208 protein-coding genes, 6 tRNA genes and 2 pseudogenes (2 of these 216 only partly in view) are annotated in these 226252 nt (G+C 61.9%); 127 read left to right on the top strand and 89 right to left on the bottom strand.

Features of this window, described 5'->3' with window-relative positions; all coding sequences use genetic code 11:
* Positions 1-345 carry the 3' portion of an HAD-IA family hydrolase gene (locus FXN65_RS18650; protein ID WP_151135159.1) on the top strand. The gene continues 348 nt to the left of window position 1, outside the view, so the window shows 345 of its 693 coding nt (coding positions 349-693); its start codon lies off the left edge, out of view; the stop codon is at positions 343-345.
* Positions 338-1318: a signal peptide peptidase SppA gene (sppA, locus tag FXN65_RS18645; RefSeq protein ID WP_151135157.1), complete on the top strand. Its 981-nt coding sequence runs from the start codon at positions 338-340 to the stop codon at positions 1316-1318. The genes FXN65_RS18650 and sppA overlap by 8 nt, the downstream gene beginning before the upstream one ends.
* A gap of 61 nt (positions 1319-1379) precedes the next feature.
* On the opposite strand, the gene FXN65_RS18640 is transcribed toward sppA, so the two are convergent.
* Positions 1380-1958, bottom strand: coding sequence for a Maf family protein (locus tag FXN65_RS18640; RefSeq protein ID WP_151135155.1), 579 nt, complete (start codon positions 1956-1958; stop codon positions 1380-1382).
* Between the two features lie 110 nt (positions 1959-2068).
* On the opposite strand from FXN65_RS18640, the gene FXN65_RS18635 reads away from it, so the two are divergent.
* From FXN65_RS18635 to FXN65_RS18575, 13 genes are all read left to right on the top strand, one after another.
* Positions 2069-2596 (top strand): YceD family protein, encoded by a 528-nt coding sequence (locus tag FXN65_RS18635; RefSeq protein WP_151135153.1) that lies wholly within the window; start codon positions 2069-2071, stop codon positions 2594-2596.
* Between the two features lie 13 nt (positions 2597-2609).
* Positions 2610-2792, top strand: coding sequence for a 50S ribosomal protein L32 (gene rpmF, locus FXN65_RS18630; RefSeq protein WP_069084611.1), 183 nt, complete (start codon positions 2610-2612; stop codon positions 2790-2792).
* A gap of 3 nt (positions 2793-2795) precedes the next feature.
* A complete protein-coding gene (plsX, locus tag FXN65_RS18625) occupies positions 2796-3806 on the top strand; it encodes a phosphate acyltransferase PlsX (protein ID WP_151135151.1) in 1011 nt (336 codons plus the stop codon).
* A 103-nt stretch (positions 3807-3909) separates the two neighbouring features.
* The gene (fabD, locus tag FXN65_RS18620; RefSeq protein WP_151135149.1) at positions 3910-4848 is read left to right on the top strand and encodes an ACP S-malonyltransferase; all 939 of its coding nucleotides are present in this window, start codon (positions 3910-3912) and stop codon (positions 4846-4848) included.
* A 15-nt stretch (positions 4849-4863) separates the two neighbouring features.
* Positions 4864-5607: a 3-oxoacyl-ACP reductase FabG gene (fabG, locus tag FXN65_RS18615; RefSeq protein WP_151135147.1), complete on the top strand. Its 744-nt coding sequence runs from the start codon at positions 4864-4866 to the stop codon at positions 5605-5607.
* Positions 5608-5798: 191 nt separating this feature from the next.
* Positions 5799-6035: an acyl carrier protein gene (gene acpP / locus FXN65_RS18610; protein ID WP_016493661.1), complete on the top strand. Its 237-nt coding sequence runs from the start codon at positions 5799-5801 to the stop codon at positions 6033-6035.
* 168 nt (positions 6036-6203) lie between these two features.
* Complete coding sequence (fabF, locus tag FXN65_RS18605) at positions 6204-7448, top strand: beta-ketoacyl-ACP synthase II (protein WP_151135145.1); 1245 nt, start codon at positions 6204-6206, stop codon at positions 7446-7448.
* Positions 7448-8263 (top strand): aminodeoxychorismate lyase, encoded by an 816-nt coding sequence (gene pabC / locus FXN65_RS18600; protein ID WP_151135143.1) that lies wholly within the window; start codon positions 7448-7450, stop codon positions 8261-8263. The genes fabF and pabC overlap by 1 nt, the downstream gene beginning before the upstream one ends.
* A 3-nt stretch (positions 8264-8266) precedes the next feature.
* Positions 8267-9304, top strand: a complete 1038-nt coding sequence (gene mltG / locus FXN65_RS18595; protein ID WP_151135141.1) for an endolytic transglycosylase MltG — start codon at positions 8267-8269, stop codon at positions 9302-9304.
* Between the two features lie 13 nt (positions 9305-9317).
* The gene (gene tmk / locus FXN65_RS18590; RefSeq protein WP_151135139.1) at positions 9318-9950 is read left to right on the top strand and encodes a dTMP kinase; all 633 of its coding nucleotides are present in this window, start codon (positions 9318-9320) and stop codon (positions 9948-9950) included.
* Positions 9943-10929 carry a DNA polymerase III subunit delta' gene (locus FXN65_RS18585; protein ID WP_151135138.1) on the top strand — a complete coding sequence of 329 codons (987 nt, stop codon included), beginning with the start codon at positions 9943-9945 and terminating at the stop codon, positions 10927-10929. The genes tmk and FXN65_RS18585 overlap by 8 nt, the downstream gene beginning before the upstream one ends.
* 35 nt (positions 10930-10964) lie before the next feature.
* Positions 10965-11321: a PilZ domain-containing protein gene (locus tag FXN65_RS18580; RefSeq protein WP_028627861.1), complete on the top strand. Its 357-nt coding sequence runs from the start codon at positions 10965-10967 to the stop codon at positions 11319-11321.
* A 68-nt stretch (positions 11322-11389) separates the two neighbouring features.
* Positions 11390-12172, top strand: coding sequence for a TatD family hydrolase (locus tag FXN65_RS18575; protein ID WP_151135136.1), 783 nt, complete (start codon positions 11390-11392; stop codon positions 12170-12172).
* 248 nt (positions 12173-12420) lie between these two features.
* Here the strand turns inward: FXN65_RS18575 and FXN65_RS18570 are convergent, their stop codons facing one another.
* A complete protein-coding gene (locus FXN65_RS18570) occupies positions 12421-13554 on the bottom strand; it encodes an aminotransferase class V-fold PLP-dependent enzyme (protein ID WP_151135134.1) in 1134 nt (377 codons plus the stop codon).
* Between the two features lie 74 nt (positions 13555-13628).
* Here FXN65_RS18570 and FXN65_RS18565 point away from each other — a divergent pair, with 74 nt between their 5' ends.
* From FXN65_RS18565 to FXN65_RS18550, 4 genes are all read left to right on the top strand, one after another.
* Positions 13629-14267 (top strand): TetR/AcrR family transcriptional regulator, encoded by a 639-nt coding sequence (locus tag FXN65_RS18565; RefSeq protein ID WP_151135132.1) that lies wholly within the window; start codon positions 13629-13631, stop codon positions 14265-14267.
* A gap of 89 nt (positions 14268-14356) precedes the next feature.
* Positions 14357-15325 (top strand): GTP 3',8-cyclase MoaA, encoded by a 969-nt coding sequence (locus FXN65_RS18560; RefSeq protein ID WP_151135131.1) that lies wholly within the window; start codon positions 14357-14359, stop codon positions 15323-15325.
* A gap of 66 nt (positions 15326-15391) precedes the next feature.
* Positions 15392-15994, top strand: a complete 603-nt coding sequence (locus FXN65_RS18555) for a DUF4823 domain-containing protein (RefSeq protein WP_151135129.1) — start codon at positions 15392-15394, stop codon at positions 15992-15994.
* A gap of 10 nt (positions 15995-16004) precedes the next feature.
* Positions 16005-16574, top strand: a complete 570-nt coding sequence (locus tag FXN65_RS18550) for a DUF1285 domain-containing protein (protein ID WP_151135127.1) — start codon at positions 16005-16007, stop codon at positions 16572-16574.
* A 52-nt stretch (positions 16575-16626) separates the two neighbouring features.
* On the opposite strand, the gene FXN65_RS18545 is transcribed toward FXN65_RS18550, so the two are convergent.
* Positions 16627-18291 carry an electron transfer flavoprotein-ubiquinone oxidoreductase gene (locus tag FXN65_RS18545; RefSeq protein WP_151135125.1) on the bottom strand — a complete coding sequence of 555 codons (1665 nt, stop codon included), beginning with the start codon at positions 18289-18291 and terminating at the stop codon, positions 16627-16629.
* A 319-nt stretch (positions 18292-18610) separates the two neighbouring features.
* Between FXN65_RS18545 and FXN65_RS18540 the strand changes: the two genes are divergently transcribed.
* Positions 18611-19360: an electron transfer flavoprotein subunit beta/FixA family protein gene (locus FXN65_RS18540; RefSeq protein ID WP_151135123.1), complete on the top strand. Its 750-nt coding sequence runs from the start codon at positions 18611-18613 to the stop codon at positions 19358-19360.
* 1 nt (position 19361) lies between these two features.
* Positions 19362-20291 (top strand): electron transfer flavoprotein subunit alpha/FixB family protein, encoded by a 930-nt coding sequence (locus tag FXN65_RS18535; RefSeq protein WP_151135121.1) that lies wholly within the window; start codon positions 19362-19364, stop codon positions 20289-20291.
* Between the two features lie 148 nt (positions 20292-20439).
* Here the strand turns inward: FXN65_RS18535 and FXN65_RS18530 are convergent, their stop codons facing one another.
* On the bottom strand, positions 20440-21369 hold the full coding sequence (locus tag FXN65_RS18530; protein ID WP_151135119.1) for an alpha/beta fold hydrolase: 930 nt from the start codon (positions 21367-21369) through the stop codon (positions 20440-20442).
* Positions 21370-21484: 115 nt separating this feature from the next.
* Here FXN65_RS18530 and FXN65_RS18525 point away from each other — a divergent pair, with 115 nt between their 5' ends.
* The 8 genes from FXN65_RS18525 (at position 21485) to FXN65_RS27975 (ending at position 28760) form a co-directional block, all read left to right on the top strand.
* Positions 21485-22300: a substrate-binding periplasmic protein gene (locus FXN65_RS18525; protein WP_151135117.1), complete on the top strand. Its 816-nt coding sequence runs from the start codon at positions 21485-21487 to the stop codon at positions 22298-22300.
* A 14-nt stretch (positions 22301-22314) separates the two neighbouring features.
* Positions 22315-22671 (top strand): DUF4398 domain-containing protein, encoded by a 357-nt coding sequence (locus FXN65_RS18520; RefSeq protein ID WP_151135115.1) that lies wholly within the window; start codon positions 22315-22317, stop codon positions 22669-22671.
* Positions 22668-23480, top strand: a complete 813-nt coding sequence (locus FXN65_RS18515) for an OmpA family protein (RefSeq protein WP_151135113.1) — start codon at positions 22668-22670, stop codon at positions 23478-23480. The genes FXN65_RS18520 and FXN65_RS18515 overlap by 4 nt, the downstream gene beginning before the upstream one ends.
* A gap of 154 nt (positions 23481-23634) precedes the next feature.
* Complete coding sequence (locus FXN65_RS18510) at positions 23635-25068, top strand: aminotransferase-like domain-containing protein (RefSeq protein WP_151135111.1); 1434 nt, start codon at positions 23635-23637, stop codon at positions 25066-25068.
* A 127-nt stretch (positions 25069-25195) separates the two neighbouring features.
* Entirely contained in the window at positions 25196-26920 is a 1725-nt protein-coding gene (locus FXN65_RS18505) for a vWA domain-containing protein (RefSeq protein WP_151135109.1), read from the top strand.
* 1 nt (position 26921) lies between these two features.
* Entirely contained in the window at positions 26922-27512 is a 591-nt protein-coding gene (locus FXN65_RS18500) for an RNA polymerase sigma factor (RefSeq protein WP_151135108.1), read from the top strand.
* On the top strand, positions 27509-28177 hold the full coding sequence (locus tag FXN65_RS18495; RefSeq protein WP_151135106.1) for a hypothetical protein: 669 nt from the start codon (positions 27509-27511) through the stop codon (positions 28175-28177). Before FXN65_RS18500 ends, FXN65_RS18495 begins: the two co-directional genes overlap by 4 nt.
* A gap of 76 nt (positions 28178-28253) precedes the next feature.
* Positions 28254-28760, top strand: coding sequence for a hypothetical protein (locus FXN65_RS27975; protein ID WP_178119357.1), 507 nt, complete (start codon positions 28254-28256; stop codon positions 28758-28760).
* 33 nt (positions 28761-28793) lie between these two features.
* On the opposite strand, the gene FXN65_RS18480 is transcribed toward FXN65_RS27975, so the two are convergent.
* The 8 genes from FXN65_RS18480 to FXN65_RS18445 form a co-directional block, all read right to left on the bottom strand.
* Complete coding sequence (locus FXN65_RS18480) at positions 28794-30617, bottom strand: long-chain-acyl-CoA synthetase (RefSeq protein ID WP_151135102.1); 1824 nt, start codon at positions 30615-30617, stop codon at positions 28794-28796.
* 218 nt (positions 30618-30835) lie between these two features.
* Entirely contained in the window at positions 30836-31660 is an 825-nt protein-coding gene (locus tag FXN65_RS18475; protein ID WP_151135100.1) for an SDR family oxidoreductase, read from the bottom strand.
* 128 nt (positions 31661-31788) lie between these two features.
* The gene (gene atuF, locus FXN65_RS18470; RefSeq protein ID WP_151135098.1) at positions 31789-33774 is read right to left on the bottom strand and encodes a geranyl-CoA carboxylase subunit apha; all 1986 of its coding nucleotides are present in this window, start codon (positions 33772-33774) and stop codon (positions 31789-31791) included.
* A gap of 127 nt (positions 33775-33901) precedes the next feature.
* Complete coding sequence (locus FXN65_RS18465) at positions 33902-34696, bottom strand: enoyl-CoA hydratase/isomerase family protein (RefSeq protein ID WP_151135095.1); 795 nt, start codon at positions 34694-34696, stop codon at positions 33902-33904.
* A gap of 4 nt (positions 34697-34700) precedes the next feature.
* Positions 34701-35861 (bottom strand): citronellyl-CoA dehydrogenase, encoded by a 1161-nt coding sequence (gene atuD, locus FXN65_RS18460; RefSeq protein WP_077526113.1) that lies wholly within the window; start codon positions 35859-35861, stop codon positions 34701-34703.
* Between the two features lie 72 nt (positions 35862-35933).
* Entirely contained in the window at positions 35934-37550 is a 1617-nt protein-coding gene (gene atuC / locus FXN65_RS18455) for a geranyl-CoA carboxylase subunit beta (protein ID WP_151135093.1), read from the bottom strand.
* Positions 37550-38425 carry an SDR family oxidoreductase gene (locus FXN65_RS18450; RefSeq protein ID WP_151135091.1) on the bottom strand — a complete coding sequence of 292 codons (876 nt, stop codon included), beginning with the start codon at positions 38423-38425 and terminating at the stop codon, positions 37550-37552. The genes atuC and FXN65_RS18450 overlap by 1 nt, the downstream gene beginning before the upstream one ends.
* Positions 38426-38436: 11 nt before the next feature.
* On the bottom strand, positions 38437-40224 hold the full coding sequence (locus FXN65_RS18445; RefSeq protein WP_151135089.1) for an acyclic terpene utilization AtuA family protein: 1788 nt from the start codon (positions 40222-40224) through the stop codon (positions 38437-38439).
* A gap of 193 nt (positions 40225-40417) precedes the next feature.
* On the opposite strand from FXN65_RS18445, the gene FXN65_RS18440 reads away from it, so the two are divergent.
* Positions 40418-41047, top strand: coding sequence for a TetR/AcrR family transcriptional regulator (locus tag FXN65_RS18440; RefSeq protein ID WP_212632317.1), 630 nt, complete (start codon positions 40418-40420; stop codon positions 41045-41047).
* A gap of 106 nt (positions 41048-41153) precedes the next feature.
* Entirely contained in the window at positions 41154-41975 is an 822-nt protein-coding gene (locus FXN65_RS18435) for a substrate-binding periplasmic protein (protein WP_151135087.1), read from the top strand.
* Here the strand turns inward: FXN65_RS18435 and FXN65_RS18430 are convergent.
* From FXN65_RS18430 to FXN65_RS18420, 3 genes are all read right to left on the bottom strand, one after another.
* On the bottom strand, positions 41926-42687 hold the full coding sequence (locus tag FXN65_RS18430) for a CPBP family intramembrane glutamic endopeptidase (RefSeq protein ID WP_151135085.1): 762 nt from the start codon (positions 42685-42687) through the stop codon (positions 41926-41928). The genes FXN65_RS18435 and FXN65_RS18430 overlap by 50 nt on opposite strands.
* Before the next feature lie 52 nt (positions 42688-42739).
* On the bottom strand, positions 42740-42907 hold the full coding sequence (locus FXN65_RS18425) for a DUF2897 family protein (RefSeq protein ID WP_151135083.1): 168 nt from the start codon (positions 42905-42907) through the stop codon (positions 42740-42742).
* A gap of 87 nt (positions 42908-42994) precedes the next feature.
* On the bottom strand, positions 42995-43468 hold the full coding sequence (locus tag FXN65_RS18420) for a multidrug/biocide efflux PACE transporter (protein ID WP_151135081.1): 474 nt from the start codon (positions 43466-43468) through the stop codon (positions 42995-42997).
* Positions 43469-43553: 85 nt separating this feature from the next.
* On the opposite strand from FXN65_RS18420, the gene FXN65_RS18415 reads away from it, so the two are divergent.
* The 3 genes from FXN65_RS18415 to pyrF all read left to right on the top strand — a co-directional run bounded on the left by FXN65_RS18415 (position 43554) and on the right by pyrF (position 46139).
* Positions 43554-44441 (top strand): LysR family transcriptional regulator, encoded by an 888-nt coding sequence (locus FXN65_RS18415; RefSeq protein WP_151135079.1) that lies wholly within the window; start codon positions 43554-43556, stop codon positions 44439-44441.
* Positions 44442-44486: 45 nt separating this feature from the next.
* On the top strand, positions 44487-45230 hold the full coding sequence (locus FXN65_RS18410; protein ID WP_151135077.1) for a ZIP family metal transporter: 744 nt from the start codon (positions 44487-44489) through the stop codon (positions 45228-45230).
* 210 nt (positions 45231-45440) lie between these two features.
* Positions 45441-46139 carry an orotidine-5'-phosphate decarboxylase gene (gene pyrF, locus FXN65_RS18405; RefSeq protein WP_151135075.1) on the top strand — a complete coding sequence of 233 codons (699 nt, stop codon included), beginning with the start codon at positions 45441-45443 and terminating at the stop codon, positions 46137-46139.
* A 43-nt stretch (positions 46140-46182) separates the two neighbouring features.
* On the opposite strand, the gene FXN65_RS18400 is transcribed toward pyrF, so the two are convergent.
* On the bottom strand, positions 46183-47187 hold the full coding sequence (locus FXN65_RS18400) for an NADP-dependent oxidoreductase (RefSeq protein ID WP_151135073.1): 1005 nt from the start codon (positions 47185-47187) through the stop codon (positions 46183-46185).
* A 225-nt stretch (positions 47188-47412) separates the two neighbouring features.
* Between FXN65_RS18400 and FXN65_RS18395 the strand changes: the two genes are divergently transcribed.
* Positions 47413-48174, top strand: a complete 762-nt coding sequence (locus FXN65_RS18395) for an SDR family oxidoreductase (protein WP_151135071.1) — start codon at positions 47413-47415, stop codon at positions 48172-48174.
* 38 nt (positions 48175-48212) lie between these two features.
* Here FXN65_RS18395 and FXN65_RS18390 read toward each other — a convergent pair whose 3' ends face one another.
* Positions 48213-49427, bottom strand: a complete 1215-nt coding sequence (locus FXN65_RS18390; protein ID WP_151135069.1) for a benzoate/H(+) symporter BenE family transporter — start codon at positions 49425-49427, stop codon at positions 48213-48215.
* A complete protein-coding gene (locus FXN65_RS18385) occupies positions 49427-50044 on the bottom strand; it encodes a LysE family translocator (protein ID WP_151135067.1) in 618 nt (205 codons plus the stop codon). The genes FXN65_RS18390 and FXN65_RS18385 overlap by 1 nt, the downstream gene beginning before the upstream one ends.
* A gap of 147 nt (positions 50045-50191) precedes the next feature.
* Here FXN65_RS18385 and FXN65_RS18380 point away from each other — a divergent pair, with 147 nt between their 5' ends.
* Positions 50192-50821: a hypothetical protein gene (locus tag FXN65_RS18380; protein WP_151135065.1), complete on the top strand. Its 630-nt coding sequence runs from the start codon at positions 50192-50194 to the stop codon at positions 50819-50821.
* Here the strand turns inward: FXN65_RS18380 and FXN65_RS18375 are convergent.
* The gene (locus FXN65_RS18375; protein WP_151135063.1) at positions 50818-51273 is read right to left on the bottom strand and encodes a MarR family winged helix-turn-helix transcriptional regulator; all 456 of its coding nucleotides are present in this window, start codon (positions 51271-51273) and stop codon (positions 50818-50820) included. The two genes, FXN65_RS18380 and FXN65_RS18375, sit on opposite strands and share 4 nt — an antisense overlap.
* An 82-nt stretch (positions 51274-51355) precedes the next feature.
* On the opposite strand from FXN65_RS18375, the gene FXN65_RS18370 reads away from it, so the two are divergent.
* The 4 genes from FXN65_RS18370 to FXN65_RS18355 all read left to right on the top strand — a co-directional run bounded on the left by FXN65_RS18370 (position 51356) and on the right by FXN65_RS18355 (position 54323).
* Positions 51356-52522: an aminotransferase-like domain-containing protein gene (locus tag FXN65_RS18370; protein ID WP_151135061.1), complete on the top strand. Its 1167-nt coding sequence runs from the start codon at positions 51356-51358 to the stop codon at positions 52520-52522.
* Positions 52523-52542: 20 nt separating this feature from the next.
* A complete protein-coding gene (locus FXN65_RS18365) occupies positions 52543-53145 on the top strand; it encodes a glutathione S-transferase family protein (protein ID WP_151135059.1) in 603 nt (200 codons plus the stop codon).
* A 266-nt stretch (positions 53146-53411) separates the two neighbouring features.
* Entirely contained in the window at positions 53412-53873 is a 462-nt protein-coding gene (locus FXN65_RS18360) for a bacteriohemerythrin (protein ID WP_151135057.1), read from the top strand.
* 102 nt (positions 53874-53975) lie between these two features.
* Positions 53976-54323, top strand: a complete 348-nt coding sequence (locus FXN65_RS18355; RefSeq protein ID WP_151135055.1) for a GFA family protein — start codon at positions 53976-53978, stop codon at positions 54321-54323.
* Here the strand turns inward: FXN65_RS18355 and FXN65_RS18350 are convergent.
* The 3 genes from FXN65_RS18350 to FXN65_RS18340 form a co-directional block, all read right to left on the bottom strand.
* A complete protein-coding gene (locus tag FXN65_RS18350; RefSeq protein WP_151135053.1) occupies positions 54320-54550 on the bottom strand; it encodes a hypothetical protein in 231 nt (76 codons plus the stop codon). The two genes, FXN65_RS18355 and FXN65_RS18350, sit on opposite strands and share 4 nt — an antisense overlap.
* Positions 54551-54732: 182 nt before the next feature.
* Positions 54733-55281 carry a GTP cyclohydrolase I FolE gene (folE, locus tag FXN65_RS18345; RefSeq protein ID WP_151135051.1) on the bottom strand — a complete coding sequence of 183 codons (549 nt, stop codon included), beginning with the start codon at positions 55279-55281 and terminating at the stop codon, positions 54733-54735.
* An 83-nt stretch (positions 55282-55364) separates the two neighbouring features.
* The gene (locus FXN65_RS18340) at positions 55365-55703 is read right to left on the bottom strand and encodes a winged helix-turn-helix transcriptional regulator (protein ID WP_151135049.1); all 339 of its coding nucleotides are present in this window, start codon (positions 55701-55703) and stop codon (positions 55365-55367) included.
* 89 nt (positions 55704-55792) lie between these two features.
* Between FXN65_RS18340 and FXN65_RS18335 the strand changes: the two genes are divergently transcribed.
* Positions 55793-56383 carry a carboxymuconolactone decarboxylase family protein gene (locus tag FXN65_RS18335; RefSeq protein ID WP_151135047.1) on the top strand — a complete coding sequence of 197 codons (591 nt, stop codon included), beginning with the start codon at positions 55793-55795 and terminating at the stop codon, positions 56381-56383.
* Positions 56384-56415: 32 nt separating this feature from the next.
* Here FXN65_RS18335 and FXN65_RS18330 read toward each other — a convergent pair whose 3' ends face one another.
* The 3 genes from FXN65_RS18330 to FXN65_RS18320 all read right to left on the bottom strand — a co-directional run bounded on the left by FXN65_RS18330 (position 56416) and on the right by FXN65_RS18320 (position 58054).
* Positions 56416-56988 (bottom strand): Smr/MutS family protein, encoded by a 573-nt coding sequence (locus tag FXN65_RS18330; RefSeq protein WP_151135045.1) that lies wholly within the window; start codon positions 56986-56988, stop codon positions 56416-56418.
* A 50-nt stretch (positions 56989-57038) separates the two neighbouring features.
* A complete protein-coding gene (locus FXN65_RS18325; RefSeq protein WP_151135043.1) occupies positions 57039-57359 on the bottom strand; it encodes a hypothetical protein in 321 nt (106 codons plus the stop codon).
* A 98-nt stretch (positions 57360-57457) separates the two neighbouring features.
* Complete coding sequence (locus FXN65_RS18320) at positions 57458-58054, bottom strand: cysteine hydrolase family protein (protein ID WP_151135041.1); 597 nt, start codon at positions 58052-58054, stop codon at positions 57458-57460.
* 224 nt (positions 58055-58278) lie between these two features.
* Here FXN65_RS18320 and prmB point away from each other — a divergent pair, with 224 nt between their 5' ends.
* A complete protein-coding gene (gene prmB / locus FXN65_RS18315; RefSeq protein ID WP_151135039.1) occupies positions 58279-59193 on the top strand; it encodes a 50S ribosomal protein L3 N(5)-glutamine methyltransferase in 915 nt (304 codons plus the stop codon).
* 9 nt (positions 59194-59202) lie between these two features.
* On the opposite strand, the gene FXN65_RS18310 is transcribed toward prmB, so the two are convergent.
* Both FXN65_RS18310 and FXN65_RS18305 read right to left on the bottom strand, forming a co-directional pair.
* Positions 59203-59982: a hypothetical protein gene (locus FXN65_RS18310; RefSeq protein WP_151135037.1), complete on the bottom strand. Its 780-nt coding sequence runs from the start codon at positions 59980-59982 to the stop codon at positions 59203-59205.
* 105 nt (positions 59983-60087) lie between these two features.
* Positions 60088-61068 carry an alpha/beta hydrolase gene (locus tag FXN65_RS18305; protein ID WP_151135035.1) on the bottom strand — a complete coding sequence of 327 codons (981 nt, stop codon included), beginning with the start codon at positions 61066-61068 and terminating at the stop codon, positions 60088-60090.
* Between the two features lie 134 nt (positions 61069-61202).
* On the opposite strand from FXN65_RS18305, the gene aroC reads away from it, so the two are divergent.
* The 6 genes from aroC to FXN65_RS18275 all read left to right on the top strand — a co-directional run bounded on the left by aroC (position 61203) and on the right by FXN65_RS18275 (position 66220).
* On the top strand, positions 61203-62294 hold the full coding sequence (aroC, locus tag FXN65_RS18300; RefSeq protein WP_151135033.1) for a chorismate synthase: 1092 nt from the start codon (positions 61203-61205) through the stop codon (positions 62292-62294).
* Complete coding sequence (locus FXN65_RS18295) at positions 62291-63451, top strand: MFS transporter (RefSeq protein ID WP_151135031.1); 1161 nt, start codon at positions 62291-62293, stop codon at positions 63449-63451. Before aroC ends, FXN65_RS18295 begins: the two co-directional genes overlap by 4 nt.
* Positions 63448-64062: a methylthioribulose 1-phosphate dehydratase gene (locus tag FXN65_RS18290; RefSeq protein ID WP_151135029.1), complete on the top strand. Its 615-nt coding sequence runs from the start codon at positions 63448-63450 to the stop codon at positions 64060-64062. Before FXN65_RS18295 ends, FXN65_RS18290 begins: the two co-directional genes overlap by 4 nt.
* A gap of 87 nt (positions 64063-64149) precedes the next feature.
* Positions 64150-64695: a 1,2-dihydroxy-3-keto-5-methylthiopentene dioxygenase gene (locus FXN65_RS18285; protein WP_151135027.1), complete on the top strand. Its 546-nt coding sequence runs from the start codon at positions 64150-64152 to the stop codon at positions 64693-64695.
* 100 nt (positions 64696-64795) lie between these two features.
* On the top strand, positions 64796-65479 hold the full coding sequence (gene mtnC, locus FXN65_RS18280; protein WP_151135025.1) for an acireductone synthase: 684 nt from the start codon (positions 64796-64798) through the stop codon (positions 65477-65479).
* Between the two features lie 183 nt (positions 65480-65662).
* The gene (locus FXN65_RS18275; RefSeq protein ID WP_151135023.1) at positions 65663-66220 is read left to right on the top strand and encodes a histidine phosphatase family protein; all 558 of its coding nucleotides are present in this window, start codon (positions 65663-65665) and stop codon (positions 66218-66220) included.
* Position 66221: 1 nt separating this feature from the next.
* Here the strand turns inward: FXN65_RS18275 and FXN65_RS18270 are convergent, their stop codons facing one another.
* Together FXN65_RS18270 and FXN65_RS18265 are read right to left on the bottom strand one after the other, a co-directional pair.
* Positions 66222-66722, bottom strand: a complete 501-nt coding sequence (locus FXN65_RS18270; RefSeq protein ID WP_151135021.1) for a methylated-DNA--[protein]-cysteine S-methyltransferase — start codon at positions 66720-66722, stop codon at positions 66222-66224.
* Position 66723: 1 nt separating this feature from the next.
* Positions 66724-67584: a DNA-3-methyladenine glycosylase family protein gene (locus FXN65_RS18265; protein ID WP_151138868.1), complete on the bottom strand. Its 861-nt coding sequence runs from the start codon at positions 67582-67584 to the stop codon at positions 66724-66726.
* 197 nt (positions 67585-67781) lie between these two features.
* On the opposite strand from FXN65_RS18265, the gene speE reads away from it, so the two are divergent.
* On the top strand, positions 67782-68642 hold the full coding sequence (speE, locus tag FXN65_RS18260; RefSeq protein WP_151135019.1) for a polyamine aminopropyltransferase: 861 nt from the start codon (positions 67782-67784) through the stop codon (positions 68640-68642).
* A gap of 135 nt (positions 68643-68777) precedes the next feature.
* Here speE and FXN65_RS18255 read toward each other — a convergent pair whose 3' ends face one another.
* The 3 genes from FXN65_RS18255 to rloA are packed head-to-tail and all read right to left on the bottom strand — an operon-like array spanning position 68778 to position 71836.
* Positions 68778-69764 (bottom strand): alpha-L-glutamate ligase-like protein, encoded by a 987-nt coding sequence (locus tag FXN65_RS18255; protein ID WP_151135017.1) that lies wholly within the window; start codon positions 69762-69764, stop codon positions 68778-68780.
* Positions 69765-69767: 3 nt separating this feature from the next.
* Positions 69768-71294, bottom strand: coding sequence for an osmotic stress tolerance membrane protein RloB (rloB, locus tag FXN65_RS18250; protein ID WP_151135015.1), 1527 nt, complete (start codon positions 71292-71294; stop codon positions 69768-69770).
* A gap of 5 nt (positions 71295-71299) precedes the next feature.
* Positions 71300-71836 carry a retropepsin-like aspartic peptidase RloA gene (gene rloA / locus FXN65_RS18245; protein WP_151135013.1) on the bottom strand — a complete coding sequence of 179 codons (537 nt, stop codon included), beginning with the start codon at positions 71834-71836 and terminating at the stop codon, positions 71300-71302.
* Positions 71837-72140: 304 nt separating this feature from the next.
* Here rloA and FXN65_RS18240 point away from each other — a divergent pair, with 304 nt between their 5' ends.
* The 5 genes from FXN65_RS18240 (at position 72141) to prpF (ending at position 78937) form a co-directional block, all read left to right on the top strand.
* The gene (locus FXN65_RS18240; protein ID WP_151135011.1) at positions 72141-72863 is read left to right on the top strand and encodes a GntR family transcriptional regulator; all 723 of its coding nucleotides are present in this window, start codon (positions 72141-72143) and stop codon (positions 72861-72863) included.
* Complete coding sequence (gene prpB / locus FXN65_RS18235) at positions 72860-73744, top strand: methylisocitrate lyase (protein WP_151135009.1); 885 nt, start codon at positions 72860-72862, stop codon at positions 73742-73744. Before FXN65_RS18240 ends, prpB begins: the two co-directional genes overlap by 4 nt.
* An 83-nt stretch (positions 73745-73827) precedes the next feature.
* Positions 73828-74985, top strand: coding sequence for a bifunctional 2-methylcitrate synthase/citrate synthase (gene prpC / locus FXN65_RS18230; RefSeq protein WP_151135007.1), 1158 nt, complete (start codon positions 73828-73830; stop codon positions 74983-74985).
* Between the two features lie 11 nt (positions 74986-74996).
* Positions 74997-77618: a Fe/S-dependent 2-methylisocitrate dehydratase AcnD gene (gene acnD, locus FXN65_RS18225; protein ID WP_151138866.1), complete on the top strand. Its 2622-nt coding sequence runs from the start codon at positions 74997-74999 to the stop codon at positions 77616-77618.
* A 131-nt stretch (positions 77619-77749) separates the two neighbouring features.
* Positions 77750-78937, top strand: coding sequence for a 2-methylaconitate cis-trans isomerase PrpF (gene prpF / locus FXN65_RS18220; protein WP_151135005.1), 1188 nt, complete (start codon positions 77750-77752; stop codon positions 78935-78937).
* 259 nt (positions 78938-79196) lie between these two features.
* Here the strand turns inward: prpF and ppsR are convergent, their stop codons facing one another.
* Positions 79197-80015, bottom strand: a complete 819-nt coding sequence (ppsR, locus tag FXN65_RS18215; protein ID WP_151135003.1) for a posphoenolpyruvate synthetase regulatory kinase/phosphorylase PpsR — start codon at positions 80013-80015, stop codon at positions 79197-79199.
* A 164-nt stretch (positions 80016-80179) separates the two neighbouring features.
* Here ppsR and ppsA point away from each other — a divergent pair, with 164 nt between their 5' ends.
* The 9 genes from ppsA (at position 80180) to FXN65_RS18165 (ending at position 88515) form a co-directional block, all read left to right on the top strand.
* Positions 80180-82549: a phosphoenolpyruvate synthase gene (gene ppsA / locus FXN65_RS18205; RefSeq protein ID WP_151134998.1), complete on the top strand. Its 2370-nt coding sequence runs from the start codon at positions 80180-80182 to the stop codon at positions 82547-82549.
* 66 nt (positions 82550-82615) lie between these two features.
* The gene (locus FXN65_RS18200) at positions 82616-83602 is read left to right on the top strand and encodes an alpha/beta fold hydrolase (protein WP_151134996.1); all 987 of its coding nucleotides are present in this window, start codon (positions 82616-82618) and stop codon (positions 83600-83602) included.
* A gap of 254 nt (positions 83603-83856) precedes the next feature.
* Positions 83857-83985, top strand: a complete 129-nt coding sequence (locus FXN65_RS28445; protein WP_264158919.1) for a Rieske (2Fe-2S) protein — start codon at positions 83857-83859, stop codon at positions 83983-83985.
* A 20-nt stretch (positions 83986-84005) separates the two neighbouring features.
* Entirely contained in the window at positions 84006-84494 is a 489-nt protein-coding gene (gene rraA, locus FXN65_RS18190) for a ribonuclease E activity regulator RraA (protein WP_151134994.1), read from the top strand.
* Positions 84495-84541: 47 nt separating this feature from the next.
* Complete coding sequence (locus FXN65_RS18185; RefSeq protein WP_151134992.1) at positions 84542-85537, top strand: zinc transporter ZntB; 996 nt, start codon at positions 84542-84544, stop codon at positions 85535-85537.
* Positions 85538-85585: 48 nt separating this feature from the next.
* The gene (locus FXN65_RS18180) at positions 85586-85840 is read left to right on the top strand and encodes a CrfX protein (RefSeq protein ID WP_178119356.1); all 255 of its coding nucleotides are present in this window, start codon (positions 85586-85588) and stop codon (positions 85838-85840) included.
* Between the two features lie 2 nt (positions 85841-85842).
* Positions 85843-86667, top strand: a complete 825-nt coding sequence (locus FXN65_RS18175; protein WP_151134988.1) for a mechanosensitive ion channel family protein — start codon at positions 85843-85845, stop codon at positions 86665-86667.
* Between the two features lie 96 nt (positions 86668-86763).
* A complete protein-coding gene (gene sigX, locus FXN65_RS18170; protein ID WP_083245941.1) occupies positions 86764-87354 on the top strand; it encodes an RNA polymerase sigma factor SigX in 591 nt (196 codons plus the stop codon).
* Between the two features lie 108 nt (positions 87355-87462).
* Positions 87463-88515: an OmpA family protein gene (locus tag FXN65_RS18165; protein ID WP_151134986.1), complete on the top strand. Its 1053-nt coding sequence runs from the start codon at positions 87463-87465 to the stop codon at positions 88513-88515.
* Positions 88516-88772: 257 nt separating this feature from the next.
* Here the strand turns inward: FXN65_RS18165 and cobA are convergent, their stop codons facing one another.
* The 13 genes and pseudogenes from cobA to acnB form a co-directional block, all read right to left on the bottom strand.
* Positions 88773-89510: a uroporphyrinogen-III C-methyltransferase gene (gene cobA, locus FXN65_RS18160; protein ID WP_151134984.1), complete on the bottom strand. Its 738-nt coding sequence runs from the start codon at positions 89508-89510 to the stop codon at positions 88773-88775.
* Between the two features lie 82 nt (positions 89511-89592).
* Positions 89593-90648 (bottom strand): annotated as a pseudogene (locus FXN65_RS18155) (NAD(P)/FAD-dependent oxidoreductase); the annotation flags it as partial.
* A gap of 254 nt (positions 90649-90902) precedes the next feature.
* A complete protein-coding gene (locus FXN65_RS18150) occupies positions 90903-92573 on the bottom strand; it encodes a bifunctional protein-serine/threonine kinase/phosphatase (protein ID WP_151134980.1) in 1671 nt (556 codons plus the stop codon).
* A 91-nt stretch (positions 92574-92664) separates the two neighbouring features.
* Complete coding sequence (locus tag FXN65_RS18145; protein ID WP_151134978.1) at positions 92665-93876, bottom strand: MFS transporter; 1212 nt, start codon at positions 93874-93876, stop codon at positions 92665-92667.
* A gap of 417 nt (positions 93877-94293) precedes the next feature.
* Positions 94294-94737, bottom strand: coding sequence for a thioesterase family protein (locus FXN65_RS18140; protein WP_151134976.1), 444 nt, complete (start codon positions 94735-94737; stop codon positions 94294-94296).
* Between the two features lie 80 nt (positions 94738-94817).
* The gene (locus FXN65_RS18135; RefSeq protein WP_151134974.1) at positions 94818-95504 is read right to left on the bottom strand and encodes a polysaccharide lyase family 7 protein; all 687 of its coding nucleotides are present in this window, start codon (positions 95502-95504) and stop codon (positions 94818-94820) included.
* Between the two features lie 239 nt (positions 95505-95743).
* On the bottom strand, positions 95744-96403 hold the full coding sequence (locus FXN65_RS18130) for a hypothetical protein (protein ID WP_151134972.1): 660 nt from the start codon (positions 96401-96403) through the stop codon (positions 95744-95746).
* Between the two features lie 468 nt (positions 96404-96871).
* A complete protein-coding gene (alaC, locus tag FXN65_RS18125; RefSeq protein WP_151134970.1) occupies positions 96872-98116 on the bottom strand; it encodes an alanine transaminase in 1245 nt (414 codons plus the stop codon).
* A 162-nt stretch (positions 98117-98278) separates the two neighbouring features.
* Complete coding sequence (locus tag FXN65_RS18120) at positions 98279-99631, bottom strand: pyridoxal phosphate-dependent decarboxylase family protein (protein WP_151134968.1); 1353 nt, start codon at positions 99629-99631, stop codon at positions 98279-98281.
* Between the two features lie 152 nt (positions 99632-99783).
* Complete coding sequence (locus FXN65_RS18115; protein ID WP_151134966.1) at positions 99784-100362, bottom strand: ANTAR domain-containing response regulator; 579 nt, start codon at positions 100360-100362, stop codon at positions 99784-99786.
* Between the two features lie 21 nt (positions 100363-100383).
* Positions 100384-101598 (bottom strand): CmpA/NrtA family ABC transporter substrate-binding protein, encoded by a 1215-nt coding sequence (locus tag FXN65_RS18110; RefSeq protein WP_151134964.1) that lies wholly within the window; start codon positions 101596-101598, stop codon positions 100384-100386.
* Positions 101599-101778: 180 nt separating this feature from the next.
* Positions 101779-101988, bottom strand: a complete 210-nt coding sequence (locus tag FXN65_RS18105) for a YgdI/YgdR family lipoprotein (protein ID WP_151134962.1) — start codon at positions 101986-101988, stop codon at positions 101779-101781.
* Between the two features lie 165 nt (positions 101989-102153).
* On the bottom strand, positions 102154-104763 hold the full coding sequence (gene acnB / locus FXN65_RS18100) for a bifunctional aconitate hydratase 2/2-methylisocitrate dehydratase (protein ID WP_151138864.1): 2610 nt from the start codon (positions 104761-104763) through the stop codon (positions 102154-102156).
* 401 nt (positions 104764-105164) lie between these two features.
* Between acnB and FXN65_RS18095 the strand changes: the two genes are divergently transcribed.
* Complete coding sequence (locus FXN65_RS18095; protein WP_151134960.1) at positions 105165-105641, top strand: DUF1289 domain-containing protein; 477 nt, start codon at positions 105165-105167, stop codon at positions 105639-105641.
* Positions 105642-105689: 48 nt separating this feature from the next.
* Here the strand turns inward: FXN65_RS18095 and FXN65_RS18090 are convergent, their stop codons facing one another.
* Complete coding sequence (locus FXN65_RS18090; protein WP_151134958.1) at positions 105690-106553, bottom strand: universal stress protein; 864 nt, start codon at positions 106551-106553, stop codon at positions 105690-105692.
* Between the two features lie 174 nt (positions 106554-106727).
* On the opposite strand from FXN65_RS18090, the gene miaE reads away from it, so the two are divergent.
* Positions 106728-107339, top strand: coding sequence for a tRNA-(ms[2]io[6]A)-hydroxylase (miaE, locus tag FXN65_RS18085; protein WP_151134956.1), 612 nt, complete (start codon positions 106728-106730; stop codon positions 107337-107339).
* A 36-nt stretch (positions 107340-107375) separates the two neighbouring features.
* Here the strand turns inward: miaE and FXN65_RS18080 are convergent, their stop codons facing one another.
* The 3 genes from FXN65_RS18080 to FXN65_RS18070 all read right to left on the bottom strand — a co-directional run bounded on the left by FXN65_RS18080 (position 107376) and on the right by FXN65_RS18070 (position 110033).
* Positions 107376-108716, bottom strand: coding sequence for an SPFH domain-containing protein (locus tag FXN65_RS18080; RefSeq protein ID WP_151134954.1), 1341 nt, complete (start codon positions 108714-108716; stop codon positions 107376-107378).
* A gap of 103 nt (positions 108717-108819) precedes the next feature.
* Positions 108820-109542, bottom strand: coding sequence for a UDP-2,3-diacylglucosamine diphosphatase (gene lpxH, locus FXN65_RS18075; protein WP_151134952.1), 723 nt, complete (start codon positions 109540-109542; stop codon positions 108820-108822).
* A complete protein-coding gene (locus FXN65_RS18070) occupies positions 109539-110033 on the bottom strand; it encodes a peptidylprolyl isomerase (RefSeq protein ID WP_151134950.1) in 495 nt (164 codons plus the stop codon). Before FXN65_RS18070 ends, lpxH begins: the two co-directional genes overlap by 4 nt.
* Positions 110034-110155: 122 nt before the next feature.
* On the opposite strand from FXN65_RS18070, the gene FXN65_RS18065 reads away from it, so the two are divergent.
* Together FXN65_RS18065 and cysS are read left to right on the top strand one after the other, a co-directional pair.
* A complete protein-coding gene (locus FXN65_RS18065; protein ID WP_151134948.1) occupies positions 110156-111823 on the top strand; it encodes a glutamine--tRNA ligase/YqeY domain fusion protein in 1668 nt (555 codons plus the stop codon).
* The gene (gene cysS, locus FXN65_RS18060) at positions 111823-113208 is read left to right on the top strand and encodes a cysteine--tRNA ligase (RefSeq protein WP_151134946.1); all 1386 of its coding nucleotides are present in this window, start codon (positions 111823-111825) and stop codon (positions 113206-113208) included. The genes FXN65_RS18065 and cysS overlap by 1 nt, the downstream gene beginning before the upstream one ends.
* Positions 113209-113274: 66 nt before the next feature.
* On the opposite strand, the gene folD is transcribed toward cysS, so the two are convergent.
* Complete coding sequence (gene folD, locus FXN65_RS18055) at positions 113275-114129, bottom strand: bifunctional methylenetetrahydrofolate dehydrogenase/methenyltetrahydrofolate cyclohydrolase FolD (RefSeq protein ID WP_151134944.1); 855 nt, start codon at positions 114127-114129, stop codon at positions 113275-113277.
* Between the two features lie 263 nt (positions 114130-114392).
* Here folD and FXN65_RS18050 point away from each other — a divergent pair.
* From FXN65_RS18050 to FXN65_RS18005, 10 genes are all read left to right on the top strand, one after another.
* A tRNA-Arg gene (locus FXN65_RS18050) sits at positions 114393-114469 on the top strand.
* Positions 114470-114503: 34 nt separating this feature from the next.
* Positions 114504-114579 (top strand) — tRNA-His (locus FXN65_RS18045).
* A 57-nt stretch (positions 114580-114636) separates the two neighbouring features.
* A tRNA-Leu gene (locus FXN65_RS18040) sits at positions 114637-114721 on the top strand.
* A 114-nt stretch (positions 114722-114835) separates the two neighbouring features.
* A tRNA-His gene (locus tag FXN65_RS18035) sits at positions 114836-114911 on the top strand.
* A 249-nt stretch (positions 114912-115160) separates the two neighbouring features.
* Complete coding sequence (gene tig / locus FXN65_RS18030) at positions 115161-116471, top strand: trigger factor (RefSeq protein ID WP_151134942.1); 1311 nt, start codon at positions 115161-115163, stop codon at positions 116469-116471.
* A 96-nt stretch (positions 116472-116567) separates the two neighbouring features.
* The gene (clpP, locus tag FXN65_RS18025; RefSeq protein ID WP_151134940.1) at positions 116568-117209 is read left to right on the top strand and encodes an ATP-dependent Clp endopeptidase proteolytic subunit ClpP; all 642 of its coding nucleotides are present in this window, start codon (positions 116568-116570) and stop codon (positions 117207-117209) included.
* Between the two features lie 109 nt (positions 117210-117318).
* On the top strand, positions 117319-118599 hold the full coding sequence (clpX, locus tag FXN65_RS18020; protein ID WP_028627763.1) for an ATP-dependent Clp protease ATP-binding subunit ClpX: 1281 nt from the start codon (positions 117319-117321) through the stop codon (positions 118597-118599).
* Positions 118600-118732: 133 nt separating this feature from the next.
* Positions 118733-121129, top strand: a complete 2397-nt coding sequence (gene lon / locus FXN65_RS18015) for an endopeptidase La (protein WP_151134938.1) — start codon at positions 118733-118735, stop codon at positions 121127-121129.
* 136 nt (positions 121130-121265) lie between these two features.
* Positions 121266-121538, top strand: a complete 273-nt coding sequence (hupB, locus tag FXN65_RS18010) for a nucleoid-associated protein HU-beta (protein WP_003087931.1) — start codon at positions 121266-121268, stop codon at positions 121536-121538.
* A gap of 212 nt (positions 121539-121750) precedes the next feature.
* Positions 121751-123625, top strand: a complete 1875-nt coding sequence (locus FXN65_RS18005) for a SurA N-terminal domain-containing protein (protein ID WP_151134936.1) — start codon at positions 121751-121753, stop codon at positions 123623-123625.
* A 155-nt stretch (positions 123626-123780) separates the two neighbouring features.
* Here the strand turns inward: FXN65_RS18005 and fabI are convergent, their stop codons facing one another.
* The 6 genes from fabI to FXN65_RS17975 are packed head-to-tail and all read right to left on the bottom strand — an operon-like array spanning position 123781 to position 131983.
* A complete protein-coding gene (gene fabI / locus FXN65_RS18000; protein WP_151134934.1) occupies positions 123781-124575 on the bottom strand; it encodes an enoyl-ACP reductase FabI in 795 nt (264 codons plus the stop codon).
* Between the two features lie 20 nt (positions 124576-124595).
* A complete protein-coding gene (locus tag FXN65_RS17995) occupies positions 124596-126203 on the bottom strand; it encodes an ABC transporter ATP-binding protein (RefSeq protein WP_151134932.1) in 1608 nt (535 codons plus the stop codon).
* Position 126204: 1 nt separating this feature from the next.
* Positions 126205-127224 (bottom strand): ABC transporter permease, encoded by a 1020-nt coding sequence (locus FXN65_RS17990; RefSeq protein ID WP_151134930.1) that lies wholly within the window; start codon positions 127222-127224, stop codon positions 126205-126207.
* Positions 127225-127226: 2 nt separating this feature from the next.
* Positions 127227-128312, bottom strand: coding sequence for a microcin C ABC transporter permease YejB (locus tag FXN65_RS17985; protein WP_151134928.1), 1086 nt, complete (start codon positions 128310-128312; stop codon positions 127227-127229).
* Complete coding sequence (locus tag FXN65_RS17980; RefSeq protein WP_151134926.1) at positions 128313-130160, bottom strand: extracellular solute-binding protein; 1848 nt, start codon at positions 130158-130160, stop codon at positions 128313-128315.
* Positions 130157-131983 carry an extracellular solute-binding protein gene (locus FXN65_RS17975; protein WP_151134924.1) on the bottom strand — a complete coding sequence of 609 codons (1827 nt, stop codon included), beginning with the start codon at positions 131981-131983 and terminating at the stop codon, positions 130157-130159. Before FXN65_RS17975 ends, FXN65_RS17980 begins: the two co-directional genes overlap by 4 nt.
* 236 nt (positions 131984-132219) lie before the next feature.
* Here FXN65_RS17975 and FXN65_RS17970 point away from each other — a divergent pair, with 236 nt between their 5' ends.
* Complete coding sequence (locus FXN65_RS17970; RefSeq protein WP_151134922.1) at positions 132220-133665, top strand: HDOD domain-containing protein; 1446 nt, start codon at positions 132220-132222, stop codon at positions 133663-133665.
* Positions 133666-133711: 46 nt separating this feature from the next.
* On the opposite strand, the gene FXN65_RS17965 is transcribed toward FXN65_RS17970, so the two are convergent.
* Positions 133712-135307 (bottom strand): lytic transglycosylase domain-containing protein, encoded by a 1596-nt coding sequence (locus tag FXN65_RS17965; protein WP_151134920.1) that lies wholly within the window; start codon positions 135305-135307, stop codon positions 133712-133714.
* Between the two features lie 98 nt (positions 135308-135405).
* A complete protein-coding gene (gene gloB / locus FXN65_RS17960; protein WP_151134918.1) occupies positions 135406-136185 on the bottom strand; it encodes a hydroxyacylglutathione hydrolase in 780 nt (259 codons plus the stop codon).
* A gap of 61 nt (positions 136186-136246) precedes the next feature.
* Between gloB and FXN65_RS17955 the strand changes: the two genes are divergently transcribed.
* The 5 genes from FXN65_RS17955 to FXN65_RS17935 all read left to right on the top strand — a co-directional run bounded on the left by FXN65_RS17955 (position 136247) and on the right by FXN65_RS17935 (position 141979).
* Positions 136247-137011, top strand: coding sequence for a methyltransferase domain-containing protein (locus tag FXN65_RS17955; RefSeq protein ID WP_151134916.1), 765 nt, complete (start codon positions 136247-136249; stop codon positions 137009-137011).
* Positions 137012-137455, top strand: a complete 444-nt coding sequence (gene rnhA, locus FXN65_RS17950; RefSeq protein ID WP_151134914.1) for a ribonuclease HI — start codon at positions 137012-137014, stop codon at positions 137453-137455.
* A gap of 40 nt (positions 137456-137495) precedes the next feature.
* Entirely contained in the window at positions 137496-138233 is a 738-nt protein-coding gene (dnaQ, locus tag FXN65_RS17945) for a DNA polymerase III subunit epsilon (protein ID WP_151134912.1), read from the top strand.
* 105 nt (positions 138234-138338) lie between these two features.
* On the top strand, positions 138339-140594 hold the full coding sequence (locus FXN65_RS17940; protein ID WP_151134910.1) for an Orn/Lys/Arg family decarboxylase: 2256 nt from the start codon (positions 138339-138341) through the stop codon (positions 140592-140594).
* A gap of 56 nt (positions 140595-140650) precedes the next feature.
* Positions 140651-141979, top strand: coding sequence for an amino acid permease (locus FXN65_RS17935; RefSeq protein ID WP_394351249.1), 1329 nt, complete (start codon positions 140651-140653; stop codon positions 141977-141979).
* Here the strand turns inward: FXN65_RS17935 and nhaB are convergent.
* The gene (gene nhaB, locus FXN65_RS17930; RefSeq protein ID WP_151134905.1) at positions 141963-143465 is read right to left on the bottom strand and encodes a sodium/proton antiporter NhaB; all 1503 of its coding nucleotides are present in this window, start codon (positions 143463-143465) and stop codon (positions 141963-141965) included. The two genes, FXN65_RS17935 and nhaB, sit on opposite strands and share 17 nt — an antisense overlap.
* Positions 143466-143683: 218 nt before the next feature.
* On the opposite strand from nhaB, the gene FXN65_RS17925 reads away from it, so the two are divergent.
* The 3 genes from FXN65_RS17925 to nudC are packed head-to-tail and all read left to right on the top strand — an operon-like array spanning position 143684 to position 147046.
* Positions 143684-144496 (top strand): crotonase/enoyl-CoA hydratase family protein, encoded by an 813-nt coding sequence (locus tag FXN65_RS17925; protein ID WP_151134903.1) that lies wholly within the window; start codon positions 143684-143686, stop codon positions 144494-144496.
* A gap of 38 nt (positions 144497-144534) precedes the next feature.
* The gene (locus FXN65_RS17920) at positions 144535-146211 is read left to right on the top strand and encodes a ferrous iron transporter B (RefSeq protein ID WP_151134901.1); all 1677 of its coding nucleotides are present in this window, start codon (positions 144535-144537) and stop codon (positions 146209-146211) included.
* Position 146212: 1 nt separating this feature from the next.
* Complete coding sequence (nudC, locus tag FXN65_RS17915) at positions 146213-147046, top strand: NAD(+) diphosphatase (protein WP_151134899.1); 834 nt, start codon at positions 146213-146215, stop codon at positions 147044-147046.
* Here nudC and FXN65_RS17910 read toward each other — a convergent pair.
* Positions 147020-147799 (bottom strand): TSUP family transporter, encoded by a 780-nt coding sequence (locus FXN65_RS17910; protein ID WP_151134897.1) that lies wholly within the window; start codon positions 147797-147799, stop codon positions 147020-147022. The two genes, nudC and FXN65_RS17910, sit on opposite strands and share 27 nt — an antisense overlap.
* A 100-nt stretch (positions 147800-147899) precedes the next feature.
* Between FXN65_RS17910 and FXN65_RS17905 the strand changes: the two genes are divergently transcribed.
* Positions 147900-148550 (top strand): hypothetical protein, encoded by a 651-nt coding sequence (locus tag FXN65_RS17905; protein WP_151134895.1) that lies wholly within the window; start codon positions 147900-147902, stop codon positions 148548-148550.
* A gap of 128 nt (positions 148551-148678) precedes the next feature.
* On the opposite strand, the gene FXN65_RS17900 is transcribed toward FXN65_RS17905, so the two are convergent.
* The 4 genes from FXN65_RS17900 to FXN65_RS17885 all read right to left on the bottom strand — a co-directional run bounded on the left by FXN65_RS17900 (position 148679) and on the right by FXN65_RS17885 (position 151831).
* Positions 148679-149446 (bottom strand): SDR family oxidoreductase, encoded by a 768-nt coding sequence (locus FXN65_RS17900; protein ID WP_151134893.1) that lies wholly within the window; start codon positions 149444-149446, stop codon positions 148679-148681.
* A gap of 25 nt (positions 149447-149471) precedes the next feature.
* Positions 149472-150542 (bottom strand): phosphotransferase family protein, encoded by a 1071-nt coding sequence (locus FXN65_RS17895; RefSeq protein ID WP_151134891.1) that lies wholly within the window; start codon positions 150540-150542, stop codon positions 149472-149474.
* A 206-nt stretch (positions 150543-150748) separates the two neighbouring features.
* Positions 150749-151063, bottom strand: coding sequence for an SCP2 sterol-binding domain-containing protein (locus tag FXN65_RS17890; RefSeq protein WP_151134889.1), 315 nt, complete (start codon positions 151061-151063; stop codon positions 150749-150751).
* A 57-nt stretch (positions 151064-151120) separates the two neighbouring features.
* Positions 151121-151831: a histidine phosphatase family protein gene (locus FXN65_RS17885; protein WP_151134887.1), complete on the bottom strand. Its 711-nt coding sequence runs from the start codon at positions 151829-151831 to the stop codon at positions 151121-151123.
* 209 nt (positions 151832-152040) lie between these two features.
* On the opposite strand from FXN65_RS17885, the gene sohB reads away from it, so the two are divergent.
* Positions 152041-153066 (top strand): protease SohB, encoded by a 1026-nt coding sequence (gene sohB, locus FXN65_RS17880; protein WP_151134885.1) that lies wholly within the window; start codon positions 152041-152043, stop codon positions 153064-153066.
* 19 nt (positions 153067-153085) lie between these two features.
* On the opposite strand, the gene FXN65_RS17875 is transcribed toward sohB, so the two are convergent.
* Positions 153086-153940, bottom strand: a complete 855-nt coding sequence (locus FXN65_RS17875) for an alpha/beta hydrolase family protein (protein ID WP_151134883.1) — start codon at positions 153938-153940, stop codon at positions 153086-153088.
* A gap of 110 nt (positions 153941-154050) precedes the next feature.
* Between FXN65_RS17875 and FXN65_RS17870 the strand changes: the two genes are divergently transcribed.
* Positions 154051-154629: a TetR/AcrR family transcriptional regulator gene (locus tag FXN65_RS17870; protein ID WP_151134881.1), complete on the top strand. Its 579-nt coding sequence runs from the start codon at positions 154051-154053 to the stop codon at positions 154627-154629.
* A 111-nt stretch (positions 154630-154740) separates the two neighbouring features.
* On the opposite strand, the gene FXN65_RS17865 is transcribed toward FXN65_RS17870, so the two are convergent.
* Positions 154741-155241, bottom strand: a complete 501-nt coding sequence (locus FXN65_RS17865) for a DUF934 domain-containing protein (protein ID WP_151134879.1) — start codon at positions 155239-155241, stop codon at positions 154741-154743.
* Positions 155225-156883: a nitrite/sulfite reductase gene (locus FXN65_RS17860; RefSeq protein WP_151134877.1), complete on the bottom strand. Its 1659-nt coding sequence runs from the start codon at positions 156881-156883 to the stop codon at positions 155225-155227. The genes FXN65_RS17865 and FXN65_RS17860 overlap by 17 nt, the downstream gene beginning before the upstream one ends.
* A 453-nt stretch (positions 156884-157336) precedes the next feature.
* Here FXN65_RS17860 and FXN65_RS17855 point away from each other — a divergent pair, with 453 nt between their 5' ends.
* Positions 157337-158422 (top strand): ABC transporter substrate-binding protein, encoded by a 1086-nt coding sequence (locus FXN65_RS17855; RefSeq protein WP_151134875.1) that lies wholly within the window; start codon positions 157337-157339, stop codon positions 158420-158422.
* 3 nt (positions 158423-158425) lie between these two features.
* On the opposite strand, the gene FXN65_RS17850 is transcribed toward FXN65_RS17855, so the two are convergent.
* The 3 genes from FXN65_RS17850 to FXN65_RS17840 all read right to left on the bottom strand — a co-directional run bounded on the left by FXN65_RS17850 (position 158426) and on the right by FXN65_RS17840 (position 160414).
* Positions 158426-158644: a DUF2970 domain-containing protein gene (locus FXN65_RS17850; protein ID WP_151134873.1), complete on the bottom strand. Its 219-nt coding sequence runs from the start codon at positions 158642-158644 to the stop codon at positions 158426-158428.
* A 54-nt stretch (positions 158645-158698) separates the two neighbouring features.
* On the bottom strand, positions 158699-159739 hold the full coding sequence (locus FXN65_RS17845; protein ID WP_151134871.1) for an RNA methyltransferase: 1041 nt from the start codon (positions 159737-159739) through the stop codon (positions 158699-158701).
* Positions 159740-159805: 66 nt separating this feature from the next.
* Positions 159806-160414, bottom strand: coding sequence for a hypothetical protein (locus tag FXN65_RS17840; RefSeq protein ID WP_151134869.1), 609 nt, complete (start codon positions 160412-160414; stop codon positions 159806-159808).
* A gap of 172 nt (positions 160415-160586) precedes the next feature.
* Between FXN65_RS17840 and FXN65_RS17835 the strand changes: the two genes are divergently transcribed.
* Positions 160587-160877, top strand: a complete 291-nt coding sequence (locus FXN65_RS17835; protein WP_151134867.1) for a DUF1883 domain-containing protein — start codon at positions 160587-160589, stop codon at positions 160875-160877.
* 26 nt (positions 160878-160903) lie between these two features.
* Here FXN65_RS17835 and FXN65_RS17830 read toward each other — a convergent pair whose 3' ends face one another.
* Together FXN65_RS17830 and metH are read right to left on the bottom strand one after the other, a co-directional pair.
* Positions 160904-162289, bottom strand: a complete 1386-nt coding sequence (locus FXN65_RS17830; protein ID WP_151134865.1) for an FAD/NAD(P)-binding protein — start codon at positions 162287-162289, stop codon at positions 160904-160906.
* A gap of 71 nt (positions 162290-162360) precedes the next feature.
* A complete protein-coding gene (metH, locus tag FXN65_RS17825; RefSeq protein WP_151134863.1) occupies positions 162361-166053 on the bottom strand; it encodes a methionine synthase in 3693 nt (1230 codons plus the stop codon).
* 211 nt (positions 166054-166264) lie between these two features.
* Here metH and FXN65_RS17820 point away from each other — a divergent pair, with 211 nt between their 5' ends.
* Complete coding sequence (locus FXN65_RS17820; protein ID WP_244620771.1) at positions 166265-168511, top strand: fatty acid cis/trans isomerase; 2247 nt, start codon at positions 166265-166267, stop codon at positions 168509-168511.
* 85 nt (positions 168512-168596) lie between these two features.
* Positions 168597-169181, top strand: a complete 585-nt coding sequence (gene nfuA, locus FXN65_RS17815; RefSeq protein WP_151134859.1) for a Fe-S biogenesis protein NfuA — start codon at positions 168597-168599, stop codon at positions 169179-169181.
* A 154-nt stretch (positions 169182-169335) separates the two neighbouring features.
* Here nfuA and FXN65_RS17810 read toward each other — a convergent pair whose 3' ends face one another.
* The 4 genes from FXN65_RS17810 to FXN65_RS17795 all read right to left on the bottom strand — a co-directional run bounded on the left by FXN65_RS17810 (position 169336) and on the right by FXN65_RS17795 (position 172275).
* Positions 169336-170502 (bottom strand): MFS transporter, encoded by a 1167-nt coding sequence (locus FXN65_RS17810; protein ID WP_151134857.1) that lies wholly within the window; start codon positions 170500-170502, stop codon positions 169336-169338.
* A 22-nt stretch (positions 170503-170524) separates the two neighbouring features.
* The gene (locus FXN65_RS17805) at positions 170525-170767 is read right to left on the bottom strand and encodes a DUF1272 domain-containing protein (RefSeq protein WP_151134855.1); all 243 of its coding nucleotides are present in this window, start codon (positions 170765-170767) and stop codon (positions 170525-170527) included.
* 10 nt (positions 170768-170777) lie between these two features.
* Positions 170778-171785, bottom strand: a complete 1008-nt coding sequence (locus FXN65_RS17800) for a GlxA family transcriptional regulator (protein WP_151134853.1) — start codon at positions 171783-171785, stop codon at positions 170778-170780.
* A 220-nt stretch (positions 171786-172005) separates the two neighbouring features.
* Positions 172006-172275: a hypothetical protein gene (locus tag FXN65_RS17795; protein ID WP_151134851.1), complete on the bottom strand. Its 270-nt coding sequence runs from the start codon at positions 172273-172275 to the stop codon at positions 172006-172008.
* Positions 172276-172590: 315 nt separating this feature from the next.
* On the opposite strand from FXN65_RS17795, the gene FXN65_RS17790 reads away from it, so the two are divergent.
* A complete protein-coding gene (locus FXN65_RS17790) occupies positions 172591-173259 on the top strand; it encodes a PA2778 family cysteine peptidase (protein WP_151134849.1) in 669 nt (222 codons plus the stop codon).
* A gap of 59 nt (positions 173260-173318) precedes the next feature.
* On the opposite strand, the gene FXN65_RS17785 is transcribed toward FXN65_RS17790, so the two are convergent.
* A complete protein-coding gene (locus tag FXN65_RS17785; protein WP_151134847.1) occupies positions 173319-174602 on the bottom strand; it encodes an NAD(P)/FAD-dependent oxidoreductase in 1284 nt (427 codons plus the stop codon).
* A 184-nt stretch (positions 174603-174786) separates the two neighbouring features.
* Here FXN65_RS17785 and FXN65_RS17780 point away from each other — a divergent pair.
* The 10 genes from FXN65_RS17780 (at position 174787) to FXN65_RS17735 (ending at position 182539) form a co-directional block, all read left to right on the top strand.
* Positions 174787-174863 (top strand) — tRNA-Val (locus FXN65_RS17780).
* Positions 174864-175090: 227 nt separating this feature from the next.
* Positions 175091-177013 (top strand): threonine--tRNA ligase, encoded by a 1923-nt coding sequence (gene thrS / locus FXN65_RS17775; RefSeq protein ID WP_151134845.1) that lies wholly within the window; start codon positions 175091-175093, stop codon positions 177011-177013.
* Positions 177013-177564 carry a translation initiation factor IF-3 gene (gene infC, locus FXN65_RS17770; RefSeq protein ID WP_178119442.1) on the top strand — a complete coding sequence of 184 codons (552 nt, stop codon included), beginning with the start codon at positions 177013-177015 and terminating at the stop codon, positions 177562-177564. Before thrS ends, infC begins: the two co-directional genes overlap by 1 nt.
* 61 nt (positions 177565-177625) lie before the next feature.
* Positions 177626-177820, top strand: coding sequence for a 50S ribosomal protein L35 (rpmI, locus tag FXN65_RS17765; protein ID WP_016493509.1), 195 nt, complete (start codon positions 177626-177628; stop codon positions 177818-177820).
* Between the two features lie 28 nt (positions 177821-177848).
* Positions 177849-178205 carry a 50S ribosomal protein L20 gene (gene rplT, locus FXN65_RS17760; protein ID WP_044874620.1) on the top strand — a complete coding sequence of 119 codons (357 nt, stop codon included), beginning with the start codon at positions 177849-177851 and terminating at the stop codon, positions 178203-178205.
* A gap of 94 nt (positions 178206-178299) precedes the next feature.
* Entirely contained in the window at positions 178300-179316 is a 1017-nt protein-coding gene (pheS, locus tag FXN65_RS17755) for a phenylalanine--tRNA ligase subunit alpha (RefSeq protein WP_077526030.1), read from the top strand.
* A 37-nt stretch (positions 179317-179353) separates the two neighbouring features.
* On the top strand, positions 179354-181732 hold the full coding sequence (pheT, locus tag FXN65_RS17750; RefSeq protein WP_151134841.1) for a phenylalanine--tRNA ligase subunit beta: 2379 nt from the start codon (positions 179354-179356) through the stop codon (positions 181730-181732).
* A gap of 3 nt (positions 181733-181735) precedes the next feature.
* Complete coding sequence (gene ihfA / locus FXN65_RS17745; RefSeq protein WP_003282572.1) at positions 181736-182038, top strand: integration host factor subunit alpha; 303 nt, start codon at positions 181736-181738, stop codon at positions 182036-182038.
* Complete coding sequence (locus FXN65_RS17740; RefSeq protein ID WP_016493505.1) at positions 182019-182375, top strand: MerR family transcriptional regulator; 357 nt, start codon at positions 182019-182021, stop codon at positions 182373-182375. The genes ihfA and FXN65_RS17740 overlap by 20 nt, the downstream gene beginning before the upstream one ends.
* An 87-nt stretch (positions 182376-182462) precedes the next feature.
* Positions 182463-182539: transfer RNA gene (locus FXN65_RS17735), tRNA-Pro, on the top strand.
* A 470-nt stretch (positions 182540-183009) separates the two neighbouring features.
* On the opposite strand, the gene FXN65_RS17730 is transcribed toward FXN65_RS17735, so the two are convergent.
* Entirely contained in the window at positions 183010-183990 is a 981-nt protein-coding gene (locus FXN65_RS17730) for a hypothetical protein (RefSeq protein WP_151134839.1), read from the bottom strand.
* Positions 183991-184674: 684 nt separating this feature from the next.
* On the opposite strand from FXN65_RS17730, the gene FXN65_RS17725 reads away from it, so the two are divergent.
* The 5 genes from FXN65_RS17725 to FXN65_RS28560 all read left to right on the top strand — a co-directional run bounded on the left by FXN65_RS17725 (position 184675) and on the right by FXN65_RS28560 (position 191865).
* Positions 184675-186999, top strand: a complete 2325-nt coding sequence (locus tag FXN65_RS17725) for an ATP-dependent nuclease (RefSeq protein WP_151134837.1) — start codon at positions 184675-184677, stop codon at positions 186997-186999.
* Positions 186996-188885, top strand: coding sequence for a UvrD-helicase domain-containing protein (locus FXN65_RS17720; protein WP_151134835.1), 1890 nt, complete (start codon positions 186996-186998; stop codon positions 188883-188885). Before FXN65_RS17725 ends, FXN65_RS17720 begins: the two co-directional genes overlap by 4 nt.
* 268 nt (positions 188886-189153) lie before the next feature.
* Positions 189154-190071, top strand: a complete 918-nt coding sequence (locus tag FXN65_RS17715; RefSeq protein WP_151134833.1) for a DUF5677 domain-containing protein — start codon at positions 189154-189156, stop codon at positions 190069-190071.
* Between the two features lie 90 nt (positions 190072-190161).
* Entirely contained in the window at positions 190162-190815 is a 654-nt protein-coding gene (locus FXN65_RS17710) for a hypothetical protein (RefSeq protein WP_151134831.1), read from the top strand.
* 387 nt (positions 190816-191202) lie between these two features.
* A complete protein-coding gene (locus tag FXN65_RS28560; RefSeq protein WP_151134828.1) occupies positions 191203-191865 on the top strand; it encodes a uracil-DNA glycosylase in 663 nt (220 codons plus the stop codon).
* Positions 191866-192208: 343 nt separating this feature from the next.
* Here FXN65_RS28560 and FXN65_RS17700 read toward each other — a convergent pair whose 3' ends face one another.
* Positions 192209-192841 carry a hypothetical protein gene (locus FXN65_RS17700; RefSeq protein WP_151134826.1) on the bottom strand — a complete coding sequence of 211 codons (633 nt, stop codon included), beginning with the start codon at positions 192839-192841 and terminating at the stop codon, positions 192209-192211.
* A 362-nt stretch (positions 192842-193203) separates the two neighbouring features.
* On the opposite strand from FXN65_RS17700, the gene FXN65_RS17695 reads away from it, so the two are divergent.
* From FXN65_RS17695 to FXN65_RS17685, 3 genes are all read left to right on the top strand, one after another.
* Positions 193204-194211 (top strand): hypothetical protein, encoded by a 1008-nt coding sequence (locus tag FXN65_RS17695; protein WP_151134824.1) that lies wholly within the window; start codon positions 193204-193206, stop codon positions 194209-194211.
* Positions 194212-194385: 174 nt separating this feature from the next.
* Complete coding sequence (locus FXN65_RS17690) at positions 194386-195063, top strand: inovirus Gp2 family protein (protein WP_151134822.1); 678 nt, start codon at positions 194386-194388, stop codon at positions 195061-195063.
* 34 nt (positions 195064-195097) lie between these two features.
* Entirely contained in the window at positions 195098-195292 is a 195-nt protein-coding gene (locus tag FXN65_RS17685) for an AlpA family transcriptional regulator (protein ID WP_151134820.1), read from the top strand.
* Positions 195293-195499: 207 nt separating this feature from the next.
* Here FXN65_RS17685 and radC read toward each other — a convergent pair whose 3' ends face one another.
* From radC to FXN65_RS17670, 3 genes are all read right to left on the bottom strand, one after another.
* The gene (gene radC / locus FXN65_RS17680) at positions 195500-195994 is read right to left on the bottom strand and encodes a RadC family protein (protein WP_124984803.1); all 495 of its coding nucleotides are present in this window, start codon (positions 195992-195994) and stop codon (positions 195500-195502) included.
* A gap of 124 nt (positions 195995-196118) precedes the next feature.
* Positions 196119-196592, bottom strand: coding sequence for a hypothetical protein (locus FXN65_RS17675; protein WP_151134818.1), 474 nt, complete (start codon positions 196590-196592; stop codon positions 196119-196121).
* Positions 196593-196594: 2 nt separating this feature from the next.
* Positions 196595-197608 (bottom strand): GumC domain-containing protein, encoded by a 1014-nt coding sequence (locus tag FXN65_RS17670; RefSeq protein ID WP_151134816.1) that lies wholly within the window; start codon positions 197606-197608, stop codon positions 196595-196597.
* A gap of 175 nt (positions 197609-197783) precedes the next feature.
* On the opposite strand from FXN65_RS17670, the gene FXN65_RS17665 reads away from it, so the two are divergent.
* Complete coding sequence (locus FXN65_RS17665; RefSeq protein ID WP_151134814.1) at positions 197784-198131, top strand: helix-turn-helix domain-containing protein; 348 nt, start codon at positions 197784-197786, stop codon at positions 198129-198131.
* 346 nt (positions 198132-198477) lie between these two features.
* Here FXN65_RS17665 and FXN65_RS17660 read toward each other — a convergent pair whose 3' ends face one another.
* The 5 genes and pseudogenes from FXN65_RS17660 to FXN65_RS28300 all read right to left on the bottom strand — a co-directional run.
* Complete coding sequence (locus FXN65_RS17660) at positions 198478-199371, bottom strand: recombination directionality factor (protein ID WP_151134812.1); 894 nt, start codon at positions 199369-199371, stop codon at positions 198478-198480.
* 93 nt (positions 199372-199464) lie between these two features.
* Complete coding sequence (locus tag FXN65_RS17655) at positions 199465-200469, bottom strand: YqaJ viral recombinase family nuclease (protein ID WP_151134810.1); 1005 nt, start codon at positions 200467-200469, stop codon at positions 199465-199467.
* Between the two features lie 74 nt (positions 200470-200543).
* Positions 200544-201512: a DUF932 domain-containing protein gene (locus FXN65_RS17650; protein ID WP_151134808.1), complete on the bottom strand. Its 969-nt coding sequence runs from the start codon at positions 201510-201512 to the stop codon at positions 200544-200546.
* Between the two features lie 122 nt (positions 201513-201634).
* Positions 201635-201967, bottom strand: a complete 333-nt coding sequence (locus FXN65_RS17645) for a hypothetical protein (RefSeq protein WP_151134806.1) — start codon at positions 201965-201967, stop codon at positions 201635-201637.
* Positions 201968-202157: 190 nt separating this feature from the next.
* A pseudogene (locus FXN65_RS28300) lies at positions 202158-202475 on the bottom strand (WYL domain-containing protein); the annotation flags it as partial.
* Positions 202476-202740: 265 nt separating this feature from the next.
* Here FXN65_RS28300 and FXN65_RS17635 point away from each other — a divergent pair.
* The 6 genes from FXN65_RS17635 to FXN65_RS17610 all read left to right on the top strand — a co-directional run bounded on the left by FXN65_RS17635 (position 202741) and on the right by FXN65_RS17610 (position 212282).
* On the top strand, positions 202741-202998 hold the full coding sequence (locus tag FXN65_RS17635) for a hypothetical protein (RefSeq protein WP_151134804.1): 258 nt from the start codon (positions 202741-202743) through the stop codon (positions 202996-202998).
* Between the two features lie 270 nt (positions 202999-203268).
* Positions 203269-204948, top strand: coding sequence for a hypothetical protein (locus FXN65_RS17630; RefSeq protein WP_151134802.1), 1680 nt, complete (start codon positions 203269-203271; stop codon positions 204946-204948).
* Positions 204945-206432 (top strand): hypothetical protein, encoded by a 1488-nt coding sequence (locus FXN65_RS17625; protein WP_151134800.1) that lies wholly within the window; start codon positions 204945-204947, stop codon positions 206430-206432. The genes FXN65_RS17630 and FXN65_RS17625 overlap by 4 nt, the downstream gene beginning before the upstream one ends.
* A gap of 289 nt (positions 206433-206721) precedes the next feature.
* Entirely contained in the window at positions 206722-208104 is a 1383-nt protein-coding gene (locus FXN65_RS17620) for a DUF262 domain-containing protein (protein ID WP_151134798.1), read from the top strand.
* The gene (locus FXN65_RS17615; protein ID WP_151134796.1) at positions 208097-210070 is read left to right on the top strand and encodes a DUF262 domain-containing protein; all 1974 of its coding nucleotides are present in this window, start codon (positions 208097-208099) and stop codon (positions 210068-210070) included. Before FXN65_RS17620 ends, FXN65_RS17615 begins: the two co-directional genes overlap by 8 nt.
* 73 nt (positions 210071-210143) lie before the next feature.
* Positions 210144-212282 (top strand): NERD domain-containing protein, encoded by a 2139-nt coding sequence (locus FXN65_RS17610; RefSeq protein ID WP_151134794.1) that lies wholly within the window; start codon positions 210144-210146, stop codon positions 212280-212282.
* A gap of 560 nt (positions 212283-212842) precedes the next feature.
* Here the strand turns inward: FXN65_RS17610 and FXN65_RS17605 are convergent.
* Positions 212843-213718, bottom strand: a complete 876-nt coding sequence (locus FXN65_RS17605) for a helix-turn-helix transcriptional regulator (RefSeq protein WP_151134792.1) — start codon at positions 213716-213718, stop codon at positions 212843-212845.
* Positions 213719-213868: 150 nt separating this feature from the next.
* Here FXN65_RS17605 and FXN65_RS17600 point away from each other — a divergent pair, with 150 nt between their 5' ends.
* From FXN65_RS17600 to FXN65_RS17565, 8 genes are all read left to right on the top strand, one after another.
* The gene (locus tag FXN65_RS17600; RefSeq protein ID WP_151134790.1) at positions 213869-214075 is read left to right on the top strand and encodes a hypothetical protein; all 207 of its coding nucleotides are present in this window, start codon (positions 213869-213871) and stop codon (positions 214073-214075) included.
* A 44-nt stretch (positions 214076-214119) separates the two neighbouring features.
* Positions 214120-214782, top strand: coding sequence for a peptidase M15 (locus FXN65_RS17595; protein ID WP_151134788.1), 663 nt, complete (start codon positions 214120-214122; stop codon positions 214780-214782).
* 72 nt (positions 214783-214854) lie between these two features.
* On the top strand, positions 214855-218580 hold the full coding sequence (locus FXN65_RS17590; protein ID WP_151134786.1) for an ATP-binding protein: 3726 nt from the start codon (positions 214855-214857) through the stop codon (positions 218578-218580).
* Positions 218577-219239, top strand: a complete 663-nt coding sequence (locus FXN65_RS17585) for a hypothetical protein (protein ID WP_151134784.1) — start codon at positions 218577-218579, stop codon at positions 219237-219239. Before FXN65_RS17590 ends, FXN65_RS17585 begins: the two co-directional genes overlap by 4 nt.
* Positions 219236-220480: a hypothetical protein gene (locus FXN65_RS17580; protein WP_151134782.1), complete on the top strand. Its 1245-nt coding sequence runs from the start codon at positions 219236-219238 to the stop codon at positions 220478-220480. Before FXN65_RS17585 ends, FXN65_RS17580 begins: the two co-directional genes overlap by 4 nt.
* Positions 220481-220483: 3 nt before the next feature.
* A complete protein-coding gene (locus FXN65_RS17575) occupies positions 220484-221314 on the top strand; it encodes a DUF7281 domain-containing protein (protein WP_151134780.1) in 831 nt (276 codons plus the stop codon).
* A gap of 516 nt (positions 221315-221830) precedes the next feature.
* Positions 221831-224695 carry an SNF2-related protein gene (locus FXN65_RS17570; RefSeq protein WP_151134778.1) on the top strand — a complete coding sequence of 955 codons (2865 nt, stop codon included), beginning with the start codon at positions 221831-221833 and terminating at the stop codon, positions 224693-224695.
* Positions 224695-226252 carry the 5' portion of a site-specific DNA-methyltransferase gene (locus tag FXN65_RS17565; RefSeq protein ID WP_178119354.1) on the top strand. 254 nt of this gene lie beyond the right edge of the window, so 1558 of the gene's 1812 nt are visible here — the first part of the coding sequence; it begins with the start codon at positions 224695-224697; its stop codon lies off the right edge, out of view. Before FXN65_RS17570 ends, FXN65_RS17565 begins: the two co-directional genes overlap by 1 nt.

Here is a 226252-nt window from a genome sequence, read left to right as displayed (position 1 = left end):
GGCCTCGATCAGGTGCTGGCGGGTCGCGGATGGCTGGACTATTTCGACGTTACTCGTTGCGCTGACGAAACCGCGAGCAAGCCTGATCCGCGCATGTTGCAGGAAATCCTGGCGCATTGCGGGGTCGTGGCGGAGCGGGCTTTGATGGTGGGGGATTCGCCTTTCGATCTGCGTATGGCGCATCGGGCTGGTATGGATTCCGTGGCGGTGGGCTATGGTGCCCAGCCGCTTGCGGAGTTGCTCAAGGAGTCGCCAAAGCTGGCGATCGAGCGTTTCGAGGAACTGCGACACTGGCTGGGCGCTGATCTGAGCCGGCAATCCCGAGAGGTGGAGACCTATGTCTGACGAATGGAAAGAACCGGCTGCGGACAAGACTGAAGAGAAGAGCTGGAAGCTGCTGGAGAAAGCGGTTCTGGCGGGTGTTCAGGAGCAGCGTCGTGCCCGTCGCTGGGGTATTTTCTTCAAGCTTCTGACCTTTATTTATCTGTTTGTCGCCCTGGTGATGCTGTCGCCGGCCTTCGATCTGCAGAAAAGCGCGGCGCGCGGCCAGGAGCACACCGCTCTGGTGGAAATTCGCGGCATGATCGCCGACGAAGAAGCGGCCAGTGCTGACAATATCGTGACCAGTCTGCGCGCGGCCTTCGAGGATCCGAAGACCAGGGGCGTGGTGCTGCGCATCAATAGTCCGGGGGGTAGTCCGGTGCAGTCCGGCTACGTCTATGACGAGATTCGCCGGCTGCGCGAAGCGCACAAGGACATCAAGGTTTATGCCGTGATCGCCGACCTGGGGGCATCTGGTGCCTACTACATCGCCAGTGCGGCAGACGAGATATATGCCGATAAGGCCAGCCTTGTCGGTTCCATTGGCGTCACCGCGGCGAGCTTCGGTTTCGTCGATGCGATGGGCAAGTTGGGTGTCGAGCGCCGTGTCTATACCTCGGGCGAGCACAAGGCCTTCCTGGATCCGTTCCAGCCGCAGAAGCAGGAGGAAACCGAATTCTGGCAAAACGTCCTGAACACCACGCACCAGCAGTTCATCGAGAGTGTTAAGAAGGGGCGCGGCGATCGGCTCAAGGTCGATGGTCATCCCGAACTGTTCAGTGGTCTGGTCTGGTCCGGTGAGCAGGCGCTGCAGTTGGGGTTGGTGGATAAGCTCGGCAATACCAGCTTCGTTGCCCGTGAGGTCATCGGTGCGAAGGAAATCGTCGACTACACCGTCCAGGAGTCTCCCTTCGATCGCTTCTCGAAGAAGTTCGGTGCCAGCGTGGCTGAGCGTCTCGCGTTGTGGATGGGGTTCCAGGGGCCGAGCCTGCGTTGAGGCTGGCGGTTGTCCCAATGAAGAAAGCCCGGCCAGTGCCGGGCTTTCCTTTATATAGGGATCAGGGGATCTGCACACCCTCGGCGAGCAGCATGTCGACCAGGCGAATCAGGGGGAGGCCGACCAGGCTGGTGGCGTCTGTGCCTTCGGTGGTGCGGAACAGGCTCACGCCAAGGCCTTCTGCCTTGAAGCTGCCGGCGCAGTCGTAGGGTTGTTCCGCTTTCAGATAGCGGCTGATGCGTGCTTCGTCCAGGTCGCGGAAGTGCACGGTGAATGGCACGCAATCGACCTGGTGCTGTCCGGTTTCGCTGTTCAGCAGTGCGAGTCCGGTCAGGAAGCTGACGCTGGTGCCGCTTGCGGCCAGCAATTGGTTGCGGGCGCGATCGAAGCTGTGCGGCTTGCCGAGGATCTGTTCGCCCAGCACGGCGACCTGGTCGGAGCCGATGATCAGATGATTGGGGTGCTGGTCGGCTAGGGCGCGAGCCTTCTCCAGGGCGAGGCGGCGCACCAGCTGTTCGGCGGATTCCTCGGGGTGGCGGCTTTCGTCGATGGCCGGAGCGCTCCAGGTGAAGGGGAGGCGCAGGCGTTCGAGCAGTTCGCGGCGATAGGGGGAGCTGGATGCGAGCACCAGGGGCAGCATTGGCGATCTCCGGGCTTGTGGGGTGGGGGATTCTATAGATGCGCTCCGGCTGCGGACAATGCGGAAATTCCTTTGACAGGGGAGGGGGGCGTCCCTAGAATGTCGCGCCTATGTTGAATGGGCCGATTCCACCTCATGTAGATCCGCGCAAGTTGGCGGACCGCGAAGTCACTCTAGAGGGTGAGATCGCGCTCGCCAGCCTGGAGCGACTCTGCGACCCCCTTGCGGACAATGCAGGCAGCATTCATGTGCGCCTGTCGTTTGGCCGTGATGAGCGTCGTGCTGTGGTCATCCACAGTCGGATCGACGTTGAGGTCAAGATGGTTTGCCAGCGTTGTCTAGAGCTGGTCGCCCTGAACATCCACAGCGAATGTGATTACGCCGTGGTGAGGGAAGGGGCTGACAGTCAGTCGCTGCCGAAGGGCTATGACGTGCTGGAAGTGGGAGAGGATCCGCTGGATCTGATGACTCTGGTCGAGGATGAGCTGTTGCTCGCCCTCCCCATAGTTCCGGCCCATGACCCTGAAGATTGCCAGCAGCCGGCGGGTCTCGATGAGCCCGAGCCGAGCGAGGACGAGGTTTCGCGGTCCAACCCGTTCAGCGTACTGGCGCAGTTAAAGCGTGACCCAAACGTTTAGGAGTTAATTGATTATGGCTGTTCAGCAGAACAAAAAATCCCGCTCGGCACGCGACATGCGTCGTTCCCACGACGCCCTCGAAGCCAACGCACTGTCCGTAGAGAAGAGCACCGGTGAAGTTCACCTGCGCCACCACGTTTCTCCGGACGGTTTCTACCGCGGTCGCAAAGTGGTCGACAAGGGCGCTGCCGAGTAATCCTTGGCTGCCTCGATCATCGCGATTGATGCAATGGGCGGGGACTACGGTCCCCGCTGCATTGTTCCAGCCAGCGTCGCCTGTCTGGCTGAATTCCCCTCGCTTCACCTGGTCCTCGTCGGCCAAGCTCCTCTTCTCGAAGAACTAGTCGCCCGCATTCCAGCGGTTGATCGCCAGCGCCTGCAAATCGAGCATGCCAGCGAAGTGATCGCCATGGATGAGCGCCCGGCGCAAGCCTTGCGTGGCAAGCCGGATGCTTCGATGCGCGTCGCGCTCGAATTGGTGCGAAACGGTCGTGCCCAGGCCTGCGTCAGTGCTGGCAATACTGGCGCCTTGATGGCGCTTTCCCGCTATGTCCTGAAGACCTTGCCCGGCATCGATCGTCCGGCAATGGTCAGTGCTATTCCCACGGCTCGTGGCCATTGCCACCTGCTGGATCTGGGGGCTAACGTCGATTGCAGTGCCGAGCATCTCTATCAGTTCGCCGTGATGGGAGCGGTCGCTGCCGAAGCCTTGGGCACTGCTCGTCCGAGGGTTGCGCTTCTGAATGTCGGTACTGAAGACATCAAGGGCAACCAGCAGGTCAAGTTGGCGGCGAACTTGCTGCAGCAAGCCGAGGGTCTCAACTACATCGGCTACATCGAGGGCGACGGTCTTTACCGTGGTGATGCAGATGTGGTGGTGTGTGACGGTTTCGTCGGCAACATCCTGCTGAAGTCCAGCGAGGGGTTGGCTTCGATGATTTCCTCGCGCATGGAGGCCTTGTTCAACGAGAGCCTCGGCGCTCGCATAGTGGGTGTGCTGGCGCTGCCGTTGTTGCGCCGCCTGCGTACCGAATTGACGCCCGCGCGCCACAATGGAGCCAGCTTCCTCGGGTTGCAGGGTATCGTCATCAAGAGCCACGGCTCGGCTGGTTCGGATGGTTTCCAGAGTGCCATTCGTCGCGCGCTGATCGAGGTTCGCGAGAATCTGCCGCAGCGTCTTCACGGTCGTCTGGAGCATCTGTTGCTGTAGGATGTGACCGCTACCGGCAGCCTGTCATCCAACTGTCAGTTTCCTGCGCTTGGCTATGCCGGGCGTCAATCTCCCTATACCGCCAGATAAGGGACCTCACTCAATGTCCGCATCCCTCGCTTTCGTTTTTCCCGGTCAGGGTTCCCAGTCTCTGGGCATGCTGGCCGAGCAGGGGGGCCAGCAAAAGCTGGTCCTGGATACCTTCGCCGAAGCCTCCGAGGCGCTCGGTTATGACCTCTGGGCACTGACCCAGCAAGGTCCGGAAGAGCAGCTCAATCAGACCGACAAGACCCAGCCCGCCATCCTCGCCGCCTCTATCGCCCTGTGGCGCCTGTGGCTGGCTGAAGGCGGTGCGCGTCCGGCCTACGTCGCGGGTCATAGCCTGGGCGAATACTCCGCCCTGGTGGCTGCCGGCAGCCTGGGCTTCGCCGATGCGGTGAAGCTGGTGGAGCGTCGTGGTCAACTGATGCAGCAGGCCGTACCGGCAGGGCAGGGTGGCATGGCTGCCATTCTCGGCCTGGAAGATGCCGATGTGCTGGCCGCCTGCGCCGAGGCCGCTCAGGGTGAAGTCGTTAGTGCCGTGAACTTCAACGCACCTGGCCAGGTGGTGATCGCTGGTGCCGCTGCCGCGGTCGAGCGTGCCATCGAGGCTTGCAAGGCTCGTGGCGCCAAGCGCGCCATGCCGCTGCCGGTGAGTGTTCCGTCCCACTGCGCGCTGATGAAGCCCGCCGCCGAGCGCTTCGCCGAATCGGTCGAAGCCCTGGCCTGGCAGGCTCCGCAGATTCCGCTGGTGCAGAACGTCAGCGCTGCAGTGGTCGCCGATCTTGCCGAGCTCAAGCGCGACCTGCTGGCCCAGCTGTACAGCCCGGTTCGCTGGGTAGAGTCGATGGTTAGCCTGTCCGAGCGTGGCGTTACCGACCTGGTCGAGTGCGGCCCGGGCAAAGTGCTGTCCGGCCTGAACAAGCGCTGCGTGAAGGGTGTCAACACCCACAACCTGGATACCCCTGATGCTTTCGCAGCCGCCCGTGCTGCGCTGGCCTGAACAAGGAGAAGACCTATGAGTCTGCAAGGTAAGGTGGCATTGGTCACCGGTGCGAGCCGCGGCATTGGCCAGGCTATCGCCCTCGAGCTGGGCCGTCAGGGCGCCGTGGTAATCGGCACTGCGACCTCCTCTTCCGGTGCCGAGCGCATCGCCGAGTTCCTCAAGGAAAACGGCATCGAAGGTGCCGGTCTGGTACTCGACGTCAGCAGTGACGAATCGGTCGCCAGCACCCTGGAACACATTCAGCAGCACCTTGGTCAGCCGCTGATCGTGGTGAACAACGCCGGCATCACTCGCGACAACCTGATGCTGCGCATGAAAGACGACGAATGGTTCGACGTCATCAACACCAACCTCAACAGCCTGTACCGCCTGTCCAAGGCCGTCCTGCGCGGCATGACCAAGGCTCGCTGGGGTCGCATCATCAACATCGGTTCGGTGGTGGGTGCCATGGGTAACGCCGGCCAGACCAACTACGCAGCAGCCAAGGCTGGCCTGGAAGGTTTCAGCCGTGCCCTGGCCCGCGAAGTCGGCTCCCGCGCCATCACCGTCAACTCGGTGGCTCCGGGCTTCATCGACACCGACATGACCCGCGAACTGCCAGAAGCTCAGCGCGATGCGCTGCTCACCCAGATTCCCCTGGGGCGTCTGGGCCAGGCCGAAGAGATCGCCAAGGTGGTTGGATTCCTCGCTTCCGACGGCGCTGCCTACGTCACCGGCGCCACCATTCCGGTGAACGGCGGCATGTACATGAGCTGAATGTGACGAATTCCTTCAGGAAGCTGTCATATGCCCTGTCTAGAATTCGCTATAAGAGTGCAGTCGGGTTATAGACATTTCGTTGCGGCGATCCTGAAAGGGTTCAGGCGTTCAGCTTGAAATGCGGAAAACCCTTTCTATACACTGCAGCCCCAGCTGCACGGATTTTTCCATAGGAGTGAAAACAAGGTATGAGCACCATCGAAGAACGCGTCAAGAAAATCGTCGCCGAGCAACTGGGCGTCAAAGAAGACGAAGTCACCAACAGCGCTTCCTTCGTTGAAGACCTGGGCGCCGACTCCCTTGACACCGTTGAGCTGGTGATGGCTCTGGAAGAGGAATTCGAGACCGAAATCCCGGACGAGCAAGCCGAGAAGATCACCACCGTTCAGGAAGCCATCGACTACATCAACGCTCACGCGCAGTAATGTAGTCGTCGGTTACCCGACGCGGAAAAGCCGCACGACCCGATTGGGCGTGCGGCTTTTCTTTAGCCGATTGTTGAAAAACCACGGATTGCGCGTTACCTGCCGGGCTTTTCAACAGTCTGTTAATCCGAATCAACCGCCGTGTAGAGATTGAAGAAGGAGATCGCTGTGTCGCGTAGACGCGTCGTGGTCACTGGCCTTGGCATGCTGTCGCCGCTGGGTACCGATGTATCGAGCAGCTGGCAGGGAATTCTGGCTGGCCGTAGTGGCATTGGCCTGATCGAGCATATGGACCTGTCCGCCTATTCCACCCGTTTCGGTGGTTCGGTGAAGGGGTTCAATGTCGAGGAGTATCTGTCGGCCAAGGAAGCGCGCAAGCTCGACCTGTTCATCCAGTACGGCCTCGCAGCGAGCTTCCAGGCCGTTCGCGACTCCGGTCTCGAGGTCACCGACGCCAATCGCGAGCGCATCGGCGTGGCCATGGGCTCCGGCATCGGCGGCCTGACCAACATCGAGAACAACTGCAAATCCCTGCACGAGCAGGGACCGCGCCGGATCTCACCGTTCTTCGTTCCGGGTTCGATCATCAACATGGTGTCCGGCTTCCTGTCGATCCACCTGGGTATCCAGGGGCCGAACTACGCCATCGCCACCGCGTGCACCACCGGCACCCACTGCATCGGCATGGCGGCTCGCAACATCGCCTATGGCGAAGCGGACGTCATGGTCGCCGGTGGTTCCGAGATGGCCGCCTGCGGCCTCGGCCTCGGTGGTTTCGGCGCAGCTCGTGCGCTGTCGACCCGCAATGACGATCCGACTCGCGCCAGCCGTCCATGGGACAAGGGGCGTGATGGTTTCGTGCTGTCCGACGGCGCCGGTGCCCTGGTGCTGGAAGAGCTCGAACACGCCAAGGCTCGTGGCGCAACCATCTATGCCGAGCTCATCGGTTTCGGCATGAGTGGCGACGCCTACCACATGACTTCCCCGCCGGAAGATGGCGCCGGTGCCGCCCGTTGCATGAGCAATGCCCTGCGCGATGCCGGCCTGAACGCCGACCAGGTGCAATACGTCAACGCCCACGGAACCTCCACTCCGGCCGGTGACGTGGCTGAAGCCATGGCGCTCAAGTCGGTGTTCGGCGATCACGCCTACAAGCTCGCAGTCAGTTCCACCAAGTCCATGACCGGCCACCTGCTGGGTGCGGCGGGCGCGGTGGAGGCGATCTTCAGCGTGCTGGCCCTGCGCGACCAGGTAGCGCCGCCCACCATCAACCTGGAGGAGCCGGACGAAGGCTGCGATCTCGACTTCGTACCTCACGAAGCGCGTTCCATGCCGATGGATATCGTGCTGTCCAACTCCTTCGGCTTCGGTGGCACCAACGGTTCCCTGGTATTCCGTCGGTTCGTAGGCTGATGCCAAACTGGGTCGACGGTCACCCGGCCGAGTCGCTTTCCATCAAGGATCGCGGCCTGGCCTACGGCGATGGGCTTTTCGAGACCATCGCCGTGCGTGCCGGACGGCCCCCGCTTCTCGAGTACCACATGGCGCGTCTGGCCGAAGGTTGCCAGCGCCTCGGGATTCCACTGGATCTCCAACTGATGCGCACGGAGCTGCTGGCCTTTTCAGCCGGGCTGGGTGAGGGCGTCGCCAAGTTGATGATCACCCGCGGCGAAGGTTTGCGCGGCTATGCGCCACCACCTGTCGCCTTGCCTCGACGCATCCTGCAGAGCAGTCCGTTCCCGGTTTATCCGCAAGTCAATGGAGTCGAGGGCGTCCAGCTCTTTCCCTGTGTGACTCGTCTTGCCGAGCAGCCCTTGCTTGCCGGTCTCAAGCACCTGAATCGACTGGAGCAGGTGCTGGCCCGGAACGAGTGGCAGGGCAGCGAGTTTGCCGAGGGCCTGATGCGTGACCAGTCCGGTCGCGTAATCGAAGGTGTTTTCAGCAACCTGTTCATCGTGCATGAGGGCGCGCTGATCACCGCCGACCTCTCGCGCTGCGGCGTCGCCGGTGTGATGCGAGCGGCCCTGCTCGACAGCGCCAGGGCCCAAGGCCTGAAGGTCGAAGTGCGCGACATCCCCTTCGAGGATTTCCTCCAGGCCGACGAGGTGTTCCTCTGCAACAGCCTGTTCGGTGTCTGGCCGGTGCGTTCTGTAACAGGCCATCACTGGCCGGTCGGGCCGCTGACCCGTAAACTTCAGGCCATCGCCCGCGATCTACTGGACATCTGATTCGTGATACGCAAATTCCTGCTGATGCTGGAGGCAGGCCTGCTTCTGGCCGGTCTGCTCGTCGCCTTTGCCGGCTGGCAGCAGAGCGTCACCCTTGAGCAACCCCTGAACATCTCCGCCGAAAGGATGCTGGACGTGCCGGCCGGTGCCACGCCAGGTGGCCTGCTCAACCGCCTGGAAGAGGAGGGGGTGCTGAACAATGCCTTCTGGCTGCGCCAGTACTGGCGCTTCAATCTGACCAACGAATCCCTGCACAGTGGCGAATACCGCCTGACTCCGGGGATGAGCGCCGGCGACCTGCTGGGGCTCTGGCAGCGTGGTGAAGTGGTGCAGTACAGCCTTACCCTGGTGGAGGGCTGGAACTTCCGCCAGGTGCGCGCGGCACTGGCCAGGCAGACCAAGCTGGAACAGACCCTGGCCAATGTCAGTGACGCCGAGCTGATGGCCCGTCTCGGCCGCCCGGGTGAGTACCCGGAAGGCCGCTTCTTCCCCGATACCTATCGTTTCGTGCGTGGCATGCGCGATATCGACCTGCTGAAGCAGGCACGGGACCGCCTCGACCAGGTTCTCGCCGAGGAATGGGGCAAGCGCGCGGACCGGCTGCCCTATAGCGACTCCTATCAGGCGTTGATCATGGCCTCCCTGGTGGAGAAGGAAACCGGCGTGCCGGCCGAGCGCGGACAGATCGCCGGCGTTTTCGTACGCCGCCTCAATACCGGGATGCTGCTACAGACGGACCCGACTGTCATCTATGGCCTGGGTGAGCGCTACAACGGCAACCTGACCCGCGACCACCTGCGCGAGCCTACGCCTTACAACACCTACGTCATCAGTGGCCTGCCGCCCACCCCGATTGCCCTTGCCGGCCGCGAGGCCATTCACGCCGCATTGCATCCGGCTGCGGGCAAGAGCCTCTATTTCGTCGCCCGCGGCGACGGCAGCCATGTATTCTCCGAGACCCTGGGCGAGCACAATCAGGCCGTGCGTGACTTCCAGCTGAAGCGCCGCAACGGCTACCGCTCCAGCCCAACCCCGCAATGAAAAAGGACACCCAGTGAGCGGTCTGTTCATCACATTGGAAGGCCCGGAAGGTGCCGGCAAAAGCACCAATCGCGAATACCTCGCCGAGCGTCTGCGCAGTCATGGCATCGAGGTCGTGCTGACCCGTGAGCCGGGCGGTACGCCGCTCGCCGAGCGCATCCGCGAACTGCTGCTGACGCCCAGCGACGAAGCCATGGGCGTCGATACCGAATTGCTGCTGGTATTCGCCGCCCGTGCCCAGCATCTGGAAGGTGTGATCAAGCCTGCACTGGCTCGTGGCGCCGTGGTGCTCTGCGATCGATTCACCGATGCCACCTACGCCTATCAGGGGGGCGGCCGTGGCTTGCCTGAGGAGCGCATTGCGCTGCTGGAGAATTTCGTCCAGGGCGATCTTCGTCCCGATCTGACCCTGGTATTCGATCTGCCCGTGGAGGTCGGCCTGACCCGCGCGGCCGCTCGAGGCCGACTCGACCGCTTTGAGCAGGAGAAGCGCAGCTTCTTCGAAGCCGTGCGCCAGACCTACCTGCAGCGCGCGCAGGCCGTTGCCGACCGCTACAAGGTGATCGACGCCTCGCTGCCGCTGGCTGAGGTGCAGGCCAATCTCGACAAATTGCTGCCAGAGTTGCTGGAGCGTTGCCATGGCTGATGCCTATCCCTGGCAGGAGACGCTCTGGCAGCAGCTGGCGGGCCGCCCGCGGCACGCCCACGCCTATCTGCTCCACGGTCCGTCCGGCATCGGCAAGCGCGCCCTGGCCGAGCGCCTGATGGCGCGTCTGCTCTGCCAGAGCCCGGCTGGGCTCGATGCCTGCGGCCAGTGCAAGGCGTGTCTGCTGCTGGCGGCCAGTACCCATCCGGATGCCTTCGTGCTGGAGCCGGAAGAGGTCGACAAGGCCATTCGCGTCGACCAGGTGCGCGAACTGGTTGAGTTCGTGGTCCAGACCGCGCAGCTCGGCGGCCGCAAGGTGGTGTTGCTGGAACCGGCCGAGGCGATGAACATCAACGCTTCCAACGCCTTGCTCAAGAGTCTGGAAGAACCCTCGGGTGATACCGTACTGCTGCTGATCAGCCACCAGCCCAGCCGCCTCCTTCCGACCATCAAGAGCCGTTGCGTGCAACAGGCTTGTCCGCTGCCCAGTGCCGCCCAGAGCCTGGCCTGGCTGGGAGGCGCGTTGCCGGACGCATCCCCCGACGAACTGGGTGAGCTTCTGGTACTCGCCGGCGGCTCGCCGTTGTCGGCCCTGCGCCTGGAAGGGCAGGGTGTGCGTGCCCAGCGCGGCGAAGTGGTAGAGGGCGTGAAGAAGCTGCTCAAGCAGCAGGTAGGTGCCAGCCAGTTGGCTGAGGGTTGGAATGCCGTGCCTCTGCCCTTGCTGTTCGACTGGTTCTGTGACTGGACACAACTGATGCTGCGTTTCCAGCTCACCCGTGATGAGGCGGGGCTGGGGTTGAACGATATGCGCAAGGTAGTGCAGTACCTCGCGGAGAAGGCACCGCAGCGCAAGGTCCTGGCCATGCAGGACTGGCTGCTGCAGCAGCGGCAGAAAGTCCTGAACAAGGCCAACCTCAATCGTGTGTTGCTTCTCGAAGCGCTGCTGGTGCAGTGGGCAAGCCTGCCCGGGCCGGGCTAGAATCCTTGGCTGAACCAGCTTTCCAGGAAAACCGCATGAGCCTGCCGCCGAATCTGGGCCCGCGTAATGGAATCCTGTCCTTGACCATCAAGGACAAGTCCGTGCTGTATGCCGCCTACATGCCGTTCATCAAGAACGGTGGCCTGTTCATTCCGACCAACAAGACCTACAAGCTGGGCGACGAAGTATTCATGCTGCTCAACCTGATGGATGAGCAGGAGAAAATCCCGGTCGCCGGCAAGGTGGTCTGGATCACCCCCAAGGGCGCCCAGGGCAACCGCGCAGCGGGCATCGGCGTCCAGTTCAACGATGGTGACAGCGGCGCACGCAACAAGATCGAGACCTACCTCGCCGGCGCCCTCAAGTCCGACCGTCCCACTCATACCATGTAACCGGCCGTCGGGCTCCGGCTGCAAGCGGCAGGCTTGAAGCTTGGCGCCTGCGCCTGGAGCCTTGAAGCATGTTGATCGACTCCCATTGCCACCTGGACCGCCTCGACCTGGCCGCCCATGATGGCTCCCTTGATGCTGCCCTCGACGCCGCCCGTGCTCGTGGTGTCAGTCAGTTCCTCTGCATTGGCGTGAGCGCCGACAACGCGACGGCGGTGAAGTCCCTCGCCGAGCGTTACGACGACGTGCACTGCTCCGTCGGCGTTCACCCGCTCGACCTGCAGCCGGGTGAATCCGTTGCGCTGGACTGGCTGCTTGGAGAACTGGAACACCCGCGTGTGGTGGCGATCGGTGAGACGGGCCTGGACTATCACTACGAGCCTGAAGCCGCCGAGCTCCAGCAGCAGGCATTCCGCCTGCACCTGGAGGCGGCGAAAATGACTGGCAAGCCGGTCATCGTGCATACCCGTGAAGCCCGTGCCGACACCCTTGGCCTGTTGCGCGATGCGGCGCTTCCCCAGGCCGGTGTGCTGCACTGCTTCACCGAGGATTGGGAGATGGCCCGCGCCGCGCTCGACCTCGGTTTCTATATTTCGCTCTCCGGCATCGTCACCTTCCGCAATGCCGATGCACTGCGAGAAGTGGCCCGCCAGGTGCCGGCCGACCGCCTGCTTGTGGAAACCGATTCGCCTTATCTCGCCCCTGTGCCTTACCGCGGCAAGCCCAACCTGCCGCAGTACGTGCGTGAGGTGGCGGAGTTCCTCGCCGATTTGCGAGGCGTGTCGTACGAGGCATTCGCCGAGCAGACCGGCGAGAATTATCTGCGCCTGTTCCCCCTCGCCCGACGCGGCTGAAGCGCTCTCCCTCGGTGGCCGACAAAAGTCGCGCACAAAAAAAACCCGGGTTCTGGGGGATGAATCCGGGTCAAGACCATTAGGAGTAAAACAAAGGAACGCGATCCACGGTTCCTCGACTGGCTGGGCACTTGGGGGGAGATGCCGCGCGCCAGTAAGAAGAAGTATTAGTCATTATCCCCCCGCGTCCAGATAGCCCAGTGGCGTTTCTTAAACCTATTTGGAATACAGCGGCGTCGGCTGAGTCCTCATGTGTCTGCCAGCTGGCGCAGCAGCGCAAGCGTTTCGTCCAGCACACGGAATTCGGTGTAGAAGTGCGGCGAGAAGCGGATTCCGCCACCGCGCTGGGCGCAGACCACCTGCTCGGCGCGCAGGCGTTCGAACAACACCTGGTTGTCCCATCCGTCCAGGCGGAAGCTGAGAATGCCGGCGCGGCGCAGCGGATTGAGTGGGCTCAGCAATTGCACGCCAGGTATCCGGACGAGGCCGTCCTGCAACCATTGCACGCGCTCGGCCAGGTCTTTCGCCACGTGTTCCATGCCCACTTCCTCCAACAAGGACAGGCTCGCCTCCAGCGCCATGGCGCCCAGCATGTTAGGGCTGCCGCATTCGAAGCGGCGTGCGGTGCGCGAGGGTTCCCAGTCGGGGCGTTCGTAGTCGCCGGGGTGTTCCAGCATGTGCCAGCCGTACTCGTGGAGTTTCAATTGCTGGCGCAGGTCGGCGCGGCAATAGAAGACCCCGAGGCCTTCGGGGCCCAGCATCCACTTATGTCCATCGGCCATTGCGAAGTCGCAATCGATGGCCTGGACGTCGAAGGGCAGGGCGCCCAGCTGCTGGATGGCATCAACACAGAACAGAGCCCCGCGCTTGCGGCACTCCTGGCCGAGGCGCTGCAGATCCAGACGCAGGCCGCTGGCATATTGCACTGCGCTGATGGACAGCAGGCGCGTGCGCGGGCCAATAGCGGCGATCAGGGCACCTTCCGGATCTGATCCATTGAGCGGCACCTGGAGGGTATTCACTCCGAAGCGTTTCAGCGCCTCCCAAACGACCCGATTGGACGGGAATTCCTGATCGCTGATGACGACCTGATCGCCTGCATTCCAATCCAGACCAAAGGCAACGAAAGAAAGGGCTTCCGATGTATTCTTGACCAGCGCAAGATCAGCCGTGGCCGGAGTATTCAGTAGTCTGGCAAGGCGTTCGCGCAGGCGACGCTCCACTATTATCCAGTCCGGATAGTCCCTTGCGCCGAGGCGGCAGTTCTCTTCGGCGAAGCTCTGGACTGCACGGGTCGCGCGTTTCGGCCAGGGCGCGACGGCGGCATGGTTGAGATAGCGGAGCCCATCGGCCTGGGCAAACTCATCTTGCAATAAGCTCATAGTCGGATGATCCGTGCATTTTTACGCCAGATAGGCATAATACGCGGCTTGATTTTTGACCCCACAGTCCCTTTATGCAGAAAGAACCCCGTAAAGTCCGTGAGTTCCGCCGCCGCGAGCAGGAAATTCTCGACACCGCCCTGAAACTCTTCCTCGAAGAGGGCGAAGACAGCGTTACCGTCGAGATGATCGCCGACGCAGTGGGTATCGGCAAAGGCACCATCTACAAGCATTTCAAGTCCAAGGCGGAGATCTATCTGCGCCTGATGCTCGACTATGAGCGTGACCTGAACGCGCTGTTCCACTCCGCTGATGTGGACCGTGACAAGGAGGCGCTGTCGCGTGCCTACTTCGAGTTCCGCATGCGTGACCCGCAGCGTTATCGCCTGTTCGACCGCCTGGAAGAGAAGGTGGTGAAGAACAGCCAGGTTCCGGAGATGGTCGAGCAGCTGCACAAGATCCGCGCGTCCAACTTCGAGCGACTCACCCAGCTGATCAAGGGGCGTATCGCCGAAGGCAAGCTGGAAGACGTGCCGCCGTACTTCCATTACTGCGCTGCCTGGGCCCTGGTGCATGGCGCTGTCGCACTCTACCACTCGCCGTTCTGGAGCAACGTTCTGGAGGATCAGGAAGGTTTCTTCCAGTTCCTCATGGACATCGGCGTGCGCATGGGCAACAAGCGCAAACGCGAGGCCGAGTCGCCCGCCGGCTGACGTATTCAGTGCGTCTATAACGCGGTCTCGGATATGTGCTGTCGGGGCCGCGGGGATATACTCCGGTGTACCACAAGCCGGAGCGTCCCATGATCGTCGACCGCCAAGGCAGGCGCTTCCGAAACCTGCGAATCAGCCTGACTGCCGCCTGCAACTACGCTTGCACTTACTGCGTGCCAGACGGCAAACGACTGGTGGCGGCACAGGATGAGCTCTCTGCAGAGGCCATGGTTCGTGGCGTGGCCTACCTCATCGAAGCCGCCGGTATAGAACGCCTGCGGATCACTGGCGGCGAACCGCTGGTGAGCCCCAAACTCGATCCTTTCCTTCGCGAAGTCAGCAAGCTCGGCCTCGATGACATCAGCATTACCAGCAATGGTCAGCTGCTGTCCCGCAAATTGCCGCTGCTGCTGGACTGCGGCATCCGCCGCCTGAATATTTCCCTCGATACCCTCAACGCCGACGAGTTCCGCAACATTGCCCGTGGCGGTGACCTCGCCACGGTGCTCAAGGGGCTCGATGAGGCGAGGGCGGCGGGCCTCAAGATCAAGATCAACATGGTGCCGCTGCGCGGCAAGAACCTCGATCAGGTCCTGCCGTTGCTGGACTACTGCCTGGAACGTGGCTTCGAGCTGCGCTTCATCGAGCTGATGCGCATGGGCCATCTGGCTCGTGATCCCAACACCTTCCACCAGCAGTTCGTGGGGCTGGAAGAGTTGCTGGCGCTGATCCGTGCCAGCCATGAGTTCGTCCAGGCCGACGCGCCGCTGGATGCCACGGCCATTCGCTACCGCGTTCCGGGCGAGGGTTACTTCGGGGTGATTGCCAACGAGAGCGTGCCGTTCTGCCGGACCTGTTCGCGCCTTCGCCTGTCTTCCACGGGGTGGCTGCATGGCTGCCTTTCCTCGAGCAATCGCCACTACGTCGGCGACCTGCTGGAAAAGCCCCGGCACGAAGCGCTGCCAGCGTTGCAGCGACTGCTGGTCAAGGCCCTGGCGGACAAGCAGGACATCGCATTTTCGGGCGGTGTCACCGTAATGAAGATCATTGGCGGTTGATGGCGCGGAAGCTGCATTGATTCTCTATCCGCCGGTTTTTCGTCGCCGGCGCCTGGAGGACACACGATGCGTAGTTTGATTCTGTTGTTGGCGCTTCTCGGCCTGACTGGCTGCATGAAGGTCAGCGACATGGCCGAAGGTACTCGCGAACAGCTGAGCGATGCTGGATTCCTGGACCACAGCGAAACCCGCCGCGCCAGTCCGTGGCGCCTGCAGCCCGACTCCTTCATTTACATCGCGCAGGGCTATTTCGTGCCCCCGGGTTCCGCCTATCCACGACCTAACGTGGTCGCTGAAGAGGCGTTCGACGGTTTCGTCGAGTACTTCCCCATGGTGCGTCGCGCCAAGGGCCCTGCCGGTTTGGAAGAGGCCATGGGGCAGGCTCGTTCAGTGGGGGCGCATTATCTGCTGTACGCGCGATTCGCCAGTGCCGACGACCGCATTGGAACCGTCGAGGAGTGGGAAGATCAGGAAGCGCTGGATCGCCTTGGTCGCGACCGTGGCGTAATCCAGCTGATGCTGATCGAAACCAATACCCGTTATCTGGTGGACTCCGCGCGAATCCGCAATCGTGGCGGTTTTCTGACGTTCTACGACTCCAAGCCTGAAGACCTGATCGGGCCGCCGCTGGAAGAGTATGCTCGCAGCCTGATCGGATTGAGTCGTTGAGGAGATTGAAATGAGCGATCCCGGCAAGGCCGGCGACCTGCTGGCGCAGATACCCAAGGGCGACAAGCCCGGCGGTGCGCCCGTTCATCTGTGGAATCCGCCGTTCTGCGGCGACATCGATATGCGCATCGCTCGGGACGGCACCTGGTTTTACCTGGGCACGCCGATCGGCCGCAAGCCCATGGTCAAGCTGTTTTCCAGCGTGATCCGCAAGGATGGCGAGGACTATTTCCTGGTCACGCCCGTCGAGAAGGTGGGCATCCAGGTGGAAGATGCACCCTTCGTGGCCGTTCAACTGCAGGTCGAGGGGGCAGGGCAGGAGCAGCAGCTGCGCTTCATTACCAATGTGGAGGATGAGGTAGTGGCGGGTGCGGTGCATCCGCTACGGGTCGAGCTGGATCCGGAGACCCAGGAGCCCTCGCCCTATGTGCTGGTGCGTACCAATCTGGAAGCCCTGATCCATCGCAATGTCTTCTATCAGCTGGTGGAGCTGGCAGAGCCGCGTGAGATCGATGGCATCGCCTGGCTTGGCGTATGGAGCGGCGGGGAGTTCTTCCCTATCGGGCTGCTGCCGGAATAGCCGCAAGGCGGACATGAAAAAGGCTCCCGAGGGAGCCTTTTTCGTAGCTGCATTACATGTTGGGGTAGTTCGGGCCGCCAGTGCCTTCCGGGGCTACCCAGGTGATGTTCTGGGCCGGGTCCTTGATGTCGCAGGTCTTGCAGTGGACGCAGTTCTGGGCGTTGATCTGGAAGCGCTTGGCGCCATCTTCCTGAGTCACCACCTCGTACACGCCAGCCGGGCAGTAGCGCTGCGCCGGTTCATCGTACAGCGGCAGGTTCTTCGCGATCGGGATGCTCGCGTCGGCCAGCTTGAGGTGGCAGGGTTGTTCCTCTTCATGGTTGGTGTTGGAGAGGAAGACCGAGCTGAGCTTGTCGAAGCTGATCTTGCCGTCCGGCTTCGGATAGTCGATGCGCTGGGACTGGGCTGCCGGCTTCAGGCAGGCGTAGTCCGGCTTGTTGTCGTGCAGGGTGAACGGGAGCTTGCCACCGAACCAGTTCTGGTCGACGTAGTTGAACGCACCGCCTACCAGTGCACCGTACTTGTGAATGGCCGCGCCGAAGTTACGGCTGCGGAACAGTTCGTCGTACAGCCAGCTGGACTTGAATGCGTCGACATAGTTGGTCAGCTCGTCACCACCTTCCTTGCCCGCGGCCAGGGCGGCGGCCACGGATTCGGCGGCCAGCATGCCGGACTTCATGGCGGTGTGGCTGCCCTTGATCTTGGCGAAGTTCAGGGTGCCCAGGTCGCAGCCGATCAGCGCGCCGCCCGGGAAGACCATTTTCGGCAGGGAGTTCAGGCCACCTTTGCAGATGGCGCGAGCGCCGTAGGCGACGCGCTTGCCGCCTTCCAGGTACTGCTTGATCACCGGGTGGTGCTTGTAGCGCTGGAATTCGTCGAAGGGCGACAGGTAGGCATTGGCATAGGACAGGTCGATGATCAGGCCTACGACCACCTGGTTGTTTTCCAGGTGATAGAGGAAGGAGCCACCGGTGTTCTCGGTGCCCATGATGTCCATCGGCCAGCCGGCGGTGTGGACTACCAGGCCGGGCTGATGCTTGGCTGGGTCGATGTCCCAGATTTCCTTGATACCGATGCCGTAGTGCTGGGCGTCGGCTTCGGAGTCCAGGTTGTACTTCTTGATCAGCTGCTTGCCGATGTGGCCGCGGCAGCCTTCGGCGAACAGGGTGTATTTGGCGCGCAGTTCCATGCCGGGGGTGTAGTAACCCTCTTTCGGGTTGCCTTCACGGTCCACGCCGAGGTCGCCGGTGATGATGCCGCGTACTACGCCATTCTCGTCGATCAGCGCTTCCTGGGCGGCGAAGCCCGGGTAGATCTCAACGCCCAGGCCTTCGGCCTGCTGGGCCAGCCAGCGGCAGAGATTGCCCAGGGAGATGATATAGTTGCCCTCGTTGTGCATGGTCTTGGGCACGAACAGATCGGGAACCTTGATCGCGGAGTCGGCATCCTTGAGCATATAGATGTCGTCGCGGGTTACCGGGGTGTTCAGCGGGGCGCCCAGTTCTTTCCAGTCAGGGAAGAGTTCGTTAAGGGCTCGCGGTTCGAATACGGCGCCAGAGAGAATGTGGGCGCCCACTTCGGAACCCTTCTCGACCACGCATACGCTGATCTCCTGACCAGCTTCCGCGGCCTTCTGCTTCAGTCGGCACGCGGCGGACAGGCCAGCAGGGCCAGCGCCGACGATGACGACGTCGAATTCCATGTATTCGCGTTCCACAGTCAATCTCCTCAAGGCTCTTCGATATTTTGTGTTGGAGGGCTAGGCTCGATCCCTGACCTGAGCTGGCGCATTATATCCAGAGGCTGTGGCCGGTCCAATACAAACGTTTGTTTGAATTTTGTGAAGCCCTGATAGGATAAGGCTCTGCGGCTTATGGCGGGGCATTTTGCTGTATTGACCGGAATAGGCGATCCGGTCAAGATACGGGCGGTTTTGCGCTCGCTGTCTGGGCTGAGAGTCGGTTCCGGCCGACCTGCATCACTGGCCAGGCTCGTCTTGGCGACATTCTTATTAACCGGAGAGTAACGAGGAATCCATGAAGGTTCTTGTAGCTGTCAAACGAGTGGTCGACTACAACGTCAAGGTCCGCGTCAAGGCGGACAACTCCGGCGTCGACCTTGCCAACGTGAAGATGTCGATGAACCCCTTCTGCGAAATTGCCGTAGAAGAAGCCGTCCGTCTGAAAGAAAAAGGCGTAGCGAGTGAAATCGTCGTCGTCACCATCGGCCCGAACACCGCTCAAGAGCAGCTGCGCACTGCCCTGGCCCTGGGCGCCGACCGCGCCATCCTGGTCGAGTCCAACGACGAGCTGAACTCCCTGGCCGTGGCCAAACTGCTGAAGGCTGTGGTCGACAAGGAGCAGCCGCAACTGGTCATCCTCGGCAAGCAAGCCATCGATAGCGACAACAACCAGACCGGCCAGATGCTGGGCGCCCTGACCGGCTATGCCCAGGGTACCTTCGCCTCCAAGGTCGAGCTGGCGGGCGACAAGGTCAACGTCACCCGTGAAATCGACGGCGGTCTGCAGACCGTTGCGCTGAACCTGCCGGCGATCGTCACCACCGATCTGCGCCTGAACGAGCCGCGCTACGCGTCGCTGCCGAACATCATGAAGGCCAAGAAGAAGCCGTTGGACGTGGTCACCCCGGACGCCCTGGGTGTATCCACCGCTTCCACCGTCAAGACCCTGAAAGTCGAAGCGCCGGCTGCCCGCCAGGCCGGTATCAAGGTCAAGTCCGTGGCCGAGCTGGTCGAGAAACTGAAGAACGAAGCGAAGGTGATCTGAGATGGCCGTCCTTGTAATCGCTGAACACTCCAATGCCGCGCTGGCGGCCGCCACCCTCAACACCGTGACCGCCGCTCAGAAGATCGGTGGTGACATCCACGTTCTGGTTGCCGGTCAGGGCGCTGGCGCTGCCGCCGAAGCCGCTGCCAAGATCGCTGGCGTGTCCAAGGTGCTGCTCGCCGACAACGCCGCCTACGCTCACCAACTGCCGGAAAACGTCGCTCCGCTGATCGCCGAACTGGGCAAGGGCTACAGCCACGTGCTGGCCCCGGCCACCACCAACGGCAAGAACTTCCTGCCGCGCGTTGCTGCGCTGCTGGACGTCGACCAGATCTCCGAGATCATCGCCGTGGAAAGCGCCGACACCTTCAAGCGTCCGATCTACGCCGGCAACGCCATCGCCACCGTGCAGTCCTCGGCTGCCGTTAAGGTGATCACCGTGCGCACCACCGGTTTCGACGCCGCTGCCGCTGAAGGCGGTTCCGCTGCCGTGGAAACCGTGGGCACCGTATCCGACGCCGGCAAGTCCGCCTTCGTGGGCGAAGAGCTGGCCAAGTCCGACCGTCCGGAACTGACCGCAGCCAAGATCGTCGTCTCCGGCGGCCGTGGCATGCAGAACGGCGACAACTTCAAGCACCTGTACGCCCTGGCCGACAAGCTGGGCGCGGCTGTCGGCGCGTCCCGTGCCGCGGTCGACGCCGGCTTCGTGCCGAACGACATGCAGGTCGGCCAGACCGGCAAAATCGTCGCCCCGCAGCTGTACATCGCCGTGGGCATCTCCGGTGCCATCCAGCACCTGGCCGGTATGAAGGACTCCAAGGTGATCGTCGCAATCAACAAGGACGAAGAGGCGCCGATCTTCCAGGTGGCTGACTACGGCCTGGTGGCTGACCTGTTCGAAGCCGTACCGGAACTGGAAAAGCTGCTGTAATAGCGCTTTCCGGCTTGCCGTACAGAAAACCCGCTCCTCGGAGCGGGTTTTTTATTGCCCGAGTTCTTGGATGAATCCGAGCAGGTCAGGTGCACCGTGCGTACCGATAACTCGCAGCGGCGCCGGGGGGAAGCCGGAATCGTTACATTCAGCCGCGGCTGGCGTCGAGGAAGGCCTGGTAGTGGCGAGCGGTTTCCTCGGGACGCTCGATCATGGGCGCGTGGCCGCAGTTCCGCATGATCACCACACTGGGTTTCTTCAGCAGCGGCTTCATCACCTCGATGCTGGACACATCCAGCACCCGGTCGCGATCTCCCCAGAGCAGCAGGGTAGGGGCTTCGATTCGCGGCAGTTCGGGCTCCAGCGGAACGTAGCGCTCGCGAAGCTGGCGGAAGACTTCGTCGTAGTGGGCCTCGTTGGCCATGGACTGCTCGGCCAGGTAGGACTTCACCGACTCAGGCAGGGGCGGCGGCTCGACGAAGACGAAATCCAGCATGCGCTGGAAGTCACCGGCGTTGCGCACCACCAGCGGATTGGCCTGGCCGGTTTCGATCAGGCGGAACAGCTCGCTCTTGTTCGGCGCCTTGATACCGCCGTTGTCGAACAGCGCCAGGCTGCGCACCTGCTGCGGGTAGCGGGCCGCGAAGAGACCGGCGATATGGCCGCCCATGGAGTTGCCTACAAGGTGCACCTTGCCCAGCTCGAGGGTCTTGATGAAGGACTCCAGACGCTCGGCCTGGGTGCCGACGTCGTAGCTGCCGGCGGGCCGGTCGCTGTCGCCGAAGCCGGGCAGGTCCAGGGCGATGACGTGATAGCGCTGGGTGAAGTGGCGGGCGAATCGCAGCCAGTTGTCCTTGTTGGCGCCGAATCCATGAATCATCACGATGGTTTCGCCCTTGGCCGGGCCGCCCTCGTAGTAATGGATGCTAAGATCGCCCAGCGCGACCTGTCGCTCCGACAAGCCGGCGAGTTGGCGTTCCACCAGGCGCACGCTGGCCGTCAGCGCAGCGGGCGAGAAGTAGAGGGTTGCCGCCGCAGCCGCCAGCAGCATGACGACTGCAATGATGAATTTCTTCATGGCCTGTCCTTATCACGAATAGTTCTAGAAGCCGCCAGTACGCTAGCATGAAGCTCGTTCCAGGCGATGCCGCCCACGCTGCGGCCAATCGAATGTCCAGTCCGGGAAACCTCAGATGCCAAGATTCCGCCGCTCGCTCCTTCTCCTCGTGCTGTGCCTGCTTCCTGGACTCGGGCAGGCGGCCGGGAAGTGCGAGCGCCTGGTGGCCACCGGCAATCCCGAGTACCCGCCCTACCTCTGGCGCGACCCGGAGAACCCCAAGCAACTGATAGGCGCCAATGCCGACCTGCTCAAGCAGATCGCCAGGGAACTCGGGCTGAAGGTGGAAATCCTCTACACCGGTCCCTGGTCCCGCGCCCAGGATGAAGTCCGCACCGGCCGGGTCGATCTGATCGCCGGGGCCTTCCTCACGCTACCGCGCCTGGAAACCATGGACTACGTCCATCCGGCCTTCCTCGAAACCCAGAGCGTCGTCTGGGTGAAGCGCGACAGGGCATTCCCCTACAGCGGCTGGGACGACCTGCGCAGCCACACTGGCGGCACCCTGGTGAAGAACAGCTTCGGCCAGGCCTTTGACCAGTTTGCCAGGGAAAATCTCAAGCTCGAGGAAGTCCCCAGCCTGACCCAGGCCTACCAGAAGCTTCTGCTGGAGCGCACCGACTACGTGCTCTACGAGCGCTATCCGGGCCTGGTGCTGGCCGACACCCTGGGCATGGCCGACGATCTGGTCGCCCTGGAACCGCCGATTTCCAGCGAAGGTCTGTATCTGACCCTGTCCCACAACTCGGCCTGCAACGATCCCTGGCTGCGCGGACAGTTGGCGAAAAAGATGACAGAATTGGTCGCCGCCGGAGTGCCGGAAACCCTGCTTCAGCGCAACCTGGAACGCTGGAAGGCACTGCAGATGCAACCGGTCGCCACGCCCGAATGATTAGGAATCCTCTAGTGAGCAAGACACCCCTGTTTGCAGCCGGCCTGGCTCTGCTGGCCCTGGCCGGCTGCGCCAACGACCCGGCGCCCATCGAACAGATGCGCCTGACCCACAAGGCGGTGGAGCAGGCCACGGCCGTTGGCGCCACCGATCAGATCGAGGAAATGAAGCTTGCCCAGGACAAGCTCGCCCTGGCCGAGAAGAACATGGGCGAGCAGGACTACAAGCGTGCCCGCATCCTCGCCGAGGAAGCCGAATTGGACGCGCGGCTCGCCGAGGCCAAGGTGCTGACCAAGAAAAGCCAGGACCAGTTGGCCGAGCTGACGTCGCGGATCAATCGCCTGCGCAAGCAGTTGGGAGATGTGCAGTGAAGCGCAATCATGCATTGACCGCCGGCCTGCTGATCGGCCTCGGCCTGCTTGGCGGTTGCGCCAACCAGCAGCAGACCGAACAGAGCCTGGAGCAGGCCCGGCAGATGTTCCAGAAGGTCAAGGAGGACCAGAACGTCCTCAGCGCCGCGCCCAAGGACGTCATCCGGGCCGGCGAGTCCCTGGCCCGCGCCGAGCGACTGTCCAGCTACTGGGGCAACGATGTCGACGTCGTCCATTACGCCTACCTGAGCCAGCGCTACAGCGAAATCGCCAGCCAGAACAGCGAGCAGAGCCAGAACCAGGCCCGCGCCGCCAAGCTGCAACTGGAGCGCGAGCGCCTGCAACTGGCACTGCGTGAAGCCAAGATGCTCAGCGTTCAGCAGCAGGGCAAGTGGCTGGAAGAACAAATGATCGCCCTGGCCGCCACCGAAACCGATCGCGGTCTGGTGATGACCCTGGGTGATGTGCTGTTCGATACCGGTCACGCCGATCTCAAGGCTTCGGCCAACCGCACCGTGCTCAAGCTGGTGCAGTTCCTCCAGCTCAACCCGCGACGCGTCGTGCGCATCGAGGGCTACACCGACAGCAGCGGCACCAAGCCGGACAACCTCAGGCTTTCCACCGACCGCGCGCAAGCGGTGGCCGATGCTCTGGTCGACCTCGGCATCGATGCCAAGCGCATCCAGGTCCAGGGCTACGGCGAAGCCTTCCCGGTAGCGGAAAACGCTTCCAACCGGGGCAGGGCGCAGAACCGCCGCGTGGAGATTGTCTTCTCCAACGAAAAGGGCGAGCTCGGCCCGGCACGCTGACGCCTGAAACGAAGGGCCCCGGTCGCCGTTCGGCGCCGGGGCTTTTTAGTGCCTGGACAAATCCACTGTAACGCCCACAATTTCCCGATCTGTACCGGTGCAGTTACAAGGTGTTCGGATAGTGTTTCGGTCCAGTGATACAGGTGCCGCCTACATGACCAATCTGTTGCTCTACCAGCGCATCGCCCAGCAACTGGCCGATGACATCCGCCGTGGCGTCTACCAGCCCGGCGAACGCGTACCCTCGGTGCGCAAGCTCAGTTCCCAGCTCAATGTCAGCCACGCCACCGTGCTGCAGGCCTATGCCAGCCTGGAAGACCAGGGCCTGATCCGCGCCCGTCCGCAGTCCGGCTTCTACGTTCACCAGACGCCGGCCCTGACCGCATCCACCCCGGATATCGCCCGCGTCGAGCGCCCTGGCCTGGTCACCCGCGCCAGCATCATCCAGCAGGTACTGGCCGAATCCCGTCGTGAAGGTGTGTTCCCCCTGGGCGCGGCAGTGCCCCACGTCGACTACCTGCCGGTGCGTACCCTGCATCAGCAACTGGCCAAGGTCACCCGTTTCCACAGCCCGCGTGCCTTCAGCTACATGTTCAGCCCTGGCTTCGAACCGCTGCGGCGCCAGGTGGCGATCCGCATGCGCGATGCCGGTGTAGTGGTGGATCCGAGCGAAGTGGTGATCACCCATGGCTGCGTGGACGCCCTGCAGATGAGCCTGCGCGTGCTGACCCGTCCCGGCGACCTGATCGCCACGGAGTCGCCGACCTATTACGGCCTGCTGCAACTGGCTGACCTGCTCGGCCTGAAGGTGATCGAGATTCCCAGCGACCCCACCACCGGTATCAGCCTGGAGGCCCTGCAACTGGCCGCCAACCAGTGGCCGATCAAGGCGCTGGTTCTGACCGCGCGGCTGAGCAATCCCCTGGGGGGCACCATCCCCGAGGAGCGCCAGAAGCAACTGCTGCGTCTGGCTTCTGACTTCGACATCCAGATCATCGAAGACGATATCTACGGCGAGCTGATGTTCGACCAGGGGCCGTCGAAGGCGATCAAGGCCTACGACCTCGATGACCGGGTGATCTACTGTTCCAGCTTCTCCAAGACCCTATCGCCTGGGGTGCGTATCGGCTGGATGATCGCCGGCAAGTACCAGGCGGAGATCCAGCGCCTGCAGACTTTCAGCACCCACTCGGCATGCAGCGTCACCCAGATGGGGGTCGCCGCCTACCTGGAGAACGGTGGCTACGACCGGCACCTGCGCTACATCCGCCAGGAGTACCGGAAGAACCTCACCGCGTTCCAATTGGGCGTGCAGCAGTACTTCCCCGAAGGCACCCAGATCACCCGACCCAACGGCGGCTTCATCCTCTGGATCAGCCTGCCGGCCAAGGTGAACACCAAGGACCTGCACGTGCGCGCCCTGCAGCAGGGCATCAGCATCGCGCCGGGGCTGATCTTCAGTAACACCGAGCAGTTCAACCACTGCGTGCGGCTGAACTGCGGCATCCCGTGGAATCGTGAGGCCGAGCGGGCCATCATGACCCTCGGCATGCTGGCCAAGCAGCTCTGCCAGGAGGCTGGCCTGTAGGGGCGAATTCGTTCGCCAAGGGCTGGTTGCAAAGCAGCCCTTCAGGAATCCACTCCGCCTTGACCCGTTCTGGGCGGCGCCTCCGTCTACTGGTGCGAATGGCTCATTCGTTCCCAGGAGGCGTCCCATGTCCAGCCACAGTTTCCTTCAGCACCAACCCCTGGCCGCCGGCTTCACCGCCGGCCTGCTGCTGGCCCTGGCCGCCTGCAGTGCGCAGGATGCGTCTGCACCCGCCAGCGGCAAGGCCGAGGCGCCGCCGCCCGCATCGATCCAGGTGGAGCCGGAGCTGCGCGAGGAGAGCAAGGCCAGTGCGCCGGCAGCCATGGCCAAGCGCGCCGATTACGCCGCCGAGGTGCGGCAGATGCCCATGATCGCGCCTGCCCCCATGGCGGATGCGTTGCAACCAGGCTATCGCGACGTGCCCCGCGAGCAGTACCAGCATCTTCCCGACAACCCGGTCCACGCGGTTGCCAGCGATCCGATATCCACCTTCAGCATCGATGTCGACACTGGCAGCTACGCCAATGTGCGGCGTTTCCTGAACGGCGGCCAGCTGCCGCCAGCGGATGCCGTGCGGCTGGAGGAGATGGTCAACTACTTCCCTTACCACTATCCGCAGCCGGAAGGCGACGTGCCCTTCGGTATCGGTATCGAGCAGGCGCAGACCCCCTGGAATCCGCAAACCCGCCTGTTGCGCGTGGCGATCAAGGCCTCCGACAGCAGCGCCGAGCATCTGGCCCCGGCCAACCTGGTGTTCCTGGTGGACGTCTCAGGTTCCATGGACCGTCGCGAGGGCCTGCCCATGGTGCAGGGCACCCTCAAGTTGCTGCTGGATCAATTGCGTCCGCAGGACCGTGTTTCCCTGATCACCTATGCCGGGGAGGCGAGGGTGGTGCTGGGCTCCACGCCCGGCAACGAGAAGGCGAAAATCCGCTCCGCCATCGAACAGCTGAGCGCTGGTGGCTCCACGGCGGGCGAGTCTGGCATCCAGCTGGCCTATGCCGAAGCCCAGAAGGGCCTGATCCCGAATGGCATCAACCGAATCCTCCTGGCCACCGACGGTGACTTCAATGTCGGTATCAGCGATTTCGACAGCCTCAAGCAACTGGCCGCGCAGAAGCGCAAGGGCGGAGTCTCCCTGACCACCCTGGGGTTCGGCGTGGACAACTACAACGAGCGGTTGATGGAGCAATTGGCCGACGCCGGCGATGGCAATTACGCCTACATCGACAACCTGCGCGAGGCGCGCAAGGTGCTTGTGGATCAGCTCGGTTCCACGCTGTCGGTGGTGGCGCGGGATGTGAAGCTGCAACTGGAGTTCAACCCCGCCGAAGTGAGTGAGTACCGCCTGCTGGGCTATGAGAATCGTGCCCTCAAGCGGGAAGACTTCAGCAATGACAAGGTGGATGCCGGCGAGATCGGGGCCGGGCATACCATTACCGCGCTCTATGAGATCGTGCCCGCTGGTGCCAAGGGCTGGCTGGAGCCGCTGCGCTACCAGAGCGTCGCGAGGGCCGAGGGCAAGGCTGGCGAGCTGGCCTGGCTGCGGGTGCGCTACAAGGCCCCGGGCTCGGAGCAGAGCCGCTTGCTGGAACGCCCCATCGCAGCCGGCAAGGCGATCCCGCTGGACCAGGCCGGCGAGGACCTGCGTTTCGCCGCCGCGGTTGCAGCCTTCGCCCAGCAACTCAAGGGTGGCCAGTACACCGGAGACTTCGGTCTGGAAGACAGCGCCGCGCTGGCCCGTGGGGCCCGTGGCGACGATCGCTTCGGCCTGCGCGGCGAGTTCGTGCAACTGGTGGAACTCGCGCAAAGCTTGCAAACTCCTGCCCCATCCCACGCGCGGAAGGAATGACGTGAACGCGATTCTCACGGATGACGACGCCGCCTTGCTGCGGCGTTACCGAAATGGCGATGCCGAGGCCTTTGGCGTGCTCTACGCGCGCCATCGCCTCGGCCTCTACCGTTTTCTCTGCGGCCTGTGTGGCGACGGCACGCTGGCCGAGGAAATCTTCCAGGAAACCTGGCTGAACCTGATCCGCAGCGAGTCGTCGCCACTTGGGCAGGCCAGTTTCAAGACCTGGCTCTACCAGATCGCCCGCAATCGCCTGATCGACCATTGGCGCAAGCACGGCCGCCTCCAGGGTCGTGAAGAAGCCTTCGATGAGGCGCTGCACGGCGAGGCGCTGGCGGGTGAGAGCCAGGACCCCGAGCGGGAGTTATCCCTCAGCCAGGATCAGCAGCGCCTGCGCGCGGCCCTGGACGAACTGCCGGGCGAGCAGCGCGAAGTGTTCCTCCTGCGCGCCCATGGCGACCTGGAACTGACCGAGATCGCCGAACTTACCCGCACCCCCGCGGAGACGGTGAAAAGCCGCCTGCGTTATGCGTTGCAGAAGTTGCGTCGGCTGCTGGCCGACCCGGCCGCGGCCGAGGAGGTATCCGCATGAACCGAGAACCGCACAAGCCGGACGCCATGGAACGTGAACTGCTCGAGCACTATCGCCGCCACAGCCACGATGAACCGTCGGCGTCGCTGGACCAGCGTATCCTCGCCGCGGCTGCTGCCCAGGCCGCCCGGAACCGGCCTGAACGTCGCCCGTCGCTCGGCGAGCGCCTGCACGCCTGGCTGCTTGGCGCCGGTGGCCGGCAGCGTTGGGCGGTTGCTGTGGCCGGCTTCGCTACCCTGGGTATTGGCCTGAGCCTGACACTGCGCACCCAGGAAGAGGCCAGGCAGCGCTTCGACGCGCCAGCTGCCAGCCCCGCGCCGTATTCCGCGCCGGCCCCGGCGGCTGCGCCCATGTCCAGAGCCGCGCCGGCCACGCTCGCCAGCCCCCCGGCCCAGGTCGAGAAGAAGGCCTCGGCCATGGCCGACAGCGTCAGTGATGAGGCACGTCAGGCCGAGTCCATGCGCCTGGAAGAGGCCGTGCCCAAGGAGGAGATGGCCAAGGCCAAGGCGGCGTCTGCCGGGATCGATACCGACCTGCGGCGCGTGCTGGAGCTGGAGAAGGCGGGCAAGCGCGACGAAGCGCACAAGCTGCTGGACGAACTGCAGGCGCGCTATCCACAGCGAGATATCGCGGCGGAACTGCGTGAGCTGGAAGGTGAGCGCTGAGGGCGATCACGGCGGACTTGCCACGATGCTGGCCAAGGTGGAGCATTGCGCCATCTTCGCCTTGGCAAGTGCTTTCATGCGTTCAATTCATCTGCTTTGTGCCGCTCTGGCACTGACCCTGCTGGCGGCCTGCGACAAGGAAGCGCCGTCCCAGCCCAAAGCGCCTCCGGCGCCGCCGCCGCTGACCTCCAGCCCGGCGCCGGAGCCGGCCGCGCCCGTGGAACCGCCGCCCGCGCCCGAGTCCAGGCCGACTCCACCGCCGCCCGCGCCGACACCGAAACCTGCGCCAACGCCTCCCGCCCCGGCCAAGCCGGTCGAACCGGCGGCAGAGCCGACTGTTGCGGCCCGGCTGCCTGCAGCCAAGCTCGACCTCACTCTGCCGAAGGATCTGGTGGAGCAGTTGCAGCCGACCGAGGCGGCGGCCGACCTGGCTGACCAGCCGCTATTGCCGCAGATGTTCGTGGAGAAACCCGCCCCGGAAAGCCCCTTCCAGCTCAACGGCAAGCTGATCCACAACGAGCGGGAAGACGACTACTGGCGTTCGGTCGAGGGCGCCGAGTTGCAGTTCGAATTCAAGCGCTAGGACGTGCTCACACCACAAGGCGGGGTTCAAGACTCAGAAGCGATAGTCTCCGCGCTGGATCGCCTGGTACAGCGTCCCGTCCAGCGGACGGAAATGGGGTTCGCCGGGCAGGCGGGCGAAGAGGGGCTCGTTCACCGCAGCCGGGTCGTAGGCCTGCTTCTTCAGGTCGGTCTTCTTGTACTTGAAGGTGCCCGTGGTCTCCACTTCCGCCAGCAGGCGCACGAACAGCGGTGAGGCGTAGGCTGGCAGTTCGCGATCCAGGTGAACGGCCAGGGCCTGGCCATCCAGTTGCGTGCCACTGCCCAGGCGCAGGGCCGCCATGCCGCAACGACCGTTGGTGCCGGGAATCTCGACACCGTAGACCACCGCATCCTCCACGCCGGGAAAGGCGCCGAGGGCGTTCTCGACTTCCGTGGTGGAGACGTTCTCGCCTTTCCAGCGGAAGGTGTCGCCGAGGCGATCGACGAACTGTGCGTGCTTGCAACCGATTCCGCGCATCAGGTCACCGGTGTTGAACCAGGCATCCCCCTTCTTGAATACGTCCCGCAGGATCACCGCCTCACTTTTGGCCGGGTCGGTGTAGCCGTCGAAGGGCCACTTGTCGCTGATTTCACTGATCAGCAGGCCCGTTTCGCCCTTGCCGACTTCTTCCATCAGGCCACGGTGATCCCGCAGCGGGCGGTCGTTTTCCAGGTCATAGCGGACGATGGCGAAAGTGGCCGGTGAGAAGCCCACCGTATTGTCGAAGTTGAACACGTTGGTGAAGCCGATGTTGCCTTCGCTGGAGGCGTAGAACTCCATCACCCGTTCGATGCCGAAGCGCGCCTTGAACTCGGCCCAGATCGACGGGCGCAGACCGTTGCCGATCATGCAGGTCAGGCTGTTGCCCTGTTCCTCGGGGCAGGGTGGTTGGTTCAGAAGATAGCGGCAGAGCTCACCGATGTAGCCGAAGCAAGTGGCCTGGTAACGGGCCACGTCTTTCCAGAAGTTGCTGGCGGAGAACTTGCGGCGCAGGGCGATGGCGGCGCCGCCGGCCAGCACCGAGGCCCAGCTCACGGTGACCGCATTGTTGTGGTAGCAGGGCAGGGTCAGATAGAAGACGTCGTTCTCGCCGAGGCCCAGGCCGGAGTGGCCGAAGCCGCCGAAGGCCTTGATCCACTTGCCATGACTGAGGATGGACGCCTTGGGCAGGCCGGTGGTGCCCGAGGTGTAGATGTAGAAGCAGGCGTCCTTGAGGCGCACCCGGCCAGTTTCCACCGGGTTGTCGCCGGACTGATCCTGGGCCAGGCGCATCAGGTTCTGCCAGCCGGGCGGGGCGTCGCCGGGGGCGGTCAGGCAGTCACCATCGGCCACCCAGTAGCAGCGGCGGGCGTCCTCCAGTTCAGCGCGGACTTCGTCGAAAGCGCCGCGCAGTTCCTCACCCACCACAAAGTGCCTGGCCTTGACCAGGTTGAGGCTGTGACTCAGCACCTTGCCGCGCTGGGTGGTGTTCACCAGGGCGGCGATGGCGCCCAGCTTGGCCAGGGCGCCAAGAACCGCCAGCACTTCGATACGGTTCTCCAGCATGACCGCCACGACGCTGCCGTGCGCCACGCCTTCTGCTTTCAGTGCGTGGGCCAGGCGATTGCTCCAGGCGTTGAAGTCGGCATAGCTGATCCGGCGTTGTTCATCAATCACGGCCGGGCGCGTCGGGTACAACCGCGCGGCGCGCTCCAGTGCCCAGCCCAGGGACAATGCCTTTTCGCGGTTGCGGATGCCGGTGTAGTAGAGGCCCAGCAGCATGCGCGGCACGCGTGGCAGGTTGGCCGGCAGGCGGGCGATGAAGCTCAGCGGGGAGATCAGATCGACTTGGCTCATGGTTCTCGCGTGTTGTCGTTGTTGTACGCAGTTGTATTCCTGACTCTAGAGCGGTCGATCGGGCCCTGCCATGACCCTGGCGCGGCGGGATGAAGGCAGATGGGCAAATCAGCGAAGGTGGAGAGTTCTTGCAGGAGCGAATTCATTCGCGATGCAGACCGCAGGTCTGCCCTTTCGCAAATGAATTCGCTCCCACAGGCGGAGGGTAGTGTGAGGTGTCAGTCCAGGAACAGATCCGGCACCAGCGAGCCGCCCTGCGGGTCGTAGCGGTACTGCTCGAATTCGGTCTGGCCCTGTTCGCGCAGGATTTCTTCGTCGATCAGCAGGCGGCCGGTGATGCTGCGGCCCTGGCTCATGAGGATGGCGTAGGCGGCGTCGGCCATGATGGCCGGGGTGCGGGCGCGCTTGAAGGCGTCGCGGCTGCCCAGCTCGAACTCGATGGCGGCGGTGGCGATCATGGTCTTCGGCCACAGCGAGTTGACGCTGATGCCGTAGCGCTTGAACTCCTCGCTCATACCCAGGGTGAGCATGCTCATGCCGTACTTGGTGACGGTGTAGGGACCGTGCTGGGCAAACCATTTGGGCGCGAGGTTGAGGGGCGGCGAGAGGTTGATGATGTGGGCGCTGGCGCTTTGCTTCAAATACGGTAATGCGGCCTGGCTGCAGACCATCACTGCGCGGGTGTTGATCTGGTACATCAGGTCGAAGCGCTTGGGTTCCAGGCGTTCAACGCCCGCCAGTTTGATTGCGCCGGCATTGTTGACCAGGGTATCGATGCCGCCGAAGTGTCCGGCGGCCTTGGCCATCGCGTCGCGCACGGCGTTTTCGTCACGCACGTCCAGTTGCAGGGGCAGTGCCTTGCCGCCGGCGGCTTCCACTTCCGCGGCCACGCTGAAGATGGTGCCGGCGAGTTTCGGGTGGGGCTCGGCGCTCTTGGCGGCGATGACGATATTGGCGCCATCGGAGGCGGCGCGAAGGGCAATCTCGCGGCCGATGCCACGGCTGGCGCCGGTGATGAACAGGGTTTTGCCGGAAAGGGACATCAGGACCTCCTGGTTCTTGTTGTTGTCCGGGGCCGCGTTGCGGCCCTTGGCGAATGGATTCGCCCCTACAGAGCGATTCGTGCCGCAGTCTGTGGCGAGCCAAGCTCGCTCCTGTGGCAAGCATCCGGTTACAGGGCTTCCTCCACCTCGACCAGCAGCTGACGGCTCTTCACCTGGTCGCCGCGGCTGACCTGGACGCGGCGGATCACGCCGTCCACGCCGGCCTTCAGCGGGTGCTCCATCTTCATGGCTTCCAGCACCACCAGCAGTTGGCCCTTGCCGACCCGATCACCCTCGCTCACCAACACCTCGACTATCGCGCCATCCATGGGCGCCTTAACTGTGCCGGACGCGGCGCCGGCCTGTCCGCCGGCGGGCTCGTGGGTGACGTCCTGCAATTCCAGGTTGCCGTTCTGGCCGAACAGCCAGAGCTGCGTGGCCCGTTGGTGGTAGGCGACGCGGCGGCGGACGCCGTCCAGTTCCAGCACCGCCCAGCGGCCGTCGGCAGACAGCAGCCGGATGGCGATCTCGGCGTCATTCACCCTGGTCAGCAGGCGCGGCTGCTGGCCGGCGTCCTGCACCGCCAGTTCCACGCTGTGCTTCTGCTCGCCCTGGCGCAAGGTCAGGCGCCAGGGGGCGCTGCCGGCGCTGCGCCAGCCAGCGAGACCGCCCTGGTGGGCGCTGGCGGCGGCAGAGGCCTGGTAAAGCAGGGTGGCGGCCATCGCCAGCTCGGCGGGGGATGCCGGCTGCGGTGCCAGGCTCGGGTCGGCGCCGAAGGTTTCGCCGATGAAGGCGGTGGTGGCTTCCCCGGCGGCGAACTGCGGGTGACGCAGCAGGTTGGCAAGAAAGCGCTGGTTGCCTCTCACACCGAGCAGCACGCAATCCTCAACCGCGCGAGCCAGCTTGCGCCGGGCTTCCTCGCGGGTAGCGCCCCAGGCGATCACCTTCGCCAGCATGGGGTCGTAGAAGGGCGTCACGGCCTGGCCTTCCACCAGGCCGTGATCGATGCGGATGCCTTCCAGCTCGGCCGGCTCCCAGCGCAACACGTCGCCGGTCTGGGGGAGGAAGCCGGCGGCCGGGTCTTCGGCATAGAGGCGCACTTCCATGGCATGGCCGTCGAGGCGGATCTCGTCCTGTTTCAATGGCAGCGTCTGGCCCTCGGCCACGCGAATCTGCCAGGCGACCAGGTCCTGGCCGGTGATCAGCTCGGTCACCGGGTGCTCGACCTGCAGGCGAGTGTTCATTTCCAGGAAGTAAAAGGCGCCGCTGGCATCCAGCAGGAATTCCACCGTGCCGGCGCCCACATAGTTCACCGTGCGCGCGGCCTTCACTGCGGCGTCGCCCATGGCCTGGCGCAATTCCGGCGTCATGACCGGGCAGGGGGCTTCTTCGATCACTTTCTGGTGGCGGCGCTGTACCGAGCAGTCCCGCTCGCCCAGGTAGACGAGGTTGCCCTGCCGGTCGCCGAACACCTGGATTTCCACGTGGCGCGGCTGGATCACGGCTTTTTCCAGGATCAGCTCGGCGCTGCCGAAGGCATTCAGGGCTTCCGAGCGGGCGGTGCGCAGTTGCGTCGTCAGCTCGTCCGCGCCGTTCACCAGGCGCATGCCGCGTCCGCCGCCGCCGGCACTGGCCTTGATCATCAGCGGGTAGCCGATGCGTCCGGCTTCGCGGGCCAGCGTGGCGTCGTCCTGCTCGGCGCCTTCGTAGCCGGGAATGCACGGCACGCCGGCTTCGAGCATGGCCAGCTTGGACAGGCGCTTGCTGCCCATCAGGTGGATGGCATCCACCGTGGGGCCGATGAAGACGATGCCGGCCGCCTCGCAGGCACGGGCGAATTCGGCGTTCTCGGAGAGGAAGCCATAGCCGGGGTGAACGGCGTCGGCACCGGTCTTGCGGGCCGCTTCGAGGATGGCCGCGACCGACAGGTAGGATTGCCCCACCGGCGCGGGGCCGATGCACACCGCCTCGTCCGCCAGTTGCACATGGCGAGCGTCGGTGTCGGCTTCGCTGTAGACGGCGACGGTGCGGTAGCCGAGCGCCTGGGCGGTGCGCATTACCCGGCAGGCGATCTCGCCACGGTTGGCAATCAGGATCTTGTTGAAGCTGGGCATGTTCTCTGGCTCCTCGGATGCTAGTCCCCTCTCCCCTTTGGGGGAGGGGCCAGGGTGAGGGAAACACCTGCGCGCGGCGGGATTCTCCTCACCTCAACCCTTTCCCGGAAGGAGAGGGAGTAAAGGCTCACTGCGCCCAGGTGGGCTTGCGCTTCTGCACGAAGGCCAGGGTGCCCTCGGTACCTTCGGGGCCGGTGACGGCCGCGGCGAACTGTTCGGCGGCGTTGTCCAGCAGGGCGGCCAGTGGCTCGTCTTCGGTGGCCAGCAGCAGGGCCTTGGTCCGGGCGTTGGCGCCGGGGGCACAGCGCCGGACCTGCTCCAGGCTTTCGGCCAGGCGCTGCTCCACACCGGCCGTATCGGCCTCGGCGAAATGCACAAGGCCCAGGCGCAGGGCATCGAAGCCATCGAAGCGCGCGGCGGTGAGCGCCAGGCGGCGTGCCTGGGTAAGGCCGATACGCTTGACCACGAAAGGCGCGATCTGCGCCGGCAGCACGCCGAGGCTGGTTTCCGGCAGGCCGAACTGCGCGCCGACGTGGGCAATGGCGATATCGGAGACACAGGCCAGGCCGAAGCCGCCGCCCAGCACTGCGCCTTCCAGCACCACGACCAGTGCCTGTGGCTGCGCCTGGGCTTCTTCCAGCAGGCTGCCGAAGGCACGGTTCAGGCTGCGGTAGGCGTCGCCGCCAGTGGCCCGGGCGCTGGCCATGTCCTTGATGTCGCCACCGGCGCAGAAGTGCCCCCCGGCACCGCGCAGCACCAGGGCGCGTACGTCGGGGACGGTGCGCACGGCAGCCAGGACCGTACGCAGTTCCTCGACCATCGCCAGGCTCATCGCATTGCGGCTGTCCGGCCGGTTCAGGGTGACGTGAAGCACGCCTCCGGCCTGCTCCAGCAGAAGGGTTTCGCAGTTCGGCAGGGTCATCGCGTCAGCCCTTCTTCTTGCCCGGCAGGATGCCCATCAGCTTGCAGATGATGCCCAGCATGATTTCGTCGGCGCCGCCGCCGATGGACACCAGGCGGGTATCGCGATAGGCGCGCGAAACGTGGTTGTCCCACATGAAGCCCATGCCGCCCCAGTACTGCAGGCAGGCGTCGGTGACTTCACGGCCGAGGCGGCCGGCCTTGAGCTTGGCCATGGAGGCGAGGCGGGTGACGTCCTTGCCCGTGACGTACAGCTCCACCGCCTGGTAGACCAGCGCGCGCAAGGCTTCGATCTCGGTCATCAGCTCGGCCAGGCGGAAGTGGATCACCTGGTTGTCGATCAGCGGATTGCCGAAGGTCTTGCGCTCCTTGCAGTAGTCGATGGTGACGTCCACGCAGTGCTCCAGGCCCTTGATCATGTTGGCGGCACCGAACATGCGTTCTTCCTGGAACTGCAGCATCTGCATCATGAAGCCCGCGCCCTCGTGCCCGATGCGGTAGCGCTGCGGCACGCGGACGTTGTCGAAGAACACCTGGGCGGTTTCCGAGCTGCGCATGCCGAGCTTGTCGAGGTGGGCGCTGAGGGTGATGCCGGGGGTGTTCATGGGCACCATGATCAGAGATTTGTTGACGTGTGGCTTGTCGTCCGAGGTGTTGGCCAGCAGGCAGATGAAGTCGGCGCTGGGGGAGTTGGTGATCCACATCTTGCTGCCGTTGATCACGTAGTCGCTGCCGTCCTTGCGGGCGGTGGTCTTCATCCCGGCCACGTCCGAGCCGGCGCCCACTTCGGAAACGCCGATGCAGCCGACCATTTCGCCGGCGATGGCCGGGCGCAGGAACTCCTCACGCAGCTCGTCGGAACCGAAGCGCGCCAGGGCCGGGGTGCACATGTCGGTCTGCACACCGATGGACATGGGAATGCCCCCGCAGTGGATGGTGCCGAACTCTTCGGCCGCGACGATCGAGTAGCTGTAGTCCAGGCCCATGCCGCCGAACTTCTCCGGTTTGGAGATGCCCAGCAGACCCAGCTCGCCGGCCTTCTTGAAAATGTCGTGGATCGGGAAGCGGCCTTCCTTTTCCCACTGGTCGACATGGGGGTTGATCTCTCTGTCGACGAAATTGCGCACCGTGCGGCGAAGTTCTTCGTGTTCCTGGGTGAAGATCATCTTTCTTGTTCTCCTTGTAGGGTGCGCCCTGCGCACCGTGATCTGGTGTGGTGCGCGAGGCGCACCCTAGGGTCAGAACCGGGCCACGCCGAAGCTGTTGCCCTTGAGCGGGCGCACGTCCGCCTCCGCGCAGATATCCAGCAGATAGCCCAGCAGCGGGCGGCTGTCACGGGGGTCGATCAGGCCGTCATCCCAGAGGTTGGCGGTACCGTAAAGGGCGGTGGACTGGCTCTCGAGTTTCTGCGCGGTCATCTGTTCGAGCATGTCGAGCATCTTCGGATCGGGCTCCTTGCCCTCCTTGGCGTGCTTTTCCTCGGTGACGATGCGCAGCACCTTGCCGGCCTGGGCGCCACCCATGACCGCAGTGCGGCTGTTGGGCCAGGCGAAGATGAAACGCGGGTCCAGGCCACGTCCGCACATGGCGTAGTTGCCGGCGCCGTAGGAACCGCCCACCACCAGGGTGAGCTTGGGCACGCGGGCGTTGGCCACGGCCTGGATCATCTTCGAGCCATGCTTGATCACGCCCAGTTGCTCGGATTCGGTGCCGACCATGAAGCCGGTGGTGTTGTGCAGGAACAGCAGCGGCACATTGGCCTGTTCGCAGAGCTGGATGAATTGCGCCGCCTTGGCCGCGCCCTGGGGCGTGATGGGGCCGTTGTTGCCGATCAGGCCGCAGGGGCGCCCTTCTATGCGCAGGTGACCGCAGACGGTCTGGCTGTCGAACTCGTTCTTGAAGTCGAGGAACTCCGAACCGTCGGCGATGCGGGCGATGATTTCGCGTACGTCGTAGGGCTTCTTCGGATCGGCCGGCACCACTCCGAGCAACTCTTCGGAGCTGTACAGAGGCTCGCGCCATCCGCCCTTGCGTTGGGGCGGCAGCTGGGCGTTCCAGGGCAGCATCGCGAGGATCTCGCGGGCCAGGCGCAGGCCGTCGGCATCGTTCTCCGCCAGATACTCGGCGGTGCCGGCCACCTGGGCATGCATTTCGGCGCCGCCCAGTTCTTCATCGGTGGCCACTTCACCGGTAGCGGCCTTCAGCAGGGGTGGGCCCGCGAGGAACATCCTGGCCTTGCCGCGCACCACGATCACGTAGTCCGACAGCCCGGGCTGGTAGGCGCCGCCGGCGGTGCTCGAACCATGCACCACAGTGACCTGGGGGATGCCCATGGCGGAAATCCGTGCCTGGTTGGCGAAGCCGCGCGCGCCCTCGACGAAGATTTCCGCCGCGTAGTTGAGGTTGGCGCCACCGCTTTCGGTGAGGGCCACCAGCGGTAGCTTGTTCTCCATGGCGATCTGCTGCAGGCGCAGGGTCTTCTTCAGCCCGGTGGGGGAAATGGTGCCGCCCTTGATCGCACTGTTGCTGGCGCTGATCAGGCAACGAATGCCTGAGATGTAGCCGATGCCGGCGATGATGCCGCCGCCTGCCTGGGTGCCGTCCTTGTCGTCGTGCAGCTTGTAGCCGGCCAGGGAGCAGAGTTCGAGGAAGGGGCTGCCCGGGTCCAGCAGCAGGTTCAGACGCTCGCGGGGCAGCAGCTGGCCGCGCTTTTCGAACTTCGGCCGGGCTTCGGCGGCCTTGTCCAGCACCTTCTGCTCCACCTCGCGGAAACTCGCGATGGCGCTGAGCATGGCTTCGCGGTTCTTCGCGAAGTCGTCGCCCTGGGCATCGAGTTGGGATTGGATCACGGTCATCACTCTTGATCCTTCAGCACGTCGGGCAGGAAGGCCCGGTGAAACCCGTTGTAGGCCTTGCTCTGGCCGGGCTTGGCCTTGGCCAGGGGGAAGGCGCGGCTGCCCTGGCTGGCGGCGCCGTCGATGCGGATGGTGTTGCCGCTGATGAAGGCGGCGCCGGGGGAGAGCAGGAAGACGATGGCGGCGGCCACTTCGGATTCGCTGCCGATGCGCTTGAGCGGCACGTGCTCGCGCAGGGTGGGGATGATGGCCTTGAAGGCGCCTTCGTAGGTGTCCATGCCGCTGGAGGCGATCCAGCCCGGCGCCACGGCGTTGACCCGCACCCCGGCGTAACCCCACTCGATGGCGGCGGTCTTGGTGAAGTTCTCCATGCCGGCGCGTGCGGCGCCGGAGTGGCCCATGCCGGGCATGCCGCCCCACATGTCGGCGAGCATGTTGACGATGCTGCCGCCCGTCTTGCTCATCGACTGGTTGAACACCTCGCGGGCCACCAGGAAGCCGCCCACCAGGTTGGTGCGGACCACGGTTTCGAAGCCTTTCTGGCTGATCGAGGCCAGCGGCGCGGGGTACTGGCCGCCGGCGTTGTTGACCAGGTGGTGGATCGGCCCGCGTTCGGCCAGCACCGTGGCGACCATGGCTTTCACCGCCTCTTCGTCGCGGATGTCGCAGGCCTGCCAGCTGGCGCTGCCGCCGTCCTCGCTGATTTCGCCGGCGGTCTTCTCCAGTTTTTCCGCCTTGCGGCCAACCAGCACCACATGGGCGCCCAGGGCCGCCAGCTCATGGGCGGTGCAACGGCCGATGCCGCTGCCGCCGCCGGTGACCATGATGGTCTGGCCGCTGAACAGGTCGGGCTTGAATACCGAATCGTATGCCATGGGTTGCGTCCTCAGAGGCTGTCGGCCAGGGCCTGGGGCACCGGCACCGGGAATTCCAGGAGCTGCTGGGCGAAGGCCTTGCCTTGCGGGTCGATGCGCAGGCTGGCGACGCCACCGCCGCCCAGGGCGTTCTCCAGCAGGAAGTTCAGGCTGTGGCTGCCCGGCAGGTACCAGCGCGCCACGCGGCCGATCTGCGGGTCGAGTACGTGGTCCATCCAGTCGACCACGGCTTCCGGGGTCAGGGCTTCGGCGATCCAGGGCAGGTACTCGGGTTTGCGCGCCATGACGCCGATGTTGCTGTGGTTGCCTTTGTCGCCGGAGCGCGCCACCGCCAGTTTCACCAGGGGGACGCTGGCGCTGGCCTGGCCCTCGGCGGCTGGCGGCGCCAGGTCGTCGGCCAGGGCGGCGACATCGAAGCCGTGCAGTTGCGGCAGGTCGCAGGGGTTGCGCTGGCCATCCATTTCCACTTCGAGGTGGCAGGCGGATTTGTCCACCAGGAAGGAAAACAGCCGGATCACCGGGTAGACCGTGGGGCGGCCGCCGACGATGCCGGTCAGGCCTGGCGCCATGCCGGTGGCTGCCTGTGCGATTTCGCGGGAGAACAGCACCAGGGCGTCCTTGCGGCTGTGGCTGACGGCGATCTTGATGACCACCTCGCGGCTGTCCTGGCGCTGGCCGTGGGGGCCGTAGGTCGCCTCGCTACCCAGCAGTTCGATGTTCACCTCGCGATAGCGGCCCCAGCCGTGTTCGGCGAAGAGTTCTTCAGTCCTGGCGATGATGGCGCGGCTGACCCGCTCGGCCTTTTTCACGGCGTCGATGCCGGCCAGCAGGCAGCTTGCGGTGCAACGGAAACCATCGGGGTAGGTGGCGCTGACCTTGTATTGCGGCGTCGGCGGCAGGCCACGGGCGCCGAGCACGCGCACCCGGTTGGTCCCGGCCTGTTCCAGGCTGACCCGGGTGAAGTCGCAGACCACGTCGGGGAGCAGGTAGGCGCGCGGGTCGCCGATCTCGTAGAGCATCTGCTCACCGACGGAGAAAGGCGTAACCAGGCCGCCGGAACCATCCGGCTTGGTCACGCAGAAACTGCTGTCGGCCTCCACCTCAATGATGGGGAAGCCGATGTGTTCGTAATCGGGCACCGATTCCCAGTCGGTGAAATTGCCTCCGGTGCACTGGGCGCCACATTCGATCAGGTGGCCGGCAAGGGCGGCCTGCGCCAGCTTGTCGTAGTCGTTCCAGGACCAACCGAACTCGTGGACCAGGGCGGCGCTGACCACTGCGCTGTCCACTACCCGGCCGGTGATGACGATGTCCGCGCCCTGTTCCAGCGCGGCCACTATGCCTGGCGCGCCCAGGTAGGCATTGATCGAGACGCACATGGGCGGCAGCGGGGCGTCGCTGTACATTTCGCGGATGCCGGCCTTGGCCAGGTCGCCCACGCGGGGTTGCAGGTTGTCGCCGTGCAGCACGGCGATTTTCAGCGACACGCCGGCCTTCTCGCAGGCTGCGGCCAGGGCGCTGGCGCAGGCAGCCGGATTGACCCCGCCGGCATTGCTGATTACGCGGATCTTCTTTCGGGCAATGGTCGGCAGCAGGGGCGCCAGGACTTCGACGAAATCGGTGGCGAAGCCGGCATTCGGGTCCTTCAGGCGGGCGCCGGCCATGATCGACAGGGTGATCTCGGCCAGGTAATCGAAGACCAGGTAATCCAGCGTGGCGCCATGCACCAGCTGGGCGGCGGCGGTGGAGGTGTCGCCCCAGAAGGCGGAGGCGCAGCCGATGCGTACGGTTCTTGTCATTGGAGTATTCCGCAGCACTGTTGGGTGATGGATGGAACACTACCAAGCAAGCGCTTGGTTGAAAAGTGGCGGTTCAGTTCTTTTTCACCCGAGCGCTTGCTTGGGCGGATCACCCAGCATAAATTTCGTTAATCAAGACAGAGACTTGCGGACCATTCTTAAGTTGGAGTGGCTGACTGCAGCGGGGATTCCAATGAGCCTTGACGACGAAAAAGCCCAAGCGGTGATGCAGGAACTGGTTGCCGGCGGCCAGGTCACCGACCCTGAAAGTGCCCGCGGCAAGCTGCTGCAGACCGCCGCCCACCTGTTCCGCAGCAAGGGCTACGAGCGCACCACGGTGCGCGATCTCGCCAGCGCAGTCGGTATCCAGTCCGGCAGCATCTTCCATCACTTCAAGAGCAAGGATGAGATCCTCCGCTCGGTGATGGAGGAAACCGTCCTCTACAACACCGCGCTGATGCGTGCCTCCCTGGCGGACGCCGGTGACCTGCGTGAGCGGGTGCTGGCCCTGATCCGCTGCGAGCTGCAATCCATTATGGGCGGGACCGGGGAAGCCATGGCGGTGCTGGTCTACGAATGGCGCTCGCTGTCCGAGGAAGGCCAGCACCATATCCTCCAGCTACGCGAAGCCTATGAGCAGCTCTGGCTGGATGTGCTGGGTGAGGCGCGGGCCGAGGGCTACTTCACCGCCGATCCGTTCATCCTGCGGCGTTTCCTCACTGGCGCGCTGAGCTGGACCACGACCTGGTTCCGCCCGGAAGGGCCGATGAGCCTCGACCAATTGGCCGAGCAGGCGCTGTCACTGGTCATCAAGGACGCCTGAGGCAAGTGTGAACTTCGTCACGGCCCGCCGGGGACGTCTGAGAAATTGAAGCATTCATAACGTAGGCTGCGGCGCAGGGCCGTATCTGCAGGGAGCAGCGGTAGCAATGGAAGTAGGCAGGGGGTATTCCCTGAAGGCGTTTTGGTTCTCCTTGATTCTGCTGGGTTCCGCGCCTGTGGCGGCGTCGCAGACCGTCCAGGTCGCCGGTGCGCATTTCCCGCCTTATGTGGTCAAGCCGGAATCGGCCGAGGCCAGTGGCTTGCTCCTGGACATGCTCGCAGCGCTCAATGCGTTGCAGGCGGACTACCGCTTCGTCGTGCGCCCCACCGCCATTCCCCGGCGCTTCCGGGATTTCCAGGAAGGGCGGATAGATCTGGCCGTGTTCGAGAATCCGGACTGGGGTTGGCAAGGCATCCCCGGTGCGCGCATCGACATGGGGCTGGCAGATGCGGAAATCTTCGTCGCCAAGGCCCAGCCCGGGCGTAGCCAGCATTATTTCGGCAAGCTGGCCGGCAAGCGTTTGGCGCTCTACAACGGCTATCACTACGGCTTCGCCGGCTTCAATCCCGACCCCGAATTCCTCCAGCGCGAGTTCGATGCGAAGCTCACTTATTCCCACGACAGCAACCTGCAGATGTTGCTGCGCGAGCGCGCGGATATCGCCCTGGTGACCCGTTCCTATTTCAACGCCTACCTGGAGCGGAATCCGGAGCAGGCGGGCAGTTTCCTCGCCAGTGACCGCATCGATCAGCATTATCGGCACTACGCCTTGCTGAGGCCGGGAGCGCCCATCAGCGCCGAACAGTTTTCCGCACTGCTGGAGCGGCTGCGCGCCGGAGGCCAGTTGCAGCAGATATTCGGGCGTTATGGCGTGGCGGTCAGGCCAGCCGCAGCGGGTAGCTCAGCAGCACCAGATGGCAGGAATTGACAGCCAGGTGCAGGGCCACCGCCACTGACAATCGGCCGCTGAAGTGGAAGGCCAGCCCGTAGCCCAGGCCGGCCAGCCCCGCGACCAACGCGAACAACGGGCTGAACGGCAGGTGGACCGCCCCGAAGATCACCGCCGTGAGCAACACGCCATTGCGTGCGCCGAGCCGGGATACCAGCACCGGCTGCAGTAACCCACGGAACACCAGTTCTTCCGCCAGCACGGTGACCAGCAGGTTCACCGCCAGCCATGCCCAGATCATCTCCGGCCATTTCGGCTGCCAGCCCACCAGGCCGATGCCCAGGGCCAGCAGCGGCACCAGCAGCAAGGTGGCGATGGTGGCGAGCCAGGCATAGAGCGGTGCGCGCTTCAGCGTTCGCTGTGTCGGGCGGCCCAGCCACCAGGCGAGCAGGGTCATGCCTACCAGCAGCTTGTCCCAGGAGATGCGCAGCGCGTAGGGCGGCGCGTCGGGGCTCAGGCGTTGCGGTTCGCCAAGGGGCAATGGGCTGAAGCCCGGCACCAGGTGGGCGGCGAGGGCGACGGAGGAGAGCAGGGTGACCGGCAGCCAGAGCCGCGCCGGCAACTGCCGATCGGCGAAAACCCAGCCGACATAGCTGACGCCCGCCAGCAGGGCGATCACCTGTACGCCACCCAGTCCCTGGCCAAGGGCGAGGACGATCAGCGGGAACAGCAGTTGCAGATGGAGCGGCATGACGCTTCTCGGCGACGCTGCCGCGCCCTGCAGTTCGGGGGAGGGCACGGGGTCAGCGGTCCTTGGCTTCCTTGGCATCCATTTCGGCATTGCGCTCGCGGATGCGTTTGAGCTGCTCCTCGGTCAGCGGCAGTTTCTTCGCCGTATCGCGCAACAGCATCAGGCTACCGACTATGGAGCCGATGGCCAGGACCAGTATCAGCCAGGCATACCAGGGCATGATGTTCTCCTGCGAAAAGGGGTCACTACTCTATTCGATTGTGCGCGCCTTTCCACGTTCCCGGGAGCCTGGGAATTCCCGTGCGGCTCAACGGGCGCCGCAATCGGCAGTGCCCTCGGCCCGGCTTTCCACCAGGCGGGCACGCAGGGTGTCGTAGGTCCAGTTGAACGCCAGGGTATAGGGTAGGAAGAACAGCAGCAGCCCGATATCCAGCAGGAAGGCTTCCACCAGCCCGATCGACAGCCACCAGGCCGCCAGCGGAACCAGCACCACGATCAGGCCCAGTTCGAACAGCACGGCGTGGGTGATGCGCACCGACAGGGTGCGCTGGAAGCCGAAGCGCTGCTGGGCGCGGTCGAACAGGCTGTTGAATGCCATGTTCCAGAGCATCGCCACGGTGGAGAACATCAGGGTGAGCGCTCCCATGTGCGCCAGCGACTTGCCCAGTACCAGCGACAGCACGGGCGCGGTCAACAGCACGGCCAGGCCTTCGAAGGCCAGGGCATGGAAAACCCGCTCCTTGATGGACTTGTTCAGGGCGGCGGTGGTGGTCCGGGTCATGGTGCTCTCCTGGCTCCGAGTGAAGAACTGTATTCTCATCGGTCGATGGGATAGAGTTAAGTTAGATTTCATCGGGAAAACCGATATGAGCTACTCCCCTGAATCCCTTGAGGCCTTCGCCCAGGCAGTCGCCCTTGGCTCCTTCAGTGCCGCCGCGCGCAAGCTGGGCAAGAGCCAGTCCACCGTCAGCGAAGCCATCGCCCGGCTGGAGATCGACCTTGGGCTGGAACTCTTCGACCGCAGCGGCCGCCAGCCGCAGCTGACCGACGCTGGCCGCGCCCTGCTGGGGCGGGTCGATGAGATCCTCGCCGCATCCGACCGCCTGCAGCACGCTGCGGCACAACTGGCCGGTGGGCTGGAGCCACGGGTCAGCCTGGCGCTGTCGGACGCCTACCAGTCGGCGCAGTACGAAGAGCGCCTGACGGAGCTGGATCAGCGCTACCCCGACCTCGAATTCGAATGCCTGATCGCCGAGCATCACGACGTGATCGAACTGGTGGTTCAAGGGCGCGCCACCCTGGGCCTGCTGGCGGCACAGGGCAGCTATCCGCCGGAGGTGGGGGCGGCGACCGTGGCCGAGCGGGCGGACTTCGGCCTGTTCGTGGCCCGGGAGCACCCGCTCGCGCAACTGGCCAATGTACGGGAGAGCGACCTCGCCGGCTGGCGGCTGCTGCGCCTGAATACCGTGGGCGATGCCATGGCCCCGGCTGACGGGCTGCCGTTCAGCGGCGGCCGTTGCTGGTCGGCGCCGAGCTACCTGTTGCTGCTGGAAATGGCCAGCAACGGTTTCGGTTGGGCCGAGCTGCCGCGCTGGCTGGTCAGCGGCTACGCCAACGGACGGCTGAAGGAACTGCAGGTGCCGGGCTGGCCGCGCAGCCAGGCGGTGGATGTAGTCTGGTCCCGCCAGCGTCCGCTGGGGCCGGCGGCGAGCTGGTTGCTGGAGCGCCTGCTGGACCGTCCGGCGGCGCGTTGAGCCCGTTCTGGTAGCCTTGGCCCCGGCTATTCAAAGAGGAAGGACATGCAGATTCCCGTCACCATTCAAGCCGGCCTCTGGGGTTGGCTGGCCGCCAGCGGCCTGCTGATCGGCGCCGCCATCGGCTTCCTGGCGAAGCTGCCGCAGAAGGTGGTGGCTTCGATCATGGCCTACGGCAGCGGCGTGCTGGTCGCCGCCCTCTGCTTCGGCCAGATTCCCGAAGCCGAACGCATCGGCGGCCTTTGGCCAACCATGGCGGGGCTGCTGGCCGGCGGCGCCGTGTTCGTCCTCGCCAGCCAGTACATCGATCGCCTGGAACGCCACCATCGCGGCAGGAGCAGCAACGGCGGCAGCGGCATGGTCGCCGTGCTGATCGCCGTCGGCGCCTTTCTCGACGGCATTCCCGAATCCCTCGGCCTGGGGCTGGGTCTGCTCGCCGGTGGCGAGGTCAGCCTGCTCATGCTGGTGGCGATCTTCCTGGCCAACCTGCCCGAAGGCCTGGCCAGTGCCGCCGGGCTGCGCGAGGAAAGGCGCAGCGGCCGGGTAGTGTTCGCGCTTTGGGGCGGGATCGCGTTGTTGTCCGGACTGGCGGCCATGGCCGGTCCTGGGCTGTTCGCCGATCTTCCGCCCCGCTGGCTGGCCTTCGCGTTGGGCTTCTCGGCGGGGGCGGTGCTCTGCATGCTGGTGGATACCCTGATCCCTGAGGCGTTCGAGAGTACTCACGCCTGGACCGGGCTGATCACCCTGGCGGGGTTCATGACCGCCTTTGCCCTCGACCACATCGTGTGAGAGCCTGCCTGCGCGCTGCTGCGCGTCTGAAATACTGCGTTGAAAACGGCTTCGAAATGCTCATTTACCGCTCGTAGACTCCGCTCTCTCAGCCGTTTTCGCCTTGACTTGCCATAGCTCGCGAGCGCGTAAACAGGCTCCACATGGCAGCGGCGCGCGCCGGCTTCCGCTACAATGCGCGCCGTTTCCGATTCGTATGAGATTTCCCCCATGTCCGCCTGTCAGACGCCGATCATTGTCGCCCTCGACTTTCCCACCCGCGAAGCTGCCCTGCGCCTGGCTGACCAGTTGGATCCCAGGTTGTGCCGGGTCAAGGTGGGCAAGGAGCTGTTCACCAGCTGCGCCGCCGAAATCGTCTCGACCCTGCGTGACCGGGGCTTCGAGGTTTTCCTCGACCTGAAATTCCATGACATCCCCAACACCACGGCGATGGCGGTGAAGGCCGCTGCCGAGATGGGGGTGTGGATGGTCAACGTGCACTGTTCCGGCGGTCTGCGCATGATGGCGGCCTGCCGCGAAACCCTGGACAAGTTCAACGGTCCCAAGCCGCTGCTGATCGGCGTGACCGTGCTGACCAGCATGGAGCGCGAAGACCTGGCCGGTATCGGCCTGGATGTCGAGCCCAAGGAGCAGGTGCTGCGTCTGGCGGGCCTGGCCGACAAGGCCGGCATGGATGGCCTGGTGTGTTCGGCCCAGGAAGCCACTGACCTCAAGTCCGCCTATCCGCGCCTGCAACTGGTGACGCCGGGTATTCGCCCGGCCGGTAGCGCCCAGGACGACCAGCGCCGCATCCTCACCCCGCGCCAGGCCCTGGACGCCGGTTCCGACTACCTGGTGATCGGCCGTCCGATCAGCCAGGCCGCTGACCCGGCCAAGGCCCTGGCCGCAGTCGTGGCTGAGCTGGCCTGACGCCAATGGCGCGCTGCCTCGGGCTGCGCGCCTTTCGCGCCGATCAGCGTATCTTCAGTACCAGCTTCCCGAAGTTTTCCCCGCTGAACAGCCTGCCCAGGGTTTCCGGGAAGGTCTCCAGCCCGCTCACCACGTCTTCCTTGCTCTTCAGCTCGCCGCTCGCCAGCCAGCCGGCAATGTCCTTCACCGCCTCGCCGAAGCGCGGCGCGTAATCGAACACCACCATGCCTTCCATGCGTGCGCGGTTGACCAGCAGCGCCAGGTAGTTGGCCGGGCCCTTTACCGCTTCCTTGTTGTTGTATTGGCTGATGGCGCCGCAGATGACGATCCGCGCCTTGCGGTTGATGCGGGTGAGCACGGCATCGAGGATGTCGCCGCCGACGTTGTCGAAGTAGACGTCCACGCCCTTGGGGCATTCGCGCTTGAGAGCGGCGTGGAGGTTCTCGGCCTTGTAGTCGATGGCACCATCGAAGCCCAGTTCCTCCACCAGGTAGCGGCACTTGTCGGCGCCGCCGGCGATGCCCACTACGCGGCAACCCTTGATCCGCGCGATCTGCCCGGCAACGCTGCCCACCGCGCCGGCGGCCCCCGAGATGACCACGGTTTCCCCGGCCTTTGGCTGGCCCACGTCGAGCAGGGCGAAGTAGGCGGTCATGCCGGTCATGCCCAGGGCGGAAAGGTAGAGGGGCAGGGGAGCCTGGTTCGGGTCCACTTTCTGGAAGTCGCGCGGCTCGCCCAGGAAGTAGTCCTGCACACCCACCACTCCACAGACGTGATCGCCCACCTTGTAGTCGGGATGCCCCGAGGCCACCACTTTGCCGATGCCCAGCGCGCGCATCACTTCCCCGATGGCGACCGGGGGGATGTAGGAGCGAGCCTCGTTCATCCAGCCACGCATGGCCGGGTCCAGGGACAGGTAGAGGTTCTCCACCAGCACCTGGCCGGAGGCGGGCTCGCCGACCGGGGTTTCCACGTAGGAGAAGGTCTCCCGCGTAGCCGGGCCGACCGGGCGTTGGGCAAGGAGGAACTGGCGATTGAGCGTGGACATGGCAGGAACTCCGGAAGGGAAAGTTCTGGTGATAGTCGGCCAGCCGGTGAGGGGCAAGTTCGGTGATCGGGCGGAATGTCCCGTCATGGATGGCAATGATTTGATGCCGCATGCTTCATCAGCATTCTGGATGGCGTGCTCACCAGAGCCCTGATGATGCTGACGTTGCACGCAGGCGACTGATTAGACTCGGTCCCTGTTTCCACTTTCGTCGAGGATGCACAGATGAGCATGAAGTTCTCCGGCCAGGTCGCCCTGGTAACCGGCGCCGCCAACGGCATCGGCCGCGCAACCGCCCAGGCGTTCGCTGCCGAGGGCCTCAAGGTGGTGGTCTCCGATGTGGACGTTGCCGGGGGCGAAGGCACCGTGGAGCTGATCCGCGCCGCCGGTGGCGATGCCGTGTTCATTCGCTGCGACGTGACCCGTGACGCCGAGGTCAAGGCGCTGATGGAAGGCACCCTGGCCGCTTACGGCCGCCTTGACTACGCCTTCAACAATGCCGGCATCGAGATTGAAAAGGGCAAGCTGGCCGATGGCGACGAGGCGGAGTTCGACGCCATCATGGGCGTGAACGTGAAGGGCGTGTGGCTGTGCATGAAGCACCAGATTCCGCTGATGCTGGCCCAGGGCGCTGGCGCCATCGTCAACACCGCTTCGGTGGCCGGCCTGGGTGCCGCGCCGAAGATGAGCATCTATGCCGCGTCCAAGCACGCGGTGATCGGACTGACCAAGTCGGCCGCCGTCGAGTATGCGAAGAAAAAGGTCCGGGTGAATGCCGTATGCCCGGCGGTGATCGACACCGACATGTTCCGCCGCGCCTACGAGGCCGACCCGAAGAAGGCCGAGTTCGTCGCCACCATGCACCCGGTGGGGCGCATCGGCAAGGTGGAGGAAATCGCCGCGGCGGTGCTCTATCTCTGCTGCGACGCGGCTGGCTTCACTACCGGTCATGCGCTGGCGGTGGACGGCGGAGCCACTGCAATCTGATTCCCACCAATGGAGAAAGGCGCCTTCCGGCGCCTTTTTCATTTGTCCTTGCCAGTGTCGACGTTGAGGATCAGCAGGGTCAGCACCCCGGCGATCAGGCCCCAGAAGGCCGAGCCGATGGACAGCAGGGTCATGCCAGAAGCGGTGACCATGAAGGTGATCAGCGCCGCTTCACGCTCCTTGGGCTCCTGCATGGCGGCGGTCAGGCCGTTGCTGATTGAGCCGAACAACGCCAGGGCGGCGATGGACAGCACCAGTTCCTTGGGCAGGGCGGCGAAGAGTGCTGCCAGGGTCGCGCCGAAGGTGCCGGCAATGCCGTAGAAGATCCCGCACCAGACGGCGGCGGTGTAGCGCTTGTTGCGGTCCTCGTGGGCGTGGGGCCCGGTGCAGATGGCCGCACTGATGGCCGCCAGGTTGATACCGTGGGAACCGAAGGGCGCCAGCAACAGCGAGGCGATGCCGGTCACGGAAATCAGCGGCGAGGCGGGTACCTGATAGCCGTCGGCGCGCAGCACCGCGATACCGGGAATGTTCTGCGAGGCCATGGCCACCACGAACAGGGGGATGCCGATGCTGATCACTGCGGTGGCGGAGAATTCAGGGGTGGTCCACACGGGGTCGGCCAGGGCGAACTCGAAGCCGCTGAAGTCCAGCAGGCCCAGCGCCGCCGCCATCACACAGCCCACCACGAGCGCCACCAGCACGGCGTAGCGGGGCTGCAGGCGTTTGAACAGCAGGTAGCTGAAGAACATCGCCAGGACCAGGGCGGTGCGATGCTGGGCGGCGATGAAGATCTCGCTGCCGATCTTGAACAGGATGCCTGCCAGCAGGGCCGCCGCCAGGGATGCAGGGAGGCGGCGCATCAGGCGCTCGAAGCCGCCTGTCAGGCCAACCAGCGCGAGCAGGGCGGCGCAGACGACGAAAGCGCCAATGGCTTCGCCGTAGCTTACGCCCGGCAGGCTGGTGATCAGCAGGGCCGCGCCCGGTGTGGACCAGGCGACGACGATGGGCGTGCGGTAGCGCAAGGAGAGGCCGACGGTGGTCAGTGCCATGCCGATGGACAACGCCCAGATCCAGGACGAGATCTGCGCGCTGCTGAGCCCCGCGGCCTGGCCAGCCTGGAACATCAGCACCAGGGAACTGGTGTAGCCCGTGAGCATGGCGATGAAACCCGCTACCACGGCGGAAGGCGAAGAGTCGGCCAGGGGCCGCAGCCGTGCGGGGTTGGCCGGGGATTCGGACACTTGGGTCATCAGATCTTCCCGTTGACGTCGACCAGGATGGGGTAGAGCGAAGCCACCAGCAGCAGGGCCATGCCGATGTTGAACAGGCGCAGTATGCGCGGTTCGGACAGCCAGCGGCGCATCAGGCTGCCGGCCACCGTCCAGAGGCCGACACTGGGGCAGTTGACCAGGGCGAACAGGGCGGCGATCAGCACCACGTTGACCACGAAGTTTTCCTGCGGCGTGTAGGTGGTGATGGCGCCGATGGCCATGACCCAGGCCTTGGGATTGACCCACTGGAAGGCCGCGGCCTGGAGGAAGGTGAAGGGCTTCGGCCGTTTCTCCGAGTTGCTGGCGTCCGGCGCGCCGGAGCCGGCGATCTTCCAGGCGAGGAAGAGCAGGTAGGCGGCGCCGATGTAACGCAGCGCGATGTAGAGCTCGGGAACCTGCTGGAACACCTGGGACAGGCCCAGGCCCACGGCCATCACCAGTACCATGAAGCCGAGGCTGATGCCGAGCATGTGCGGCACGCTGCGGCGCACACCGAAGTTCACGCCCGAGGCGAGCAGCATCATGTTGTTGGGGCCGGGGGTCACCGAGGTGACGAAGGCGAAGAGGATGAAGGCGAAGATCAGTTCCAGGCTCATGGCGGTCACCTTGTCGTTGTGTCGGCAGCCTAAAGCCAGGTGGCGGGTAACGTCCCGATACAGCGACACGCGCGTTGAGCGATACAGTCGATTGGCACCTGGGGGATCTGCGGCTACTGTGTTGGTTTTCCGCCTGGAGAGACGCACATGGACGAGAATCCCTACGCCGCGCCGCGGGTGGATCTGGTCGAAGATGCCGGTCCACGGCAGATGGAAGGCTGGACCCCGGGAAACCTCAGGCTACTGGGCTGGCTGAGCCTGGTCAGCGCGGTGGGCACCCTGCTCATCACCGGTTTCGCCGTGGCCGCCGGCGTCACCGAGGACCCACGGCTGGTGAGTGTTTCCGACTGGATCGGCGTGGCCCTGACCTTCCTCGGCTGCTACCTGCTGATCCGCTTCAAGCTGTTCGCCGAGGCACGTTTCTCCGCCGATGGGCTGGCGCCGCCGATCTGGGCGGTGATCGTCGTCAGCCTGGCGATCGAAATACTGGACCTGCTGATGGGGGATGCCAGCACCGAACCCGGTTGGCCGATGCTGCTCTATTTCGGGGTGATTGCCTTGCTGGGGGCGCTGACCGCCTGGTTCGGCGTGCGTCTGCTGAAGGTGCAGAACGTCTATCCGGCGTTTCGTGTGATGGCCTGGCTGGACCTGGTAGGCGGGATCATGATGGCCACCATCGTGCTGATGATGCTGGGCCTGCTGCCGCTGATCGCCAGCAGCGTGGCGATGATGCTGGTGTTCTTCCGTGGCGCGCGGGAGCTGGAGCGTTCCGCCTAACCTTCCGAGGCGTCTCCCTGGCGGGCGGTGCACAGGGCCTGGTTGACCTCCAGCCAGCCGCGCACTGCTTCTTCCCCGGCTTCGCCAAAGGCGCGCTGGAGCAAGCGCGCCTGTTCCCGGCGCAGGGCCTGTTCCAGCTTCGCCCCTTCGCTGGTGAAACCGAGCATGCGCTTACGCTTGTCATCGCTCGCGGCCACGCTTTCCACCAGTTTCAACTCGACCAGTTGCCGCAGCGGCGTGTTCAGCGCTTGCTTGGTCACGCCCAGGTAGCCCAAAAGCTCCTTGACGCTCAGCCCCGGGTACTTGGCGATGAAGAACAGGATGCGGTGATGCACCCGCGACAGGCCCCGGCGGGCGAGGATTTCGTCCGGCTTGCTGGTGAAGGCCTGGTAGCCGAAGAAGAAGGCTTCCATGGCGGCTTGCTGAATGCTGGGATTTTTCAGGTCAAGCATATTGACGTATCTGTCGCGGTCGTCGTAGTTTCGGTCAAGCAGTTTGACTTAATTTCCTCGCTTCCGCACCCGGTGACAATCCATGGCCTTCTCCGAACGCATCGCCCGCCTGAAAAGCTCCCTGATCCGCGAAATCCTTGCTGCCGCCCAGCGTCCGGAAGTGATGTCCTTCGCCGGAGGCCTGCCGGCCGAGCCGATGCTGCCGAAAGTGGATTGGGACGAAATGCCGGCCAGCATGGGCCAGTACGGCATGAGCGAAGGCGAGCCGGCACTGCGTGAAGCCATAGCCGCCCAGGCGCGTGCCCTCGGCGTGCCCTGCGAAGCGAGCCAGGTGCTGATCGTCAGCGGCTCCCAGCAGACCCTGGACCTGGCTTCCAAGTTGTTCATCGATCCGGGCACCGAAGTACTGCTGGAGGCCCCGACCTACCTGGCGGCCCTACAGGCCTTCCAGCTGTTCGGCGCCGATTGCATCGCCGTGTCCCAGGAAGCCGACGGCCCTGAGATCGCCGCCTTGCGCCAGCGCCTGGAGCAGCACAAGCCGTCGTTTGCCTACCTGATCCCGACTTTCCAGAATCCGTCCGGCACCCGCTACAGCGAAGCCAAGCGCGATGCGGTCGCCGCGTTGCTGGACGAGTTCGGCGTCACCCTTATCGAAGACGAGCCCTATCGCGAGCTGGTGTTCGATGAGGGCGCCGCGACTCCTATCGTCAGCCGCCTGAAGAAGGCGAGCTGGATCTACACCGGCACCGTCTCCAAGACTCTGCTGCCGGGCTTGCGCGTGGGCTTCCTGATCGCCACGCCGGACCTGTTCCCGCACCTGCTGCGCCTGAAGCAGTCCGCCGACCTGCACACCAACCGCATCGGCCAGTGGCAGGCACTGCAATGGTTCGGTACCGAGCAGTACCGCCAGCATCTGGCCGAGCTGCGCGACTTCTACCGCGTGCGCCGCGACTCCATGCAGGCGGCACTGGAAGAGCACTTCGGCGAGCTGGCCACCTGGGAAATCCCCCAGGGCGGCCTGTTCTTCTGGCTGACCCTGAAACAGCCGCTGGACACTCGCACCCTGCTGAAGCCGGCGCTGGAGCAGAATGTCGCCTTCATGCCGGGCGAGCCGTTCTTCATCGATCCGGACCAGCATCCGGGCCACCTGCGCCTGAATTTCAGCCACGTGGCACCCGAGCGCCTGGGCGAAGGCCTGAAGCGGCTCGCGGGCGTCATCCGTCAAGCCCAGGCAGCGGAAGCGGCCTGACTACCGGGGAGGGAGTAGCGATGTACAAGGTTTATGGCGACTACAAATCCGGCAATTGCTACAAGGTCAAGCTGATCCTCAACCTGCTCGGCCAGCCGTACCAGTGGATTCCCGTGGACATCCTCAAGGGTGAGACCCAGAGCGCCGAATTCCTGGAAAAGAACCCCAACGGCAAGATCCCGGTGCTGGAACTGGAGGATGGCACGACCCTGTGGGAGTCCAACGCCATCCTGAATTTCCTCGCCGAAGGCACCGACCTCCTGCCTGCCGAGCCGCGTCTGCGTACCCAGGTGTTGCAGTGGCAGTTCTTTGAGCAGTACAGCCACGAGCCCTATGTTGCGGTGGCGCGTTTCATCCAGCTGTACCAGGGCATGCCGGACGATCGCCTGGAGGAGTACAAGGTCTGCCAGGCGCGCGGGAACAAGGCACTGAAGGTGATGGAGAAGCAGCTGCAACGCACGCCGTACCTGGTGGGTGACCAGTACTCCATCGCTGATATCGCCCTCTACGCCTACACCCATGTGGCCCATGAAGGCGGCTTCGACTTGTCCGGCTACCCGGCGATCCTCGCCTGGCTGGACCGAGTGGCCAGCCACCCGCGCCATGTGGGCATGCACGACTGAGGTTTTCTGGTTCATGAAGAAGCCGGCGCAAGCCGGCTTTTTCGTCTGTGGCGGTCAGTGAGCGCCTGGCGGCTATGAGCTGTCTCGGGCTGTCCGCTGCCTCATGTCCCGGCCCCCGCGTAGCGAGTTGTAACGCTGTTCACGTCTCGGCTGCAGGTTGTTCTCATCTTATTGATTGGAATCAAGATTTTTCTCGCTGCCAGCCACTAGCCTACCGGCCGTTCCGAATTTTCAGACAACGCTGGGCGGCGCGGTGAGGAGAGCAAGTGGCGTATCTCGAGTGGGAAAGTGATCTGGACACCGGCATCGAGGTCATCGATGGCCAGCACAAGCGCATCGTCGAGATGATCAACGACTTGCATGCCGCCCAATTGCAGATGGACAAGGCCGCCGTGGCGCGGGTGATCGAGGAAGTGGTCGACTACACGCTGTCGCACTTCGCCTTCGAGGAAACCCTGCTGGAAGATGCCGGCTACCAGTTCAGCCGCGCGCACAAGAAGGTCCACGAACTGTTCATCCGACGGGTCAACGTGTTCCGCACACGTCATCAGGCCGGCGATGACGTGGCCGACGAACTCAAGGATCTGCTCGGCCGCTGGCTGTTCAATCACATCCGCAACGACGATGCCAACTATGTCGAAGCGGTCAAGGCCAACATGCAGCAGTTGACCCGGGACGACAGCAGCGGCGGCTGGCTATCGCGCTCGATGAGGCGCTTCTTCGGTTGAGTGGTTGTCACTGCCTGGTTTCGGCATTCATGGCGGACCTACCGACCCTGTACTAAGTTGGACGCTCCAGCCTGCCAACAGGCGTTTCCGGGAGTGTCGACCATGAAATATCGAGGCAGTTGCCACTGCGGGAAGATCGCCTTCGAAGTGGAAGGCACCCTGGAGCAGGTCATGGAGTGCAACTGCTCGCTGTGCAGCCGGCGTGGCTACCTGCTCTGGTTTGTCCCGCGCGAGCAGCTCAAGCTCGCCACGCCCGAGTCCGATCTTTCCACCTACCGCTTCAATCGCATGCATATCGCCCACCACTTCTGCGCCAATTGCGGCTGCGCGCCCTTCGGCGAGGCCACCGATCCGAAGGGGAAGGCCCTGGCCGCAGTGAACGTGCGCTGCCTGGAGGACGTGCCCCTGGAGGGGCTCAAGGCGGTGAAGGCAGATGGGCGGAGTTTCTAGTCTGCGAAGCTCAGGCCGCTGACCAGGCCGCTGTCGAACAGCCTGCCGAGCGCCTTGCCGGCTTCGTGCCATTCCCAGGGGTAGGCCGCCAACACCCATTCGCCGGCATCGGGCTGTTCCAGATGGCCACCGAAGCGCGCGACCATGAGGTGCAGGTGCTGTTGCAGCTTTATCGCACTCCGGCGCTTTGCGCGGATCAGGATTGTTCGGGGCGTCGTGGTCGACATGGTCCATCTCCTTCCGAGAGGCGTGAGCCGGGGAATGCCTGAAGGTGCCAGATTGCGCGCGCCATCGTGACAATCCGATAGCCAATCGCCCGGAATACGCCTGAGCCAATCCCGGATCGGCCTCCGCGCCGTGCGGAAACGAAAAAGCCGGCGCAAGCCGGCTTTTCGGGGGACAGCGAAACTCAGTTGTTGATCAGGCTGAGGAATTCGCTGCGGGTCGCGGCGTTTTCGCGGAATTCGCCGAGCATCACCGAAGTGACCATGGAGGAATTCTGCTTCTCCACACCGCGCATCATCATGCACATGTGCTGGGCTTCGATGACCACGGCAACGCCCAGGGCGCCGGTGACCTGCTGAACGGCTTCGGCGATCTGGCGGCTGAGGTTCTCCTGGATCTGCAGGCGGCGGGCGTACATGTCGACGATGCGCGCCACCTTGGACAGGCCCAGTACCTTGCCGTTGGGGATGTAGGCCACGTGAGCCTTGCCGATGAACGGCAGCAGATGGTGCTCGCAGAGCGAGTACAGCTCGATGTTCTTCACCAGCACCATTTCGCTGTTGTCGGAGCTGAACAGGGCGCCGTTGGTGACTTCTTCCAGCGTCTGCTGGTAGCCGCGGCAGAGGTACTGCATCGCCTTGGCGGCACGCTTCGGAGTATCGAGCAGGCCTTCACGGGAGACATCCTCGCCGAGCTGGCCGAGGATCGCGGTGTAATGCTGTTCCAGGGACATGGAAATTCCTGTGGGGGTTTACGCAAAGGCGCAGGGTAGGGCGCGAAGGGGCGGCTGGCAAGGGCACCATGCGCCAGCGTGAGTCATTTTTCAGGCGCGGGCAGGCGGCTGGCCCAGTGCTCGGCCCATTCCGCCAGCGGCAGACAGCGCCGCGCCAGTTCTTCGCCGTCCGCCGTCAGGCAGTAGCCCGACTCGCCAATTTCCACCAGCAGCGCCCGACGCAACTCCCCCAGGCGAGTATTGAGAACCGAGGGTGACAGGCCTTCGCAGCGCGCCTGCAAGTCGCGAAAGGTCGCCGGACCCTGATGCAGTTCCCACAGGATGCGCAGGCTCCAGCGTCGACCGAGGAGGTCGAGCAGAGCCATGATCGGCCGCCCGCTGGTGGAGCCGCGAACCGGTTGGCCGGGAAGGGGAGTGGTCATGGTCGTTCCTTTTGCTTCTGATTTAGTAGCGAAGGTTGATTGCGAGTGCTACGTTTTCGGTAGCGTATCAGCCCAGCAGGAGCACCGCCATGAACGAACCCCGCATCCAGCCCGTCGAGGCTCCTTACGATCCGGACATCCAGGCCGCCTTCGACCGGGTGATGTCAGGCGCTCCGCCCCTGCTGCTGTTCCGCTGCGTTGCGCGCAATCCGCGAGTACTGCAGCGGATGATGGCCGGCGGGCTGCTGGATCGAGGCAGCATCAGCCTGCGTGAACGGGAGCTGCTGATCCTGCGCAGCACGGCGCGTTGCGGCGCCGAGTACGAATGGGGCGTTCACGTGGCGGCGTTCAATGCCAAGGCAGGGTTCAGCCAGGCGCAACTGGCCGACACCTGCCGGTTGCCGGTGGATGCCGGGCTGTGGGAGGAGTCGGAGCTGGCGTTGCTGGCCATGGCCGATGCCCTGCATGAGCAGGCAGATATCGACGACGACCTGTGGCAGCGCCTGCGCGGGTACTTCAGCGAGGAGCAACTGGTGGAGTGCGTGATGCTGGCGGGCTTCTATCACGCAGTGTCTTTCCTGGTGAAAGGCTTGCGGGTGGCGCTGGAAGACCGTGCGCCGAGGTTTCCGTCAGCCCCAGAAAGCGCAGGATCTCGCGAGCTAGGGCGAGGCTGTTCCTGACGCAGCATCGCCGACGCCCATCAGAACCTCGGTTACTCGTCGCGACCTTCGAGCATGGTCCGGCGCAGCATCACATAGACGGCACCGGTGCCGCCGTGCTTCGGCATGCAGGAGGTAAAACCGAGTACCTGCGGATGCTGGCGCAGCCAGGTGTTGACGTGGCTCTTGATAAGCGGGCGCTTGCCGTCCAGCCGTGCCGCCTTGCCGTGGGTGACGCGCACGCAGCGCACTTCAAAGCGGGTGGCTTCGGCGATGAAGTCCCAAAGGGTTTCGCGGGCCTTCTCCACCGTCATGCCGTGCAGGTCGAGGCTGCCCTCGAAGCCGATCTGGCCCTGCTTGAGCTTGCGCATCTGGCCTTCCTGCACACCGTCGCGAGCCCAGTACAGTTCGTCCTCTGCGCCCACGTCGATGACGAACTGGTCGGACAGGCCATCCACCTTGATGCTCGTTTGCGTCACCGTGGCGTTCTGCCGACGGTTGGCGAGCTGGCGGTTGTCGATCCTGGGCTTGCCGGTGTCCGCGCGGTCGTCATGGATACGCTTCACACCGCGCATCTGCTCGGTGAACAGGGAAAAATCATCGTCGTTGTGGGCGTCGTCTTGCATACAGGCCTCCGCGAAGGGCGGCTAGTGTACCCAAATGCCCGGCGCCAGGCTCAGTCACGTTTCTTCATCAGATGCGGCGACATGCTGAGACCGTTGCGGCGCCTGGAGCGTCGGCGGCAGAGGCGCCAGCCAAGTACGCCGATCCAGAGGAAGAGCAGGCCGAAGAGCAGCAGCACGATGGCCGCGCCGGTGCTGTCATTGAGGGGGCCGAGGGCAGGTGGGCGACCCAGGAGGGTGGCGGTGCCGGCCATTGCCAGCAGCACGCCGAAGCCGGCGAACAGGGCGGCCAGTGCCGCCGCGAAACGCCAGCGCCAGCTGCCTGGACCTCGGGGTCGCAGGCGGCGGGCATCGAAACCATCGGATAACTTCATCCGCACGTCCTCTTGCTTGATCGGGGTATGACCGGCGCCTTCTGGCGGTGGTTCCGGCCAACCCCGTCGCTGATGTCGCGGGATGTGAGGGCGCTTTCCTAGATGAGCGCCTTGGCCTGCGGCACCACGCTGGCGAAGTTGTCGGCCAGGGCGATCACCTCGACTCGGTGCATTTCTTCCGCGCTGATGACGCCGCCATCGACGGTCGGCAGGTCGCGGGTCGCACAGGCGGCGCTCACCAGCGTGCAGCGATAACCATAGTCCTTGGCAGCGCGGACCGTGGTGCTGATGCTGGAGTGAGTCATGAAGCCGCAGACGATCAGGTCCAGGTGGCCAATCGCTTGCAGGCGGTCATGCAGGTCGGTGCCGGCGAAGGCGTTGGGCAGGCGCTTCTCGACCACTATCTCGCCCGGCAGGGGCGCGGCTTCGGGCAGGTGCTCACCGCGTTCGCCGCGGGGGTCGAAGATGCCGCCGGGGACACCGAGGTGTTTCACGTGGACGATCGCGCTGCCCATGGCGCGGGCGGCAGCGAGGAGGCTGGCGATTTCGCCAAGGGCGGCATCCAGCCCGGGCAGAGCGAGAACGCCGCTGCGGTACTCTTCCTGGGCGTCGACGATCACAAGGGTGGCATTGTTCAGATTGGCCGGCGGATAGCCGCGGCCACTGAGCTGGAACATGGATTTGGGAGCGGACATGCGAGTCTCCAGGTACGACATGGCCACCATTGTCCGCCCTGCGACGGAATAAGTGAACCATGGACCAAGGTCCAGTTGTCTCGCCCGGTGCGGGCGTTCGGTCGCTTTGCGGCTTGCAGGGGGGGCGGGGACAGGCTCGGGGGAGGCCGTTCGTCGGCCGCTGCAGGCTGCCCCCAAGCGGCAGGGATGGTAGAATCTGCGGCCCGCTTTCTGAGGTAGCTGCCGTGTCCGAATCCCGCCTGCGCACCCTGCGTGACCACATCCGCTGGGCTGTCAGCCGTTTCCATGCCGAAAACCTGTTCTTCGGTCACGGCACCGATAACGCCTGGGATGAGGCCCGCCAGCTGGTGCTGGGCGCGCTGCACCTGCCCTACGAGATTGCCGACAGCTACCTGGACTGCTGCCTGGAAGAGGACGAGTGCACGCACCTGCGCGAGTTGCTGCGCCGACGCATCGAAGAGCGAGTACCGGTGGCCTACCTGCTGGGTGAGGCCTGGTTCTGCGGCATGCCCTTCGTCGTCGACGAGCGGGTGCTGGTGCCGCGTTCGCCCATCGCCGAACTGATCCAGCAGCAGTTCTCCCCCTGGCTGCCCCGGGACCCGGCGCGGGTGCTCGACCTCTGCACCGGCTCGGGCTGCATCGGCATCGCCTGCGCCCATGTTTTCCCCAACGCCGAGGTGGTGCTTGGTGACCTGTCCTTCGACGCCCTGGAAGTGGCCAACCTGAACATCGAGCGCCACGGCCTGGAAGACCGCGTCTACACGGTGCAGGGCGACGGCTTCGACGGCCTGCCGGGACAGCGCTTCGATCTCATCGTGTCCAACCCTCCCTACGTGGATGCGGAAGACTTCGCCGACATGCCGGTGGAGTACCACCACGAACCCGAACTGGGCCTGGCTTGCGGCAACGACGGCCTCGACCTGGTGCGGCGGATGCTGGCCGAAGCGGCGGACCATCTCACTGAGAAGGGCCTGCTGATCGTGGAAGTGGGGAACAGCCAGGTTCACGTGGAAGCGCTCTATCCGGAAGTGGACTTCCTCTGGCTGGACTTCGAGCACGGTGGGCACGGCGTGTTCATGCTCAGCGCCAACCAGTGCCGTGAGCACCAGGCGCTGTTCCGCTCGCGCCTGAATCCCTGACCCGTCGGGTCAGCGGGTAGTAATCCAGATCAACAGGCCGGCCTGGAATACCGCGAAGGCCACCAGGCAGGCGATGGTGAAACGCAGGCCGCCGTCTTCGCGCTTGTAGATGGCGATGCGCTCTTCCAGTTTGCGAATCTCCACGTCCTGCCGCTGCAGGTTCTGGTCGGCTTGTTCGAGCATGGCGGCGGCTTCCTGCAACCCCAGGATCTGCACCTTCTCGCGGTGCCAGTCACCGTGCAGTTCGCTGACCCGGCCGGCGCCGTAGCTGGCCTTCAGCTGAACGTTGTCCAGGTAGGTGACTTCGAAACCTTGCGCCTTGAGCACGTGGTCGCGGCGCAGGCGGACTTCGTTGTCCAGGGCGTCCCTGGCGGGGAGGGCGCCACCTTCTACCCGATAGTGCGCCCAGCGTTGCCTGGCCCAGGCGACACCCTGGGCCAGCAGGAAGCGACCCAGGCCGCGGTTCTGGGGTTCCAGGTGCAGGCCGTTGTCCGGACCGAAGCGGACTTCCTTGCTGCGATGGTCGGCCCAGACCTCCAGCAGGTTCTGTTCCTTGCGCACTTTCTGCCCGGGCAGGCCGATGCTCAGGCGCAGCATGCTCAGCTCGTTGTTGTGGCGCTCCACGCGGCCCAGTTCGACAAAACGCAGCGGCCGAGCCCCGGTATGGCGGTCAATAGGCAAGGGCGCGAGGCGCAGGAGGTCGAAGTGTTCGGCAACCAGCTCGGCCCAGGGATGGGGCTGGGGCGCGGCCTCTTCGGCACTCTGCTGTTCGGCTGGGCTTTCGGTCATTGGGAAGTACCTTGTAGGAGCCTGTGACGACGTATCTGGTACGCCAGTCCGGATTCTGTACGCTGTTTCCCGTATTGGGCCAGATTTCCTACAGAACCTTTCGTCTTATCGGCCGATTCCCGCATTTCTGGAGTCGGGCAGCCCCTTGATGAACGCCAGGATGTGTTTGCCCAGTTCCTGAGCCAGGGGCAGTTGCGGATTGCGATAGGACGCCAGTTGCTGCTCCACGTCCATGGGCACGATGCGCAACATGTGGTTCATGCCTTCGACGATTACCAGCTCGGCGTCGGGGCGGACGGCCTTGAGCTGCTCGGCATCGCTCACGCTGACCTGGATATCGCTGCTGCCCTGCAGGATCAGCGCCGGAATCCGCAACCGGCCAAACGCCTGTGCCGGGTCCTGGCGGAACAGGGAGATCAGGTAGGGCTGCACGCTGGGGCGGAACAGCGCCTCCAGTGCCTGGGGTACGTTGGCCACCTGCTGGCCCGCACGCAGGCTGGTAAGCACTGCTTCGCTCTGGGTCAGCAAGCGCGGTGGCAGTCGGCTCTGCAACTGGTCACGCAACAACTGGTCGATGGGGCGGGCGCTGCCGGAAATGCTGATCAGCGCATCGGCGCCGGCCGCATCCGCCGCCAGGCTGGCGATCAGTGCGCCTTCGCTGTGGCCGATGAGGATGAGCTGCGAGAAGCGCGGGTCCCGCTTCAGGGATTGGCCCCAGGCTGCAGCATCCCGGGTGTAAAGCTCGATGCTCAGCTGGCGTTCGTCGGTTCCTGCATCGCGACTGGCGGCGATGCCGCGCTTGTCGTAGCGCAGGCTGGCAATGCCATTGCGCGCCAGCAATTGGGCGAGCTTCTTCAGGCTGTCGTTGCGGCCGCCGATGGGGTTGTTGCCGTCGCGGTCGGTGGGGCCGGAGCCGGCGATGATCAGTGCCACTGGGACGGGCTGGTCGGTCTTCGGCCGCAGCAGGGTGCCGCGCAGGATGCCGTTGCCGGTGTCCAGTTCGACGGGGCGTTGCAGCACGCTCTGGGGGGCGGCCTGGGCCAGGCCGGCGAGCAGGGGGAGAAATAGCAGGAATAGTCGCAGCATCGGGTCGGAGTCGGTGTCTGGAGTGGCGGGTTGGACGGACGTGCTGGCACAAGGTCCGAGGGGTGAACTGGCCAGGCACCGCGGGTATACTGCTCGACCTTCGAATCGAGGCCCATTTCTGCGGAGCACTGTGCATGTCCGGCAACACCTACGGCAAGCTGTTCACCGTCACCACCGCTGGCGAAAGCCATGGTCCGGCGCTGGTCGCCATAGTCGACGGCTGCCCGCCGGGGTTGGAGCTGTCCCTTGAGGACCTGCAGCGTGACCTCGACCGCCGCAAACCGGGCACCAGCCGCCACACCACCCAGCGCCAGGAAGCCGACGAGGTGGAAATCCTCTCCGGCGTCTTCGAAGGCAAGACCACTGGTTGCGCCATCGGCCTGCTGATCCGCAACACCGACCAGAAGTCCAAGGACTACTCGGCGATCAAGGATCTGTTCCGCCCGGCCCACGCCGACTACACCTACCACCACAAGTACGGCATTCGCGACTACCGTGGCGGCGGCCGTTCCTCGGCGCGGGAAACCGCCATGCGCGTGGCCGCCGGCGCCATCGCCAAGAAGTTCCTGGCCACCCAGGGCATCACCGTGCGCGGCTACATGAGCCAGCTCGGCCCCATCGAGATCCCCTTCAAGACCTGGGATTCGGTGGAGCAGAACGCTTTCTTCAGTCCCGACCCGGACAAGGTGCCGGAGCTGGAGGCCTACATGGACCAGCTGCGTCGCGACCAGGATTCGGTGGGCGCCAGGATCACCGTGGTCGCCGAAGGCGTGCCGCCGGGCCTGGGCGAGCCGATCTTCGACCGCCTGGATGCCGAACTTGCCCATGCGCTGATGAGCATCAACGCGGTGAAGGGCGTGGAAATCGGCGCGGGCTTCGACAGCGTCTCCCAGCGCGGTACCCAGCACCGCGACGAGCTTACGCCGGAAGGCTTCCTCAGCAACAACGCCGGCGGCATCCTCGGTGGCATCTCCTCGGGCCAGCCGATCGTCGCCAACCTGGCGCTCAAGCCCACTTCCAGCATCACCACCCCCGGCCGTTCCATCGACATTCACGGCAACCCGGTGGAGGTGATCACCAAGGGCCGCCATGACCCCTGCGTGGGCATTCGCGCCACCCCGATCGCCGAAGCCATGATGGCCATCGTGCTGATGGACCACCTGCTGCGCCACCGCGCGCAGAATGCCGATGTGCGGGTGGAAACGCCGGTGCTCGGCCAGCTGTGACGGGCGGCGCGAACGCGCTGCCCTATTGGCGGCTGTCCAGTTTCTATCTCTTCTACTTTTCCCTGCTGGGCGCTACGGCGCCCTTCCTGGGCCTGTACTTCGCGCACCTGGGCTTCGCCAGTGCGCGCATCGGCGAGCTGCTGGCCATCCCCATGCTGATGCGTTGCGTGGCGCCCAATCTCTGGGGCTGGCTGGGAGACCGCAGTGGCCGGCGCCTGGATATCGTCCGCTTCGGCGCCTTCTGCACCCTGCTGACCTTCTCGCTGATCTTCGTCAGCCACAGCTATGCCTGGCTGGCGCTGATCATGGCGCTGCATGCCTTCTTCTGGCATGCGGTGCTGCCGCAGTTCGAGGTGATTACCCTGGCGCACTTGCGGGAGCAGGCGGCGCGCTACAGCCAGGTACGGCTGTGGGGCTCCATCGGCTTCATCCTCACGGTGATCGGCCTGGGCAAGCTGTTCGAGCTGTTCAGCCTGGACCTCTATCCCTGGGCGCTGGTGTTCATCATGAGCGGCATCGTCCTCAGCAGCTTCTGGGTGCCCAACGCGACGCCCCAGGCCCGGCCGGGCGCGGCCGGGCAGGGCGGTTTCCTTGCCCAGTTGCGCCAGCCGGGTGTGCGGGCCTTCTATATGGGTGTCGGGTTGATGCAACTGTCCCACGGGCCCTACTACAGCTTCCAGACCATCTACCTGGAGTCGCTCGGTTATTCGCGCAGCCTGATCGGCCAGCTCTGGGCCCTTGGCGTGGTGGCTGAAGTGCTGTTATTCATCGTGATGGCGCGCATCCTCGCGCGTTATTCGGTGCGAGTGGTGCTGCTGGCCAGCTTCCTGATCGCTGCGCTGCGCTGGCTGCTGCTGGGCAATTTCGCCGACCAGTTGCCGGTCCTGCTGTTCGCCCAGGTGCTGCACGCCGCCACATTCGGCAGCTTTCACGCAGCCGCCATCCATTTCGTGCAGCGTCGGTTCGGGGCGCGCCAGCAAGGTCAGGGGCAGGCGCTCTACGCGGCCCTGGCCGGCACCGGCGGCGCCCTCGGCGCGCTTTACTCGGGCTACGCCTGGAGCAGCCTAGGGCCGCTCTGGACCTACGTCATCGCCAGTCTCGCGGCACTTGCCGCAGCCGTTATCATTGCCACCCGATTGCAGGAGGAGCGGGCATGAATCGCCAACAACTCGCCCAGGAAATCATCGACGCAGGCCGCTTCCTGTACGGCCGCGGCTGGTCGCCGGCCACCAGCAGCAACTATTCGACGCGGATCTCTGCCAATGAGGCGCTGCTGACCGTATCCGGCAAGCACAAGGGCCAGCTCGGCCCGGATGACGTGCTGGCCACCGACATGGACGGCAACAGCCTGGAGCCGGGCAAGAAGCCTTCGGCGGAAACCCTGCTGCACACCCAGCTCTACCGCTGGAAGCCGGAGATCGGCGCGGTGCTGCACACGCACTCGGTGAACGCCACCGTGCTGTCGCGGCTGACCCTGGCCGATTCCCTGGTGTTCGCCGACTACGAACTGCAGAAGGCCTTCAGCGGCATCACCACCCACGAGTCCCAGGTGTTGGTGCCGATCTTCGACAACGACCAGGACATCGCCCGCCTGGCCAGCCAGGTGCAACCCTGGCTTGACGAGCATCCGGACTGCGTCGGATACCTGATCCGTGGTCACGGCCTCTATACTTGGGGGCCGCGCATGAGCGATGTCCTGCGTCAGGTCGAGGCCTTCGAATTCCTCTTCGAGTGCGAGCTGAAGACCCTCTCGATCACCCGACGCTGATGCTTCCTTCCCACGAAGGTGCCTGACTGACAACGGCGCCTCCGACCCGCCTGCAAAACCGGGAGGAGGCCCGCAAGGAGTACCCAGATGAGCAGCCTGACCGTCTACCATGAATCCAGCCCCGACCTGCCGAACAAGGTCCTGACCCACCTGGACGACATCGCCTCCACCCTGGCGTCCGTTGGTGTGCGCTTCGAGCGCTGGGAGGCTTCGGCCCCCATCGCCCCGGGTGCCAGCCAGGATGAGGTGATCACCGCCTACCGCCCGCAGATCGACCGGCTGATGCGTGAGCAGGGCTACGTGACCGTCGACGTGGTCAGCCTGAACAGCGACCACCCGCAGAAGGCCGAACTGCGCGCCAAGTTCCTCGACGAGCACCGCCATGGCGAGGACGAAGTGCGCTTCTTCGTTGCCGGCCGTGGCCTGTTCACCCTGCATATCGACGACTACGTCTACGCGGTTCTCTGCGAGAAGAACGACCTGATCTCCGTGCCGGCCGGCACCCGCCACTGGTTCGACATGGGCGAGCATCCGCATTTCGTGGCCATCCGCCTGTTCAACAACCCGGAAGGCTGGGTCGCCCAGTTCACCGGCGACGAGATCGCCAAGCGCTTCCCGCAGCTGGAAGACTGATCCCAGCCTCCGTAGGAACCCGCTTGCTCGCGAAGTGTTGTGGTTTCGCCGGCAAGCGGGCCCCTGCGATGGCAACATTCGATTCACCTGGAGTTTCCCAATGCCCATCAAGGCCATCCTCACCGACATCGAAGGCACCACCAGCGCGGTGAGCTTCGTCTTCGACGTGCTCTTCCCCTTCGCTGCACGCCACCTGCCTGAGTTCGTCCTGGCCCGCGCCGATGAACCTGCGGTGGCGCTGCAGATCGACGCGGTGCGCGCGGAAAGCGGCGAAGCCGGAGCCAGTCTCGAGCGGGTGGTGGAGATTCTCCTGGGCTGGATCGCCGAAGACCGCAAGGCTACGCCGCTGAAAGCACTGCAGGGGATGGTCTGGGAGCAGGGCTACCGCGCCGGCCAGCTCAAGGGCCATGTCTACCCGGATGCAGTGGAGGCGCTGCGCCGCTGGAAACAGGAGGGCTACGACCTCTATGTCTATTCCTCCGGCTCGATCCAGGCGCAGAAGCTGATTTTCGGCTGCTCCGAAGCAGGCGATCTGACCCCGCTGTTTTCCGGCTACTTCGATACCACCAGTGGTCCCAAGCGCGAGGCGGCATCGTACCGGCAGATCGCCGCCGCCATCGGCCTGCCGGCCGAGCAGATCCTCTTCCTGTCCGATGTGGTCCAGGAGCTGGACGCTGCACTCGATGCGGGCATGCAGACCATTGGCCTGGCTCGTGAGGGCGGCGTGCTGGAAGGTCACGAGACCGTGGCCAGCTTCGCGGTTATCGATCTGGCGCGTGTCTGAAACCGTCTGAAATCGTCTGACGGGACGCGAGGTAGGCCGCCGTCGGTCGATCTATCCTTGGGGTGACTGCATCCATCCGGGAGCGTCCCCCATGGGTTCCTGCCTCTGCGTCGTCGCGGCTTGTCCTGATCCAGGCCTGTTCGGGATCGCCCGTGGCCGGGTTCCGCCATTGGCGACCCGGCCATGACCCGCATCGTCATCCTGACGCTCATTGCGCTGCTGGCATTGCCAGTGGTCGCCGACCAGAAGTCGGCCTGGCAGGCCCTGCGCGAAGGCAAGGCCTTCCTCCTGCTGCGCCATACCACAGCCCCGGGCACTGGTGATCCGGAAGGGTTCCGCCTGGGCGATTGCAGCACCCAGCGCAATCTCAGCGACAGGGGCCGCCAGGAAGCGCGGCGCTGGGGCAAGCTGCTGGTGCGGCGCAAGGTGGAGCAGCCGCGCCTCTATACCAGCAACTGGTGCCGTGCCCAGGACACTGCCCAGGAGATGGGATTGGGGGCCGTGGAGACCTTGTCGGCGCTGGACTCCTTTTTCAGCGATCCGGAAAGCCAGGCGGCGCAGACGGTGGAGCTGCGCAAGGCCATCGACAAGGTGCCCAAGGACCGGCCCGTGGTGATGGTCAGCCACCAGGTGAACATCAAGGCGCTGACCGGGGTGGCGCCGAAGAACGGAGAAGGGCTGATCATCGCGCTGCCGCTGGCCGAGCCGCCGAAGGTGCTGGCGCGCATCCGTCAGCCCTGACTCAGATCAGCAACAACTGGTCCTGCTCCGGCTGCAGCTTCACGCCTTCCAGCTTCAGCAGCAGCGCCTTGCGCGCCAGACCGCCCGCATAGCCGGTCAGGCTACCGTCGCGGCCGATCACCCGATGGCAGGGAATGATGATGGAAATGGGGTTGGCACCATTGGCCGTGCCCACCGCCCGCACCGACTTCGGATTGCCGATGCGTTTGGCCAGTTCGCTGTAGCTGGTGGTGTGCCCGTAGGGAATCTCCAGCAGGGCTTGCCAGACCCTTTGCTGGAAGGGCGTGCCGTGGGGCGCGAGAGACAGGTCGAAGCGCTTCAGGCGGCCTTCGAAGTAGCGGTCCAGTTGCCGGCAGACTTCGTCGAACTGGCGGCTGGCCGGCTGCCAGTCGGCATTCGGGTATCCGCGTCGCTCGGTGTCCATGTAGAGCATTTGAAGGCCAGCATCGTCGCCCGCGAGCAGCAGGGAGCCTGTGGGGCTGTCGTGAAAGCGGAAGTACATGTCAGTTGTCCTCGGCGTAGCTCTGCCAGAGATAGACGGCGGCATAGGCGCGCCATGGCCGCCACTGTTCGGCGCGGCTGGTCAGTTCCCGGGCGCTGATGCCGTCCGGCCCCCAGAGCGGCGACTTGAGCAGGCCGAGGTCTGCGGCGGGGAAGGCGTCCGGCTGGCCGAAGGCGCGCAGGGCGATGTATTCGGCGGTCCAGCGGCCGATGCCGGGCAGGGCGCAGAGACGTTCGATCAGGGCTTCGACGCCTGCCGCCAGGCTCAGTTCCAGGCTTCCGTCCGCGACCGCCTGGGCGAAGCGGCGCAAGGTGTCGACACGTTTGCCTGGCATGCCGATGCCGGGCAGCGGATCGTCGGCGATGGCCTGGGGCGTGGGGAAGAGCCGTTGCGGACCGTCGCCTTCGGCGTCTTCCAGCGGGTCGCCCAGCCGCTCCACCAGGCGTCCGGCAATGGTCACCGCGGCCTTTACCGTCACCTGCTGGCCGATGATGGTGCGCACGCCTTGCTCGAACGGGTCGAAGGCCGCCGGCAGGCGCAGGCCTGGATAGCGTGCCAGCAGCCCCTGCAGCAGTGGGTCGCGTCCGAGGTGTCGCGCGATGGTGGCGGGGTCGCTGTCCAGGTCGAACATTTGCCGGATGCGCGGCGCCAGGCGAGGGGCGAGGTCGCTGGCCGCCGGGCTCAGTTCGAGCTCCAGGGCGCCGTGCGATGGCCGCAGGCGAAACCAGCCGGTGCGCTCGCCGAGGCGGAAGCTGCGGCAGTAGCTGTCGCCGGTCAGGTGCTCGACACCGGGCAGGCGCCGCAGTGCGAAATGTTGCTGGAACTGCTTCCAGCTCCAGGGCTCGAAGTAATCAAGGCGCATGGGCTCGCGGGAATCAGTCGAGGGAGCGTTTGTGGTCATGGTGCGACGATATCCTCCTGGCGCCGTGTCGTCTCTGCAAAACTGACTTTCAAATTCGCCCGCTGCGGTTCGACCTGTCATCGAAGCCATCGTAGAATGCGCGCCTTTTCATGGGGCGGTGCACCGTCCGCGAATACAGCCAGCAGGGGAGACAACCCATGAGCGATTACCAGGAAACTCTCTACGACGGATACGGCCAGCGCTTCCGCATGGACAAGCTGCTGCACGAAGTGCGCACCGAGCACCAGCACCTGGTGATCTTCGAGAACGCGCGCATGGGCCGTGTGATGGCGCTGGATGGCGTGATCCAGACCACCGAGGCGGACGAGTTCATCTATCACGAGATGCTGACCCACGTGCCGATCCTCGCCCATGGCGCGGTGAAGAGCGTGCTGATCATCGGCGGCGGCGACGGCGGCATGCTGCGTGAAGTGCGCAAACACCGCGATATCGAGCGCATCACCATGGTCGAGATCGACGGCACCGTCGTCGAGATGTGCAAGGAATTCCTGCCGAACCACTCCAGGGGCGCTTACGAAGACCCGCGCCTGAACCTGGTGATCGACGACGGCATGCGCTTTGTCGCCACCACCGAGGAGAAGTTCGACGTGATCATCTCCGACTCCACCGATCCCATCGGTCCGGGCGAGGTGCTGTTCTCCGAGAACTTCTACCAGGCCTGCCGCCGCTGCCTGAACGATGGCGGTGTGCTGGTGACCCAGAACGGCACGCCCTTCATGCAGCTTGGCGAAGTGCAGACCACTGCCAGCCGCATGGACAGCCTGTTCGCCGACTGGCACTTCTACCAGGCGGCTGTACCGACCTACATCGGCGGCTCCATGACCTTCGCCTGGGGCGCCACCGATCCGGATATGCGCAAGCTGCCGCTGGATACCCTGCGTCAGCGCTACGCCGGCAGCGGCATCGTGACCCGCTACTACAACCCGGAAATCCACGTAGGCGCCTTCGCGCTGCCGCAGTACGTGCTGCACGCCATCAACAAGCCCAGCAACGACTGAGGTCGACGGGGGATGAAAAAGGGGCCGGAAGGCCCCTTTCTTTTGGGGCGGAAGTCCGTGCGGCCCGGGGGGCGACTGGTCGACGGGCAATGAAAAGCCCGGCACTTGGCCGGGCTTTTTCGTTGGCGCGGTGGATCAGATCTCTGCCGGCCGCACATGGCCGAACAGCTCCTGGGATACCCGCACGCGTTCTTCCGGGGTTTCCTGGATGCCCTTGGCCTTCAGCTCTTCGAGGCGAGCCTCGACGGCGTGGGCGCGGTGGGTCAGGCCGCAGTCGTTGGCGATCTGGATGTTCAGGCCGGGGCGGGCGTTGAGCTCGAGGATCAGCGGGCCCTTGTCCTGGTCCAGCACCATGTCGACACCGATGTAGCCCAGGCCGCACAGCTCGTAGCAACCGGCGGCCAGCTTCATGAAGCCGTCCCAGTTCGGCAGTTGCACGCCGTCTACCGCGTTGGTGGTGTCCGGGTGCTTGGCGATCTTGTTGTTCAGCCAGGTACCGCGCAGGGTGACACCGGTGGCCAGGTCCACGCCGACGCCGATGGCGCCCTGGTGGAGGTTGGCCTTGCCGTTGGACTGGCGGGTCGGCAGGCGCAGCATCGCCATCACCGGGTAGCCCATCAGCACGATGATGCGGATGTCCGGCACGCCTTCGTAGCTGATGCTCTTGAAGATCTGGTCCGGCGTCACGCGGTACTCGATCAGCGCGCGGTCGCGGTGTCCGCCGAGGGAGTAGAGCCCGGTGAGGATCGAGGAAATCTGGTGCTCGATTTCCTCGTGGCTGATGATTTTGCCGGACACCGTCTTGTAGCGGCCTTCGAAGCGGTCGGCGATCACCAGGATGCCGTCGCCGCCGGCGCCTTGCGCCGGCTTGATCACGAAGTCGTTACGCTCGCCGATGATGTCGTTGAGCTTTTCGATTTCCTTCTCGGTGGAGATGATCCCGTACATCTCGGGTACGTGGATTCCCGCCTCGATGGCGCGCTGCTTGGTGATGATCTTGTCGTCGACGATCGGGTACAGGTGCCGTTTGTTGTACTTCAGCACGTAGTCCGCGTTTCGCCGATTGATGCCCATGATGCCTTTGGCTTCGAGGGCTTTCCACGTCTTGAGCAGGCCGAACATGGCTCAGTCCTTCAGGAAGGCTTTGAAGCGGAAGAGCTCGGTCAGGCGGTAGCCGCGGTAGCGACCCATCGCCAGCATGAAGCCCACCATGATCAGCAGTACCGCCGGGAAGGTGAAGATGAAGTAGGTCAGCTCCGGCACGGTCATCAGCAGGTGCGCCAGGGTGGCCGCGACCAGGGTGCCGATGGCCACCTTGAAGGCATGGCCGCCGCCGCGCTCTTCCCAGGTGATGGAGAGGCGTTCGATGGTCATGGTCAGGATCACCATCGGGAACAGGGCCACGGACAGGCCGCGCTCTAGGCCGAGCTTGTGGCTCAGCAGGCTGATGACTGCGATCAGCACCACCACGAAGGTCAGCACCACCGATAGTCGCGGCAACATCTGCAACTTCAGGTGCTCGAGGTACGAGCGCAGCGACAGGCCGAGTGCGGTGATGATGGTGAACAGCACGATGCCGAAGCCCAGCTGGGTTTCGCGGAAGGCGAGGGCGATCAGCACCGGGGTGAAGGTACCCAGGGTCTGCAGGCCGCCTAGGTTGCGCAGGATCAGGATCACCAGCACGCCGATCGGGATCATGATCATGATCTGGTAGGTCTGCTGGGTCTGCAGCGGCAGGCCGTAGAGCGAGTACTCGAGGAAGTCGGCGTCGGTGTTTTCGTCGGTCAGCTTGGCCAGTCGAATGGCGTTCATCTCGCTGTTGTTCATGCTGAAGGTCACCTGGACCTTCTTGCCGCCGTCGACGCTGATCAGGTTGTCGTCACCGGTCCACCAGATCAGGCGGTCGCTGGGCAGGCCCTGCTCGCCGGTATCCGGGTTGAAGTACAGCCAGTTCTCGCCATTGAAGCTGCGCAGCCAGAGCTCGGGAGTCTGGGCCTGCTCGCTCATCAGGCGAATGGTGTGCACGCGCTCCATCGGTACGTGGGCGATGGACAGCAGCAGCTCGATGGCCTTGGCCTTGTTCGGGGTGCTGGTGTCGCCGGCCAGCAGCAGCTTGACGTTGTCATCGTTCAGGTTGTTCACCCGCTTGATGGTCTCGCTGATGAAGGTCTCGACGTCGGCCGAGTGCTGGCGGATGGGGGCCAGCAGGGCTTCGGCGGCGATCTTCTCGGGGCCCTCCACCGCGATGCTGTCGCGGAAGATCGGCCCCTTGTCCTTGGGCTTCTCGCCGCTATAGCGCTTGGTCAGCACCAGGCGGTAGTAGAGGGTCTGGTTGCCACTGGCGCGCCGCGCGGACCAGGTCACCTTGCGGTTGCCATCCACGCGATTGATGCTCACCCCGTAGTTGTTGGAGATGAAGCTCTCGTTGAGGCTGACGTAGTCCCGGTTCAGCGGCGGAACGAACATCTGGACCTTGACCGGGTCGCGCGGATTCGCCTGGAACTCGACTTTGGCGTCGATGTTCCAGAGGTCGTCGGTCGCATCCTCGGTGATCGGGATGCCCTGGATGAAGATCTGGTAGGCCGTTATCAGAACGCCCAGGCTCACCAACAGGGTGATCAGGACTTTCAGATGCAGGGTAAGAGAGCGCATGTGGGTTACTCGTCAGAGTTTGCGTCGGTGGCACAGCCGGGTTTGCCGGCAGCGTATTTAAGGCTCGGGTCGACCAGTGCATCGAAGCGCTTGAGCGCCTCGGAACCGATCAGAAGCGGATATTGGAAAGCACTGCGGTCGGTGAGGTTCACTTCGATCTGTCGCAGGGCCTTGCCCATGCACACCTCCAGTTCGATGACCGGGCGTGCGGTGTAGGTCTTGCCTTCATCGGGGTTGTAGTCCCCGGCGCGGCGTTTGATCTTGCTGATCCGCGCCAGCGGGCGCTCGATCGGGTGTTCGTGAGCGTCGTCGATGGCGAGATAGAAACGGACCCAGGCTTCGCCATCCTTCTTGAAGCGCTTGATGTCGCGGGCACTGAGGGAAGCGGTCTTGGCGCCGGTGTCGAGCTTGGCTGCGACTTCCAGATCGAGGTCCTTCAGCTTGGCGTATTCGTTGAGACCGTAGACGGTCTTCTCGGTGGCGAAGCCAAGGCCGGGGAGGGCGAGCAGGCAGGCAATCGGGGCGAAGGGCTTGAGTGTCATAAGTCCTTTGAGCGTAACGCGGTCATCGGTCCAGGAGCCCGGCCCACGGCCATCTTGGCTGCGGCGCCTGGTCTGGGAGTCTAGCAGGCAAGTCATTGGCGCCCAGACTGGCGCTGGCGGCGCGCATTCTAACACGCGGATTTTCCGGCGCGACAGACGCTTATGACGCAGGTAAGCGGAGCGTGACGCGGTAGGTGAAATTTTTGGAATTAGACGGATTGTCGACAATTGATCGAATGGTGTTTGACATGCCTGCTTATATGGCAGTAGTTTTGCGCCACCAAACAAGAATGTGTCGACAATCATGCTGGACACCCCTGAAAGCCCCGTCACCGAACAGCTGGACTCGGAAACCCTGGCCGAAAGCGTCTTCCGTCGCATCCAGACGGCCATCGTGCGTGGTGACATTGCCCCCGGCAGCAAGATTTCCGAGCCCGAGCTGGCGCGCACCTACGGCATCAGCCGTGGCCCATTGCGCGAGGCCATCCATCGCCTGGAAGGGCAACGCCTGCTGGTGCGCGTGCCCCACGTCGGCGCGCGGGTCGTATCCCTCAACCATGCCGAGCTGATCGAGCTCTACGAAATTCGTGAATCCCTCGAAGGCATGGCCTGTCGACTGGCCGCCGAGCGCATGAGCCAGGCCGAGATCGACGAGTTGCGCCTGGTGCTGGATACCCACGAGCGCGACGAGGCCTTCCAGGCCGGCCGTGGCTACTACCAGCAGGAAGGCGACTTCGATTTCCACTACCGGATCATCCAGGGCAGTGGCAACCAGACCCTGACCAAGATGCTCTGCGGCGAGCTGTACCAGCTGGTGCGTATGTACCGCCTGCAGTTCTCCACCGTTCCGAACCGGCCGCGCCAGGCCTTCAACGAACACCACCGGATTCTCGATGCCATCGCCGACCGAGACGGCGAGCTGGCCGAGTTGCTGATGCGCCGTCACATCGGTGCCTCCAAGCGCAATATCGAGCGCCACTACCAGGAAGCGCTCGCCAACCCGTCCAAAACACGAGGTGAGTCATGACTCAGAAAACTGCCGGCCAGCGCTTCCGCGACGCCATTGCCGAGGAACGTCCGCTGCAGGTCATCGGCGCGATCAACGCCAACCACGCGCTGCTGGCCAAGCGTGCCGGCTTCAAGGCCATCTACCTGTCCGGTGGCGGTGTCGCCGCCGGCTCGCTGGGCCTGCCGGACCTGGGCATCAACACCCTGGACGACGTGCTCACCGACGTACGCCGCATCACTGATGTGTGCGATCTGCCGCTGCTGGTGGACATCGACACCGGCTTCGGCCCCAGCGCCTTCAACATCGAGCGCACCGTCAAGAGCCTGATCAAGGCCGGGGCCGCTGCAGCTCACATCGAAGACCAGGTCGGCGCCAAGCGCTGCGGCCATCGTCCGGGCAAGGAGATCGTCTCCACCGAGGAGATGGTCGACCGCGTCAAGGCGGCTGCCGATGCCAAGACCGATCCGGCCTTCTTCCTGATCGCCCGTACCGACGCCATCCAGGCTGAAGGTGTGGATGCCGCCATCGAGCGCTGCCTGCGCTACGTCGAAGCCGGCGCCGACGCCATCTTCGCCGAAGCCGCCTACGACCTGCCGACCTACAAGCGCTTCGTCGATGCGCTGGGCGTGCCGGTGCTGGCCAACATCACCGAGTTCGGCGCAACCCCGCTGTTCTCGCGCGACGAACTGGCTTCGGTCGGTGTAGCCATCCAGCTCTATCCGCTGTCGGCCTTCCGCGCCGCCAACAAGGCTGCCGAGGCTGTCTACACCGCGATCCGCCGCGATGGCCACCAGAAGGAAGTCATCGACCTGATGCAAACCCGTGCGGAACTGTATGACCGCATTGGCTACCACGCCTTCGAGCAGAAGCTCGACGCGCTGTTCGCCGCCAAGAAATGACCGGACGCAGGCCGCTCTCCAGAGGGGCGGCCGGCGTAAGAACAAGACCGAAGCAACCGGATTGAAATGAGGAGAATCACGCGATGAGCGCTACCGAAAACACCACCGCCTTCAAACCGAAGAAGTCCGTGGCCCTGAGTGGCACCGCCGCCGGCAACACCGCTCTGTGCACCGTTGGCCGCACCGGTAACGACCTGCACTACCGCGGCTATGACATTCTCGACTTCGCCACCTCCTGCGAATTCGAGGAAATCGCCCACCTGCTGGTGCACGGCAAGCTGCCGAACGTCGCCGAACTGGCGGGCTACAAGGCCAAGCTGAAGGCGCTGCGTGGCCTGCCGGCCGGCGTCAAGGCCGCCCTGGAGCAGCTGCCGCCGTCCGCCCACCCGATGGACGTGATGCGCACCGCCGTTTCCGTGCTGGGCTGCCTGTCCCCGGAGAAGGATGACCACAACCATCCGGGCGCCCGCGACATCGCCGACAAGCTGATGGCTTCCCTCGGCTCCGCGCTGCTCTACTGGTACCACTTCAGCCACAACGGCAAGCGCATCGACGTCGAGACCGACGACGACTCCATCGGTGGTCATTTCCTGCATCTGCTGCACGGCGAGAAGCCGCGTGAGTCGTGGGTCCGCGCCATGCACACCTCGCTGATCCTGTACGCCGAGCACGAATTCAACGCGTCGACTTTCACCGCCCGCGTGATCGCCGGCACCGGTTCCGACATGTACTCCTGCATCACCGGCGCCATCGGCGCGCTGCGTGGGCCGAAGCACGGCGGCGCCAACGAAGTGGCCTTCGAGATCCAGAAGCGCTACGACAATCCGGACGAGGCGGAAGCCGACATCCGCGCCCGCGTCGAGAAGAAGGAAGTGGTGATCGGTTTCGGCCACCCGGTCTACACCGTGTCCGACCCGCGCAACAAGGTGATCAAGGAAGTGGCTCGCGAGCTCTCCGAAGAGCAGAAGAACACCAAGATGTTCGACATCGCCGAGCGCCTTGAGTCGACCATGTGGGAAATCAAGAAGATGTTCCCCAACCTCGATTGGTTCAGCGCCGTGAGCTACCACATGATGGGTGTTCCCACCGCCATGTTCACCCCGCTGTTCGTGATCGCCCGTACCTCCGGCTGGTCCTCCCACGTCATCGAGCAGCGCATCGACGGCAAGATCATTCGCCCGAGCGCCAACTACGTTGGCCCGGAAGACCTGAAGTTCGTGCCTCTGAAGGATCGTCCCTAATCATGAACAGCATGAATAGCCAATACCGCAAGAGCCTGCCGGGCACGGCGCTCGACTACTTCGATGCCCGCGAGGCGGTGGATGCCATCGCCCCCGGCGCCTACGCCAGGCTGCCGTACACCTCCCGCGTGCTGGCCGAACAACTGGTGCGTCGCTGCGATCCGGCCATGCTGACCGATTCGCTCAAGCAGCTGATCGAACGCAAGCGTGACCTGGACTTCCCCTGGTACCCGGCCCGCGTGGTCTGCCACGACATCCTCGGCCAGACCGCCCTGGTGGACCTGGCCGGCCTGCGCGACGCCATCGCCGAGCAGGGCGGTGACCCGTCCAAGGTCAACCCGGTGGTGCCGACCCAACTGATCGTCGACCACTCGCTGGCCGTCGAGTTCGGTGGTTTCGACCCGGACGCGTTCGAAAAGAACCGTGCCGTTGAAGAGCGCCGCAACGAGGACCGCTTCCACTTCATCGAGTGGACCAAGACTGCGTTCAAGAACGTCGACGTGATCCCGGCCGGCAACGGCATCATGCACCAGATCAACCTGGAGAAAATGAGCCCGGTGATCCAGGCGCGTGGTGGCGTGGCCTTCCCCGACACCTGCGTCGGTACCGACAGCCACACCCCGCACGTGGATGCCCTGGGCGTGATCGCCATCGGTGTAGGCGGCCTGGAAGCGGAAACCGTGATGCTCGGCCGCGCCTCGATGATGCGCCTGCCCGACATCGTCGGCGTCAAGCTGACCGGCAAGCGCCAGCCCGGCATCACCGCGACCGATATCGTCCTGGCCCTGACCGAGTTCCTGCGCAAGGAGAAGGTGGTGGGTGCCTACGTCGAGTTCTTCGGCGAAGGGGCCGACAGCCTGTCCATCGGCGACCGCGCCACCATCTCCAACATGTGCCCGGAGTACGGCGCCACTGCGGCGATGTTCTACATCGACAGGCAGACGATCGAATACCTCACGCTCACCGGTCGCGAGCCGGAGCAGGTGGCGCTGGTCGAGAACTACGCCAAGACCACCGGTCTGTGGGGCGATGCACTGGTCACCGCCGAGTACGAGCGAGTGCTGCAGTTCGACCTGTCCACCGTGGCGCGCAACATGGCGGGCCCGTCCAACCCGCATCGTCGCCTGCCGACTTCCGCGCTGGCCGAGCGCGGCATTGCCGACGAAGCCAAGCTCGAAGCCGGCAAGGCTGAAGAGGCCGACGGCCTGATGCCGGATGGCGCGGTGATCATCGCCGCCATCACCAGCTGCACCAACACCTCCAACCCGCGCAACGTCGTGGCTGCCGGTCTGGTGGCGAAGAAGGCCAACGAGCTGGGCCTGGTGCGCAAGCCCTGGGTGAAGACCTCTTTCGCGCCGGGCTCGAAGGTCGCCAAGCTGTACCTGGAAGAAGCCGGCCTGCTGCCGGAACTGGAAAAGCTCGGCTTCGGCATCGTCGCCTACGCGTGCACCACCTGTAACGGCATGTCCGGCGCGCTCGATCCTGTGATCCAGCAGGAAATCATCGACCGTGACCTCTACGCCACCGCCGTGCTGTCGGGTAACCGCAACTTCGACGGCCGTATCCACCCGTACGCCAAGCAGGCCTTCCTCGCCTCGCCGCCGCTGGTGGTGGCCTACGCCATCGCCGGTACCGTGCGCTTCGACATCGAGCAGGACGTGCTGGGCCATGACCAGGCGGGCAATCCCATCACCCTGAAGGACCTGTGGCCGAGCGACGAGGAGATCGACGCCATTGTCGCCGCCTCGGTGAAGCCCGAGCAGTTCAAGCAGATCTACATCCCGATGTTCGATCTGGGTGCGGTGAAGGAAGCCGAGAGTCCGCTGTACGACTGGCGCCCGATGAGCACCTACATCCGTCGCCCGCCGTACTGGGAAGGCGCCCTGGCCGGCGAGCGTACCCTCAAGGGCATGCGTCCGCTGGCAGTACTGCCGGACAACATCACCACCGACCACCTGTCGCCGTCCAACGCCATCCTGGCGGATTCGGCGGCTGGCGAGTACCTGGCGAAAATGGGTCTGCCGGAGGAGGACTTCAACTCCTACGCGACCCACCGCGGCGATCACCTGACCGCCCAGCGCGCCACCTTCGCCAACCCGCAGTTGGTGAACGAAATGGCCGTGGTCGACGGCGAGGTGAAGAAGGGGTCCCTGGCCCGCGTCGAGCCGGAAGGCAAGGTGATGCGCATGTGGGAAGCCATCGAGACCTACATGGATCGCAAGCAGCCGTTGATCATCATCGCCGGTGCCGACTACGGTCAGGGTTCGTCCCGTGACTGGGCGGCCAAGGGCGTGCGCCTGGCGGGTGTCGAATCCATCGTCGCCGAGGGCTTCGAGCGTATCCACCGCACCAACCTGATCGGCATGGGCGTGCTGCCGCTGGAGTTCAAGCCGGGTACCACCCGCAAGACCCTCGGCATCGACGGCACCGAGACCTTCGACGTGATCGGCGAGCGCAAGCCGCGCGCCGACCTGACCCTGGTGATCCGCCGTACCAACGGCGAAGCCCTCAAGGTTCCGGTGACCTGTCGCCTGGATACCGCCGAAGAGGTGTCCATCTACGAGGCTGGCGGTGTGCTGCAGCGCTTCGCCCAGGACTTCCTCGAAGCCTCCTCGGAAAAAGCGGTCGGCTAAGGCACGCGACAGCGCCTTCTCCCTCTGGGAGAAGGTTGGGGTGAGGGATGGCGCCTGCCTTCCCTCATCCGCCCTTCGGGCACCTTCTCCCTGGGGGAGAAGGGCATTCAAAGCCTTTCAGGACAATATTCATGGCCCACGTACCCCAAGTCAGAATCCCCGCCACCTACATCCGTGGTGGTACCAGCAAGGGCGTGTTCTTCCGCCTGCAAGACCTGCCCGAGCGCTGCCAGGTGCCTGGCGAAGCGCGCGACAAGCTGTTCATGCGCGTGATCGGCAGTCCGGACCCGTACTCCGCGCATATCGACGGCATGGGCGGCGCCACCTCCAGCACCAGCAAGTGCGTGATCCTGTCGAAGAGCAGCCAGCCCGGCCACGACGTGGATTACCTCTACGGCCAGATTTCCATCGACAAGGCCTTCGTCGACTGGAGCGGCAACTGCGGCAACCTGTCCACCGCAGCCGGTTCCTTCGCGCTGCATGCCGGGTTGGTCGATCCGGAACGCATTCCGGAGAACGGCACCTGCGTGGTGCGCATCTGGCAGGCCAATATCCAGAAAACCATCATCGCCCATGTGCCGGTCACCAATGGCCAGGTACAGGAAACCGGCGACTTCGAGCTCGACGGCGTGACCTTCCCGGCCGCGGAAATCGTGCTGGAGTTCCTCGATCCGTCCGACGATGGGGAGGAGGGAGGCTCGATGTTCCCCACCGGCAACCTCGTGGACGACCTGGAAGTGCCCGGTGTCGGCACCTTCAAGGCGACCATGATCAGCGCCGGCATCCCGACCGTGTTCGTCAACGCCGAGGACATCGGTTACACCGGCACCGAGCTGCGCGAAGCCATCAATGGCGATCCGGAGCAGCTGGCACGTTTCGAGAAGATCCGCGTCGCCGGCGCCCTGCGCATGGGCCTGATCAAGACCCCCGGGGAAGCCGCGACCCGCCAGCACACGCCGAAGATCGCCTTCGTCGCCCCGGCAAGGAACTACCGCACCTCCAGTGGCAAGGAAGTGCAGGCCGGCGAAATCGACCTGCTGGTGCGCGCGCTGTCCATGGGCAAGCTGCACCACGCGATGATGGGCACTGCTGCTGTGGCTATCGGCACCGCCGCTGCCATTCCGGGCACCCTGGTGAACCTTGCCGCCGGTGGTGGCGAGCGTAGCGCCGTGCGTTTCGGTCATCCCTCCGGCACCTTGCGCGTGGGCGCAGAGGCGAAGCAGGTGGACGGCGAGTGGACGGTCACCAAGGCCATCATGAGCCGCAGCTCCCGTGTGCTGATGGAAGGCTGGGTGCGGGTGCCGGGCGATTCCTTCTAGGTCATGTACGAAAACTGCCTGCGCTCGGTGATGCTTCGTTAAAAATCGGTTCGGAAAGCCGCTTGCGGCTAGCGCGCTTCAGCGCGGCCCGAAGGGTGAGCGGAGCGAGTAATGCTCATTAACAGTCGTTAACTCCGCTTCCTCACCCAATTTTGCCTCGCCTGACCTTCGCTCGACGACTTCTCGTACAAGACCGGGGTCGCTGGTTCCCAGGCATGAAAAAGCCCGCCGAGGCGGGCTTTTTCTTTGGGTGTCGGGCTTACTTGAGCCGGCGCTCGACGCCTTTTTCCACCAGGATCTTGGCGGAGATTTCCTCCACCGAGAAATGCGTGGAGTTGATGAAGTTGATGTTCTCGCGACGGAACAGGGTCTCTACCTCGCGCACTTCGAACTCGCACTGGGCGAAGCTCGCGTAACGGCTGTTGGGCTTGCGCTCGTTGCGGATGGCGGTGAGACGATCGGGGTCGATGGTCAGGCCGAACAGCTTGTCCTTGTACTTCTTGAGGGCGGCGGGAAGCTGCAGCCGCTCCATGTCTTCCTCGGTCAACGGATAGTTTGCGGCACGAATTCCGTATTGCATTGCCATATACAGACAGGTCGGCGTCTTGCCGCAGCGGGACACGCCCACCAGGATCAGGTCGGCCTTGTCGTAGTAGTGGGTACGGGCGCCGTCGTCGTTGTCTAGGGCGAAGTTGACCGCCTCGATCCGCTCCATGTAGTTGGTGTGGTGACCGATGGAGTGGGATTTGCCGACGGAGTAGGAAGAGTGCGAAGTAAGTTCCTGTTCCAGTGGAGAAAGGAATGTGGAGAAGATGTCGATCATGAAGCCATTGGACGTCGCCAGGATGTCGCGGATCTCCTGGTTCACGATGGTGTCGAAGATGATCGGGCGGACGCCGTCCGCCTCCGCAGCCCTGTTGATTTGCTGTACCATGGCGCGCGCTTTCTCGACGCTGTCTATATAGGGGCGCGTGAGCTTGTGGAAAGCGATGGTCTCGAACTGCGCCAGGAGGCTCTGGCCAAGGGTTTCCGCAGTGATACCGGTACCATCGGAGATGAAGAAAGCGGTTCGTTTCATTTGCGCCAAAGGCCTTAAGTCAGGAACGATTCTTGGCTATGATAGGCCGCGTTTTTCGCCAGGCCCGAGCCGGTCGGCATTGTGACGTATTTTTCTGGCCCAAGGCCAGAACGCTGCGGAGTGGTTCCGCATGAGCTTTTCCAACAATTAGTGGAGAGATCACCTTGGTAGAGTACGTAGTTTCCCTCGATAAGCTCGGCGTCCATGATGTTGAGCATGTGGGGGGCAAGAACGCATCCCTGGGCGAGATGATCAGCAATCTGGCTGGCGCCGGTGTTTCCGTTCCCGGTGGTTTCGCCACTACCGCCCAGGCCTACCGTGACTTCCTTGAGCAGAGCGGCCTGAACGATCGTATCCATGCCGCCCTCGACAGGCTCGATGTGGATGACGTCAATGCCCTCGCCAAGACCGGCGCCGAAATCCGCCAGTGGGTGATGGACGCCGAGTTCCCCGCCCGTCTGGACGCCGAAATTCGCAGCGCCTTTGCCGAACTGGCCAAGGGCAATGACAACCTGGCCGTGGCCGTGCGTTCCTCCGCCACCGCCGAAGACCTGCCCGACGCGTCCTTCGCCGGCCAGCAGGAAACCTTCCTGAACATCCGTGGCGTGGACAACGTGATCCGCGCTGCCAAGGAAGTCTTCGCCTCCCTGTTCAACGACCGTGCCATCGCCTACCGCGTGCACCAGGGCTTCGACCACAAGCTGGTCGCCCTGTCCGCTGGCGTGCAGCGCATGGTCCGTTCGGAAACCGGTACCGCCGGTGTGATGTTCACCCTGGATACCGAATCCGGCTTCCGTGATGTGGTGTTCATCACCGCCGCCTATGGCCTCGGCGAAACCGTCGTGCAGGGCGCCGTGAACCCCGACGAGTTCTACGTGCACAAGGCAACCCTGGAAGCGGGTCGCCCCGCCATCCTGCGCCGCAACCTGGGCAGCAAGGCGATCAAGATGGTCTATGGCGAGGAAGCCAAGGCTGGCAAGTCGGTGAAGACCGTCGACGTTGACCGTGCCGACCGCGCCCGTTTCGCCCTCTCCGACGCTGAAGTGGCCGAACTGGCCAAGCAGGCGCTGATCATCGAGAAACACTACGGCCGCCCGATGGATATCGAGTGGGCCAAGGACGGTGACGACGGCAAGCTGTACATCGTGCAGGCCCGCCCGGAAACCGTTAAGAGCCGTGCCAGCGCTACCGTGATGGAGCGCTACCTGCTGAAGGAAAAGGGCAAGGTCCTGGTGGAAGGCCGTGCCATCGGCCAGCGCATTGGCGCCGGCCCGGTTCGCGTGATCCACGACGTATCCGAGATGGACAAGGTCCAGCCGGGCGACGTGCTGGTCTCCGACATGACCGACCCGGACTGGGAGCCCGTGATGAAGCGCGCCAGCGCCATCGTCACCAACCGCGGCGGTCGTACCTGCCACGCGGCGATCATCGCCCGTGAACTGGGTATCCCGGCAGTCGTGGGTTGCGGCAACGCCACCCAGGTACTGCAGGATGGTCAGGGTGTGACCGTTTCCTGCGCCGAAGGCGACACCGGTTTCATCTTCGAAGGCCAGCTGGGCTTCGATATCCGCACCAACTCGGTCGACGCCATGCCCGACCTGCCGTTCAAGATCATGATGAACGTCGGCAACCCGGACCGCGCCTTCGACTTCGCCCAGCTGCCCAACGAGGGCGTGGGCCTGGCGCGTCTGGAATTCATCATCAACCGCATGATCGGCGTACACCCGAAGGCGCTGCTGAACTTCGCCAGCCTGCCGGCGGAGATCAAGGAAAGCGTCGAGAAGCGCATCGCCGGTTACGACGATCCGGTCGGCTTCTATGTCGAGAAGCTGGTGGAAGGTATCAGCACCCTCGCTGCGGCTTTCTGGCCGAAGAAAGTCATCGTGCGCCTGTCGGACTTCAAGTCCAACGAATACGCCAACCTGATCGGCGGCAAGCTCTATGAACCGGAAGAAGAGAACCCGATGCTCGGCTTCCGTGGCGCTTCCCGCTACATCAGCGAGTCCTTCCGTGACTGCTTCGAGCTGGAATGCCGCGCGCTGAAGAAAGTGCGCAACGAGATGGGCCTGACCAACGTCGAAATCATGGTTCCCTTCGTGCGTACCCTGGGCGAAGCGAGCCAGGTGGTCGAGCTGCTGGCCAGTAACGGCCTGAAGCGCGGCGAGAACGGCCTGAAGGTCATCATGATGTGCGAACTGCCGTCCAACGCCCTGCTGGCCGAGGAGTTCCTGGAGTTCTTCGATGGCTTCTCCATCGGCTCCAACGACCTCACCCAGCTGACCCTGGGCCTGGACCGCGACTCCGGCATCGTCGCCCACCTGTTCGACGAACGTAACCCGGCTGTGAAGAAGCTGCTGGCCAACGCCATCGCCGCCTGCAACAAGGCCGGCAAGTACATCGGCATCTGCGGCCAGGGCCCGTCCGACCACCCGGATCTGGCCAAGTGGCTGATGGAGCAGGGCATCGAGAGCGTCTCGCTGAACCCCGACTCCGTACTGGACACCTGGTTCTTCCTGGCGGAAGGTCAGGCCTGATCCTTCGTTGGCCAAAACGAAAAGGGCGGGTTCCAGAACCCGCCCTTTTTTGTGCAAGCAGCAAACATGCAAAGCAGTAGCGAACTCTTTCCCGTGGCGCTGATCAGCGCGGAACTCCGTGGCGACCTGACCGAAGACGTCTATCGCCTGAAACCCGGCAACAGTCCCGACCCCAGTGTCGAACTGGTCCTCACCCGTCTTGGCCGCTTCGGCCACGAAGGTGCCCGTGGCGTGCCGGTGATCCTCGTGCACGGCAGCTTTTCCAATCGCCGTTTCTGGTACTCGCCCAAGGGCCTGGGGCTCGGCCCGTATCTGGCGCGTGCCGGCTTCGACCTGTGGATCGCAGAGATGCGCGGGCACGGCCTGTCGCCGCGCAATCAGCACTACCGCCGCAACCGGGTGGCGGATTACGCCCGATACGACCTGCCGGCCATCGCCGCCTTCGTTCGCGAGCAGGCTGGCCAGGCGCCACACTGGGTTGGACATTCCCTGGGCGGTACGACCCTGGCTGCGGCCCTGGGCGGGCATTACCTGGGTGAGGAGGACGTGGCATCCGCCGCGCTCTTCGGTAGCCAGGTCAGCCGTGTCTACTGGCCGCTGAAGATGCCTCCGGTGGCGTGGGGAGGCCGCCTGCTGCTCAAGCGCTTCGGCGTGCTTTCTGGCTCGTGGCTGAAGCGCGGGCCGGAAGATGAACCGATCGGCCTTGCCCTGGAGAGCATGCGCTGGCACGGCCTGTTCGGCCGCTTTGGCGATGCCGAGCGGGATTGGTGGGCTGGTCTGGCGGATGTGCGCGTGCCGGTACTTGCGGTCGCTGCCGCAGGCGACCTGCAGGACCCGGTCTGGGCTTGCCGCAAGCTGGTGGAGCAGGTGCCCGAGGACTGTCGTCACTTCCTGAGGCTGGCGAAAGATGAAGGGTTCAGCGAAGACTTCGGCCACATCGAGATGCTGGTGAGCAAGGCAGCCGAGCGAGAGGTATGGCCCCTGGTGGCCCATTGGCTGAAGCACCAGGCCCTGCCGGGCGCGGCGCAAGCGGCCGAGGCACTGGCGCTCTAGCTTGCTGCCCGCCGGCGTGTTCCGGTTTCGGCAGGCGGGAGGCTGTGCTAAAGATGGCGGGAACCGCGGAGCGCTGGAGGCTCCATGTTCGTAGCGCTGGAACGACTGATCAACCTGCAGGGCGGCTATCGCGGTGCCTTTCAGGTGCAAGGGCGGCATCTATTGCTGATCGTCGTTGATCAGCGGCCGATCCTCATGGAAAATCGCTGCCCACACCAGGGGCGCCCCTGCACACCGGCACTCTCGAACAGGGGATGCTGCGTTGTTCCAGGCACGGCATTGCCTTCGACCTGGCCAATGGCCGTCCGCGCAATGCACCTTGCCCTCCGTTGCAGCGCCTGCCGCTGACCTGTGACGGCGACCGCATCGGTCTCGATCTGTAACTGCTATCAAGGAGATGTCCATGCAATACGTTACCCCTGATCTGTGCGATGCCTATCCGGACCTGGTCCAGGTCGTCGAGCCGATGTTCAGCAACTTCGGCGGCCGCGATTCCTTCGGCGGCGAGATCGTCACCATCAAGTGCTTCGAGGACAACTCCCTGGTCAAGGAGCAGGTCGACCTGCCGGGCAAGGGCAAGGTGCTGGTAGTGGATGGCGGCGGTTCCCTGCGCCGGGCCCTGCTGGGCGACATGCTGGCCGAAAAGGCTGCGAAGAACGGTTGGGAAGGCATCGTGGTCTATGGCTGCATCCGTGACGTCGATGTGATCGCCCAGACCGACCTGGGCGTCCAGGCGCTGGCCAGCCACCCGATGAAGACCGACAAGCGCGGCATCGGCGACCTGAACGTGGCCGTCACCTTCGGCGGCGTCACCTTCCGTCCCGGTGAGTTCGTCTATGCCGACAACAACGGCATCATCATTTCGCCAAAACCCCTGGAAATGCCGGCCTGACCCAGCGAGCCCGGCGAAAGCCGGGCTTTTTCTTCCAAGGAGACTGAATGTTCGAGGAACAGAACGCCCAGTGGGGGCTGGTACATGCCTTCGTGCTGGACGGGCAGGGCGGGGCCGAGCCGATCTCCCGCGAGGCGCTGGCCGATCTGCAGTTGAGGCCGGAGCAGAGCGTCTGGCTGCACTGGGATCGCAGCCACCCGTTGGCGCGACGCTGGCTGCGTGAGCAGAGCGGATTGTCCGAGTTCACCTGCGACCTGCTGCTGGAGGAAAGCACGCGGCCACGCATGCTGGTCCAGCCTGGTGATGAACTTCTGCTGTTCCTGCGTGGCGTGAACCTGAATCCGGGGGCGGTGCCGGAGGACATGGTCTCGGTGCGCATCTTCGCCTCGTCGCAGCGCATCCTCTCTCTGCGCCTGCGGCCATTGCACGCCACCGATGAGCTGATCGAGCAGTGGGCCAGGGGCACCGGCCCGAAGGTGGCGTCCGAGGTGATGCTGTATCTGGCCGAGCACCTGACTGACAAGATCGATTCGCTGGTGGCCGAGTTGTCGGAGAAGATCGACGAACAGGAAGAGCATCTCGACAACAACGAGCGCTTCCGCCCGGACCACGACCTGATGTTGCAGATCCGCCGGCGGGCAGCGGGACTCAAGCGTTTCCTCGCACCCCAGCGGGACATCTACGGGCAACTGGCGCGCAGCCGGATGCCCTGGTTCGTCGAAGACGACAGCGATTACTGGAACGAACTGAACAACCGATTGACCCGTTACCTGGAAGAGCTGGAGCTGATCCGCGAGCGCATCGGCCTGGTGCTGGAAAGCGAGAGTCGCCGACAGGGCGAGCGCACCAGCCGCACCATGTACCTGCTCGGCATCACGACGGGTTTCTTCCTGCCGCTGAGTTTCATCACAGGCCTGCTGGGCATGAACGTGCGCGGTATTCCAGGAGATGACACGCCTTACGGCTTCATCCTGGCCTGCCTGCTGATCCTCGGAATCGCGGGTTTCCAGTTATGGCTGTTCCGTCGGCTTCGCTGGCTCTGATGTGACCCGACCCGCTCCAGCCACGTCTAGCCGACATATCCACGTGAGGTGCGCATGCACGATCCCTTCGAAGAATCCCTGCGGGACCTGCTCAAGGCGTCTCCGCACTCCGACCACGACGACGACGCAACCCTGGGCCGCGTGCTCAAGACCGCCAATCGTCAGGTGGGCGCCGGGGATCTGTTCAGCCTCATGGGCCACTGGCTCGAGGCGATGATGATCGCCCTCAACAATGGCTCGCCCCATCTGGCGCCCGTTTCGCGCCGCAATGCTTCTGTCCGTTCTGCAGATAAGGCTGATTGAACATGGAATTCGACCCCTGGACCCAAGGACTTGTTAACGCCATGACCTCGGTGTGGACACCGGTGGCGGGCTTCATCCCGCGCCTGTTCGGCGCGCTGGTGGTGGTACTGCTGGGCTTCGTGGTGGCCAAGCTGCTGGATACCCTGCTGTCCAAGCTGCTGGCCAAGGTGGGACTGGATCGCCTGATGGCCGGTACCGGCCTGACCAAGATGCTGGCCCGCGCTGGCATCCAGGTGCCGGTTTCCACCCTGATCGGCAAGATCGTCTACTGGTTCGTGTTGCTGATCTTCCTGGTCTCCGCAGCCGAATCGCTTGGTCTGGACCGCGTTTCGGCTACCCTCGACGTGCTCGCCCTCTACCTGCCCAAGGTGCTGGGGGCGGCGCTCGTGCTGCTGGCTGGCGTCCTGCTGGCGCAACTGGTCAGCGGCCTGGTGCGCGGCGCGGCCGAAGGTGTTGGCCTGGAATACGCCCACGGGCTGGGCCGCATCGCCCAGGGGCTGGTCATCATCATCAGTATCTCCGTTGCCATCGGCCAACTGGAGGTCAAGACCGACCTGCTGAACAACGTCATCGCCATCGTGCTGATTTCCATCGGTCTGGCGGCGGCGCTGGCGTTGGGTCTTGGCAGTCGCGAAATCGCCGGGCAGATCCTCGCCGGCATCTACGTGCGTGAGCTCTATCAGGTCGGGCAACAAGTCAAGGTCGGTGATGTCGAAGGGCAGATCGAGGAAATCGGTACGGTGAAAACCCTGCTGCTTACCGAAGAGGGTGAGCTGGTATCGGTGTCGAATCGTACTTTGCTCGATCAACGGGTAACCAGCCGCTAACACGACGGCTTTTCCCTGCTAATGTATGCCGCCAGACAGGGTGCGCGAACCCCGCGCCCCCGGCGGCTTTTGACCTGACTGTCGGCCCGACCCGTTTTGAACAAGCCCCAATCGCTTTCCTTGCGCTATGACCCACGCGAGCTCTCCGATGAAGAGCTCGTGGAGCGTGCGCATGTCGAGCTGTTCCATGTCACTCGCGCCTATGAAGAATTGATGCGGCGCTATCAGCGCACCTTGTTCAACGTCTGTGCCCGCTATTTAGGCAACGACCGCGACGCAGATGATGTCTGCCAGGAAGTGATGCTGAAGGTGCTTTATGGGTTGAAGAACTTCGAAGGCAAGTCGAAGTTCAAGACATGGCTATATAGCATCACGTACAACGAGTGCATTACCCAATATCGGAAAGAGCGCCGAAAGCGACGTTTACTTGACGCGCTGAGTCTGGATCCTCTTGAAGAAGCCTCCGACGAGAAAGCCCCCAAGGTCGAGGAGCGCGGCGGTCTGGAGCGATGGCTCGTACATGTCAACCCCATTGACAGGGAAATTCTGGTGCTACGTTTTGTCGCAGAGCTTGAGTTCCAGGAGATTGCAGACATTATGCATATGGGCTTGAGCGCTACAAAAATGCGCTACAAGCGTGCGCTCGATCGCCTTCGCGAAAAATTTTCCGGACTCGCTGAAACTTAGTTCGGGAAAAATTATCTCTTATGGGCCGGCGTGTTCTGCTAGAATTGCCGCCCAAGTTGTCCGGAGATTGTTCGACAACTTACTGACCACCAAGATGGGGATTTACGGATGAAACTGAAAAACACCTTAGGCGTAGCCGTTGGCTCTCTTGTTGCCGCCTTTTCGCTGAACGCGCTGGCTCAGGGCCAAGGCGCAGTTGAGGTGGAAGCTTTCGGTAAGCGTTACTTCACCGACAGTTCTCGCGATCTCGAGAACGGCAACCTGTACGGCGGCTCGGTAGGCTACTACCTGACCGACGACGTCTCCCTGGCTCTGTCGTACGGCGAATACCACGACATGACCTCCGAAGACTCCTTCGGTACCGATGGCCACAAGGACATCAAGGGCAACCTGGCCTCTCTGGACGCCATTTACCACTTCGGCACCCCGGGTGTTGGCCTGCGTCCGTACGTTTCTGCCGGCTTCGCCCATCAGAACATCAGCAACATCCCGCCGCGTACCGGTCGTGACCACAGCACCTTCGCCAACGTTGGTACCGGTCTGAAGTACTACTTCACCGAGAACTTCTTCGCCAAGGCTAGCCTGGACGGCATGTACAACCTGGACGCCCAGGAAGCCGAGTGGATGGCTGGCGTAGGTGTTGGCGTGAACTTCGGCGGTTCCACCAAGCAGGCCGAGCCGGCTCCGGCTCCGGTTGCTGAAGTGTGCGCCGACAGCGACAACGATGGCGTTTGCGACAACGTCGACAAGTGCCCGGACACCCCGGCCAACGTTACCGTTGATGCCGATGGCTGCCCGGCTGTTGCCGAAGTCGTACGCGTTGAGCTGGACGTGAAGTTCGACTTCGACAAGTCCAAGGTGAAAGAAGAAAGCTACGGCGACATCAAGAACCTGGCTGACTTCATGAACCAGTACCCGGCTACCACCACCACCGTTGAAGGTCACACCGACTCCGTTGGTACCGACGCCTACAACCAGAAGCTGTCCGAGCGCCGTGCAAACGCCGTTCGTGAAGTTCTGGTCAACCAGTACGGTGTTGGTGGCGAGCGCGTCAACGCTGTTGGCTACGGCGAAACCCGCCCGGTTGCTGACAACGCCACTGCTGAAGGCCGCGCTGTTAACCGCCGCGTAGAAGCCGAAGTAGAAGCCCAGGCCAAGTAATTGGTTTGAGCCGCAGGAAAAACCCGGCCTCGGCCGGGTTTTTCTTTGCCCGGAGAAAAGTGCCGGAAGAAGACGGCGATGTCGAGCGCCGCTGTCTGGTACCGGCACAGCCGTCTTTCTGCGGGCGCGAATTCATTCACAAAGTGCCGCGAGCGGCCCGTGACCCCGTATTGCGAATGAATTCGCTCCTGAGCCCCCGCCCATAAAAAAGCCCGGCAGCGCCGGGCAAGCACTACTTCGCAGGAGCGAAGAGAGACTCAGGCGCTTTGCGCCATCGGGAGGATCGCTTCGGCTGCGGCGACTTCACCTATGACCAGGATGGCCGGGCTCTTGAGTTCGAACGCCCTGGCGTCGGCCTGCATGCGGGCGAGGGTGCTGCGGCATTCCCGTTGCTGGGGCAGGGAAGCGTTCTCGATCATCGCCACGGGCATGGCGCCGGTCATGCCGCCGGCCAGCAGGCCTTCCCGGATATCCGCCAGCTTCGCGACACCCATGTAGACCACCAGTGTGGTGCCCGATTGCGCCAGGGCGCCCCAGTTGAGGCTGCTGTCGTCCTGGGTGTGGGCGGTGACCAGGGTCACGCCACGGCTGATGCCGCGCAGGGTGAGGGGGACACCGCAGTTGGTGGCCCCTGCCAGGCCTGCGGTGATGCCATTGACCAGCTCACTCTCGATGCCGCGCTCGGCCAGCCACTCGGCCTCTTCGCCACCGCGACCGAAGATGCACGGGTCGCCGCCTTTCAATCGCACCACGCACTTGCCCTGGCGGGCATAGCGCAGCATCAGGCGATGGATGAATTCCTGGGGGGTCGAGCGACAGCCGCCACGCTTGCCGACGCGGACGACCCGGGCGGTCGGGGAGTGCTCCAGCACGGCTGGATTGACCAGGTCGTCGATCATCACCACATCCGCCTGATTCAAGGCCTTCACTGCCTTCAGGGTGAGGAGTTCGGGGTCACCAGGGCCCGCGCCTACCAGCCAGACTTTGCCGTTCATTGGAGATCTCCCGGGCGCATCGCGCTCCATAATTGATTCAGGTCCAGGCGAGCACGTCGTTGGAAGCCAGTTCTATCTGCCAGTCATGCAAGGGGCACGCCTCGTGGCCCTCGGCTGCGTGAGTGGCATGGGGGAGGTCGCCAGCGCAGAACATCTCGATACCGGCGATCTTGAGTCGAGTGCCCATGCGCGCCCCCTGGTAGCGGGCGAAACCGAGCATTGCCAGGTGATTGGCGCAGACCTTGGCCTGTTCCATCAGCGGCGCTACCAGTCCATAGGAAACCCCGCGGTGGTTGGCGCATTCGCCGATGGCATAGATGCGCGGGTCGTAGGTCTGCAGCGTGTCGTCGACCAGGATGCCATGGTTGCAGGGCAGGCCTGCCGTTTCGGCGAGTTCGGTATTGGGCGTGATGCCGGCCGCCATCACCACCAGGTCGGCGGTGATGATCTCGCCGCCTGCCAGCTGCACCGCACATACCTGGCCATTGCCATTGTCGATCAACTCTTCAGTGGCCGTGCCCAGGCGGAAACGAATGCCCCGGGCCTGCAATGCGCGCAGCAGCTTGTCGCCGGCCGACTGGTCGAGTTGCTTCTCCAGCAGCCAGTCGGGCAGGTGCACCACGGTCACGTCCATGCCGCGTTGCTTGAGGCCGTTGGCCGCTTCCAGGCCGAGCAGACCGCCTCCTATCACCACGGCATGGCTGTGGGTGCGGGCCGTTTCGATCATGGCGCGCGCGCCGGCGATATCGCGGTAGCCGATCACGCCTTGCAGTCGATTGCCAGGGATGGACAGGCGGCTCGGCGTGGAACCGGTGGCGATCACCAGTCGGTCGTAGTCGGCGCAGGTGCCATCTTCGGCTATCACCTGGCGGCGCGGGCGATCGATCTTCACCACCTTGCGGCCCAGCAGGAGTTCGATGCCGTTATCCGCGTACCACGCCAGGTCGTTGAGGATGATCTCCTCGAAGGAGTGTTCGCCGGCCAGCACCGGGGAGAGCAGGGTGCGGTTGTAGTTCGGGTGGGGTTCGGCGCCGAAAACCGTGATCTGGTATTGCGCCGGCGCGAGTTTCAGCAGCTCTTCGAGGGTACGCACTCCGGCCATGCCGTTTCCGATCACCACCAGCTTGGATGTCTTCATGCCAGGGCACTCCTGCATAAACGTCGAGCAAACAAAAAAGGCGTCCCGCTGTTGCCAGCAGGACGCCTTTGTCCAAGTCCCGTTCGACCGGGAAAGTGCCGTCTCGTCGTTGAGGCGGGCGCTTTTTGTAGATTGTCGAAATGGCCTTTGCAGGTGCCGTGCCAACCCCTGCAAGTCTCGGGTTGTGCGGTCCCGGGCTGTGACTCATGGGTCGCTCCGCACCCTCCTGGAGCGGAATGCGCTGAACTGGTGCGTCAGCCGCGCAGGAGAGTGACCAGCAGCACCAGATTGAGTAGCAGGGACAACAGAGCCAGTACGCGCCAGACCTTCAGCGGCTCGCGTTCCAGCAAGGGCCTGGGTTTCGCGGTGAGGGCCCGGCGTTCGCCTTGTTCCAGCGCCAGTAGCCACTCCTCCATCGTCTCGTAGCGCTCGTTCGGGTCGGCAGCGACCGCGCGCGTCAGGCATTCGTCGAGCCAGGCGGGCAGGTCGGGACGGTAACGGCTGGGCGGTGTGGGGGTGCCGAATCGTGGATGCTGGAAGGCTTCCACTTCGCCGTGGGGATAGTGCCCGGTAAGCAGGTGGTAAAGGGTGACGCCCGCGGCGTAGAGATCCTGCCGGGGAGACGGTGGCGTTCCGCAAAAGGCTTCCGGGGCGATATAGCTGGGGGTGCCCGGCAGGCTATGCGCCTCGTCCTGGGACAGGCCGGGGCAATAGGCCAGGCCGAAATCCAGCAGGCGCAACTCCCCGTCATCACCCCAAAGCAGGTTCTCCGGTTTGACGTCGCGGTGCAGGATGTTGCGTCGGTGCAGCTGGCCCAGCGCCTTGAGCAGGCGCGGGGCGATATCCAGCCACTCCGGGAGCGCCATGGGGCCGCTGAGGCGCAGGTGCTCGGCCAGCGTCTGCCCGGCGTACTCGCGCTGCACGTAATAAAGATGCTGGCGCCCGGGCAGCGGATGCACTTCGGGGAAGTGACGCCCGGCGACACGACGCAGGAACCACTCTTCCAGCATCAGGGCCGGGGCGGCGGCCGGTTCGTCATGGCGGCTGGCGGGCAGGGTCTTCAGCAGCCAGCGGCGGTCCTGGCCATCGCGTACCCGATAGACCATGGACTGGCGGGATTCGGCGACCAGGCGGTCCACCTGCCAGCCCTCGAAGTCGTGGCCCTCCTGCAGGCGCGGTGGCAGCGGCCATTGATCGAGCTGCGCCAGGGTATCGGCCAGACCCACTTGGGGCAGGTTGTCGACGCGAACCAGCAGGGCGCTGGCATTGTCCTGGCCGCCCGCCAGGTGTGCGGCGCTGACCAGTGCCTGGGCGGCGGCGGGGAGATCCTGTTCATCCTGGAGAATGCGCTGGATGCCCTGGTCGCCGAGTACGGCCCAGACGCCGTCGCTGACCAGCACGAACCCCTCGCGCTCCGCGAGTTCGCCATCGAGGTAGTCCACCACCAGGTGCTGATCCAGACCGAGAGCGCGCTTCAGCACGTGCTGCATGCCCGGCTGTTCCCAGACGTGATCCTCGCTGAGGCGGGTCAGCTGCCGGCCGTCCCAGCGATAGGCGCGGCAGTCGCCCACATGGGCCAGGGTGAAGCGGCGCCCGCGCAGCACCATGGCGGTCAGGGTGGTGAGCAGTGGCTGCCCGCCGCCGTTGGCCTGGAGCCAGCGGTTGTGGGCCACCAGCAGCCGGTCCAGGGATTGGGCTACAGCCCAGGTTTCCGGGGTGGAGTAGTAGTCCAGCGCCAGGGCCTGCAAGGTGGCGCGGGCAGCCAGGCCACCGTCGGCGCATTGGCTGACGCCGTCGGCCAGGGCGAACAGGTAGCCCTTGCTGGCAGCCAGCGCGGGTGCCGGGGTGACCACCCGCAAGGCGTCCTGGTTCTCCGCGCGCGGGCCGGTGGCGCTGGCTTCGCCGAAGCTGAGGTGCAGGGTCATCGGGCTTGGGTCCTGTATGGCCAAAGGAGCGCGAGGCGCTCCTTGTCGAGTCCGGCTCGGCGCCGCACTGGGCGCCGATTCGTCAAGCGGGTCAGACACGGGCTGCAGTGACGGCAGCCGAACCCCAGGTGGTGCGCCAGCGCTGCTTTACCCCATAGAGGCCGAACCAGGCCACCACGCCCAGGCTGGCGAACAGCCACAGGCCGAGCTGGTAGTCGCCGGTGTACTGCTTGATGGCACCCAGGCCAGCGGTCAGGCAGAAGCCGCCGATGCCGCCGGCCATGCCGATCAGGCCGGTCATTACGCCGATTTCCTTGTGGAAGCGCTGGGGTACCAGCTGGAACACCGCGCCGTTTCCGGCACCAAGGCTCAGCATGGCGACCACGAACAGGCCCAGGGCGACTGCGGAACTGGCGATGTGGAAGCCCACCGCGGCGATGCACACCGAGGCGACCGTATAGACCACCAGGAGGGTGCGAATGCCTCCGATGCGGTCGGCGAAGGCGCCACCCAACGGACGCATCAGGCTGCCGGCGAAGACGCAGGCGGCGGTGTAGTAGCCGGCGGTCACCGGGGCCAGGCCGTACTGGTCGTGGAAGTAGCCGGGCAGGGTGCTGGCCAGGCCGAGGAAGCCGCCGAAGGTCACGCTGTAGAACAGCATGAACCACCAGCTGTCACGGTCGCCCAGGGCTTTCAGGTAATCGCCGAGGGCCTTGGGTGCCGGGCGGTTGGGAGCGTTGCGCGCCGCCAGGAAGAAGATCGCCAGGGTCAGCACCAGCGGGATCAGCGCCAGGCCGAAGACATTGTTCCAGCCGTACAGTGAAGCCAGGCCGGGAGCGAAGAGGGCCGCCAGCACGGTGCCGGAGTTGCCTGCACCGGCGATGCCCATGGCCTTGCCCTGATGCTGCGGCGGATACCACTGGGATGCCAGCGGCAGCGCCACGGCGAATGATGCACCGGCGAAACCGAGGAACAGGCCGAGGAGCAGCGCCTGCTCATAGGTGCGGATGCCGACCTGCCAGGCGACGAAGAGCGCGGCGATCACCACGACCTGGCCGATGAGGCCCGCAGTCTTGGGCGAGGTACGGTCCGCGAGCATGCCCATCAGGAAGCGCAACACGGCGCCGGCCAGGATGGGGGTGGCGACCATCATGGCGCGCTGCTGGGTGCTGAGTTGCAGGTCGCTGGCGATCTGCACCCCGAGCGGGCCGAGGACGTACCACACCATGAAACTCAGGTCGAAATAGAGGAAGGCGGAGAACAGGGTGGGCGTGTGGCCGGCTTTCCAGAAACTCGTTGTCATCGAACACCTCATCTGCAGTTAGGGGCCGGGAGGTGCTCGCGCCATGATCGTGGGCACGGCGGTCGCACCTCCCGGTAAAACGTCGCGCTTGTGGCGCGTCGTCCTGCGGCCGCAGCCGCAGCGGGATTGAGTGAGCTGCAAGCGAACGTCCGGATCCCGGCCCGTCCACCGCCCCATCACTGGGGCCGGAACGAAAAAGGCGCCGCACCACTGCCCGCATTTCTGCGTAGTGACGCGACGCCTTTGTCGTGTAGTAGGGCAACCGCCGTTGGCTACCTCTGACTGTCCCAGAGCAAGAGCCGGGCCAATCTCCGGAAGTGCCGATTCAGAGCGGTTTCTGCGAGGGGTTCGATTTTTCTGTCTGAATCAAAACGGGGCGAGTGGGTTCTGTTTGCACCGAGTTGAAGCCGTACTGGCTCAGTCCAGCCAGTTCACTCCGGGGAAGGTCTGGCGAAAGTCCTCTGGCATGGGGACTACGCGGGACGCGTGGTAGTTGAAGAAGACGAAGCCGGATTTGGCCATGGCCACCAGCTTGCCGTCGGCCGGGCGGGTGATGCGGAAGGTGATGTCGCCGCCGTACCGGTTGAAGTCCATGACGCCCACTTCGAACAGCAACTGGTCGCGGGCGTGGGCCTCGGCGCGGTAGGTGGTGGCCAGATCGGTGACGATGATCCCGGTGCCGTCCTCGGCCGTCTCGCTGATGCCGAATTCGAACAGGAAGCGCGCCCGCGCTTCGGAAATCATCGAGATCATCGAGTCGTTGCCCAGGTGGTTGGCCCCGTTGATGTCGGTGACCCGCACGGTCAGGTGCGTGGAATAGCAGTACTGGTCTTCGGGGAAATTCAGCGTCAAGCGGGCCATCGGAACCTCGGGCGTGGAATCGGCAAGGCGCCGATTCTACGCCCGTGGCCGCGGATGGCCTGGCATTCGTAGGCTGAATTTCAGCGGTGCAGGCTGTTCAGCCAGTAGAAGGTGACACGGCCACCCTCATTCTCGGCACCGTAGTTGTCCTGGATGTAGGCGCCGGCCTTGAAGTAGAGCTGCTGTTTGCCCCAGTAGCCGCTGAGCTCGCGGTAGAGGTTGCCGTCGTCGCCATCGCTGGTGATGACGATACCCAGCCTGCCGCTGGGGGTGATGCGCAGGTCGTAGCCGAATCGCTCGCCGAGGTCGACGTTCTCCGCCAGCAGGATGTTCTCCACTTCCGTATCGCCGGGGCGCTTGCGCAACAGCGCTTCGATGCGGCCGTTGCCGCGCAGGTAGTGGTACTGAATCTTCAGCAGTGGGTCGTTCTGGCTCCCGGCTTCGTCCTTGCTGTGAATCTGGCCGATGACGATCTTGCCCTGACTCGGTACCTGCTCCACCGAGAGCACCGCGCTGAGGTAGTTGTCGGCGCTGGCGTGGTACCAGTAGCTGAGGGTTCCGTCGGTCTGGGTCTCCCGCAATTCGGTGCGGGGATAGCTGGCATCTTCTGTACGAGCACCATTCACTGGAACCCAGAAGCTGATGCTGCCATCGGAGTTGCGACTGAAGTACTGACTTTCATAGCCGTTGTTGAGACGGCCGGTTTCGATGAGGGTATTGGAGGTGGTGGCTGGGACCGTCAGGTTCCAGGTGCTGAGGTCGATCACTGTATGTCCTTACTGCTGGAATTCTTGGAGGCAGCAGTTCGTGCATGCAGGAGGGGAAAAAGTTCCGGGTCGTAGCAGAGAAATATTGGGACTCTTGTCCCTGTTTGGCTGGAGGAACCGGTCAGGCAGCTGCAGGGGATAATGCGGTTATATAAGTGTTCTTATATTTGGTGAAGTTACTTGTTTGTACTTGAATGGGAACTTCAGTTTGAAACTGGGCATCCCTGCCCAGCTATCTCTTACCAGGAGGCGAGTGCGGGATTCACTCGAGTAGGAGTGAGATTTTCAGCTCTGTTGCTTGCCCACTTCACCAGCAGCGTCATCGCGACGAAGCCAAGGCAGATGAACAGCGGGTAAGCGAACATGATTTCGCCAAGGGAGTATTTCCAGCTGAGCGGACGAGCGATGCCCAGCATGGCTCCGTAGAACCAGGAAACTCCGGAGACGACGCCCGAGAACACCGCGAGGGTGCGGGCATTGGTTTCCATTCTGACCAGCGAGCCAGCTTTTTTGATGGCGGGCAGTACAGCGCTGTGAAGGAGGAAACCGTTAACGGTCAACAGTGTCACGACCAGGATCTTGGCCTGGAGCTTGGGGTTGAGGAAGTACACCGCGCCTTTGACAGAGTAATCCATCAGGATAATACCTATCCCTGTAACCCAGAGTGCCGCGAGTGCAAGCAGTACAGTTTTCTTCAGAGTATCAAGATGGGTTTTGTCGCTATGGGCAGCGTCGTCTTCGCCGGAGATCATTTGCTTGATCATGGCGATGTCGCTGGTCAGGACCAGGCCGATAGCCACGCAGCAAGCGATCAGGTGGGCATAGACGACACCCATGCGCATTAATTCCATGGTTGCTTCCTGTTTGAACAGGGAAGTAATTAGGTGATACAGCTCCATGGTTGACCTCTTGTTTTACAAAGTAAGTTGGTGTGCTGATGCAGGAATGGCACCGATGTGTGTTTTATGTATTTACTCGTTGGTCTCTTTGGACCTTGAGTGATGGTCAGGTTGAACTAACAGATCTAGTTATTTTCATGTCTTCATAAGCACTCCTCCTATTTTGAGGCAAAGAAACCACCTGCACGTAAACTCGTGCATTTGGAATCACTCCGGACTCAAGGGGAATTAGATAGACATGCGCGCCGGTGACCAGCCATGGTTCGAGAAGTGGCGCGATGAACTTTGGCTTTCATCAGAGTCATCCTCCCCCGACTTTGTTCAAAAAATGATCGTAAAGCCGACGGGCGGTAGTGACTGGAGGGGCATTGCAAGCGCTTGAAAAGGCGAGGGAACCTTGCCAGGCGGGCGTTTCGGGGAAGTTCAGTGGGAAGCGCGCCCCCTGTGACCTGGGGGCGCGATCCGGCGTTACGCCTTGCCGGTTTTCCGGGGCTTGGACGCTGCCGGCGACCCGAGAAGCCCGTCAGCGCGGAACATGCCCTTGATACCGCGAACGGCCTGGCGGATACGATCCTGGTTCTCGATCAGGGCGAAGCGCACGTGGTCGTCGCCGTAGTCGCCAAAGCCCAGCCCGGGCGATACGCAGACCTTGGCTTCGGCCAGGAGTTTCTTGGAGAACTCCAGGGAACCCATGGCGGCGTAGGGCTCGGGGATCTTGGCCCAGACGTACATCGAAGCCTTGGGGTTCTCCACCATCCAGCCAATCTCATGCAGCCCCTTCACCAGCACGTTGCGGCGCTGGCGGTACTGCTCGGCGATGTCGAGAACGCACTGCTGGTCACCTTCCAGGGCGGCAATCGCGGCTACCTGCAGCGGGGTGAAGGTGCCGTAGTCGTGGTAGCTCTTGATCCGCGCCAGGGCGCTGACCAGTTCCGGGTTGCCGACCATGAAGCCGATCCGCCAGCCCGCCATGTTGTAGCTCTTGGACAGGGTGAAGAACTCCACCGCAATGTCCTTGGCGCCGGGAACCTGCATGATGGAGGGTGCCTTCCAGCCGTCGTAGACGATGTCGGCGTAGGCCAGGTCGTGGACCACCAGGACCTCGTACTGCTTGGCCAGGGCAACCACGCGCTCGAAGAAGTCCAGTTCCACGCACTGGGCGGTGGGGTTGGACGGGAAGCCGATGATCATCATCTTCGGCTTCGGAATGCTTTCGCGAATGGCCCGTTCCAGCTCGGCGAAGAAGTCCACGCCTGGCACGAGCGGAACCGAGCGTACCTGGGCGCCGGCGATCACCGCACCGTAGATGTGGATCGGGTAGCTCGGATTGGGCACGAGCACGGTGTCGCCGTGGTCCAGGGTGGCGAGCATCAGGTGTGCCAGGCCTTCCTTGGAACCGATGGTGACGATGGCTTCGGTTTCAGGATCGATCTCCACGTCGTAACGGTCCTTGTACCAGCGCGAGATGGCTCGGCGCAGGCGTGGAATACCGCGGGAAGTGGAGTATCCGTGGGTGTCTTCACGCTGGGCGACCTGCACGAGCTTTTCCACGATGTGCGGCGGGGTGGCGCCGTCGGGGTTGCCCATGGAGAGGTCGATGATGTCCTCGCCGCGACGGCGTGCTGCCATCTTGAGTTCGGCGGTGATGTTGAAGACGTAGGGGGGGAGACGATCGATGCGCGCAAAGCGGCGCGGTGAACGCTGTTCAGCCATGCTTTCCTCGGATACGTAAGCGCCCGGAACCGTCCGAGCGACGTCGGCCACTGCGGTGGCCTGGCGGCGAAGATAAGGGCTTGGCGGGCCGTTTGTCGAGGGAAGTTTTTCCGCGTTACCGGCGCCTCTCCGTCAGTGGGAGAGGCGCCAGCCAGAGGGGCTTCAGCGGGAACCGCTCTTCAAGCGAGCGAGCAGGTCGGCCAGGCGCTCGATATCGGCGTCGGTGGTGCGCCAGGAGGAGACACTGAGTCGGAACGCCGGTCGGCCTTGCCACAGGGTGGGGCCGAACCAGACCTCGCCGGATGCCTGGGCTGCGGTGCGGATGGCCACTGTTTCCTCGTCGCAGTCGGCCCGCACCAGGACCTGGTTGAGGACTACGCGGTTGATTACCTGGTACCCGGCCGCGCGTAGGCGCCCGGCGAGGTGATCGGCCTGACGCAGGTGGCGGTCGATCATGCCGACCAGGCCGTCGCGACCGAGGGCGGCCAGTGCGGCCCAGATTGGAATGCCACGGGCGCGGCGGGAGAATTCCAGGGTCAGGTTCTTCTGCGCATCCCGCAAGGCAGTGGCATAGGCGGCATCGCTGTTCATCGCCGTGGCCAGGGCGTCGGCATCGCGACAGATGGCCATGGCGCCGTCGTAGGGAGTGTTCAGCCATTTGTGGCCGTCGCAGGTCCAGCTGTCGGCCTGCTCGACCCCGGAGGCTAGCTGCGCCCGGGACGAAGCGCGGACCCAGAGGCCGAAGGCGCCGTCGACATGGACCCAGGAGCCGGCCGCCCTTGCGCGGGGAATCAGTTCGGCGAAGGGGTCGAATTCTCCCGTGTTGACCTCACCCGCCTGCAGGCAGAGTACCGTCATGTCGTCCAGCGGCGGCAGGCGCGCTGGGTCGATGCGGCCGTGTTCGTCGACGGGCGCGATCAGCAGGCGGTTCATGCCGAAGCCGAGGATGCGCAGCGCCTTCTTTACCGTGATGTGCACGCTGGCGGAAACCACCACGCGCACTTCGGGCGCGCCCATCAGGCCGTCGCCGTCGAAGTCCCAACCCTTGCGTGCCAGCAGCGTGCGGCGTGCCGCGGACAGGCAGGCGAGGCTGCAGGCGGTGGCGCTGGTGCCGAAGCCCACGGCGCTGTCGACAGGCAGTCCAAGGCTTTCCAGTACCCAGCGTGCGGCCACCTTTTCGATGCGATCGGCGGCGGGGGAATTGTCGAAGGAGGACGCGCACTGGTCCCAGGCCAGTGCCAGGCGTTCGGCGGCTGCCGCGGCTGGCAGGGTGGCCCCGATCACGAAGCCGAAGTAGCGCCCGCCGTTGGAGGCGGTAGTGGCGGGGGAACCGAGCTCGTCGAGCTGGCGCAGCACCTCATCGGCCGGCCGTCCCCGTTCGGGGAGCGGGCCGTCGAGTGCGTCCAGGGCCTGGATGGCCTCCGGGGCGGGGAATACACGGCGCTGCGGTATCCCGGCGACGTAGGCGAGGGCGCGGCGGTCGGCGTCTTCGAGGAGTTGGCGTTCGTGGTCCATGGCGATCTCGTTGGCAGAAGGCGGTGCTTCCTACCATAGCGGGACCGCGCGCGGGCCAGCAGATACACCCGGGATCACTGCTGCCCGTACAGATGCCCAGCGCGTACCGAAACGAGTGCAACAGTGGTGCCGACCGGCGGTACAGTTCAGCCTCAGGGGCCGAGCATGTCGTGCATTGCGATGATCTGCTCAGCTACCTGGATCAGCTTCTGCTGGCGGCTCATCGCCTGGCGGCGCATCAGGGTGTAGGCCTCTTCTTCGCCACAGTGCTTCATCTTCATCAGCAGTCCCTTGGCCAGTTCGATGCGCTTGCGTTCGGCCAGTTGCTGGTCGCGGGCGTTGAGCTGGGCGCGAAGGGCCTGGTCGGCCTCGAAGCGAGCCATGGCGACATCGAGAATCGGCTGCAGGCGGTCGGTCTGGATGCCTTCGACAATGTAGGCGCTGACACCTGCCTGGATGGCCTGGCGCATGACCTTGGGGTCGTGCTCGTCAGTGAACATTACGATGGGGCGGGGCTGGTCGCGGCTGACCAGTACGACCTGCTCCATCACATCGCGGCCAGGGGATTCGGTATCAATCAGCACCACATCCGGGCGGATGGCTTCGACGCGGGCTGGCAGGTCGATGGTCAGCCCGGATTCGTCGATGACTTCGAAGCCGGCTTCCACCAGGGCGGTCTTGAGGCGCCCGACTTTCTTTGCGGTGTCGTTGATCAGCAGGATGCGCAACATGGCGACGGTCTTCCCCAACGGCTACAGGGCGATGGCGCGGGCGTGGCCGGCCAGGGAATGGATCGGGAAGCTACGGGCGTAGGCGGCGGGGTCGCTGCCGTCCCAGACGCGGCCGTCGATCAAGGTGGCGCTGCGCATCAGGTCGGGGACCGGGATGTCGAGCGCTTCCGCGGCGGCGCGGTAGATGTCCAGCCGTTGCACGCGCCGGGCGATGGCCAGGTAATCCGGGTCGTCCCGCAGCAGGCCCCAGCGACGGAACTGGGTCATGAACCAGATGCCGTCGGAGAGGAAGGGCATGTTCACCTGGCCGCCGTCGAAGAAGCGCAGCGGGTGCTGGTCCTCCCAGGCATTGCCGAGGCCGTCCTGGTAGTGCCCGAGGAAGCGTGGCTCCACGGCCGATAGCGGCACGTCCACGTAATCGCTGCCGCTGATGAGCCGGGCCGTGCTGTGGCGGTTCTCCTCGCTGGCATCGATGAAGCGGCTGGCTTCCAGGACGGCCATGGTCAGTGCGCGGGCGGTGTTGGGGTATTGCTCGGCGAATTCGCGCGTGACGGCCATGACCTTTTCCGGGTGATCGGGCCAGATCATCTGGCTGGTGGCCAGGGTGAAGCCCTGGCCCTGGTCGACCGCCAGCGCACCCCAGGGGCCGCCGGCGCAGAAACCGTCGATACGTGCCGCCTTGAGGTGGGCGACCATTTGCGAGGGTGGGACCACGACTGTATCCACGTCCCGCAGTGGGTGGATGCCCTGGGCCGCCAGCCAGTAGTTCAGCCACATGGCGTGGGTGCCGGTGGGGAAGGTCTGGGCGAAGGTCAGGCGCGCACCGCCATGGTGCACATGATTGGCCAGCGCCTCGGAACTGGTCACGCCGATGCGCTTGAGTGGTTCGGAGAGGTTGATGGCCTGGCCGTTCTGGCAGAGCCCCATGAGGATGGCCATCTCCGCGTCGGGGCCACCGATGCCCAGTTCGATGCCATAGACCTGCCCATAGAGCGCCTGCGCGGCATCCAGTTCACCAGAGAGCAGTTTGTCGCGCAGGGTGGCCCAGGACGACTGGCGCTGCAGGTCCAGGGTCAGGCCGTATGGCTGCGCGAAGCCCTGGGTGGCGGCGACTATCAGCGAGGCCGAGTCGGTCAGGGGCATGAAGCCCAGGTTGAGCACGCACTTCTCCGGTGCGTCGCTGCCGGCGACCCAGGCCAGGTTGTCCGGGCGCGTGGTGTTCTGCTTGTCCGTCATGTCGATTGCCACCTATCAGCAAAATGGCGTCGATCCGGTGTGACCGGAATCGACGCCATTGTCATCAGCCCGCTCCGTCGTTGCAGCGGGCCTCGTTGTCGCTGCTGAAGCAAGCGATATGCCAGTGACAAAAAAAGAGATCCCCGCGATGGCGGGGAAGATTTGGAGGTCGGAGCTACCTTAACGCTCGATGATCTGCTTCACCTGGTTTTGCGGAATCTGCTGGGTCCGGCCTTCATGGTCCTCGAATTCGAGCATGCCGGTGTCTCTGTCCAGTTCGGGTTTTTCGTCGGTGGCGATGAGCTGGCCGTCGGTCGTGGCGATCAGGTACTCGCTGGAGCAGCCTGCCAGGCCAAGGGTGCATATGAGGATCAGGAACCAGATTTTCATGGAGGCCTCCCCCCGTCGTGGGGTTCATATCTGCAACATAGCTGCTGGGAGGGCGCCTGCAAGTCGGTCCGATGGGAATGCGGAAAGGCCTGTGATGCAGATTGCAGAAAAGAAAAAGCCCCGCACGAGGCGGGGCTTTCTCATCACCGGTCTACCGATGGGGCCTTAGGCTTGGACCACCGGGATCTTGGCGTTTGCAGCGGCTTCCTTGTACTCGGCGATCTGGTCGAAGGACAGGTAGCGATAGATATCGGCAGCCATGCTGTCGATGTTCTTCGCGTATTCCATGTACTCCTCGACGGTCGGCAGTTTGCCCAGGATGGAGGCAACGGCCGCCAGTTCGGCGGAGGCCAGGTAGACGTTGGTGGCGTCGCCCAGGCGGTTCGGGAAGTTACGGGTGGAGGTGGAGACCACGGTGGCACCGGTCTGCACGCGGGCCTGGTTGCCCATGCACAGGGAGCAACCCGGCATTTCCATGCGGGCGCCGGCCTTGCCATAGATGCCGTAGTAGCCTTCCTCGGTCAGCTGGTGCTGGTCCATCTTGGTCGGCGGAGCCAGCCACAGACGGGTCGGGATACCGCCCTTGACCTTGTCCAGCAGCTTACCGGCAGCGCGGAAGTGACCGATGTTGGTCATGCAGGAACCGATGAACACTTCGTCGATCTTGTCGCCGGCCACGGTGGACAGCAGGCGGGCATCGTCCGGGTCGTTCGGTGCGCAGAGCACGGGCTCTTTGACGTCGGCCAGGTCGATCTCGATAACGGCAGCGTATTCGGCGTCCTTGTCGGCTTCCAGCAGTTGCGGGTTGGCCAGCCAGGCTTCCATCGCCTTCGCGCGGCGCTCCAGGGTACGGGCGTCGCCGTAGCCTTCACCGATCATCCAGCGCAGCAGGGTGATGTTGGACTTCAGGTATTCGGCAATGGCTTCTTCCGGCAGCTTGATGGTGCAACCAGCAGCGGAACGCTCGGCCGAGGCGTCGGACAGCTCGAAGGCTTGCTCGACGGTCAGGTCGTTCAGACCTTCGATCTCGAGGATGCGGCCGGAGAAGATGTTCTTCTTGCCTTTCTTCTCGACGGTCAGCAGGCCGGCCTGGATGGCGTAGTAGGGGATGGCATGCACCAGGTCACGCAGGGTGATACCGGGCTGCATCTTGCCCTTGAAACGCACCAGAACGGATTCCGGCATGTCCAGCGGCATTACGCCAGTGGCGGCGGCGAAGGCTACCAGGCCGGAACCGGCCGGGAAGGAAATGCCGATCGGGAAGCGAGTGTGGGAGTCGCCACCGGTGCCGACGGTGTCAGGCAGCAGCATGCGGTTCAGCCAGCTGTGGATGATGCCGTCGCCCGGACGCAGGGACACGCCGCCACGGGTCTTGATGAAGTCCGGCAGGGTGTGGTGGGTGTTGACGTCGATGGGCTTCGGATAGGCGGCGGTGTGGCAGAAGGACTGCATCACCAGGTCGGCGGAGAAGCCGAGGCAGGCGAGGTCTTTCAGCTCGTCGCGGGTCATCGGGCCAGTGGTGTCCTGGGAACCGACGGTGGTCATCTTCGGCTCGCAGTAGGTGCCCGGACGGACGCCTTTGCCTTCTGCCAGGCCGCAGGCACGGCCAACCATCTTCTGCGCCAGGGTGAAGCCCTTGCCGCTGTCAGCCGGGGATTCCGGCTTCTTGAACAGGTCGGAAGCGCCCAGGCCCAGCTCGGCACGGGCCTTCTCGGTCAGGCCGCGGCCGATGATCAGCGGGATACGGCCGCCGGCACGGACTTCGTCCAGCAGGACCGGGGTCTTCAGTTCGAAAGTGGTGACCACTTCGCCGCTGTCGTGGCGAACGACCTTGCCTTCATAGGGGTACACGTCGATGACGTCGCCCATGGCCAGGTTGGTGCAGTCGAATTCGATCGGCAGGGCGCCGGCGTCTTCCATGGTGTTGTAGAAGATCGGGGCGATCTTGGTGCCGAAGCAGAAGCCGCCGCCGCGCTTGTTCGGTACGAACGGAATGTCGTCGCCGAAGAACCACAGCACGGAGTTGGTAGCGGATTTACGGGAGGAACCGGTACCGACCACGTCACCGACGTAGGCAACCGGGAAGCCCTTGGCTTTAACAGCTTCGATCTGATTCAGCGGGCCAACGGAGCCCGGCTGGATCGGCTCGATGCCATCGCGAGCCATTTTCAGCATGGCCAGGGCGTGCAGCGGGATGTCCGGGCGGGACCAGGCGTCCGGAGCGGGGGACAGGTCGTCGGTGTTGGTTTCGCCGGGCACCTTGAACACGGTCAGGGTGATTTTTTCGGCGACGGCCGGCTTGTTGACGAACCACTCGCCTTCGGCCCAGGACTTCAGCACGGCTTGGGCGGAAGCGTTGCCTTTCTTGGCGCGCTCGGCGACGTCGTGGAAGGCGTCGAACATCAGCAGGGTGTGCTTCAGTTGCTCGGCAGCGACGGTGGCCAGTTCGGCATCGTCCAGCAGCTCGACCAGGGTGGCGATGTTGTAGCCGCCCTGCATGGTGCCCAGCAGTTCGGTGGCGCGAGCCTTGTCGATCAGCGGGGAAGTGGCTTCGCCCTTGGCGATGGCGGAGAGGAAACCTGCTTTGACGTAGGCGGCTTCATCGACACCCGGCGGAACACGATTGGTGATCAGGTCGAGGAGGAAAGCCTCTTCGCCGGCCGGGGGATTCTTCAGCAGTTCAACCAGGCCTGCAGTTTGTTCGGCGTTCAGCGGCTGGGGGACGACCCCTTGGGCGGCACGCTCTTCTACGTGTTTGCGATAGGCTTCAAGCACAGTTTTACCCTCATCAGTGGCCCTGGAATCGTCCAGGGCGCTCATCCAGGAATCCGCCGAACGCATGCGCCGCACAGCTTTTTGGGCTGTCTGGCCAAGGTTTCGGCGGCCTCCATCGAGAAGCTGTTTTCAAAGTTTTACGCCGGAAGGAAGGCCTGATGAGGGCTGGCGGCGGGCATCCCGGGCGGGATGACCGGCGCCATTATTTCCTGCCGGATGAACTGTGCTCGTGACGCTTTGAAAACAGCTTCCAACGGATATCGGCGCCTTAAATGGCGCGCCGATTCTAAAGGAAAGGCTCGACAAAGTTAAGACGAAATCCCTATTTCCCTGAGGGTGACCCTGACTGGACAAAGGGCTAAGATGGCCGGCCCGTTTCACCTGCCGAATCCGCTTCCGCCATGTCCAACCAGCGCATCAAGACGCCTTGCGTCGGCCTCTGTTCCACTGTCTACGGGGACCACGTGTGCCGCGGCTGCAAGCGCTTCCACCATGAGGTGGTGAACTGGAACCTCTACAACGAGGAGGAGAAGCGTGCGGTGTGGCGGCGCCTGGAAATCCTTCTGGTGCAGGTGATGGCGGCCAAGCTGGAAGTGTTCGACCCGCAGCGTCTGCGCCAGCAGCTCGAACAGCGGCAGGTGCGATTCGTGCCCGAACAGTCCCACTATTGCTGGGCTTACCAGTTGATCGCGCGGGGCTCGCGCATGATCCATCGCCTGGATGCCTACGGTATTGCGCTGCTTCCCGAGTTCCGCGGCTGGGCACTGCCGGATCTGCGGGAGGCCATTGATCGGGAATTCTTCCTGTTGTCCGAAGCCCATTACGAACGCTATATCGCGCCGCGCTTCTTGCGTGAGGGTGTCGAGAGTCGGGTCTGATCGCATGAAAAAAGCCGCCATCAGGCGGCTTTCTTCATCACGGCGCGATCAGCGCTGGGCGACCAGTTCCTCGAGGTGGGCGATGATTGCCTCGGGCTTGAGCACCAGGACATCGCTTTCCAGCGTGTCCAGCACCACTTCAGCGGTATTGCCGATCAACGCGCCGGACAGGCCGGAGCGCGCCACGGTGCCGATCACGGTGACCGCTGCTTCCAGTTTGTGGGCGACAAAGGGGATCAGCACGTCGGCCGGACCTTCTTCGATATGCAGCCTTTCGTCGCTTACGTCGTACTCGGCCTGGAAGGCGCGGCATTCGTCGCGATAGCGGGCCTCGATGGTTTCCTTGAGCTGGAAGGTCGGATCCGCCGCCGAGAGCATGGGCGATGGGTGGGCGCTGATCACGTGGAGAGTACCGTGGGCGAGACTGGCGATGTCGTAGCCGTGGCTGACGATGGTGGCGTGCAGGGTGCGGTGCTCTCCGTCGCTATTGCCCACGTCCACGGCAGCGAGGATGTTGCCGCCGCTCCACGGCTTGTCGGTCTTGACCATCAGGACCGGCCCCGGGCAGTAACGCAGGAGCTTCCAGTCATCAGGGGTGAGGATCGCCTTTTTGAGCGGGTTGTCCGGCACGTGCTGCTTGATCACCAGGCCACAGCCCTCGGCTTGCTGGGCGGCGATGATGGTCTGGTGCAGATTTTCCAGCCACGCCTCCTGGGTAGTCACGCTGTACCCTTCAGCCTTGAGCGAATCGGCCAGGTCGCTGAGGTAATCGGCATGATTGCCCTTGCGGTCGCAAATCAGAAGGTGCAGATGCGACTGGGTCACCCCGGCGATCAGTTTTGCCCTTTTCAGGGCAAGACCTTCCGGCCGGTCCGGCTCCAATACCACCAGAATGCTGCGAATGGCTTGCATGGTCCTCGTCTCCCTGTCGATAGCTTATAGCCAAAACAAATGTAGTCCCGATTCAGCTTTGGTGTTCTTGATATATATCAAGTGGCTCGGGCTGGTCGTCGCGTCCTGCATTCGTATAATGCTCCGCCTTCGGGAGCCCGGCCAGCGTGGCACCCAGCATGATGAGAGCCGCTTGTGAACCTGCCTGAAATCCATGACTTTCTTGGCTGCCGTACCCCCGATGCCTGGGTGGCGGCCGCGCTGGCCGATCAGGAAACCCTGCTGATCGACCACAAGAACAACGAGTTCAAGGCAGCCTCCACGGCGATGGCGCTGATGGCCAAGTACGCCACCCACCTGGACCTGATCAACTTCATGTCGCGTCTGGCCCGCGAGGAACTCGTGCACCACGAGCAGGTGCTGCGCATCATGAAGCGTCGCAAGATCGACCTGAAGCCCGTTTCAGCCTCCCGGTACGCATCGGGCCTGCGCAAGCTGGTGCGCAACCACGAACCGCAGAAGCTGGTGGACACGCTAGTGGTGGGGGCCTTCATCGAGGCTCGCTCCTGCGAGCGTTTCGAGGCACTGGTGCCGCATCTGGATGAGGAGCTGGGCAAGTTCTATGGCGGCCTGTTGAAGAGCGAGTCTCGTCATTACCAGGGTTACCTGAAGCTTGCGTACCAGTTCGGTGAGGCGCGGGACGTGGATCGCACCATCGAGAAGGTGAGGGTGGCCGAGCGGGAGTTGATCGAGTCACCGGACGAGGAATTCCGCTTCCATAGCGGTGTGCCGGCCTCAGCAAGATGAGAAAAGCGCCCCGCGGGGCGCTTTTTCGTCTGTGGCCTATTCCTTCACTTTCATATCCAGGGCCAGGTCTCTCGCCGCCTTTGTGGCGAGGACGCCCATCAGTTGGCCGATTTCGTCCTGGCGGCTGCTGGCGGCGCTTTGCCCGCCGGCCATCATCACGCTGGGGACTGGCGCCTTGGCTGCCGCTTCAGCCCATACCTTGTTGATGGCGATCAGGGCATCGAGCTTGGGTTGCAGTGCGCCGTCGGCCTTGATTACCGCTTCGCGGGCGTAGGCGTCGGCGTCTGCGGTGATCTTGGTGGCGTCTGCAGTGATCGAGGCCTTGTCACGCAGCAGCTCGGCAGTTTGCTTTTCGATCTCGGCGCGGCCTTTCTCGCGTTCGGCGTTGATGATCGCCAGCTGCTTCTCGGTTTCCGCCTGGGTGGTGCGTTCGATCTGATCGCGCAGGGTCTCCTGGCGACGAGCTTCCACTTCTTTTTCGCCGCGGGCGGTCACCAGCAGTTTCTCTTCTTCTTCCTTCAGGCGGTTCTGCCTGGCCACCGCCAACTCGGCCAGGGCTTGCTGGACCTTGACCATGCGTTGTTTGTATTGCGGATTGGGGTCGACGTTGGTGATACGCGCCTCGACCACCTCGACGCCGTACTTGCGGAATTGCTGTTGCTTGCGGACCGCAATGCCCTTGGCGTCTACCACCTTCTCGGTGACGAACTGGCTGGCACTGTTGTCGCCGAAGCTGCCTTGCTCGGTGCCGGCCTGGAGAATGGCAGTCTGATGGGGGAGAGCACCGCGCGGGCCACGGACTTCCTTGCGTTTGATCAGGTAGAGACCGTCGTTGAGCTGGTTCTCGAACTCGGCGGCGAACTCGCTGCGTGCGCCAGCGTAGAAATCGTCGGCACTCATCAGTGAAGCGGTGGCCTGCAAGGTTTCCTTGATGGCCGGAACCAGCGCCGTTCCGATGAAGTTCTCGGGGTTGCGATATTCCTGGGCGATCCTGAGGAACTGGTCGCCGCCGGGCAGGCGGAAGCGAGCGGAAGATTCCACCTTGGCATCGACGTTGCCGAGGAACACGATCGGGAAGGCTTCGATGGTGGCGCCGAGTGAATCGTTGTCGCTGTCGCTGTTCCTGCTCTTTTCCAGTGCCTCGGTCAGCACCGACTGTACGCTGAGTGCTTTCTTCCAGGGGGTCGCGCGGCCGAACCATTTGGTGGCATAGCCGACATCTTCCACCACCTTCTCTTCACCGAATATGGTCCGTACGTGAGTGGCGAAACCTGCTTCGTTGTAGAAGAAAATGCCGTTGAACAGGGCAAAGCCAATGACGGCGAGAAGAGCGGGGCCGCCCAGGTATTTGATGAGTTGTGCCTTGGTGAATGGCATGGTCGCTCCGTGACAATGAATCGGGAGCGGCGATGCTGATGGCCGGCTGCCACCTCGTCAAGGGGAGGAGTGCCGGCCTGGGGAGGGCGTCTCGTAGGAAGTTTCAGATGAGGTCGAACGAGTGTTGCAGAAAACCGTTCTCATCTACCTGAAGGGCCCAGCCGCGTCGATCCCAATCGCCGAGAACGATGCGGCGGGCGGGTTGGCCGTCCAGCTGCAGTTCGTGTGTCGCGGGGCGGTGCGTGTGGCCATGGATTAGCGTCCGGACACCATGCTGGCGAAGGATGCGCGGGATCTCTTCCGGGGTGACGTCAGTAATTTCCGCCGCCTTCTGCGGGGTTTGCATCCGGCTTTCCTTGCGTAGCTTGCGCGCCAGTTTGTACCGGGTGGTCAGTGGCAGGTTACGCAGAATGAACAGGCTCGCCGGGTTGCGCAGCCACTTGCGTAGGCGCATGTAGGCCTCGTCCTGGGTGCAGAGGCTGTCTCCGTGCATCAGGAGTACCGGCTCGCCGTTCATCCGTACCAGGCTGGGGTCGGCCAGCAGGCTGCAGCCGGCCTCGCGGCAGAAGGCCTTGCCGATCATGAAGTCGCGGTTACCGTGCATCAGGAAAATGCGTGTGCCGCCATCGGACAGCTTGCGCAGCGCCTGAGCGATGGAATGCTGGAAGGGGGTCATGGCGTCGTCGCCGATCCAGGCTTCGAAGAAGTCGCCGAGGATGTAGAGGGCTTCGGCTTGCGGTGCGCGGGTCTGCAGGAAATGAAGAAACGCCCGGGTGATGTCCGGGCGTTCCTCTTCAAGATGCAGATCGGAGATCAGCAATATCACTCGACGATCTCGGCCTTCTCGATGATCACGTCATCGACCGGGACGTCCTGGTGGCCGGCCTTCATGGTAGTGGCCACGGCCTTGATCTTGTTCACCACGTCCATACCTTCGACCACTTCGCCGAATACGGCGTAGCCCCAGCCCTGCACGGTCGGCGCGCTGTGGTTCAGGAAGGTGTTGTCGGCCACGTTGATGAAGAACTGCGCGGAGGCCGAGTGTGGTTCCATGGTGCGAGCCATGGCGATGGTGCCGACCTTGTTGGACAGGCCATTGTTGGCCTCGTTCTTGATCGGGGCGCGGGTGGACTTCTGCTTCATGCCCGGCTCGAAACCGCCGCCCTGGATCATGAAGTTGCCGATCACGCGGTGGAAGACGGTGCCGTCGTAGTGGCCGGACTTCACGTACTCCTTGAAGTTGGCCACGGTTTCCGGGGCTTTGTCTTCGAAGAGTTGCAGGGTGATGACGCCATGGTTGGTATGCAGCTTGATCATTGGGCTATTCGCTCTATCGAGAAATCCAAGGCCTGTCAGGGGATTGACAGCTTCGGCTATGATAAGCGCTTTGATTTGGCCGGCCTACCCTGAGCCGCGCACCAGCTAGATCTAAGGACCCCATGAGCAAGCCAGAGACTCCCGCCGCTTCCAACTTCCTGCGCCAGATCGTTCAGGCGGATCTGGACGCCGGCAAGCACACCAAGATCGTCACCCGCTTCCCGCCGGAGCCCAATGGTTACCTGCACATCGGCCATGCCAAGTCGATCTGCCTGAACTTCGGCCTGGCCAAGGAGTTCGGTGGTGACTGCCACCTGCGTTTCGACGACACGAACCCGGCCAAGGAAGACCAGGAGTACATCGACGCCATCGAGAGCGACGTGAAGTGGCTGGGGTTCCAGTGGGCCGGCGAAGTGCGCTACGCCTCCGGTTACTTCGATCAGTTGCATGACTGGGCGCTCGAGCTGATCAAGGCTGGCAAGGCGTTCGTTTGCGACCTGTCGCCGGAAGAAATGCGCGAGTACCGCGGCTCCCTCACCGAGCCGGGCAAGAACAGTCCCTTCCGTGACCGCTCCGTGGACGAGAACCTCGATCTGTTCGCCCGCATGAAGGCCGGTGAGTTCCCGGATGGCACCCGTTCCCTGCGTGCGAAGATCGACATGACTTCGCCGAACATGAATCTGCGCGATCCGATCCTCTATCGCATCCGCCATGCCCACCACCACCAGACCGGTGACAAGTGGTGCATCTACCCGAGCTATGACTTCACCCATGGCCAGTCGGACGCCATCGAGGGCATCACTCACTCCATCTGCACTCTGGAGTTCGAGGATCACCGCCCGCTTTACGAATGGTTCCTGGAAAACCTCCCGGTTCCGGCCCAGCCGCGCCAGTACGAGTTCTCGCGCCTTAACCTGAACTACACCATCACCAGCAAGCGCAAGCTCAAGCAACTGGTGGACGAGCGTCATGTGAGTGGCTGGGACGATCCGCGCATGTCGACCTTGTCCGGCTATCGCCGCCGCGGCTACACCCCCGAGTCCATCCGCAACTTCTGCGAGATGATCGGTGTGAACCGTGCCAGCGGCGTGGTGGATATCGGCATGCTGGAATTCAGCATTCGTGACCATCTGGACGCTAGCGCGCCCCGTGCCATGTGCGTGCTGCACCCGCTCAAGGTGGTGATCACCAACTATCCGGAAGGCCAGGTGGAAAACCTGGAGCTGCCGCGTCACCCGAAAGAAGACATGGGTATTCGCGTGCTGCCGTTCTCGCGAGAGCTGTACATCGATGCCACCGACTTCGAGGAAGTCCCGCCGGCCGGATTCAAGCGCCTGATCCCCGGTGGGGAAGTGCGCCTGCGTGGCAGCTACGTGATCCGCGCCGACGAGGCCATCAAGGATGCCGACGGCAATATCGTCGAACTGCGCTGCAGCTACGACCCGGACACCCTGGGCAAGAACCCCGAAGGCCGCAAGGTCAAGGGCGTGATCCACTGGGTGCCTGCCGAAGGCAGCGTGGAGTGCGAAGTTCGTCTGTACGATCGCCTGTTCCGTTCGGCGAACCCGGAGAAGTCGGAAGAGGGTGGTAGCTTCCTCGACAATATCAACCCGGACTCCCTGCAGGTGCTGACCGGTTGCCGCGCCGAGCCGTCGCTGGCCCAGGCCCGGCCGGAAGATCGCTTCCAGTTCGAGCGCGAAGGCTATTTCGTCGCCGATCTGAAGGACACCCAGCCTGGCAAGCCGGTGTTCAACCGTACCGTGACCCTGCGTGACTCCTGGGGCCAATGATGACGCTGTCGATCTACAACACCCTCAGCAAGACCAAGGAACCGCTGCAGCCGCTGGTCGGCAATCAGGTGCGCATGTATGTCTGTGGCATGACGGTCTATGACTTCTGCCACATCGGCCATGCCCGCGTGATGGTGGCCTTTGACGTTGTGGCGCGCTGGCTGCGTCATCGCGGCTACGACCTCACCTACGTGCGAAACATCACTGACATCGACGACAAGATCATCCGTCGCGCCAATGACAACGGAGAGCCGTTCGAGGAGCTGGTGGAGCGCATGATCGCGGCGATGCACGAGGACGAGGCGCGCCTCTCCGTGCTGCGTCCGGATATCGAGCCACGTGCCACTGGCCACATCGCCGGCATGCACGAGATGATCCAGACCCTGATTGACAAGGGATTTGCCTATGCCCCGGGCAATGGCGACGTCTACTACCGCGTCGGCAAGTTCGAAGGCTACGGCAAGCTGTCCCGCCGCAAGATCGACGAGCTGAAGATCGGTGCGCGCATCGAGGTGGACGAGATCAAGGAAGACCCGCTGGACTTCGTGCTCTGGAAAGGCGCCAAGCCGGGTGAGCCGAGCTGGGACTCGCCCTGGGGGCCGGGGCGTCCGGGCTGGCACATCGAGTGCTCGGTGATGTCCACCTGCTGCCTGGGTGAGACTTTCGATATCCATGGCGGTGGTCCGGACCTGGTGTTCCCGCACCACGAGAACGAGATCGCCCAGAGCGAGGCGGCTACCGGCAAGCTCTACGCCAGGTCCTGGATGCACGCCGGTGCTGTGCGTGTGGATGGGGAGAAGATGTCCAAGTCCCTTGGCAACTTCTTCACCATTCGCGAAGTGCTGGAGAAATACCACCCCGAGGTAGTGCGCTACCTGCTGGTGTCCAGTCACTACCGCAGCCCGATCAACTACTCGGAGGAGAGTCTGAAGGAAGCCAAGGGTGCCCTGGAGCGCTTTTATCACGCGCTTCGCGGTCTCCCTGATGCCGCCCCTGCGGGTGGCGAGGCCTTCGTCGAGCGCTTCGCGGCTGCTATGGACGATGACTTCAACAGTCCGGAAGCCTGCGCTGTGCTCTTCGAGATGGTGCGCGAAGTGAATCGCCTGCGTGACGGTGACCTTTCCGCTGCTGCTGCCCTGGCTGCGCAGCTCAAGGCACTGGCCGGCCTGCTCGGCGTATTGCAGCTGGAACCGGATGCCTTCCTGCGTGCTGGTGCCGAGGGCAAGGTGGACGCAGCTGAGGTTGAGGCGCTGATCCAGGCGCGCCTGCAGGCGCGTGCGGAAAAGAATTGGAGCGAGTCCGACCGTATCCGCGATCAGCTCACCGCAATGGGGGTGGTGCTGGAAGATGGGAAGGGCGGTACTACCTGGCGTCTTGCCGACTGAGTTTGCTCAGTCGGATTCGCTCAGTAAAAAGGCCGCTGAATGCGGCCTTTTTTATTTCCTTTCGCATCAGGCGTGAAGCGTTTCGGCTGCGTAGAGGGTGTTCTCCAGCAGGCAGGCGCGGGTCATGGGGCCAACGCCACCCGGAACCGGGGTGATCCAGCTGGCGCGTTGCTCGGCGACGTCGTATTCCACGTCGCCCACCAGCTTGCCGTCCTCTTGGCGGTTGATGCCGACGTCAATGACGATGGCGCCGGGCTTGATCCACTCGCCCTTGACCAGGCCAGGCTTGCCGGCGGCCACTACCACCAGGTCGGCATTGGCCACGTGGCCAGCCAGATCCTTGGTGAAGCGGTGGGTGACGGTCACGGTGCAGCCGGCCAGCAGCAGTTCCAGAGCCATGGGGCGGCCCACGATATTGGAAGCGCCCACTACCACGGCGTTCATGCCGTAGAGGTTCGCGCCAGTGCTTTCCAGCAGGGTCATGATGCCCTTGGGAGTGCAGGGGCGGAGGAGCGGGATACGCTGGGCCAGACGGCCGACGTTGTAAGGGTGGAAACCATCCACATCCTTGTCGGGATGGATGCGTTCCAGCAGTTGCGACGCATCAAGATGCTCCGGCAGCGGCAGCTGGACCAGGATGCCGTCGATGGCCGGGTCTTCATTGAGGCGATCGATCAGCGCCGCCAGTTCGGCCTGGCTGGTGCTAGCGGGCAGGTCATGGGCCTGGGAAAGAAAGCCGACTTCCTCGCAGTCCTTGCGCTTGTGGGCGACGTAGACCTGGGAGGCGGGATCGCTGCCGACCAGGATCACGGCGAGGCCGGGAACGCGAAGTCCTTGCTGGCGGCGCTCGGCGACACGTTGGGCTATCTGCTGGCGGAGGCGGGCGGCGATCGTTTTGCCGTCGATCAGTTGTGCGGTCATGACGCTAGATTAACCATCGGGAAGGGCTAAAAAGGGCGCGTATTCTCGCATGGAGGGGCGGGCGGGCAAAGGCGGGTGGTCTGCATTTTGTCCCGACGCCTATATCTTTCTGATTTTTTTAAATTTTCCTGTTGACGAGGGGTGGGGCTGGCTATAACATGCGCCCCGCTTGTCGAGCACAGCCTGTCGCTGGGTAAGACGGCCAAGGCGAATCCAGGTGATTCAACCTAAGCCGAAGCTTTATAGTCTGCTTGCAGATATAAGCGCCCGTAGCTCAGCTGGATAGAGCATCCGCCTTCTAAGCGGATGGTCGCAGGTTCGAGTCCTGCCGGGCGTGCCATTTGGCACATTTGGCACAAGCAATGCGCAATATGGTGGGCGTAGCTCAGTTGGTAGAGCACAGGATTGTGGCTCCTGGTGTCGTGGGTTCGATTCCCATCGTCCACCCCATATTCGAGAGAGCGCCAGGCACTGTGCCTGGCGTTTTCGTTTCAAGCGTTGCCTCTCGCGGACGTGGTGGAATTGGTAGACACACTGGATTTAGGTTCCAGCGCCGCAAGGCGTGAGAGTTCGAGTCTCTCCGTCCGCACCATGATGTTCGAGTCGTGCTGAGCAGTGGATGTTCCGCGAGTTTCTGGCGATTCTGGTTGTAAGGCGGTGGCTCCATGCTTCCGCTGCCGATGCTGGTCGGCAAATGCGTAATATGGTGGGCGTAGCTCAGTTGGTAGAGCACAGGATTGTGGCTCCTGGTGTCGTGGGTTCGATTCCCATCGTCCACCCCATATTCATGAAAGCGCCAGGCTCTTAGCCTGGCGTTTTCATTTCTGGTCTGTTCTCGGGGGTGGCGGTGTCCTGCTGTCGTGGGGGCAGGTCTCTGCCTGCCCCGAAACATCCCGATTTCTCTTTATTCCATTCCGTCGATTTGCCGGCTGTTTCTGGCGGGTGACTTCTGTAAATCGACCCACTAGAATGCATGCCCTTGATTCTGGGGCCGGAACGCCCGGCTTATGTCTGTGCAACGAGGATTATCCATGCAAGTTTCTGTAGAAAGCACCTCCGCTCTTGAGCGCCGCATGACCATCGGCGTGCCGGCCGAGCGCGTCGAGAACGAAGTGACCAAGCGCCTGCAGCAGACTGCCCGCCGCGCCAAGGTTGCCGGCTTCCGTCCGGGCAAGGTACCGATGAGCGTCATCCGTCAGCGCTTCGAGGACTCCGCTCGTCAGGAGGTCCTGGGCGACCTGATCCAGTCTTCCTTCTATGAAGCTGTTGTCGAGCAGAAGCTGAACCCGGCTGGCGCCCCGGCCGTTGAGCCGAAAGTGTTCGAGAAGGGCAAGGACCTGGAATACATCGCCACCTTCGAAGTATTCCCCGAGTTCCAGGTCGCCGGTTTCGACGGCATCGCCATCGAGCGCCTGCAGGCCGAAGTTGGCGACGCCGACGTCGACAACATGCTGGACATCCTGCGCAAGCAGAACACCCGCTTCGAAGCCGTTGAGCGCGCCGCCGAGAATGGCGATCAGCTGAACATCGATTTCGTCGGCAAGATCGACGGCGAAGCCTTCGCTGGCGGTTCCGCCAAGGGCACCCTGCTGGTCCTGGGCTCTGGCCGCATGATCCCGGGCTTCGAAGATGCCCTGGTTGGCGTCAAGGCTGGCGAAGAGCGCGTGATCAACCCGACCTTCCCGGCTGACTACCAGAACCTGGACCTGGCTGGTAAGACTGCTGAGTTCACTGTGACCGTAAACGGTGTGTCCGCTCCGCAACTGCCGGAACTGAACGACGAGTTCTTCACTCTGTTCGGTATCAAGGAAGGCGGTCTGGAAGGTTTCCGTGCCGAAGTTCGCAAGAACATGGAGCGCGAGCTGCGCCAGGCTACCAAGTCCAAGGTGAAGAACCAGGTGATGGACGGCCTGCTGGCTGCCAACCCGGTGGAAGTGCCGAAGGCCCTGATCGCCAATGAAGTGAACCGTCTGCGCGTCCAGGCTGTTCAGCAGTTCGGCGGCAACATCAATCCGGAGCAGCTGCCGGCGGAACTGTTCGAAGAGCAGGCCAAGCGTCGCGTTGTCCTGGGTCTGATCGTTGCTGAAGTGGTCAAGCAGTTCGAGCTGAAGCCCGACGAAGCCCGCGTGCGCGAACTGATCGAAGAGATGGCTTCCGCTTACCAGGAGCCGGAGCAGGTAGTGGCCTGGTACTACAAGAACGACCAGCAACTGAACGAAGTTCGTTCTGTTGTGCTGGAAGAACAAGTTGTAGATACTGTCCTGCAGAAGGCCAACGTAACCGACAAGTCGGTTTCCTACGAAGAGGCAGTCAAGCCGGCAGAAGCTCCGAAAGCCGACTGATTGTTCCGCCTCCTTCGAGCACACCATAAGCCAGCCTCCGAGCTGGCTTATGTGTCTTTGAGACATGACTATCCAATTAGGGAGTGATCGCAGGACATGTCCCGCAATTCTTTCGTGCAGCAAATGCCTGACATCCAAGCCGCCGGTGGCCTGGTGCCGATGGTGATCGAGCAGTCCGCCCGCGGCGAACGTGCTTATGACATCTATTCGCGCCTGTTGAAGGAGCGCGTGATCTTCCTGGTCGGCCCGGTCGAAGACTACATGGCCAACCTGGTAGTGGCGCAGCTGCTGTTCCTCGAGGCCGAGAACCCCGACAAGGACATCCAGCTCTACATCAACTCCCCGGGCGGCTCGGTAACCGCTGGTATGTCGATCTACGACACCATGCAGTTCATCAAGCCCGACGTTTCCACCCTCTGCATCGGTCAAGCGTGCAGCATGGGCGCACTGCTTCTGGCTGGTGGCGCTGCGGGCAAGCGTTACTGCCTGCCGCACTCGCGCATGATGATTCACCAGCCGTTGGGCGGTTTCCAGGGTCAGGCGTCGGATATCGAGATTCACGCTCGTGAAATCCTCACCATCCGGGAGCGCCTGAACAAGATCCTGGCTGACCACTGCGGTCAGCCGATCGACGTCATCGCCCGCGACACCGACCGTGACAACTTCATGAGTGGCGACGAGGCGGTCAAATACGGCCTTATCGACCAGGTGCTCAACAAGCGCCAGATCGCGGGCTAAGCCCATCCGCAAGACTGCGGCCGGAGAATATCCGGCCGTTTCGCGGGGTTGAAAATGCCCGCATTTGCCTTCATCTTGTGTTTCACGCCTACCCGATTGGATCGATCGAATGACTGACACCCGCAACGGCGAGGACAACGGCAAACTGCTTTATTGCTCCTTCTGCGGCAAAAGCCAGCACGAAGTACGCAAACTGATTGCTGGTCCCTCCGTATTCATCTGCGACGAGTGCGTCGACCTGTGCAACGACATCATCCGCGAGGAGGTGCAGGAAGCCCAGGCCGAAAGCAGTGCGCACAAACTGCCCGCACCCAAGGAAATCCGCACCATCCTCGACCAGTACGTGATTGGTCAGGAGCGTGCGAAGAAGGTCCTCGCGGTAGCGGTGTACAACCACTACAAGCGTCTTAACCAGCGCGACAAGAAAGATGACGTCGAACTGGGCAAGAGCAACATCCTGCTGATCGGCCCCACCGGCTCCGGAAAGACCCTGCTGGCTGAAACCCTGGCACGTCTGCTCAACGTACCCTTCACCATCGCTGACGCCACCACCCTCACCGAGGCTGGCTACGTTGGTGAAGACGTTGAAAACATCATCCAGAAATTGCTGCAGAAGTGTGATTACGACGTCGAGAAGGCCCAGATGGGCATCGTCTACATCGACGAAATCGACAAGATTTCCCGCAAGTCTGACAACCCGTCCATCACCCGTGACGTATCAGGCGAGGGCGTGCAGCAGGCCTTGCTGAAGCTGATCGAAGGCACTGTTGCCTCGGTGCCGCCGCAAGGTGGCCGCAAGCACCCGCAACAGGAGTTCCTGCAGGTCGATACCCGCAACATCCTGTTCATTTGCGGTGGCGCGTTCGCGGGCCTGGAGAAGGTGATCCAGAATCGCTCTACCAGGGGCGGAATCGGCTTCAACGCCGAAGTTCGCAGCAAGGACCTCGGCAAGAAGGTGGGCGAAGCCCTGCGCGAAGTGGAACCGGAAGATCTGGTGAAGTTCGGCCTGATTCCGGAGTTCGTAGGCCGTTTGCCAGTCATCGCCACCCTCGACGAGCTGGACGAGGCTGCCCTGATGCAGATTCTCACCGAGCCGAAGAACGCACTGACCAAGCAGTACGCCAAACTGTTCGAGATGGAGGGCGTTGACCTCGAGTTCCGACCGGATGCGCTGAAAGCCGTCGCCCATCGGGCGCTGGAGCGCAAGACCGGTGCTCGTGGCCTGCGTTCCATTCTCGAAGGTATCCTGCTCGACACCATGTATGAGATTCCCTCTCAAACAGATGTAAGCAAGGTAGTCATCGACGAAAGTGTCATCGAGGGATCGTCCAAGCCTCTGTTGATCTACGAGAACAACGAGCAGCCTGCCAAGGCGGCGCCTGACGCTTGATGAAACAAAGGGGCCTACGGGCCCCTTTGTATTTCCTGCCTCAAAGCTTGTTTTTTCCCTGACCTAACCCCATCTTAGGGCCAAGGGTTTTCCCATCTGTTTACGGCCTGAGGGCCGCCGTAGAGCTGATACCATGAATACGACTGCCGAATTACCTCTCCTGCCATTGCGCGATGTCGTGGTTTATCCGCACATGGTCATCCCGCTGTTCGTAGGGCGTGAGAAATCCATCGAGGCGCTCGAAGCGGCAATGACGGGAGACAAGCAGATTCTCCTGGTTGCCCAGAAGAACCCGGCCGATGACGATCCGGGCGAAGATGCCCTGTATCGCATGGGTACTGTCGCCACCGTACTTCAACTGCTCAAGCTGCCGGATGGCACCGTGAAAGTGCTGGTCGAGGGCGAGCAGCGTGGTTCCATCGAGCGATTCATCGAGGTCGACGGTCATTGCCGCGCTGAGGTCAGCCTGGTCGACGAAGTCGACGCGGGTGAGCGCGAATCCGAAGTATTCATCCGTAGCCTGCTCAGCCAGTTCGAACAGTATGTACAGCTGGGCAAGAAGGTGCCTTCCGAGGTTCTTTCTTCGCTGAACAGCATCGATGAGCCGGGCCGTCTGGTGGACACCATGGCTGCCCACATGGCGCTGAAGATCGAGCAGAAACAGGAAATCCTCGAGCTGACCGACCTCTCCGAGCGCGTCGAGCACGTTCTGGCGCTGCTGGATGCCGAGATCGACCTGCTGCAGGTCGAGAAGCGCATCCGTGGTCGCGTCAAGAAGCAGATGGAGCGCAGCCAGCGCGAGTACTACCTGAATGAGCAGATGAAGGCCATTCAGAAAGAGCTTGGCGATATCGACGAAGGTCACAACGAAGTCGAGGAGCTGAGGAAGCGTATCGACAATGCTGGCCTGACCAAGGAAGCGCTGGCCAAGGCCAACGCTGAACTGAATAAGCTGAAGCAGATGTCTCCGATGTCCGCTGAAGCGACCGTGGTGCGTTCCTACATCGATTGGCTGGTCAATGTGCCGTGGAAGGCCGAGAGCAAGGTTCGCCTGGATCTGGCAAAGGCCGAGGATATCCTCGATGCCGACCACTACGGCCTGGAAGAGGTCAAGGAACGTATCCTCGAGTACCTTGCCGTGCAGAAGCGCGTGAAGAAGGTCAAGGGTCCGGTGCTCTGCCTGGTTGGGCCGCCTGGCGTCGGCAAGACCTCGCTTGCCGAATCCATCGCCCGTGCCACCAACCGCAAGTTCGTACGCATGGCCTTGGGTGGCGTGCGTGACGAGGCAGAGATCCGTGGTCACCGCCGTACCTATATCGGTTCCATGCCGGGGCGTCTGATTCAGAAGATGACCAAGGTCGGCGTGCGCAACCCGCTGTTCCTTCTCGATGAAATCGACAAGATGGGCAGTGACATGCGCGGTGATCCGGCATCCGCACTGCTGGAAGTGCTCGACCCTGAGCAGAACCACAACTTCAACGACCACTACCTGGAGGTCGACTACGACCTCTCGGACGTGATGTTCCTGTGCACCGCCAACTCCATGAACATTCCGGCTCCGTTGCTGGATCGTATGGAGGTGATCCGTCTGCCGGGTTACACCGAGGACGAAAAGGTCAATATCGCGGTCAAATACCTCGCGCCCAAGCAGACCAAGGCCAACGGCCTGAAGAAGGGCGAGCTGGAATTCGACGAAGCGGCCATCCGCGACATCATTCGTTACTACACCCGCGAAGCCGGTGTGCGCAGCCTCGAGCGCCAGCTCGCCAAAGTGTGCCGCAAGGCCGTGAAGGAGCACGCTCGTGAGAAGCGCTTCGCGGTTCAGGTCACCGCCGAATCGCTTGAACACTATCTGGGCGTTCGCAAGTACCGTTACGGGCTGGCCGAGCAGCAGGATCAGATCGGTCAAGTGACCGGCCTGGCCTGGACCCAGGTTGGCGGCGAGCTGCTGACTATCGAAGCGGCGGTCGTTCCCGGCAAGGGGCAACTGACCAAGACCGGTTCGCTGGGCGACGTGATGGCTGAATCCATCACCGCTGCTCTGACTGTGGTGCGCAGCCGCGCGAAGAGCCTGGGTATTCCGGCTGACTTCCACGAAAAGCGCGACATCCATATCCATATGCCGGAAGGCGCTACTCCGAAAGATGGTCCGAGTGCCGGTATCGGTATGTGCACCGCCCTGGTTTCGGCCATGACGCAGATTCCGGTTCGTGCCGATGTGGCCATGACGGGGGAAATTACTCTGCGCGGACAGGTGCTCGCGATTGGTGGTCTGAAAGAGAAATTACTGGCCGCACATCGTGGTGGAATCAAGACCGTGATCATTCCCGAAGAGAATGTGCGTGATCTGAAAGAAATTCCCGAAAATATCAAGCAAGACTTGGCGATTAAACCAGTTAAATGGATTGACGAGGTCCTGCAAATTGCGCTGCAATACGCCCCGGAGCCCTTGCCCGATGCGGCTCCGGAGATGGTTGCAAAGGATGACAAGCGCGAGACTGATTCCAAGGAGCGAATCAGCACGCATTAGCCGGGGGGCTTTCTTGACACATTTTTCGAGCCCTTGTTATAAGAGCGGCTCTTATGTGTTGGCAGGCCATCCAGCACCCGCTTTGCTTACACCAAACAACTAAGAAACAACTCAACAGAAATAAGGGGACTTAAGAGTGAACAAGTCGGAACTGATCGATGCTATCGCCGCATCTGCTGACATCCCGAAAGCTGTAGCTGGCCGCGCGCTGGACGCAGTTATCGAATCCGTTACTGGCGCTCTGAAGGCTGGTGACTCCGTAGTGCTGGTTGGCTTCGGTACTTTCGCTGTTAAAGAGCGTGCTGCTCGTACTGGCCGCAACCCGCAGACTGGCAAGCCGATCAAGATCGCTGCTGCCAAGATCCCTGGCTTCAAGGCCGGCAAAGCTCTGAAAGACGCCGTCAACTAAGCGTCTTTCGGGCTCTGCCCGACCGGGCCGGGTTCAGCCTGGCCCGATAGCGGAGTGGTGGAAGCGAAAGGTTACTTCCTACTGCCGGAGAGTTCGAATCTCAGACTCCGCAAGCTACGAGAAGGCGCATCCTTGGATGCGCCTTTCTCATATTCGGATACTCTACCCGCGTTACTCGGTTGCGATCCCATGCAACCGTTTCTGGGGGACGCATGCTGCAGAACATTCGGGACAATTCACAGGGGTGGATTGCCAAAACCATTATTGGCGTCATCATCGCGCTGCTGGCGCTGACCGGTTTCGACGCCATCTTCAATGCCACCAGCAATCGCCAGAACGCGGCTGAGGTCAACGGTGACGAAATCACCCTGGACCAGCTGAGCGAAGCGGTGAACATGCAGCGCCGGCAGCTGCAACAGCAGCTGGGCAAGGACTTCGACGCGTCCTTGCTGGACGAGAAGCTGCTGCGTGAGGCCGCATTGAAAGGCCTGATCGAGCGCAAGCTCCTGCTGCAAGGTGCGAAGGATGCCGATTTCGCCTTCTCGCAGGGCTCCATTGACCAGCTGATCCTGCAGACGCCGGAATTCCAGGTGGACGGCAAGTTCAACGCCGACCGCTTCGACCAGGTCATCCGCCAGATGAACTACAACCGTCTGCAATTCCGCCAGATGCTGGAGCAGGAAATGCTCATCGGCCAGCTGCGTGCCGGTCTGGCTGGCAGCGGTTTCGTGACTGATGCTGAAGTTGAAGCCTTCGCCCGCCTGGAAAAGCAGACCCGCGATTTCGCGACCTTGACCCTGAAGGCCGACCCGGCTGCGGTCAGCGTTTCCGATGACGAGGTCAAGGCTTACTACGACGGCCACTCCGATCAGTTCATGAGCCCTGAACAGGTGGTGATCGAGTACGTCGAACTGAAGAAGTCTGCCTTCTTCAGCCAGGTCGAAGCCAAGGAGGAAGACCTCAAGGCCCAGTACCAGAAAGAGATCAGCAACCTTGCCGAACAGCGTCAGGCCGCCCACATCCTGGTGGAGGTCAATGACAAACTGAACGAAGAGCAGGCCAAGGCCAAGATCGAGCAGATCAAGCAGCGCCTGGACAAGGGCGAAGACTTCGCAGCGCTGGCCAAGGAGTTCTCCGACGATTCCGGTTCTGCTGCCAACGGCGGCGACCTCGGTTTTGCCGGTCCTGGCGTCTACGAGCCCGCGTTCGAAGAGTCGTTGTATGCACTGAAGCAGGGCGAAGTTTCCGCCCCGGTGCGCACCCAGTACGGCTGGCACCTGATCAAGCTGCTGGGCGTGCAGGCACCTGATGTGCCGAGCTTCGAGAGCCTGAAACCGAAGCTCGAGCATGACATCAAGGCCCAGCAGGTCGAGCAGCGCTTCGTCGAGGTGAGCAAGGAGCTGGAAGATGCCGCGTTCGAGGCGTCCGACCTTGCCCAGCCGGCCCAGGAACTGAACCTGGAAGTGAAGACCAGCGCGCCCTTCGGCCGTGAAGGCGGTGAAGGCCTGACTGCCAATCGCCAGGTGCTCCAGGCTGCCTTCAGCCCGGAAGTGCTGGAAGACGGCGCCAACAGCTCGGCCATCGAACTGGATCCGGATACCGTCGTCGTCCTGCGTGCGAAAGAGCACAAGAAGCCTGAGCAGCTGGCACTGGAGAAGGTCAGTGACAGCATTCGTCAGCATCTGCAGAGCCAGAAGGCCAGCGAAGCTGCCAAGACCAAGGGCGATGCCCTGATCGCCAGCCTGCGTGAAGGCAAGACTCCGATCGAGCAGGCGCAGGACGGTCAGTCCTGGCAGGTGGTGGAAGCCGCTACTCGCAGCCAGGAGGGTGTTGATCCGGTGCTGCTGCAGGCGCTGTTCCGCATGGCCAAGCCGGCCGCAGCCGACAAGCCGGAATTCACTGGCGTGAAGCTGAACGATGGCGATTACGTGGTGATCCGCCTGAACGGTGTGAACCAGTCGGAAGAGAAGCTCTCCGAGCAGGAAAAGGCGATGTATAGCCGCTTCCTGGCCTCGCGCAGTGGCCAACAGGACTTCGCTGCGTTCCGTCGTCAGCTGGAAGAAAAAGCGAAGATCGAACGCTTCTGATCGACTCGCTGAAGAAAAGGCCGCTTAAGCGGCCTTTTTCTTTTGCGCGTGCCCGGAGTCGCTTCGAGAGCAGAACTCGCTCCTACGAGGCGAATGCATTCAAACGCTGCACAAAAAAGCCCGCACGAGTGCGGGCTTTTCCGTCAGGGCGACTATCAGTCTTCGATATTGCCCATGGCGGTGGTATTGAAGCCACCGTCGACGTACATGATTTCGCCGCTGATACCCGAAGCCAGGTCGGAGCAGAGGAAGGCGCCGGCGTTGCCGACTTCTTCGATGGTCACGTTGCGGCGCAGGGGGGTCTGCTTCTCGTTGGCGGCAAGCATCTTGCGGAAGCTCTTGATGCCGGAAGCGGCCAGTGTACGGATCGGGCCGGCAGAGATGGCGTTGACGCGGGTGCCTTCCGGGCCGAGGCTGCCGGCCAGGTAACGGACGCCGGCTTCCAGGCTGGCCTTGGCCATGCCCATGACGTTGTAGTTCGGCATGGTGCGCTCGGCGCCCAGGTAGGACAGGGTCAGCAGGCTACCGTTGCGGCCTTTCATCATTTCGCGGCCGGCCTTGGCCAGGGCCACGAAGCTGTAGGCGCTGATATCGTGGGCAATGCGGAAACCTTCGCGAGTGGTGACTTCGGTGAAGTCGCCATCCAGCTGGTCGCCCGGGGCGAAGCCAACGGAGTGCACGATGCAGTCCAGGCCATCCCACTTCTTGCTCAGGGCCTCGAAGACCGCGGCGATCTCTTCGTCCTTGGCCACGTCGCAGGGGAAGCAGAGCTCGGCGCTGGAACCCCAGCCCTCGGCGAATTCTTCCACGCGGCCCTTCAGTTTTTCGTTCTGATAGGTGAAGGCGAGCTCGGCGCCTTCGCGGTGCATGGCTGCAGCGATGCCCGATGCGATGGACAGTTTGCTGGCTACGCCAACGATCAGTACGCGCTTACCGGCGAGAAAACCCATGTGCTTTCATCCTCTTCTGGTTAATGGGCAGTTCCCGGAGCCAGGAATGCGGCTTCCAGCAACTGCTTCGTATAGCTGTGCTGCGGGGCGGCGAAGATGGCATCGGCCGGACCCTGTTCGACCACCTGCCCGTGCTTGATCACCATCAGCTGGTGACTCAATGCCCGGACCACCGCCAGATCATGGCTGATGAACAGGTAGGTCAGGTCGTACTTGGTCTGTAGCCTGCGTAATAACTCCACTACCTGGCGCTGAACCGTCCGGTCGAGCGCCGAGGTGGGCTCGTCCAGCAGGATCAGTGCCGGTTTCAGCACCAATGCCCGGGCAATGGCAATCCGCTGCCGCTGCCCGCCGGAAAACTCGTGGGGGTAGCGGTGCCGGGTTTCCGGGTCCAGTCCTACCTCCAGGAGCGCGTCGATGATGGCCTGTTCCTGCTCCGCCTCGGTGCCGATGCGGTGGATCCGCAAGCCCTCGCCGACAATGTCGCCCACGCACATGCGTGGGCTGAGACTGCCGAAGGGGTCCTGGAAGACCACCTGCATCTGCCGCCGGAACGGCCGCACTTCACCCTGCGACAGTCCATCCAGGGCCTCGCCCTGGAAGCGGATACCGCCGCGACTGCCCAGCAGCCGAAGGATCGCCAGGCCCAGTGTGGACTTGCCGGAGCCGCTTTCGCCCACGATTCCCAGGGTCTGGCCCTGCGGCAGGCTGAAATTGACACCGTCCACCGCCTTGACGTGATCCACAGTGCGCCGCAACAGCCCTTTCTTGATCGGGAACCACACGCGCAGGTCTTCGACCTCCAACAGTGGCGCCCCCGCGGGGTTCTCCGCCGGCCGGCCCGAAGGCTCGGCGCCGAGCAGTTCCCGGGTGTAGGGATGCTGCGGTGCGTGGAACAGCTCATCACACGACGCTTGTTCGACGATGCAACCGCGCTGCATGACACATACGCGATGCGCAATTCGCCGAACCAGGTTCAGGTCATGGCTGATCAGCAGCAGCGCCATGCCCAGGCGGGCCTGCAATTCCTTGAGCAGCTCGAGGATTTTCAGCTGCACGGTGACGTCCAGCGCCGTGGTCGGCTCGTCGGCGATCAGCAGCTCCGGCTCGTTGGCCAGCGCCATGGCGATCATCACCCGTTGCCGCTGTCCGCCGGAAAGCTCGTGGGGAAAGGCCTTGAGCCGCTTGTGCGGTTCAGGAATGCCGACCAGTTCCAGCAGCTCCAGGGTGCGCTTGGTGGCGGCCTTGCCGGTCAGGCCCTTGTGAAGGGCGAGCACCTCATTGATCTGCTTCTCGATGCTGTGCAGCGGGTTCAGCGAGGTCATGGGCTCCTGGAAGACCATGGCGATGCGGTTGCCGCGAATGCCACGCAGCTTGGCTTCGGGCAGCTTCAGCAAGTCCTTGCCCGAGTAGTTGATGCTGCCGCTCGGATGGCGGGCGAGCGGGTAGGGCAGCAGGCGCAGGATGGAGTGCGCCGTCACCGACTTGCCGGAGCCGCTTTCTCCCACCAGCGCGAGGGTTTCGCCCTTGCGGATGTCGAAGCTGACGCCCTCGACCACGCGCTGGACCTTCTCGCCTGCGACGAACTCGACGGAGAGGTCGCGGATTTCAATCAGGTTCTCGCTCATCTCACTTCCTCGGGTCGAAGGCATCGCGCGCGGCTTCGCCGATGAACACCAACAGGGTCAGCATGGCCGCCAGCACCAGGAAGGCGGATATGCCCAGCCAGGGTGCCTGCAGGTTGGACTTGCCCTGGGCCACCAGCTCGCCAAGGGACGGGGCTCCCGGCGGCAGGCCGAAGCCGAGGAAGTCCAGCGCGGTGAGGGTGCCGATGGCGCCGGTGAGGATGAACGGCATGAAGGTCATGGTGGACACCATGGCGTTGGGCAGGATGTGGCGGAACATGATGGCGCCGTTCTGCATGCCCAGGGCGCGCGCGGCGCGCACGTACTCCAGGTTGCGGCCACGCAGGAATTCGGCGCGCACTACGTCCACGAGACTCATCCAGGAGAACAGCAGCATGATGCCCAGCAGCCACCAGAAGTTCGGCTGCACGAAGCTGGCGAGGATGATCAGCAGGTAGAGCACCGGCAAGCCGGACCAGATTTCCAGGAAACGTTGTCCGGCAAGGTCTACCCAGCCGCCGTAGAAGCCCTGCAGGGCACCGGCGATCACGCCGATGATGGAGCTCAGAATGGTCAGGGTCAGGGCGAACAGCACCGAGACGCGGAAGCCGTAGATGACCCGCGCCAGGACATCGCGGCCCTGGTCGTCGGTACCGAGCCAGTTGTCCGCCGAGGGCGGTGCGGGGGCTGGAACCTTGAGTTCGTAGTTGATGGTGTCGTAGCTGAACGGAATGGGGGCCCAGATCATGCTGCCGCCCTTGGACTCGATGAGTTCGCGGATATAGGGCGTCTTGTAGTTGGCTTCCAGGGGGAATTCGCCGCCGAAGGCGGTTTCCGGATAGCGCTTGAGGACGGGGAAATACCACTGGCCGTCATAGCTCACGGCCAGCGGCTTGTCGTTGGCGATCAGCTCGGCGCCCAGGCTCAGGACGAAGAGGATCAGGAACAGCCAGAGCGACCACCAGCCGCGTTTGTTGGCCTTGAAACGCTCGAAGCGCCGCTGGTTGATGGGGGAGAGTGCCATGCTCAACCCTCCCGGCTTTCGAAGTCGATGCGCGGATCGACCAGGGTGTAGGTGAGATCGCCGATCAGTTTCACGACCAGTCCCAGCAAGGTGAAGATGAAGAGCGTGCCGAACACCACGGGATAGTCGCGGTTCAGTGCGGACTCGAAGCTCAGGAGGCCCAGGCCGTCGAGGGAGAAGATCACCTCGATCAGCAGGGAGCCGGTAAAGAAGATGCCGATGAAGGCCGCCGGGAAGCCGGCGATGATCAGCAGCATCGCGTTGCGGAATACGTGACCGTAGAGCACGCGATTTTCCGACAGGCCCTTGGCACGGGCGGTGATCACGTACTGCTTGTTGATCTCGTCGAGGAAGCTGTTCTTGGTCAGCAGGGTGAGGGTGGCGAAGTTGCCGATCACCAGGGCGGTCACCGGCAGGGCCAGGTGCCAGAAGTAGTCGAGGATCTTGCCGGTGAAGCTCAGCTCGTCGAAGTTGTTCGAGGTCAGCCCGCGCAGGGGGAACCAGTCGAAGTAGCTGCCTCCAGCGAACAGGACGATCAGCAGGATGGCGAAGAGGAAGGCTGGGATGGCGTAGCCGACGATGATCGCCGTGCTGCTCCAGACGTCGAAGGCGCTGCCGTGGCGCACTGCCTTGGCGATGCCCATCGGGATGGACACCAGGTACATGATCAGGGTGCTCCAGAGCCCGAGGGAGATGGACACCGGCAACTTCTCGATGATCAGGTCGATGACTTTGGCGTCACGGAAGAAGCTCGTGCCGAAGTCCAGCTTCAGGTAGCTGGTGATCATCAGCCAGAAGCGCTCGGGGGCCGGCTTGTCGAAGCCGTACATCTTCTCGATCTCGGCCACCAGTTCCGGGTCCAGGCCCTGTGCGCCGCGGTAGTTGGAGCCCGCGGTGGCCACCTCCGAGCCGCCGCCGGAAATGCGCCCGGTGGCGCCGCCCGCTGCGGCGTCGAAGCCTTCCAGCTTGGCGATCATCTGCTCCACCGGGCCGCCGGGGGCGGCCTGGATGATGATGAAGTTGATCAGCAGGATGCCGAACAGGGTGGGAATGATCAGCAGCAGTCGACGCAGTATGTAGGCAAGCATTTACTGGGCATCCGGCGCGGAAGTGGTTTGCTCGGGCTGGCTGGCAGCTTCCGCGCCCGGTACCTGCCACCAGGTCATCAGGCCGAAGTCGTAGAGCGGCGTGTGCTGCGGACGCTGGAGCTGCTTCCAGTAGGCCACGCGGTAGGTGTCCACGTAGTAGTTGGGCACCACGTAGTGCCCCCACAGCAGCACCCGGTCAAGGGCGCGAGCGTGTTCCACCAGGCTCTGGCGCGAGTCGGCGCGGATCAGGGCCTCCACCAGTTTGTCGATGGCCGGGTCGCGCAGGCCGATGAAGTTGCGGCTGCCGGCGCTGTCGGCGCTGCGCGAGTGCCAGAACTCCATCTGCTCGTTGCCCGGCGAGTTGGACTGGCCCCAGGTGGCAGGGATCATGTCGAAGTCGCGGGAACGCAGGCGGTTGATGTACTGGGAAACGTCCACGCGCCGGATCTGCAGGTCGATGCCGAGCTCCGCCAGGTTGCGCTTGAAAGGCAGGATCACCCGCTCCAGGTTGGCCTGGGCGATGAGGAACTCGAAGGCCAGCGGCTTGCCGTCCGGGCCGACCATCTTGTCGTTCTCGATCTTGTAGCCAGCTTCCGTGAGCAACTGGTAGGCGCGGCGTTTCTGCTCGCGGATGATGCCGCTGCCATCGCTGACCGGCGGCTGGAACACCTGGGTGAACACCTCGTCCGGCACCTGGCCCTTCAGCGGTTCGAGGATCTTCAGTTCATTGGCATCGGGTATCTCGTGGGCGGCCATCTCCGAGTTCTCGAAGTAGCTGCTGGTGCGTTTGTAGGAACTGAAGAATAACTGCTTGTTGGCCCATTCGAAGTCGAACAGCAAGGCGATGGCCTCGCGCACGCGGCGGTCCTGGAATACCGGCCGGCGAATGTTGAAGGCAAAGCCCTGCATCCCGGTGGGGTTATGGTTCGGGATGGCTTCCTTGACGATCTTGCCGGCGCGCAGGGCAGGGCTGTCGTAGCCGGTGGCCCAGTCCTTGGCGGAGTACTCCAGGTTGAAGTCGAACTGCCCGGCCTTGAAGGCTTCCAGGGCAACCGACATGTCGCGGTAGTAATCCACCGTGATGGCGTCGAAGTTGTAGTAGCCGCGGGTTACCGGCAGGTCCTTGGCCCACCAGTCCTTGACCCGCTCGTAGCGGATCGAGCGGCCGGCATCCACCTTGGTGATGCGGTAGGGGCCGCTGCCCACCGGCGGCTCCAGTCCAGTCTTGCCGAAGTCGCGGCCGTCCCAGTAGTGCTTGGGCAGCACCTGGATCTGACCGAGGATCAGGGGCAGCTCGCGGTTGCCGGAATGCTTGAAGTCGAAGCGCACGCGCTGCTTGTCCTCGGCCTCCACCTTGGCCACGTCCGCGTAGTAGTGGCGGTACATCGGGTCGCCGTGTTCGACCAGGGTATTGAAGGTGAAGACCACGTCTTCGGCGGTCACCGGCTGGCCGTCGTTGAAGCGCGCCTTGGGGTTCAGGTAGAAGCGCACGTAGCTGTTGTCCGGCGCCTTCTCGATCTTCTCCGCCAGCAGGCCATATTCGGTGAAGGGCTCGTCGGGGGAATGGAAGGTGAGGCTGTCGTAGATCAGGCCGAGCTGGTCCGCCGAGTTGCCGCGCGGGATGAAGGGGTTGAGGCTGTCGAAGCCGCCGACGCCGGAGAGACGCAGCACGCCGCCTTTGGGGGCGTCCGGGTTGACCCAGGAGAAGTGCTTGAAGTCGGCCGGGTACTTGGCGGGTTCGTCGTACAGGGTGATGGCGTGTTTGGGCTCGGCGATGGCGAGTCCGGCCAGTGACAGCAGCAGGGCGCCGCAGCCTTGCAGGCAAAGGGTGCGCAGCGTTTTGCTCATCGGGCGTTCTCCGTGGGCTTCAGCCACCAGGCACGCAGGCCCAGGGTATAGGGCGGCGTGGTGACGAAGGCGAACCGGTTGCGGTACGCCAGGCGGTGATAGTTGATGTACCAGTTGGGGATGCTGTAGTGCTCCCAGAGCAGGGTGCGGTCGAGGGCGCGCGCGGCGGCCAACTGCTCGTCTCGGCTCTGGGCGCCGAGGAGCTTGTCGATCATTTCGTCGGCCACCGGGTTGGCGACACCCGCGTAATTCTTGCTGCCTTTCACGCCCACCTGGCTGGAGTGGAAGTACAGGTATTGCTCCAGGCCGGGACTCAGGGTTTGTGGCAGGGTCATCAGGATCATGTCGTAGTCGAAGTGGTCCAGGCGCTGCTTGTACTGGGCGCGGTCCACCGTGCGCAGGCTGACGTCGATGCCGATGCTGGCGAGGTTTTCGCGATAGGGCTGGAGGATGCGTTCAAGGTTCGGGTTGACCAGCAGGATTTCGAATCGCAGCGGCTGGCCGCGATCATTCAGCAACCGCTGGCCGGACAACTTCCAGCCCGCTTCCGCCAATAGACCGAGGGCGCGGCGAAGGGTTTCCCGCGGGATGCCGCGACCTTCGGTAGTGGGCACCTGGAACGGCTGGGTGAAGAGCGCTTCCGGCAGTTCCTTGCGGTGTGGCGACAGCAGCAGCCACTCATGTCCTTCGGGCTTGCCCACTGCGCCGAACTCGCTGTTCGGGTAGTAGCTGGCTGCGCGCATGTAGGCGTTGTTGAACAGGGTGCGGTTGGTCCATTCGAAGTCGAACATCAGCCCCATCGCCTCGCGCACCTTGCGGTCGCCGAACACCGCGCGGCGGGTGTTCATGAACAGCGCCTGGGTCTGCGTCGGGATCTGGTGCGGAATCTCGGCACGGATCACGTCACCCCTGGCAATGGCCGGGAAACGATAGCCGTTTGCCCAGTTCTTCGCCTGGTGCTCGATGTAGAAGTCGAACTCGCCTGCCTTGAAGGCTTCGAAGGCGACGTTGCTGTCGCGGTAGAACTCCACCTCGACCCGGTCGAAGTTGTACTTGCCGCGATTGGCCGGCAGTTTCTCGCCCCACCAGTCCTTGACCCGTTCGAACACCAGGCTGCGCCCCGGCTGGACCTGGGTGATGCGGTAGGGGCCGCTGCCGAGCGGCGGCTCGAAGGTGGTGGCCTTGAAATCGCGATCCTTCCAGTAATGCTGGGGCAGCACCGGCAACTCGCCGAGCCGCAGGATCAGCAGCGGATTGCCGGCGCGCTTGAGCACGAAGCGGATGCTGTGGCGGTTGAGGATGTCGACCCGCTTCACTTCCTGCAGGCTGGTGCGGTACTGCGGGTGTCCATTCTTGACCAGGGTGCGGTAGGAGAAGGCCACGTCATAGGCGGTGATCGGCTTGCCGTCGTGGAACCGGGCTTGCTCGCGCAGGTTGAATACCACCCAGCTCCGGTCTTCGCTGTATTCGACACTTTTCGCGATCAGGCCGTAGCTGGAGGCCGGCTCGTCGCCGGAGGGGTCGTACTGACCGGTGCCCACCATCAGCGGCTCGTTCAGTTCGGTCACGCCATACTGCGGGAAATTGGGCGTGGACACCGGGCTGGTACCCTTGAAGGTGTAAGGGTTGAGGGTGTCGAAGGTGCCGAAGGCCATGACCCGCAGGGTGCCGCCCTTGGGGGCGCTGGGGTTGACCCAGTCGAAATGCTCGAAGTTGGCCGGATATTTCAGGGTGCCGAACTGGGCGTAGCCGTGACTTTCGATAAGGCTGGCAAAGCAGGGTTGCGCCAGCAGGCCGATGAGCATGAATGCAAGGCGACGCATCAGGCGGAGGTCCGATCCATGGCTATCGTGTCAGGCATGTGGGCGCTGGCCTCGCTGGCGGTATCGCGCGGGCGTCGGGCCAGCGAAATCGTGTCGGAAGTCACGCGCCGCGGGTGTCGGCGGTAACGGCTGGCAAGTACAGTAACAGCTTGTACAGGCAAGAAAAAAGGGTCAGCCTGCGCGTAGCTGGCCAGCATTCTGGCCACCATCCGGAAATTTGTGCAGAGGTGCCAATCTTGGGTGAACGCAGCCATGGTTTGCAGTCATGGATCGACCGCCTCAACGAGGCTGAATTACCCGCTCTGGCCGCGGTGGTGCAGGACTTGCACCAGATGGCCCAACAGGACAAATCTTCCGTGCAGCAGCTGGCCGATGTGCTGCTGCGCGACGCGACCCTGACCTCCAAGGTGCTGAAGGTTGCCAACAGCGTCTACTACAACCCCTCCCAGGAACCCATCCGTACCATCTCTCGCGCCATCGTCCTGATCGGCTTCGAGAACGTGCGCCTGATCGGACTCTCGGTGAGCCTTATCGACAATCTGCTGACTCGCGGCCCGCGGGAGCAGCTTCCCGAGCTGCTCGCCAGGTCTTTCCATGCTGCCGTCCAGGCACGAAACATAGCCGGCTATCTGCTGGCGCGTAGCCAGGAAGAGGTGTTCATCGCCGCTTTGCTGCACAACCTGGGTGAGCTGGCCTTCTGGGGCTGCGGCGGCGAGCAGGCCGATGAGCTGGCCGCTGCGCTGGCGCAGCCGGGCGTCGATGCCGACCAGGCGGTGCGCGATGTGCTGGGTACCAGCTTTCGTCAGTTGACCCTCGGCCTCGTGCGTAGCTGGAACCTCGGCGAACTGGCGAGCCTGGCCCACGCCGGCTCGGCCCAGGGCGACTCCGCAGTGAAGGCCGTGAGCCTGGGCGTGCGTATCAGCGAAGCGGCCCTGCAGGGTTGGGACTCCCCAGCCATGACGCAACTGGTGGAGCAACTGGCGAACCAGGTCGGACTCAGCCGCGAGGAGGCCATGCAGCAGGTGCTGGCCAGTGCCGACGAGGCGGTCAAGGTGGCGACGACCTTCGGCGCCAGCAAGCTTTGCCACCTGATTCCCCACACTGATCCGGAACAGATCCAGCTCCAGCGGGAGCAGCGCCAGGCGCGTCAGTTGCAGCCGAACCTGCTGGTCATGCAGCAGGCGTTGCAGGAACTGGGGATGCTGGTCTCACGCAAGGCGGATATCAATCTGGTGCTGGATACCCTGCTCCAGGGCTTGCACCAGGGGGCGGGGCTGGAGCGGGTGATGGTGGCGGTGCTGACCGACCAGCGCAGCCGCTTCACCGTGCGCCGGGCGTTGGGGGAGGGTAGCGAGCGCTGGCTGGAGGGGTTCGCCCTGCCGGCCGGGCAGTCCGAACAACCCAACCTCTTCAGCTACGCACTGCGTACTCGCGAGACGCTGTGGATGGGAGTGCCTGCGAGCTACAGCCTGAACGACCTGGTGACGCGGCCGATGCGCGAGTGGCTGGGGCAGGGGATGTTCTTTATTGCCCCGCTTTTGGCTGGCAAGCGCGAGATTGGGGTGATCTACGCCGATTGCCGGCTTTCGGGGCGGGCGCTCAGGCATGAGCAGTTCGTGGCGTTCCAGCATTTCGCCCAGGCGGCGGGAAGATGCCTGGAGGCGATGGCGCAGAGGTCCTAGCGGGCGATGGCATGCCGGGTGGACGAACCGCCCGGCCGCACGGGGATCAGGGCAGGTAGACGGTCAGTGTCTGGCCTGGTTTCAGGCTTCCGCCGCTGCGGGGGTTCCAGCGCTGCAGGTGTTTCATCTCGACATTGAAGCGCTTGGCGATCAGGTAGAGCGAGTCACCCTGCTTGACCTTGTAGTAGGTCACCGATTCGCGACCGTCACCCTTGGACTTGGCCTTCCCGGTGCTCTTGCTGGCGCTGGAGACCTGGGTGGTGCCGCCTTGCAGCTTCAGCACCTGGCCGGCCTTGAGGTGATTGGCCTTGAGCTGGTTCCAGCGCTTGATGTCCTGCACGTCCACCTTGTACTGGCGGGCGATGCTCCAGAGGTTGTCACCGCTCTTGACCTTGTGGCTGCGTGCCGGGGCCGGGTCGGGCGCGCTGGCGACGTTCTGGAACAGCGGTTGTTCGGGCTGGAGGCCCGGCTCGACCGGAATGCTCAGCTGCTGGCCCACCCGCAGGTGGTTGCTGGAGAGGCCGTTGATTTCTTTCAGCGTCTTGACTGTCACGTGGTAGCGGTTGGCGATGCCATGCAGGCTGTCGCCGTTACGCACGCGGTATTGCTTCCAGTCCACCAGCTCCCTGGGCTTCATCAGGGCGAGGTTGGCGGTCAGCAGTTCGGCCTTGTCGGTGGGCACCAGCAGGTGCTGCGGGCCGTCCATGGTGATGCGCTTCTTGAAGGCCGGGTTGAGCTGGTACATCTCGTCGGCTTCCATGTCGGCCAGTTCGGCGACCTGGGACAGATCGAGGCGCTGCTGCTTGACCTCCACCACTTCGAAGTAGGGCTCGTTGGCGATGGGGCTGAGGTTCACGCCGTAGGCTTCCGGCGCCATCACCAGTTGCGACAGGGCCAGCAGCTTGGGCACGTAGTCCTGGGTTTCCTGGGGCAGCGGCAGGTTCCAGTAGTCGGTCGGCAGGCCGAGCTTCTGGTTGCGTTCGATGGCGCGGCTGACGGTGCCCTCCCCGGCGTTGTAGGCCGCCAGCGCCAGCAGCCAGTCGCCGTTGAACATTTCATGCAGGCGATCCAGATAGTTCAGTGCGGCGTTGGTGGACGCGGTGATATCGCGGCGGCCGTCGTACCAGTTGGTCTGGCGCAGGTTGTAATGGCGGCCGGTGGACGGGATGAACTGCCAGATGCCGACGGCGTGGCTGCGGGAATAGGCGAAGGGGTTGTAGGCGCTTTCCACGACTGGCAGCAGGGCCAGTTCGAGGGGCATGTTGCGCTCCTCCAGGCGTTCCACCACGTAGTGGATATAGAGGCTGCCGCGCGCGCTGGCGCTTTCCAGGAAGGAAGGCTTGCTCACGTACCAGAGGCGCTGGCGCTCTACACGCGGGTTGACGCCGATTTCGTCCTGCAGCTTGAAGCCATTGCGCATGCGCGCCCAGATGTCCTGAGGTTCGCGCTCGGTCTCGGCCTCTTCCAGCCACTGGGTCTGCTGGTTCATGTCCAGGGCGCGGTCGGTATCCCGGCCCTGGTCGTCGTCCTTCTGACCCATGCCCGAACAGCCGGCGAGTGTGGTGGCGCACACCACGACGAGCACGCGCGCGGCTCGTGCCAATGCATCCAAGTCAAAGGTTTTGATCGGCGAAGACAACATTGGCTGTGGGGTTTTTCCAGCAAAAAAGTTCGGGGATTCTAGGAACCGACCTATGGCTGGTCAAGTTTTCACCAGTTGGCCACAGCCTGGCTGGGTGTTCAGAATTGATCCTTCCAGGCCCGCAGAACCGCGAAGACCTCGGCGGGCGTGGCGTTGTCCCGGCCGGCCCGCTCGTCGGCCATTTGTTTAACGGATATTTCAGCTACCCGCAGGAAGGGATTGGTGGCCCGTTCCAGGGCGATGTTTGATGGCAGGCTGATGCCACCTTGTTCGCGCAGCCGGGTGACGGCGTCGAAACGCTCTGAAGTGGCGTGGTTTTCGGGCTCCACCGCCTTGGCGAAGCGCAGGTTGCTGAGGGTGTATTCGTGAGTGCAGAACACCAGGGTGGCCGCCGGCAGCGCGGCCAGGCGGCTCAGGGAGTGGTGCATCTGGTCCGGGGTGCCTTCGAACAGGCGGCCGCAGCCGGCGGCGAACAGTGTATCTCCGCAGAACAGCAGCGGGCGGTCGTTGTCCGCATGGTAATAGGCGATATGTCCCAGGGTGTGGCCAGGCACCTCGAACACCTGGAAGTCCAGGCCAAGCACATGCACGGTGTCGCCATCGACCAGGGCCAGGTCACGTGCCGGAATCTTCTCCTGCGCCGGGCCCAGGACACGGGCGCCGCAGGTTTCCTTGAGGTGCGCCACGCCGCCGACGTGGTCGTGATGATGGTGGGTGACCAGAATGTCGGTCAGCGTCCAGCCGGGATGGGCCTCGAGCCAGGCCAAGACTGGTGCGGCATCACCGGGGTCGACCACGGCACAGCGGCGGGTGTCGGCATCCTGCAGCAGCCAGAGATAGTTGTCGGAAAAGGCGGGGAGGGCGTCGATCTGGATCATGAAGGGAGTCGCCAAGCTGAGAGCAATGGAGCATCTTAGGGCTCTGACGCAGGAGATTGCCATGACCGAGAAAGCATTCGCCCAAGCCGATGCCGACTGGCTGGAGCTGATCACCGGGGCCCGTTCCTGGTTCTCCGGCCCCTTGGGCGGCCTGATGCTGTTCGAAGAGCAACGTCTGCTGGAGGACGAACTGGCGCGGTACTTCGGCGGCTACCTGGTGCACTACGGACCGCGCGCGGAGCTGCCGCCGGGCGCCAAGCAGATCCAGCGCAGCGTACACCTCGGCGCGCCATTGCCGGGGGTGGAGATTGCCTGCGAGGAAGCTGCCTGGCCCCTCAGCGAGCACGCCGCCGATGTGGTGGTGCTGCAGCATGGCCTGGATTTCTGCCTCTCTCCCCACAGCCTGCTGCGTGAAGCGGCTCGCAGCGTACGTCCCGGCGGCCATCTGATCATCGTCGGGGTCAATCCCTGGAGCGCCTGGGGCGTGCGGCACTATTTCGCCCGGGACGCCCTGCGCCAGGCACGCTGCATCTCGCCGGCGAAGGTCTGCGACTGGCTCAACCTGCTGGGCTTCGCGCTGGAGAAACGCCGCTTCGGGTGCTATCGTCCGCCGCTCGCTTCGCCCGCCTGGCAAACCCGCCTGGCCCGCCTGGAGCGCTGGGGCGCGGCCGGACAAGGGTTCGGCGCGGGCTTCTATCTATTGGTGGCGCGCAAGCTGGTGATCGGCCTGCGGCCACTGCGTCAGCCCCGGCGCGAGCCCATGGGCAAGCTGGTTCCCATGCCAGTTGCCAAGGTCAGCCGGTGCGATTCGAAACATGAGGCTTAAGTGAGCGATCTGGTCGAGATCTATACCGACGGCGCCTGCAAGGGCAATCCCGGCCCGGGCGGCTGGGGTGCATTGCTGGTCTACAAGGGCGCCGAGCGCGAGCTCTGGGGCGGTGAGCGCGATACCACCAACAACCGCATGGAACTGATGGCCGCGATCATGGGCCTGGTGGCACTCAAGCGTTCCTGCGAGGTGAAGATCATCACCGACTCCCAGTACGTGATGCAGGGTATCACCGAGTGGATGCCCAACTGGAAGAAGCGCGGCTGGAAGACCGCCGCCAAGCAGCCGGTAAAGAATGCCGACCTTTGGCAGGCGCTCGACGAGCAGGTCAATCGCCATAACGTGCGCTGGCAGTGGGTTCGCGGCCATACCGGCCACCCTGGCAACGAGCGCGCCGACCAGTTGGCGAATCGGGGTGTCAGCGAACTGGGTGCCCGCTAGAATTGGCCCCTTGCGGCATCCTCCTTCATAGGTTCTGAACATGCGTTATGTAGTACTGGACACCGAAACAACGGGCATGCCGGTTACCGATGGTCACCGGGTCATCGAGATCGGCTGCGTCGAGATGGAAGGCCGTCGCCTGACGGGGCGGCACTTCCACGTTTACCTGCAACCCGACCGTGAGGTGGATGAAGGCGCCATCGCGGTACACGGCATCACCAACGAATTCCTGGTGGGCAAGCCGCGCTTCAAGGACATCGCCGACGAGTTCTTCGAGTTCATCAAGGGCGCCGAGCTGATCATCCACAACGCGGCGTTCGACATCGGCTTCATCAACAACGAGTTCGCCCTGCAAGGGCAGAGCGAGCGTAGCGACGTCACCGAGTACTGCACGGTGCTCGACACCCTGCTGATGGCCCGTGAGCGCCATCCGGGGCAGCGCAACAGCCTCGACGCCCTGTGCAAGCGCTACGACGTCGACAACTCCAATCGCGAACTGCACGGCGCACTGCTCGACGCCGAGATCCTTGCCGACGTCTACCTGGCGATGACCGGCGGCCAGACCAACCTCTCCCTCGCCGGGGACGGTGGCGATGGTAGCGGTGGCCGAGCGCAGGCTTCGCCGATTCGCCGTCTGCCGGCCGATCGAACGCGTGGCCGGGTCATTCGGGCCAGCGAAGAAGAGCTGGCCGCCCACGCCGCGCGCCTGGCGGTCATCGAGAAGTCCGCCGGGGCGCCCGCCCTCTGGGTGCAGATGGAAACGCCGCCGGCTTCCTGATTGCGACCTTTACCTACAGCCTGAAGCAGCGGGGGTACCACCCCCGCGAGTGAGCTTCTACCCTGAGGAGAAAGGTGGGCCGGGCCCGCCCCTCAGGGAGCAACAATGTACAAAGAACTCAAGTTCCCCGTCCTCATCGTCCATCGCGATATCAAGGCCGACACTGTTGCTGGCGACCGGGTTCGTGCCATCGCCCGCGAACTGGAGCAGGACGGTTTCACCATCCTCCCCACCGCCAGCTCCGCCGAAGGCCGCATCGTAGCCTCCACCCACCACGGGCTCGCCTGCATCCTCGTTGCTGCCGAGGGCGCCGGGGAGAACCAGCGCCTGTTGCAGGACATGGTGGAGCTGATCCGCGTTGCCCGGGTTCGCGCACCGCAGCTGCCGATCTTCGCCCTCGGCGAACAGGTGACCATCGAGAACGCGCCGGCCGAGGCCATGGCCGACCTCAATCAGCTGCGCGGCCTGCTTTACCTCTATGAAGACACCGTGCCTTTCCTCGCCCGCCAGGTGGCCCGCGCCGCTCGCAACTACCTGGAAGGGCTGCTGCCACCGTTCTTCCGCGCCCTGGTGGAGCACACCGCGCAATCCAACTACTCCTGGCACACGCCGGGGCACGGTGGTGGCGTGGCCTACCGCAAGAGCCCGGTTGGGCAGGCCTTCCACCAGTTCTTCGGCGAGAACACGCTGCGTTCGGACCTCTCGGTGTCGGTGCCGGAACTGGGCTCTCTGCTGGACCACACCGGCCCGCTGGCCGAAGCCGAGGCCAGGGCCGCGCAGAACTTCGGCGCCGACCACACCTTCTTCGTCATCAACGGCACTTCGACGGCGAACAAGATCGTCTGGCACTCCATGGTCGGCCGCGACGATCTGGTGCTGGTGGACCGCAACTGCCACAAGTCCATCGTCCACTCGATCATCATGACCGGCGCCATCCCGCTATACCTGACGCCGGAACGCAATGAGCTGGGCATCATCGGGCCGATTCCCCTGAGCGAGTTCAGCGGCGAATCGATCCAGGCGAAGATCGACGCCAGCCCCCTGGCCAAGGGGCGTGAGCCGAAGGTCAAGCTGGCCGTGGTGACCAACTCCACCTACGACGGGCTCTGCTACAACGCCGAGCTCATCAAGCAGGCCCTGGGCGACTCGGTGGAAGTGCTGCACTTCGACGAGGCCTGGTATGCCTACGCCGCCTTCCACGAGTTCTACGCTGGGCGCTACGGCATGTGCACCAGCCGCGAGGAGCACTCGCCGCTGGTGTTCACCACCCATTCGACCCACAAGCTGCTGGCGGCCTTCAGCCAGGCCTCGATGATCCACGTACAGGATGGCGGCACGCGCCAACTGGACCGGCACCGCTTCAACGAAGCCTTCATGATGCACATCTCCACCTCGCCCCAGTACGGCATCATCGCCTCCCTCGACGTGGCCTCGGCGATGATGGAAGGGCCGGCCGGGCGTTCGCTCATCCAGGAAACCTTCGACGAGGCCCTGCGTTTCCGCCGGGCGCTGGCCAACGTCTGGCAGAACCTGGCGGCGGACGATTGGTGGTTCGATATCTGGGAGCCGCCGCTGGTAGAGGGGGCAGACGCGGTGGTCACGGAAGACTGGCTGCTGCGCCCGGATGCCGACTGGCACGGTTTCGGCGACGTGGCGGAAGACTACGTGCTGCTCGATCCGATCAAGGTCACCCTGGTGACGCCCGGCCTCACCGCGGACGGCAAGCTCGGCGAGCAGGGCATTCCGGCGGCGGTGGTCAGCAAGTTCCTCTGGGAACGCGGGCTGGTGGTGGAGAAGACCGGCCTCTATTCCTTCCTGGTGCTGTTCTCCATGGGCATCACCAAGGGCAAGTGGAGCACGCTGCTCACCGAACTCCTGGAGTTCAAGCGCGGCTACGACGCCAACCAGCCCCTGGCCGAGGCGCTGCCTTCCATTGCCACCGCCCACGGCTCGCGCTATGCCGGCATGGGGTTGCGCGATCTCTGCGACGCACTGCACGCCTGTTACCGCAGCAGTGCCACGCCGAAGGCGCTGCGGCGCATGTACACCAAACTTCCGGAGCTGGCGATGAAGCCGGCCGACGCCTACGACAAGCTGGTGCGCGGCGAGGTGGAACCGGTGCCCCTGGACAAACTGCAGGGGCGCATCGCAGCCGTGATGCTGGTGCCTTATCCGCCGGGTATCCCGCTGATCATGCCGGGCGAGCGCTTCACTTCGGAAACCCGCGCGATCATCGACTATCTGGAGTTCGCGCGGACCTTCGACCTGAGCTTCCCGGGCTTCGATATCGACGTGCACGGCCTTCACTGTCAGGAAAGTCCTGCGGGGCGCTGCTATACAGTGGACTGCATCAGGGAATAAATCAGCCGGCGGGAGCATCGATGGCACAAGGAAACGGGGGGAAGTCACGGGGCAGCATGGGGTTCTGGACCTGCACTGCGCTGGTGGTGGGCAACATGATCGGTTCGGGAGTGTTCCTGCTGCCTTCCAGCCTGGCGGCCTACGGTGGCCTCAGCCTGTTCGGCTGGCTGATCTCCAGCACCGGTGCGGTGATACTGGCCCTGACATTCGCCCGGCTGGCGCGGCTCAATCCGTCTGCGGGCGGCCCCTATGCCTATACCCGTGACGGTTTCGGCAGCTTTGCCGGCTACCTCTGCGCCTGGACGTACTGGAAGGCGGCCTGGATCGGCAATGCCGCCATCGCCGTGACCCTGGTGGGCTACCTGCAGGTGTTCATTCCTGCGTTGCGCGACCCGGTGTTGATGGTGTCCACCGCCATCGGCGCCATCTGGTTATGCACATTGATCAACCTGCGCGGGATCGGCGCCTTCGGCCTGGCGCAGAACGTGCTCACGGCGCTCAAGCTGGTGCCGCTGCTGCTGGTGGGCGTGCTCGGCTGGTTTTCCTTCAACCCCGAGTACCTTCGCATCCCCGAGGTGAGCGAACTGCCGGCCGGCGCCGGCGGTTATGCCCAGGCCATCGCCACCACGGCGGCACTGACCCTGTGGTCCTTCATCGGCCTGGAGTCGGCCACCGTGCCGGCGGACCACGTCGACAACCCGAAGCGCACCATCCCGCGCGCCACGGTGTTCGGCACCCTGGTGGCGGCCGGGGTGTACATCCTATCCATCACCGCGGTGCAGGGCGTGCTGCCTCCGGAGGTACTGGCACGTTCCACCGCGCCCTTTGCCGACGCGGCGCGTGTGCTGGTGGGGGAGTGGGGCTATCACCTGGTGGCGGCGGGCGCGGTGATCGCTTGCCTCGGCGCACTGAATGGCTGGGTGCTGCTGCAGGGGCAGATTCCCATGGCTACCGCTCGCGATGGCCTGTTGCCCGAGTCCCTGGCGCAGACCAACAAGTACGGCGTGCCGGCCCACGGCCTGCTGGTGTCCGGCGTGCTGGTCACCGCGCTGGTGCTGGTGGATGGCCAGGGCGATCTGGTGGACGTGTTCAACGTGATCATCCTGCTCGGCACCATGACCGGTGTCGTGCCCTATGCCTTCTGCACCGCCGCGCTGCTGCAGCAACTGGCGGTGAAACCCGGTGATTTCTCCGAGCGCGAACGGGGTCGACTGGTGGCCATTGGCGTGCTGGGCTTCGTCTATTCCATCTGGGCCCTGTACGGCACTGGCGAGCAGGCCATCTTCTGGGGCTTCCTCGTGCTGATGGCCGGCATCCCGTTGTACACCTGGCGCCAGTGGCGCAACCGGGTGCAGGCGGAGGCGGTTGTCAGAGCCAGTGACTGACGGCCCACCAGCCGAGCAGGCCCATTACGATGGTGTAGGGCAGGGCCATCCACACCATTCGCCCGTAGGACAGACGCACCAGTGGCGCGATGGATGACGTGAGCAGGAAGAGGAAGGCCGCTTGGCCATTGGGCGTGGCGACGCTGGGCAGGTTGGTGCCGGTGTTGATGGCCACCGCCAGGGTATCGAAGTGCTCGCGGGTCATGTTGCCGGCCCGCAACGCGTTCTTCACTTCCGTGATGTAGATGGTGGCGACGAAGACGTTGTCGCTGATGGCCGACAGCAGACCGTTGGCGATGAACAGCATGCCCGGCTGCTGTTCCGCAGGCAGTGCCAGAACCGCGTGGATGATCGGCGTGAACAGGTGCTGCTGCTGGATAACCGCCACGACCGCGAAGAACGCCACCAGCAGCGCTGTGAAGGGCAGGGCGTCCTGGAAGGCCCTGCCAATCTGGTGTTCGTCGGTGATGCCGTTGAAACTGCTGATCAGCACGATGACCAGCAGGCCGATCAGGCCCACCTCGGCCACATGCAGCGCAAGGCAGGCAATCAGGATCAGCGCTGCCGCGCCCTGGACCATCAGTGCCAGGCGCTGGCTCTGGGTACGCCGGGTGCCTTCTTCATGGGCGAACTCCGCCAGTATCCGGCGCACGTTGTCCGGCAGCTCCGCGCCATAGCCGAACCAGCGCAGTTTCTCCAGCAGCACACAGGTCAGCAGGCCTGCCGCCAGCACGGGCATGGACACCGGCGCCACTCGCAGGAAGAAGTCCTTGAAATGCCAGCCGGCTTCGTGGCCGATCAACAGGTTCTGCGGCTCGCCCACCAGGGTGCAGACGCCACCCAGTGCGGTGCCCACGGCGGCATGCATCAGCAGGCTGCGGAGGAAGGCGCGGAAGGTGTCCAGATCCTCGCGGTTCGATCCCGCTATCTCGCTGTCGGAATGCGGGCTGTATTCGTCGTCCGCATGAGTGCCCGAGGCCACGCGGTGGTAGACGGCGTAGAAGCCCAGGCAGACGCTGATGATCACCGCGGTCACAGTCAGTGCATCGAGGAAGGCCGAGAGGAAGGCCGCCAGCAGGCAGAACATCAAGGCCAGCAGCGTCTTGCTGTGCACGTCGAGCAACAGGCGGGAGAACAGCAGAAGCAGCAGGTCCTTCATGAAGTAGATGCCGGCCACCATGAACATCAGAAGGAGGATGACCGGGAAATTGTGCTGCAACTCCTCATACACCGCCTGGGGTGTCGCCAGGTCGAGCAGCAGCGCTTCGACCACCAGCAACCCGCCGGGTAGCAGCGGATAGCATTTGAGTGCCATGGCCAGGGCGAAGATGAATTCGCCCACCAGCATCCACGACGCCACCACCGGTCCCAGCGACCAGAGCGCCAGCGGGTTCAGGACCAGGAACGCGATGATCGACAGCTTGTACCACTGCGGCGAATTGCCGAGAAAGTTGCGGCCGAGGGCCGCGGTGGGTGAGGCGGGCATCGAGGTTGTTCCTGGGCTTGTGGTGGTTGGAAGGCGCTGGGAAGGTGCCAGCCCGGTCCAGCTAGATCAAGCGTTTGAGCCGGCTTCTCCAGGTGAAGTGGCAATTGCGCGGCGTGGCCTGCGTCACAGTGGGCGGCATCGACTTTTACCTTGTGCTTGTTATAGTTGCCGGGCTCCTGAATGACACCATTTCAATGGCGCACGCCGAGGACTGAACCGTGCCTGATTACAAAGCCTTCCGTGTAGAGTTGGCAGACAAGATCGCCCATGTGCAGATCAACCGTCCGGAAAAGATCAACGCGATGAACGCGGATTTCTGGAAGGAAATCGTCGAAATCTTCCGCGAAATAGAGGACAACGACGAAGTACGGGTGGTGGTGCTTTCCGGCGCGGGCAAGCATTTCTCCTCCGGCATCGACCTGATGATGCTGGCCTCGGTCGGCGCCCAACTGGGCCCGGATGCTGGCCGCAACGCACGCGCGCTGCGCCGCAAGATTCTCGAACTGCAGGCCTCCTTCAATGCCGTCGACAACTGCAGCAAGCCGGTGATCGCGGCCATCCAGGGTTACTGCCTGGGCGGCGCCATCGACCTGATTTCGGCCTGCGACATGCGCTATTCGACGGGCGATGCGCAATTCTCCATCAAGGAAATCGACATCGGCATGGCCGCCGACGTCGGCACCCTGCAGCGCCTGCCGCGCATCATCGGCGACGGCATGATGCGCGAGCTGGCCTACACCGGCCGCACCATCGACGGTGAAGGGGCCCAGCGCCTGGGGCTGGTCAACCGTACGTTCGAAAACCAGGACGCGCTGCTCGACGGCGTGTTCGGCATTGCCCATCAGATCGCCGCCAAGTCGCCCATCGCGGTGCGCGGCACCAAGGAAATGATCCGTTACATGCGCGACCACCGGGTAGATGATGGTCTCGAGTACATCGCCACCTGGAATGCGGCCATGCTGCAATCGGCCGACCTGCGCGTGGCGATGACGGCCCACATGAGCAAGCAGAAGCCAGAGTTCGCTGACTGATGCGGTACCGCACACTCGCGCGGGAGGCGCACTGAGGCATGGTCACTGGAGTCACTTCGCTGGGTCTCGTGCGCGATGAACTGTTCGCCACCATGGAACAGGCGGAACAGAGCCTCGAGCACTTCATTGCCGAGCGTCAGAACGGCAGCCTGCTGCAGCAGGCGGTGGAGGCCATGCACCAGGTGCGTGGCACGCTCAATCTGATCGAACTGACCGGCGCCGAACTGCTGGCCCAGGAGCTGCTCGACCAGGCCACCGACATTCCCGCCGGTGCCGGCGAGGAACGCGACGTCCAACTGGCGGCCCTGAGCAATGCCCTGCATGTGCTACGTCGCTACCTGGAAAACCTCGACGTGCATCGGCAGGAGATGCCCGAGCTGCTGCTGCCGGCCATCAACGACCTGCGTCAGGCTGGCGGCCAGCCACCATTGCCGGAGAGCTATTTCTTCAGCGTGCGCCTGGATCAGTCGCGCCAGGCACCCGTGCCCGGACTGCCGGAAGGCGTCGATGCCGAAGCGCTGGGGCGGCGTTTCCGTCAGGCCTACCAGCAGGGCCTGCTCGGATTCCTGCGCGGCCAGAAAGTGCCGAGCGCGCTGCGTACCATGGAGCGAGCCCTGGGCGGCATCGAGCGCCTGTACGCCGATCAGCCCCGCGGACGCCTGGGCTGGATTGGCGCCGCGGCCATCGAAGCGCAGCTGGATGGCCAATTGCTCGCTCGCAAGTCGCGCAAGCAGCTGTTCTCCCGAGTGGACCGTGAGCTCAAGCTGCTGCTGGGCAATGCCGCCTACGAGGCACCGCGCAGCCTGCAGAAAGAACTCCTTTACCTGGTGGCTCTGGCCGACAGCCAGGGTCCGCGTTCCCGCGAGCTGCGCGAAGTCTTCGGGATGACCGCGCTGCCGTTCACCGACCAGCTCCTGGAGCAGGAGTACCAGCGCCTGTCCGGCCCCGGTCAGTCGGTGATGCGCTCGCTGTCCTCGGCCATCTTCGAGGAATTGAACAGCGTCAAGGACACGATCGACCTCATCGAGCGGGGTACCGCGCCCGCTGAGTCCTTCGGGAATCTGCACGCTCTGCTGGGCAAGCTGTCCAAGACCCTGGTCATGGTCGGGCTGAATTCTCCCGGCAATGCCCTGCAGGTGCAGTTGCCGCTGGTCGCTACCTGGAGCGCAGGCTCACCGGTGGACGCCAACGAGTTGCTGAAACTGGCTGATGCCGTGCTCTACGTAGAAGGCATGGTGGCCGGCCTGGACAGCGGTAAGCGCAGTGGTGTTCGCCAGCCGGTCGAGCCGGGACACGAGGCGGAATCCTTCGCCAACCACCAGTTGGCCGAAGCGCGCATCGTGGTGCTCGACGAAGCCCAGGCTGGGCTGGCACTGGCCAAGCGCGCCATCACCGCCTACCTGGAATCCAATGGCGAAAAACCGCACCTGGCCAACGTGCCGGTGAGCCTGCAAGCCGTTCGCGGCGGCCTCTGGTTCCTTGACCAGGAACGCGCAGCCGCCCTGGTGGGTGCCTGCGGCGCGTACATCCAGCAGCAGATGCTGGAAGCCTCGGCAATGCCTTCTGAGCAGATGCTGGAAACCCTGGCCGATGCCCTGACCAGCCTCGAGTACTACCTCGAAGGCGGCGCCGGCATGCGGCGTGGCTTCCAGGCCGACGTGCTCGATCTGGCGGCCAATAGTGTGCGGGCCCTGGGCCTGCCGGTGGCGGCCTGAGATGGCTGGTGAACGCTGGCAGTCGGGGCTGCTGGATGTCTCCACGCCTGGTGGCTGGGTCGTGGCCCATTGCCGCCAACAGTTCCTCTCCGACAGCAACGGCGTGCTCTTTCCCCGTGAGTGGTTGAAGCGCCAGGAGCTGCCGGTGCTGGCCGAGCATGGCATCGGCCATTTCGACGGCGATCCGATCTATCTGCTGGAGTTGGCCCATCCTGCTCCAGTGGACGGCTGCTACTGGCAGGGGCTGCGCCAGGTCATGCTGCAGGGCGATCCCGACGTCTTCCGCATGCTTGGCTACGCCAGCCAGATCGGCACCTGGGCGGAACAGCACCGCTTTTGCGGCAGCTGCGGGCAGCGCATGGAGCGGGTTGCGGGTGAGCGCGCGATGCGTTGCCCGAGCTGCGAAGTCCACCACTATCCGCGCCTGTCACCGAGCATGATCGTGCTCGTCAGTCGTGGCGATGAGCTGTTGCTGGCGCGCTCGCCGCGCTTCGTCACCGGCGTCTACAGCACCCTGGCCGGTTTCGTCGAGCCGGGTGAGTCGGTGGAAGACTGCGTAGCCCGCGAGGTGCGGGAAGAAGTCGGCGTGGAAATCGGCAACATCCAGTACATCGGTAGCCAGAACTGGCCGTTCCCGCATTCGCTGATGCTTGGTTTCCATGCCGAGTACCGCAGCGGGGACATCGTGCCGCAGCCGGGTGAGATCGAAGACGCCCGCTGGTTCCCGGTGGATGCGCTGCCGCCCTTGCCGGCACAGCGCTCCATCGCGCGTTACCTCATCGACCTCTATGTGGCACGGCGCCTCGGTTTAGCCGATCCAGTGCTGCCAAACTAGGCGCGCGGTCAGCGCCAACACCACCATGATGAACACCGGGCGGATGAACTTGGCACCGCCCTGGATGGCCGTGCGTGCGCCAAGGAAGGCGCCCGCCATCAGTGCGATGCCCATGCTGATCCCCAGTGCCCAGGCCACCTGGCCGGCGGCGATGAAGACCACGAGTGCCATGGCGTTGCTGACGAAGTTCATGCTGCGGGCAACGCCGCTGGCACGGACCAGGTCCAGGGGGTAGAGCAGCAGGCTGCTGACCGTCCAGAAGGCGCCCGTGCCCGGACCGGCGACACCGTCGTAGAAACCGAGGCCAAGTCCCTGGGGCCATTGGCGGCGGCGTGCGATGGGCGCGTCTTCATGGTGCTGGACATCCGGCGTCTTGCCGAACAGCAGGTAAAGGCCGCAACCGAAAACCACCACCGGCAGCATCTGGTTGAGCCAGGCGGCGGGCAGCCAGTGGGCGATCACCGCGCCCAGGGCCGCGCCGATGGCGGTGGCGATCAGCGCATTGCGCCATTTCGACGGGTCGAACAACTTGCGCCGATAGAAGGTGTAGCTGGCAGTGGCCGAGCCGAAGGTGGCGCAGAGCTTGTTGGTGCCCAGCACCAGGTGAGGTGGCAGGCCGGCGGTGAGCAGGGCGGGGATGGTCAGCAGGCCGCCGCCGCCGGCGATGGCATCGATGAATCCGGCAAGGAAGGCAACAGCGGCGAGAATCGCCAGGGTGGCGGGATCGACCGCCAGCTCGAAGGGGATTGGCATGGAAAACGAGGTCCGTGTCTACAACTGCCGCGTGGCTTGTGGCTGCGGCGGGGGGAGTTGCGCATAATGCCGGCATTTTCACGCATAAGGAATGGGCTCCATGCAGTATGACGGCCTGGCCTGGGCAGCCGCCCTGCTGGCAGTGTTGGTCGCGGTCGTAGCCGGACGCATCCTCTTCGATCGCAGCTGGTTTCTCGGCTGGCTTCGTGGCACGTGCGGCCTCGCTTTCCTGGCCTTGGCGCTGCTGGTAGCACTGGTCGCCCGGGACCTGTGGAGCTACGACGCGCTTCCCGAAGACAAGCCGCTGGTGACCCTGAGCTTCAAGTCCCTGGGCCCGCAGAGCTATGAGGTCACCTTGCTGGAAGGTGCCACCGAGCGCGAGGTGCTGCTGGATGGCGACCTCTGGCAACTGGATGCGCGACTGTTGAAGTGGAAAGGACTGGGCAACCTGCTGGGGCTGCAACCGGGGTATCGCCTGGAGCGTCTGTCGGGGCGCTTCCTCGCCATCGAGCAGCAGAACCTGGCCCAGCATCCGCGCGCGCAACTGGCGAGCAGCCCTTACGGCGTCGACTTCTGGCGTTGGCTACGCATGGCTCAACGCGACTTCTTCCTCTTCGTGCCCGAAGCCCAGCGGGTGACCTATCTGCCCATGGCTGATGGCGCGGTCTATTCGGTGAGCCTGTCGCCCACCGGGCTGCTCGCCCAGCCGCTGAACCAGGTAGCCAAGGAAGCCCTGAAGGATTGGCGTTGATTCGGGGCTTGAAACGCAGGGCACGCCACCGTGGGTGCGAGTTCATTCGCGAATGATTTCGCTCCCACGGAAACGGCAGGCATGAAAAAAGGGAGCCATCAGGCTCCCTTCTTTCATGGGCGTGAAACTCAGGAGAGGAAGCCGCCGTCGACATTGAGGGCAACGCCGGTGGTGTAGCTGGAGGCAGCGCTGGCCAGGTACAGCACGGCGCCGGCCATTTCGCTCGGGTCAGCCACGCGCTTCAGCGGGATGCGCTGCAGGGCGACGTTGCGGATGGCATCGTTCTTCACCAGGGCCGAGGCGAACTTGGTGTCGGTCAGGCCCGGCAGCAGGGCGTTGCAGCGGATGCCGAACTGGGCGCATTCCTTGGCGAACACCTTGGTCATGCTGATCACGGCAGCCTTGGTCACGGAATAGATGCCCTGGAACTCACCCGGGGAAACACCGTTGATGGAAGCGACGTTGATGATGCTGCCGCCACCGTTCTGCTTCATCAGCTTGGCGCCTTCGATGGACATGAAGTAGTAGCCGCGGATGTTGACGTCAACGGTCTTCTGGAAGGCCGAGAGGTCGGTATCCAGCACGTTGCAGAATTGCGGGTTGGTGGCGGCGTTGTTGACCAGGATGTCGAGGCGGCCGAACTTCTCGCGGATCTCGGCGAAGACGCTCTGGATCTGCTCCATTTCACCGATGTGGCAGGCGATGGCGGTGGCCTTGCCACCTTCGGCGATGATGGCGTCGGCGACGGCCTGGCAGCCCTCGATCTTGCGGCTGGAGACGATCACGTGGGCGCCTTGCTGGGCCAGCAGCTTGGCGATGGCTTCACCGATACCGCGGCTGGCGCCGGAGACGAAAGCGATCTTGCCGTCGAGGTCGAACAGGTTGGTCTTGGGCATGGGATTCCCCTTGTTGTAAGCCGGTTTACAGCCGTGATTGGTTGATGACCTGCAGGCTCATCTGCTCCAGCAGCTTGTTCATGTGGATGAACTGGGCGAAGCGCTTGTCCTGGGTCTGTCCGTGGAAATAGCGGTAGTAGATCTGCTGCACGATGCCGGCCAGGCGGAACAGGCCGTAGGTGTAGTAGAAGTCGAGGTTGGTGATGGGCGGCAGGCCGGCGCGTTCGGCGTAGTAGTCGGCGAACTCCTGGCGGGTGAGCATGCCCGGCAGATGGCTCGGCTGGCGGCGCATCAGTTGTACTGGTGCCGGGTCCTTCGCTTCGATCCAGTAGGCGAGGGTGTTGCCCAGGTCCATCAGCGGATCGCCGATGGTGGTCAGCTCCCAGTCCAGCACGCCGATGATCTTCATCGGGTTGGCCGGGTCGAGGATCACGTTGTCGAAGCGGTAGTCGTTGTGGACGATGGCTGGCTTGTGGTGGTCAGCGGGCATCTTGTCCTTGAGCCAGGCCTTGACCGGCTCCCAGGTCGGAGCGTCCGGAGTCAGGGCCTTCTCGTAGCGGTCGCTCCAGCCGGCGATCTGGCGCTTCACGTAGCCTTCCGGCTTGCCCAGGTCGCCCAGGCCGCAGGCGTTGTAGTCGACGTTGTGCAGCTCCACCAGTTTGTCGATGAAGCTCAGGCACAGTTCGCGGGCCTGGCCTTCGTCGAGCGACAGGTCTGCTGGCAGGTCGGCTCGCAGGATCACCCCCTTGACCCGATCCATCACGTAGAACTCGGCGCCGAGCACCGATTCGTCCGTGCAGTGCACGTGGGCTTTCGGGCAGTAGGGGAAGCCGGCGTTGAGCTGGTTGAGGATGCGGAATTCGCGGCCCATGTCGTGGGCGGACTTGGCCTTGTGGCCAAAGGGCGGCCGGCGTAGCACGAATTCGCGGTTGGGGTATTCCAGCAGGTAAGTCAGGTTGGAGGCGCCACCCGGGAACTGGCTGATACGCGGCGTACCGTCCAGGCCGGGAATGTTGGCCTTGAGGTACCGGTCGATAACGGCGGCGTCGAGCTCTTCGCCTTCACGGATGCGGGTGGACTGATCAGTAAGCGTCATGCTTATCCCTTCTGTTTATGATGGGGGCCCGAGACTATTCGCTAATCTAATGCCGCCTTGGGTGCGTCACAAGCCGAACGAGCCGTTATAGACAAAGGTGTTGCAGCACAATCAGGCTGCCTGATTCGCCCGCACTGCATGCATTGGGCGAAAAAAAACCGGAGCCCTGGGACTCCGGTTCTTCGTTCTGGATCTCAGCGTAAAGCTTAGACCGGGAACAGTTCGCCGAGCTTCATCGCCAGCATCATGTCGCCTTCGGCGCGCAGCTTGCCGGCCATGAAAGCCTGCATGCCGTCGGTTTCGCCGGTCATGATGCCAACCAGGGTGGCGCTGTCCATGATCAGGGTGACGTTCGGGTTGGCGGCGTCGCCCTGCTGTACGTCGCAGGTACCGTCCTTGACCGTCAGGTAGTGGTTGTCGCCGTCTTCGATGTTGAACTGGAATACCAGGTCCAGGCCAGCGGCGGCACCGGCGTTGAACTTGGACTGCATGGTTTTGACGATGTCAGCAACGTTGGTCATGGTGTTTTCCTTTTTCTAGGGTTTTTCGGCGGCCTGTCCGGCCGCAGTAGGCCGGGCTCAGCGATAGGTGATGAGCTCCGGCGCCTTCAACAGTTCCAGATGCACATGACTGTTGAAGGAAGCCAGGGTCACTTCGTTGCCGCGGAACTTCAGGCGGTTGAGCGAAGTGTTGACGATCTGCCAGTTGAGGCCGAAGGCGCTTTCGGCCGGGATGCCGGTGACCAGGTGGAGCAGGGCGGTGATAGTGCCGCCGGAGGTGAAAACGGCAATGTTCTGTTTGCTGTTCGCTTCGGTCAGGATGCGCTCCAGGCCGCCGCGGACCTGCTCGACGAAGTCCTTCCAGCTTTGCAGGTCGGGCATGTCGCGCTCACCGGCGACCCAGCGCAGCACCAGCTTGGAGAACAGGCGCTGGAACTCGGCGCGATTCTGCGCCCCGTTGCGCAGCACGTGCAGGGCTTCGGGTTCTTCGGTGAGCAAGTCGGGGAGCAGGGCGCGGATCACTGCGTCTGCGTCGAATTCGTTGAAGGCCGGATCGATCTGGATCGCGGGAGCGCCGAGACCGGCGGCGTCGAACTGCGCCAGTGCGGCCTGGGCGGTGTGTTGCTGGCGACGCAGGTCACCGCTGTAGCAACGATCGAGACGCAGGCCCAGTTGGGCAAGGTGGGCGCCCAGCACTTCGGCCTGGCGGATTCCGATGGGCGAGAGCACATCGTAGTCATCGGCACCGAATGAAGCCTGGCCATGTCGAATCAGGTAGATGCTGCCCACGTACTGGCGTCCCGTGAGGTTGAAAGTTCCGCGAAGATATGGGGAAGCCAGGGGCCTGTCAACGAAAAAACATACGCTTGTTTGAATGCATTCCCACTGTTTATGAAGACGTTTCCAGTCGCTGGCGAGCCAGGGGTGGCGCCGTTATGCTTGCTGGTCGTCGCGCCGCCGAAAGGATGGCGCCAGGAGGGATTACAAGGGGGATACACGTGGAGTTCTTTGCCGATTACGCAGGCTTTCTGGCCAGGACCGTCACCGTGCTGGTGGCCATTCTGGTGGTGCTGGCAGCCATTGCTGCCCTGCGTGGGCGCAATCGCCGCGTCGCCAGCGGCCATCTGGATGTGCGCAAGCTCAACGATTTCTACAAGGGCCTGCGCGAGCGCCTGGAGCATTCGGTGCTGGACAAGGCGCAGCTGAAGGCTGTGCACAAGGCCGAGGCCAAGGCGGCGAAGCAGTCGAAGAAGGCAGGCAAGCACAAGCCTCGGGTGTTCGTGCTGGATTTTGAGGGTGACATCAAGGCGTCGGCTACCGATCACCTGCGCCATGAAGTGACCGCGCTGCTGTCCATGGCCACGGACAAGGACGAAGTGGTGGTGCGCCTGGAAAGCGGCGGTGGCATGGTGCACAGCTACGGCCTGGCGTCTTCGCAGCTGGCGCGTATTCGTGATGCGGGCGTGCCGCTTACCGTCTGCGTGGACAAAGTGGCGGCCAGCGGCGGCTACATGATGGCGTGCATCGGCGACAAGATCCTCGCCGCGCCGTTCTCCATCATCGGCTCCATCGGTGTCGTGGCGCAGTTGCCCAACGTGCATCGCCTGCTGAAGAAGCACGACATCGATTTCGAAGTGCTCACCGCCGGCGAGTACAAGCGCACCCTCACTGTATTCGGCGAGAACACCGACAAGGGCCGGCAGAAGTTCCAGGAAGACCTGGAAGCCACCCACGAGCTGTTCAAGGGCTTCGTCGGTCGTTATCGCTCGCAACTGGACATGGCCGAGATCGCCACGGGTGAAGTCTGGCTGGGCACGGCCGCACTGGAGAAGAAGCTCGTGGATGAACTGCGTACCAGCGATGAGTACCTCGCCGCGCGCGCCAAGGAAGCCGAGCTGTTCCATCTGCACTATGCCGCTCGCAAGAGTCTGCAGGAGCGTGTCGGCCTGGCTGCCAGCGTGGCCATTGACCGCGTGCTGCTGAGCTGGTGGGAGCGGCTCAGCCAGCAGCGCTTCTGGCAGTAGGCCGATCGGCCCGGGCTGCTTAAACCAGCTCGGGCAACAGCACGTCCTGCCAGAGCGAGCGTTGGTAGTGCGGCTTGAAGAAGCCGAAATGACCGATGCTCTTCTCGCCCACGTCCGCCGGGGCGATGCGTTTGAATGTCTTTTTCGCCTGTCGGTAGAAGCTGTGCAGCGACTCGGTGTTGCGCCCGGACATCATCTCGTCGTCGGTAAAGGAAATGGAGGTAATTGGCGTGCGCACCGCGGAATAGGCGGCGCGCACGTTCTCGCCTTCAGCGCCAACGGCGTACTCCGGGTCCAGGCACCAACGGCGCCATTGATTGATCACACCCTTGGGCAGGTCGCCCACCATGCCCAAACGCTTGCCGGGGAAGTAGCCGGCCAGGGGCGTCACCAGCGGTGCCACCAGGAACCACAGTAGCCAGACACGGCTACGAAGCTCGGCGGTGTTCTCGCGCCAGTAGCCGCTGCCGGTGGCGATGGTCAGTACCTTGCTGATGCGCTCGGCGCCTTCGACAAAGGGCAGGATCTGCCCGCCCAGGCTGTGGCCGATCCAGTACAGCGGTTTGTCGCCGGCGGCGTTGGCCACCAGCGAGAGCATGGTGCTGCAGTCATGGCGGGCCCAGTCGAGGATGTCCACATCCAGATTACGCAGGTGGCCATTACGCGACTGGCCCATGCCGACGTAGTCGAAGGTGGCAACCAGGTAGCCGCGCTCGGCGAGCCAGGTGGCGAAGGGGGCGTAATAGCGCTGCGGAACGCCCATGGCGGGTACTATGAGCACCGCGGCCTGCACCTCGCCATCAGGGCGGAACCAGTTGGCGCTGATGAAGTGGCCGTTGCCGTTGTCGATCCGGGTTTCTGTCGAACTGGTCATTGCATCCGTCCTGGCGTGGAAAGGGCTTCTGGAAATATGCGAATCGCGGCAGTATACGAAAGCTAGAAAAGTATTCTAGAAAAATATTCTAGTCTCATCAGAGGACATTCATGGGCCGTCCCTCCCGCAAAGACGACATTCTCCAGGCCGCCCTGGCCTGCTTCAGCGAGCAGGGCGTGGATGCCACCACCATCGAGATGATCCGCGACCGCTCCGGCGCCAGTATCGGCAGCCTCTATCACCACTTCGGCAACAAGGAGCGGATCATCGCGGCGCTCTATCTGGAGGGCGTGGGCGGCTATGCGCGCCTGCTCGAGGCGGGCTTCGCCAAGGTGGACGGCGCCGAGGCGTGCATCAAGCTGTTGGTGGGTGGCTACGTCGACTGGGTGTTGGCGAATCCGGACTGGGCGCGCTTCATTCTGCACAATCGGGGGCGGGTGGAAGCGAGCGAGCTGGGCGAGCAATTGCGCGAAGCCAATCGCCTGCACCACGGGCGCATCGATCAAATGCTGCGGCCCTACCGCGAGTCGGGTGCCTACCGCGAGATGCCGCGGGACTGCTTCGTTTCGGTGGTCATCGGGCCGGTGCAGGATTTCACCCGCAACTGGCTGGCCGGACGCACCCGTACCAGCCTGGCGGATTGCCGTGAGCTGTTCATGCAGGTGGCGTGGGATGCCGTTCGTGCCTAGTTCCCGGGATGGGCGATGCACCTGTGGAAGCGAATCTATTCGCGAATGAATTCGCTCCCGCAGACCCAACAAAAAGCCCCGCAATTGCGGGGCTTTTCGCGGGTACGCCGGTCAGGCCGTGCGGCGGCGGAACAGCGGCAGGGGCTGGTCGCTGGATGCCTGGTAGACCTCGGAATAATCTTCGAAGGCCTTGATGGCGTCGTACGGGTCCTTGTCCGCGCGCAGGGCGAAGGCGTCGAAGCCGCAGCGCTTGAGGGCGAAGAGCTGGTCGCGCAGCACGTCGCCGATGGCACGTACTTCACCCTTGTAGCCATAGCGCTGGCGCAGCAGGTAGGCGGTGGAGGAGTGACGGCCATCGGTGAAGGCCGGGAAGTTCAGCGCGATGACCTGGAAGTATTCCAGTTGGTCGGCGATTTCCTCGATTTCCTCGTCGCTGTCCAGCCAGACGCCCAGGCCGCCGTCGCGGGCTTTCAGGGCGTGGGCGTGGTCGCGCCAGAGGGCCAGCGGGACGATGATGTCGTCGCAGTTGGGAACGCCGTCCAGGGTCGCGTCCTTGGCAAGCAGGTGCCAGGTCTCGTCGATCACCTGGCCGTTCTTAATGATTCGCTGCATATACGCGCTCCTTGAACGGGTCGATACCGATACGGCGGAAGGTGTCGAGGAATTGCTCGTCTTCGGTGCGCTGTTCCACGTAGACCTTGATGATCTTCTCGATCACATCGGCCATTTCGTCCTGGGCGAAGGACGGACCGAGGATCTGCGCCAGGCTGGCGTCGCGGCCGGCACTGCCGCCGAGGGATACCTGGTAGAACTCCTGGCCTTTCTTGTCCACGCCGAGGATGCCGATGTGGCCCACGTGGTGGTGGCCGCAGGCGTTCATGCAGCCGGAAATGTTCAGGTCGAGGTCGCCGATGTCGAACAGGTAGTCCAGGTCGTCGAAGCGGCGCTGGATGGCTTCGGCCACCGGGATCGACTTGGCGTTGGCCAGGGAGCAGAAGTCGCCGCCCGGGCAGCAGATGATGTCGGTCAGCAGGCCCACGTTCGGGGTGGCGAAGCCGAGCTCGCGCAGCTCGCCCCACAGAGTGAACAGCTGGGACTGCTCGACGTCAGCCAGGATGATGTTCTGGTTATGGCTGTTGCGCACTTCACCGAAGCTGTAGCGATCGGCGAGGTCGGCGATGGCGTCCAATTGCTTGTCAGTGACGTCGCCAGGCGCCACGCCGGTGGGCTTGAGCGACAGGGTCACTGCGGCGTAGCCGGGCTTCTTGTGCGCGATGACGTTGCGCACGCGCCAGCGGGCGAAGCCGGGGTGCTCGGCATCCAGCGCGGCAAGGGCTGCATCCTGGTCTTCCAGGGCCTTGTAGGACGGATCGACGAAGTGCTTGGCAACGCGTGCCACTTCTTCTTCGGTCAGGGTGGTGGGGCCATCTTTCAGGTGGGCCCACTCGGCGTTCACGCGCTCGGCGAAGACTTCGGGGGTCAGCGCCTTGACGAGGATCTTGATCCGCGCCTTGTACTTGTTATCGCGACGGCCGTAGCGGTTGTACACACGCAGGATGGCGTCGAGATAACTGATCAGGTGCTGCCAGGGAAGGAATTCGTTGATGAAGCTGCCGACGATCGGAGTACGACCCAGGCCGCCGCCCACGGACACACGGAAGCCCAGCTCGCCGGCAGCGTTCTGCACCGCTTCCAGGCCGATGTCGTGGACTTCGATGGCGGCGCGGTCGCTCACGGCGCCATTGACGGCGATCTTGAACTTGCGCGGCAGGTGGGAGAATTCCGGGTGGAAGGTAGACCACTGACGGATGATCTCGCACCAGGGGCGCGGATCGACGAGTTCGTCACGGGCGACGCCGGCGAACTGGTCGGTGGTGGTGTTGCGGATGCAGTTGCCGCTGGTCTGGATGGCGTGCATCTGCACGGTGGCCAGCTCGGCGAGGATTTCCGGCACGTCTTCCAGTTCCGGCCAGTTGTACTGGACGTTCTGGCGGGTACTGATGTGGGCGTAGCCCTTGTCGTAGTCGCGAGCGATCTGAGCCAGCTTGCGCACCTGCACGGAAGAAAGCAGGCCATAGGGCACGGCGACGCGCAGCATGGGCGCGTAACGCTGGATGTACAGGCCGTTCTGCAGGCGCAGCGGGCGGAATTCCTCACCCGAGAGCTCGCCTTCCAGATAGCGGCGGGTCTGATCGCGGAACTGCTTGACGCGGTCCTCGACGATCCGTTGATCGTACTCGTCGTATACGTACATGAAATGTCCTGTTGTCAGGCTGCTTACAGCTTTTCTGCGCGCACGGCCGCGCACTCCCCGCGGAGCCGGAGGAAGATACCAGTTCGTGGTTATGCGCAAAAGTGATGTTTGAGTATATGTAAAGAACCGAAAGTTATGTCTTTGAGCGGGTGCATAACCCTTCGGCTTGAGGCGCTGCGGGGGCTGGTCTTTACTCGAAGTGCAAGCCGCCTATAACCACAACAACCGGGGGACGCCATGACTGAACATTCCGAAGACACCAACCGCGACAGCAAGGTCGATGCCTGGGCCATCTTCTTCCTGATCCTGATTGCCGTTTCCACGGCTGTGTTCTGGGTCAGCCACCAATAAGGGACGTGTGGGGCGGGCTGGCTTCCCGGTGTCTGCCCCATCTTGTCCGGTAGCCCTGCGATAAGCGGTTATACTGCGCCGCTGCTTATTCAGGGTGATGGAATGAAAGGACGTTGTGCCTCCCTTCTGTTTTTTCTCTGCCTGGGGCTCAGTCAGTCGCTGAGTGCCGCTTCGGTGGTGTTTCTCAACCCCGGGCGAACCCACGAACCCTTCTGGGCCAGCTATGCGCAGTTCATGCAGGCAGCTGCCGGCGATCTGGGCATGAAGCTGGAAATCCGCTACGCCGAACGCAACCTGGAGCGGATGCTCGACCAGGCTCGCGAAGTGCTGCAGGGCGAGAATCGTCCTGATTACCTGGTATTCGTCAACGAGCAGTACGCAGGGCCGGAAATCCTGCGGCTGGCCCGCGGCAGTGGGGTCAAGCTGTTCGCGGTGAACAGCAGCCTGACGCCTGATCAGCAGTCCGTGACCGGTGGCACCCGGGAGCGCTATCCGGACTGGATCGGCAGCATGGTTCCCAATGATGAAGAGGCCGGCTACCTGATGGCGCATTCGTTATTGGAGCAGCAGGCGCGCCGCGCATATGGCCAGCCCTTCGACGTGCTGGCGTTCTCCGGCGTGAAGCAGACGCCCGCCGCCCAGCGCCGAGAGCAGGGGCTGATGGCCGCCCTCGCCGAATTCCCCCAGGCCCGTCTGCGGCAACTGGTCTACAGCGAATGGAATCGAGACCGCGCCTACAACCAGGCCCTTCAACTGTTCCAGCGTTATCCGGATGTGAGTGTCGTGTGGTCGGCCAACGATGAAATGGCTTTCGGCGCGATGAAGGCAGCCACCGAACTGGGACGCAAGCCGGGGCGGGACGTGTACTTCTCCGCGCTGAACAATTCCCCGGAAGTCCTGCGCACCTACCTCGATGGACAGATCAGCGCCCTGGTCAGCGGCCACTTCACCCTCGGCGGCTGGGCGATGGTACTGCTGCATGACTACGACGCAGGCGTGGACTTTGCCCGGCACGGGGGCAAGGATCGCGAAGTGCGGCTGTTCATGGCCCTGGACCGGGACAAGGCGAAGCGCCTCCTGCGGCACATGGAGCAGCAGGGCTACGACCTGGATTTCCGCGCCCTCAGCCTGGTGGGCAAGACGTCTGCGCCTGACTACCGCTTTTCCCTGGAGCCACTGATGAAGTGAGGCTCACACCCCGGCGAGGTGGAGTATCACTTTCACCAGTCCGAACAGCACCAGCACGAAGATGGCGGTGAACAGCACCCCGAGGATGATGAAGTGGCTGGGCTTGCCGCGGCTGAAGTCGCGGGTTCGATTCTTTCCGCTCTGCACGCCGAAGGCCGCCGCCAGTACGCTCTGCAGCATCTCGCGGAAGCTCAGTGGTTGATCGTGGTTCTTGTCGTCCATGGGCACCTCCTGGCCTGAGCTTAGCTCGTCAGCCGGGAAATGCTGTCCGGCCGCTCAGGAGGCCGAGCGCTGCAGGCGACGGGTATTGACCAGTTCCACGGCGCGGGCGCGCAACTGGCCGCAACCGCCTTCGACGTCCTGGCCGGCGGAGTTGCGCACCTTGGTGAGGATGCCGCGGCTGTGCAGGTAGCGGACCATCTGCACGATGCGCTCGCCATCCGGGCGCTGGTACTCGTCCGCATCGAGGCTGTTGTAGGGGATGAGGTTCATCACCGCGTACTTGCCCTTGAGCAGGCGCAGGATTCCGTCCATTTCTTCCGGGCTGTCGTTGATGCCCTTGAGCAGGGTCCACTGGTACTGGATCGGATAGCCGATGCTGCGGGCATAGCGCTCGCCCAGCTCCACCAGTTCGTCCGGGGCGATGCGCGGCGCCTTGGGCAGCAGCTGTTCGCGCAGGTCGGCCCGGGTAGTGTGCAGCGATAGCGCCAGGGCCGGCTTGACTCGCTCCTGGGGCAGGCGCTCGAAGACGCGCATGTCGCCCACGGTGGAGAACACCAGGTTCTTGTGGCCGATGCCGCCATCGGTGCCCAGCAGGTCGATGGCTTCGAGCACGTTCTCCAGGTTGTGCGCCGGCTCACCCATCCCCATGAACACCACCTTCTTCACCGGCCGGAAGCGGCGGGCGAGGGCGACCTGGGCGACGATTTCGGCACTGCCCACCTGGCGCAGCAGGCCGCTCTTGCCGGTCATGCAGAAGACGCAACCCACGGCGCAGCCAACCTGGGTGGAAACGCAGAGGCCGTCACGGGGCAGCAGTACGCTTTCCACCATCTGACCGTCACGCAGGGCCACCAGTAGCCGGGCGGAACCGTCGACGCCGGGGTGTTCGGATCGCAGGCTCACCAGGGAGCCCAGCTCCTCGGCCAGTGCCGGCAAGCCGTCGCGGACGCTCAAGGGCAGGAAGTGTTCGGTGTGCTGACGGCGGGTGCCGGCGTCCAGGGGCTTGCCCTGCAGCCAGGCACGCACTACCCGCCCGCTATGGACGGGGAGGGCGCCGAGGTCGGCGAGTCGCTGGTGAATATCGGGGATTCGCATGGGGCGCGCATCCTACCACTGTCCCCGAAGCGGTGGCAGACCCGCCGACCGGGCGCTGGATGCGACTCAGGGCGCCTCGACACTGATGGCCAGCGCGGAGGTCATCCGGATGACCACTTCCTGGTTGAGATAGGACGATTTGAGTTCGATGTCCGGACGTACCCGCACGACCTTGCGGGTACCGTCGGCGAACTGCAGCGTGGCAGTGTGCTGGGTGGTGTCTATGGCCTTGACCACGGCGGTGATTTCCACCGTATTGGCGACCAGCATGCCCGGCTTGTCGCCTTCCGGTGCGGTCGCCACCAGGCCGGCGGCGCCATCTTCCGCGGCTTTGCCTGGCGCGCGCAGCTCGATCACGCGCTCGTGGGTCACCACAGCGTTGACGTGGTCGCCCACCTTGAGCTGCGAGAAATTGCGCATTTCCGGGACCGCGTTGAAGGTCTGGCGATTGCCTTGTTCGTCCTCGAGGGTGAAAGTGCGTTTTTTCTGGTCGACAGCCTTGACCACCGCCGAAATCTGCTCAGTCTCGGATACGACGCTACCGGGCACCCCCTGGGCGTAGGCTTCGCCTGAGCTGGTGGTGGCGGCCAACCCCTCGTTTTCCGCATGGCTGGTGCAGGCCGCGAGTAGGCCGAGGGTAATCAGGAGGGCGGGAATACGGCTGGCGTCGAGCATAAAGTGTCCACCTTGGTCGATCGGGTTCCATGAAAGTTGGATGCGCAGTGGGAGGTCATCCCGTTTCCCCGGGCATCCTGCCTGGTCGGCTTCTTCAGCGTAGGCGAGGCTGTGGCATTTGCCTCCGTGGTATCCTCGCGCGCTGTTTGATCCAGCGATTCGGGAGCTGTCCATGAAGTTCATCCATCAACGCGAGCACCTCAACGAGGGCGACCTGGTCGTCATCCAGTGCTCGCAGACCTGTAACATCCGACTGATGAACGATGCGAACTTCCGCAGCTTCAAGAATGGCGCCCGCCACAACTACATCGGCGGCGCGTTCGACCGTTTCCCGGCGAAGATCGTGGTCCCCAGCACCGGCTTCTGGAACGTCACCCTCGACACCGTCACCCGCCGTGCCATCAGCGTGACGCGCAAGCCCAACTTCGAGTGGTCGATCAAGTTCGTGCGCCGCAGCAAGTAAGGCGCGTGGTGGAGCCAAGGACCTGGCTAGTCCGCCAGGTTCTTTGCCAACAGTTGTTCCGCGAGTCTTGCCGCATGCTGGCGCAGTTCAGGCACAGCGGTCGCCTCCCAGTATCGGGCGCGGAGCATGGGGCTCAACAGGAAGAGTCGCTCTTGCGCCGCTTCGTCCTTGCGCATCAATCGATAGCCATCGTCGGCTTCCAGCCCCAGTCCTTCCTCATCCCCTAGCACTTCGCCGCGGGCACATAGACTGTTGAGCAGCGGCTCATCCAGCTTCGACAGGTCGCTGCACGGTCCTGTGCAGTTGATGATGTAATCGACTTCGAAGCGGCAGGATTGCTGTTTTCCACGTGGTTTCACGTCCAGTACCAGCGCTGTGTCGGTGATGCTTGCGGCGCTCACGCGACCGGCTTTAACCTGCAGCAGGGACTGCCGGAGCATTGCCTCGATTCGCGCGGCGATCCTCGGCGCGGCTCTGTGGCGATGCACTTCCCAGTAGGGTTGCAAGTGGCGCAGGAACCTCTTGCGCTCACTGCACGCCAGGCGCTGCCAAAGCAGCGGCGTGATCGGGCGCAGGGCCGCGACCACGTCGCGCCAGTCGAAACCGTCGCGTTGCGCCTCGTGTACGAAGTTCCTGACGTCGGAAAGCAAATGCCGCATCGTGGTTTGCTGGAGTATCGACTCCGGGATTTCGGGGAGGCTCGGTGATTCCTGATTGGAACGGTGAGGCTGGGGTAGCAGCGCACGTCGCGAAAGCGCTTGCAGGCTGCCGAGGTGGCCCTTGTCCTGCAGCGCCAGGGCCACGTCGAGCATGGTCAGCCCTGTGCCAATCAGCAGGATTCTCGACTTCGGGTCGATTGGCTGGAGTACGCCGGGCCGCCACGGGTCCCGGATGAAGCGCGGATCCGAGGCGATGTCGGCAAGGGGGGCGGGAATGGCCGGGGCGAAATTGCCCGTTGCGATGATTGCCTGGGTCGCTTCCAGGCGGCGGCCGTCCAATAGTTCCAGCGTCACCTTGCCGGGAGTCGTGTCGATATCGACGACCTGGGCTTCGACATGCTCGAACGAGACGGCCGGTGACCTGCCTGCGATGGCTTCGGCCAGGCGCTGCTCCAGGTAGTCGCCGTATAGGCTTCTGGGCAGGAAATCACCCGTCCGGGCCTCTGGAAGCCTGGACTGCGCGAAAAACAGGAAGTCGTTGGGGTGATCCGGAAACAGGCTCATTCGCCCTGCTGGAACATTGAGAAGGTGACTGGCAGAGCGGGTGCCGTAGGCCAATCCCCTTGCCAGAAGGCCGGATCGATTAATCAGCTGCACATGCAGCGGCTCTTTCGCGTGGTGGAGTAGTTGGATGCTAAGTGCCGTTCCGCAGAATCCACTGCCAATGATGCTGATGCACTGATTCACTCTCATGCCCCCAAATTCGGCCTTCGACTACATTCGTTGCGGCGGACCTGATCCGCCGCAACGGGGCAGAGCGTGCCTTAGTTCTCGTATCCCAGATTCGGTGCCAGCCAGCGCTCGCTTACGGCCTGGTCCTGACCCTTGCGTCTACTGTAGCTCTCGATCTGGTCGCGTTCGACTTTGCCGACGGCGAAGTACTGGGCCTCGGGGTGGGCGAAGTACCAGCCGCTGACCGCCGCCGCCGGGAACATGGCGTAGTGCTCGGTGAGGGTCACGCCGGAGGCGCCTTGCGGGTCGAGCAGGTGGAAGAGGGTGCCCTTTTCGGTGTGGTCCGGGCAAGCCGGGTAGCCGGGAGCGGGGCGGATGCCCTTGTACTGCTCCTTGATCAGCGCCTCGTTGTCCAGATGCTCGTCGGCCGCGTAGCCCCAGTGTTCCTTGCGCACGCGCTCGTGCAGCCATTCAGCGCAGGCCTCGGCCAGGCGGTCCGCCAGGGCCTTGACCATGATGGCGCTGTAGTCGTCGCCCTTGGCTTCGTACTGCTTGGCCAGCTCCTCGGCGCCGATGCCCGCGGTGGTGATGAAACCGCCCACGTAGTCGGTGATGCCGCTTTCCTTGGGTGCCACATAGTCGGCCAGGCAGAGGTTCGGCTTGCTGTCGGGCTTGATGGTCTGCTGGCGCAAGTGGTGCAGGCGCGCCAGGGCCTTGCCGTGGGCGTCGTAGACTTCGATGTCGTCGTGGTCCACCTGGTTGGCCGGCCAGAAGCCGAACACCGCACGGGCCTTGATCAGCTTGCCGTCGATCAACTGTTTGAGCATGGCCTGGGCGTCGTTGAACAGCGCAGTGGCCGCTTCACCCACCACTTCATCGGTGAGGATGCGCGGGTACTTGCCGGCCAGGTCCCAGGCGATGAAGAAGGGGGTCCAGTCGATGTACTGGGCCAGCACCGCCAGGTCGATGTCCTCCAGCAGCTGGACGCCGGTGAAGCTCGGCTTGGCAACCTGATGGGAAGCCCAGTCGAATTGCGGCTTGTTGGCCAGGGCGTCGGCGTAGGCCAGGCGTTCGGTGCGGGCGGCGCGATTGGCGGTGCGCTCGCGGACCTCGGCATATTCCTCGCGCAGTTTGCGGGCGTACTCCGGCTTCATCTCCTTCGACAGCAGGGTGGTGGCTACGCCCACCGCGCGGGAGGCGTCGGTGACGTAGACCACCGCGTCATTGCTGTACTGCGGGTCGATCTTGACCGCCGTGTGTGCCTTGGAGGTCGTGGCACCGCCGATCATCAGCGGCAGGTTGAAGCCCTGGCGCTGCATTTCCTTGGCAACGTGGACCATCTCGTCCAGGGACGGGGTGATCAGGCCGGACAGGCCGATGATGTCGCATTTCTGTTCGCGGGCGGTTTGCAGGATCTTTTCCGCCGGCACCATCACGCCGAGGTCGACGATGTCGTAGCCGTTGCAGCCCAGTACGACGCCCACGATGTTCTTGCCGATGTCGTGCACGTCGCCTTTCACGGTGGCCATGAGGATCTTGCCCTTGGCTTCCGGCTTGTCGCCTTTCTCCGCTTCGATGAAGGGGATGAGGTGGGCCACGGCCTGCTTCATCACGCGGGCGGACTTCACCACCTGGGGCAGGAACATCTTGCCGGCGCCGAACAGGTCGCCCACCACGTTCATGCCGGACATCAGCGGGCCTTCGATCACCTCGATGGGGCGCGCGCACTTCTGGCGGCACTCCTCGGTGTCTTCGACTATGAAGGTGGTGATGCCCTTGACCAGCGCATGCTCCAGGCGCTTCTCAACGCTATAGCTGCGCCATTCCTCGCTTTCGGCTTCCTTCACCGCGCCGCCGCCACGGTAGTTGTCGGCGATGGCCAGCAGGGCCTCGGTGCTGCCCTCGTGACGGTTGAGCACCACGTCTTCGACCTTGTCGCGCAGTTCGGCCGGGATCTCGTCGTAGATCTCCAGCTGGCCGGCGTTGACGATGCCCATGGTCAGGCCGTTCCTGATGGCGTGATACAGGAACACCGAGTGGATCGCTTCACGTACCGGGTTGTTGCCGCGGAAGGAGAAGGACACGTTGGACACGCCGCCGGACGACAGCGCATAGGGCAGCTCGTCGCGGATGTAGGCGCAGGCCTCGATGAAGTCCACCGCGTAGTTGTTGTGCTCCTCGATGCCGGTGGCCACCGCGAAGATGTTCGGGTCGAAGATGATGTCTTCCGGCGGGAAGCCCACTTCATTGACCAGGATGTCGTAGCTGCGCTGGCAGATTTCCTTCTTGCGCGCGGCCGTATCGGCCTGGCCGACCTCGTCGAAGGCCATCACGACCACGGCAGCGCCGTAGCGCTTGCACAGGCGGGCATGGTGCTTGAACGCCTCGACGCCTTCCTTCATGGAGATGGAGTTGACGATGCCCTTGCCCTGGATGCATTTCAGGCCCGCCTCGATCACCTCCCACTTGGAGGAGTCGATCATGATCGGTACGCGGGAGATGTCCGGCTCGCCGGCGATCAGGTTGAGGAAGGTGACCATGGCCGCCTGGGAGTCGAGCATCCCTTCGTCCATGTTGATGTCGATCACCTGGGCGCCCGCTTCCACCTGTTGCAGGGCCACTTCCAGGGCCTCGGTGTAGTTCTCTTCGCGGATCAGACGGGCGAACTTGGCGCTACCGGTGATGTTGGTGCGCTCACCGACGTTCACGAACAGCGAGCTGCGGTCGATGGTGAAGGGTTCCAGGCCCGACAGGCGGCAGGCCTTGGGGATTTCCGGGATCACGCGCGGCGGGTACTTGGCCACGGCCTCGGCGATGGCCTGGATGTGCGGCGGCGTGGTGCCGCAGCAGCCGCCGACGATGTTGAGCAGGCCACTGGCGGCGAACTCTTCCACCACTTCGGCCATCTGCGCCGGGGTTTCGTCGTATTCACCGAAGGCGTTGGGCAGGCCGGCGTTGGGGTGGGCCGAGACGTGGGTTTCGGCCTTGGCCGCCAGCTCCGCGAGATAGGGGCGCAGTTCCTTGGCGCCGAGGGCGCAGTTCAGGCCGATGGAGATCGGCTTGGCGTGGCGCACCGAGTTCAGGAAGGCCTCGGTGGTCTGGCCGGACAGGGTGCGGCCGGATGCGTCGGTGATGGTGCCGGAGATCATGATCGGCAGCTCGAAGCCCAGTTCCTCGAATACGCCCTGCACGGCGAAGATCGCCGCCTTGGCGTTGAGGGTGTCGAAGATGGTTTCGATCAGGATCAGGTCGGAGCCGCCTTCGATCAGGCCCTTGGTGGCTTCGCTGTAGTTCTCCACCAGTTCGTCGAAGGTGACGTTGCGGTAGCCGGGGTTGTTCACGTCCGGGGAAATGGAGCAGGTGCGGCTGGTCGGGCCGAGCACGCCGGCAACGAAGCGCGGCCTGGCCGGGTTCTCGGCGGTCTTGGCGTCGGCCACTTCACGGGCCAGACGCGCGCCTTCGACGTTCAGCTCGTACACCAGCTCTTCCATGCCGTAGTCGGCCTGGGACACGCGGGTGGCGTTGAACGTGTTGGTCTCGAGGATGTCCGCGCCGGCGTCCAGGTAGGCCTTCTCGATGGCCTGGATCACGTCCGGGCGGGTCAGCAGCAGCAGGTCGTTGTTGCCTTTCACGTCGCTCGGCCAGTCGGCGAAGCGGGTGCCGCGGTAGTCCTCTTCCTGCAGCTTGTAGCTCTGGATCATGGTGCCCATGCCGCCGTCGAGGATCAGGATGCGCTCTTTGAGCGCCTGTTGCAGGGCTTGCTGGCGGGCGATGCGGTCGGACATGGGAACTACCTGAAGGTGGCGTGAACAAAGGCGAGGATGATAGCAAAACCTTAGTAATTTTTAGCTTGTCCGCCATTTCCATGAATTTCGTTCATGTTGGTGCCGGGGCCGATTCGCCGTCCCATGCCGCAAGCCACTAGAATCCGCCTATTCACTCCTCATGGAACGAGTCATGTCGCTGCGTACCCTTGCTTCGTTGTTTGTCCTGTTCATGCTGTGGATGCGCCCGACGGTAGCTGAGGACTTGTCCTACAGCCGCGACGTACAGCCGATCTTCACGCAGAAGTGCGTGGCCTGCCATGCCTGTTACGACTCGCCTTGCCAGCTCAACCTGGGCAGTGCCGAGGGGGCCGCGCGGGGTGCCAACAAGTTGCCGGTGTACGACGGAGGCCGCACCAAGGCGCAGGAAACCACTCGCCTTTACTTCGACGCGCGTGGCGCCGACGCCTGGCAGCGCAAGGGCTTTCATTCCGTGCTCGACGCCAATGGCGCCCAGGCCGCGCTGATGGCTCGGATGCTGGAGCTGGGCCGATCGAATCCGCCGGTACCCAATGCCAGGCTGCCAGCCGACCTCGATATCAGCATCAATCGCCAGAACCAGTGTCCCCTGCCCGAGGAGTTCGACGACTACGCCCGCAAGCACGCCCGTGCCGGCATGCCGTTCGCCGTTACCGGCCTCAGCGACGCGGAATACCAGACCCTGCAACGCTGGCTGGCCCAGGGCGCCCCGGTCGAGGAACAGGCCGTGCAACCCAGCGCCGCTGAAACGCGCCAGGTGGCCGATTGGGAAAACCTGCTCAATGCGCCGGGCGCCCGTGAGGTGCTGGTAGGGCGTTGGCTGTTCGAGCACTTGTTCCTCGCGCACCTGTATTTCGAGGGCGGTGAGCCGGGGCACTTCTTCCAGCTGGTGCGGTCGCGTACGCCCAGCGGTCAGCCAATTGACCCCATTGCCACTCGCCGTCCCAACGAGGATCCGGGTAACAACTTCTACTACCGGCTCTGGCCGATCCAGGGCGTGATCGTGCACAAGACCCACATCACCTATGCGTTGAGCGCGGCGAAGATGGCGCGGGTCAAGGAGCTGTTCTTCAGTGGCGACTGGGTCGCCGACCAGGTGCCTGGCTATGGCGCCCAGCGCCGTGCCAACCCGTTCGAGACCTTCCAGGCCATCCCGGCGCAGGCGCGCTACCAGTTCATGCTGGATAACGCCGAGTACTTCGTGCGGACTTTCATCCGCGGTCCCGTCTGCCGTGGCCAGATCGCCACTGATGTGATCCGTGACAACTTCTGGGCACTGTTCCAGGCCCCGGCCCATGACCTGTACATCACCGACCCTGAGTACCGTGAGCAGGCAACGCCGCTGCTGGCGATGCCGGGACAGTTCGACGAGATCGGTGACCTGCTGGGGTTGTGGCGCAGCTACCGCGACAAGCGCAACGAGTACGAAGCGCTGCGCATGGCGGCTTATGCGGAGGCACCGGTGCCAAGTTGGTCGCATATCTGGACCGGTAACGACAACGCGCTGCTGTCGATCTTCCGCCAGTACGACAGCGCCTCGGTACGCAAGGGGCTGATCGGCGAAGTCCCGCAGACCCTCTGGTGGATGGACTATCCGCTATTCGAGCGCACCTACTACCAGTTGGTGGTCAACTTCGACGTGTTCGGCAATGTGTCGCACCAGGCGCAGACGCGGCTGTATTTCGACCTGATCCGCAACGGCGCCGAGGTGAACTTCCTCCGCCTGATGCCCGCGGAGTCCCGGGCGGCGCTGCTAGGTGACTGGTACCAGAAGAGCGGCAAGGTGAAAATGTGGCTGGACTACCAGAGCATCGACAAGGACACCCCAAGCGCTCTCGCCTTGCCTGAAAAGGACCCCAAGCGTGCTTTCGCCCAGGAACTGCTGTCGCGCTACGCCGGTATCAACGTCAGGCCCGACCCCATCAACCGCTGCAGCGATGGCCGTTGCTTCCGGCCGGGTGTCGCACGCGAGGTGCAGGATGTGGAGCAGGTGCTCAGCCGCCTGGTGAGCCGGCCAGCTGCGGGGCTCAAGGTAATCGAGCAACTGCCGGAGGCGACGCTGCTGCGGGTCGAAACGTCCGATGGGCGCCGCGAGATCTACAGCCTGCTGCGCAACCGTGCGCACAGCAACGTGGCCTTCATGCTCGGCGAGGAACTGCGCTACCAGCCGGGGCTGGACACCCTGACGTTGTACCCCGGCGTGCTCTCCAGCTATCCGAACTTCATCTTCAACCTCAAGGCGGGTGAGGTGGATGCCTTCGTGTCCGCCCTGGAAAAGGCGAAGGATGGTGCAGCCTTCCACCAGGTGGTGGAGCGCTGGGGCATCCGTCGAACCCACCCGGAATTCTGGTCCTACTTCCATGACCTGGCGGCTTTCATCCGCGAAACCGAGCCGGCGGAGGCGGGAGAGCTGGATATGAATCGGTACCAGAATCTCTGACGAGAATAATTCCTACCAATTTGGTAGGGCTTTAACCCCTGTTCCCCTTTGGCGTACACTGCGCCCATGTTTGCGAGGAGTTGCCATGAGCGCCATCACCATTACCCAAGCTGCCCAGGATTATCTGGCTGACCTGCTCGAGAAGCAGAACACCCCGGGCATCGGCATTCGAGTCTTCATCACCCAGCCGGGCACCCAGTACGCCGAAACCTGCATCGCCTATTGCAAGCCGGGCGAGCAGAAACCGGAAGACAGCGCCCTGGCTCTGGCCGCATTCACCGCCTGGATCGACGGCATCAGCGAGCCTTTCCTGGAAGACGCCATCGTGGACTACGCCACCGATCGCATGGGTGGCCAGCTGACCATCAAGGCGCCGAATGCCAAGGTGCCGATGGTCAATGAAGACAGCCCGCTCAATGAGCGCATCAACTACTACCTGCAGACCGAGATCAACCCCGGCCTCGCCAGCCACGGCGGCCAGGTGAGCCTGGTGGACGTGGTCGAGGAAGGCATTGCCGTGCTGCGTTTCGGCGGCGGCTGCCAGGGCTGCGGCATGGTCGACATGACCCTGAAGGATGGCGTCGAGAAAACCCTGATGGAGCGTATCCCCGAGCTCAAGGGCGTGCGTGACGTCACCGACCACAGCAATCGCGAAAACGCCTACTACTAAGGTGCGATCAGAACGAGAAAGGCGACCTCCGGGTCGCCTTTTTCATGCCTGTTTGTGGGGGCGAATTCATTCGCGAATGAATTCGCTCCCACAAGAACTTTCAGGATTCGTCCGTGGATGTGGCGGGCGGCGTTCCGCTGGAGCGCAGTGCCATTCAGCCTGCTGCCAGCCTGCGCCGCACCGGCAAGAGCATCAGCAGGGCGACTGCCAGCAGGGGCAGCATGCCCAGGTTTACCGCATCCCAACCGATCCCACTGATCAGCGCTCCGGACGTGAAGGACGCGCACGCCGCCACCAGGCCATTACCCAGCTCCATCAACCCCTGTGCCTGGCCGCGCTCTTCGACGCTGTGGCCTTCGCCCAGCAGCGTAGTGCCCGCCACCAGCATCAGGTTCCAGCCGACGCCGAGGAGGAAGGAACTGACCAGGAAGTGGGCCTGGCCCAATCCGGAAAGAGCCGCCGTGGCGCTGCCCAGCAGGACAACTCCGCCGAGCAGGGCGATACGTCGGCTACCCAGGCGATCCACCAGTGGGCCGGCGACGAAAGCGGGGAGGAACATGCCAAGCATGTGCCAGCGGATCACCTCGGTGCTGGATTCCAGGGAATGGCCGCAGAAGTTCATCGCCAGCGGTGTGGCATTCATCACCAACACCATCAGGCCATGGCCGATGGCGGTGGTGGCCAGTGCAGCACGCACCAGTGGGCGGGAGAGCAGGGCGCGGGCTTCGGCCCAGCCAGCCTTGGGCGGGCGCGGTGCTTCGCCTTCGCGCAGGCGCGACATCAGCAGCAGGCCGACCAGCGCCAGAACCGCGATCAGCAGGTAGGCGCCCACAAAGGGGGCATCCAGCGCAGAGCGCGACCAGAGGGACAGGCTCGGGGTGATCAGGGCTGCACAAACGCCGCCGCCAATCACGTAGGCGGTCGCTCGGCCCTTCTGTGTTTCTTCCACTGCTTCCAGGGCTGCGAAGCGGTAGTACATGGCTGAAGCCTGATAACCACCGATGGGCAGGGCGCCCAGGCAGAACAGAACGAAACTCCCCAGCCACACGCCCAGTGCACTGAGGAGCCCGCCCACCACACCGCACGCGGCGCCGAGCATCAGGCCGGGGCGGCGACCGTGGCGCTGCATGAACAGCGACAAGGGTTGCACGGCCAGCAGGTTGCCGAGGACCAGCAGCGCTAGCGGCAGGGTTGCCAGGACGTTGAGCGGCGCCAGTTGCAGGCCCACCAGAGAGGTGAGCGTGATGCCGATCATCGAGCAGCTCCAGTAGAGCGCCTGGCCGGCGAATAGCAGCCGAATGCTGGGGTTGTTCAGCAGCATGGTTCTTCCTTGGGCGGGAGGTTCAGGTCGGGCAGCCGGCGGGCTTCAGGACGCGCTGCGTGGACGCGGGATGCCTGGCCAGCCTGGTTGCGGGGCGGACTGGCCGCCGAACCAGCTCGCCTCCGCAGTTGGGGCAGGTGCCGTGCAGGCGCTGATCGGCACAGTCACGGCAAAAGGTGCATTCGAACGAGCAGATCAGCGCCTCGGTGGACTCCGGGGGAAGATTCTTGTCGCAGCATTCGCAGTTGGGGCGCAGTTCGAGCATGGCGAAGTCCTCAGTCGAAGGTCGGGCGTCCGAAACGTTCCGCGTACTCCTGCGGACTCACGGACAGGTGCTTGTGAAAGGTGCGACGCAGGTTTTCCGGGTGACCGAAACCGGTCAGGCGCGCCACTGTGGCGATGGAAGCCTGGGCGTCCTGCAGCAGGGTGCGAGCCGCCTCGAGACGGATGCGTTCGACATACTTGCCGGGGCCTACACCCAACTCCTGGGAAAAGGTGCGCGACAGGCTGCGTGGCGCCATCTTCGCCTGAGCCGCTAGCGCTTCGAGAGACAGGTCACCACCGAGGTTGGCCGGGATCCACTCCAGCAGCGCGGCCAACCTGGGTGTACGACTGGGTTCCGGCGTGAGCAGGGCGCTGAACTGCGCCTGGCCGCCAGGGCGACGCAGGAACAGCACCAGCCGGCGAGCCACGGCCAGCGCCATCGGGCGGCCGAGGTCAGCCTCAACCAGGGCGAGCGCCAGGTCGATGCCTGCGGTGACGCCGGCGGATGTGAACACGTGTGCGTCGCCATCCCGGCCTTGCGGGTCGTAGGTGTGCAGGCGGTCTCCTTGCACCTCCACCGCGGCATGGCAGCTCAGGGCCTCCACGTCCGACCAGTGCGTCGTGGCCGTGCGACCGTCCAGCAATCCGGCCGCTGCGAGGACCAGTGCGCCCGAACAGATGGAGCCCAGGCGTCGTACCCGGGGCTCTGCCTGGCGCAGCCAATCCAGCAAGGCCGTGTCCTCGCAAAGCTGCTTCATCTCCATCCCGCCGGGAATCAGCAGGGTGTCCAGGCTGGCCAGGTCAATTTCGCGCCAAGCCTGCTCGGCCACCAGGGCGAAGCCGGCGGAGGTCTTCACCGGCCCCGCTTCAGGGCCGAGCAGGTGCAGCACGTAGCAAGGCGGCAGCCCCTGACGCTGGCGTTCGACATTGGCCGAGGCGAATACCTGCAGCGGGCCGGTGACATCCAGGCTCATGACTTCGGCGAAGGCGAGGCAGGCGATATGGCGAATCGGTTCCATGACGACCTCGGGAGGAGAGATGACGTCAGTCTGCAGCGAACGGCGGGTGGCAACAATGACAAGAAGCCCACAGATCTCGCCAAGGCTGGCGAAATCCATCACCTGCCGGAGAGGTCGGATTCAGCGCGGGATCGAGAAGAGGGGGAAAGCGGGAGGGAAAATGCAGCCGGGGCGGGCAGGGAGGCCTGCCCGCCGCGCATTGGGCATCGGCGCAGGAGTCTTACTCCGGCATTGTCCAGGGCTCGAGATCGTAGCCCTTGCGGCTCAGCTCCTCGCGGGACTGCTTGAGGATGCTTGCCAGTTGCTCCGGGTCGGAATAGGTGCTGCAGGGAATCTTCGAACGACCGAGCAGACGGGTATTGGTACGGTCGATCACGCTGATGCTGAGTTCACCGGTGCCGTCTTGCAGGGCCCAGGCAACGCACTGAAAGGGTTTGAATGCACGGCCAGTGATGATCAGTGCTTCGTTGAAACGCAGCGGAGTGTTCATGGAAGCGGGTCTCTCCATATTGTGCCCAATGAAGGTGACGGCGCGGCTTCAGCCCTTTGTTACACCGTCGTGAATGTGGATGGCGAGACCTGACCGAGAAGTCACAGCAAGTCGTGAAAAACTAACTTTTTGTCGCGCAAATGAATGGGTAAGCGGTTTTTGTACCCGCCGTTGTGCATTTTGCACGCTGCAATGGGTATACAGAGCGCATCCGGCATTGTTCCGGATCGCATCCTGAAGGGCGCGTGATGTACCGCCCGGGTTCCTGCCAGTATCATCGGCAGCCATTCGAGGTTGCCTACAGCGAGTGTTGCCGTGCCCGTCCTGAACCGCCTGTTCCGTCCTGTCCTTGTTGCCGCTTGCGTTGCCGTGCTGGCCGGTTGTGCCGCCCAGCCGCTGTCGTCGAAGCTAAGGGCGGGGCCTGAGCGGGTCGAGCTGAGTGGCGTCCCATTCTTTGCTCAGAACGCCTACCAGAGCGCGCCGGCTTCCATGGCTGCCCTTCTGACCCAGCAGGGGGATGAGGTGACGCCAGGCACGGTCGAGAAGGAATTGCAGCTGCCGCAGAAGGAGGCATCCCTGCGCGAAGGGCTGGCGGCGACTGCGCGCCAGCACGGCCTGATCGTCTATCCGCTGGGCAACCGTCTGGATGATCTGCTTGAGCAGGTAGCCGCGGGCAATCCGGTGCTGGTGCACCTGCGTGAAGGTTTCGGCTGGATGCCCTCGTGGCGTTACGCATTGCTGGTGGGCTACGACCGGACCAATCAGCAGGTGCTGCTGCGCCAAGGCCATGAACGCCGCGCTGTGATGAGCTTCAGGGAGTTCGAGGCGGACTGGGCGGAGGCGGGTAATTGGGCGGTGCTGGTGCAGGCGCCGAATCAGCTGCCGGCGTCGGTGGAGCGGGCGCGCTGGCTGAAGGCAGCGGATGAACTCGCGGCGGCGGGCCAGGTCAACGCTGCAAAGATGGCACGCCTGCAGATGCCTTGAGCAGATTATTCGTGAAATGAAAAACGGCGCCCTTGGGCGCCGTTTTCGTTGCGGGCGGATCAGACGCCCAGCTTGTCGCGCATGGTGTAGTACCAGGCGCCCATCGCAGTGAAAGGCACGCGGAACATGCGACCACCCGGGAAGGGGTAGTGCGGCAGGCTGGCGAAGGCGTCGAAGCGCTCGGCCTGGCCGCGCAGGGTTTCGGCGATCACCTTGCCCGCGATGTGGGTGTAGGTCACGCCGTGGCCGCTGCAGCCCTGGGAGTAGTAGATGTTGTCGCCGATCCGGCCGACCTGGGGTAGGCGGGACAGGGTCAGCAGGAAGTTGCCGGTCCAGGCGAAGTCGATCTTCACGTTCTTCAGCTGCGGGAAGGTCTTCAGCATCTTCGGACGGATGATGGCTTCGATGTTCGCCGGGTCGCGGGCACCGTAGACCACGCCACCGCCGTAGATCAGGCGCTTATCGCCGGAGAGACGGTAGTAGTCCAGCAGGTAGTTGCAGTCCTCGACGCAGTAGTCCTGCGGCAGCAGGGTTTTGGCCAGTTCATCCGACAGCGGCTCGGTGGTGATCACCTGGGTACCGCACGGCATGGATTTGCTGGCCAGCTCAGGAACCAGGTTGCCCAGGTAGGCGTTGCCGGCCACAACCACGAACTTGGCCTTAACGCGGCCTTTCGGAGTATGCACCACCGGGTTGGCGCCGCGCTCGATACGAGTCGCGGGGCTCTGCTCGTGGATCACGCCGCCGAGGGATTCGACAGCCGCAGCTTCGCCCAGGGCCAGGTTGAGCGGATGGATGTGACCGCCGCTCATGTCCAGCATGCCGCCGATATAGTTGTCGGTGGCGGCGACTTCACGGATGCGCTTGGCGTCCAGCAGTTCCAGCTGGTTGTGGCCGAAGCGTTCCCAGAGCTTCTTCTGAGCTTCCAGGTGACCCATCTGCTTCTTGGTGAAGGCTGCGAACACGCCGCCATCCTTCAGGTCGCACTGGATGTTGTACTTCTGAATGCGGTCGCGAATGATGCGGCCGCCTTCGAAGGCCATGTCGGCCATCAGCTTGGCATTCTTCGGGTTAGCGGTGCGCTCGATAGCATCGATGTCGCGACTGTAGCTGTTGACGATCTGGCCGCCGTTACGACCGGACGCGCCGAAGCCCACCTTCGCAGCTTCAAGGACGGTGACCTTGAAACCGTTCTCCAGAAGGAAGAGGGCGGTAGAGAGGCCGGTATAGCCTGCACCGATGATGCAGACGTCGGTTTCGGTCTCACCTTGCAGTTCGGGGCGTGCCGGCACCGGGTTGGCCGAGAACGCGTAATAGGACTGGGGGTAGGGAGTGTGCGTCATAATGGAATCTCTGTTTTTTATTTTTTACAGATGTGGTGATCCTACCTGACTTGAAACGGGTCGGCTAGCCTCTGTGCAAAATATTCAACGAGGCGATGAACAGTAAAAAATCCACTTTTTCAGAGAGTTAGCGAAAAAAGATGTTGACAGGGAAAAGTTAGTCCGTAGAATGCGCACCCATCGAAGGCACATAGCTCAGTTGGTTAGAGCACCACCTTGACATGGTGGGGGTCGTTGGTTCGAGTCCAATTGTGCCTACCAAATTCGATAAAAAGGGTCACTCAGGTGGCCCTTTTTTATTGGGCGCTTGTCGGGGCTCCGGGTTTCTGCAAGCATCCCGCTCTTCATTACCTCCAGTGACTCTGGTTCGGCCATGGTTGGCTGCAAGGCTCCTGCCACCGTATGGCAGGCATACCACCGAATCGCGTACTGGCTCATCCCAACCCATGTGGCCTTTGGTAGAGGTCACCACTAGGAGAGGAGGCGCCATGCCCATCATCACTCTTCCTGACGGCAGTCAGCGTACTTTCGATAATCCCGTTTCCGTGCTCGAGGTGGCCCAGTCCATTGGTGCGGGCCTGGCCAAGGCAACCCTGGCCGGCAAGGTCAACGGCAAGCAGGTGGATGCCTGCGATCTGATCGAAACCGACGCGACCCTGCAAATCATCACGCCGAAGGACGAGGAGGGTCTGGAGATCATCCGCCACTCCTGCGCACACCTGGTTGGTCACGCCGTCAAGCAGCTCTATCCGACTGCCAGGATGGTGATTGGTCCGGTGATCGAGGAAGGCTTCTATTACGACATAGCTTTCGAGCGCCCCTTCACTCCCGAAGACATGGCGGCTATCGAGAAACGCATGGCCGAGCTGATCGACAAGGACTACGACGTCATCAAGAAGATGACTCCGCGTGCCGAGGTCATCGAGCTGTTCAAGGCTCGCGGCGAGGAATACAAGCTGCGCCTGATCGACGACATGCCGGACGAGACGGCCATGGGCCTGTACTTCCATGAGGAGTACGTGGACATGTGTCGCGGCCCGCACGTGCCGAACACCCGCTTTCTGAAAGCCTTCAAGCTGACCAAGATTTCCGGTGCGTACTGGCGTGGCGACTCGAAGAACGAGCAGTTACAGCGAATCTATGGCACTGCCTGGGCCGACAAGAAGCAGCTGGCTGCCTATATCCAGCGCATCGAAGAAGCTGAAAAGCGCGACCACCGCCGCATCGGCAAGCAACTGGACCTTTTCCATCTGCAGGAAGAGGCGCCCGGCATGGTGTTCTGGCATCCGGCTGGCTGGACTGTCTACCAGGTGCTGGAGCAGTACATGCGCAAGGTGCAGCGCGACCACGGTTATGTGGAGGTGCGAACCCCGCAGGTGGTCGATCGTATCCTTTGGGAGCGTTCGGGTCACTGGTCCAACTACGCGGAAAACATGTTCACCACTTCGTCGGAAAGTCGCGACTACGCGGTCAAGCCGATGAACTGCCCGTGCCACGTGCAGATCTTCAATCAGGGCCTGAAGTCCTACCGCGACCTGCCTCTGCGCCTGGCCGAGTTTGGTGCCTGCCACCGTAACGAGCCGTCCGGCGCGCTGCACGGCATCATGCGTGTACGTGGCTTCACCCAGGACGACGCCCACATCTTCTGCACCGAAGATCAGGTGAAGAAGGAAGCGGCCGATTTCATCAAGCTGACCCTTCAGGTCTACCAGGACTTCGGCTTCGCTGACATTTCCATGAAGCTGTCCACTCGTCCGGCCAAGCGTGTAGGTTCCGACGAGCTGTGGGATCGCGCTGAAGGCGCCCTGGCTGATGCGCTGAACGAGTCCGGCCTGTCCTGGGAATACCAGCCGGGCGAGGGGGCTTTCTACGGTCCGAAGATCGAGTTCACCCTGAAAGACTGCCTCGGTCGTAGCTGGCAGTGCGGCACCCTGCAGTACGATCCGAACCTGCCGGAGCGTCTGGATGCCAGCTATATCGCCGAAGATAACAACCGTAAGCGCCCGGTGATGCTGCATCGCGCGATTCTCGGTTCCTTCGAGCGCTTCATCGGAATGCTGATTGAGCACTACGCTGGATCGTTCCCGGCCTGGCTGGCGCCGACCCAGGCGGTGATCATGAACATCACCGATAAACAGGCCGATTTTGCCGTCGAGGTGGAGAAGGCTCTCAACGAAAGCGGTTTCCGTGCCAAGTCCGACTTGAGAAACGAAAAAATCGGCTTTAAAATCCGCGAGCATACTTTGCTCAAGGTTCCCTATCTCTTGGTTATTGGAGACCGGGAGGTTGAGACTCGATCCGTTGCTGTGCGCACCCGTGAGGGTGTCGATCTGGGTTCCATGCCCTTCGAAAGCTTCTCTGAATTGCTCGCACAAGCGGTTTCCCGGCGTGGTCGCCAAGAATTGGAGTAATCACTATTAAGCGTGAAATGAGACAGGACAAGCGGACTCAACCGAAAGCCCCGATCAACGAGAACATTACGGCTCGCGAGGTGCGGTTGATTGGTGCTGACGGCCAGCAGATTGGCGTCGTCTCGATTGATGAAGCGCTTCGCGCTGCTGAAGAAGCGAAGCTGGATCTGGTAGAGATCTCTGCCGATGCCGTGCCGCCTGTTTGCCGGATCATGGATTACGGCAAGCACCTCTTCGAGAAGAAGAAGCAGGCCGCTGCGGCGAAGAAGAACCAGCATCAGCAGCAGATTAAAGAAATCAAGTTTCGTCCAGGGACGGAAGAAGGGGATTACCAGGTAAAACTACGCAACCTGGTACGTTTCCTTAGTGATGGGGACAAGGCCAAGGTATCCCTGCGATTCCGCGGCCGTGAGATGGCCCACCAGGAGCTGGGTATGGAGCTGTTGAAGCGGGTCGAAGCCGACCTCGCCGAATTCGGCACCGTAGAACAGCATCCCAAGCTGGAAGGACGCCAGCTGATGATGGTCATCGCTCCCAAAAAGCGAAAATAACCCCCAGGGCACTGGCAGGCCTTGCGGTTATGTTTATTGATTGAATGCGGAGTATCCGAACATGCCAAAGATGAAAACCAAGAGCGGTGCTGCGAAGCGCTTCAAGAAGACCGCTTCCGGCTTCAAGCACAAGCACGCTTTCAAGAGCCACATCCTGACCAAGATGACTACCAAGCGTAAGCGTCAGCTGCGCGGCTGCACCTTGGTGCACCCGTCTGACGTACGTAAAGTAGAGCGCATGCTGCGCGTTCGTTAATCGGTCAAGATTCTAGAGGAAATTACTCATGGCTCGTGTTAAGCGTGGCGTCATCGCTCGTGCTCGTCACAAGAAAATTCTGAAACTCGCCAAAGGCTACTACGGCGCACGCAGCCGCGTGTTCCGCGTTGCCAAGCAGGCGGTGATCAAGGCTGGCCAATACGCCTACCGTGACCGTCGTCAGCGCAAGCGTCAGTTCCGCGCTCTGTGGATCGCTCGTATCAACGCTGGTGCTCGTCAGAACGGTCTGTCCTACAGCCGTCTGATCGCTGGCCTGAAAAAAGCAGCCATCGAGATCGACCGTAAGGTTCTGGCCGACCTGGCAGTGAACGAAAAAGCGGCGTTTGCTGCGATTGTCGAGAAAGCTAAGGCCGTTCTGGCTTAAGTCCCCGACAATCACCGGGTTCGCCCGGTGCTGAACGTCACCGATAGGGGAAGGGCCTTGTGCTCTTCCCCTATTTCGTATCTGGAGTCAGTAAATGGAAAATCTGGATGCGCTGGTCTCGCAAGCGCTTGAGGCCGTGCAACAAACCGAAGACGTGAATGCCCTGGAGCAGATTCGCGTTCACTACCTTGGCAAGAAAGGCGAACTGACCCAGGTGATGAAGACCCTGGGCGACCTGCCGGCTGAAGAGCGTCCCAAGGTCGGCGCCCTGATCAACGCCGCCAAGGAGCGCGTTCAGGACGCCTTGAATACCCGCAAAGAGTCGCTTGAGCAGGCTGCCCTGACCGCCAAGCTCGCGGCCGAGCGTATCGACGTGACCCTGCCGGGGCGTGGCCAGGCCTCCGGTGGCCTGCATCCGGTAACCCGCACTCTCGAGCGCGTCGAACAGTTCTTCACTCGGATTGGCTACGGCATTGCCGAAGGCCCCGAAGTCGAAGACGACTACCACAACTTCGAAGCGCTCAACATTCCCGGCCACCACCCTGCCCGGGCAATGCATGACACCTTCTACTTCAACGCGAACATGCTGCTGCGTACCCACACCTCCCCGGTACAGGTGCGCACCATGGAGTCGCAGCAGCCGCCGATCCGCATCGTCTGCCCCGGCCGCGTATACCGCTGCGACTCGGATATCACCCACTCGCCGATGTTCCACCAGGTCGAAGGCCTGCTGGTGGACGAAGGCATCAGCTTTGCCGACCTCAAGGGTACCATCGAAGAATTCCTGCGCGTGTTCTTCGAGAAGGACCTCGGCGTGCGTTTCCGTCCCTCCTTCTTCCCCTTCACCGAGCCATCGGCCGAAGTCGACATGCAGTGCGTGATGTGCTCCGGCAAGGGTTGCCGCGTGTGCAAGCAGACCGGCTGGCTGGAAGTGATGGGGTGCGGCATGGTTCACCCGAACGTGCTGCGCATGTCCGGCATCGATCCGGAGAAATATCAGGGCTTCGCCTTCGGCATGGGCGTGGAGCGCTTGGCCATGCTGCGTTATGGCGTCAATGACTTGCGCCTGTTCTTCGACAACGACCTGCGCTTCCTCGCGCAATTCCGCTAGGTCGCAGTGTCCGAAACGAATCCCTTAGGAGAGCAGGATGAAATTCAGTGAACAATGGCTGCGGAGCTGGGTAAGCCCGCAGGTATCCCGTGACGAGCTGGTGGCTCGTCTGTCCATGGCCGGCCTCGAAGTCGACAGCGTTACTCCGGTAGCGGGCGCCTTCAGCGGCGTGGTCGTGGGTGAGGTGCTGAGCACCGAACAACACCCGGACGCCGACAAGCTGCGCGTCTGCCAGGTGAGCAATGGCAGCGAGACCCTGCAGGTCGTATGCGGTGCTCCCAACGTGCGCCCCGGTCTGAAGATCCCGTTCGCCATGATCGGTGCCGAACTGCCGGGTGACTTCAAGATCAAGAAGGCCAAGCTGCGTGGCGTCGAGTCCAACGGCATGCTGTGCTCGGCTTCCGAACTGCAGATCAGCGATGACAATGATGGCCTGATGGAGCTGGCGTCTGACGCTCCGGTCGGTCAGGACATCCGTGCCTATTTGGGTCTGGATGACGTGATCATCGAACTGGGCCTGACCCCCAACCGTGGTGACTGCCTGAGCCTGTCCGGCTTGGCTCGCGAAGTGGGAGCGCTCTACGCCGCTCCGGTCACCCGCCCGCAAGTCGCCGCCGTTGCGCCGGCTCACGACGAAGTACGCCCGGTTGAAGTGACCGCTCCGGGTGCCTGCCCGCGCTACCTCGGCCGCGTGATTCGCAATGTCGACCTGTCCCGCCCGACCCCGTTGTGGATGGTCGAGCGCCTGCGTCGCTCCGAAGTGCGCTCCATCGATGCCGCCGTCGACATCACCAACTATGTGATGCTCGAACTTGGCCAGCCGATGCACGCCTTCGACCTCGCCGAAATCAACGGCGGTATTCGCGTACGCATGGCGGAGGAGGGCGAGAAGCTCGTCCTGCTGGACGGCCAGGAAGTATCCCTGCGTGCCGACACACTGGTAATCGCCGACCATAACCGTGCCCTGGCTATCGCCGGCGTGATGGGTGGCGAGCACAGCGGCGTCAGCGGCAAGACCCGCGACCTGTTCCTGGAAGCAGCCTTCTTCGACACCATCGCTGTTGCCGGCAAGGCTCGCTCCTATGGTCTGCACACCGATTCGTCTCACCGCTTCGAGCGTGGTGTCGACTTCGAACTGGCTCGCGAAGCCATGGAGCGCGCGACCGGCCTGCTGCTGGAAATCGTCGGCGGTGAAGCCGGCCCGATCATCGAAGCGGCAAGCCAGGACCACCTGCCGAAAGTCGCGCCGGTTACCCTGCGCACCGATCGCATCGCCCAGATGCTGGGCATGGAAATGGACGCCGCCGAAGTCGAGCGCCTGCTTGCGGCGCTGGACCTGAAGGTCACCGCCGAAGGTGCTGGCCAGTGGCGCGTTGAGGTGCCGAGCCATCGCTTCGACATCAGCCTGGAAGTTGACCTGATCGAAGAGCTGGGCCGCCTCTACGGCTACAACCGTCTACCGGTTCGCTACCCGCAGGCTCGCCTGGCGCCGCGTGCGCGCGCCGAAGGTGCTGTCGAACTGCCGGCCCTGCGTCGCCTGCTGGTAGCCCGTGGTTTCCACGAAGCCATCACCTACAGCTTCATCGATCCGAAGCTGTTCGAGCTGTTCACTCCGGGCGTGAAGCCGCTGATGCTGGCCAACCCCATCTCCGCTGACATGGCTGCCATGCGTTCTTCGCTGTGGCCGGGCCTGGTGAGCGCGCTGCAGCACAACCTCAACCGTCAGCAGTCCCGCGTTCGGCTGTTCGAAAGCGGCCTGCGCTTCGTTGGCCAGCTTGAAGGCCTGAAGCAGGAGCCGATGCTGGCGGGCGTGCTCTGTGGTTTCCGTCTGCCGGAAGGCTGGGCCCACGGTCGCGACGCCGTCGACTTCTACGACGCCAAGGCTGATGTCGAGGCAGTTCTCGGCGCCGCTGGCGACTTGGGTGCCTTCAGCTTCGTGCCGGGTGAGCATCCGGCTCTGCATCCAGGCCAGACCGCCCGCATCGAAAGGGAAGGGCGCCTGGTTGGCTTCCTCGGTGCACTGCACCCGGAACTGGCCAAGGCCCTGGACCTGGATCAGCCGGTCTACCTGTTCGAACTGGTACTGGCCGAAGTGATGCAGGGCAAGCTGCCGAGCTTCAGTGAGCTGTCGCGCTTCCCTGAGGTGCGTCGTGACCTGGCGCTGCTGGTGGATCGCGAGGTTCCCGCAGAGTCCGTGCTGGCCACCATCCGTGAAGCCGCTGGCGAGTGGATGACGGACCTCAGGCTATTTGACGTGTATCACGGTAAAGGCATTGATCCGCTTAGAAAAAGCCTTGCCGTCGGCTTGACCTGGCAGCATCCATCGCGCACTCTTACTGACGATGAGGTGAACACCACAACGCAAAACATCGTCACCTCGCTGGAAGACAGGTTCAATGCCACGTTAAGGAAGTAGCGTATGGGGGCTCTGACGAAAGCTGAGATGGCTGAACGTCTTTATGAAGAGCTTGGCCTGAATAAACGGGAAGCCAAGGAACTGGTGGAGCTGTTCTTCGAGGAAATCCGTCAGGCGCTGGAGCACAACGAACAGGTGAAGTTGTCGGGCTTCGGCAACTTCGATCTGCGCGACAAGCGTCAGCGGCCTGGCCGGAACCCGAAGACAGGAGAGGAAATCCCGATCACGGCTCGCCGTGTGGTCACTTTCCGTCCAGGGCAGAAACTCAAAGCCAGGGTCGAAGCTTATGCTGGAACCAAGTCATAACGACGAGTTGCCGCCCATTCCAGGCAAGCGTTACTTCACTATTGGCGAAGTTAGTGAACTCTGCGCAGTCAAGCCCCACGTGCTGCGTTACTGGGAGCAGGAGTTTCCCCAGCTCAACCCGGTAAAGCGGCGCGGGAACCGGCGCTATTACCAGCGCCAGGATGTGCTGATGATCCGGCAGATCCGGGCGCTGTTATACGATCAGGGCTTTACCATCGGCGGAGCGCGCCAGCGCCTGTCCGGGGACGAAGCCAAGGAAGACACCACGCAGTACAAGCAGCTCATCCGCCAGATGATTGCTGAGCTTGAAGATGTCCTCCATGTGTTGCGGAAGTGAATTTTTTTGAAAAAAACCTTCCACAATTCAAAAGCTTAAGATATAGTTCGCTCCGCTTCCGGTGATCCGGAGCGAGCTAAAAAACGTCGGGGCGTAGCGCAGCCTGGTAGCGCACTTGCATGGGGTGCAAGGGGTCGAGTGTTCGAATCACTCCGTCCCGACCAAAAATCCCTAAAAAATCCAGTCACTTAGCGGTGACTGGATTTTTTTATGGACGGGTGTTTTATCTATACGCTGAATTTTGTGCCACTTTTTGTGCCACCGGAATTTTGTGCTGCTTTCGAGCGTGAGGCTGGTTGGCTTTCAGCCGTCTTTGTCCAGTGGACGGAGGCTCAGCTTTTGTTCTGTGCTCTCATTGCGGGTCCTGGGTCTGTCCATCTCCACAGCATTCAGTTTCCGTTTCGTATGCGCACCTCGTGCTTCTGCTCTGACGCAGATCGCTTTTTACCTCTAAGAGCTGGGGCGGGCTGCGGCGGCTGGTTACGGCGTCGCGATTCTGCTATCGGTCAATTTCAGCTATCGGCCAAAGCAAGACACTCAAAGCAGCTACGTAATAAGCAGGCGCGATCCAATTTCACGCTTAGCGGGGCCGGAGATACGCGTATTCGTAGAGCATCAGATCGGCTCTGCCTAGTCAATCGGATCGATCATTGCGCAGGCGTGCCTTCAAAATCAGCTTTGTCGCCTTGAGCGCCACCGCGTAAGCGTTACCCAGGGCCAGGCCGTCTACGGTACCCGTGTGGATCAAAGATCCTCGCAGGTCATAGGCACGCACCACATCGCGCGCAAGCTCCTGCAATTCAGGTACAGGCAATGGCGCAACATCTAAGATGAGCTTGCGCACTCGGCGCCGAATCGAAGTTTCCTTGCGAAAGTCGATCTCCCTGGCTAACGCTTGTAAGGCATCGCGAGTGTCCTCATCGGACATGTCATCGAGCCTGGTTTGCACTGTCGCTGCAAGTTCATTCAGTAGCGCAACAGCAACCGGGTGCTTCTCTGTCACTGGCGATAGAACTTCAAGCACCATCATGAGGGTCAAGAAGCGCGCCCTAATGGAGGTCTCTGAAAGGTGCGCTAAGTACAGATCGAGCGCGGTGGCGAGATCCGAATCTAATGGCACCGAGGCGGCACCAAGCTGAATTCCTTCGCCTAGCGCCTTTTCTACCAGGGGCCATGGTGACAAGGTATGCATCGTCCCACTCATTGACAGGAACCGAATGTGCTCATCACTCCTGTACACCGAGACGCCGGCTTCTTCGGTCAAGCCGTGCACCGGCCCTGAGTAAGGGAGGTCAAACTGCTGACTGAGGTTCCTCCCCGCCTGCTCAGGATCGGCCGCCCGCGTAATATGGCGCTGCTCAAAGTAGGGGACGAAAGAGATGCCTCTATCGACAGCAAGATTCCACAGCCCAACCGTCAATTGTGGAGCGTAAGCCAGCGCCGCAGCTTCGGAGTCAAAGTCGCGAGCCTCCAGTACCAGGTGGCCAGCTTTGAGCTTCACTGTGATCTCCACCGTCCCGGCTTTAAAGGTGGGTTCAGACTCCAAGCCTGAAATCGATTTTTCTTGAAGCAGCAGTACGGAGAGGCGCAACGTCCATCTTTCAGCAGGTAGCATGAAATCACCCTTAGTCAGCGAGCAGCACCAAAATGTTCTACCAGTGCCTCAGGCATGAGAAAAGTATTTTCCGTTTCATGGCCTGACGGAAACAGGGACAGTTTTTTAGTGAGTAGCCTGACCGCTTCTGCCGGTGGCGGTCCTTGGAGGCAGTCCGCTCTCGGCCGATTCCGTTGAAAAACTCCCTCGACTACTTCCTTTGCCGAAAGTACGTGGCTGAGGCTGAAATCTGAATCGTTGCGGTGGTCGAGCTACTTTAGATTTCACATGGCAACGCTCGAACTAGACGTTTTTCAGGCTACGAACAAGCAGCTCTGTTGCACACCGAGTTTTTCAACGGAATAGGCCAGAAGCGGGCCTTGATTGCTCACCCGAAAGAGGAAGTCAGATGGTCCAGCCTGAACCGTTTCACGACAGCGAAGTTGACGGGACCTCGCGCTATCTGTGGTGGATGTCATTCTCAGTGTGAGCGGTGACGACGCCTGCATTGCCACGATTTCCACTTTGGACGATGACTGAGTCTGTTGATTGCTGCTTAGGCCTTCGATTCCGCGGAGGCGTCCTTGCGAACAGGCGACAAAATCGAATGCCACTCCTGCTTCGGCTCGCTATGTGCCTAGGAATGGCTTATGCGATAGTCCGTACAAATTCCAATGCGCATGCTGCCAGGGGGGCATCAATAACATGCATGTACATTCTCTTGCCTTCAAAAATTTCCGGAGATTGAAGGACGCACGCATCGATTTCGCCAATGACCTGACGATCTTCGTTGGGGCCAATAACAGCGGAAAGACTTCAGCTACTCACGCGATTGAACTCTTCCTTTCAGGCGGTAAGGACAAGTTTACGGTTCACGATTTTTGCGCGAACTGCTGGGCCGACTTTGAGAGCTTTCCCGCCGAAGGCGTGGCTGGCGCGAAGGTCGAATTTCCGGCTATATCCCTCGATGTCTGGATCAGCGTAGACTCAGACAATCTCTATCGAGTGGTCGAGCTACTTCCTCGTGCAGCCTGGGAAGGCTCCCTGGTCGGACTTCGGATTGAATTCGCGGCCAAGGATCCCGCGCAGACACTAGCGAACTTCAGGGCGAAGGCGGCCGAAGCAGCCAAATTTGCGACGACCAAGGAAAAAGATGGGCAGGACTACAAGCCTTGGCCACGCAACATGCGAGACTATCTCTCTCGAGAGCTGAAGAACGAATATGGTCTGCGCTACTTCATTCTGGATGAGGCGCAGCTCAAGGCGGAAACTACCGACGCGGCCTATACGCCCAAAGAAATTATTGGTGATTCCGAGAGATCCGGGCATACCGTCATCAACTCATTGATCAAAGTCGATTTCCTTAGCGCGCAGCGTCACCTAAGTGATGGGAACGCTCAGGCAAGAACGGAGGATCTATCGAGACGACTGAGTCGATTCTACACCCGCAATCAGAAACAACGGGAAGATGATCACAACGCATTGAGAGCCCTTGCGCTCTCTGAAGACCAGCTTACCAAGCACTTTGCCGATGTATTCAGCGACACATTCAACTCGCTCCGTAAGCTTGGCTATCCAGGATTAGCAAATCCTAGCCTCGAGATTCGCGCGGCACTCAAGCTGGAGCGCCTCATGGGCGACCAACAAGCGAAAGTTCATTACCTCCTTGAAGAGGCGACTTCCGAAGCCGAAGCTCTCGCGCTCCCTGATAGCTACAACGGGCTCGGATTCAAGAACCTCATCTATATGGGCGTTGAACTCCTCGACCTTCATTCGACGTGGGCCACCACCGAGGAAGGCGAGGAGGATAAGCGACAGCCTATCCACCTCATCTTCATCGAGGAGCCGGAGGCGCATATGCATGCACAGCTCCAGCAGGCATTTGTGCGCAAGCTCACCGAGTTGATTCCTCCCACGGGGGATGATGGCTATTCGACGCAATTTGTGATCACCACACACTCGCCGCACATCCTCTATGAGCGCGGCTTCCAACCAATCCGCTACTTCAGGCGTTCGCCGGAGACCGGCGCGAAGCAGAGTTCAGCTGTCTTCAATCTGTCGGTCTTTTACGATCAGAACGAGCCCGACCGGGATTTTCTCCAGCGCTACATGAAGCTGATGCATTGCGACCTCTTCTTCGCCGATGCAGCCATCCTGGTTGAAGGAAACGTTGAGCGTCTCGTCCTGCCGCTGATGATTGCGCAGGGCGCCAAGAAGCTCAGCGCGACCTATCTAAGCATCCTCGAAGTGGGCGGCGCTTTTGCCTTCCGATTCCGCAAGCTGATCGAGTTCCTCGGACTGCCGACACTGATCGTGACCGACCTCGACAGCGTGCATCCTGCACCGCAGAAGGGAGAAGAAGAGGCGGCAGCAGGAGACGGCGAGGCTGCCGAAGCGTTGGAAGATGCTGAAGAAGAGGATGATGACGATGGAGACCAAGATGCAGAACGTGACAAAAAGCCCAAGCCGAGGTCGAAATGCCCCGCTGGCACGCCCGGCGCAATCACGGCGAACCAGACTCTGGTCCAATGGCTTCCAGGCAAGTCATTGATTGATGATCTCCTGGCTACGCCGGTCGGCGGCAGGGTTCAGGCCCCCACAGCAGATGGCGGTGCGCATGTGATGGTCACCTATCAGTGCCCCGTAAATGCGACTTGGGGCTCGGACTCGCTCGAACTCAAGAGCCGTACGCTTGAGGAGGCGTTCGCCTATGAAAATCTCGTTTGGTGCCAAAAGAAGGAGAATCACGAGGTTGGCTTGCGCTGGGCCAAAGCGTCCACGATGTCGCTCGAAGAGCTTGCGGCCAAAATCCATAAGCGGGTGAAGGGCGATAGCTTCAAGAAGACGAACTTTGCGCTAGGACTTCTTGCTAGCAGCGATGCGGGTTGGGTTGTCCCCACCTATATCCAGGAGGGCCTCGACTGGCTCGCAACGCATGTCGCAATTGGTGACGATACGGTCGAGAATGCTACCGCTAATAAGGAGTCTGCACCTGACAAAGCCTCTGGCGCTGTTGAGGCTACGAAATGACTAGCCGTGCGGGCAAACCGGATACGCCGGCCGATATCCAGCTTCGGGATCTTCTTGATGCTGACGCTTCGACGGGCTTCGTTATGGTCTCGGGCGCGGGCTCGGGGAAAACCACTTCGATCATCAAGGCGCTGGATCACCTACGAAAAACGCGCGGACTCTACCTTCGGCAACGGGCAAAGAAGATTGCCTGCATCACCTACACCGAGGTTGCTGTCGGTGAGATATGGGGCGACGTCGGGAACGACCCACTTTTCCATGTTTCGACCATCCACAGCTTTCTCTGGGCCGCCCTAAAACCTTTTCAAGCAGACATCGCGAGCTGGGTAGATCGCCGGCTCGATCAGAAGATCGCCGACACAGAGGCGAAGGTCGCTGCCTTCACGAGCCGGACGCATGATAAGACGCGGGTTCAGGCTGCTGCCGACATCCAACGCTACCGTGAACAGAAGCTGAGGATCTCCTCTGTTGACCGTTTCACCTACGGCGTTGGGAGTGACTACCCGAAAGGGATCTTGGGGCATGATGATGTAATCAGACTGTCCACCGAACTCATCCGCACCCTGCCTCTCATCGCCAAGGTTGTTGGGCAGAGATTCCCGTTCGTTTTTGTGGACGAAAGCCAGGACACCGCTCCCGATGTGGTCGAGGCGTTCAAGGCTATTTCGGAAGAGCTGGGTTCGAAGTTCTGCCTCGGCTTCATCGGCGATCCAATGCAGAAAATTTATACAGCTGGAGCGGGCGCGATTGAGCCTCTCGCCGGGTGGAAAACCATCGAAAAGCCGGAAAACTTCCGATGCCCTGTGGCCGTGCTGAACGTCATCAATAACATCAGGGCCGGTGGAGACGGTCTGGCTCAGACAGGCGGCAAGACTGAACTCGTTGGAGAGGAGCGACAGCCCGTTCAGGGTACAGCAAAGCTTCTTATCGTTCCCAAAGATGACAGGAGCGGGCGTTTGGCCGCTGCTCGCCAGTGGCTAGCTGATCGACATGCCGATCCCCTCTGGCTCAGCGATGAGCCGGAGGCCGATGTGAAAGTGCTGGTGATCGCGCACCGTATGGCCGCCAGTCGTCTGGGGTTTGGAGGCCTCTATGAGGCCTTCCACGACAAAACATCTGATGGGTTGAAAGACGGGTTCGATGATGGCTCGCATTGGTCGATACAGCCGTTCCTGAAATTTTTGATGCCGCTCGTCTTGGCCAGAGGAACTGGCGATCACTTCGAGGCGATGAATCTGTTGCGTCGCTTTGCTCCTTCGCTTCAGCGCGAGCACCTGCGCGCGAACGCGTTGCCGTCGATCCTCAAGGAGCTGGATGAGCGGGTAAATGCACTCGCCGAGTCATGTGGCGCGATCTCTACCGTCCCTGCGTTCGAGGCGCTTAGGCATCTTCGGGATGGCGGGATGTTCCAGCTGGATGATCGCCTTCTAACTGCGATGGCTGAATACGATCCATCCGTTCCACATACGGAGCCTGGCGATGCAGCAGCTTTGCAAAAGTTACTTCACACTCCGTTGAGGGAACTCTGGGGGCATCGGACCTATCTTGAGGAACAGTCGCCCTTCGCGACTCATCAGGGAGTCAAGGGGGCCGAGTTCAGCCGAGTCCTAACAGTTCTCGATGACGAGGAAGGTCGCCACAACCAATTCTCATACGGGAAACTCTTCGGTATTACGCCGCCATCTGATAACGATCGGGCCAATCTGCGTGAGGGCAACGAGACTACTTTCGACCGTACAAGGCGCCTTCTGTACGTATGCTGCTCGCGAGCCGGAAAAGATCTGGCTGTGGTTTTCTTCGCGGACGATCCGGCGGAGGCGTATGCCGCTATCGCGGGTCTTGGACTGTTCCCGGCCGAAGACATCCATAATTTCGCAGCCGTCTGAAACCAAGCGCATGCCGGTGCCTCGATCGCGGCCATCACTCTGTTCCATAGCGTTCCCACGAACGTATGAGATGGGACAAAGTGCCCGGATGCGAGCGACCGGCTTTTGGGCCGAAAGCGGGCATTCCCCGAGGACAGCTATCGGCCGATTCTGTTGAAAAACTCCCTATGCGATCTCAGGAAACGAAAGTACGTGCTTGACGCTGAAATCTCAGTCAACGCCGACACTGAACTGCCCCAGATTTCGCAATTCCTAGAGGTTGCACCAAATGAATGCAGAGGCCAAGGAAGCAATATTAAGTATTTTTTGTGGCAACCATAACATCGCCCCTGAAACTCTAGACTCCAAGATTAAGATCATTACTGCTGAAGTCTATGCGGCATTCTTGCTTTTCTGCGAATGCCTAGGCACTAATCAATTCAGAAATAGGAATAACCCGTTCGACGGATTTTTACTAAACATGCTGCATAGGTCATCGAACAGCTTTGCCAGTATGGTTTCCCTAATTGCCAATGGGCACCTGCAGGATGCAGAGGTTATTTCTCGAACGCTAACTGAATCAACGCTAGCCATTCAATTTATTCTAAATGGCGATGCCGAAGAAAATCTAACACACTACCTGGCCGGCTATTTCGAAGGTCAAAAATGGAAGAATGACAAATGGCAGACAACTATAAGCGGAACGGAAGGTCATCCTCATGAAAAGCTAATAGCTCAGAAAAACGATACCGAATTGAAGGCGAAAGAAATTTGCAAAAAATTTGTAGAGGCTGCCGGGAGAAAGTGGCCAGAGAAGCCAAGGTCGATGTCAATTGAGAAGTTGTACAAAGAACTAGGCAAAGACATTGAATACAGAACCGTATATAGAGCAATGTGCGGCCAGTCACACCAAAACCAAGAAGACTTAGTAAATAACCTACTTTGCTCACTTACAGACAATGATGAGCTAGATATTAAATCCAAGAATGAAAAGCACTCATTCAGTGTTTTCATATGCCTATGGGGGACTAGTTACTTTTTAAGCGCAATTGAGTCGCTAGGAAAGTACTACAAATTTAGTTCTGTAACACAGCAATCAAAAAGCGCCCATGAAGTTATAAAAAAATTTCATGAGGAAATCGTAGAAGCACTAAATACCTGTTCTTTTCCAGTCGGGTGGGCAAAGTCTATCGTTCATGGAATATAACAAATGGTTCAAATCGCTCGCTCCGCTCACTGGGGCGGGCTAAAGGCCGGCCTTTAACCAAACTTAGCCACTGCAGTCGAGACTTCGCAGATGACCAAAGAAAGCCCTCTGGGAAAACTCATTGCCAGTCTTCAGAAGAAGATTCTTGAGGACGGTTTAGACAAGGCCTCAATTGAGGGAGCAATAAAAGAACTAGAAAATCTTGGTTATCAATACAACGAAGATAGATTCCCCCCGCTCGTAGGCACGGAAAATTTCTCGAACAATATCTCGGATTCTCCACAAGACCTTGCAGAGGCTCTTTTGTGGAAATTAGGAAGATGGAAGGCATACAAGAGGTTCTGTGAGACCTATGCTGCAGAGCAGCCAGTGCCAACCAAGACCGATGTGGTGTTCTATGCCTTTGCAATGCATCTGAGAGACAAGAACAATCCGATTTATGACCAGCACGCAATCAGGTCGCTTTGGGCTGTCTTCGGAAAATTGACCGCCGACGAGAGGCAGAAGTGCAAGTCGCTACTTTTCGACAAGAAAAACAAGTGGAAGCAATCTGGCACAGGAAAGAGCGCAGTTGATTGCTACACAATATTCGTCAAATACGTTAATGACCTGATTGCGGCTAGCGGGGGAGCAAATAAGTCTGAGCTTGACCGCTTGCTCATGCCTCTAGGTCAGGCAATCAAGGAGTCTACAGAAACGTATGCTGAATTTGACGCCCTTTGTGGTTGGCCTGGCAGTGGCTAACAATTCGCTGCAGGCGCGACAGTCCTGAAGGGCCGGCCCTGAGTACAAACGTTAGTGTCCGCTTTGGCCGGTAGCTGACTTTGGCGAAGGGCGAGAGCCGGCCAGTTCCAGTCTGCGGCCATCGGCAACGTGCGGCCAGAAGCTGCCTGTCATGAACGTCCACGGCGGCCAATTACTGACTCATTGACTCGTCCCCATTCGCAAGCGAGCCTGCCATTAGGCTAGGATGCTGGAAAATGACTTGTCAGATTGGTGCATAACTTCAGCGTCTGTGCTCAATGCACACGCTAGAGCTTTCGCTGCCACCTACAAGAGAAAGTTATCCACCAAGTAGGGTGTTTAGACACACCGTTTGGTGTCTTTTTATAGTGAGAGATCGAGGGCGAAATGGTGACTCTTTCAAGCTTGGAAGAATGTATAAAAGTCTGTCGCAAGTGCGAGAGAACACTAACCAAATTCGGTGTCGAACCCCGTCCAATCTTCAGTGGTGGGACTGGCTACCCAATCTTTCTGCTAGGCCAAGCTCCTGGAAAGACTGAGTACGAGCGGCGAGCCCCATTTCAAGGGGACGCCGGAAAATCCATCAAAGCCCAATTTACAGCGTGCGGTCTTTCGAACTTCGAACGCACCGTCTATCAAACCTCTGTCACCAAGTGCTTCCCTGGTCGTCGGCCTGGCTCATCAACAGACCGGATGCCAACCGCAGCCGAAGTGAAGAATTGCCAGCCATTCCTAGAGCAGCAGCTTGCACTTGTAAGGCCAAAGCTTCTCGTCTGCCTTGGCGGCCTTTCGTGGACGGCATTTCTATCAATGCAAGAAGCGGCAGAGCCCGGATTCTGCTTGCGTGAGATTGGCATAGAGCGCCCGAGGGACGTAAAGCTTCCACACATGGTCGGTCGCCGGTTTCAATGGCATTCGATGCTTGTGCTTCCGATGATTCATCCTGCGGGAAGTGCAAATGGTGCACGCTCTCGGTACCCCGATCATGATCAAGAGTCAAAGGCACTCTTGGCTCAATCACTTATCGAACTGGGTCTGAGTGATCTCTAACCCTTCCATCGAGCTGACATGCCTCGGCAAGATGGGTCATACAGTTCATATCAAACGTTATGCACTGCAGCGAGTACTTCATGGAACGCGATGTCTCCCCCGATATGAGTAGCAACTGGCTTTGGGGCCGGAGCCATGTGATGGATTTTTAATCCGAATGAATTGACTTTGATTTCTGAAAAAGAAATGACTGCTTCCGCTGCCGAAAGCGGCCACCGACGAGCGACTGCTTTAGCTAAATTCGAGCGCTCGAAGGTTTCTGCGAAATTAGGGGGGGATTCGAATAGCAGCATGGTGCAGGCGGGACTTATGTGCTCGACGCTAATTGCTGGGCTGTCCGTATTTATTCCATCTGATTTTTGTCGCTAGGAATATCATAAGTCTCAAAGCTTGATGGTTGTAGAATTTTGTTTAAGTGCTCTGTAATGCTCAAGTCTAATGATATTCCTTTGTTTAGTATCTTTTCCGCCAAGGTGAGAGCTATAAGCCTAAGCGTGGCTATCTGGTTTTCTTGTTCTTCTATTTTTACTTCCAGTTTAGAGAGCTCTGATCGGTGGGCTGCAATCTTCTCGAGAGTGGTGCTGAAATTATGTAGCTCACGTGAAATGCCGATATGTTTTTTAGATTGTCTGCTTTTGAGCTTTTCTTCAAAAAAAATTTTGTAGTGCTTTTTTGCTTCGTAGTTAATATTGATTATTTCTTCAATGGTTTCAGTTAGGCCACGCTTCCCTTGTATTTTTTTAAGCGTACTAAAGGTTGCTGGTGAAATGTCGCAGCTGAGGGATTTCCTTGTCGATCTATGAGTGTATGAATTCCAGCGCTGCTTTATTTTCTTGAGTTCATCCTCTGTTCTATGATTCAGATATGTCAGAAAAGCATATTCATCGCATGCCCAGGGAATAGTCGTGCTTTTCAACCAGTCTTGGATTCGAGGGTCTTTGTGGAACCAGTCGCTTCGAGATTGCTTTTTTTTCATGCGATCACATGTGATTTTATTAGATATCACGCGTGATATTACATGGTTTTTATTCCGAGGTGTATGGGGTGGGAAACGAGGATAAAGTATCTCTGATGTACATAGCGTGTCGTGCCTTCGCTTGCAGAAAGGCGCTTTCGCTTAGGTCGCGCGTCCTTCTTTTCAGACTGGTTGAGTTATATGGTCTAGGGGTGTCGTATCAGGCCGGGGTAGGCGGAGTACAGCGTCTTGCCAACGGCACTGGCTTTAGCAAGGGCGCGTTGAGTCGAAGCTTAAAGGCCCTGGTTGATCAGGGTGTACTCATAGAGGGGCGGGAGCTAACCAGCGGGAGGCCTAGAACAATCTACAGCCTTGCACCGGCCTTGAAAGAAGTAGTGCTCTCACCGTCACCGAGAGATTTTCACGCGCCTTGGCTGATTCGCTTGCTGGGTTCAGATGATCCTGTGTTTAGCGATCTTTCGATATCAGAAAGAGCTCTCTTGGCGATCCTGTGGGGTTTGCTCCCGTGCCCGGGTTTGTGCGTGCTTGATGGCTGGAGTGTTTCACGTTTAGCAAGGTTGGCCAGTGTCGATCCTTCTACTTTTTATGAGATCGTTCGTAGGCTCGAGCAAAAGAAGATGCTCGTAGTGTCTGGTGCAGCGTTTGCTTCTCGCGGGGCAAAGGACAAGACCAAGACTTACTTTCTGTTGGGGCCTGCAGTGCTGTCGTGTTGGCCTAGAGCCTATACATGGCAGGTTGATTTGACGGGGGTGTTGGGGTGGTTTGCAGGAAGGGAGGATCAGTTCAGCGCCAGGGAGCTGATGCGGCTTGTTAATAGTCGAGCGTTGAAAGTGAGTGAAATCGAGGTCGGTGTCAGGGCTGAGTTGCTTGAGCTATTAAATGATTCGGCCAGTCGTAACTTTGTTTTCCATCAGTGCTGCGCTGCTATCTCACATGCGTTCTCCGGTGGTGGAAGTGATTTTTTGAATGCAAACATTCTTTATCCTAGAGTGCAGTCGGCGTTGTTAAGGCTATTACGAATGCCGGTGCAAGGTCATGGCTCGTACCACAGAGCCATTGAGGATATGGATTTACGTGGTCTTGATGCCAGGTCTCACGTGTTACATGTTCTTGCGGAGGAAATTTCAATTGTCATGGTTGGCGATCTAAAGAAACTACTTTCCTTTGTTCCTCGTTCTAAGGAGCTTGGGCGAGGGAGTCGGAATATGGTTTGCTACCTCGTGGGTGAGGGTGAGGCATGCAAGATGCGCCTTGACCTTGTCACTGATGACAGCGATGCAGGGGATAAGTTCGGAGCGCATTTGATGGCCCGACACCAACAAGGTCTGCTTGATTTACCTGATCAACTGCGGCTAAAGACTGATCGTTGAGCACTGTTATTGTGTTGGTTAGTTAATATTATTATTAGATGCTAGGTCGTTTAGTCTTAGTGTTAGTCTAGGTGTGTCCTGTGTGTCCTGTGTGTAGTGAGTGCTGTTAGGCGTGAGTGTGTGAATGTTTACCGATCAGGGTAGTTCCTATGAAAATCATCATAGGAACTACCCATGTACTATCAACCACCACTTGGCTCGACGCAATGGCAAGGGCTTTCTGTCCAATTGCTACCCCATGAAATTAAGTTTGACTATCTGATGAGCATCCACTCCTTGCTCTCAGATATTGTGATGATCCACCCACGGTGGACAGTGATTCGGTTAGATCTTCATGTGCCCGAGGGATGTGTTATGCCCCAGCGGGCAATAACCGACTTCATCGAATCCCTCAAAAGCCAGCTTGCTCATGCTCAGTCTATCAAGACTGCAGCAGGGAAGAGAGCGTACAACCCGATGCTCCGCTATGTCTGGGTGCGCGAGTGGGAGAGTTCTAGAAGTCCGCATTATCACCTGGCGCTAATGCTTAGCCGTGATGCTTATTTTTCCCTGGGTGATTATACGAATTTACAGTCAGATGATTGCAGTTATGACCAAATGCTTGCTGGTCGCATCTTCAAAGCCTGGGGGGTGGCACTGGGTCTGGATTGGACGATCGCCATGAAGGGTGTTCTATTCGCGCCCCAACCTGTATCGCCTCTACAGGTCCAGCATAAGGACTTCGAGAAACAGTTTCGTGCGGTCTTCTATCGCCTGAGCTATTTCGCCAAAAAGAAGAGCAAGGTGTATGGGGACGGGCAGCGTAACTTTGGCATGAGCCAGCTTAGCCGTCTTCAAACCGCACAGCCCTGAGCCATCTCATGGACTAACTATCGGAGTGCCGACCATGAGGCTGATTCGACTGAAAGAAGTGATGCGACTGACCGGTCTTGGCCGTTCTACTGTCTACAAGGTCATGAAGGAGGGGAGCTTCCCAAGCTCGGTTGCATTGGGAGGCAAGGCTGTAGCGTGGGTTGAGTCCGAGGTGCAGGAATGGATTCTGGCTCGGCTTCGGGAGCGAGATGGCCAGGCATCTCTGTAACCCTACGATGCAATCGCAGATGGGGTTGTCATCGCGCCCGTCTGCAGGTGTAGAAGGCTCCTTGACCTTGACCTTGACCTTGGCCTTGGCCTTGGTAAAAAAATATCGGGCATGGATCGACGTGGGCAGCTGCTACGCTGCCCACGCTGGATCTATCCGGTGATGATCAATCTCGATGTGTGTCTTCAAGGAAGACCCGTCGCAGTTTCACAGGTATCCCTGTTCGGCGAGCGATACGCAGCCTTCAGCACCCACAACAATGTGGTCGAGCGTGCGTACGCCCACCATCTCTAGAGCCTGTTTGAGTCTACTGGTCAGCACACGGTCTGCCTGGCTGGGTTCAGGATCGCCGGAAGGGTGGTTATGCACCATCACCATTGCTGCAGCGTTGTGCTCCAGCGCAACCTTGACGACCTCCCGTGGGTAGACGCTGGCACCATCCAGGGTGCCGCGGAACAGCTCCTCGAATCGAATGACACGGTGTTTGCAGTCCAGCAGTAGCAGTGCAAATACCTCGTGTTCATAGCCCTGCAGCAGGATCTGCAGATAGCTAAAGACTTCCTTGGGTTGATGCAAGGCCTGGCCTTTACGCAGCCGCTTGCTGGCTAGGCGTTGTGCCATCTGCACGATATCGGCTTCGGTCACAGGTGCATCGGCGATATAGGTGCCAGCGGACTCGCCGGCTTTAAACTTGGCAGTCATAGGACCTCCATACGGCTGTGTTTGCACACAGGGGCATAAAAAAACCGCCAGACCATCGACTGATCTGGCGGTTTGAGGGGGGGACGCTGAACCGGTATTTCTGGTCAGCTATGTCAGTAGGTCATCAGGGCAAGCGGCCTTCACTGCACCATTGCTGCCATTCGGTGATCTGGTCGTGGATGATCGCGACTTCGTCTCCTTCTTCTTGTCGATAGGCATCGATCCAGGCATCCAAGCACGCTTCGGCATCCACTTCGGTTGGTGCTGGGTCTTCTTTCAATCGACCCAGCTGAAGCAGCCGGCCCTGGAATTGATATTCAACGCAAGCGTAATTCTGGCAGCTGGCTTGGACTCTCTGCTCCCAGGCTTGCTGCTCCTGCAGGACGTTCTGCTTGGTTGCCTCGCTGTAGTTCGGGCTGCTCATGATTTTGTTGAGGCCTTTGTCGACAGCTCTCTTGAGCGCCGTCAGAGATTGTCGATAGCAGGTCTCAACCTCATGGGCGGATCGTCTGGAGTCGCAATAGGTATTGGCCTGCGCGTTGATCGATGACGCCAGTAGCAATACAGGGATGAGTGTTGTCAGGAGCTTCATGAGCATGCCTACATCAGTGGCGCTTTTTGGCGCAGATCTGAATAGGTTTCCGCGCTATTGCGGTAGACGTCCTGTAGGCTCCCGAGCCGATTGATATGGCCGAACGTATTGACCTGCCCGTCGCTGTAGGTGCCTTCCAGTCCCGACCAAACGAGCTCGATCTCTTCTCCCTTTACGACCCACTGAAAGACCTCGGCCACTGACTCTATGGTGGCGGCATCGTCAAATTGCTTCAGCTTGGCAGCGTGCTGGGCATCCAGCTCTTCAAGCTTTGTGGCAACGGAGTTTTGCAGGTTTTCATAAAGCTCTTTTGCCCGATCCAGGCGCTGCTGAGCATAAGCCACAGATTCTTGCCCTCGAGCGTTCTGGACTTCGCTCAGGCGAGCGCGTTCTTCGTCAATATCGGCTTGCACCTTGGCGCGTGCGGCCTCCATGGTCTGAAGCAGCTCCCGTTCGTTCTGCTTGTGCGCGGCGAATTGAGGGGAGGCTGGGTCACGCACGTAGCTGAGGAAGTAGCGCTGCGCGGCTTCAGCAACCTCTGGGCTGCCGGTGTAGTTCTGAAGCGATCGTGAAGGGGGATTTTCGGTGAGCAAGGCCTCCTGGGCCAGCAGCTCATTGAGCTGGTCGCTGTCCAAGGAGACACTGCTGGTGGGACGTGGTTTATTCAGCGCGTTTTCGGCTGCCTCCACCTCCATGCGTGCCGGTTCCAAGTGGACTTGAGCAGCACGTCTTTCCATATCGAAGCCGCTGAGTAAGTTCTCCCGGGTGCGTTGTTTTTCCCGTTCGTAGTACGACTCGATGCCGGTGATATGGCATTTGTACTGGACGAGCTCTCTGTTTCTATCATCGGTGATGACGTTCCAATCGACGCTGTCGCAAATGCTTCGATTACTGAATGCTTGGTCGACGGTGTATTGATCGTTGATTTTCATTCGACCATTCTTGACGGTATCGATGGCGTCGTTGCATCCGACCAGAGCCAGGGGCAGAAATGGCACGAGAATGATCTTTCGCAGGCTCATGTGATCCTCGAATGGTCTGAAAATGAAAGGGGGGATTGAAGCGGGCTGCATCCTGCAGAGGTGATTCCCTAGCTGTTTAAGTCGTGTGTAGGCATTAGAGGTTGAGATTCAACTCTTTAGGTCCTTCATGTCAATAAGTGGTTCGCCAACCATCCAGGGCGAGATGGGAGGCGACATGTCCGAGATTGATCAGAGGCACTTGGCTGAAGCAGTAGGTCGAGCGATTGCCAAGCAGCGTGTCCGCGCGTGTATGACGCAAGAGGACGTTGCCGAGCGGCTTGGTATTGGCAGCGAGGCGGTTTCCCGTATCGAGCGGGGTATCGTCATCCCCAACATTTCTCGCTTGCTGGAGTTTGCTGCCATTTTCGAGTGCGAGGCCGCGGACTTGCTGACAGAAGCAAGTCCGCGAGCCGATGACCAGGCCCAGCGAATCAGCCGCCTGCTGGCTACGGTCGCACCTGCGGATCGCCAGCTGATCCTTGGGATGGTCGAGCAGTTGGCGGATCGCCTGGCTGGGGCGTGACGGTATCGCTGAGGTGCTGGTCGAAACGTGCACCGCAGCGCAGGCAAAGGCAGTCGAATTCTCCGAAGTGATAACGCTGAACGTCCTGGGCGAACTCCCAGCTTTGGGCACACCCAGAGGTAGCGCTTTCTACGGCACTTGTAACCAGCTCCAGCCCGGCCTGAAAGGTTTCGCCGGTACTGCGGTTTCCGTGTCCACTGCGCTGGTCTCGCGTCTGCGAAAAGCCGTCCAAGAAGCCGCCTAAGGTTCCCAACAGAAGCGAGAATGCTTGGGCCTGAGCCTTGGTGATGACCAGGGTCGATTCGCAGATCAGGCATCGTGTTTCCATGGTGAGTCTCCTGATGGGTTAGGGCCTCGATTCGCTGCTGAGCGATTCCAGCTTGGCGGCCAGGGTTATGCGCTGTGAGGATGAGGGCTCGCTGATGGCGGGCGCTGGCTCGGTGAGCGGGAAGAACTCATCGACAATGGCGCCGCTGTCCTCCTCGTTGTCTTCAAAGGTGCCATTGCCTAACCCTTGTTGCGCTGCACTATCCAGCGCGCGCTGATCGAAGCCAGCTGATTGCCGTGCCTCATCCAATTGCTTGGCGGCCAGCAGGTTCTCCTCCACGCTCATACCGCTACGCAGCGTGATGTCCACGTAGAAAATTGGCGTGCCATGGCTTTGCCGGGTGGACTTGCCGCGCAGACGCAGCTCCAACGCCAAGCAGGCCAGACGGTTGCCTGAAATGGCCTGGAAGTATTTCAAGCGTGCCGCGAGGGTACGAATGCTGTTGAAACCAGTGGTACGGAAGACAAAGCTGCCCAGCGGATCATCATCGCCAATGACGACATTCAGTCGGCCATACGGCTTGCAGGCGCCACCTTTGGCGAGTTGGCAGGCATCGGGGGAGGGGCACGGCAGTGACTGGATTCCATCCTGGCCAATGCGCTTGCAGGTTTCACCATTACCCACACAAACCGGTCGCCCGGTTTGCCGATCGAAAAGGGTGTAGTCGGCGCGGAAATTAAGCTCGGGTTCGTTGAACATCAGGCGAATCGGGATACTGCGCAGCTTGTCTTCTTTACCCTGGCGCAGCTGGTCGTTGAGCGGGTGCAGTAGCCAGCCATCCTTGCTTTGCACCTGTGAGGTGATGGTGAACTGATCATCCTTTTCCGGCAGACGCTTGCCGTTCTTCTCAACAACTTTGCCGATGGAGATGCGCCCAATCACCGGGGGTGTCAGAGCTAGACCTTTCAACATGGTGGTTCTCCTGGAAACGAAAAAAGGCCAGCCATGCAGCGTGAACTGCACGGACTGGCCAAGGGGGGAGGGAACAGATGGAAGCGGTTGGATTCAGCCGACCAAGAAGCGCCGCGCACCGGGTTTCAGCAGCGGGTACTTGGCCTGCAGGTACGGCTTGTCTTTGAGCAACTGGACGACGTCCAAGCCGATGCTGTCCTTGGCCTTGCGCCAGCTGACATAGCCGCTGGCGAACTCAGCCCGGCAGGCATCGCCCATGGCTTGCTGCAACATCTGCTTGAGCTCGGCCTCGCGCTTCTCCTTGTCGGCAATCGACTGTCGAACGGCTTTGAGCTCGATGAAGGCGGCGGTCAGTCCGGCATTGCGGCTGAAATCGACGACCTGGCCGTTGTCCTCTGGATAGAGGCAACGCAGGGCCGCTTCAGCAGATGCGGTGCCATCGGCCGGCGGAGGCGTCTCGGTCTCCACGTACTGCCAGAACTTGCGCTCCAGCTCGATCAGGCGAGCGATCATCTGCTCATCCCGCTCGATGCGGTGGATCTCCAGCGCCTGGCCGCCGAGTAACACCGCCACGTCGGCCGTCTGTTTGCCGGTAACCGCCAACTGGTGCATGACCTGCAACTGCACATACTCGGGCACGCCTTCTTTCCAGAGGCGTGCCCCGTTTATGCCGGCGGTCTTGCATTCGAGTATCTGCACGTCGTCGGCCCCGATTACCTCGCGGTCGATATTGGCCAGCATCCAGGGCAGCTCTGGATTGGGATGCTGCAGTACGGCGTTGATGCGTCGTACGCGGTTCTTGGTGCGCTTGCTGTAGTGCCAGGCCACGATGGGTTCCAGGACATTGCCCCAGTACATCGGGCTTTCCTCATCGTGGGGATCAGCCTTCGGCAAGCGAGCATCGCGTCCGGTCTTCTCCAACCACAGTTCCAGCTGCGATTTGTAGGGATTCAGGGCGACCGCAGCGGCGGCATCCGAACTGCCGATACCTTGCTTGCGGATCTGCAGCCAATCCTCGCGTGGCAGCTCCTTGGTGCTGACCAGGCGCAGGGCAGGGCGTTTCTTGCGGGTGCTGCTGTTCAATGACGTTGCTTTCATCGTATTCACCTGCAGACATAAATACGCCCGGTCAGCACAAGGCTGACCGGGCGCGAGAGTGTTGTGAGTAAGGGTTAAGCGGCGAGCTGCAGCGCGGCATCCAGAGCGCGTTGTTTGATCTGAGCGCCCTGCCCGAACCAGGCAGAGTCCATGCGGTACTCGTTGCTGCGCGCACGGCGCTCGTGATCGACGTACTCGGTGACGGCGTTAAGCAGGCCCCAGGCGGTACCGCGTGCCGAGTCCAGCTGACTACCGCGGCCGCGGCCTTCGTATAGCTCCTGGACTTTGCGCAACGCGCGTTCGTTGGGCAGTTGCTCCGGCAGAGCGCCGGTCGGGCTGGTTTCGCACATCACATTCATGAAGAAGCCCAGCGCCTCATGCCACTGCACCTTGCGCTCGGCCAGTGCGCGCATGCGGTACATAAAGTCATCCCATTGCGAGACGGCGATACCGAGCTGCTTTTTCACCGCGTGCGAATCAAAGCGTGTGTTGTGCGGCACCTTGATCGCGCGACTGGTACCGTCCAGGGCGATAGTCAGGGTGTTGTTGCACACTACGCGCACGGTAGTGGGGGTTGCGGTAGTGGCCAGCGTGCCGTCGCAGGAGGTGGCCAACAGCAGGTAGCCATTGACCTGGTCGTTGCCTTTCACGGCTACGCCTTGCCCGGTACGCGCCAGCGCCCAGAGTTTGCGGCCGCCCTTGAGCACACCAGCCGTTTCCAGCTCATAGCCCGAGACCTCAGTGAGATCCCGGTAGAACTCCAGCACCTCGCGTGGCTGCACGGTGTGGTAACGCTGGGAGACGACCGACAGCGGAGTCTTGGTATCGGAACGATAGAGCACCTTCTGTTCCGGGAACGAGTGGATGGTGCCCAGATGGCCGATGGCATCCGACTTGAAGTGCACGGGGCTTTCCAGGATTTGCCAGTCCATGCCAGCTTCGCGCTGCCAGACTTCGAGGGGTTGCTTCTGGGTGAGTTGATTACCCAGGCCATGCCAAGGCGTAGCGCCGACATAAGCCATTTGCTCGATTAGGTGAGCCATAAAAATCTCCTTGCTAGGGGAACTGGCGAGCGCCAGTACCCGGCTGAAGTAGCGAGCATCAACGCGCGTGGAAAGTGAGGGTGAGAGGTGCCAAATGGGGGCGTCGCATCGCAGGAGGAGGGCTAGTTTTCAGTGACCGAAAACACGTGGCCGCAGGCCTGGCATTCGAGGTTGTCGAGAACCCTGGCATCGATTTCCTCGCCCATGCGAGCACCGGCAAGGCTGCCAACAGCGCCGCCAGCTAGGCCGCCCAGAATCGCGCCAGCCAAGCCACCGAGTGCAGCGCCAATTGGGCCAGCAACGGCACCCAGAGCCGCGCCACTTTGCGCTCCGGTCACGGCGCTGGCAGCGCCTGTTGCGGCACCGCCTATGGCTCCAACGCTACCGCCCAGCTTGCGGGCAATATTGCGAGTGGTGATGTTCTTAGAGTTACACGCAGGACAGCAGATCGACATCGTTCAAGCTCCTGTTCAAAGGGATAGGGGCTAAAGAGGGCGATACTTGCCCGTCTTCCCTTAGGTAATACAGGTCTGAAGTTTTTTGGAATCCGATCCACTGCCAGGCGGGAGACGGCCGCTCTCCGGGAGCGGGCGGGTATTTCTGGCGTTACGCTATGGGCGCCCCTGACACACCTGACCGACGCCTGGCCCGTACCTGCCAATGCATCCCGGTGCAAGCCAGGGTATGCGGGGCGATCAGGCGGGCGCGGCGCACTCCAAGAGGGTGCAGCAGTTCCGGGCGCACCGTGCGATCCGGCGCCTGTAGCAGCTCGGTATGCGCATAGGCCAATCCCAGGCTCTCGACATGCGGAGCTCGGTCATGGTTTTGGTTCAGCAGGTGCAGGTAGGCACTGGTGCTGTCGTCGATGAACAGCTGTTGGAAGCGGCGGCTCGGTACGTACCCCTTCAAATGCTTGTCATATTCCAGGTTCTTCGGCGCGTGCTCGCTGATATAGGAATTGATGTCCTTTGACGCCTACTGGTGGCTAATGCCGAAGCACTGCATTGGGTGATTGGTAGTCAGGCGGCGTTCCCACCAGGCGACGGTCTTGATCATTCGATAGCGAAGTGCTGGGCTCCAGCGGACAGTCTTGACCGATTGCTCGCGTTTTATGCCACCTCCATCTGCTCGGATTGTTTACCTGTATATGTAGACATTATGGATGTGCAATAAAAGCCTACATATCCTTATTCCATCTTTCTACGGATTCAACAGGGAGATAGATGGCATGGATTTCCTTACATTGGCCTGGTGGCTTGTTGGCGTGGTGTCACTCGTTCTGCTGGTTGCGACGGGGGCCATGGCGATGCTCTGGTTGCGCTGTGATGCACTCAGGGAGCACGGCACATTTCTCCGCCTGCAACTGGATGGGGAACGCGCTCACTCTGCCGAACTACAAGCGGAGGTAATGGAGTTGCAGGCAGCCGTTAGGGCAGAGCTCTTTCATGTCGAGCAGCTCCAGCGCCAGGTTGACCTGCTCAAGTGATGCAGGCCCCGTCAGGCAAAGAGTTTCGAACAAGCAGCAAGGAGTACCTATGAAAAATCTGCTGGCAGCAATCGGGTTAGTGGTGGTGATCAAGAAAGGCTACGAGCTATATCGCGAGTATTCCGAGCTCAAGCGTGCCCATGCGGCCCGGGAGGGATCCGATACTTAACCTGCATCTGCACAAGGCGCAATCGTCTTTGGTGCAAATGGCATTCGGCCATCATGCGGGTTAGCATGTCGCGACTCGCTTAACCTAGAAAAGGACCTTCCATGAGCGCTAGCGCCTATCTTCGCGAAAATCTGGGATCAATCTCTACCAAGAACATTTCCATCGCTCCCGGCATCGACGAAAAAAAGCTGAACAACGCGATCAAGGCTTTCGGATACGCCGGCGTGCCGGCGAACGTCGTGGCGCTATTCGACAACACGCTGTTTGGCACCGGCAAAGACGGTCTGCTATTTACGGGTGAGCAACTAATCTATCGCTCTGGCTTCTCTGACCCCATCCAGTTCCCCTATAAGGCGATCGCCACCGCCAAATACGCCCAACTGCATACCGGGAAGAACCTGGACAAGCTGGAACACTCCCTGATCATCCACAGGACGGACGATAGCCAGCTTGTGATCAAGGATCTGACGGACTGTGACTACGCGGTGCTTGCGTCAGTGCTGCAGGGCGTGATCGACAACTTCAGCGATTTCCAGGACGAAAAGCAACTAATACCCATCGACGAAATGGACGAGTCGGTCAAGGTGGCCTACCTCAAGGTCATCGTGAATATGGCCTATGACAACGACGCCATCATCGACGAGAAGGAGTTTGCAGAGATCCTGCTGCTGATGACTCGTCTGAACCTCAGCCCCGAGTCTCGCTTCAGCGTGCGAGCCTACATGACCGCTTTCGAGCGGGCCGTGCCGATCGAGACCCTGCTGGCGGAAATTGACAGCCATTGCCCACAAGGGCAGATCAGGTCGTTGCACATTTCGCTGACCAAGGACTTGATCAACCTCTACTTCTCTACCGGTGGAAGCTCGCTGACCGAATTCGGCTTCCTACAGAACAACCGTGCGCTCCTGCAGATCACCGATGACGAGATTGATCTCGCCGTGGCAGCTATCCGCAACGACCACAGCATGCTCAAGGAAGACGTCACGGACGATCAGATCGTCAGCTCGTTGAAGCTGCTTTCCGCAAAAGCGGCTGCTGTCGGTACCCCCCTGGCTGCGGTGTATCTCTCAGGCTCGGTGATCGGCATGTCGGCCGCAGGCCTGACGTCGGGCCTGGCAACCCTGGGGATGGGCGGCCTGCTGGGCCTGTCGGGCATGACGACCGGAATCGGCGTTGCCGTGCTGATCGGCGTTGGTGCGTATGCGGGGGTGCGCAAACTGACCGGAGCTGACGAGCTGACGCGCTCGAAACGACGCGAGTTGATGCTGGTCGAGGTCATCAAGCAAACCCAGGCCACCATCTCCCTGCTGATGCAGGACATCAATCACATCACCGAGCGGTTGAACCAGGCCCTGGCAAACCACGGCGAGCAAAGCCAGAAGATCCAGCGCCTCATGGCCATGATGGGACAGATGACCGGCGCTGGGGCCGTGCTCACCAGCAAATCCGAGGCGGCGCAGAGCAGTGCCACCAAACTGCGCTGCGCCCGATTCCTGGACGAGGCCAAGCTGAAGACCCTCACCAAAGAGCCGACCAAAGCGGAGCTGTACGACTTCATCAGAGGTTTCTACGAGGAGCGCTCATTCACCCAGGAGAAGGACGGGCAGCAGGTCGAGACCACCAAGCTGGCAGTCAAATCAGGCGTTTCGGCTAAAGATCTGGATAACCTGGCCCGGGCCTTCGAAGCGGTCGGGTACTTCAACGTTAGCGACGTGCTCGCAGGTGGCGCCGCGGACATGGCCGACAAGGCCAAGGACAAGCTGATCGGGTTCTTCTCATGAGCAAGAAGGAACCGTTGATCGAGCATGCACAAGCAATGCTTGTGCAGAAGCACCAAACGGACGCGGCTCAGGGGCATCTCGGGCTGCTGGATAGTGCCCTGGAGGACATGCAAGCTCTCCAGGCCGAAAACCTTCAGCATCTCGAACTGATGCTGTTCCAGGCGGGAACGCTCGTCGAAGAAAGCCAGGTGATTTTCGACGCGGACGAAGAGGACGCACTGCTCATCGAGAGCAGCCTCCTCGTACAGGAAGAATTCGTGAGTATCCGCGCGCCGCTCCCTGGCCTCGACTTCATCGAGATGGACGGTGGAAGCGATTGGCGCAACTACCTGGATCAAGTGGCCTCGTATGCGCAGCGACATCAGATCGAGATCGGGCAAGACCCTTTCCGCGATCTGATGAGCACTAGTCAACGCATTGCTCTAGAGAAGCGCATCAGGGACGAGTTCTCTTTCAAAGGCGTACAGTGCGACAAATACGACTACATGATCGCAGGTACCTGCGGCTTGATAGGCGGATTGGTCGACGTGCTGTTCGTCGGTCTTCCCGGCCAAGGTTCGCTTACTCAATTCACGGATGACATGACAGATAAGGCGGTGGAGAAGTTCGCTTCCTGGAATGGCTGGAAAGGTCCCCGTGAAGGTAAGAATCCGACAGCTAGTGCGATCGGATTCCTCGAGCGCAAGTACAAGGTCAATTACGACCATCGGCACGGGGGTGACGTCGATGGCCTGTTTGCGATGAGCACGCGCAATCATCACATCAAGAGCCTTGCCCACTCCCCAGATCTGGTTGGGCTGTTCTTCTCGATACTGGATCAGTTCACCAGTACGGCCCATTTTGTCGATGGCGGCCGGCTCATCAGCGTCGACACTGACACCTTTGAACTCAAAGGGTCGAACCTGGTTGCCAAGCTATTCTGCGGCTTCATCAACTGGCTGGGGCACCTGTTCTCGGACGTAGCAGGATCGTCCGGCGCACAGCAGCGTGGATCGGGTATCCCCATTCCGTTCTTCTCACTGCTGCAGTTCATCAACGTCGGCGAGTTCGGACAACACAAGCAAACCTTCGCGAAGGTCGCCGTCCAGGTATTCGAACAGGGCTACGACCTCCGTCATGGGCTGGCGATGGCGATACCGGTGCTGCTCAGCGAACTGCTGACCCGCGTAACCTGGGTCGTGAAGCAGCGCTTCTATCACCAAAAGGATTGGTCAGAGTGCATCCCTTCCGCTTCCAATCCCGAGCTTCGGCGGATGCTGCTGGTGGCCCACGGAACCCTGTGCCTAGTCGATGGTGCCGATGCCGCGATTCGTTCGGGCGGCGACATGATCCAGTTCATGCTGCGCTCCAATCTTATTGCCTGGGTGCGCTTCGGCACGCTGGCGCTCAAGGAACTGAATGCTTGGTACAAGGAAGGGAAGCTCGACGTCTCGGCAGTTGACTCATATCTGGACGGTGAGTGCGAACGACTGTTGGCGAGCTGACGACAAGTTCAGCTGTCGGTGCAGATTGCCCAGCGCATCGAACTGCACACTTGCAAGGTGATTCTCGAGCGCCGTCACTCGTTTGGCGTGTTTTTCTACATCGTGACCGGTCGTTTCGGTAGATCGCCCGCCTTGGCGACCAGGTTCACGTGTCACGTCCTGATGAGGCTCTATCCTATCGAACGCCTGGTGATTTCGGGGCAGGCGAGAGATCAACTCGTTGCCTCTTCCTCGAAAAAATGGACCACTCCGTGCAGCCAGCACGTGATCAGCAACGGGTCATTCCCTTATGAATGCTCTTCAGGCGGAGACGCCACATCAGAAAACTCTACGCGTGCGGGAGCTGTTGTCGCTGCCAAATTTGTCGATCCCGATCTATCAACGTCCCTACAAATGGACGGAAAAGCATGTCGCTCAGCTGTTTTCCGACCTTTTCACCCACCAAAGCAAGTCTGCTTATCGGCTTGGCACCGTAGTTTTTCACGGTCATGAGGGACACCTGGATATTGTGGACGGGCAGCAGCGCACGCTTACGCTGATCCTCGCGGTGCGTGCCTTGATCGACATAGGACACCCCCAGGTCGAGTGTCGTGAGCTGCGCGAGCAATTGGGCGCGCTGCGTCGACAAATGCCTGATCCTGAGTTCACCAGCGAAGTGGCGATGCGCAATCTCCACCAGAACTACCTTGCCATCTACCGCATCGTGAGCCGCTCTGACTTTACCGAGGCGATGGTGGACTTCCTGCTGAACAAGTGCGAGGTGGTCTGTTTCACCCTACGGAACATTTCAGAGGCTTTTCAATTCTTCGACTCCCAGAATGCGCGTGGTCGCGATTTGGAGCCGCATGACCTGCTCAAGGCGTATCACCTCAGGGAGTTCGATCCTGAAGACGAGCCTCTGAAGGCCGCTACCGTTGCTCGTTGGGAGTCGTGTGAAACGCAAGAACTGGCCACGCTTTTCGCGCAGTATCTATTCCGCATCCGAAGCTGGGCCAAAGGTGATTCCGCCCGCTACTTCGGTAAGGAGGATGTGCCGCTTTTCAAGGGTGTGAGCCTGGCTACAGTCGCGCCCTATCCTTACGTGGAACAGTTACGCATTGCCCATCACTGGGTGGATCACTACAACAGTCAGCCGGAGCGGCGCATCGATCGCCTGTCCATCTCGTTCCCGTTTCACCTTGACCAGATCATCCTCAACGGGCGGCGTTTCTTTGAGATGGCTGCGCACTATCAGGAAAAGGTGACGTGGACTCGGCAGGAGGAGAAAAGAGGGGGCGGCTCGTTGGGGGGCATTAGGCTCGACGGTCATGCCGCAGCCATTCTTACAGCCCTCAACTCCTACCCGGGGCGGCATCGCACCGGCGATGGCTATGTCCGGACGATGTTCGATTGTCTACTGATCTACTACATCGACAAGTTCGGTCTGGCGGAAATTTCCCGTGCTATCGAGAAAGCCTTCATCTGGGCCTACCGCTTGCGCTTGGAGATGCAGGTGGTGCAGATGGCGACAGTGGACAACTACGTGCTCGCTAACAACCTGTTTCGCCTCATCCAAAGCGCCACCCGCCCTGCAGATTTCCTCCTGCACACCTTGCCGGTGGTGAGGGGCCATCGTGCCAAGCTCACGGATCCGTTAGCAGCGTTATTCAGGGATATGCGTTTTTATGAATGAATCAATCGTCCAACTTTCTATCCGTGCACTACTGGACGGCCGCGCGCGCTATGTCATTCCCATGTATCAGCGCAACTATGCCTGGGAAGAAGGTGAGATATCGCAGCTCATCCAGGATGTCGTCGATACCATGCACCATAACGGTGCCAGCCGCGATTACTACATAGGCTCTCTGGTGGTCTTCAGGCGCGGCAAAGGCGAGGATACGATCTTCGAAACTATCGACGGCCAGCAGCGGCTGACAACCTTGTCGCTGCTTGCGGTTTACTTGAAGAAGCTGCAGCCGGAAGCCTTCACGTGGCTCAGTCGGCCGACCGTCGAGTTCGAGTGCCGCCCCCACTCCGGCAAGACTTTCGCCGCAATCGCAGCGGCAACACATGCGGACGATCCAGTCGAGCGGCTGGCGCCCGTGGACATGAACGCCGAAATCCTCAACGGCTACCGTCTGGTCCAGAAGCTTCTGCCTGTAAAGCTGCGGGAAAATGGTCTGGCGCTCGACAGTTTTCTTAACTATCTGTTGACCCACGTGCAGATCATGCGCGTGGAGGTTCCGGCCGATACCGATCTCAATCATTACTTCGAGATCATGAACAACCGGGGTGAGCAGCTCGAAAAGCATGAAGTGCTCAAGGCACGATTGTTGAAGGCGCTGGAGAGTCTCCCTGACGCAAAGGCCTGTCAGTCCTGCCTGCATCAGGTGTGGGAAGCCTGCGCAAATATGGAGAAGTATGTGCAGATGGGCTTTCCCCCCGTGCAGCGCGATCGCCTGTTCGGTCATCACGACTGGAGCGCACTACGGGTCGCCAACTTCGATGAGTTGAAGGTGCTGTTGCAGGATGCGGACAAAACGGGTGAGCCGGGAATAAGACGGAGGCTGAGCGAAATCCTTGCAGAGCCGCCAGAAGTGACCAACCAGGCCACGCGGGCCGGCGACGAGGAAACGCCCGAGCGCTTCAATTCGGTCATCACCTTTCCTCACTTCCTGCTCCATGTATTGCGTGTGGAGACCGGGAAGAAAATTCCGTTGGATGACAAGCGCTTGCTTTCCACTTTCGAAGAGTTTGTGTTCAGGTCCGACGATCCGGCTGGGCACATCAAACGCTTCGTCTACAGCTTGCTTCGCTGCAAGTACCTGTACGACCACTACATCATCAAGCGAGAGTTTCTCAGGGGGACGGATGGCTGGAGCCTCAAGCGGCTCACGTGCAACACGTCCGATGGCAAGACCAGGCGCAGCCAGTACGTCAACACCTTCGGCGCCGAAGAGGGGGACGACCTGATCAACCGCCGAATCCTCATGCTGCTTTCGGCGTTTCACGTTTCAACGCCGACGCTTGTCTACAAACATTGGCTGAGCGCGGCGCTGCACTACCTGTTCATGGCTGAACGCATCGAGGTGGGGGCCTACCTGTCACACCTTGAGTCGGTGGCTAGGGCGTTCGTCTTCGATCGCTTCCTAGCTGAGCAGCCAGCCGAGTACGACGACATGATTTTCCAACGGGGCGGCAGATGTCAGGCCCGACCTGCCTCCATTTCGTCAGAGGGGATACGGTGCCGGCTTTCCTTCGGCAGCATTGAAAACAACCTGGTCTTCAACTACCTCGACTACCTGCTTTGGAACAAGCGCAAGGGCGAGGATCCGCAAGTACGCGATTTCGAGTTCACCTTCCGCAGTTCGGTGGAGCACCACTACCCGCGTAATCCACTGACCGGACTTGCCCGCTTGGAGGGGACTGTGCTCGATTCGTTCGGCAACCTGTGCCTGATCAGCCACAGCAAGAATTCTCGCCTGAGCAATTTCACACCCGAGGGGAAAAAGGAGTTTTACGCGGCCAATGCCCCGGACAGCATCAAGCAATATCTGATGATGAAGCACGTGTCCTGGAATGTGGACACCATCCGGGAGCATGGAGATGCGATGATTGACGTCTTGATGTCCGACCTCGCCAGCTGTGATCAGAATTGACCTGGCTTGGGCTACCGCTAAGGTGATGCCACAAAAACAGTGCCTGTTCTGAGAGATGCCAGGGACGAAACCAGTGCTCGATGCCGACAAACGATGTCAGGAATATTACCAGGCTCAGTTCGCCCGGTATTTGCAGCTTCATGCCCCTGGCGTAGCGCTCAATGAGTGTCTGCATGATTTTCTTGATCAGCGACCAAGTGGCAAATACACCACGCGTAATCGCGCTGTAGGACTTGCTGCTGCTCAATTTTGGTGGGAGCCAAGCAATGTCGAAGGGGCCGAATCTGCCAGTCTGACTTTAGCTCGTGTCCTGAATTTCGATGATGCGGTCAGCTTCGAGCTGCTGGATCACTTGGCTGCCTATCATCCGCATATGCTGCGCTGGGCAATTCGCTACTCCAAGCTTTTTACGCGCACCGATTCGTCGTCTTGGAGGTATCTGAGGGAAACGCTCCATGGCAATGAGTGGAGCGATTTTTTCGGCGTGTGTGACCGTCTTCTCGAGCAACTTAAACCGTTCGATAAGGCTATTGAGCTTGCCGAAGGCCAGTTGAGCTCGCTTTCATTGCTTGAGCTTTTGTCCTACCTCAGTGTGCTGGCCTATAGCTGTTTGGGCGAGGGCGACGGTGATCCCGCTGGTAGGGATTGGGCCGTTTATGAGCGGATCATTCTGCGCAAATTGGTGGTCTGCACAGAACGCGACTTTCGGGTGACTGAAGAGGCGCTTGCTCGCTCCCTTAAAAGGCATCTGTCCCCCATCCTTTTCCCGCAGTCTGGTCCGGTGGCGGAATGTGCTGCCAGCCTGGAGGCTGTCGCCCTACTGGTCGCCGCCGTGCGCGAGCGTATCGATTACGAAGGTTCTATCGACTGGTTCTGCTTCGATACCGAGTGCGATTACCAGCTCAAGCCTGGGAAACCCGTCATTTTTAATAGAACCGATGAGGGCACTTTGCGTTGGCGGCGTACCGAGCGCAAAAGCCAGTTGCTCTGGCACTACTGGATGCACCGTGCGGTTGAATTGATTGCTGCTGCGAGCATGGCAGGGCAAATCATCGGCAGTCCGGAGAATCACGAAGCTAATCGGCTTGCCTATATCAAGGCCATTCGCAGTCAGTTGTATCTGCAAGTGGTATTCGGACTGGGGGAGCGTGTCAGGCTCACCGACGGAACCGAAGTCATGCTGTACCACGCCATGCTCGCCAGTGAACTGACCCAGGCTTTTTTCGAACAGGAATTTCTACAGCCTTACCAGCGATATTTGGACGAGTCCGGTGTGCCGGCAGTGGCGCTTGGGCGGCTAGCCTTTGAGGGGCTTTTGCAGGGCGAAAATCGCTTTCCCATGACCTGGTCTGAACTGCCAGACAAAATTCGGCGTATTCGCGGGTGGACGGTCAGTGATGAGCACCCCGCGGGCGATCCTGAGGCAGCTAGGGCGATTTTGCAGTTCTGGACCAGTGATCTGCTGGCGCTGTCCACGCAGATCCGCCAGACGCCCAACATGCCAGCGCCGCGCTTGTACGAGCGGCCGTATTACAAGATTGGCCGCTACAGTTTTCAGTTCCCCTGGGTTGCCGGTCGACAGAATAGCCTGACTGCTGCGGCAAACAATCTGCGTCGCGTCGAACCGCGCCGGCCCGAACTGCGCAGTGAAACGGAGCGGGTCGAACACGGGCTCGCGGAGTCGCTTAGACAGAGAGGATTCCGTGTCGTCGTAGGCTACCAGCCACCGTTGGATGGCGAGCGTGATGCCGGTGAGGTGGACTTGCTCTGTCACTTGAATGGGGCGGTATTGCTGTTAGAGGTCAAGTCGGGGTTTATCCGTTCAACACAACATGAAGTCTGGCTGCATCGGACGAATACCTTGCGCAAGGCCGCCAGGCAGTTGAAGCGCAAACACCCGGTTGTGCTCCGGGCCCTGCTGATTGATCAAGGATTGCGTGCCCAGTTGGGGATGAGCGAACTCGATCCGATACCAGTCCCACATGCTTGGGTTGTCGATACTTCAATTGAGTGTGATGGAGAAGTCGTCGATGGCTTTCGCGTCGTCTCGCGCGAAGTCATTGAGGTCGCCCTGCGCGATGAAACGCACAACCTGCAGCGGCTCGACCAAGAGGAGAAGGCAGAGGTAGCGTCGCTTTATCCAAATGGATTCAGTGCACACGACTTTGTTCGAGTGATTGAGTCCGATGCGGTCTGGCGTGGTCTGCTTTAGGCGGCTGCTATCAAGCCACGTGCATCTAGCTATCGCCTGGATGTTGGATGGGTGGTCGCTAAAGGCAAGCGCGAGCGTGAGGTCGTTTACCAGTTGGAGCCAAAAGCGCCACCTCGAATGCGTTGGTTTCAACACCTGTTCGAGTTGTTTACAGGCGAAAAGTTGGCAGATCGTCCTGCCGGGCAAGTCTCGCTAAGGTGAGAACCTCACCATCCACGAGGTTCTGCCATGTCAATGCTACTCTCGCTGAATGAAGGTCTGTGTGTTGTTGCCATGCTGCTGCCGGCTCTTCTTGGGCTGGCGAGGTTGGCTTATGGTGGTGCTGTCGATTGAGGTAGGGCAGCGGTGATAGTCATCCGATTTTGCTGGCCAGTGATGGGCGCTGGGCAGCTGGATGGGGCCGCCTGGGATCACGGGCTCGGTCGAGCACCTCGCGTCAATTGCCGTTGACGCTGCAGGATTCAAATGACGTCGCCAGATCGGCGCGTTAATTTGCAGTGGCCCCAGTTGGGTATACCGGGTGTGCAGCAATGGCTGATTTGCAGTGAGGGCTCCACCCGCTAGTGGTAAAGCCAAGGCTGCAACTCCTCCAAATTGGTGACGACAATCTGCTGCGCTGTGGCCTTGGCATGTACTTTGGTCGGGTCGATCTGGTAGCGCTGCAGCACGTACTGCACCAGGGCGCCACGAGTCTCGATGATCAGCCGGCCATCCAGCATGCCGTAGTCCGCTTCGATGATGGCGCGCTGTTCTGGCTTTAGGCGCGAGTCGGGTTCGATGAGTACCGGCACCTGGGAGACCCATCCTGCGTCCTGCTCCCGGTCATATTCGGAGTGGTCGTCCATTAGCTCCGGTATGCCTCGGAAGCGACTCAGAACGAAATCACGAAAATCTCGATTTTTCTCGCAATAGGCCCGCACATGCCAGCGCATGCCTGTGTAAACCAGGGTATGCGGCGCGATCAGCCGGGTTTCACCGTCCGGAGTGGTGAAGGAAACGTACTCGCACTCCAGGCGTCGCCCTTCACGGCAAGCTTTGAGCAGCGGGCGCAGCACTTCCGGGCGCACTGACCGATCTGGAACGCCCAGTACCTCGGTATGCGCATAGGCTAGCGCCAAGCCCTCGATATGCGGAGCGCGCTCATGGTTCTGGTTGAGCAGGTGCAGGTAGGCACTCGCACTGTCGTCGATGAACAGCGGTTGGAAGCGGCGGCTCGGTACGTACCCCTTCAAATGCTTGTCATATTCCAGGTTCTTCGGCGCGTGCTCGCTGATGTAGGTGTTGATGTCCTTCGACGCCTGCTGGCGGCTGATGCCAAAGCTCTGCATCAGGTGATTGGTCGTCAGGCGGCCTTCCCACCAGGCCACCGTCTCGATCAGGCGATAGCGCAGGGCCAGGTCCCAGCGCACAGACTCGATTGATTGCTTGCGTTTCATCGCACCTCCATCTGCTCGAAAACTTTACCTGTACAGGCAAACACTCTAGATACGTCGCTTCAAGCTACATACCTTGATGCTGTCGTTCAAGCCGCCTCGTTAGGGCCGGCTGATTGATGGAGTGTCGAGCACGAACATGATGATTTTTTCGTGGATGGTAACTGGGGCGAACCGATTGTGGGGATCGTTCTGGAGCGTTCCTGCCTGGTCAACGGCAAGGCTATCCTGGTCAAGCAGGTCAGTGATTTCCGTCAGTTGGGCGTATCGGTCAAAGGTGAGCTGAATGAGGTCTGGCTCGACCGGGCGGATCTGGAACTCAACTTGATCTCTCAGGTGCCTGCTGAGGAGCAGGCCTGAGGCCAGCAGAAGCACGCCAGCGAATAGCCAAGGAGCAAAACAGGATGAAGAAACCAGCGACGGTACAGGCGCTCGAGGACCTGGGTCGCGTCCGGCTATCCAAGCACTTTTTCATGCGTGATTTCCTCTACTCGGAAATCAGCCAGATCGAGGGCATCCCCAATATTCCGGATTATCCGGATCGCGCCATCGAGGCCGGGCGAGGGCTTTGCGAGCAGTTGCTAGAGCCTCTGCAGGAGCGCTTTGGCCGGATCGTGATTCGCTCGGCTTACCGGGCGCCAGCAGTTAATGCCAAGGGCGCCGAGAACAACAACCAGTACAGCTGTGCTGCTAATGAAAAAAATTACGCGGAGCACATTTGGGATTATCCGGACACCAAAGGGCATCTGGGGGCTACTGCCTGCATCGTGGTACCTGCATTGCTTCCCTGGTATGAGGAGCACAAGGATTGGACGCCGCTGGCCTGGTGGATTCACGACAACCTGCCGTATGCCAGCCAGTTCTGGTTTCCCAGGCTGGCTGCATTCAACCTAAGGTGGAGTGCAAATCCTGACGTACTTCCTAGTATCAGCACCTACGTTACAAATCCGCATACGGGAAACAAGAAGGCGCTGGTGAAGGATGGATTGGCATTTATGGGCCTTGAAGCTAGGAAGTCCGTTGTAGAGCCTTGGCTGGCCAGCTTGACTGGTGAAAGACCACTGTAGCTTTGACACTGGTTACCGCCAAAAAAATCAGCCGACTATCGATGTATCGGTGCAATCTGAAAGGAATCAACGATGTCTCAGTTGCTCAAGATCGTTCTTATCGACTCCCTGTGCGCAGGGGCCAAAGCTGAGATTGCGATCAGCGGGAACACCAGTGTCAACGGCACAAATGGCATCGGTAAGTCGTCGTTTCTGAAGCTCATACCTGTTTTCTATGGGGCTGCTCCTGGACAGTTGGTCAAAGCGGGGAGTAACCGGGAAAGCTTCGCTAACTGGTACCTGCCCAACGCCTCCAGCTACATCATCTTCGAGTACACCAACTCAATGAATGCGCCGCGGTGCGCGATCATGCACCGCAGTGGTGACACCTACGCTTACCGCCTGGTGGCTCACGCCTGGGAGCCAGATCTGCTTTACCGGGACTATGAGGCCGGCGAGCTGGTCAGGGCAGGGGAACTGATACGCCATCTGGCAGTGAAAGGTATCGACTGCAGTCCTGAGCTTCAGCCCATTCACTACCGGCACATCATCCAGTTCAACAGCGGCTACTCCCACATGGAGAAGCTGACGGATCCCCAGAAGCGAAAGCTGGTTCTGGCCCTCCGTCCCTCGTTCTCGCTGGCGCCAAAGCGGACTGACTTCAACGGTATCGACAACGTGGCGCTCGCGCTCCTGGCCAGCGCCGGTACGTTCGACACCATGAAGACCACTATGGCCGAGATCCTCGAACAGGATAACTCCGACCTCGGCCGCACCCTTGAAACCCTGAACGCCGCTCCGTTCAACAAGGTGCTGGAGAACCGGGCCGGTTATCTGCTCATGGACGAGTTGAGACCTAAGGTGCAATCACTGTCCCAGCTTCGGATTGACCATCAGGCGATCACGCGCCAGCTCGGTATCCAGAAGGCCCGTGCAAACCACATCGTGGCGCGGCTGGGTGAGCGCGAAGCTGCGCGGATGGAAGCCCTGAGCGGGCTCAATGCGCGTGAGACGCGCATAAACGAAGACGCCTACGCTCGGCGCCAGGAGCTGGCAGTAAAACGCGGCCACCTACAGGCAAACTTCACTGAGGCCGCGGACTCGGTAAGTAAAATTGAGTCGGCCAAGGAGAAGTCCGAACAGGCGGGAATGGCAGACCTGCTGGCGAGAGCGGACAACATCGGCGAGGTGATCGCTCAGCGCGATCTGAAGCAGGATCACCTGACCAAGCTCAACGCTAAGGGCCTAGACATACGACAGGTCTACGACGTGCGGGCTCAGAAAGCCAAGGACTCTGCGTCAGCGCAGCGAGAGGAAGTTCACTCACGTCACAATCTTGCGCTGGAGGCTATCCAGGAACGCCAGGATGAGCTTGAGGACGATTTACGCCGTCGTAAGGAAGAGACCGAAAGGGAACAGCGCGCTGAACTCGAGGAGCATGAGCAGCAACGCAATTTGCTGGCCACTGCCGCTGCTCGCGCCTCCGTCGAGCTTGATCACCTGAAGAAAACGAAGGTTCTTCCTAGCTCCCAAAATGCCCTTGACGCAGCTCAGCACGCGATTGATGAGCAAGCTGCTCTGCTGGCCGCTTTCCAGGCCGAATTAGCAGTTGCCCGCGGAGAGGAAAAGAGCCTGCAGGATGAGCAATCCAGGCTGGTGTCTGCGTTCCAGGGGCTTGATAAGCAGCGTAGCGAAACAGCGAAGCTGCGCGACGCGCTGAAGGAGCAACTGAACGCTGGTGCAGAGACGATGCTTGGGTACCTGCGAAAGAATCACCCAAGCTGGAAAGACAATATCGCTAGGCTGGTTCCGGTAGAGATCCTCCTGCGAACCGATCTGAACCCTGCAATGCTGGAGTCCCCCCAGCAATCTCTCTATGGACTTGAGCTGGCGCTTCAAGGGCTATCAGTCCCAACGTTCGCCAGCGATGAAGCGCTTGAGCAAGAAATTGCGTCGCTGACGCTCCGTCTTGAGAGTATCCAGGCCGAGTTCGAGAGCCTGGATAAGCAGAATCGTGTTCTAGAAGATCGTTTCCGTAAGCATGCTGCTCGGTTGAGCAAGTGCCAGAACGATGAGAGTCAGGCCGCTATTGAACTCGCATCGCGGCGTGAGCAACGCAAGGCCTTGTACGAACGAGCGCAGGATGAACACAGCGCCTACGTCGAAGAGCAGAGTGCACGCTCTGCTGAAGCGCAGCGGGCTTTGGCCGAGAAAGACGGAAGTATCGCGCAACTGAAGTCTGTTCACGGACGACACTTGCTGGAGCTGACCACGAATGAAAAGACTGCACGTGACGACCTGGCTGAAGAGCGTGCGCGACTGACCGAGGGGCACAAGGCTGCATTGCAGCGAATCACCGAAGGGCTGAACGCAGAGCTTCAGACCATCGAGAACGACAAGTCGGTCAAGCTCCGCAGTGAAGGCATTGATGACAGAGAAAATCGCCGGCTCGAGCGAGAGATAAACCAGCTTGACTCACAAATTAAGGAGATCACTGATCAGCGATCGATTATCGAGAGCTACCGCCACTGGGTGGAGAACGTGCTACCGCAGCTCCCGATACGAGTCGCCGAGATGTCTGACCTGGAAGGTCAGGTCGCCAGGGTAGACAGGCAGATCGCTGACTACAACGAAGAGGTCAAAGCCCGGCTGAGAGAGATTATCGACCAGCGCAAGGCACTAACGCTGGAAGGGCAGCAGGATGAGGCCCAGGCCAGGTTGCTCAACGGTGTACTCAACCGCCTTACTCAAGTCGACGCTGTTGATCCCGGCACCTTGTTAGACGGATTTGCAGCGCAGGACATCGACGAGGATGTGACCAGGTTGACGCGCCAGCGTGGAGTGCTCCAGAAGTCCGCCTCTGAAGCCTATCGCCAGATCCTGTCCCAGTTCAGGACACGGCAGCTCCTGCACACGCCGCAAGGCGCTGCTATCGAACAGATCGCTAGCCAGGCCAGCAATGCGGCAGCAGAGCCTGACCTAGCCTGGCTGGAGGCGGCGCCAAGCCTGCAGGAATACATCGACGTTTCGCATCCTGACCAGAAGACGAAACTGATCATGCAGGCGAAGAACCTTTCTGATGAGCTGTGCGATCGCCGCACCAAGCTGCTGGAGTTGCATCGGAGTATCCAGCAACTCGGCCGCGACGCGACGCAGAAGGCTCGGGAGGTGCTTGGCGCATTTGCCCAGATCAAACAGTTCGAGTTCAGGGTTACATCCCGCATTCAGGAAATGTCCTTCTGGTCTGATCTATCCATCTACGATCAGCACTATCGCCGCTGGCAGGCGATGGGCGATGGCGTCATGCCTACCGAAAATTTCGTCGAGGCCCTGGAGAACGTGGCCAGGCAGATCAATGAGGGCAAGTTCACCTCTGACCTGGAGCAGTGCTTTGACGTGAGTGTGTCGTGCAACGACCAGGGCCGGACGAAGATTGCCACCAACAACTCAGAGCTGATTGAGCTCAGCAGCACCGGCTTGACCAAGATTATCGTGGCAATGATTTACGTCTCCCTGTTCGAGCTACTGCGCAAGGACGCTGATTTCCTCATGTCGATCCCCATTGATGAGGCCCTGGAGCTATCGCCGGAGAACTACGTGGCCTTGGTCAACTACTTCAACCAGAGGGGAATTTCGATGCTGGCATGCTTCCCTGGTGGTGCGCCGGAGTTGCTTCGGCAGTTCACCAACCGCTACTTCCTGGAGAGGCAGGCTGATACCGGCACGATCGTCGTCAAGGAATACGGACTGGACGTTCATGAGGGGCTGGATGAACTGAACGAGGCCTTGGCCGCTGAGGATGAGGTGTACCTAACGTGAGCGAGATTCGCGAAGTCCTCGAAACCCTTCTCTCTGGCGGCTTCATCTGCCAGTACGCCTATCCGGAACTCCATCGTCAGCTTCGCGCGCCTGGTGTTGAGGCTGAGGTCAGGGCGGCGCTGGCGCCTCTCAGCCGGGAGCTGGGTACCATCGGCGAAGAAACTGCCCCGGACACTTACTTTTCGCGGTACGCCGATCTGTCGGACCCCAAGGATAGAGCTGCAGCTGCTGTGCAACTTGTGCAGATGCGCGACCAGCTCAAGCCCTGCCTGGAATTCATCCGCCTCTTCAATCGCTCTGGGCGCACCGATGCGTGCCTAGCGCCCGGTGACACGGTGTCCTTTTCGGATCTGCTCGAGGCCATCGAGAACAATCCCACCTACAGGGATCAGCTGCGAGACCTGAGTGGCCACGAGTTCTTCAGCAAGTCCAAGAGCGCCAAGGACAACAAAGAGCGATTGGCGCTGGTGCTGCGGCCCCTGGCCGACGCGGGTTACCTGGTCAAGCGCAGTAGTGAGTCCGCGAACTACGTGGCCACTGGCAAGATGGGGTACTTCTACATGATTCTGGCCTGGGTGGCTGAGTTCAGCAGCCTAAGCCTGGATCCGGAGCCGGATCCATCTTCGACTCAGTTGGAGCAAAGAGGCCTCGAACTGTGAAGGCAGAAGACTGGGTAAGGCTAGGCGAGCACCTGAAAGCGAATGCTGATCTGCTGGAAGCTATGGCCTTGGCCGATGAAACAGGCATCACGCCCCCGGAGCGTATGACCAAGGGCCTCTCGTGGCTCATGTCCAAAGGCCTGGTGGAGGAGGACAGCGACCTGTTGCATCTCAGTGGTCTACTGCTCGACGTGGGCGCACAAATTTCTATCCAAGGGTTTGATCGCGTAGCGCCTGACCTCAAGGAGATCCTGATCAGCATTGAGGAGGGGTGCGAGGCTTACCATGGCGCCAAGGCAGCTGGCGAACCGGCCGAGACCGAGCGCCACCTGCGGCGTGTCACCAACACCACCCGCCAGGTGGTGCAGCACCTGAGAAACGAGCAGAACGTCACCAGGGCATTCATTGAGGGAGGATATGGATTCTCCGTCCGGCTCACCGACAGGATCCGCGACATCAAAAATGCGATCGACCGGCTCAAGCGACTGCACGAGAAGTTGGGCCTGTTTACACACACGGGCCTATTGCCGCTGACAAGAAGCGACCGGGCGCTGCGGGGCAAACTTATCGACGGTCTGTTGGGTGCGGTGTCCCGCAACCGCTTCGCTCTCGACGAGATGATTGGTCGGCTTGATCGGCTCAGTCTGACAGTGCGTAAGCGCAACAAGATGCGCCAGGTGGCCCAGGCCGTCGACGCTCACCTGCAGGGCGGCGGCGTAATCGATCTTGAGCCACTTCTTGAACGACTTGATGCTGCGGTTTGGGCTGGTGCTGCTCCACTTTCACTGGGCGGCAATGCGTTCTGCGACGTCCACGCTGGCGAGAATCTTGAGCAACTGGAATTGCTGATAGCCTCACTGCCTGCACCGAAGGTCAAAGCGGCGCCAGCGGCAGCAGCCCAGGAGCGTGAATCGAAATTTGTCCCCTCAGGGGCCAATCAGGAAAAGGAGCTGGAAAAACCCTTCGTGCGTGCCCACTTGGAGGCCATGCTTCGGGAGCTGATTGCCACTGGTAAACCTCAATCGGCTACCGCTTACTGGCAAGACTGTGGTGATCCCGACATCCCTGACGGGATATGGCTCTACGCCCTGGATGGCTATGCCCAGTTGCAGGCGGCATTCGCCAAAGCCAACGGTAAGAAACTGAACTACCGCCTTGTGCCGACGCTGGCGCCACATAGTCGGCTTTCGGCGAACCGGCGTGTCCTGGAGTTGACCCTGGATAGGGTGTCGAGGCGATAGCGCATGCTGACCAATAAGCGCCACCTGACGGCGATCATGAATGCGGTGCGGCGCAACCAGGACAAAATCACCCTTACGGATACCTGGCGGCAGATCCACCAGCTTTACGGCGTAGGGACGAAGCTCGGTACATCCGCGTTGCTGCTGACTGCTGCGGATCACCAGACACTTCTTGCGCTGGTGAGAAAGGACATGTCTCTGGATCCGCTGAAGCACAGCACGGCAGCGCTCGAGGGGGACAGGCTGGCTCTGGCTGCGATCTCCAGAAACGAAAAGGTCAGTGGCCGGACGGTAGGCGAGGGGCTGGTGCTGGTCGCTCATCCATCGGGCAGGGTTCTACTGCCATCAGGTGACTACCAGCATCCCCGCGGCGGCACGCTGAACGTCCAGGCTATCGACCTGCATGGGCTAGAGAAGGTGCTGTTGGTAGAGAACCTGAGCGTTATGCACGCGGCCCACCGTTACCAACTGCCGACAGAGCTCCAAGACGTACCTATGTTGTTTCGGGGCGATCGACAGTGGTCGCCGAGGGCTGTTTCTGCTGCGAGGGAAGGGATTTCCGACTTAATAAGCTTTCCAGACTACGACCCGCAGGGCCTGATGAACTCGCTGACTGCTGGCGCTTCGGCGGTGGTGGTGCCAGCGCCGGCGACGATCGCACACATTCTTGAGGCACGCCTCAACAAGCCTGCAGATTTCGATAGGCAGTCTGCCGCGGTGGAGTGGCTAGAAAGGGGAGGGGGAGCCATCGCGGCTGATATGCTCTGCCGTCGTCTGGCGATCTCTCAGGAATCGATGGCAGGCCAGGTTCTGGAACTCATTGCGCTGAGATGAGTGTGCTCACTAGAAATTTCGTACACGGGTAATTCGTGGATTGCGCATTGTGGCTCTCATCCAAACAGATACGGCCGGAAGGCGCGCAAGGGCATGAGGTTCAAAAGAGGAGCCCTGCCAAGGCTAGGCTGACCTTTGACCGGAGTAGGAAAATCGTCTTCAGTGCGGTCAGGCGATGGCGAGAACATCGGAAAGCCTCTGCGGGAGAGGTATTTCAGACGAGTGCGAGCCTGCTAACTGACTGACTTTAAGGGCAAAAACTGACGTCCATCTTTACCCATGCTCCTGCAGTGGATAAGGTGATGGCCATCGCAAATTAGGGGGCAATGTCCAGGGATGATCTGCAGTCGTTCAGCACCGCCGTCCCTCGATCTCTGAGCTCTGTGGGTAACACCTCTGTCATTTCATGCTGAGCTGCTCAATGAGCGGCGCGTAATTTCACGTGCCGCTTAAGCAATATGCTTGGCGAACAGGGTTTGCTATTGCAAGCAGACCGCAATAAGGATTCTTTCTCAGATGATCTATAGCCCGTATCAAGCGAAGTATTTCGCCCACTTCTTAACTCGCGAAGGTATCGGTGCCGACGAGTCTCTGACCCAGTCCTTGTCCTCAGCCCGTGTGGATCTGAACCCGCACCAGGTCGATGCGGCTATGTTTGCCCTACGCTCGCCCTTGTCCAAAGGTGTACTGCTGGCCGATGAGGTAGGGCTTGGCAAAACGATCGAGGCGGCGTTGGTGCTCAGCCAGCGTTGGTGGGAGCAGCGTCGAAATCTTCTGTTAATTGTGCCGGCCTCTCTTCGCAAGCAGTGGGCAACGGAGCTCCGTGAGAAGTTCTCATTGCCCTCTGCCATCCTTGATGCCAAGCGCCTTAAAGACTTGGCGGCTAGCGGACAACCCAATCCCATTGGGCGTAAGGAAGGCATCATCATCGTTTCTTACGAATATGCCGCTCGTATCGCCCATCAGCTGCAAAAGGTTGCGTGGGACCTGGTCGTGTTTGATGAGGCGCATAAGCTGCGCAATGTCTTTAAGGCTGCTAACAACTCCCGAGCTGCAGTCCTGCGCGATGCCTTACAGGGTTGCCAGAAGCTTCTGCTGACCGCAACGCCTTTGCAGAATAACTTGATGGAGCTTTACGGCCTCGTCACGATCATTGATGAGGCTTACTTTGGTTCGGAGCAGGCCTTTAGGGCCGAGTTTGGCGGTAAGGGTAACCTTGCTGCTATGACCCTGCTGCAGCATCGTTTGGAGCCGATCTGCAAACGCACTTTGCGTCGTCAGGTGCAAAAGGCCGGGTTGATCAACTACACGAACCGCCTGCCGAAAACCTTTGACTTTACCCCCAGCAAGCTTGAGCTGGATCTGTACGAGTCAGTGTCGGCGTACCTGCAAAACCCAGACACCATTGCCCTAGGGAAAAATGGCCGCCACTTGGTGACCTTGTCCCTGCGCAAGATCCTGGGCTCATCCTCATTTGCCATTGCCAAAACTTTGGACAAGATGGTCAACCGCCTGCAAGCCAAGCTGGCAGTGGATGACGACACCCTGGATGATCTCGATGGCTTTGCTGAAGACGCTGAGGATTGGCGTGATGCCGGTTCTATAGCCGCAACCGAGGCGGATGCTGTCGAAGACCATACGGATGATGATCTTGACGAGATTGACCCGAAAAAGCTTCAGGCAGAAATTGCCGAGCTGACTCATTACCGGGATATCGCTACCTCAATTAACGACAACGCCAAAGGGCGAGCACTCCTGGAGTGCTTGCCCATCGTTATGGCCGAGATAGAAGGCAAAGGCGGCCAGCGCAAGGCCGTGGTATTTACTGAGTCCGTGCGCACCCAAGCCTACTTGCGTGACCTGTTGGAGCAAAACGGCTTCGCTGGTCAGACCGTCATTCTCAACGGCTCGAATACCGACAAAGATAGCGCCGCCCTTTACAAGGCGTGGCTTGCCAAAAATAAAGGCACTGAGGTCGTGTCAGGTTCCAAAACGGCCGATATGAAAGCGGCCATTGTCGATGCCTTCAGACATGACCGCTCCATCCTCATTGCCACGGAATCAGGTGCCGAGGGTATCAACCTGCAGTTCTGCTCGCTGCTAATCAACTATGACTTGCCCTGGAACCCCCAGCGAGTGGAACAGAGGATTGGCCGCTGTCACCGCTATGGGCAAAAGATCGACGTCACTGTCATCAACTTCCTCAACCGCAAGAACCAAGCGGAGGAACGTATCCATCAACTCTTAGAACAGAAGTTCAAGCTCTTCGAGGGCGTGTTTGGCTCATCCGACGAAGTATTAGGCGCAATTGAGTCTGGTGTGGATATCGAGCGGCGCATTTTGGAGATTGTCCAGACGTGCCGCTCGAATGATGAAATAAATGAGGCTTTCGATCGCCTGCAAGAGGAGTTCAGTGTCGAGATTGATGCGGCCAAACAGGATGCACGCAACAAGATCTTGGCAGAAATGGACGAAAAGGTGATTGAGCGCCTTATGAGCCGTAAGGAAGGCGTCCATGCCGCCTTGGGCGACTTTCGTCGTGCTCTTTTGAATCTGGCACGCGCGGAACTGGTCGAGGCCCGCTTTCATCCAGACCATGCCGAGCGCTTTGATTATCAAGGCAACATTTGGTCTACCGAATGGCCTGAGGCAGCAGATAACGGCTGGCGCTTCTTCCGCTTGGGCGATAGAGGGCTGGCGGACCAACTAGTTGAGCGGGCTAAAGCGCGATCAACGCCCATGGCAACGCTTGACTTTGACTATAAGGCTTACGGGGGCAATCTGGCGGATGTGGCCAGCTTACGCGGGCAATCCGGTTGGATGCGGCTTTCGCGTCTCACATTACAAACCCCTGCTCGCACGTGGGATGAGCTGATCTGCGTCGCCTTCACTGATGACGGCCGCATGCTTGACCCCAGCACCGCCGAACGCTTACTACACATTCCAGCCCAAGGGCTTGGCTCGCCTTCTGGGCTGGCTCCCGAGGCAGAATTAGCCGAAGTGACTGAGGCACGGCAAACGACGCTGGTTGGGCAGGCGCAAGAGCGATTGGGTGAGTTCCTCAACGAAGAAGAAGACCGTCTTGATGCGTGGCGTAATGACGCCCGCGTGGCCTATGACCAGAAAATTAAAGAACTCACCAAGCTGGCCAATGAAAAGAATAAGCTCGCCCGTGCGACCACCAATCTTGCGGCCAAGCTGGAACTGCAACGCGAAGGCAAAACCTTAAAGCGGCAAGTGGATGATTTACAGCATCAGCTTTATAGCCGCTTGCGCGAAATTGACGATGAACGCGAAGCTATGCTCGACACCATTACCGAACAACTTAACCTGACGCCACAGGTGGATCACCTGTTTACGATTCGATGGAGCCTGATCTAATGGCTGGTAAAACCAAACTTGAACTGACCTGGATTGGCAAAGACGAGCGCCCGCGTCTCGAGCCCCGAATTCTGATTGAACAGCCTGAGTTCTCTTATCACGCCGAAACACGACGTGAGGGAGATCAGTTCGACAATATGCTGATCCATGGGGACAATCTGCTGGCGCTAAAGGCGCTGGAGACTGACTCCAATGTGCGGGGTAAGGTGAAATTTATTTACATCGATCCACCTTTTAATACTGGATCTGCATTCGAGCACTACGATGATAATCTCGAGCACTCAACATGGCTTAACATGATGAGGGAGCGCTTGGTTATTTTGCATGATCTTCTTGCTCCTGAGGGCGCAATTGCTCTTCAGCTTGATGATACTGAGGTCGCCTATTGTAAGGTTTTGATGGATGAAATTTTTGGTCGAAAAAATTACATAACAACCATCACAATCGAGGCCGCGACTACATCAAGTTTCAAAACTGTAAATATCGGGCCCACCCAAGTTACTAATTTTATTCTTTGTTATAGTAAGGATAAGGCTAGATTGATATATAATCAGCCTTACTTGGGTAGTAAAGAGGTTGATCTTGCGCATTTCTCTAGGTTTATCGAGAACTTCGAGGATGAGTGTGAGAGGTGGAGATTTAAAAGTATTAATTCTTATATTTTGAGTGAGATGGGATATGAGGGGTCAAGTGCGAATTCGCAGTGGGCTAAGGCAAAGCGTGCGCTTGGCGATGATGCTATCGAAATTGTCAACGAAAAGGCTAATGAATTTGCTATAAATAATGCCTATCGTGTATTTGAAACGAAAACATTGCAGAAGCCCGCCGCATGGCTCAGTGATCATCTTAAAAGATCCAAGGACTTGGATCACGTTATCAAGCTTGATCGGGATGGGTTGGATCCGCTTTATATTTATCAGGGAAGGCAGGTGTACTTTCTTGGGAAAGGTCTTCGGGAGATTGATGGGGAGAAAGTAATTGCTCGGCCCGTATCCAATCTATGGACGGATCTTCCTACCAATAACTTGCAGTCAGAGGGTGGAGTAAGCTTTCCGTCAGGAAAAAAACCAGAAGCCTTAATTAGGCGATTAATACAAATGTTCACCTCGGGTAGTGAGGATATTGTTCTTGACTCTTTCGGCGGGTCAGGGACAACGGGTGCTGTCGCTCACAAGATGGGACGTCGTTGGATCATGGCTGAGCTCGGAGAGCATGCCGTAACACACATTGCCCCACGAATGAAGAATATCATTTTAGGCGCCGACAAAAGCGGAGTCACTGAAGTCGAAAGCTGGAAGGGAGGCGGTGGCTACCGCTTTTTTAAGCTAGCGCCCTCTCTTTTGCAAAAAGACAAGTGGGGTAATTTGGTTATCAATAAGGATTACCGGCCGGAAATGCTGGCCGAGGCCATGTGCAAGCATTTCAATTACACCTACGCGCCATCCGCCGAACATTATTGGATGCATGGTAAGGCCACTGAAAACGCCTTTATATACGTGACCACCAATAGTTTGACCTTTGATCAGCTCAAGGCCCTGTCTGATGAGGTGGGCGAAG

This window comes from Pseudomonas lalkuanensis (assembly GCF_008807375.1).
GTDB classification, from domain to species: Bacteria; Pseudomonadota; Gammaproteobacteria; order Pseudomonadales; family Pseudomonadaceae; genus Metapseudomonas; species Metapseudomonas lalkuanensis.
Note: the sequence above shows the minus strand (reverse complement) of the source record. Positions and strands in the feature narration are given on the sequence as shown.

Coding starts and splice junctions, on each gene's coding strand:
- thrS (WP_151134845.1), top strand. CDS start 175,091: ATGCCCATCATCACTCTTCCTGACGGCAGTCAGCGTACTTTCGATAAT.
- prpC (WP_151135007.1), top strand. CDS start 73,828: ATGAGCGCTACCGAAAACACCACCGCCTTCAAACCGAAGAAGTCCGTG.
- sppA (WP_151135157.1), top strand. CDS start 338: ATGTCTGACGAATGGAAAGAACCGGCTGCGGACAAGACTGAAGAGAAG.
- FXN65_RS18435 (WP_151135087.1), top strand. CDS start 41,154: ATGGAAGTAGGCAGGGGGTATTCCCTGAAGGCGTTTTGGTTCTCCTTG.
- atuC (WP_151135093.1), bottom strand. CDS start 37,550: ATGACCGTGATCCAATCCCAACTCGATGCCCAGGGCGACGACTTCGCG.
- acnD (WP_151138866.1), top strand. CDS start 74,997: ATGAATAGCCAATACCGCAAGAGCCTGCCGGGCACGGCGCTCGACTAC.
- ihfA (WP_003282572.1), top strand. CDS start 181,736: ATGGGGGCTCTGACGAAAGCTGAGATGGCTGAACGTCTTTATGAAGAG.
- FXN65_RS17830 (WP_151134865.1), bottom strand. CDS start 162,289: ATGAGAGTGAATCAGTGCATCAGCATCATTGGCAGTGGATTCTGCGGA.
- rloB (WP_151135015.1), bottom strand. CDS start 71,294: ATGCGCTCTCTTACCCTGCATCTGAAAGTCCTGATCACCCTGTTGGTG.
- FXN65_RS18265 (WP_151138868.1), bottom strand. CDS start 67,584: ATGCGCCTTGATTACTTCGAGCCCTGGAGCTGGAAGCAGTTCCAGCAA.
- FXN65_RS17850 (WP_151134873.1), bottom strand. CDS start 158,644: ATGGACGACAAGAACCACGATCAACCACTGAGCTTCCGCGAGATGCTG.
- FXN65_RS17995 (WP_151134932.1), bottom strand. CDS start 126,203: ATGAGCGAGAACCTGATTGAAATCCGCGACCTCTCCGTCGAGTTCGTC.
- FXN65_RS18130 (WP_151134972.1), bottom strand. CDS start 96,403: ATGGAGCTGTATCACCTAATTACTTCCCTGTTCAAACAGGAAGCAACC.
- FXN65_RS18355 (WP_151135055.1), top strand. CDS start 53,976: ATGAAATATCGAGGCAGTTGCCACTGCGGGAAGATCGCCTTCGAAGTG.
- alaC (WP_151134970.1), bottom strand. CDS start 98,116: ATGGCTGAACAGCGTTCACCGCGCCGCTTTGCGCGCATCGATCGTCTC.
- prpF (WP_151135005.1), top strand. CDS start 77,750: ATGGCCCACGTACCCCAAGTCAGAATCCCCGCCACCTACATCCGTGGT.
- cysS (WP_151134946.1), top strand. CDS start 111,823: ATGACGCTGTCGATCTACAACACCCTCAGCAAGACCAAGGAACCGCTG.
- FXN65_RS18335 (WP_151135047.1), top strand. CDS start 55,793: ATGAACGAACCCCGCATCCAGCCCGTCGAGGCTCCTTACGATCCGGAC.
- ppsR (WP_151135003.1), bottom strand. CDS start 80,015: ATGAAACGAACCGCTTTCTTCATCTCCGATGGTACCGGTATCACTGCG.
- rpmI (WP_016493509.1), top strand. CDS start 177,626: ATGCCAAAGATGAAAACCAAGAGCGGTGCTGCGAAGCGCTTCAAGAAG.
- FXN65_RS17715 (WP_151134833.1), top strand. CDS start 189,154: ATGAATGCAGAGGCCAAGGAAGCAATATTAAGTATTTTTTGTGGCAAC.
- FXN65_RS28445 (WP_264158919.1), top strand. CDS start 83,857: ATGCTGCGTTGTTCCAGGCACGGCATTGCCTTCGACCTGGCCAATGGC.
- FXN65_RS17605 (WP_151134792.1), bottom strand. CDS start 213,718: ATGAAACGCAAGCAATCAATCGAGTCTGTGCGCTGGGACCTGGCCCTG.
- FXN65_RS17650 (WP_151134808.1), bottom strand. CDS start 201,512: ATGGCTCACCTAATCGAGCAAATGGCTTATGTCGGCGCTACGCCTTGG.
- FXN65_RS17685 (WP_151134820.1), top strand. CDS start 195,098: ATGAGGCTGATTCGACTGAAAGAAGTGATGCGACTGACCGGTCTTGGC.
- FXN65_RS17785 (WP_151134847.1), bottom strand. CDS start 174,602: ATGACGCACACTCCCTACCCCCAGTCCTATTACGCGTTCTCGGCCAAC.
- FXN65_RS17805 (WP_151134855.1), bottom strand. CDS start 170,767: ATGCTCGAACTGCGCCCCAACTGCGAATGCTGCGACAAGAATCTTCCC.
- FXN65_RS18350 (WP_151135053.1), bottom strand. CDS start 54,550: ATGTCGACCACGACGCCCCGAACAATCCTGATCCGCGCAAAGCGCCGG.
- FXN65_RS18450 (WP_151135091.1), bottom strand. CDS start 38,425: ATGGCATACGATTCGGTATTCAAGCCCGACCTGTTCAGCGGCCAGACC.
- FXN65_RS17660 (WP_151134812.1), bottom strand. CDS start 199,371: ATGTTGAAAGGTCTAGCTCTGACACCCCCGGTGATTGGGCGCATCTCC.
- lon (WP_151134938.1), top strand. CDS start 118,733: ATGAATACGACTGCCGAATTACCTCTCCTGCCATTGCGCGATGTCGTG.
- FXN65_RS17615 (WP_151134796.1), top strand. CDS start 208,097: ATGAATGAATCAATCGTCCAACTTTCTATCCGTGCACTACTGGACGGC.
- FXN65_RS18275 (WP_151135023.1), top strand. CDS start 65,663: ATGACCCGCATCGTCATCCTGACGCTCATTGCGCTGCTGGCATTGCCA.
- FXN65_RS17690 (WP_151134822.1), top strand. CDS start 194,386: ATGTACTATCAACCACCACTTGGCTCGACGCAATGGCAAGGGCTTTCT.
- FXN65_RS18285 (WP_151135027.1), top strand. CDS start 64,150: ATGAGCAGCCTGACCGTCTACCATGAATCCAGCCCCGACCTGCCGAAC.
- FXN65_RS17900 (WP_151134893.1), bottom strand. CDS start 149,446: ATGCCCAAGACCAACCTGTTCGACCTCGACGGCAAGATCGCTTTCGTC.
- mtnC (WP_151135025.1), top strand. CDS start 64,796: ATGCCCATCAAGGCCATCCTCACCGACATCGAAGGCACCACCAGCGCG.
- FXN65_RS17975 (WP_151134924.1), bottom strand. CDS start 131,983: ATGCGTCGCCTTGCATTCATGCTCATCGGCCTGCTGGCGCAACCCTGC.
- clpP (WP_151134940.1), top strand. CDS start 116,568: ATGTCCCGCAATTCTTTCGTGCAGCAAATGCCTGACATCCAAGCCGCC.
- fabI (WP_151134934.1), bottom strand. CDS start 124,575: ATGGGTTTTCTCGCCGGTAAGCGCGTACTGATCGTTGGCGTAGCCAGC.
- FXN65_RS17920 (WP_151134901.1), top strand. CDS start 144,535: ATGGTCACTGGAGTCACTTCGCTGGGTCTCGTGCGCGATGAACTGTTC.
- FXN65_RS18575 (WP_151135136.1), top strand. CDS start 11,390: ATGTTGATCGACTCCCATTGCCACCTGGACCGCCTCGACCTGGCCGCC.
- FXN65_RS18560 (WP_151135131.1), top strand. CDS start 14,357: ATGATCGTCGACCGCCAAGGCAGGCGCTTCCGAAACCTGCGAATCAGC.
- FXN65_RS18115 (WP_151134966.1), bottom strand. CDS start 100,362: ATGTTGCGCATCCTGCTGATCAACGACACCGCAAAGAAAGTCGGGCGC.
- FXN65_RS18425 (WP_151135083.1), bottom strand. CDS start 42,907: ATGCCCTGGTATGCCTGGCTGATACTGGTCCTGGCCATCGGCTCCATA.
- FXN65_RS18390 (WP_151135069.1), bottom strand. CDS start 49,427: ATGACCCAAGTGTCCGAATCCCCGGCCAACCCCGCACGGCTGCGGCCC.
- FXN65_RS18570 (WP_151135134.1), bottom strand. CDS start 13,554: ATGAGCTTATTGCAAGATGAGTTTGCCCAGGCCGATGGGCTCCGCTAT.
- rpmF (WP_069084611.1), top strand. CDS start 2,610: ATGGCTGTTCAGCAGAACAAAAAATCCCGCTCGGCACGCGACATGCGT.
- FXN65_RS18145 (WP_151134978.1), bottom strand. CDS start 93,876: ATGACAACGAGTTTCTGGAAAGCCGGCCACACGCCCACCCTGTTCTCC.
- FXN65_RS18495 (WP_151135106.1), top strand. CDS start 27,509: ATGAACCGAGAACCGCACAAGCCGGACGCCATGGAACGTGAACTGCTC.
- FXN65_RS18480 (WP_151135102.1), bottom strand. CDS start 30,617: ATGAGCCAAGTCGATCTGATCTCCCCGCTGAGCTTCATCGCCCGCCTG.
- FXN65_RS17860 (WP_151134877.1), bottom strand. CDS start 156,883: ATGTACGTATACGACGAGTACGATCAACGGATCGTCGAGGACCGCGTC.
- FXN65_RS18395 (WP_151135071.1), top strand. CDS start 47,413: ATGAGCATGAAGTTCTCCGGCCAGGTCGCCCTGGTAACCGGCGCCGCC.
- folD (WP_151134944.1), bottom strand. CDS start 114,129: ATGACCGCACAACTGATCGACGGCAAAACGATCGCCGCCCGCCTCCGC.
- gloB (WP_151134918.1), bottom strand. CDS start 136,185: ATGATCCAGATCGACGCCCTCCCCGCCTTTTCCGACAACTATCTCTGG.
- FXN65_RS18465 (WP_151135095.1), bottom strand. CDS start 34,696: ATGACCCTGCCGAACTGCGAAACCCTTCTGCTGGAGCAGGCCGGAGGC.
- FXN65_RS17725 (WP_151134837.1), top strand. CDS start 184,675: ATGCATGTACATTCTCTTGCCTTCAAAAATTTCCGGAGATTGAAGGAC.
- FXN65_RS18440 (WP_212632317.1), top strand. CDS start 40,418: ATGAGCCTTGACGACGAAAAAGCCCAAGCGGTGATGCAGGAACTGGTT.
- FXN65_RS17675 (WP_151134818.1), bottom strand. CDS start 196,592: ATGCTCATGAAGCTCCTGACAACACTCATCCCTGTATTGCTACTGGCG.
- FXN65_RS17845 (WP_151134871.1), bottom strand. CDS start 159,739: ATGCGAATCCCCGATATTCACCAGCGACTCGCCGACCTCGGCGCCCTC.
- FXN65_RS18580 (WP_028627861.1), top strand. CDS start 10,965: ATGAGCCTGCCGCCGAATCTGGGCCCGCGTAATGGAATCCTGTCCTTG.
- FXN65_RS17570 (WP_151134778.1), top strand. CDS start 221,831: ATGATCTATAGCCCGTATCAAGCGAAGTATTTCGCCCACTTCTTAACT.
- FXN65_RS17840 (WP_151134869.1), bottom strand. CDS start 160,414: ATGCTCGACGCCAGCCGTATTCCCGCCCTCCTGATTACCCTCGGCCTA.
- FXN65_RS28560 (WP_151134828.1), top strand. CDS start 191,203: ATGGTGACTCTTTCAAGCTTGGAAGAATGTATAAAAGTCTGTCGCAAG.
- FXN65_RS18240 (WP_151135011.1), top strand. CDS start 72,141: ATGCTGGACACCCCTGAAAGCCCCGTCACCGAACAGCTGGACTCGGAA.
- FXN65_RS17710 (WP_151134831.1), top strand. CDS start 190,162: ATGACCAAAGAAAGCCCTCTGGGAAAACTCATTGCCAGTCTTCAGAAG.
- FXN65_RS27975 (WP_178119357.1), top strand. CDS start 28,254: ATGCGTTCAATTCATCTGCTTTGTGCCGCTCTGGCACTGACCCTGCTG.
- FXN65_RS17990 (WP_151134930.1), bottom strand. CDS start 127,224: ATGGCACTCTCCCCCATCAACCAGCGGCGCTTCGAGCGTTTCAAGGCC.
- pyrF (WP_151135075.1), top strand. CDS start 45,441: ATGTCCGCCTGTCAGACGCCGATCATTGTCGCCCTCGACTTTCCCACC.
- FXN65_RS18330 (WP_151135045.1), bottom strand. CDS start 56,988: ATGCAAGACGACGCCCACAACGACGATGATTTTTCCCTGTTCACCGAG.
- FXN65_RS18380 (WP_151135065.1), top strand. CDS start 50,192: ATGGACGAGAATCCCTACGCCGCGCCGCGGGTGGATCTGGTCGAAGAT.
- pabC (WP_151135143.1), top strand. CDS start 7,448: ATGCCAAACTGGGTCGACGGTCACCCGGCCGAGTCGCTTTCCATCAAG.
- FXN65_RS18095 (WP_151134960.1), top strand. CDS start 105,165: ATGTCCAACCAGCGCATCAAGACGCCTTGCGTCGGCCTCTGTTCCACT.
- FXN65_RS18105 (WP_151134962.1), bottom strand. CDS start 101,988: ATGAAAATCTGGTTCCTGATCCTCATATGCACCCTTGGCCTGGCAGGC.
- nudC (WP_151134899.1), top strand. CDS start 146,213: ATGGCTGGTGAACGCTGGCAGTCGGGGCTGCTGGATGTCTCCACGCCT.
- FXN65_RS18305 (WP_151135035.1), bottom strand. CDS start 61,068: ATGCTGCGACTATTCCTGCTATTTCTCCCCCTGCTCGCCGGCCTGGCC.
- FXN65_RS17795 (WP_151134851.1), bottom strand. CDS start 172,275: ATGAACACTCCGCTGCGTTTCAACGAAGCACTGATCATCACTGGCCGT.
- FXN65_RS18110 (WP_151134964.1), bottom strand. CDS start 101,598: ATGACGGACAAGCAGAACACCACGCGCCCGGACAACCTGGCCTGGGTC.
- FXN65_RS17575 (WP_151134780.1), top strand. CDS start 220,484: ATGCTGACCAATAAGCGCCACCTGACGGCGATCATGAATGCGGTGCGG.
- FXN65_RS17870 (WP_151134881.1), top strand. CDS start 154,051: ATGGGCCGTCCCTCCCGCAAAGACGACATTCTCCAGGCCGCCCTGGCC.
- FXN65_RS18175 (WP_151134988.1), top strand. CDS start 85,843: ATGGAATTCGACCCCTGGACCCAAGGACTTGTTAACGCCATGACCTCG.
- FXN65_RS18530 (WP_151135119.1), bottom strand. CDS start 21,369: ATGAAGAAATTCATCATTGCAGTCGTCATGCTGCTGGCGGCTGCGGCG.
- FXN65_RS17670 (WP_151134816.1), bottom strand. CDS start 197,608: ATGAGCCTGCGAAAGATCATTCTCGTGCCATTTCTGCCCCTGGCTCTG.
- FXN65_RS17955 (WP_151134916.1), top strand. CDS start 136,247: ATGACCGAGAAAGCATTCGCCCAAGCCGATGCCGACTGGCTGGAGCTG.
- FXN65_RS17940 (WP_151134910.1), top strand. CDS start 138,339: ATGTACAAAGAACTCAAGTTCCCCGTCCTCATCGTCCATCGCGATATC.
- aroC (WP_151135033.1), top strand. CDS start 61,203: ATGTCCGGCAACACCTACGGCAAGCTGTTCACCGTCACCACCGCTGGC.
- FXN65_RS17595 (WP_151134788.1), top strand. CDS start 214,120: ATGAAGAAACCAGCGACGGTACAGGCGCTCGAGGACCTGGGTCGCGTC.
- FXN65_RS18005 (WP_151134936.1), top strand. CDS start 121,751: ATGCTGCAGAACATTCGGGACAATTCACAGGGGTGGATTGCCAAAACC.
- FXN65_RS17800 (WP_151134853.1), bottom strand. CDS start 171,785: ATGGAACCGATTCGCCATATCGCCTGCCTCGCCTTCGCCGAAGTCATG.
- dnaQ (WP_151134912.1), top strand. CDS start 137,496: ATGCGTTATGTAGTACTGGACACCGAAACAACGGGCATGCCGGTTACC.
- FXN65_RS18525 (WP_151135117.1), top strand. CDS start 21,485: ATGCCAAGATTCCGCCGCTCGCTCCTTCTCCTCGTGCTGTGCCTGCTT.
- FXN65_RS18080 (WP_151134954.1), bottom strand. CDS start 108,716: ATGCCATTCACCAAGGCACAACTCATCAAATACCTGGGCGGCCCCGCT.
- fabD (WP_151135149.1), top strand. CDS start 3,910: ATGTCCGCATCCCTCGCTTTCGTTTTTCCCGGTCAGGGTTCCCAGTCT.
- FXN65_RS18310 (WP_151135037.1), bottom strand. CDS start 59,982: ATGACCGAAAGCCCAGCCGAACAGCAGAGTGCCGAAGAGGCCGCGCCC.
- FXN65_RS17855 (WP_151134875.1), top strand. CDS start 157,337: ATGAAAGGACGTTGTGCCTCCCTTCTGTTTTTTCTCTGCCTGGGGCTC.
- FXN65_RS18065 (WP_151134948.1), top strand. CDS start 110,156: ATGAGCAAGCCAGAGACTCCCGCCGCTTCCAACTTCCTGCGCCAGATC.
- FXN65_RS18540 (WP_151135123.1), top strand. CDS start 18,611: ATGAAGGTTCTTGTAGCTGTCAAACGAGTGGTCGACTACAACGTCAAG.
- FXN65_RS17865 (WP_151134879.1), bottom strand. CDS start 155,241: ATGCAGCGAATCATTAAGAACGGCCAGGTGATCGACGAGACCTGGCAC.
- FXN65_RS17835 (WP_151134867.1), top strand. CDS start 160,587: ATGAAGTTCATCCATCAACGCGAGCACCTCAACGAGGGCGACCTGGTC.
- FXN65_RS18370 (WP_151135061.1), top strand. CDS start 51,356: ATGGCCTTCTCCGAACGCATCGCCCGCCTGAAAAGCTCCCTGATCCGC.
- FXN65_RS18140 (WP_151134976.1), bottom strand. CDS start 94,737: ATGGCCCGCTTGACGCTGAATTTCCCCGAAGACCAGTACTGCTATTCC.
- FXN65_RS17935 (WP_394351249.1), top strand. CDS start 140,651: ATGGGGTTCTGGACCTGCACTGCGCTGGTGGTGGGCAACATGATCGGT.
- FXN65_RS17645 (WP_151134806.1), bottom strand. CDS start 201,967: ATGTCGATCTGCTGTCCTGCGTGTAACTCTAAGAACATCACCACTCGC.
- FXN65_RS18070 (WP_151134950.1), bottom strand. CDS start 110,033: ATGATCAAGCTGCATACCAACCATGGCGTCATCACCCTGCAACTCTTC.
- FXN65_RS18200 (WP_151134996.1), top strand. CDS start 82,616: ATGCAAAGCAGTAGCGAACTCTTTCCCGTGGCGCTGATCAGCGCGGAA.
- FXN65_RS18185 (WP_151134992.1), top strand. CDS start 84,542: ATGTTCGAGGAACAGAACGCCCAGTGGGGGCTGGTACATGCCTTCGTG.
- FXN65_RS18420 (WP_151135081.1), bottom strand. CDS start 43,468: ATGACCCGGACCACCACCGCCGCCCTGAACAAGTCCATCAAGGAGCGG.
- folE (WP_151135051.1), bottom strand. CDS start 55,281: ATGTCCCTGGAACAGCATTACACCGCGATCCTCGGCCAGCTCGGCGAG.
- rraA (WP_151134994.1), top strand. CDS start 84,006: ATGCAATACGTTACCCCTGATCTGTGCGATGCCTATCCGGACCTGGTC.
- FXN65_RS17590 (WP_151134786.1), top strand. CDS start 214,855: ATGTCTCAGTTGCTCAAGATCGTTCTTATCGACTCCCTGTGCGCAGGG.
- pheS (WP_077526030.1), top strand. CDS start 178,300: ATGGAAAATCTGGATGCGCTGGTCTCGCAAGCGCTTGAGGCCGTGCAA.
- nhaB (WP_151134905.1), bottom strand. CDS start 143,465: ATGCCCGCCTCACCCACCGCGGCCCTCGGCCGCAACTTTCTCGGCAAT.
- FXN65_RS17905 (WP_151134895.1), top strand. CDS start 147,900: ATGCAGTATGACGGCCTGGCCTGGGCAGCCGCCCTGCTGGCAGTGTTG.
- FXN65_RS18150 (WP_151134980.1), bottom strand. CDS start 92,573: ATGACCCTGCACCTCAGCTTCGGCGAAGCCAGCGCCACCGGCCCGCGC.
- FXN65_RS18365 (WP_151135059.1), top strand. CDS start 52,543: ATGTACAAGGTTTATGGCGACTACAAATCCGGCAATTGCTACAAGGTC.
- FXN65_RS17985 (WP_151134928.1), bottom strand. CDS start 128,312: ATGCTTGCCTACATACTGCGTCGACTGCTGCTGATCATTCCCACCCTG.
- FXN65_RS18400 (WP_151135073.1), bottom strand. CDS start 47,187: ATGTCCACGCTCAATCGCCAGTTCCTCCTTGCCCAACGCCCGGTCGGC.
- fabG (WP_151135147.1), top strand. CDS start 4,864: ATGAGTCTGCAAGGTAAGGTGGCATTGGTCACCGGTGCGAGCCGCGGC.
- FXN65_RS17720 (WP_151134835.1), top strand. CDS start 186,996: ATGACTAGCCGTGCGGGCAAACCGGATACGCCGGCCGATATCCAGCTT.
- FXN65_RS18290 (WP_151135029.1), top strand. CDS start 63,448: ATGAATCGCCAACAACTCGCCCAGGAAATCATCGACGCAGGCCGCTTC.
- speE (WP_151135019.1), top strand. CDS start 67,782: ATGAGCGATTACCAGGAAACTCTCTACGACGGATACGGCCAGCGCTTC.
- FXN65_RS18550 (WP_151135127.1), top strand. CDS start 16,005: ATGAGCGATCCCGGCAAGGCCGGCGACCTGCTGGCGCAGATACCCAAG.
- nfuA (WP_151134859.1), top strand. CDS start 168,597: ATGAGCGCCATCACCATTACCCAAGCTGCCCAGGATTATCTGGCTGAC.
- FXN65_RS18555 (WP_151135129.1), top strand. CDS start 15,392: ATGCGTAGTTTGATTCTGTTGTTGGCGCTTCTCGGCCTGACTGGCTGC.
- FXN65_RS18090 (WP_151134958.1), bottom strand. CDS start 106,553: ATGCAAGCCATTCGCAGCATTCTGGTGGTATTGGAGCCGGACCGGCCG.
- radC (WP_124984803.1), bottom strand. CDS start 195,994: ATGACTGCCAAGTTTAAAGCCGGCGAGTCCGCTGGCACCTATATCGCC.
- FXN65_RS17700 (WP_151134826.1), bottom strand. CDS start 192,841: ATGAAAAAAAAGCAATCTCGAAGCGACTGGTTCCACAAAGACCCTCGA.
- FXN65_RS17730 (WP_151134839.1), bottom strand. CDS start 183,990: ATGCTACCTGCTGAAAGATGGACGTTGCGCCTCTCCGTACTGCTGCTT.
- FXN65_RS17875 (WP_151134883.1), bottom strand. CDS start 153,940: ATGACCAGTTCGACAGAAACCCGGATCGACAACGGCAACGGCCACTTC.
- FXN65_RS17820 (WP_244620771.1), top strand. CDS start 166,265: ATGCTGTGGATGCGCCCGACGGTAGCTGAGGACTTGTCCTACAGCCGC.
- FXN65_RS17655 (WP_151134810.1), bottom strand. CDS start 200,469: ATGAAAGCAACGTCATTGAACAGCAGCACCCGCAAGAAACGCCCTGCC.
- FXN65_RS17635 (WP_151134804.1), top strand. CDS start 202,741: ATGGATTTCCTTACATTGGCCTGGTGGCTTGTTGGCGTGGTGTCACTC.
- FXN65_RS17630 (WP_151134802.1), top strand. CDS start 203,269: ATGAGCGCTAGCGCCTATCTTCGCGAAAATCTGGGATCAATCTCTACC.
- FXN65_RS18120 (WP_151134968.1), bottom strand. CDS start 99,631: ATGGACCACGAACGCCAACTCCTCGAAGACGCCGACCGCCGCGCCCTC.
- FXN65_RS17965 (WP_151134920.1), bottom strand. CDS start 135,307: ATGTTGTCTTCGCCGATCAAAACCTTTGACTTGGATGCATTGGCACGA.
- FXN65_RS18410 (WP_151135077.1), top strand. CDS start 44,487: ATGCAGATTCCCGTCACCATTCAAGCCGGCCTCTGGGGTTGGCTGGCC.
- FXN65_RS18585 (WP_151135138.1), top strand. CDS start 9,943: ATGGCTGATGCCTATCCCTGGCAGGAGACGCTCTGGCAGCAGCTGGCG.
- FXN65_RS18640 (WP_151135155.1), bottom strand. CDS start 1,958: ATGCTGCCCCTGGTGCTCGCATCCAGCTCCCCCTATCGCCGCGAACTG.
- FXN65_RS18415 (WP_151135079.1), top strand. CDS start 43,554: ATGAGCTACTCCCCTGAATCCCTTGAGGCCTTCGCCCAGGCAGTCGCC.
- FXN65_RS18255 (WP_151135017.1), bottom strand. CDS start 69,764: ATGTTCGGCCTGCTCAAGACGTGGAAAGCCCTCGAAGCCAAAGGCATC.
- FXN65_RS17890 (WP_151134889.1), bottom strand. CDS start 151,063: ATGACCAACGTTGCTGACATCGTCAAAACCATGCAGTCCAAGTTCAAC.
- FXN65_RS17980 (WP_151134926.1), bottom strand. CDS start 130,160: ATGAGCAAAACGCTGCGCACCCTTTGCCTGCAAGGCTGCGGCGCCCTG.
- FXN65_RS17620 (WP_151134798.1), top strand. CDS start 206,722: ATGAATGCTCTTCAGGCGGAGACGCCACATCAGAAAACTCTACGCGTG.
- FXN65_RS17810 (WP_151134857.1), bottom strand. CDS start 170,502: ATGCTGCTGAACAACCCCAGCATTCGGCTGCTATTCGCCGGCCAGGCG.
- atuD (WP_077526113.1), bottom strand. CDS start 35,861: ATGATCTTCACCCAGGAACACGAAGAACTTCGCCGCACGGTGCGCAAT.
- rplT (WP_044874620.1), top strand. CDS start 177,849: ATGGCTCGTGTTAAGCGTGGCGTCATCGCTCGTGCTCGTCACAAGAAA.
- tig (WP_151134942.1), top strand. CDS start 115,161: ATGCAAGTTTCTGTAGAAAGCACCTCCGCTCTTGAGCGCCGCATGACC.
- FXN65_RS18565 (WP_151135132.1), top strand. CDS start 13,629: ATGCAGAAAGAACCCCGTAAAGTCCGTGAGTTCCGCCGCCGCGAGCAG.
- FXN65_RS18325 (WP_151135043.1), bottom strand. CDS start 57,359: ATGAAGTTATCCGATGGTTTCGATGCCCGCCGCCTGCGACCCCGAGGT.
- rloA (WP_151135013.1), bottom strand. CDS start 71,836: ATGACACTCAAGCCCTTCGCCCCGATTGCCTGCCTGCTCGCCCTCCCC.
- FXN65_RS18165 (WP_151134986.1), top strand. CDS start 87,463: ATGAAACTGAAAAACACCTTAGGCGTAGCCGTTGGCTCTCTTGTTGCC.
- FXN65_RS17625 (WP_151134800.1), top strand. CDS start 204,945: ATGAGCAAGAAGGAACCGTTGATCGAGCATGCACAAGCAATGCTTGTG.
- FXN65_RS17910 (WP_151134897.1), bottom strand. CDS start 147,799: ATGCCAATCCCCTTCGAGCTGGCGGTCGATCCCGCCACCCTGGCGATT.
- FXN65_RS18375 (WP_151135063.1), bottom strand. CDS start 51,273: ATGCTTGACCTGAAAAATCCCAGCATTCAGCAAGCCGCCATGGAAGCC.
- FXN65_RS18385 (WP_151135067.1), bottom strand. CDS start 50,044: ATGAGCCTGGAACTGATCTTCGCCTTCATCCTCTTCGCCTTCGTCACC.
- atuF (WP_151135098.1), bottom strand. CDS start 33,774: ATGCCCAGCTTCAACAAGATCCTGATTGCCAACCGTGGCGAGATCGCC.
- FXN65_RS17740 (WP_016493505.1), top strand. CDS start 182,019: ATGCTGGAACCAAGTCATAACGACGAGTTGCCGCCCATTCCAGGCAAG.
- FXN65_RS18430 (WP_151135085.1), bottom strand. CDS start 42,687: ATGCCGCTCCATCTGCAACTGCTGTTCCCGCTGATCGTCCTCGCCCTT.
- FXN65_RS18505 (WP_151135109.1), top strand. CDS start 25,196: ATGTCCAGCCACAGTTTCCTTCAGCACCAACCCCTGGCCGCCGGCTTC.
- cobA (WP_151134984.1), bottom strand. CDS start 89,510: ATGAACGGCAAAGTCTGGCTGGTAGGCGCGGGCCCTGGTGACCCCGAA.
- FXN65_RS18635 (WP_151135153.1), top strand. CDS start 2,069: ATGTTGAATGGGCCGATTCCACCTCATGTAGATCCGCGCAAGTTGGCG.
- acpP (WP_016493661.1), top strand. CDS start 5,799: ATGAGCACCATCGAAGAACGCGTCAAGAAAATCGTCGCCGAGCAACTG.
- FXN65_RS18475 (WP_151135100.1), bottom strand. CDS start 31,660: ATGTCCCTTTCCGGCAAAACCCTGTTCATCACCGGCGCCAGCCGTGGC.
- FXN65_RS18535 (WP_151135121.1), top strand. CDS start 19,362: ATGGCCGTCCTTGTAATCGCTGAACACTCCAATGCCGCGCTGGCGGCC.
- clpX (WP_028627763.1), top strand. CDS start 117,319: ATGACTGACACCCGCAACGGCGAGGACAACGGCAAACTGCTTTATTGC.
- FXN65_RS18270 (WP_151135021.1), bottom strand. CDS start 66,722: ATGTACTTCCGCTTTCACGACAGCCCCACAGGCTCCCTGCTGCTCGCG.
- FXN65_RS18510 (WP_151135111.1), top strand. CDS start 23,635: ATGACCAATCTGTTGCTCTACCAGCGCATCGCCCAGCAACTGGCCGAT.
- prpB (WP_151135009.1), top strand. CDS start 72,860: ATGACTCAGAAAACTGCCGGCCAGCGCTTCCGCGACGCCATTGCCGAG.
- FXN65_RS18340 (WP_151135049.1), bottom strand. CDS start 55,703: ATGACCACTCCCCTTCCCGGCCAACCGGTTCGCGGCTCCACCAGCGGG.
- FXN65_RS18445 (WP_151135089.1), bottom strand. CDS start 40,224: ATGACAAGAACCGTACGCATCGGCTGCGCCTCCGCCTTCTGGGGCGAC.
- FXN65_RS18320 (WP_151135041.1), bottom strand. CDS start 58,054: ATGTCCGCTCCCAAATCCATGTTCCAGCTCAGTGGCCGCGGCTATCCG.
- metH (WP_151134863.1), bottom strand. CDS start 166,053: ATGTCCGACCGCATCGCCCGCCAGCAAGCCCTGCAACAGGCGCTCAAA.
- FXN65_RS17895 (WP_151134891.1), bottom strand. CDS start 150,542: ATGACGCTTACTGATCAGTCCACCCGCATCCGTGAAGGCGAAGAGCTC.
- FXN65_RS17665 (WP_151134814.1), top strand. CDS start 197,784: ATGTCCGAGATTGATCAGAGGCACTTGGCTGAAGCAGTAGGTCGAGCG.
- pheT (WP_151134841.1), top strand. CDS start 179,354: ATGAAATTCAGTGAACAATGGCTGCGGAGCTGGGTAAGCCCGCAGGTA.